The organism is Propionicicella superfundia DSM 22317 (assembly GCF_000423465.1).
Taxonomy (GTDB): Bacteria; Actinomycetota; Actinomycetes; order Propionibacteriales; family Propionibacteriaceae; genus Propionicicella; species Propionicicella superfundia.
Map to the genome: position 1 here is coordinate 707,500 of NZ_KE384020.1, position 230,686 is coordinate 938,185.

The 230,686-nt window shown below is 70.4% G+C and carries 185 protein-coding genes, 2 tRNA genes and 4 pseudogenes (1 of these 191 cut by a window edge); 88 read left to right on the top strand and 103 right to left on the bottom strand.

The annotated features are described in order from the left end of the window. The 13 genes from dnaE to G555_RS0108565 form a co-directional block, all read right to left on the bottom strand. Window positions 1–2,752: the 5' portion of a DNA polymerase III subunit alpha gene (gene dnaE, locus G555_RS0108505; protein WP_028708562.1), read on the bottom strand. The gene continues 779 nt to the left of window position 1, outside the view; only the first 2,752 of its 3,531 coding nucleotides appear in the window; its start codon is at window positions 2,750–2,752; its stop codon lies off the left edge, out of view. Window positions 2,753–2,838: 86 nt separating this feature from the next. Next, the gene (locus tag G555_RS0108510) at window positions 2,839–3,384 is read right to left on the bottom strand and encodes a DUF1697 domain-containing protein (protein ID WP_028708563.1); all 546 of its coding nucleotides are present in this window, start codon (window positions 3,382–3,384) and stop codon (window positions 2,839–2,841) included. A 71-nt stretch (window positions 3,385–3,455) separates the two neighbouring features. Continuing rightward, window positions 3,456–4,922 carry a glutamate synthase subunit beta gene (locus tag G555_RS0108515; protein ID WP_028708564.1) on the bottom strand — a complete coding sequence of 489 codons (1,467 nt, stop codon included), beginning with the start codon at window positions 4,920–4,922 and terminating at the stop codon, window positions 3,456–3,458. Next, entirely contained in the window at window positions 4,915–9,435 is a 4,521-nt protein-coding gene (gene gltB / locus G555_RS0108520) for a glutamate synthase large subunit (RefSeq protein ID WP_028708565.1), read from the bottom strand. Before gltB ends, G555_RS0108515 begins: the two co-directional genes overlap by 8 nt. A 141-nt stretch (window positions 9,436–9,576) precedes the next feature. Next, window positions 9,577–10,596, bottom strand: coding sequence for a prolipoprotein diacylglyceryl transferase (lgt, locus tag G555_RS18770; protein ID WP_156887479.1), 1,020 nt, complete (start codon window positions 10,594–10,596; stop codon window positions 9,577–9,579). A 110-nt stretch (window positions 10,597–10,706) separates the two neighbouring features. Then, window positions 10,707–11,540: a tryptophan synthase subunit alpha gene (gene trpA / locus G555_RS0108530; RefSeq protein WP_051208587.1), complete on the bottom strand. Its 834-nt coding sequence runs from the start codon at window positions 11,538–11,540 to the stop codon at window positions 10,707–10,709. Beyond that, window positions 11,533–12,774: a tryptophan synthase subunit beta gene (gene trpB / locus G555_RS0108535; protein ID WP_028708567.1), complete on the bottom strand. Its 1,242-nt coding sequence runs from the start codon at window positions 12,772–12,774 to the stop codon at window positions 11,533–11,535. The genes trpA and trpB overlap by 8 nt, the downstream gene beginning before the upstream one ends. An 11-nt stretch (window positions 12,775–12,785) precedes the next feature. Then, entirely contained in the window at window positions 12,786–13,589 is an 804-nt protein-coding gene (trpC, locus tag G555_RS0108540; protein WP_028708568.1) for an indole-3-glycerol phosphate synthase TrpC, read from the bottom strand. After that, a complete protein-coding gene (locus G555_RS0108545) occupies window positions 13,590–13,790 on the bottom strand; it encodes an HGxxPAAW family protein (protein WP_028708569.1) in 201 nt (66 codons plus the stop codon). It lies immediately after the preceding gene. Beyond that, on the bottom strand, window positions 13,787–14,356 hold the full coding sequence (locus G555_RS0108550; protein ID WP_028708570.1) for a Trp biosynthesis-associated membrane protein: 570 nt from the start codon (window positions 14,354–14,356) through the stop codon (window positions 13,787–13,789). The genes G555_RS0108545 and G555_RS0108550 overlap by 4 nt, the downstream gene beginning before the upstream one ends. Then, a complete protein-coding gene (locus G555_RS0108555; RefSeq protein ID WP_036921667.1) occupies window positions 14,353–15,858 on the bottom strand; it encodes an anthranilate synthase component I in 1,506 nt (501 codons plus the stop codon). The genes G555_RS0108550 and G555_RS0108555 overlap by 4 nt, the downstream gene beginning before the upstream one ends. Beyond that, on the bottom strand, window positions 15,855–16,205 hold the full coding sequence (gene hisI / locus G555_RS0108560; RefSeq protein ID WP_425413831.1) for a phosphoribosyl-AMP cyclohydrolase: 351 nt from the start codon (window positions 16,203–16,205) through the stop codon (window positions 15,855–15,857). The genes G555_RS0108555 and hisI overlap by 4 nt, the downstream gene beginning before the upstream one ends. Window positions 16,206–16,730: 525 nt before the next feature. Continuing rightward, window positions 16,731–17,039 carry a GIY-YIG nuclease family protein gene (locus G555_RS0108565; protein ID WP_051208589.1) on the bottom strand — a complete coding sequence of 103 codons (309 nt, stop codon included), beginning with the start codon at window positions 17,037–17,039 and terminating at the stop codon, window positions 16,731–16,733. A 220-nt stretch (window positions 17,040–17,259) separates the two neighbouring features. On the opposite strand from G555_RS0108565, the gene G555_RS0108570 reads away from it, so the two are divergent. The 15 genes from G555_RS0108570 to G555_RS0108640 all read left to right on the top strand — a co-directional run bounded on the left by G555_RS0108570 (window position 17,260) and on the right by G555_RS0108640 (window position 37,712). Further along, on the top strand, window positions 17,260–17,892 hold the full coding sequence (locus G555_RS0108570; protein ID WP_028708574.1) for a TIGR03085 family metal-binding protein: 633 nt from the start codon (window positions 17,260–17,262) through the stop codon (window positions 17,890–17,892). A gap of 216 nt (window positions 17,893–18,108) precedes the next feature. Continuing rightward, on the top strand, window positions 18,109–19,182 hold the full coding sequence (serC, locus tag G555_RS0108575) for a 3-phosphoserine/phosphohydroxythreonine transaminase (protein WP_028708575.1): 1,074 nt from the start codon (window positions 18,109–18,111) through the stop codon (window positions 19,180–19,182). 63 nt (window positions 19,183–19,245) lie between these two features. Continuing rightward, on the top strand, window positions 19,246–20,436 hold the full coding sequence (locus G555_RS0108580; RefSeq protein WP_028708576.1) for a phosphoglycerate dehydrogenase: 1,191 nt from the start codon (window positions 19,246–19,248) through the stop codon (window positions 20,434–20,436). Between the two features lie 353 nt (window positions 20,437–20,789). Further along, window positions 20,790–21,827, top strand: coding sequence for a phosphate ABC transporter permease subunit PstC (pstC, locus tag G555_RS0108585; protein WP_028708577.1), 1,038 nt, complete (start codon window positions 20,790–20,792; stop codon window positions 21,825–21,827). Further along, window positions 21,820–23,106, top strand: a complete 1,287-nt coding sequence (gene pstA, locus G555_RS18775) for a phosphate ABC transporter permease PstA (protein WP_084634940.1) — start codon at window positions 21,820–21,822, stop codon at window positions 23,104–23,106. The genes pstC and pstA overlap by 8 nt, the downstream gene beginning before the upstream one ends. Further along, window positions 23,103–24,788 (top strand): phosphate ABC transporter substrate-binding protein PstS, encoded by a 1,686-nt coding sequence (gene pstS, locus G555_RS0108595; RefSeq protein ID WP_036921670.1) that lies wholly within the window; start codon window positions 23,103–23,105, stop codon window positions 24,786–24,788. The genes pstA and pstS overlap by 4 nt, the downstream gene beginning before the upstream one ends. A gap of 256 nt (window positions 24,789–25,044) precedes the next feature. Next, entirely contained in the window at window positions 25,045–27,723 is a 2,679-nt protein-coding gene (locus tag G555_RS0108600; RefSeq protein WP_028708579.1) for a hypothetical protein, read from the top strand. Between the two features lie 123 nt (window positions 27,724–27,846). Then, on the top strand, window positions 27,847–28,965 hold the full coding sequence (locus tag G555_RS0108605) for a type 2 periplasmic-binding domain-containing protein (protein ID WP_028708580.1): 1,119 nt from the start codon (window positions 27,847–27,849) through the stop codon (window positions 28,963–28,965). A 36-nt stretch (window positions 28,966–29,001) separates the two neighbouring features. Continuing rightward, window positions 29,002–30,699 (top strand): Ig-like domain-containing protein, encoded by a 1,698-nt coding sequence (locus tag G555_RS0108610; protein WP_028708581.1) that lies wholly within the window; start codon window positions 29,002–29,004, stop codon window positions 30,697–30,699. Between the two features lie 224 nt (window positions 30,700–30,923). Next, on the top strand, window positions 30,924–32,078 hold the full coding sequence (locus tag G555_RS18780; protein ID WP_051208590.1) for a WxL protein peptidoglycan domain-containing protein: 1,155 nt from the start codon (window positions 30,924–30,926) through the stop codon (window positions 32,076–32,078). Next, on the top strand, window positions 32,075–32,935 hold the full coding sequence (locus G555_RS0108620) for a hypothetical protein (RefSeq protein ID WP_156887480.1): 861 nt from the start codon (window positions 32,075–32,077) through the stop codon (window positions 32,933–32,935). Before G555_RS18780 ends, G555_RS0108620 begins: the two co-directional genes overlap by 4 nt. A 269-nt stretch (window positions 32,936–33,204) precedes the next feature. Continuing rightward, entirely contained in the window at window positions 33,205–34,059 is an 855-nt protein-coding gene (locus tag G555_RS0108625; RefSeq protein ID WP_211223204.1) for a sortase, read from the top strand. A gap of 55 nt (window positions 34,060–34,114) precedes the next feature. Continuing rightward, complete coding sequence (locus G555_RS0108630; protein WP_425413841.1) at window positions 34,115–34,960, top strand: phosphate ABC transporter ATP-binding protein; 846 nt, start codon at window positions 34,115–34,117, stop codon at window positions 34,958–34,960. Beyond that, window positions 34,957–35,862 (top strand): lytic transglycosylase domain-containing protein, encoded by a 906-nt coding sequence (locus G555_RS18790; protein WP_084634944.1) that lies wholly within the window; start codon window positions 34,957–34,959, stop codon window positions 35,860–35,862. The genes G555_RS0108630 and G555_RS18790 overlap by 4 nt, the downstream gene beginning before the upstream one ends. Next, on the top strand, window positions 35,859–37,712 hold the full coding sequence (locus tag G555_RS0108640; RefSeq protein ID WP_084634947.1) for a serine/threonine protein kinase: 1,854 nt from the start codon (window positions 35,859–35,861) through the stop codon (window positions 37,710–37,712). The genes G555_RS18790 and G555_RS0108640 overlap by 4 nt, the downstream gene beginning before the upstream one ends. Window positions 37,713–37,823: 111 nt before the next feature. On the opposite strand, the gene gatB is transcribed toward G555_RS0108640, so the two are convergent. The 3 genes from gatB to gatC are packed head-to-tail and all read right to left on the bottom strand — an operon-like array spanning window position 37,824 to window position 41,145. Then, window positions 37,824–39,317 carry an Asp-tRNA(Asn)/Glu-tRNA(Gln) amidotransferase subunit GatB gene (gene gatB / locus G555_RS0108645; RefSeq protein WP_028708586.1) on the bottom strand — a complete coding sequence of 498 codons (1,494 nt, stop codon included), beginning with the start codon at window positions 39,315–39,317 and terminating at the stop codon, window positions 37,824–37,826. Continuing rightward, entirely contained in the window at window positions 39,314–40,852 is a 1,539-nt protein-coding gene (gene gatA / locus G555_RS0108650; protein WP_028708587.1) for an Asp-tRNA(Asn)/Glu-tRNA(Gln) amidotransferase subunit GatA, read from the bottom strand. The genes gatB and gatA overlap by 4 nt, the downstream gene beginning before the upstream one ends. Next, complete coding sequence (gene gatC, locus G555_RS22830) at window positions 40,849–41,145, bottom strand: Asp-tRNA(Asn)/Glu-tRNA(Gln) amidotransferase subunit GatC (protein ID WP_028708588.1); 297 nt, start codon at window positions 41,143–41,145, stop codon at window positions 40,849–40,851. Before gatC ends, gatA begins: the two co-directional genes overlap by 4 nt. Window positions 41,146–41,273: 128 nt before the next feature. Here gatC and G555_RS0108660 point away from each other — a divergent pair, with 128 nt between their 5' ends. Then, window positions 41,274–41,891, top strand: coding sequence for an ACT domain-containing protein (locus G555_RS0108660; RefSeq protein WP_036921680.1), 618 nt, complete (start codon window positions 41,274–41,276; stop codon window positions 41,889–41,891). A 66-nt stretch (window positions 41,892–41,957) separates the two neighbouring features. Here G555_RS0108660 and G555_RS0108665 read toward each other — a convergent pair whose 3' ends face one another. The 5 genes from G555_RS0108665 to G555_RS0108685 are packed head-to-tail and all read right to left on the bottom strand — an operon-like array spanning window position 41,958 to window position 47,552. Further along, on the bottom strand, window positions 41,958–42,185 hold the full coding sequence (locus G555_RS0108665) for a hypothetical protein (RefSeq protein ID WP_028708590.1): 228 nt from the start codon (window positions 42,183–42,185) through the stop codon (window positions 41,958–41,960). 11 nt (window positions 42,186–42,196) lie between these two features. After that, complete coding sequence (ligA, locus tag G555_RS0108670) at window positions 42,197–44,248, bottom strand: NAD-dependent DNA ligase LigA (protein ID WP_028708591.1); 2,052 nt, start codon at window positions 44,246–44,248, stop codon at window positions 42,197–42,199. 49 nt (window positions 44,249–44,297) lie between these two features. Further along, window positions 44,298–45,272, bottom strand: coding sequence for a uroporphyrinogen decarboxylase/cobalamine-independent methonine synthase family protein (locus G555_RS0108675; protein WP_028708592.1), 975 nt, complete (start codon window positions 45,270–45,272; stop codon window positions 44,298–44,300). Beyond that, window positions 45,272–46,357, bottom strand: coding sequence for a tRNA 2-thiouridine(34) synthase MnmA (gene mnmA / locus G555_RS0108680; RefSeq protein ID WP_028708593.1), 1,086 nt, complete (start codon window positions 46,355–46,357; stop codon window positions 45,272–45,274). Before mnmA ends, G555_RS0108675 begins: the two co-directional genes overlap by 1 nt. 40 nt (window positions 46,358–46,397) lie before the next feature. Next, a complete protein-coding gene (locus G555_RS0108685; protein ID WP_028708594.1) occupies window positions 46,398–47,552 on the bottom strand; it encodes a cysteine desulfurase family protein in 1,155 nt (384 codons plus the stop codon). Between the two features lie 102 nt (window positions 47,553–47,654). Here G555_RS0108685 and G555_RS0108690 point away from each other — a divergent pair, with 102 nt between their 5' ends. Further along, complete coding sequence (locus tag G555_RS0108690) at window positions 47,655–48,611, top strand: hypothetical protein (protein ID WP_028708595.1); 957 nt, start codon at window positions 47,655–47,657, stop codon at window positions 48,609–48,611. Between the two features lie 68 nt (window positions 48,612–48,679). Next, the gene (glgX, locus tag G555_RS18795; RefSeq protein ID WP_051208591.1) at window positions 48,680–50,809 is read left to right on the top strand and encodes a glycogen debranching protein GlgX; all 2,130 of its coding nucleotides are present in this window, start codon (window positions 48,680–48,682) and stop codon (window positions 50,807–50,809) included. 213 nt (window positions 50,810–51,022) lie between these two features. Here glgX and G555_RS0108700 read toward each other — a convergent pair whose 3' ends face one another. Next, a complete protein-coding gene (locus G555_RS0108700; protein WP_028708596.1) occupies window positions 51,023–51,973 on the bottom strand; it encodes an ROK family glucokinase in 951 nt (316 codons plus the stop codon). A 131-nt stretch (window positions 51,974–52,104) separates the two neighbouring features. Here G555_RS0108700 and G555_RS18800 point away from each other — a divergent pair, with 131 nt between their 5' ends. From G555_RS18800 to glgB, 3 genes are read left to right on the top strand one after another with little or no spacing between them, the layout of a single operon-like run. Then, window positions 52,105–54,114: an alpha-1,4-glucan--maltose-1-phosphate maltosyltransferase gene (locus G555_RS18800; RefSeq protein ID WP_084634952.1), complete on the top strand. Its 2,010-nt coding sequence runs from the start codon at window positions 52,105–52,107 to the stop codon at window positions 54,112–54,114. 7 nt (window positions 54,115–54,121) lie between these two features. Continuing rightward, the gene (locus tag G555_RS18805) at window positions 54,122–55,366 is read left to right on the top strand and encodes a hypothetical protein (RefSeq protein WP_156887481.1); all 1,245 of its coding nucleotides are present in this window, start codon (window positions 54,122–54,124) and stop codon (window positions 55,364–55,366) included. Continuing rightward, window positions 55,351–57,366, top strand: coding sequence for a 1,4-alpha-glucan branching protein GlgB (gene glgB, locus G555_RS18810; protein ID WP_084634954.1), 2,016 nt, complete (start codon window positions 55,351–55,353; stop codon window positions 57,364–57,366). Before G555_RS18805 ends, glgB begins: the two co-directional genes overlap by 16 nt. 90 nt (window positions 57,367–57,456) lie before the next feature. On the opposite strand, the gene G555_RS22275 is transcribed toward glgB, so the two are convergent. Further along, window positions 57,457–58,344 carry a tetratricopeptide repeat protein gene (locus G555_RS22275; RefSeq protein WP_028708597.1) on the bottom strand — a complete coding sequence of 296 codons (888 nt, stop codon included), beginning with the start codon at window positions 58,342–58,344 and terminating at the stop codon, window positions 57,457–57,459. A gap of 109 nt (window positions 58,345–58,453) precedes the next feature. Between G555_RS22275 and pgm the strand changes: the two genes are divergently transcribed. After that, window positions 58,454–60,082: a phosphoglucomutase (alpha-D-glucose-1,6-bisphosphate-dependent) gene (pgm, locus tag G555_RS0108725; RefSeq protein ID WP_028708598.1), complete on the top strand. Its 1,629-nt coding sequence runs from the start codon at window positions 58,454–58,456 to the stop codon at window positions 60,080–60,082. A 134-nt stretch (window positions 60,083–60,216) separates the two neighbouring features. Here the strand turns inward: pgm and G555_RS0108730 are convergent, their stop codons facing one another. The 3 genes from G555_RS0108730 to G555_RS22600 all read right to left on the bottom strand — a co-directional run bounded on the left by G555_RS0108730 (window position 60,217) and on the right by G555_RS22600 (window position 62,112). Beyond that, a complete protein-coding gene (locus G555_RS0108730) occupies window positions 60,217–61,257 on the bottom strand; it encodes a zinc-binding dehydrogenase (protein WP_028708599.1) in 1,041 nt (346 codons plus the stop codon). A gap of 148 nt (window positions 61,258–61,405) precedes the next feature. Continuing rightward, window positions 61,406–61,951: a PH domain-containing protein gene (locus G555_RS0108735; RefSeq protein WP_028708600.1), complete on the bottom strand. Its 546-nt coding sequence runs from the start codon at window positions 61,949–61,951 to the stop codon at window positions 61,406–61,408. Window positions 61,952–61,956: 5 nt separating this feature from the next. After that, the gene (locus G555_RS22600) at window positions 61,957–62,112 is read right to left on the bottom strand and encodes a hypothetical protein (protein ID WP_169337878.1); all 156 of its coding nucleotides are present in this window, start codon (window positions 62,110–62,112) and stop codon (window positions 61,957–61,959) included. A 173-nt stretch (window positions 62,113–62,285) separates the two neighbouring features. Here G555_RS22600 and mce point away from each other — a divergent pair, with 173 nt between their 5' ends. The 3 genes from mce (at window position 62,286) to G555_RS18820 (ending at window position 65,407) form a co-directional block, all read left to right on the top strand. Continuing rightward, on the top strand, window positions 62,286–62,723 hold the full coding sequence (mce, locus tag G555_RS0108745) for a methylmalonyl-CoA epimerase (protein ID WP_028708601.1): 438 nt from the start codon (window positions 62,286–62,288) through the stop codon (window positions 62,721–62,723). A gap of 189 nt (window positions 62,724–62,912) precedes the next feature. Next, on the top strand, window positions 62,913–64,265 hold the full coding sequence (locus G555_RS18815; RefSeq protein ID WP_051208594.1) for a coiled-coil domain-containing protein: 1,353 nt from the start codon (window positions 62,913–62,915) through the stop codon (window positions 64,263–64,265). Next, entirely contained in the window at window positions 64,262–65,407 is a 1,146-nt protein-coding gene (locus G555_RS18820; RefSeq protein ID WP_051208595.1) for an AI-2E family transporter, read from the top strand. Before G555_RS18815 ends, G555_RS18820 begins: the two co-directional genes overlap by 4 nt. A 15-nt stretch (window positions 65,408–65,422) precedes the next feature. Here the strand turns inward: G555_RS18820 and G555_RS0108760 are convergent, their stop codons facing one another. Continuing rightward, window positions 65,423–65,824: a VOC family protein gene (locus tag G555_RS0108760; protein ID WP_028708602.1), complete on the bottom strand. Its 402-nt coding sequence runs from the start codon at window positions 65,822–65,824 to the stop codon at window positions 65,423–65,425. Between the two features lie 59 nt (window positions 65,825–65,883). Between G555_RS0108760 and G555_RS18825 the strand changes: the two genes are divergently transcribed. Next, complete coding sequence (locus tag G555_RS18825; protein WP_051208596.1) at window positions 65,884–66,576, top strand: TetR/AcrR family transcriptional regulator; 693 nt, start codon at window positions 65,884–65,886, stop codon at window positions 66,574–66,576. Here G555_RS18825 and nucS read toward each other — a convergent pair. Further along, a complete protein-coding gene (gene nucS / locus G555_RS0108770) occupies window positions 66,528–67,235 on the bottom strand; it encodes an endonuclease NucS (protein ID WP_028708603.1) in 708 nt (235 codons plus the stop codon). The two genes, G555_RS18825 and nucS, sit on opposite strands and share 49 nt — an antisense overlap. Before the next feature lie 84 nt (window positions 67,236–67,319). Here nucS and G555_RS0108775 point away from each other — a divergent pair, with 84 nt between their 5' ends. Then, a complete protein-coding gene (locus G555_RS0108775; RefSeq protein WP_028708604.1) occupies window positions 67,320–67,592 on the top strand; it encodes a hypothetical protein in 273 nt (90 codons plus the stop codon). Beyond that, on the top strand, window positions 67,589–68,389 hold the full coding sequence (locus G555_RS18830; protein WP_036921688.1) for an alpha/beta fold hydrolase: 801 nt from the start codon (window positions 67,589–67,591) through the stop codon (window positions 68,387–68,389). Before G555_RS0108775 ends, G555_RS18830 begins: the two co-directional genes overlap by 4 nt. On the opposite strand, the gene G555_RS0108785 is transcribed toward G555_RS18830, so the two are convergent. Beyond that, entirely contained in the window at window positions 68,376–69,029 is a 654-nt protein-coding gene (locus G555_RS0108785) for a peptidylprolyl isomerase (protein ID WP_028708605.1), read from the bottom strand. The two genes, G555_RS18830 and G555_RS0108785, sit on opposite strands and share 14 nt — an antisense overlap. A 60-nt stretch (window positions 69,030–69,089) precedes the next feature. Here G555_RS0108785 and G555_RS18835 point away from each other — a divergent pair, with 60 nt between their 5' ends. Beyond that, window positions 69,090–69,767 (top strand): cob(I)yrinic acid a,c-diamide adenosyltransferase, encoded by a 678-nt coding sequence (locus G555_RS18835; RefSeq protein ID WP_051208597.1) that lies wholly within the window; start codon window positions 69,090–69,092, stop codon window positions 69,765–69,767. 37 nt (window positions 69,768–69,804) lie between these two features. Here the strand turns inward: G555_RS18835 and G555_RS18840 are convergent, their stop codons facing one another. From G555_RS18840 to lysA, 20 genes are all read right to left on the bottom strand, one after another. After that, window positions 69,805–70,266 (bottom strand): DUF2550 domain-containing protein, encoded by a 462-nt coding sequence (locus G555_RS18840; RefSeq protein ID WP_051208598.1) that lies wholly within the window; start codon window positions 70,264–70,266, stop codon window positions 69,805–69,807. 47 nt (window positions 70,267–70,313) lie between these two features. Further along, on the bottom strand, window positions 70,314–70,727 hold the full coding sequence (locus G555_RS0108800) for a F0F1 ATP synthase subunit epsilon (RefSeq protein WP_028708606.1): 414 nt from the start codon (window positions 70,725–70,727) through the stop codon (window positions 70,314–70,316). Window position 70,728: 1 nt separating this feature from the next. Then, window positions 70,729–72,162 (bottom strand): F0F1 ATP synthase subunit beta, encoded by a 1,434-nt coding sequence (gene atpD, locus G555_RS0108805; protein WP_028708607.1) that lies wholly within the window; start codon window positions 72,160–72,162, stop codon window positions 70,729–70,731. Window positions 72,163–72,171: 9 nt separating this feature from the next. Continuing rightward, window positions 72,172–73,080, bottom strand: a complete 909-nt coding sequence (locus tag G555_RS0108810) for a F0F1 ATP synthase subunit gamma (RefSeq protein WP_028708608.1) — start codon at window positions 73,078–73,080, stop codon at window positions 72,172–72,174. A gap of 3 nt (window positions 73,081–73,083) precedes the next feature. Further along, window positions 73,084–74,724, bottom strand: coding sequence for a F0F1 ATP synthase subunit alpha (atpA, locus tag G555_RS0108815; RefSeq protein WP_028708609.1), 1,641 nt, complete (start codon window positions 74,722–74,724; stop codon window positions 73,084–73,086). Window positions 74,725–74,779: 55 nt separating this feature from the next. Further along, window positions 74,780–75,574: a F0F1 ATP synthase subunit delta gene (locus G555_RS0108820; protein WP_028708610.1), complete on the bottom strand. Its 795-nt coding sequence runs from the start codon at window positions 75,572–75,574 to the stop codon at window positions 74,780–74,782. Beyond that, on the bottom strand, window positions 75,571–76,101 hold the full coding sequence (locus G555_RS0108825; RefSeq protein WP_028708611.1) for a F0F1 ATP synthase subunit B: 531 nt from the start codon (window positions 76,099–76,101) through the stop codon (window positions 75,571–75,573). The genes G555_RS0108820 and G555_RS0108825 overlap by 4 nt, the downstream gene beginning before the upstream one ends. 10 nt (window positions 76,102–76,111) lie before the next feature. Next, window positions 76,112–76,342, bottom strand: coding sequence for an ATP synthase F0 subunit C (gene atpE, locus G555_RS0108830; protein WP_028708612.1), 231 nt, complete (start codon window positions 76,340–76,342; stop codon window positions 76,112–76,114). 44 nt (window positions 76,343–76,386) lie between these two features. Beyond that, window positions 76,387–77,226 (bottom strand): F0F1 ATP synthase subunit A, encoded by an 840-nt coding sequence (atpB, locus tag G555_RS0108835; protein WP_036921691.1) that lies wholly within the window; start codon window positions 77,224–77,226, stop codon window positions 76,387–76,389. Continuing rightward, complete coding sequence (locus tag G555_RS21795) at window positions 77,223–77,417, bottom strand: AtpZ/AtpI family protein (protein WP_245581228.1); 195 nt, start codon at window positions 77,415–77,417, stop codon at window positions 77,223–77,225. The genes atpB and G555_RS21795 overlap by 4 nt, the downstream gene beginning before the upstream one ends. A 54-nt stretch (window positions 77,418–77,471) precedes the next feature. Next, window positions 77,472–77,906: a hypothetical protein gene (locus G555_RS21200; protein ID WP_051208599.1), complete on the bottom strand. Its 435-nt coding sequence runs from the start codon at window positions 77,904–77,906 to the stop codon at window positions 77,472–77,474. Then, window positions 77,896–78,999, bottom strand: coding sequence for a glycosyltransferase family 4 protein (locus G555_RS0108850; RefSeq protein ID WP_028708614.1), 1,104 nt, complete (start codon window positions 78,997–78,999; stop codon window positions 77,896–77,898). The genes G555_RS21200 and G555_RS0108850 overlap by 11 nt, the downstream gene beginning before the upstream one ends. Before the next feature lie 3 nt (window positions 79,000–79,002). Then, window positions 79,003–79,728: an L-threonylcarbamoyladenylate synthase gene (locus tag G555_RS18850; RefSeq protein WP_084634957.1), complete on the bottom strand. Its 726-nt coding sequence runs from the start codon at window positions 79,726–79,728 to the stop codon at window positions 79,003–79,005. Between the two features lie 43 nt (window positions 79,729–79,771). Beyond that, window positions 79,772–80,602 (bottom strand): peptide chain release factor N(5)-glutamine methyltransferase, encoded by an 831-nt coding sequence (gene prmC / locus G555_RS0108860; RefSeq protein ID WP_051208600.1) that lies wholly within the window; start codon window positions 80,600–80,602, stop codon window positions 79,772–79,774. Further along, complete coding sequence (gene prfA, locus G555_RS0108865; RefSeq protein WP_028708616.1) at window positions 80,589–81,662, bottom strand: peptide chain release factor 1; 1,074 nt, start codon at window positions 81,660–81,662, stop codon at window positions 80,589–80,591. The genes prmC and prfA overlap by 14 nt, the downstream gene beginning before the upstream one ends. A 77-nt stretch (window positions 81,663–81,739) precedes the next feature. Continuing rightward, the gene (gene rpmE / locus G555_RS0108870; RefSeq protein ID WP_028708617.1) at window positions 81,740–81,949 is read right to left on the bottom strand and encodes a 50S ribosomal protein L31; all 210 of its coding nucleotides are present in this window, start codon (window positions 81,947–81,949) and stop codon (window positions 81,740–81,742) included. Window positions 81,950–82,063: 114 nt separating this feature from the next. Beyond that, on the bottom strand, window positions 82,064–83,815 hold the full coding sequence (gene rho, locus G555_RS0108875; RefSeq protein WP_169337894.1) for a transcription termination factor Rho: 1,752 nt from the start codon (window positions 83,813–83,815) through the stop codon (window positions 82,064–82,066). A gap of 277 nt (window positions 83,816–84,092) precedes the next feature. Beyond that, the gene (gene thrB, locus G555_RS0108880) at window positions 84,093–84,989 is read right to left on the bottom strand and encodes a homoserine kinase (protein WP_028708619.1); all 897 of its coding nucleotides are present in this window, start codon (window positions 84,987–84,989) and stop codon (window positions 84,093–84,095) included. A 20-nt stretch (window positions 84,990–85,009) separates the two neighbouring features. After that, window positions 85,010–86,311 (bottom strand): homoserine dehydrogenase, encoded by a 1,302-nt coding sequence (locus G555_RS0108885; RefSeq protein WP_211223228.1) that lies wholly within the window; start codon window positions 86,309–86,311, stop codon window positions 85,010–85,012. After that, window positions 86,292–87,722, bottom strand: coding sequence for a diaminopimelate decarboxylase (gene lysA / locus G555_RS0108890; RefSeq protein ID WP_028708621.1), 1,431 nt, complete (start codon window positions 87,720–87,722; stop codon window positions 86,292–86,294). The genes G555_RS0108885 and lysA overlap by 20 nt, the downstream gene beginning before the upstream one ends. 182 nt (window positions 87,723–87,904) lie before the next feature. On the opposite strand from lysA, the gene G555_RS0108900 reads away from it, so the two are divergent. The 5 genes from G555_RS0108900 (at window position 87,905) to G555_RS22605 (ending at window position 94,938) form a co-directional block, all read left to right on the top strand. Then, window positions 87,905–87,976, top strand: a tRNA-Arg gene (locus G555_RS0108900). 206 nt (window positions 87,977–88,182) lie between these two features. Beyond that, window positions 88,183–89,442, top strand: a complete 1,260-nt coding sequence (locus G555_RS18855) for a glycosyltransferase 87 family protein (RefSeq protein WP_169337879.1) — start codon at window positions 88,183–88,185, stop codon at window positions 89,440–89,442. Window positions 89,443–89,587: 145 nt separating this feature from the next. After that, complete coding sequence (locus tag G555_RS23040; protein ID WP_156887483.1) at window positions 89,588–90,862, top strand: glycosyltransferase 87 family protein; 1,275 nt, start codon at window positions 89,588–89,590, stop codon at window positions 90,860–90,862. Between the two features lie 44 nt (window positions 90,863–90,906). Then, window positions 90,907–94,755: a multifunctional oxoglutarate decarboxylase/oxoglutarate dehydrogenase thiamine pyrophosphate-binding subunit/dihydrolipoyllysine-residue succinyltransferase subunit gene (locus G555_RS0108915; RefSeq protein ID WP_036921695.1), complete on the top strand. Its 3,849-nt coding sequence runs from the start codon at window positions 90,907–90,909 to the stop codon at window positions 94,753–94,755. Window positions 94,756–94,764: 9 nt separating this feature from the next. After that, window positions 94,765–94,938 (top strand): DUF6104 family protein, encoded by a 174-nt coding sequence (locus G555_RS22605; RefSeq protein ID WP_169337881.1) that lies wholly within the window; start codon window positions 94,765–94,767, stop codon window positions 94,936–94,938. Here G555_RS22605 and G555_RS18860 read toward each other — a convergent pair. Beyond that, on the bottom strand, window positions 94,935–95,288 hold the full coding sequence (locus tag G555_RS18860; RefSeq protein ID WP_051208602.1) for a hypothetical protein: 354 nt from the start codon (window positions 95,286–95,288) through the stop codon (window positions 94,935–94,937). The genes G555_RS22605 and G555_RS18860 overlap by 4 nt on opposite strands. 243 nt (window positions 95,289–95,531) lie before the next feature. Here G555_RS18860 and G555_RS0108930 point away from each other — a divergent pair, with 243 nt between their 5' ends. Further along, a complete protein-coding gene (locus G555_RS0108930) occupies window positions 95,532–95,780 on the top strand; it encodes a WhiB family transcriptional regulator (protein WP_028708624.1) in 249 nt (82 codons plus the stop codon). Window positions 95,781–95,796: 16 nt separating this feature from the next. Here G555_RS0108930 and G555_RS0108935 read toward each other — a convergent pair whose 3' ends face one another. Further along, window positions 95,797–97,278 carry a sensor histidine kinase gene (locus G555_RS0108935; RefSeq protein WP_028708625.1) on the bottom strand — a complete coding sequence of 494 codons (1,482 nt, stop codon included), beginning with the start codon at window positions 97,276–97,278 and terminating at the stop codon, window positions 95,797–95,799. Between the two features lie 114 nt (window positions 97,279–97,392). On the opposite strand from G555_RS0108935, the gene G555_RS23380 reads away from it, so the two are divergent. The 4 genes from G555_RS23380 to G555_RS18865 all read left to right on the top strand — a co-directional run bounded on the left by G555_RS23380 (window position 97,393) and on the right by G555_RS18865 (window position 99,267). Further along, window positions 97,393–97,467: a 50S ribosomal protein bL37 gene (locus G555_RS23380; RefSeq protein WP_425413842.1), complete on the top strand. Its 75-nt coding sequence runs from the start codon at window positions 97,393–97,395 to the stop codon at window positions 97,465–97,467. Between the two features lie 92 nt (window positions 97,468–97,559). Then, a tRNA-Met gene (locus G555_RS0108940) sits at window positions 97,560–97,633 on the top strand. A 182-nt stretch (window positions 97,634–97,815) separates the two neighbouring features. Further along, window positions 97,816–98,046 carry a helix-turn-helix transcriptional regulator gene (locus G555_RS0108945; protein WP_028708626.1) on the top strand — a complete coding sequence of 77 codons (231 nt, stop codon included), beginning with the start codon at window positions 97,816–97,818 and terminating at the stop codon, window positions 98,044–98,046. A gap of 6 nt (window positions 98,047–98,052) precedes the next feature. After that, entirely contained in the window at window positions 98,053–99,267 is a 1,215-nt protein-coding gene (locus tag G555_RS18865) for a tyrosine-type recombinase/integrase (protein ID WP_211223206.1), read from the top strand. A 57-nt stretch (window positions 99,268–99,324) separates the two neighbouring features. Here the strand turns inward: G555_RS18865 and G555_RS23385 are convergent. Together G555_RS23385 and G555_RS18870 are read right to left on the bottom strand one after the other, a co-directional pair. Beyond that, window positions 99,325–99,969: pseudogene (locus G555_RS23385) on the bottom strand (nucleotidyl transferase AbiEii/AbiGii toxin family protein); the annotation flags it as partial. A gap of 133 nt (window positions 99,970–100,102) precedes the next feature. Continuing rightward, window positions 100,103–100,399: a PH domain-containing protein gene (locus G555_RS18870; protein ID WP_156887484.1), complete on the bottom strand. Its 297-nt coding sequence runs from the start codon at window positions 100,397–100,399 to the stop codon at window positions 100,103–100,105. Window positions 100,400–100,661: 262 nt separating this feature from the next. On the opposite strand from G555_RS18870, the gene G555_RS0108960 reads away from it, so the two are divergent. From G555_RS0108960 to G555_RS0108975, 4 genes are all read left to right on the top strand, one after another. Further along, window positions 100,662–101,030: a metalloregulator ArsR/SmtB family transcription factor gene (locus tag G555_RS0108960; protein WP_036921698.1), complete on the top strand. Its 369-nt coding sequence runs from the start codon at window positions 100,662–100,664 to the stop codon at window positions 101,028–101,030. 72 nt (window positions 101,031–101,102) lie between these two features. After that, window positions 101,103–101,537 (top strand): arsenite efflux transporter metallochaperone ArsD, encoded by a 435-nt coding sequence (gene arsD / locus G555_RS18875; protein WP_084634963.1) that lies wholly within the window; start codon window positions 101,103–101,105, stop codon window positions 101,535–101,537. Then, entirely contained in the window at window positions 101,534–103,258 is a 1,725-nt protein-coding gene (gene arsA, locus G555_RS0108970; protein ID WP_028708628.1) for an arsenical pump-driving ATPase, read from the top strand. The genes arsD and arsA overlap by 4 nt, the downstream gene beginning before the upstream one ends. A 30-nt stretch (window positions 103,259–103,288) precedes the next feature. Then, window positions 103,289–104,821, top strand: a complete 1,533-nt coding sequence (locus tag G555_RS0108975) for an MFS transporter (protein ID WP_245581229.1) — start codon at window positions 103,289–103,291, stop codon at window positions 104,819–104,821. Between the two features lie 72 nt (window positions 104,822–104,893). On the opposite strand, the gene G555_RS0108980 is transcribed toward G555_RS0108975, so the two are convergent. The 8 genes from G555_RS0108980 to G555_RS0109015 form a co-directional block, all read right to left on the bottom strand. Continuing rightward, window positions 104,894–105,781, bottom strand: coding sequence for a helix-turn-helix domain-containing protein (locus G555_RS0108980; protein WP_028708630.1), 888 nt, complete (start codon window positions 105,779–105,781; stop codon window positions 104,894–104,896). 65 nt (window positions 105,782–105,846) lie between these two features. Next, window positions 105,847–106,254 carry a (R)-mandelonitrile lyase gene (locus G555_RS0108985; protein WP_028708631.1) on the bottom strand — a complete coding sequence of 136 codons (408 nt, stop codon included), beginning with the start codon at window positions 106,252–106,254 and terminating at the stop codon, window positions 105,847–105,849. Between the two features lie 157 nt (window positions 106,255–106,411). Then, window positions 106,412–107,689 (bottom strand): MFS transporter, encoded by a 1,278-nt coding sequence (locus G555_RS18880; RefSeq protein ID WP_051208604.1) that lies wholly within the window; start codon window positions 107,687–107,689, stop codon window positions 106,412–106,414. Next, window positions 107,686–108,735 (bottom strand): zinc-binding dehydrogenase, encoded by a 1,050-nt coding sequence (locus G555_RS0108995; RefSeq protein WP_028708632.1) that lies wholly within the window; start codon window positions 108,733–108,735, stop codon window positions 107,686–107,688. The genes G555_RS18880 and G555_RS0108995 overlap by 4 nt, the downstream gene beginning before the upstream one ends. A 238-nt stretch (window positions 108,736–108,973) precedes the next feature. After that, window positions 108,974–110,461, bottom strand: coding sequence for an ABC transporter ATP-binding protein (locus G555_RS18885; protein WP_051208605.1), 1,488 nt, complete (start codon window positions 110,459–110,461; stop codon window positions 108,974–108,976). Continuing rightward, entirely contained in the window at window positions 110,458–111,240 is a 783-nt protein-coding gene (locus G555_RS0109005; protein ID WP_028708633.1) for an ABC transporter permease, read from the bottom strand. The genes G555_RS18885 and G555_RS0109005 overlap by 4 nt, the downstream gene beginning before the upstream one ends. Then, a complete protein-coding gene (locus G555_RS18890) occupies window positions 111,237–112,190 on the bottom strand; it encodes an ABC transporter permease (protein WP_084634967.1) in 954 nt (317 codons plus the stop codon). The genes G555_RS0109005 and G555_RS18890 overlap by 4 nt, the downstream gene beginning before the upstream one ends. Further along, entirely contained in the window at window positions 112,187–113,728 is a 1,542-nt protein-coding gene (locus tag G555_RS0109015) for an ABC transporter substrate-binding protein (RefSeq protein ID WP_036921704.1), read from the bottom strand. Before G555_RS0109015 ends, G555_RS18890 begins: the two co-directional genes overlap by 4 nt. A gap of 92 nt (window positions 113,729–113,820) precedes the next feature. Here G555_RS0109015 and G555_RS18895 point away from each other — a divergent pair, with 92 nt between their 5' ends. The 3 genes from G555_RS18895 to G555_RS0109030 all read left to right on the top strand — a co-directional run bounded on the left by G555_RS18895 (window position 113,821) and on the right by G555_RS0109030 (window position 118,164). Further along, complete coding sequence (locus tag G555_RS18895; RefSeq protein WP_169337882.1) at window positions 113,821–114,471, top strand: TetR/AcrR family transcriptional regulator; 651 nt, start codon at window positions 113,821–113,823, stop codon at window positions 114,469–114,471. Window positions 114,472–114,547: 76 nt separating this feature from the next. Next, the gene (locus G555_RS18900) at window positions 114,548–116,431 is read left to right on the top strand and encodes an ABC transporter ATP-binding protein (protein WP_169337883.1); all 1,884 of its coding nucleotides are present in this window, start codon (window positions 114,548–114,550) and stop codon (window positions 116,429–116,431) included. Next, the gene (locus G555_RS0109030; RefSeq protein WP_028708635.1) at window positions 116,428–118,164 is read left to right on the top strand and encodes an ABC transporter ATP-binding protein; all 1,737 of its coding nucleotides are present in this window, start codon (window positions 116,428–116,430) and stop codon (window positions 118,162–118,164) included. The genes G555_RS18900 and G555_RS0109030 overlap by 4 nt, the downstream gene beginning before the upstream one ends. Before the next feature lie 55 nt (window positions 118,165–118,219). On the opposite strand, the gene G555_RS18905 is transcribed toward G555_RS0109030, so the two are convergent. Beyond that, window positions 118,220–118,852 carry an HAD family hydrolase gene (locus G555_RS18905; RefSeq protein ID WP_051208608.1) on the bottom strand — a complete coding sequence of 211 codons (633 nt, stop codon included), beginning with the start codon at window positions 118,850–118,852 and terminating at the stop codon, window positions 118,220–118,222. Between the two features lie 205 nt (window positions 118,853–119,057). Here G555_RS18905 and G555_RS23390 point away from each other — a divergent pair. Beyond that, window positions 119,058–119,270, top strand: a pseudogene (locus G555_RS23390) (CPCC family cysteine-rich protein); the annotation flags it as partial. Between the two features lie 114 nt (window positions 119,271–119,384). Beyond that, complete coding sequence (locus G555_RS0109040) at window positions 119,385–120,029, top strand: hypothetical protein (RefSeq protein WP_028708636.1); 645 nt, start codon at window positions 119,385–119,387, stop codon at window positions 120,027–120,029. Window positions 120,030–120,080: 51 nt separating this feature from the next. Here G555_RS0109040 and G555_RS0109045 read toward each other — a convergent pair whose 3' ends face one another. The 11 genes from G555_RS0109045 to G555_RS18930 all read right to left on the bottom strand — a co-directional run bounded on the left by G555_RS0109045 (window position 120,081) and on the right by G555_RS18930 (window position 140,224). Beyond that, complete coding sequence (locus G555_RS0109045) at window positions 120,081–120,503, bottom strand: Rid family hydrolase (RefSeq protein ID WP_028708637.1); 423 nt, start codon at window positions 120,501–120,503, stop codon at window positions 120,081–120,083. Between the two features lie 148 nt (window positions 120,504–120,651). Then, window positions 120,652–122,430 carry an ABC transporter ATP-binding protein gene (locus tag G555_RS0109050; RefSeq protein WP_051208609.1) on the bottom strand — a complete coding sequence of 593 codons (1,779 nt, stop codon included), beginning with the start codon at window positions 122,428–122,430 and terminating at the stop codon, window positions 120,652–120,654. Next, complete coding sequence (locus G555_RS18910; protein ID WP_211223208.1) at window positions 122,427–124,220, bottom strand: ABC transporter ATP-binding protein; 1,794 nt, start codon at window positions 124,218–124,220, stop codon at window positions 122,427–122,429. Before G555_RS18910 ends, G555_RS0109050 begins: the two co-directional genes overlap by 4 nt. 25 nt (window positions 124,221–124,245) lie before the next feature. Next, window positions 124,246–125,091 carry an energy-coupling factor transporter transmembrane component T gene (locus G555_RS18915; protein ID WP_051208610.1) on the bottom strand — a complete coding sequence of 282 codons (846 nt, stop codon included), beginning with the start codon at window positions 125,089–125,091 and terminating at the stop codon, window positions 124,246–124,248. After that, the gene (locus G555_RS0109065) at window positions 125,088–126,842 is read right to left on the bottom strand and encodes an ABC transporter ATP-binding protein (protein ID WP_051208611.1); all 1,755 of its coding nucleotides are present in this window, start codon (window positions 126,840–126,842) and stop codon (window positions 125,088–125,090) included. Before G555_RS0109065 ends, G555_RS18915 begins: the two co-directional genes overlap by 4 nt. Window positions 126,843–126,895: 53 nt before the next feature. Beyond that, window positions 126,896–127,492, bottom strand: coding sequence for an ECF transporter S component (locus G555_RS21205; protein ID WP_051208612.1), 597 nt, complete (start codon window positions 127,490–127,492; stop codon window positions 126,896–126,898). A 103-nt stretch (window positions 127,493–127,595) separates the two neighbouring features. Further along, window positions 127,596–128,606, bottom strand: a complete 1,011-nt coding sequence (gene glsA / locus G555_RS0109075; RefSeq protein ID WP_028708640.1) for a glutaminase A — start codon at window positions 128,604–128,606, stop codon at window positions 127,596–127,598. 131 nt (window positions 128,607–128,737) lie between these two features. Beyond that, window positions 128,738–130,243, bottom strand: a complete 1,506-nt coding sequence (locus tag G555_RS21210; RefSeq protein WP_156887485.1) for a helix-turn-helix transcriptional regulator — start codon at window positions 130,241–130,243, stop codon at window positions 128,738–128,740. A 90-nt stretch (window positions 130,244–130,333) separates the two neighbouring features. Continuing rightward, window positions 130,334–137,923 (bottom strand): isopeptide-forming domain-containing fimbrial protein, encoded by a 7,590-nt coding sequence (locus G555_RS0109085; protein ID WP_156887486.1) that lies wholly within the window; start codon window positions 137,921–137,923, stop codon window positions 130,334–130,336. 461 nt (window positions 137,924–138,384) lie between these two features. Further along, window positions 138,385–139,050: an HAD family hydrolase gene (locus G555_RS0109090; RefSeq protein ID WP_051208613.1), complete on the bottom strand. Its 666-nt coding sequence runs from the start codon at window positions 139,048–139,050 to the stop codon at window positions 138,385–138,387. A gap of 10 nt (window positions 139,051–139,060) precedes the next feature. Beyond that, window positions 139,061–140,224, bottom strand: a complete 1,164-nt coding sequence (locus G555_RS18930; protein ID WP_051208614.1) for an LLM class flavin-dependent oxidoreductase — start codon at window positions 140,222–140,224, stop codon at window positions 139,061–139,063. 79 nt (window positions 140,225–140,303) lie between these two features. On the opposite strand from G555_RS18930, the gene G555_RS0109100 reads away from it, so the two are divergent. The 4 genes from G555_RS0109100 (at window position 140,304) to G555_RS18940 (ending at window position 143,689) form a co-directional block, all read left to right on the top strand. Next, complete coding sequence (locus tag G555_RS0109100) at window positions 140,304–140,618, top strand: winged helix-turn-helix transcriptional regulator (RefSeq protein ID WP_028708644.1); 315 nt, start codon at window positions 140,304–140,306, stop codon at window positions 140,616–140,618. A gap of 82 nt (window positions 140,619–140,700) precedes the next feature. After that, window positions 140,701–141,033, top strand: a complete 333-nt coding sequence (locus G555_RS0109105; RefSeq protein ID WP_028708645.1) for a tetratricopeptide repeat protein — start codon at window positions 140,701–140,703, stop codon at window positions 141,031–141,033. 29 nt (window positions 141,034–141,062) lie between these two features. Further along, window positions 141,063–142,355: a M16 family metallopeptidase gene (locus tag G555_RS18935; protein WP_051208615.1), complete on the top strand. Its 1,293-nt coding sequence runs from the start codon at window positions 141,063–141,065 to the stop codon at window positions 142,353–142,355. Continuing rightward, window positions 142,352–143,689: a M16 family metallopeptidase gene (locus tag G555_RS18940; protein ID WP_051208616.1), complete on the top strand. Its 1,338-nt coding sequence runs from the start codon at window positions 142,352–142,354 to the stop codon at window positions 143,687–143,689. The genes G555_RS18935 and G555_RS18940 overlap by 4 nt, the downstream gene beginning before the upstream one ends. Window positions 143,690–143,692: 3 nt before the next feature. Here G555_RS18940 and G555_RS0109120 read toward each other — a convergent pair whose 3' ends face one another. The 3 genes from G555_RS0109120 to G555_RS0109130 are packed head-to-tail and all read right to left on the bottom strand — an operon-like array spanning window position 143,693 to window position 148,099. Further along, window positions 143,693–146,530: a UPF0182 family membrane protein gene (locus tag G555_RS0109120; RefSeq protein WP_245581230.1), complete on the bottom strand. Its 2,838-nt coding sequence runs from the start codon at window positions 146,528–146,530 to the stop codon at window positions 143,693–143,695. Between the two features lie 8 nt (window positions 146,531–146,538). Beyond that, on the bottom strand, window positions 146,539–147,057 hold the full coding sequence (locus G555_RS0109125; RefSeq protein ID WP_028708647.1) for a PPA1309 family protein: 519 nt from the start codon (window positions 147,055–147,057) through the stop codon (window positions 146,539–146,541). Continuing rightward, window positions 147,050–148,099: a YlbL family protein gene (locus G555_RS0109130; protein WP_036921710.1), complete on the bottom strand. Its 1,050-nt coding sequence runs from the start codon at window positions 148,097–148,099 to the stop codon at window positions 147,050–147,052. Before G555_RS0109130 ends, G555_RS0109125 begins: the two co-directional genes overlap by 8 nt. A 126-nt stretch (window positions 148,100–148,225) precedes the next feature. Between G555_RS0109130 and G555_RS18945 the strand changes: the two genes are divergently transcribed. Further along, on the top strand, window positions 148,226–149,653 hold the full coding sequence (locus tag G555_RS18945) for a zinc-dependent metalloprotease (RefSeq protein ID WP_036921712.1): 1,428 nt from the start codon (window positions 148,226–148,228) through the stop codon (window positions 149,651–149,653). Here G555_RS18945 and G555_RS18950 read toward each other — a convergent pair whose 3' ends face one another. Together G555_RS18950 and G555_RS0109145 are read right to left on the bottom strand one after the other, a co-directional pair. Beyond that, the gene (locus G555_RS18950) at window positions 149,654–150,694 is read right to left on the bottom strand and encodes a DUF2332 domain-containing protein (RefSeq protein WP_051208617.1); all 1,041 of its coding nucleotides are present in this window, start codon (window positions 150,692–150,694) and stop codon (window positions 149,654–149,656) included. After that, complete coding sequence (locus tag G555_RS0109145; protein ID WP_051208618.1) at window positions 150,687–151,211, bottom strand: M48 metallopeptidase family protein; 525 nt, start codon at window positions 151,209–151,211, stop codon at window positions 150,687–150,689. The genes G555_RS18950 and G555_RS0109145 overlap by 8 nt, the downstream gene beginning before the upstream one ends. A gap of 213 nt (window positions 151,212–151,424) precedes the next feature. On the opposite strand from G555_RS0109145, the gene G555_RS22610 reads away from it, so the two are divergent. From G555_RS22610 to G555_RS0109160, 3 genes are all read left to right on the top strand, one after another. Further along, on the top strand, window positions 151,425–151,586 hold the full coding sequence (locus G555_RS22610) for a DUF5679 domain-containing protein (protein ID WP_169337884.1): 162 nt from the start codon (window positions 151,425–151,427) through the stop codon (window positions 151,584–151,586). Window positions 151,587–151,721: 135 nt separating this feature from the next. After that, a complete protein-coding gene (locus G555_RS0109155) occupies window positions 151,722–152,615 on the top strand; it encodes a hypothetical protein (protein WP_084634989.1) in 894 nt (297 codons plus the stop codon). Window positions 152,616–152,652: 37 nt separating this feature from the next. Continuing rightward, window positions 152,653–153,984, top strand: a complete 1,332-nt coding sequence (locus G555_RS0109160; RefSeq protein ID WP_028708651.1) for an ABC1 kinase family protein — start codon at window positions 152,653–152,655, stop codon at window positions 153,982–153,984. 19 nt (window positions 153,985–154,003) lie between these two features. Here G555_RS0109160 and G555_RS0109165 read toward each other — a convergent pair whose 3' ends face one another. Beyond that, window positions 154,004–154,285, bottom strand: a complete 282-nt coding sequence (locus G555_RS0109165; protein ID WP_028708652.1) for a WhiB family transcriptional regulator — start codon at window positions 154,283–154,285, stop codon at window positions 154,004–154,006. A 344-nt stretch (window positions 154,286–154,629) separates the two neighbouring features. Continuing rightward, window positions 154,630–156,702: an ATP-dependent DNA helicase UvrD2 gene (locus tag G555_RS18955; protein ID WP_051208619.1), complete on the bottom strand. Its 2,073-nt coding sequence runs from the start codon at window positions 156,700–156,702 to the stop codon at window positions 154,630–154,632. A gap of 96 nt (window positions 156,703–156,798) precedes the next feature. Between G555_RS18955 and G555_RS18960 the strand changes: the two genes are divergently transcribed. From G555_RS18960 to recD, 3 genes are read left to right on the top strand one after another with little or no spacing between them, the layout of a single operon-like run. Then, the gene (locus tag G555_RS18960) at window positions 156,799–160,032 is read left to right on the top strand and encodes an exodeoxyribonuclease V subunit gamma (protein ID WP_051208620.1); all 3,234 of its coding nucleotides are present in this window, start codon (window positions 156,799–156,801) and stop codon (window positions 160,030–160,032) included. Further along, window positions 160,001–163,321 (top strand): UvrD-helicase domain-containing protein, encoded by a 3,321-nt coding sequence (locus G555_RS0109185; protein ID WP_028708653.1) that lies wholly within the window; start codon window positions 160,001–160,003, stop codon window positions 163,319–163,321. The genes G555_RS18960 and G555_RS0109185 overlap by 32 nt, the downstream gene beginning before the upstream one ends. Further along, a complete protein-coding gene (gene recD / locus G555_RS0109190) occupies window positions 163,318–165,090 on the top strand; it encodes an exodeoxyribonuclease V subunit alpha (RefSeq protein WP_028708654.1) in 1,773 nt (590 codons plus the stop codon). The genes G555_RS0109185 and recD overlap by 4 nt, the downstream gene beginning before the upstream one ends. 40 nt (window positions 165,091–165,130) lie before the next feature. Here the strand turns inward: recD and nudC are convergent, their stop codons facing one another. From nudC to G555_RS0109205, 3 genes are read right to left on the bottom strand one after another with little or no spacing between them, the layout of a single operon-like run. Further along, window positions 165,131–165,988, bottom strand: a complete 858-nt coding sequence (nudC, locus tag G555_RS0109195) for an NAD(+) diphosphatase (protein WP_169337885.1) — start codon at window positions 165,986–165,988, stop codon at window positions 165,131–165,133. A 9-nt stretch (window positions 165,989–165,997) separates the two neighbouring features. Beyond that, window positions 165,998–169,216, bottom strand: a complete 3,219-nt coding sequence (locus G555_RS0109200) for an ATP-dependent helicase (protein WP_245581231.1) — start codon at window positions 169,214–169,216, stop codon at window positions 165,998–166,000. Then, window positions 169,213–172,383, bottom strand: a complete 3,171-nt coding sequence (locus G555_RS0109205; RefSeq protein WP_169337886.1) for an ATP-dependent helicase — start codon at window positions 172,381–172,383, stop codon at window positions 169,213–169,215. Before G555_RS0109205 ends, G555_RS0109200 begins: the two co-directional genes overlap by 4 nt. A gap of 221 nt (window positions 172,384–172,604) precedes the next feature. Between G555_RS0109205 and G555_RS0109210 the strand changes: the two genes are divergently transcribed. From G555_RS0109210 to G555_RS18980, 14 genes and pseudogenes are all read left to right on the top strand, one after another. Beyond that, window positions 172,605–172,808, top strand: coding sequence for a cold-shock protein (locus G555_RS0109210; RefSeq protein ID WP_028708658.1), 204 nt, complete (start codon window positions 172,605–172,607; stop codon window positions 172,806–172,808). 64 nt (window positions 172,809–172,872) lie between these two features. After that, entirely contained in the window at window positions 172,873–173,787 is a 915-nt protein-coding gene (locus tag G555_RS0109215; protein WP_028708659.1) for a DNA polymerase domain-containing protein, read from the top strand. Between the two features lie 39 nt (window positions 173,788–173,826). Next, complete coding sequence (locus G555_RS18965; RefSeq protein WP_169337887.1) at window positions 173,827–174,441, top strand: TetR/AcrR family transcriptional regulator; 615 nt, start codon at window positions 173,827–173,829, stop codon at window positions 174,439–174,441. Between the two features lie 68 nt (window positions 174,442–174,509). Then, the gene (locus tag G555_RS0109225; protein WP_028708660.1) at window positions 174,510–175,754 is read left to right on the top strand and encodes a toxic anion resistance protein; all 1,245 of its coding nucleotides are present in this window, start codon (window positions 174,510–174,512) and stop codon (window positions 175,752–175,754) included. Between the two features lie 9 nt (window positions 175,755–175,763). Then, on the top strand, window positions 175,764–176,318 hold the full coding sequence (locus tag G555_RS0109230) for a hypothetical protein (protein WP_028708661.1): 555 nt from the start codon (window positions 175,764–175,766) through the stop codon (window positions 176,316–176,318). A 2-nt stretch (window positions 176,319–176,320) separates the two neighbouring features. Next, window positions 176,321–177,928, top strand: a complete 1,608-nt coding sequence (locus tag G555_RS18970) for an AAA family ATPase (RefSeq protein ID WP_211223209.1) — start codon at window positions 176,321–176,323, stop codon at window positions 177,926–177,928. After that, window positions 177,925–179,166 (top strand): hypothetical protein, encoded by a 1,242-nt coding sequence (locus G555_RS0109240; protein ID WP_028708662.1) that lies wholly within the window; start codon window positions 177,925–177,927, stop codon window positions 179,164–179,166. Before G555_RS18970 ends, G555_RS0109240 begins: the two co-directional genes overlap by 4 nt. Beyond that, the gene (locus tag G555_RS18975; protein ID WP_036921717.1) at window positions 179,163–180,263 is read left to right on the top strand and encodes a hypothetical protein; all 1,101 of its coding nucleotides are present in this window, start codon (window positions 179,163–179,165) and stop codon (window positions 180,261–180,263) included. Before G555_RS0109240 ends, G555_RS18975 begins: the two co-directional genes overlap by 4 nt. Before the next feature lie 245 nt (window positions 180,264–180,508). Beyond that, window positions 180,509–182,653: a serine/threonine-protein kinase gene (locus tag G555_RS0109250; protein ID WP_425413843.1), complete on the top strand. Its 2,145-nt coding sequence runs from the start codon at window positions 180,509–180,511 to the stop codon at window positions 182,651–182,653. Then, complete coding sequence (locus G555_RS0109255; protein WP_245581232.1) at window positions 182,650–183,918, top strand: PP2C family protein-serine/threonine phosphatase; 1,269 nt, start codon at window positions 182,650–182,652, stop codon at window positions 183,916–183,918. The genes G555_RS0109250 and G555_RS0109255 overlap by 4 nt, the downstream gene beginning before the upstream one ends. 2 nt (window positions 183,919–183,920) lie before the next feature. After that, complete coding sequence (locus G555_RS0109260; protein ID WP_028708665.1) at window positions 183,921–185,201, top strand: vWA domain-containing protein; 1,281 nt, start codon at window positions 183,921–183,923, stop codon at window positions 185,199–185,201. Next, window positions 185,194–186,099: a double zinc ribbon and FHA domain-containing protein gene (locus tag G555_RS21810; protein ID WP_245581233.1), complete on the top strand. Its 906-nt coding sequence runs from the start codon at window positions 185,194–185,196 to the stop codon at window positions 186,097–186,099. Before G555_RS0109260 ends, G555_RS21810 begins: the two co-directional genes overlap by 8 nt. A gap of 93 nt (window positions 186,100–186,192) precedes the next feature. Beyond that, window positions 186,193–186,417, top strand: coding sequence for a DUF3107 domain-containing protein (locus G555_RS0109270; protein ID WP_028708667.1), 225 nt, complete (start codon window positions 186,193–186,195; stop codon window positions 186,415–186,417). Window positions 186,418–186,583: 166 nt separating this feature from the next. Then, window positions 186,584–188,031 (top strand): annotated as a pseudogene (locus G555_RS18980) (DEAD/DEAH box helicase); the annotation flags it as partial. A 47-nt stretch (window positions 188,032–188,078) separates the two neighbouring features. On the opposite strand, the gene trpS reads toward G555_RS18980, so the two are convergent. The 3 genes from trpS to G555_RS0109290 form a co-directional block, all read right to left on the bottom strand. Further along, on the bottom strand, window positions 188,079–189,200 hold the full coding sequence (gene trpS / locus G555_RS0109280) for a tryptophan--tRNA ligase (RefSeq protein WP_028708668.1): 1,122 nt from the start codon (window positions 189,198–189,200) through the stop codon (window positions 188,079–188,081). Window positions 189,201–189,319: 119 nt separating this feature from the next. Next, window positions 189,320–190,162, bottom strand: a complete 843-nt coding sequence (locus G555_RS0109285) for a PHP domain-containing protein (protein WP_028708669.1) — start codon at window positions 190,160–190,162, stop codon at window positions 189,320–189,322. Beyond that, on the bottom strand, window positions 190,159–194,919 hold the full coding sequence (locus G555_RS0109290; protein WP_051208624.1) for an NAD-glutamate dehydrogenase: 4,761 nt from the start codon (window positions 194,917–194,919) through the stop codon (window positions 190,159–190,161). Before G555_RS0109290 ends, G555_RS0109285 begins: the two co-directional genes overlap by 4 nt. A 182-nt stretch (window positions 194,920–195,101) precedes the next feature. On the opposite strand from G555_RS0109290, the gene G555_RS18985 reads away from it, so the two are divergent. Together G555_RS18985 and G555_RS0109300 are read left to right on the top strand one after the other, a co-directional pair. Next, a complete protein-coding gene (locus tag G555_RS18985) occupies window positions 195,102–195,578 on the top strand; it encodes a DUF2505 domain-containing protein (RefSeq protein ID WP_169337888.1) in 477 nt (158 codons plus the stop codon). 187 nt (window positions 195,579–195,765) lie between these two features. After that, entirely contained in the window at window positions 195,766–197,280 is a 1,515-nt protein-coding gene (locus tag G555_RS0109300) for an Hsp70 family protein (RefSeq protein WP_028708671.1), read from the top strand. A gap of 27 nt (window positions 197,281–197,307) precedes the next feature. On the opposite strand, the gene pruA is transcribed toward G555_RS0109300, so the two are convergent. Genes pruA through G555_RS0109320 form a run of 4 tightly spaced genes read right to left on the bottom strand, consistent with a single transcriptional unit; the run spans window position 197,308 to window position 201,526 of the window. Continuing rightward, window positions 197,308–198,939: an L-glutamate gamma-semialdehyde dehydrogenase gene (pruA, locus tag G555_RS0109305; protein ID WP_028708672.1), complete on the bottom strand. Its 1,632-nt coding sequence runs from the start codon at window positions 198,937–198,939 to the stop codon at window positions 197,308–197,310. Between the two features lie 15 nt (window positions 198,940–198,954). Continuing rightward, window positions 198,955–199,758 carry a non-homologous end joining protein Ku gene (ku, locus tag G555_RS18990; protein WP_036921721.1) on the bottom strand — a complete coding sequence of 268 codons (804 nt, stop codon included), beginning with the start codon at window positions 199,756–199,758 and terminating at the stop codon, window positions 198,955–198,957. A gap of 4 nt (window positions 199,759–199,762) precedes the next feature. Further along, window positions 199,763–200,251, bottom strand: a complete 489-nt coding sequence (locus G555_RS0109315; protein ID WP_028708673.1) for a DUF6912 family protein — start codon at window positions 200,249–200,251, stop codon at window positions 199,763–199,765. A 12-nt stretch (window positions 200,252–200,263) separates the two neighbouring features. Continuing rightward, window positions 200,264–201,526, bottom strand: a complete 1,263-nt coding sequence (locus G555_RS0109320; protein ID WP_156887487.1) for a wax ester/triacylglycerol synthase domain-containing protein — start codon at window positions 201,524–201,526, stop codon at window positions 200,264–200,266. Window positions 201,527–201,603: 77 nt separating this feature from the next. Here G555_RS0109320 and G555_RS23210 point away from each other — a divergent pair, with 77 nt between their 5' ends. The 3 genes from G555_RS23210 (at window position 201,604) to G555_RS0109335 (ending at window position 204,354) form a co-directional block, all read left to right on the top strand. After that, on the top strand, window positions 201,604–201,729 hold the full coding sequence (locus tag G555_RS23210) for a hypothetical protein (protein ID WP_281168182.1): 126 nt from the start codon (window positions 201,604–201,606) through the stop codon (window positions 201,727–201,729). Between the two features lie 7 nt (window positions 201,730–201,736). Beyond that, window positions 201,737–202,402, top strand: a complete 666-nt coding sequence (locus tag G555_RS0109325) for a hypothetical protein (RefSeq protein WP_156887488.1) — start codon at window positions 201,737–201,739, stop codon at window positions 202,400–202,402. 767 nt (window positions 202,403–203,169) lie between these two features. Beyond that, window positions 203,170–204,354: an amino acid aminotransferase gene (locus tag G555_RS0109335; RefSeq protein WP_028708676.1), complete on the top strand. Its 1,185-nt coding sequence runs from the start codon at window positions 203,170–203,172 to the stop codon at window positions 204,352–204,354. Window positions 204,355–204,430: 76 nt separating this feature from the next. Here the strand turns inward: G555_RS0109335 and G555_RS0109340 are convergent, their stop codons facing one another. The 3 genes from G555_RS0109340 to secA form a co-directional block, all read right to left on the bottom strand. Then, window positions 204,431–205,945 (bottom strand): FGGY-family carbohydrate kinase, encoded by a 1,515-nt coding sequence (locus G555_RS0109340; protein WP_036921724.1) that lies wholly within the window; start codon window positions 205,943–205,945, stop codon window positions 204,431–204,433. Window positions 205,946–206,057: 112 nt separating this feature from the next. After that, window positions 206,058–207,689: a glycerol-3-phosphate dehydrogenase/oxidase gene (locus G555_RS18995; protein ID WP_051208626.1), complete on the bottom strand. Its 1,632-nt coding sequence runs from the start codon at window positions 207,687–207,689 to the stop codon at window positions 206,058–206,060. Window positions 207,690–207,907: 218 nt separating this feature from the next. Beyond that, a complete protein-coding gene (gene secA / locus G555_RS19000; RefSeq protein ID WP_483823588.1) occupies window positions 207,908–210,766 on the bottom strand; it encodes a preprotein translocase subunit SecA in 2,859 nt (952 codons plus the stop codon). A 195-nt stretch (window positions 210,767–210,961) separates the two neighbouring features. On the opposite strand from secA, the gene deoC reads away from it, so the two are divergent. Continuing rightward, on the top strand, window positions 210,962–211,651 hold the full coding sequence (gene deoC / locus G555_RS19005; RefSeq protein WP_051208628.1) for a deoxyribose-phosphate aldolase: 690 nt from the start codon (window positions 210,962–210,964) through the stop codon (window positions 211,649–211,651). 151 nt (window positions 211,652–211,802) lie between these two features. Here the strand turns inward: deoC and hpf are convergent, their stop codons facing one another. Then, window positions 211,803–212,417: a ribosome hibernation-promoting factor, HPF/YfiA family gene (gene hpf / locus G555_RS0109360; protein WP_028708678.1), complete on the bottom strand. Its 615-nt coding sequence runs from the start codon at window positions 212,415–212,417 to the stop codon at window positions 211,803–211,805. A 165-nt stretch (window positions 212,418–212,582) separates the two neighbouring features. Here hpf and G555_RS23395 point away from each other — a divergent pair. The 4 genes and pseudogenes from G555_RS23395 to G555_RS0109375 form a co-directional block, all read left to right on the top strand. Further along, window positions 212,583–212,723 (top strand): annotated as a pseudogene (locus G555_RS23395) (B-box zinc finger protein); the annotation flags it as partial. A gap of 3 nt (window positions 212,724–212,726) precedes the next feature. After that, a complete protein-coding gene (locus G555_RS0109365) occupies window positions 212,727–213,560 on the top strand; it encodes a rhomboid family intramembrane serine protease (RefSeq protein ID WP_051208629.1) in 834 nt (277 codons plus the stop codon). 129 nt (window positions 213,561–213,689) lie between these two features. Continuing rightward, complete coding sequence (locus tag G555_RS0109370) at window positions 213,690–215,060, top strand: ammonium transporter (protein ID WP_028708680.1); 1,371 nt, start codon at window positions 213,690–213,692, stop codon at window positions 215,058–215,060. Continuing rightward, complete coding sequence (locus G555_RS0109375; protein WP_028708681.1) at window positions 215,057–215,395, top strand: P-II family nitrogen regulator; 339 nt, start codon at window positions 215,057–215,059, stop codon at window positions 215,393–215,395. The genes G555_RS0109370 and G555_RS0109375 overlap by 4 nt, the downstream gene beginning before the upstream one ends. Before the next feature lie 85 nt (window positions 215,396–215,480). On the opposite strand, the gene G555_RS0109380 is transcribed toward G555_RS0109375, so the two are convergent. From G555_RS0109380 to G555_RS0109400, 5 genes are all read right to left on the bottom strand, one after another. Further along, window positions 215,481–216,155, bottom strand: a complete 675-nt coding sequence (locus tag G555_RS0109380; RefSeq protein WP_084635003.1) for a ComF family protein — start codon at window positions 216,153–216,155, stop codon at window positions 215,481–215,483. Between the two features lie 66 nt (window positions 216,156–216,221). Next, window positions 216,222–217,907, bottom strand: a complete 1,686-nt coding sequence (locus tag G555_RS0109385) for an LpqB family beta-propeller domain-containing protein (RefSeq protein ID WP_028708683.1) — start codon at window positions 217,905–217,907, stop codon at window positions 216,222–216,224. Beyond that, complete coding sequence (mtrB, locus tag G555_RS0109390) at window positions 217,904–219,472, bottom strand: MtrAB system histidine kinase MtrB (protein ID WP_051208631.1); 1,569 nt, start codon at window positions 219,470–219,472, stop codon at window positions 217,904–217,906. Before mtrB ends, G555_RS0109385 begins: the two co-directional genes overlap by 4 nt. Beyond that, window positions 219,469–220,131 (bottom strand): MtrAB system response regulator MtrA, encoded by a 663-nt coding sequence (mtrA, locus tag G555_RS0109395; protein WP_425413833.1) that lies wholly within the window; start codon window positions 220,129–220,131, stop codon window positions 219,469–219,471. Before mtrA ends, mtrB begins: the two co-directional genes overlap by 4 nt. 148 nt (window positions 220,132–220,279) lie before the next feature. After that, window positions 220,280–220,837 (bottom strand): HdeD family acid-resistance protein, encoded by a 558-nt coding sequence (locus G555_RS0109400; RefSeq protein WP_028708686.1) that lies wholly within the window; start codon window positions 220,835–220,837, stop codon window positions 220,280–220,282. A 145-nt stretch (window positions 220,838–220,982) separates the two neighbouring features. Here G555_RS0109400 and G555_RS0109405 point away from each other — a divergent pair, with 145 nt between their 5' ends. The 5 genes from G555_RS0109405 to G555_RS0109425 are packed head-to-tail and all read left to right on the top strand — an operon-like array spanning window position 220,983 to window position 226,179. Beyond that, window positions 220,983–222,017, top strand: coding sequence for a hypothetical protein (locus tag G555_RS0109405; RefSeq protein WP_156887489.1), 1,035 nt, complete (start codon window positions 220,983–220,985; stop codon window positions 222,015–222,017). Between the two features lie 2 nt (window positions 222,018–222,019). Beyond that, window positions 222,020–222,706 (top strand): DUF4129 domain-containing protein, encoded by a 687-nt coding sequence (locus G555_RS19010; RefSeq protein WP_051208632.1) that lies wholly within the window; start codon window positions 222,020–222,022, stop codon window positions 222,704–222,706. Next, a complete protein-coding gene (locus G555_RS23045) occupies window positions 222,703–223,911 on the top strand; it encodes a DUF4350 domain-containing protein (RefSeq protein WP_245581234.1) in 1,209 nt (402 codons plus the stop codon). The genes G555_RS19010 and G555_RS23045 overlap by 4 nt, the downstream gene beginning before the upstream one ends. Then, complete coding sequence (locus G555_RS23050) at window positions 223,908–224,888, top strand: AAA family ATPase (RefSeq protein ID WP_028708689.1); 981 nt, start codon at window positions 223,908–223,910, stop codon at window positions 224,886–224,888. Before G555_RS23045 ends, G555_RS23050 begins: the two co-directional genes overlap by 4 nt. A 1-nt stretch (window position 224,889) precedes the next feature. Further along, complete coding sequence (locus tag G555_RS0109425) at window positions 224,890–226,179, top strand: DUF58 domain-containing protein (protein WP_028708690.1); 1,290 nt, start codon at window positions 224,890–224,892, stop codon at window positions 226,177–226,179. A gap of 35 nt (window positions 226,180–226,214) precedes the next feature. On the opposite strand, the gene G555_RS0109430 is transcribed toward G555_RS0109425, so the two are convergent. The 4 genes from G555_RS0109430 to G555_RS19015 all read right to left on the bottom strand — a co-directional run bounded on the left by G555_RS0109430 (window position 226,215) and on the right by G555_RS19015 (window position 230,656). After that, window positions 226,215–226,772 carry a YqgE/AlgH family protein gene (locus G555_RS0109430; RefSeq protein ID WP_028708691.1) on the bottom strand — a complete coding sequence of 186 codons (558 nt, stop codon included), beginning with the start codon at window positions 226,770–226,772 and terminating at the stop codon, window positions 226,215–226,217. Window positions 226,773–226,886: 114 nt separating this feature from the next. Further along, window positions 226,887–229,169, bottom strand: a complete 2,283-nt coding sequence (locus G555_RS0109435) for a hypothetical protein (protein ID WP_028708692.1) — start codon at window positions 229,167–229,169, stop codon at window positions 226,887–226,889. Window positions 229,170–229,182: 13 nt separating this feature from the next. Then, the gene (locus G555_RS0109440) at window positions 229,183–229,857 is read right to left on the bottom strand and encodes an ABC transporter ATP-binding protein (protein WP_028708693.1); all 675 of its coding nucleotides are present in this window, start codon (window positions 229,855–229,857) and stop codon (window positions 229,183–229,185) included. Between the two features lie 277 nt (window positions 229,858–230,134). Further along, the gene (locus G555_RS19015; RefSeq protein WP_051208633.1) at window positions 230,135–230,656 is read right to left on the bottom strand and encodes a hypothetical protein; all 522 of its coding nucleotides are present in this window, start codon (window positions 230,654–230,656) and stop codon (window positions 230,135–230,137) included. Between the last annotated feature and the right edge of the window lie 30 nt (window positions 230,657–230,686).

The window sequence follows — 230,686 nt, forward strand, 5'->3', positions numbered from 1 at the left end:
GCATCAGGGCGTGCCTGGTGTGCCCCAGCGAGGTGAACGCGCCCCCCTTGATGAGCGACTCGATGAGCCGTTTGTTGCACACGGGCAGCGGCACCTGGTCGAGGAACGTGTCGAAGTCCTTCGCCGCCCCGTGTTCGCGGCGGGCCTCCACGATGTCCCGGACGACAGCCTCACCCACGTTGCGGATCGCGGCCAGGCCGTAGCGGATCGAGTCCCCGACCGGCGTGAACATCGCCTCGGACTCGTTCACGTCGGGAGGCAGGACGTCGATCCCCATCCGCCTGCACTCGGCCAGGTAGATCGCCGACTTGTCCTTGTCGCCGCGCACCGACTGCAGCAGGGCGGCCATGAACTCGACCGGGTAGTTGGCCTTCAGGAAGGCCGTCCAGTACGCGACGAGCGCATAGGCCGCCGTGTGCGACTTGTTGAACGCGTACGCCGAGAAGGGGATCAGGACGTCCCACAGCGCGTGGATCGCCCCGTCGCTGTAGCCGCCGGCCTTCATGCCGGAGCTGAACGGGACGAACTCGGCCTTCAGCACCTCCGGCTTCTTCTTGCCCATCGCCCGTCGCAGCAGATCGGCCCGGCCGAGGCTGTAACCGGCCACGCGCTGCGCGATCTGCTGCACCTGCTCCTGGTACACGATGAGGCCGTACGTCGTGTCGAGGATGTCGGCGAGCGGCTCGGCCAGCTCGGGGTGGATCGGCTCGATCTTCTGCCGGCCCGTCTTGCGGAGGGCGTAGTTGGTGTGGCTGTTGGCGCCCATCGGACCCGGGCGGTACAGCGCGAGAGCCGCTGAGATGTCCTCGAACTGGTCGGGCTGCATGAGCTTCAGCAGCGACCTCATGCCGCCACCGTCGAGCTGGAAGATGCCCAGGGTCTCGCCGGTGGCCAGCAACTCGTAGGACGCCGTGTCGCTGGGATCCTGCGCGATCTCCTCCAGATCGAGCTCGACGCCCCGGTTGCCCCGGACATTGGCCAGCGCATCGTCCAGGATCGTGAGATTGCGCAATCCCAGGAAGTCCATCTTGACCAGCCCCAGCGCCTCCGCGCCGTGGTAGTCGAACTGGGTGATGACCGCGCCGTCCTGCTCGCGCTTCATCACCGGGATGATGTCGAGCAGTGGCTCGGAGCTCATGATCACGCCCGCGGCGTGCACGCCCCACTGCCGCTTCAGCCCTTCGATCCCGCGCGCCCGGTCGACGACCTCGCGGACCTCGGGATCGGATTCGTAGAGCTGGCGGAACTCGCCGCCCTCGGCGTACCGGTCGTTGGACGGGTCGAAGATCTTCTCCAGCGAGAGATCCTTGCCCTGCACCGGGGCGGGCACCGCCTTGCTGATCTGCTCGCCGACCTGGAACGGGCGTCCGAGGACACGGGCCGAGTCCTTCACCGCCTGCTTGGCCTTGATCGATCCGTACGTCACGATCTGGCAGACCCGGTCGTCGCCGTACTTCGCGGTCACGTAGTCGATGACCTCGCCCCGGCGGCGCTCGTCGAAGTCGATGTCGAAGTCGGGCATCGACGGACGCTCGGGGTTGAGGAATCGCTCGAACAGAAGCTGATAGCGCAACGGGTCGAGATCGGTGATGCGCATCGCGTAGGCACACAGTGACCCGGCGCCCGAGCCGCGGCCCGGGCCGACGCGGATCCCGTTCTTCTTCGCCCAGTTGATGAAGTCGGCGACGACGAGGAAGTACCCCGCATATCCCTTGCCGACGATGATGTCCATCTCGTACTCGGCGCGCTCGGTGATCTCGTCGGTCACCGCACCGTAGCGCTCGACGAGCCCGCGCCCGACCTCGGCACGGAACCACGACTCCTCGGTGTGGCCCGGCGGGACGTCGAAGCGGGCCATGTACGTGCCCATGCCCTCGCGGAACTCGATCTCGCAGCGCTCGGCGATCTCGAGCGTGTTGTCGCACGCCTCGGGGACGTCGCGGAACAGCTCGCGCATCTCTTCGGGGGACTTGAGGTAGTAGCCGTCGCCGTCGAACTTGAAGCGGTTCGGCGTGTCCAGGTTCGATCCGGAGGACACGCACAGCAGGAGGTCCTGCGCGGCGGCGTCCTCCTTGTGGACGTAGTGCAGGTCGTTGGTCGCGACGAGCGGCAGGTGCAGGTCCTTCGCGACCCGCAGCAGCCCTTCGCGGACGGAGCGCTCGATCGCCAGCCCGTGGTCCATCAGCTCGACGAAGAAGTTGCCCTCGCCGAAGATGTCGCGGAACTCGGCGGCCGACGCGAGCGCCTGCTCGTACTGGCCCAGCCGCAGGTGCGTCTGCACCTCCCCGGAGGGGCAGCCCGTCGTGGCGATCAGTCCGTGGTGGTACTCGTTGAGGAGCTCGCGGTCGGCTCGGGGCTTGTAGAAGAACCCCTCCTGCGACGCCCGCGAGGCGAGCCGGAACAGGTTGTGCATGCCGGGGGTGTTCTCGGCCCACATCGTCATGTGGGTGTAGGCGCCCTTGGACGAGACGTCGTCGCCCGAACCGTCCCCGAACTGCACGCGCTTGCGCTCCGACCGGTGCGTCTTCGGCGTCAGGTACGCCTCCAGCCCGATGATCGGCTTCACCGAGGTCTTGCGCGCCGCGTCGTAGAACTCGTAGGCGCCGAACAGGAAGCCGTGGTCGGTGATGGCGAGGGCCGGCATCCCGTACGACTCGGCCGCCTTGAGCAGCCCGGGGATCTTGGCCGCACCGTCGAGCATGGAGAACTCCGTGTGGCAGTGCAGGTGAACGAAGCCCTCGCGTGCGGTCATGACGGTGCGTCATCCTCCTGCCGGCCGGGAAAGCGAACGCCACACACCTTAGTCGGCGACGCCGACCGTTCGGGTTCGGCTCGCCATCACACGCCGGTCACGAGCCCCGCCAGGGCGGCCACCGTCCGCGCGTTGCGCACGGTCACGGTCGCCGGAGCGAAGACCCCCGCCAGCCCCGCAGCCAGAGCCGACCGGCCCATGCCGGCGGCGAAGTCCACGTGCACGGCCCCGTCGCCGATCGTCCACCGCTCGGAGGGCGCGGCGAGCCGTTCGATCCGCGCCCCCAGACCGTCGGCGGGGACGCCGCGGACGAAGCACACGCCGACGCGTGCGGGATCCGCGTCGGGATAGGGGTTCGCGGCTGCGATCGCGAGGAGCTCCGTCGCGGTGAGGACGATCGTCGGGACGGCGAAGCCGAACTCCTCGGCATAGCGCACCGTGAGGGTCGCCTCCAGCTCCGCGGCGGGGAGTCCGCTGGTCAGCAGGACGTTGCCCGAGTTCAGGTGCGTGCGCACCCCGGTCGCCCCGGTCGCGGCCGTGACCTCCCGCAGGCGCTCCATGGGCACGCGATGGCCCGTGCCCACGTTCACACCCCGGAGCAGGGCGACGTGGCGGCTTCCGGACTCGGACACGGCGCCAGTGTCCCCCGGCGGGTGGCCACCCGTCGACCCCGGACGGACCCGGACCGCTCCCCGGGGTCCGCTCAGACCGCCAGCGGGCGATCGGTCGGGCGGATGGGACGCGGGAGCCTGCTCGCGGAGCCGTTGAGGTACTCGTCCACCGCCGCCGCACAACTGCGTCCCTCGGCGATCGCCCACACGATCAGCGACTGGCCGCGGCCGGCGTCGCCGCACACGTACACGCCCGGGACGTCGGTCGCGAAGTCCGTGTCGCGGGCGATGTTGCCGCGCGGGTCGAGAGACACGCCGAGCTCGGTCACGAGGCCCTCGCGCTGCGGACCGGTGAAGCCCATCGCCAGCAGGACCAGTTGTGCCGGCAGGATCCGCTCCGTCCCCTCGACGGGCACGAACCTGCGGTCGACGAACTCGACCTCGCTGAGGCGCAGTCCGCTGACGGCGCCGTCCTGCCCGACGAACTCCGAGGTGGACACGGCGTACAGCCGCTCGCCGCCCTCCTCGTGCGCCGACGAGACGCGGAAGACCATCGGATAGGTGGGCCACGGCGACCGCGCCGGACGGGCCTCGCTCGGCCTGGGCATGATCTCCAACTGGGTGATGGACCTCGCGCCCTGCCGGATCGCCGTACCGAGGCAGTCGGCGCCGGTGTCCCCGCCGCCGATGATCACGACGTCCTTGCCGGTCGCGAGGATCTGATCGGGCAGGTCCTCCCCACGGGCGACCCGGTTGGCCTGCGGCAGGTACTCCATGGCCTGGTGGATCCCGCCGAGATCGCGCCCGGGGACGGGCAGATCCCGGCCGACCGTCGAACCCATGGCCAGCACGACCGCGTCGAACCGCTCCTGAAGCTGCTCGGCGGTGATGTCGACGCCCACGTTCACGTTCGGAACGAAGACGGTCCCCTCCAGTTCCATCTGCTTGATGCGACGGTCCAGGACGGACTTCTCCATCTTGAACTCGGGGATGCCATAGCGCATCAGCCCTCCGATCGCGTCGGCCCGCTCGTGCACGACGACCGTATGACCGGCCCGCGTCAACTGCTGGGCGACCGCTAGACCGGACGGCCCGGAGCCGACCACGGCGACCGTCTTGTTCGTGTGCCATTCGGGCACCTGCGGGATGACGCGGCGATCCTGCCACGCCTTGTCGATGATCGCGACCTCGACGTTCTTGATGGTGACCGGGTCCCGGTTGATGCCCACCACGCACGCGGTCTCGCACGGCGCCGGGCACAGCCGGCCGGTGAACTCGGGGAAGTTGTTGGTCGCGTGCAGGCGGTCGAGCGCGCCTCGCCAGTCGTCGCGCCAGATCAGGTCGTTCCACTCCGGGATGAGGTTCCCGAGCGGGCAGCCCTGATGACAGAACGGGATGCCGCAGTCCATGCACCGGCCGGCCTGCTTCTCGATGATCGGGAGGACGGCGAGGCCGGGTGTCCCGGGGTACACCTCGTGCCAGTCGTTGACCCGCTCGGCCACGGGCCGGCGCGAGGCCAGCTCGCGCGGGGTCGTGATGAACCCTCGGGGATCAGCCATGAGCGGCCTCCATCATCTTCTGGGTGGTGGCGGCCTCGTCGAGGCCCGCCGCCTCGGCATCGGTCCGAGCCTGCAGGATGCGCGCGTAGTCGCGCGGCAGGATCTTCGTGAAGCGAGCGGTCACGTCGGCGTCGGACAGCCCGAGCAGCGCTGCGGCGACCGTCGACCCGGTCTCCACCACGTGCAGGTCGAGCAGTTCACGGACCCGCAGCACGTCGGTGCGCGTCAGCGGCATGGGATCGGCCATCTCGGTGTTGAGCCGTCCGGGGACGAGGTCGAGCACGTACGCGAGCCCGCCCGACATGCCGGCCGCGAAGTTGCGACCGGTCCCTCCGAGGACGAGCACCTCTCCGCCCGTCATGTACTCGCACCCGTGGTCGCCGACACCCTCGACGACGGCGGTGGCACCGGAGTTGCGGACACAGAACCGCTCCCCCACCCGGCCCCGCACGAACAGTTGCCCGGCCGTCGCGCCGTAGCCGATGACGTTGCCCGCGATGATCTGCGTCTCGGCGGCGAACGGCGAGTCGGCCGGCGGGCGCACCGTGATCCGGCCGCCCGAGAGCCCCTTGCCGAGGTAGTCGTTCGTGTCGCCGACGAGCCGCAGCGTGACGCCCTCGGGCAGGAACGCGCCGAAGCTCTGCCCGCCGGTGCCCTCGAGCGTGAAGTCGATCGTGTCCTGGGCCAGGCCCTTGCCCTGCGTCGCCATCGTGACTTCGTAGCCGAGCATCGTCCCGACGGTCCGGTCGACGTTGCGCACGTTCAGGGTCGCCTTCACCGGCGTCCCCGCGGCGAGCGCCGGCCGGGCGAGCTCGATCAGCTTCACATCCAACTTGTCGGCCAGTCCGTGGTCCTGCGCCACGACGCAGTGCCGCGGCGTCCCGGCCGGGACCTCCGGATCGGCGAGGATCGGGCTCAGGTCCAGCCCCTTCGCCTTCCAGTGCTCGACGACGTCCTCGGTGCGCAGCAGATCGACACGGCCGATGGCCTCCTCGATCGAGCGCAGCCCCAGCGAGGCGAGGATCTCACGCACCTCCTGGGCGATGAACTCCATGAAGTTCACGACGTAGTCGGCGTGCCCGGCGAACTTGGCCCGCAGTTCGGGGTTCTGGGTCGCGACGCCCACGGGACAGGTGTCGAGGTGGCACACGCGCATCATGACGCAGCCCGACACCACGAGCGGAGCGGTCGCGAAGCCGAACTCCTCCGCCCCGAGCAGCGCGCCGACGACGACATCCCGCCCGGTCTTCAACTGCCCGTCCACCTGGACGACGATGCGGTCGCGCAGCCCGTTCATCAGCAGCGTCTGCTGGGTCTCGGCCAGGCCGAGCTCCCACGGTCCCCCGGCGTGCTTGAGGGACGTCAGCGGTGCCGCGCCGGTGCCGCCGTCGTGGCCCGAGATGAGCACGACGTCGGCCTTCGCCTTGCTGACGCCGGCGGCGACCGTCCCGACGCCCACCTCGGCGACGAGCTTCACGTGGACGCGCGCCCTCGGGTTGGAGCACTTCAGGTCGTGGATCAACTGCTTGAGATCCTCGATCGAGTAGATGTCGTGGTGGGGCGGCGGCGAGATGAGACCGACACCGGGCGTCGAATGCCGCGTCCGGGCGACCCACGGGTACACCTTCGGCCCCGGGAGCTGACCGCCCTCGCCGGGCTTGGCGCCCTGCGCCATCTTGATCTGCAGGTCGGTCGCATTCGCCAGGTAGTCGCTGGTGACGCCGAACCGCCCCGACGCGACCTGCTTGATCGCGCTGCGCCGGGCCGGGTCGTGCAGTCGCTCCGGATCCTCGCCGCCCTCACCGGTGTTGGAGCGCGCACCGAGCCGGTTCATCGCGACGGCCAGCGTCTCGTGCGCCTCCTGCGAGATGGAGCCGTAGCTCATCGCGCCGGTGGAGAACCGCTTCACGATCGCGGCGACCGGCTCGACCTCCTCGATCGGGATCGGCGTCGTGTCGGCGAACCGGAGCAGGCTGCGCAACGTCATCAGCCGCTCGGAGTGCTCGTTCACGCGCTGCGTGTAGTCCTTGAAGATGTCGTAGCGGCCCGTGCGGGTGGCGTGCTGCAGCCGGAACACGGTGTCGGGGTCGAACAGGTGCGGCGGACCCTCGCGCCGCCACTTGTACTCACCGCCGACCTCCAGCGGGCGGTGCGGGAGCCGCCGTCCGTCCGGCGGGTACGCGAGGCTGTGCCGGGCGGCGATCTCGTCGGCGAGGACGTCGAGCCCGATGCCCTCGACCCGGCTCGTCGTCCCGGAGAAGTACTTGGCCACCAGGTCGCTCGACAGGCCCAGCGCCTCGAAGATCTCGGCTCCGGTGTAGGAGGCGATCGTCGACACGCCCATCTTGCTCATGACCTTCAAGACGCCCTTGCCGAGCGCCTTGCGCACGTTCTTCACGGCCTGCTCGGGCGTGACCTTCACGTAGAACTCCCGCCGCGCGAGGTCCTCGGCGGACTCGAACACGAGGTAGGGGTTGACGCCGGCGGCCCCGTAGCCGATGAGCAGGGCGACGTGGTGCACCTCGCGGACATCCCCCGCCTCGACGATCAGCGCGACCTGGGTGCGGGTCTTCTCGCGGACGAGGTGGTGGTGGATCGCGGCGGTGAGCAGCAGCGACGGGATGGGCGCCAGGTCGGCATTGCTGTGACGGTCGGAGAGGATGATCGTCCGCGAGCCCGCCGCGATGGCCTCGTCCACCTCGGCGGAGAGCTCGTCGAGCCGGGCCTCCAGGGCCCGGGCTCCCCCGTTGACCTCGTACAGGCCGCGGACGACGTGGGCGTCGAACTGCGGCATCAGCCCGTCCCGGTTGATCCGGACCAGCTTCGCGAGCTGGTCGGAGTCGAGGATCGGGAAGGGGATCACGATCTGGTTGCAGGCGGCGGCCGTCCCGGCGAGCAGGTTCGACTCGGGACCGATCGAGGTCTGCAGCGAGGTCACGAGCTCTTCCCGGATCGCGTCCAGCGGCGGATTGGTGACCTGAGCGAACAACTGGGCGAAGTAGTCGAACAGCAGCCGGGGCCGGTTGCTGAGAACGGCGACGGGTGTGTCGGTGCCCATCGACCCGATCGGCTCGGCACCGGTGTTGGCCATCGGGGTGACGATCATCTTCAGCTCTTCCTCGGTGTACCCGAAGACCTGCTGGCGGCGGGTGACCGAGGCGTGGCTGTGGACGATGTGGGTGCGCTCCGGGAGGTCGTCGAGGCTCACCCGCCGCGTGAGCCACTGCCCGTAGGGGTGCTCGGCGGCGAGTTGCGCCTTCACCTCCTCGTCGCCGACGAGGCGATGCTGTTCGAGATCGACGAGCAGCATGCGGCCCGGCTGCAGCCGCCCCTTCTCGATCACCTGCGAACTGGGCATGTCGATGACGCCCGCCTCGGAGGCGAACACCACCAGCCCGTCGGCGCCCACCCAGTAGCGCCCCGGCCGCAGGCCGTTGCGGTCCAGCGTCGCGCCGATGATCGTGCCGTCGGTGAACGTGACCGCGGCCGGGCCGTCCCACGGCTCCATGATCGTCGAGTGGTAGGCGTAGAAGTCGCGACGTGCCTCGTCCATCTCGGCGTGGTTCTCCCACGCCTCGGGGATCATCATCAGCACGGCGTGCGGCAGAGACCTTCCCCCGAGGTGCAGCAGCTCCAGCACCTCGTCGAACGACGCCGAGTCGGATCCGCCGGGGCTGCAGACCGGGAAGACCCGCTCGAGGTCGCCGGGGATGAGGTCGGTCTCCAGCAGCGACTCGCGCGCCCGCATCCAGTTGCGGTTGCCCCGGACGGTGTTGATCTCGCCGTTGTGCGCGAGCATCCGGTACGGATGGGCGAGCTCCCACGACGGGAACGTGTTCGTCGAGAACCGCGAGTGGACGAGGGCCAGAGCGCTGGACGTCCGCAGGTCGCTCAGGTCGGGGTACACCTCGGCGAGCTGGGCGGTTGTGAGCATGCCCTTGTACACGACGGTCCGGGCGGACAGCGACGCGAAGTACACGCCGAGCTCGTGCTGGATGCGCTTGCGGAACGGATAGGCGAGCCGGTCGAGCGCGATGCCGGTCTCACCGTTCTGGCCGCTGATGAACAACTGCTCCATCTGCGGCATGACCTCGAGCGAGATCGGGCTCAGGGTGCCGGTGCGGACAGGAAGCGCCCGCCACCCGTGGATGACGATGTCCTCTTCGACCGCCAGGTACTCGATGCGGCGCTTCACGCTCGCACGCTTGATGGGTTCGGCGGGCAGGTATCCCATCCCGACGGCGTACTGGCCCTTCGGCGGGAGCGGGAAGTCGCACACGCCGCGGAACAGCTCGTCGGGAATCTGCAGGAGCATGCCCGCCCCGTCGCCCGCGGCCTCGTCGGCCCCGGTCGCGCCGCGGTGATCGAGGTTCTCCAGGGCGGTCAGCCCCATCTCGACGATCTCGTGGGACGACTCGCCGCTCAGCTGCGCCACGAACGCGACGCCGCAGGCGTCGTGCTCGAAGGCGGGGTCGTAGAGACCGGTCGCTGCGTGAGCGGGTTCGAACGCCATCGATGGACTCCTTCTTCGAGACGGGGGGACGCTGTCTCCACCCCGGGGCGAGCTTACTTGAGCACCCTCCGCCGCCAGGCGGGGCAGGTTGCATCATGGACGGCCGCGCTCAGGCGCGTCGGACGCGCCGGCCGATCGGCGTCAGGCGGGGTCTCCGCCGTCGTCGTGGACGCGCCTGGCCGGGGTGACCGTCGGTGCGTCGGGATCGCCGTCCGCACCCCTGCGTGGAGGATCCTCCCCGTCGGCCGCGGACGTTCCGTCCTCGTCCGCATCGGCCTGACCAGTGTCGGCGATGCCGGTCGCGGAGTCCAGCGACGCCCCGGTGGCGTCGTCGGGCTCGGGAGCGGTCATGTCGGGCTCACGCCCGGGACGATAACGGAACAGCCAGGCCAGCACGACGAGCGCCCCGACGAGCAGCACTCCGGTGATGAACTGATGGTTGCGGATGCCGAGGATGAGATCGGCGGGGTCGATCCGCAGCGACTCCGTGCCCAGCCGGCCGATGCAGTAGAGCGCGACGTAGCTGAAGAAGAGCTTGCCGTAGCCCATCTTGAACCGGCGATCCAGCCACAGCAGCGTCAGGCCGACCGCGACGTTCCAGATCATCTCGTACAGGAATGTCGGGTGGAAGGTGGCGTACTGCTCGAACCCGGCCGGCCGGTGCGCGAGGTCGATCTCGAGCCCCCACGGCAGCGTCGTCGGAGCGCCGAAGAGCTCCTGGTTGAAGTAGTTCCCGAGCCGGCCGATGGCCTGGGCGAAGATGATGCCGGGCGCCATGACATCGGCCAGGGTGGCGAGCGAGACCTTCTCGTGCCGCGCACCGATCCACGCGCCCACGGCGCCGAGCGCGACGGCCCCCATGATGCCGAGCCCGCCCTCCCAGATGTAGAGCGCGGTGACGGGGTTGCGTCCGGGGCCGAAGTAGTCGCCGAGATGCGTCGCGACGTGGTAGACGCGTGCGCCGACGATCCCCAGCGGGACCGCCCACATCACGACCGTCTCCAATGCCTCGGGGCGGCCGCCCCGCGCCCTCCAGCGGCGGGCCGACAGCCACCACGCGAGGAGGATCCCGGCGAGGATGCACAGCGCGTAGAAGTGGATCCTCACCGGACCGAGATCGAAGCCGTTGACGGACGGGCTCGGGATGAACAACGCAATCACTGTGTCACCAGTCTCTCGTGGTCGCGGGCGAGGCCGCCGGCGCAACCGGTGGACGACAGGACGGAACCGCCGGATCGCGCCGGTTCTCCGTCCGCCGGATCGACACGCGCCTAGTGCGCCGAGCGGACGCCCGCGGCGAGGTCGGCGACCACGGCGCGCAGCGCCGCCAGATCGGCGGGGCGGCCCGCGTCCTCGGCGGCCAGGAGGGTCTTGATGAGCGCCGAGCCCACGATCACGGCATCGGCGTATCCGGCGACGGAGGCTGCCTGGGCACCGTCCGACACGCCGAGCCCGACGCCGACGAGTGTCTGGGGAGCGAGTTCCCGGATCCGCGCCACGAGCGCCGGAGCCGCCGAGGACGTCCGTGTGCGCGTTCCCGTCACCCCCATGACGGAGGTCGCGTACACCCAGCCGCGACAACTGGCGGTCGTGGTGACGATCCGCTCGTCGGTCGACGACGGCGACACGAGGAAGATGCGGTCGAGGCCATGGGCGTCGGAGGCCGCCATCCACTCGTCGGCCTCGTCCGGAACCAGATCGGGAGTGATGAGGCCCGCCCCGCCGGCGTTGGCCAGGTCCCGGGAGAACGCGTCGACCCCGTACCGGTCGACGAGGTTCCAGTACGTCATGACGACGGCCGGCGTGCCGGTCGCGGCGATGGCCGAGACGATGCCGAACACGTCACGGGTGCGGAAGCCCCGTGCCAGTGCCGTGCCGCCCGCGCGCTGGATCGCGACGCCGTCCATCATCGGGTCGCTGTACGGCAGGCCGACCTCGACCAGGTCGACCCCCGGGCCGTCGCCCGGTCTGCACAGCGCCGTCATCGCCGAAACGGACGTCGCCAGGTCGGGATACCCCGCGGACAGGTATCCGACCAGGGCTGCCCGGTCCTCGTCGCGAGCGGTCTGCAAAGCCAGACCGGAGATGCCGGGATCGTCACTCATCGCCACGTCCTCCCTTCGTCGCGTCGGCCTCGCCTGTCAGTCCGAACCACCTGATGGCGGTGTCCACGTCCTTGTCCCCGCGCCCGGACAGGCACACCAGCACGAGGGGGTGCGCGCCGGGGTCGGTCTCGGCGAGCGTCCGCCCCAGCCGCAGCGCACCGGCCAGGGCATGTGCGGATTCGATCGCCGGCAGGATGCCCTCGGTGCGGCACAGCAGCCGCAGCGCGTCCATCGCCTCGACATCGGTCACCGGCTCGTAGGCCGCACGCCCGGTCGCCGCGAGCCAGGCATGCTCGGGGCCGACGCCGGGATAGTCCAAACCGGCCGAGATCGAGTGCGAGTCAACCGTCTGCCCGTCCTCGTCCTGCAGGATGTACGTGCGCGTGCCGTGCAGCACGCCGACCGATCCGCCGGTGATGGACGCCGCGTGGCGGCCGGTCTCCACCCCGTCGCCGCCGGCCTCGAAGCCGCACAGCCGGACGCCCGGGTCATCGATGAAGTCGGCGAAACTGCCCATGGCGTTGGAGCCACCGCCCACGCACGCCGCGACGATGTCGGGCAGCCGCCCGTACCGGTCGAGCAGTTGCGCCCGGGCCTCGGTCGAGATGACCCGCTGGAACTCCTTGACGATGCGGGGGAACGGGGCCGGGCCCGCGACGGTGCCGATCAGGTAGTGCGTCGTGTCCACGGTGGCGACCCATTCCCGCATCGCCTCGTTCATCGCGTCCTTGAGCGTCTGGCTGCCGGACTCGACGGCGATCACCTCGGCGCCGAGGAGCTGCATGCGGGCCACGTTGAGGGCCTGCCGGTCGGTGTCCACCTTGCCCATGTAGACGCGGCACTCCATGCCGAGCAGGGCGGCGGCCGTCGCCGTGGCCACGCCATGCTGTCCGGCGCCGGTCTCGGCGATCACCCGCGTCTTGCCCATCCGGCGGGTGAGCAGCGCCTGGCCCAGGACGTTGTTGATCTTGTGCGACCCGGTGTGGTTCAGGTCCTCGCGTTTCAGGACGATCTCAGCGTTTCCGGCGTGCGCGGAGAACCGCGGAACGGCGGTGATCGGCGTCGGACGTCCGCTGTAGTCCCGGCGCAACCCGTCGAGCTCGGACCAGAACCCGTCGTCGACGAGGGCCAGCTCGAACTCGGACTCCAATTGCGCGAGCGCTGCGTACAGCGCCTCGGGCACGTACTTGCCGCCGAAGCGGTCGTAGTGCCCCTGTGCGTCGGGTAGTGACACGGTGCGTCCTTCTACGCGGTGGGTGTGGTGGTCGCGGCGCGTCCCGCGGCCGTGAATGTGGCGACCTGCTGCGCCGGGGAGCCGTGTCTCACGAGAGCCTCACCCACGAGGATCGCGTCGGCCCCGGCGGAGACGAGCCGCGCCACGTCGGCCGCGGTGAAGATGCCGGACTCCGCCACCTTAACAATGCCGGCCGGAACCCGGCCGGCGAGCGTCTCGAACTGAGCGAGGTCGACCTGCAGGGTCTGCAGATCGCGGTTGTTCACGCCGACGAGCCTGGCGCCGAGTTCCACCGCCGTGTCGACCTCTGCGGCGGTGTGCGCCTCGACCAGGACGGTCAGGTCCAGCGACCGGGCCAGCGCGTACAACGCGCGCAGGTCGGCGTCGGACAGTGCCGCCACGATGAGCAGGACGATGTCCGCACCGGCGGCCCGCGCCTCGATGATCTGATACGGGTCGACGAGGAAGTCCTTGCGCAGGACCGGCACGTCGACCGCGCGCCGCACGGCCACCAGATCGTCCAGGGAGCCCCCGAACCGATGCGGTTCGGTCAGGACGCTGATGGCGGCCGCTCCGCCCGCCGCGTACTCGCCGGCCAGCGCCGCAGGATCGGGGATCGGGGCGAGCGCGCCCTTGCTGGGGCTGGATCGCTTCACCTCGCAGATCGCACCGAACCCCTCGCGCAGGCGCGGCAGGAGAGGCCGTGGCGGCGCGACGGCGTCGAGCCGATCCTCCAAGGTGCCGACCGGGACGGCGATGCGGCGCTCGGCGAGGTCGGACCGGGTGCGTGCGACGATCTCGTCGAGGACCCCCATCTACTGCCCGAACCCGGCGGCGCGCAGGGTGCCGCCGACGATCATCGCGAACAGCACCAGGGCGCCTCCGATCCCGACCACCACCCAGTTGAGGGGCATCATGAACCCGACGGCGGCGACGACGAAGCCGACGGCGGCGAGAGCCGAGCCCCAGATGGCGGCGGGCGATTTCCCGTGGTGGTATTCGCGCTTCTCGCTCATCGGCCGTCCTCTCCTTCTGCCTGCGCCCATTGTGTCTCCTCGGCGTCCGAGGCGCCACCGTCGTCCGCGCCCGCGGTCGTCGGATCGTCTCCTGCGTCCAGTTGCTCCCAGGCCGTCGGATCGGTGCCGGCGGAGCGCTCGAAGCTCCGGGGGGCCGGCCCCGTCCGCGCGAGCAGCGCCGCGCCGACGACGGCGAGCGCGCCGGCGACTCCGAACAGCGCGGGCGCCCACCACTGCACGGTCACGAGCGGCTCCGCGAGGCTGACCGTGCGCAGTTCGGCGCGCGCCGTCTCGGCATCGACGTCGTGACCGAGGACGGCGAGGGCGATCATGGACAGTCCGAGGAGACCCACGAGCACCGCCATCGCCACCCGGCCCCAGCGTCGCAGGGCGAGCAGGGCGAGCCAGCCCGCCAGCAGCGTCAGCGCGAGGGCCTGGCCCAGGCCGCCCGTCACGTCGACGCCGCTGAGGTCCAGGTCGTAGCCCCCGCCGGACACCTTCGCCCACGGCAGGTTGACCGCGACGAGCGCGAGCACGCCGCCGAGCAGCGGCAGGACGCGTCTCATCCCCGGGCCACCGCGCGCAGCGTGTTCGCCTCACGCACCGCCTCGATCACCGCCCCGGCCTTGTTCTGCGATTCGGCGTTCTCGCTGGCAGGGTCGGAGTCGGCGACGATCCCCGCGCCCGCCTGCACGTACGCGACGCCGCCGCGCAGCACGGCCGTGCGGATGGCGATCGCCATGTCGGAGTCGCCGGCGAAGTCGAAGTACCCCACCACACCGCCGTAGACACCGCGTCGGGATGCCTCCAGGCGGTCGATGATCTCCATCGCACGCACCTTCGGCGCCCCGGACAACGTCCCGGCCGGGAAGCAGGCCAGCGTCGCGTCGAGGGCCGTGCAGCCGGGTGCGAGGCGTCCGGTCACGGCGGCCTCCAGGTGCATCACATGGCTGTAGCGGCGGACCTTCATGAACTCGGTCACCGCGACCGTCCCGGGAACGCACACCCGGCCCAGGTCGTTGCGGCCGAGGTCGACCAGCATCAGGTGCTCCGCGGCCTCCTTCTCGTCGGCGAGCAGGTCGGCCTCGTAGGCGGCGTCCTCCTCGGGCGTCGCGCCGCGCGGCTTCGTGCCCGCGATCGGGTGGGTGGTGGCGCGTCCGCGGCTGACCTGGACGAGGGCCTCGGGGCTCGACCCGACGATGTCGAACTCGGGGTGCCGCAGCAGGTACAGGTACGGGCTGGGGTTCTTGCGCCGCAGGATCCGGTACACGTCCAGTGCATCGGCCGGGCACGCGACCTCGAACCGCTGGCTGGGGACGATCTGGAAGGCCTCCCCCGCCCGAATCTCCTCCACGGCGTCGCGCACGAGCTGCGCGAACTCCTCGGGTGTGCGCTGTCGCGTCACCGGCCAGGCCGCGGAGTCCCCGGTCAGCTCCGCGGCGAGTGGCGTCGCCGGCGCGGCGAGCGTCGCCACCATGGCCCGCACGCGATCGACCGCCGCCGCGTAGGCGGCTTCGGCCCGTTCCGGCGAGCCGTCGTAGTTGATCGCGTTCGAGATCAGCCACACCTCGCCGGCATGGTGGTCGACGACGGCCATGTCCCGCACCAGCAGCAGCCCGAGCTCGGGCAGGTGCAGGTCGTCGACGGTCGTATCGGGCAGGACTTCGAGCCTGCGCACCGCGTCGTACCCGAGGAACCCCACCATCCCCGACGTGAGCGGCGGCAGGTCCGGGTCGCGCTCGGTGTGCAGCAGGGCGAGGGTCTCGCGCAGGACCTGCAGCGGATCGCCGCCGGAGGGCAGGCCGGCCACGGCGGCGCCGGTCCACGTCGCCTCGCCGTCCGTCACCCCGAGCATGGCCGCGGACTCGACGCCGATGAACGAGTAGCGCGACCACACGCCGTTGTCGGCGGACTCGAACAGGAACGTGCCAGGTCTCGTCCCGCACAGCCGGTGGTACAGGCCGACCGGCGTGAGGTCGTCGGCGACGAGGCGGGTTCGGACGCTGATGACGCGACGGTGGGCGGCGAGTTCCAGGAACTCGGCGGGCGTCGGGGAGATCGTCGTCATTCGGCGTCCTCCAGGAGAACGGTGGCCGTGAAGCACGAGGCGGTGCCCGTGTGGCACGCGGGCCCGGTCTGGTCGACCCGGTAGAGAACGGTGTCCCCATCGCAGTCGAGCCGCACCTCGCGCACGTGTTGCACATTGCCGCTGGTGAGCCCCTTGATCCACAGCTCCTGCCTGCTGCGCGACCAGTACGTCCCCTGTCGGGAGGCCAGCGTGTGGGCGAGGGCGTCCTCGTTCGCCCAGGCCATCATGAGGACGGCGCCGCTGGTGGCGTCCTGCACGACGACCGGCACGAGCCCGTCGGAGGTCAGCTTGAGACGGGAGGAGACGGCTGGATCGAGAGTGGTCACCCAGACATTGTGGCCGATCATGCCGATGGAGCCCGTCGGGGCCACGACCCGGCGAGCTGAACGTCCTCACGGACCCGATCGTTGAGCCTGTCGAAACGATCACAGACCGCACGAGGCCCCGTCAACAAGCGCACCAACCCGATCGTTGAGCCTGTCGAAACGATCACGAACCGCACGAAGTCCTTTCGACAAGCTCAAGGACCGGTGGCTGGAAGCTCACGGACCCGGTGACAGACTGGAAGCTCACGGACCCGATCGTTGAGCCTGTCGAAACGATCACGAACCGCACGAAGTCCCTTCGACAAGCTCAAGGACCGGTGGCTGGAAGCTCCAGGACCCGGTGACTGGAAGCTCACGGAACCGATCGTTGAGCCTGTCGAAACGATCACGAACCGCACGAAGTCCCTTCGACAAGCTCACGGACCGGTGGCTGGAAGCTCACGGACCCGGTGACTGGAAGCTCACGGAACCGATCGTTGAGCCTGTCGAAACGATCACGAACCGCACGAGGTCCTTTCGACAAGCTCACGGACCGTCTGTTCGACGGGGCTGCGCGGCATCCGTCCGCGGGCGGCTGCGGCTCAGCGCCGGCAACTCGTCGTGGCGCCCCTCGATGAGGGCGAGCCGCTTCGCTCGTCCCCAACCGTGCACCTTCCGTTCGAGGGCATAGGCTTCCGCGATCGACGCGAACTCGGCTGCATAGACGAGTTCCACGGGCAGTCGTCTGCTGGTGTACACGGAGCCCCGGCCCATCGCGTGCTGTGCGAGGCGCTCGTTCAGGTCCGTCGTGCTTCCCACGTACAGGGAGCCGTCGCCGCAGCGGAGGATATACATTGCTGGCACGTCGAAATTCTCGTTGACTCCAGAGGCCTCCGCGAGGTTGTCCACAGGTTTTCTTTTGAGGCGAAGTCCTTTCGACAAGCTCAAGGACCGTGGCCACAAGCTCAAGGACCGGGACCACAAGCTCAAGGACCGTGACGACAGGCCCAAGGACCGCCACGATGGACCCCGCCACGGCGAGGCCTGTTGTTCGGCGCTGGCTAGAGTTCGCTGCATGAACGACGCCCGGTCCGAACGCGCTGCCCTCTGTGATCTGCTCCTCGTCACCGGGCCGAACGCGCCCACCTTGTGCGAAGGGTGGACGACGCGCGACCTCGTGACCCATCTCGTGCTGCGCGACTCCGACCCCGTGGCCACCGCCGGCATGTTCCTGCCACCGTTCGCCGGGCTGTTGAAACGCCGCTCCTATGAGCTCAGCGTCCGCACCGCGTACCCCGATCTCGTCGAACGGCTTCGGCGGGGCCCGCGAGGGCTGTCCCCGTTCCGCATCCCCGCCGTCGACGCCGCGGCCAATCTGACCGAGTTCTTCATCCACCTCGAGGACGTCCGCCGCGGCGGCGGCGATCCCCTGCCGCCACGCGTGTTGCCCGCGGCGTTCGAGGACCTCCTGTGGCGCCAGTTGCGGCTGATGTCGCGCATGATGTTCCGCAAGGCGACTGCCGGGGTCGTTCTCGAACGCGAGACCGGCGAGACGCTGCGGGCCCGCCCCGGCAGCCCGATCGTCCATCTCGTGGGGCGGCCCGGCGAACTCGTCCTCTACATCTCGGGTCGGACGACCGCCGCGCAGGTCGAGGTGATCGGCGAGCAGGTCGCCGTCGCCGACATCACCGGCGGCCTGGGCCTCTGACCGAAGGTCCCTTCGATCAGCTCAAGGACCGGCGGCAGGGTGGCTGAGCTTGTCGAAACCACCGAAGCCTCTTCGACAGGCTCAAGGACCGGCGGACGATGGGCTCAGGGACCCGATTCCGGGCGCGGAGTAGTTCTGGTGCAAAGTGCAAGAAATCTCCGTCCGAAGCGTGGCGGACACGCCCGGCGTCCGGCGCGGGATGCGACGATAACCGTCGTGCGCGTCTACAACTTCTCCGCGGGTCCCGCGATGCTGCCCCTGCCCGTCCTCGAACAGGCCCAGGCCGAGTTGACCGACTGGCAGGGTTCCGGCATGTCCGTGATGGAGGACAGTCACCGCGGCAAGGCGTTCGTCGCCTGCGCCGCCGCGGCCGAGGAGAAGTTCCGCCAGGTGCTCTCGATCCCCGACACCTACCGCGTCCTGTTCCTGCAGGGCGGGGCCACCGGGCAGTTCGCGGCCGTCCCGATGAACATCGGCACGACCGGCTCGGCGGCGTATCTCAACACCGGCCAGTGGTCGAAGAAGGCGATCGCCGAGGCCCGGAAGTACGTCTCGGTCGACGTCGTCGCCGATGAGGCGGCGAGCTCCTACACGACCGTCCCCGAGGCCGGCTCGTTCACCGTCCCCGCATCGGCGGCGTACCTGCACTACACGCCCAACGAGACGATCGGCGGCGTCGCGTTCGACTACGTGCCCGAGGCGGATGTGCCGCTCGTCGGGGACTTCTCCTCGACCATCGCGTCGCGTCCGCTCGATGTCTCCTCCTTCGGCGTCGTGTACGCAGGCACCCAGAAGAACCTCGGGCCCGCCGGGCTCGCCGTCGTCATCGTCCGCGACGATCTCATCGGCTCGGCGCGACCCGACACGCCCGCGGTGTGGGACTACGGCGTCATGGCGAAGTCCGACTCGATGACCAACACGCCGCCGACCTTCACCTGGTACCTGCTCGGGCTCATCCTCGACTGGATCATCGCCGAGGGCGGAGTCGCCGAGATGGAGCGCCGCAACGCCGCGAAGGCCGAAGCGCTGTACGGCTACGTCGACGCGTCCAGCTTCTACGCCAATCCGGTCGCGCGGAACGCGCGGAGCTGGATGAACGTACCGTTCACCCTTGCCGACCCCGCGTTGGACGCCGCATTCCTGGCCGGCGCCCAGGACGCGGGCATGACGAACCTCAAGGGTCACCGCTCGGTCGGCGGCATGCGGGCGTCGATCTACAACGCGATGCCGATGGAGGGCGTCACGACGCTCATCGACTACATGCGGGAGTTCGAGCGGACCTCCGCCTGACACCCGTCCCTGCAGTTTCTCCTGCGGACCCACGACTCGCGGACCCACGACAAGAAGAGGCACATGATCCACCGCATCCGCACCCTGAACGCCATCAGCCCGTCGGGCCTCAACCGGTTCCCGCATGACTTCGAGGTCGGCCCCGACGTTGCCGATCCGGAGGCGTTGCTCGTCCGGTCGGCCAACCTGCACGGGCTGGAGATCCCCGGCTCCGTGCTCGCCGTGGCCCGCGCCGGCGCCGGGACCAACAACATCCCGATCCCCGCGATGTCCGAGCGCGGCGTGCCCGTGTTCAACACCCCGGGGGCGAACGCCAACGCAGTGAAGGAGCTCGTGATCGGCGGTCTCCTCACCGCGGCGCGCTCCCTCGTGGCCGGTGCCGCGTATTCCCGTTCGCTGGCGGGCTCCGACGCCGAGATCGAGGCGGCCGTCGAGAAGGGCAAGAAGCAGTTCGTCGGCTTCGAGCTGCCCGGCCGCACGATGGGCGTCATCGGGCTGGGCGCAATCGGCGTCCTGGTCGCCAATGCCGCCGTGGCCCTCGGCATGCGCGTCATCGGGTACGACCCCAAGGTCACCGTCGAGCGCGCCTGGCAGCTCTCCGCCTCCGTCGAGCATGCGGCCTCGCTCGACGAGGTGTTCAAGCGCGCCGACGTCGTCACGACGCATGTCCCGCTGCTCGACGGCACCCGGGGGCTGGTCTCCTACGAGCGGCTCGCCCTGCGCAAGCGGCCGCGCATCCTCCTCAACTTCGCGCGAGGGCCGATCGTCGACGAGGCCGGCGTGCTCCGGGCCCTCGACGAAGGGCTGCTGCGTGCGTACGTGTGCGACTTCCCGAGCGCCGCGCTCAACGCCCATCCCAAGGTCCTCGCGTTCCCGCATCTCGGCGCCTCGACGAACGAGGCCGAGGAGAACTGCGCGGTGATGGCCGTCGAGTCGCTCTCGGCGTTCCTGCTCGACGGGACGATCGTCAACAGCGTGAACTTCCCCGCGGCGTCCCTGCCGCGCGCCGAGGGCACCACCCGGCTCGCGATCGCCAACAGCAACGTGCCGAACATGGTCGGCCAGATGTCGACGCTGCTGGCCGATCGGGGCCACAACATCGCGGACCTGCTGAACAAGTCGCGGGGCGAGATCGCCTACACCCTCATCGACATCGAGGGCGAGGTGTCCTCCGACCTGCTCGACCACATCCGGGCGATCGAGGGCGTGCTGTCCGCTCGCCTCATCAACGGGCACACCGCCCCGACGAACTGATCGACCGGCGACGCCGGGTGCCGCGGGACCCCGTCCCCGGCGCCTGAGCGAACCGCTTTCCCCCTCCCCGTCTTCACGGCCCGTCCGCTCTTATTCGGCCCGCCACGCGGCGTGCCGGCCTCCCGGAGCGGGCGGGCCCTTTGCACAGCGGCGATACAGCAACCCGACAGGAGGCACCGGCGCCTCCGGGGTCGCTCCACACCCGATCCGACTGTTCACCCTAGCCACCGGGGGTATTTACCCACCCTTTGACCTCTGGTCCGGGTGACCGGTGTTCAATCCTGGTGGCACGAACAGTTGGTCAGCGTGCCCCGGGGGACGACCCTGGCGGCACCCGATCCGAAGGTGTGGACATGAATGCAGGTGGGTCGCCGGTAGGGCTGCTCGAGCCCGATCGGCGTACCCCCGAAGAGCCCGTCGAGCACAGACGCCGGCTCTCCACGCGCCACTCCCTCGGCGATCGGATCTTCCGCCGCGCCGCGTTCGGCGCCGGCTCCGTCACGGTCCTCCTGATGCTCGCCGTCGGGGTGTTCCTGCTGCTGCGGGCCACCGACGCCCTCCGCGTCGCCGGCTGGTCCTTCCTGACCGAGCAGCAGTGGTCTCCGGAGACCGCGACGTTCGGCGTCGCCGCCATCCTCTTCGGAACGGTGTCCATCGCTCTCATCGCGCTCGTGGAGAGCGTCCCGCTCTCGCTGGGCACCGCGCTGCTCCTGTCCGAGGTCGTCGGCGCCAAGGTCAAGGGCTTCCTCGTCTCGCTGGTCGACCTCATGGCGGCGGTCCCGAGCATCGTCTTCGGCCTGTGGGGCGTCTACTTCCTCCAAGGCGCGATCATCCCGGTCTCGGAGTGGATCTCCACCTCGTTCGGGTGGATCCCGATCTTCGCGGTGACCGATGCCGACGGCCTGCCGTTCACCGAGGCCAGTGCGTTCACCTCGTCGGCGTTCATCGCCGGGATCGTCGTCGGGTTCATGGTCGTCCCCACGCAGACCTCGATCATGCGCGAGGCGTTCTCGCGCGCTCCGATCGGGGAGCGGGAGGGCGCCTACGCGCTGGGGGCGACGCGCCTGGGCATGATCCGCACCGTCGTCCTGCCGTTCGGCAAGGGCGGGATCATCGGCGGCACCATGCTCGGCCTGGGACGCGCGCTCGGCGAGACGATCGCCGTCTACATGATCATCTCGCCGATCTTCACGGTCAACTGGCAGGTGCTGAAGACCGGCACGAACTCCGTCTCGGCGCTCATCGCACTGCGGTACGGCGAGGCCAGCGAGTTCGGGCTGTCCGCGTTGATGGCGGCAGGACTGGTCCTGTTCGTGGTGACGCTGGTCATCAACTTCACCGCGTCGTCGATCGTCGCCCGGTCCCGATCGGGGGCCGAGAGCGATGACTGACCTGCTGCAGCCCGACACGCGCCCGCGGACCACGCTTCACACCGACGCCGGGACGGCTCCGGACGGGCCCCGCCGGGGCGTGCGCGGCTCCACCGCACGACAGCGGTACGACCTGATCGGCGCCGGAGTGGCCGGCGCTGCGCTCGCCGGACTGCTGTTCGGGTGGTTCGCCCCCTTGTCGGGGGCGATCGGCTGGGTGGTCGTCGCCTTCCTCGCGTTCCTCGGCCTGTACGTCCTGCTCGTCTCGCTGGACTCCGACGGCCAAGACGTCCGGGACCGGCTCGCCACGGTGCTCTTCGGGAGCAGCGGGGTCATCCTCTTCGGCACGCTGGTGTTCATCGTCGTCTACACGCTGACGCGCGGGCTGGAGGCGCTGGCGCACCCCAACCTGTTCTTCGAGACGATGGAGTTCGCCGGGCCGCTCGATCCCCTCTCCACGGGCGGCATCGCGCATGCCATCGTCGGCACCCTGATCCAGATCTCCATCGCCCTGCTCATCACCGTGCCGCTGGGCATCGGCACCGCCGTGTTCCTGAACGAGGTCGGCGGTCGCTTCGCCCGGTTCGTACGCACCGTCTCCGACGCGATGACGGCGCTGCCCTCGATCGTGGCCGGGCTGTTCGTCTACGCCGCCGTCATCCAGGGCATCACGCACGAGCGGTCGGGTTTCGCCGCGGCGCTCGCCATCACCGTGATGATGCTGCCGATCGTCATCCGCTCCGCCGATGTCGTCCTGCGACTGGTGCCGCAGAACCTGCGGGAGGCGTCCTACGCCCTCGGCTCGTCGCGGTGGCGCACGGTCTGGCACGTGGTGCTCCCCACGGCCCGTTCCGGCCTGGTGACGGCGGTCATCCTCGGAACGGCCCGCGGCATCGGCGAGACCAGCCCGGTGCTGCTGACCTCGGGGGTGACCGGCGCGATGAACACGAACCCGTTCTCCGGGCCGATGATCTCGCTGCCGCTGCAGGTGTTCGACTTCGTCCGCTCGCCGGAGCCCGGCATGGTCGCGCGCGGTTTCGGCACGGCCGCGGTGCTGCTCGTGCTCGTCCTGGCCCTGTTCATGGCGGCGCGGGCGCTCGGTGGGCGGGCCCCGGGCGACCTGTCGAGCCGGCAGCGTCGCGCCGTGCGCAGAGCCTCGGCTCGCGACGAGGAGCGCTTCGCGGGCTACGAACGCCGCCGCGTGATCGCTGCCGCCGCCGGCAACCCGCCTACGGCCCCGGTTCCGCCGGCACCCCGTCCGCCCTCGTCCCTTCCCTCTTCGGTGCAGGAGACCTCATGATCCGACGTCATGTCGCGAGCCGTCTCACGGTGATGGCCGTGCTCTCGCTGGTGTTCTCTCTCACCGGCGGGCTCTCGCCGGCGCGAGCGGAGAGCTACGTCACGATCACCGGGAGCGGCTCGACCTGGTCGCAGAACGCCCTCGACCAGTGGCGCAGCAACGTCGCCCGCAACTACGGCATGACGGTCAACTACAACGGCGTGGGCTCCTCGACCGGACGCAAGGAGTTCGGGATCAACGGCCAGCAGGGCACCGTCGACTTCGCGATCTCCGAGATCCCGTTCCAGAATCCCGCCGAGGACGGGTCCGTCGAGGTTCCCACGCACGGCTATGCCTACATGCCGATCGTGGCCGGCGGCACGTCCTTCATGTACAACCTGAAGATCAACGGCAAGCGGGTGACGAACCTGCGGCTGTCCGGCGAGACGATCACGAAGATCTTCACCGGCGACATCACCAACTGGAACGACGCGGCCATCCAGACCGACAACCCCGCCCTGGCCATGCCGAACAAGAAGATCGTCCCCGTGATCCGCTCCGACGGCTCGGGCACGTCGGCCCAGTTCACCTTGTGGATGAGCAAGCAGTACCCGTCGCTGTGGAAGACGGGCATGACGTCGCAGTTCCCGTCGCGCGGCAACGCCAAGGCCCAGAAGGGGTCGGACGGGGTCGCAGGCTACGTGTCGCAGAACTACGGCGAAGGAGCGATCACGTACGTCGAGTACTCCTACGCGAAGAAGGCCGGCTTCCCGGTGGCGAAGGTGCTCAACAAGTCGGGCTACTACATCGAGCCGACGGCGTCGTCGGTCGCGGTGGCGCTGATGAAGGCCGACATCAACACCACCAAGGGCTCGGCCAACTACCTCACCCAGATCCTGGACGGCGTGTACAACAGCACCGACAGGCGGGCCTACCCGTTGTCGAGCTACTCGTACGCGATCGTGCCCACCGAGACGGGCGGCATCTTCACCACAGACAAGGGAAAGACGCTGGGCGCGTTCATGCGCTACGTCCTGTGCGACGGGCAGCAACAGGCCGACACTCTCGGGTATTCCCCCCTGCCGCTCAACCTCGTGCAGGCCGGCTCCGACCAGATCAAGCGCATCCCGGGCGCCGGGAACACCGGCATCGACACCGACGCCTGCAACAACCCCACCTTCAAGAAGGGCGACAGCTCCACCAAGAACCGTCTTGCGGAGACCGCGGCCTACCCGGCCGACTGTGACAAGGCGGGGAACACCCAATGCACCGGCGGCACGGCCGGAGCGAAACAGGAGACGGCGGTGACCGGCAAGGGCAAAGGCGTGTCCAGCACCGGCAGCAGCTCCGGCAACGGGGGCAGCGGTGGCAGCACCACGGGCAGCACCGGTGGTGGCAACGGCTCCGGGAACAACGGCACCTCCGGCGGTAGCACCAGCAGCGGCACCGACGACAGCGCGAGCTCGGGCGGGAATGTGCCCGTCTACGACGAGGAGGGGAACCTGATCTCAGGCGGGGACTCGGGCGTGGGCGGCGCGGCCGTCGCCAGCCCGTTCACCCTCGCCGCTCCCGGCATGGGCACCGCTCAGTGGCTGATGATCGGATCGTCGATGCTGCTCGTCGGAGCGGTCGTCGCTCCCCCGCTCGTCTCTCAACGCCTGAGAGCGGGATCGAAGAAGGACGGGGGTGGCGGACGTGCGTAGCTCCCAAACGACCGTTGAGCTTGTCGAAGCGACCGTTGAGCCCTTCGACGGGCTCAGGACGGCGCCTGTCGAAACGGTCTCTGTGGCTTCGACAAGCTCAGCCACCGGATCATCGAACCTGTCGAAACGACCGTTGAGCCCTTCGACAAACTCAGCCACCGGATCATCGAACCTGTCGAAACGACCGTTGAGCCCTTCGACGGGCTCAGGACGGCGCCTGTCGAAACGGTCTCTTGCGACGGTCGCAGCACTGGCGGTGACCCTGGGTGCCCTCGGCGCCTTCGGCGGCTTCATCGTCCCGACGCCTGCGGCAGCGGACGGCACCACCACGTCGGCGAAGACCATCACGGCCGCCGACTACTACCAGAACGCGTGGAGCACCGACGCAGAGCGCACAGCCGCCAAGACCGGTGCACCGTTCCCCGACCTGAAGGTCACGATCTCCCAGACCGAGGACCTGATGCAGCAGGGCATCACGCTCAGCTACTCGGGCGGCACGAAGTCGACCGAGCCGCAGGGCACCGTCGTCGGCGGGGAGAGTTTCCTCCAGGTCGCGCAGTGCTGGGGCGATGAGCCGGGCAGCAACGGGACGCGGCCCGACAGACGCACCTGCCAGTACGGCGGTACGAACGGCGGCGGCGCCACGCGGGACGGCTACCGGGACACCGAGAGCGTCGACCCGACCCACGACGCGCAGTACTCGGCCGATGTGGGCGGATACACCTATACCAACACCCCCTTCGTGGGGTACAATGACGGGCTTGTCGTCGACGAAGCGAAAGCCCCCGACGACAAGGTGCTCATCAACACCACCAAGAACACCGCCGGGCAGGTCGTGATGAAGACCGGGTCCGACTACGTGCAGCTCTACAACAACACGTTCTTCAACGCGAACACGACCAATGAGCTCACGTGGGCGCCGTTCGGCTCCGACGGCACGGGATCGGCGCCGTTCGAAGTGCAGACCGCGATGCAGGCGCCCGGGCTGGGTTGCGGAACGCCCATCACCCAGGCCGACGGCTCGGTGAAGGGGCAGTCGTGCTGGCTCGTCGTCATCCCGCGCGGCACGAGCGACAACGGTGCGAACTACATCACGACGTCCGGTCTGTGGTGGGACTCCTGGGAGCACCACATCGCGGTGAAGCTCCAGTTCAAGCCGCTCGGAGTGCGATGCGAGCTCGGTGCCTCCGAGCGACAGCTCGCCGGCAGCGAGTTGATCGCCGAGGCGATCGGCTCGTGGCAACCGGTCGTGTGCCAGGACGCGTCGCCGTTCGTCCTGGCACGGATCCCCGAGTCCGACGCCGCTGCCGCCGCGTCCGGTACGGCGCCGAGCCCGCTGGCATTGACCTCCCGACCTCTCGACCTCGAGCGGGTGTCTGTGGACGAGGATCCGCTGGCTTACGCTCCGGTCGCCCTGGGCGGCGTCACGATCTCCTTCGCGATCGACGCCTGGCCCGCGAGTTCGGCGAAACCCGAATACCAAGCGCGCCGGGGTCTGCCGCTCACCAGCATGAAGCTCACCCCCCGACTGGTCGCCAAACTGCTCACCGCCTCCTACCGCAACGCGATCCCCGCAGGCGCCGATGCCAGCCACCTGGGCTACAAGAGCGCTGCCGAACCCGGCAAGAACCCGTTGTCGATCGTGCTCGACAAGGACTTCCAGGAGATCAACGACCCCGAGTGGGCGGCGCAGAACATCAGCGGCATTTCGGTGTCCGACGCGCTGGAGCCGCTGGGCCGCTCCGATCTGGCGCAGCGGGTCTGGGAGTACGTGCTGGCCGACAAGGAGGCCCGGGAGTGGCTGAACGGCAAGGCCGATCCGTGGGGCATGGTCGTCAACCCGTGCTATTCGACCAATGCGAAGGTCAGCGCCACATGTCCCAAGACCGAGGACGACGCGCCGGACACGGCGCCCCTGGTGCTCCCGCGCGACGACTTCCCGAAGGCCGACCCGTCCTTCAAGCCGGAGATCAACCCCGACCAGGTCGGCGGCAGCGGAGAGGTCAATCTCGTCACGTGGCGGCCCTACACCAGTGGCTTCACCGACGGCGCCTACCGGGTGCTGCGCGGCGACGGCATGATCCTCAGCGGGTGGACGCCGGCCGTCACGGACCCCAAGACGGGAAGCGTCCTCACACCGGGCAAGTTCGGCACGCAGTCGCGCCAATTGCTCGGCAGCCGACAAGTGATCGGAGTCAGCACGTCACCGTCGGCGCAGGCGTACCAGACGGCGACCGCCCTGTTGCGCAACCCGGCCGGGGAGTTCGTCGGCCCGACGACAGCAGGGCTGCAAGCGGCCGCGGCGGCGATGACCGCCACGAAGGAGCAGGCGCAGGTCGTGTCCTTCGACCAGACCTCGGCCACGGCGAAGGCGGCGAAGGACGCCTACCCGCTGGCGATGCCGATCTACGCGGCACTGAACCCCAAGCAGACGGACGCCGCGGCACGCGCTGACTACGCCGACCTCATCAGCTACGCGGCCACCACCGGGCAGAGCCCGGGCACCGACGAGGGGAAACTGCCGGCCGGGTACGCACCGATCCCGAAGGCGTGGCAAGCCCAGGCGTTGAAGGCCGCCGAGGCGATCCGGAAAGGCGCCTGGCCCAGCGATTCCACCCCGAGCCCCGCCACCACGACCTCGCCGTCGAAAGCCGCTCCCAGTGACACGACCTCGGGAACGTCGAGCGGTGACGCGACGCCCTCTCCCGGCTCGCAGGTCTCCGACTCCGCAGGCGCACCGTCGAGCGCCGCGCAGCCCGCCACCGGGGACAACCCGGCGGCAGAGGGCACGCCCGGCGGCAGCCTGCGGGGCTCCGACACACCCGACGACCCGGGCATAGGCGCACTGGGTGCCGCCGTGCCGGCCACAGGCCTCGTCGGCCTGGCCGCCGCCCTGGGCGTCCCCGCGATCTCGCGTTTCCGGCGGTCGCCGTGAAGCGTCCGGTCGCCCCACAGACCACAGGCCGGGGCGTGGAGTGCCACCGGCCTGCGGGGTTGGTTCGCAGTTTCACTGCGTCCCGACCAAGAACCCCTTCACTCGGATCGGAAAGGATCTGTAATGAAGTTTAGTCGTCCCATCGCCCTGGGCGTTGCCGCAGGGCTCGCCATCGGCGCATTCGGTATCGGTGCGCCCACCGCCTCGGCCGAGCCGGTGTCCGACAGCTTCGTGGCTGTCGGCTCCGACACGCTACAGGACGTCATGAACGCGCTCGCCAATGGCACGAACATCACGGGGCCCACCGTTCGTTCGACTGCCAATGGCGCCTACATCGGCTCGTTCGACGCCACCGGTTCCAACTGGATCCAGACGAAGTCGAACGGCGTCCGCTTCGGCCGTCCGAACGGTTCGGGCGACGGCGTCACGGCGCTCAGCCGCTCCATCGACGGGCGGGCCTACAGCTCGGGCACCGTCGGTGGTCCGATCAACGTCACCATCACCGGCCAGGTCGACATCGCCCGCTCCTCGTCGGGCCCGAAGACGCAGGATGCGAACGGCGCGCTGCGCTACATTCCGTTCGGCCGCGATGCGCTGACGTACGCTCATTCGGCTGGCGACAACGCCGCGTTCAATCACATCGACACGGCTGCGCTCAAGAACCTGTTCGACTGCACCGAGACCACCATCGGCGGCGTTACCGTCACCCCGGTGATCCCGCAGGCGGGATCCGGCACCCGCAAGGACTTCCTCGCCAAGATCGGGGTCACCTACGCGAGTGACGTCGTGCCGAGCTGCGTCAAGATCGGCCAGGAGCACGACACGTCGCATCTCGCCGACGGCACGGACTTCCCGGCCAACGCCGTCACGCCGATGTCGGCCGCCCAGTGGGTTGCGCAGAACACGGGCGCGGGCATCGACCGCCGCGGCAACGGCGTCAAGGTCGGCTCGCCGACCGGAATCGCGCCCGTCACCGGTGAAGGCACGGCCATGGTGCCCAACCAGGCCTTCTACAACGACACCACCTGGGGTCGCGACACCTACCTCGTCGTCGAGAACGCTCGCGTGACCTCGGGGGATGCGAAGTACGACGCTGGCCTCGCGAACCTCGTGAGCAGCAGCAACGACAAGCTCGGCAACACGGGCACTGTCGCACCGAGCCAGGCCGGATCGGTGAAGAAGAAGTTCGGCTTCCTCGCCCCGTCAAGCACCACTCCGCTGCGCGCGCCGCTCGCTGACTGACGCCCAGCACACGTGAGAACCAGAAAGGAATCCATAGTGAAGACCACCGTGAAGTGGCGCGCGGCAGCAGTCGGCGTCCTCAGCTTCGCCTTGCTGGCGACCGGGGCGGGGATGGCCCACGCCGCCCCAGGCGACCCCCTCCCTGTCCAGTCCAACGGTTCCAAGAGTTCGTTCTTCCTCTACAACGGGGATTTCGAGCGCGCTGACACCAACCTGAGCACGGTCTTTCATAAGGGCGACACTCTGACCGCTGCGGCCAGCCCCACCGACTTCCTCGCTGACATCAATCCCTCACCGGACCGTCCCGTCAGCGGGGCGGCCACGTTCACCGAGGTCTACCGGTTCATCTCCCTCAAGAACGACGCCGATGTTGCGGGCGGCAAGAACACCTGGAAAGCGTGGGCCGTTGACTCGGCAACCGGTCCGAATGGCGGCACCCAGATGCCGAGCATGTCGCTTGAGTCGTTCGGCCCGCAGGCCCCGGCCGTGATCGCGGCGGGCGGCTCGTACTGGTACGGGATCGCCTACACCATCAACAACGGCGTGACGACTGTCGGCGCGACCTACCGTGAGATCAACATCACGGCCGGGTCGGGCGACTACACCGTCGGCGCGGTCGAGGTCGAGCAGGCTCCGGTCGAGCAGAAGGACACCACCACGACACTGTCGGCCGACAAGACCTCGGTCGAGGCCGGCAGCAGCGTGACCCTCACGGCCAACGTCAGCGCGACCGACGCGACCGTCACGGGCAACGTGCAGTTCTTCGAGGGCTCCAAGTCCCTGGGCAGCGTCGGTCTGGCCAACGGCCAGGCGACGAAGTCGGTCACGGTCAGCCCGGAGGGTGAGCACTCCTACACCGCGAAGTTCGTGGAGAACACGGACTTCAAGGCGTCCGAGTCCGCAGCCGTCGTCGTGACGGCCACCGAGCCGACGGCGCCGGTCGTCCCGAACGCACCCACCGAGAGCGCTCTCAACGAGGGCACCCGGAACGGTGCGACCGCCGCGATCAACGAGAACACCGTCACCTTGACGGTCCCCGCGAGCCTCAACGGCACGACCGTCAACGTGTTCGCCTACTCCACGGCGACGTTCCTCGGCGAGGCCACCGTCACCGACGGACAGCTCACGGTGGATGTCTCCGTCTTGAAGCCCGGTGAGCACAAGCTCGCCATCACCGACCCGACCTCGGGCGACATCCTCGCCTGGGCGGCGTTCAGCAAGACCGCGGCCGCGGTGCAGCCCAGCATCGCCAAGCAGATCAACGCCGAGGTCGCCGCGCTCGAGCCCGCCGACGGCGAGTTCTCGCTGACCAACCTCAGCGGCGACACCGTGACCCTCGCCGATCCGGCGATCGTGAACGGCCAGTCCGTCTCCTCCGGTGCGCTGGGTCAGTTCAAGGTCACCGACCTGCGTCAGGTCTCCAAGCCGGGCTGGACGCTCGGCACCACCGTGCAGCAGTTCACGCTGTCCGGTGGCACCGAGACCATCGAGAACAGCGCCCTCGGCATTGCGCCGCAGAGCGTCAACCAGTCGGGCGGCACCGCCGAGGCTCCGGCGCTCAGCGCAGCGCAGGTGTCCGGGAGCGCCACCTACCCGTGGAACTTCGCCACCCTGGCGGCGGGGAAGTACTCCGGCGTGACGACGTTCGACGCCGACCTGCAGTTCACCGCCCCGCAGGGCAAGCCGGCCGGTACCTACACCTCGACGCTCACGCTGACGCTCATCTCCGAATGAGCCAGGGCCGGATGAACTCGTGCCGGTCGTCGCACTCGACCACATGACCGCATCCGGCTGAGCGGACCATCGACAAGGGTCGTTCGCGCCCGGACCATCTCCCGGGCGCGAACGATCTGCGTCGCCGTCCCGTCATCACGCCGTCTCCTCCTCGTTCGCCATTGTTCAGCCGGTGGCCACCCAACGACCATCCGCTCCTCTCTTCGAGACCACAAGGTGAAGCCATGAACCTCCTGCGTGTCGTCCGCCTTGTCAGGACGCTGTTGACCACCGCGATCCTCGTGCTGTGCGCCGTCGTCGCGCTCCCGGCCGCCTCCGCGCGAGCCGACGACACCACCGGCATCGCCATCGCTCCGGTCAGCGCCAAGGGCGTGACCGATGGACGCAGTCGCTTCACCTACCAGGTCGACCCCGGGCAGAAGCTCACCGATCACGTCCGGGTCAGCAACGCCGGCACGACGTCGATCAAGGTCACCGTCTTCGCCACGGACGCCTACAACGCCGACAACGGCGACTTCGCCCTGCGCGACACGGCCGAGAAGGCGACCGGCGCCGGGTCGTGGGTCAGCTTCGGCGGAAAGCCGAAGCTGACGCTCACCCTCACCCGCGGCCAGAGCAGAGTCATCCCGTTCACCGTCACCGTGCCCAAGGACGCGACACCCGGTGACCACCCCGGCGGCGTCGTGGCATCGGCCACCCAGGTGGGCGACATCACCGTCGAGCGGCGCATCGCGAACCGGATGTACGTGCGGGTGTCCGGCGACCTCCAGCCCAACCTCACCATCAGCAGCCTCTCCGGCGCCCACAAGAGCGGCCTCAACCCCGCCGACGGCTCGGTGACCGTGACCGCCACCATCACCAACAGCGGCAACGTGGCGCTCGAAGGCGTCCTCACCCTGTCGGCGAGCACCTGGTTCGGGATCGGTGTCGGGGAGACCACGCGTCAGCCGCTCTCGGAGATCCTGCCCGGCAACACCAGAACGGTGGTCGTCGAACTGGCCGGAGTACCACAGGCCGGCTACGCCCAGGTCAAGCTGCTGCTCCAGTCCGGCATCTCCGGAGACGCCCCCGACCCCGGGCCGCTCCCAGTGGTCGAACGAGACGTCTTCGTGTTCGCCGTACCGTGGATCGTCCTCGGCGTGCTGGCACTGGCCGTCGCCGTATGGCTGGTGCTGCGCTGGCGTCGCCGCCGCGACGCGAAGCGCGCCGCCGAATGGCTCGCCTACACCGAGGCCGAGGCGAGACGGCAGGCAACCCAGGCAGCCTCGGCCGCCCCCGAGGCACCTCCGGGGCAGAGTCCCCCGGACACCGGACAGCCCCCGTCCCCGCACGACATCCCTTCCGACCCGTACGGAAGCGGCCGGGAGGGCACGCGTTGACGCGCCGATGGACGACAGCGCCCCTGACAGCGTCGCTGGCCATTCTCGTGGCCGCGGCGCTGCCGGTCCTCGCACCGAAGGCGCAGGCCGATGAGGCGGACAGAGAAGGCGGCGGTCGCGGCGTCGGCGTCTCGGTGATCGTCGCGAGCACGAGCCCCACGCCGACCGTCACCGCGACCGGCACTCCCCGGCCGAGCCCGGGCACATCGTCCGCGCGGCCCGGGAACGGCGACGACAACGACGACCAGGGCAATGGCGGCCAGGGGGGCAACAGCCAGGGCGGAAACCAGAACGACCAGGGCGGCGGCCAGCCGAGCACGCCCGACCCGTCGGCGTCGCAGACGTCCACGCCCGTCGCCGAACCCGACGGCGCCGGGGGGCTGTCGGAGGACGGGACGCTCTATGTGAGCGGGCTGATCCTCGTCCACAAAGCCTCGCTGAACCCGCTACGCGGGACGCTCCTGCTGCGCCTCACCGTTCGCAACGTCAGCGCCAAGCCCGCCGATGCGACCGCCGTCTTCTGGGTGACCCAGATCTTCGGGGGCACGATCGGCTCGCCGATCACCGTCGAGATCCCGGGTCTTCAGCCCGACGAGACGCGGCCCGTCGAGGTCACGATCGACGGCGTCGGCCAGTGGACCTTCGTCACCGGCCACGCCACGCTCACCAAGAAGACCGGGGACGGTGAGACGCCCGTCGCACCGGTGAACCGTGACATGGCGACGTTCACCCCACCGTGGTTCGTCCTGGTGCTCGCGGCACTCGGCGGTGTCGCCGCCCTCGTCCACCGGCAGCGCAGGTCCGCTCGGCGTACGCACACCTCCAAGCCCGCCGCCGTGGTCAGGACGCCCAAGTGACCGATGGCACTCACCTCTCAGGCCGGCCATCGCCCCACCCCGGCACAGATCCCCGCCGCCTGGCGGGGCCCGGCCTTCCCACGGCCGACGGCGACCTCGGCCGCACCGGCCCACCCCCGCCGTCCGCACCGCCGGGAACGCCCGGACCACCGAAGACAGCCAAGCCCCCAAAACCACCGAGAGCGCCCAAGAAGTCCCGCTCCCCGGGCGCGGCGGCCCCGCGTCCGCCGCGGCTGCCCGGAAGGCTCCCGCACACGCTCCCTCCTCCTGTGCCCCTGAGCCCCCGCCTGCTCCTCATCCGCGGGAGCCTGACGATGATCGGCGTCATCGCGGCCGGGTTCCTGCTGAACCTGCTGATCCTCAGCCATCTCCAATACGCCGTCTCCCAACAGCAGTTGCGGGCGACCTACACCGACCAACTGGCCGCCGGCACCGCCCCGGTCAGCGAGGGAAACTTCGAGGACGTCCTGCTGCAGGACGGCGAGCCCGTCGCCCGCATCGAGATCCCCGCCATCGGTGTGGACGCCATCGTGGTGGAGGGAACCTCGTCGGGCACGCTCACCGCGGGGCCCGGCCATCGCCGCGACACGGGGCTTCCGGGGCAGGCCGGCGCCAGCGTCCTGATGGGGCGAGCTGCCGCCTACGGAGGACCGTTCAGCCGGATCCAGGAACTGGCGCCCGGAGAGACCATCAGCGTGGTCACCGGACAGGGCGAGCACATCTACGAGGTCATCGGCGTCCGCTACGCGGGAGATCCCTCGCCGGCACCGCTCACCGCGGGCGAAGGACGCCTCGTCCTCGAGACCGCGCGGGGGTTCCCCTACATGCCGAACGGCGTGGTGCGGGTCGACGCGCAACTCGTGTCCACGACGCAGCCGGCGGGACTGCGCGAGACCACGCGACGCACCCTCGCGCCCGAGGACAAGGAACTGGCCGGCGACACGACCTCCGTGTGGGCGTTGGTCTTCGCCCTGCAGTTCCTGGTGATCGCCGAGATCGCCGGCGTGTACTCGCTGCGCACCTTCGGCGCCGCGAAGGCCTGGGTCGTCTTCGTGCCCGTGCTGGTCCTCAGCGGACTGCTCGTGGCCGATCAGGTGACACGACTGCTGCCCAATCTCATGTGACCTTGACGCGTCCGAGGCCCCGGACATCGACATGACAGGAGGAACGATGGCCATCATCGTCCAGCCGCAAGACCCCACAGAGGTCCTGCACACCGCCCGCAGGCCGGCACCTGAGGCCGCTCCCCCACTGGCCGGTCTCGAAGCCCGCAGCATCTCCGCCTGGTTCGGGGATCACAAGGTTCTCGACAGGGTGTCGCTGACCATGCCGGCCGGCGTCGTCACCTCGCTCATCGGGCCGTCGGGGTGCGGCAAGTCGACCTTCCTGCGGATCCTCAACCGGATGCACGAGCTCGTGCCGTCCGCCTCGCTGGCGGGTGAGGTGCTGCTCGACGGCGACGACATCTACGACCGCAGCCACCGGCTGGTCGACGCCCGCAAGAAGATCGGCATGGTGTTCCAGAAACCGAATCCGTTCCCGGCCATGTCGATCTACGACAACGTGGTCGCGGGACTCAGGCTCACCGGGGTCAGGCCCGCCCGCCAGGAGAAGGACGAACTGGTGGAGTCCTGCCTGATACGCGCCGGTCTGTGGTCCGAGGTCAAGAACAGGCTCCGCGAGCCCGGCGGCGGCCTGTCGGGCGGCCAGCAGCAACGCCTCTGCATCGCGCGGTCCCTCGCCGTCAGGCCACGGATCCTGCTGATGGACGAACCCTGCTCGGCGCTGGACCCGACCTCGACCAGGGTGATCGAGGAGACGATGCTGGAGCTGCGTCACGAGGTGACCATCGTCATCGTGACCCACAACATGCAGCAGGCGCAGCGGGTGTCCCAGCAGTGCGCCTTCTTCCTGGCCTCCCAGGGCACGCCGGGGATCATCGTCGAGCACGGCGACACGGCGGCGATGTTCGACTCCCCTCAGGACCAGCGCACCTACGACTACGTCACCGGCCGGTTCGGATGACCGGCGCGATCCGGGCCGCGTCTCCGGCCGCGGCGCCCGGCACCCCCACACCGTCCCCGGCGGAGGACACCGGTCCGGGGCGGCGCTACGCCGACGCCGATCCGGCAGGTCCCACCGGCGGCCGGGTCGCCCGTCGCGGACGGGCGTGGGGACACGTCCTGTCGGGTCTCGCGGTCCTCGCGACCTGCGCCGCGGTCGCGGTCGTCGTCCTCGCCGTCAGCGGTGCCCGCGCCGCCGACGGCGAGACGGGCACCGTCGAGGCCGCGCCGGTGGCGGCCGGGACGCAGCGAGCCGGGCCCGCCCCGACGAGCGCCGCGAGCCGCTCGGCGGGCTCGCCCGTCCGGCGCGTCGACCCGACGTGGGCGCGACGCACCGCCGACGCGACAGGCATCCCCCGGCGCGCGCTGCTCGCGTACGCGGCCGCCGATCTGACCATCACCGCCGAGCAACCCTCCTGCGGCCTCTCGTGGAACACGCTGGCGGCGATCGGCGAGGTCGAGTCGTCCCACGCGCGCGAGGGCGGCGCGACCCTGCTGGAGTCCGGCACGACCGACACGCCGATTCTCGGCCCCGTCCTCGACGGGCAGGGGTTCGCCGCGATCAGGGACACCGACGACGGGGTCTGGGACGGCCACACCACCTGGGACAGGGCCGTCGGGCCCATGCAGTTCATCCCGTCCACGTGGCGGCAGTGGGCGGCGGACGGAAACGGCGACGGCACGGCGGACCCCAACTCGATCGACGACGCCGGTCTCGCCGCCGCGCGCTACCTGTGCGCGTCGGGGCCGGTGACGAGCCCCGCGGGCTGGAGGGCCGCCGTGTACTCCTACAACCACTCCGACGCGTACGTCGACAAGGTCGCGGCGATCGCCAACCGCTACGCGGCGCTGACGCCCCGATGACGCCGGGACCGCCGCCGCACCCCTCTCGGGACGAGGCGGACGCGGTCCGGCAGCCGATGGGCGAGCTGTTCGGCGGCCGTTATGTGATCGGCGGACTGCTGGGAGTCGGCGGCTCGGCGGCCGTGTACGAGGCCGAGGACGCGCAGGCCTCACCTGCCGAGGACGATCGGGTGGCCGTGAAGGTGCTGCACCCTCAGTTGTGCGCCCGGGTCGAGACCAGGGAGGCGTTCCTCCGCGAGGCCCGGCTCGCGCAGGGGCTGCGCCACCCCAACGTCGTCGCGGTACGCGGCTCCGGCGTGTACGACGCGGGCGGCGTGACCCTCGCCTGGATCGCCCTCGAACTCGTCACCGGTCCGACACTCGCGGAATGGGTCGGGAAGGCCGGACCGGCGCCGCCGGCCGTCGCGGTGGGCGTGATGGACGGCGTCCTGGCGGGATTGGCCGCAGCCCACGCGCATGGCCTGGTGCACCGGGACGTGTCGCCCCGCAACGTCCTGCTGGCGGGGTCATCCGCCGTTCTGCCCCGGGGACGCGCGTCTCCCGGCCGTGCGAAGCTGGTGGACTTCGGGCTGGCCGACGCCGCCGGGCGGACCACCGTCGGCGGTGACGTGCTGTTGACCCACGACGGCGGCGGGGACACCGTGGTGGGAAGCGCGCAGTACATGTCCCCCGAGCAGGCCCGCGGCAGGCCGGTCTCGGCGTCCGGCGACCTCTACCAGGCGGGCGCCCTGTTGTACTTCCTGCTGACAGGACAGCCGCCCTATCCGCGCGGCACCGCCGACCAGGTGCTGCAGGCGCACCTGTCGGCACCGCCTCCCGTGCCGTCGGTGGTCGTTCCCGCCGCGCATCCCCTGGACCGGGTGGTCACGACAGCGATGGCGAAGGATCCCTCCCGCCGGTTCCGCGACGCCGACGAGTTCCGCCACGCCCTCCACCACGCGCTGGAGGCGGCGACGGGGACGCCCCGGACGCGCGTCCTGCCGCTCGGGACCGGCGCGCCCACCGAGGCGGTCGCGAGCATCCCCGGACCGGGCCACCAACCCTCCGCGGCCGCGCCCGTCGTCTCCGATGTCTCGCCGGCCGTGCCTCCGGCTGCAGCGACGAGTTCCCCGTTGAGCTATCTCGGCCCGCCGGTCGAGCCTCGGTCCGCAGCGGAGCCGCTCGCGTCGGAGTGGGGGGACGATCGCAGTTCCGGAGGGTTGGTCGCGGCCGGGGTCGTCGTCGTCACCGGGCTGGCGGTCTGGGCCGTCGTGGCCGCGTTCGCGAGCCCGGCGCCGAGCGTGCTCCCCACCGCGCCTGCTCCGCGGACCGCGAGCCTGTCGCCTGCCGCGGCACCGTCCCCCTCGGCGTCGCGGACGTCCGCCCCGTCGCCGTCACAGACCCCGACGGTGCGCACTGTGGCAGTTCCCTCCCTCGCAGGCTCGCTCGCCGAGGCAGAGGCGGCACTGCGGCGGGCGGGTCTGACGCTCGGCGCGGTGTCCCGTGTCCAGTCCGCGAGTGCGGAGGGGCAGGTGCTGGGCCAGTCGCCGGACGCCGGCGAACCGGCCGCGCCGGGAAGCACGGTGGACGTCGTGGTGGCGAGCGGCTTCAATGCGGTCCCCAGCGTCGCCGGGCTCACGCTCGCGGCCGCGACCGCGGTCGTCGAATCGGCCGGGCTCACCGCCGTCCCCGATTCCCCGGACGCCGCCGCCGCGCGAACCGTCACCGGATCGCTGCCCGCGGCCGGCGTCGTCGTGCGCCTCGGCACGCGCGTCGCCCTGCTGGTCGCACCGGAGGCGACGACGCCGAGCCCGGACGCGACATCCGGCGGATCGCCGCCGTCCTCGGCGCCGCCGCCGAGCGGCCCGTGACCTCGCGCCGAACGCTCCGAAACCGCCGGATTCGCGCCGAATTCCGGCAGAACCGGAGCACTCGACGCGAACGGACGGCGGAAGGGGAGCGTTCGGCGCAGGCCGGAGCGGTCAGGACAGCCGCGTCAGGATCAGCTCGCGCACCTTCGCCGCGTCGGCTTTGCCGCCCATCGTCCGCATCACCGCGCCGATCAACGCCCCGGCTGCCTGCACCTTGCCGGCGCGGATCTTGTCGGCCACGTCGGGATTCGCCTCGATCGCGGCGTCCACGGCCACGCCCAGCGCACCGTCGTCCGACACGACCGCGAGGCCCCGCGCCGCCACCACGGCCGCCGGATCGCCCTCCCCTGCCAGGACGCCGTCGATGACCTGCCGGGCGAGCTTGTCGTTGACCGTCCCGGCGTCGACCAGCGCCTGCACGGCCGCGACCTGGGCGGGCGTGATCGGCAGGCCGTCCAGATCCGTACCCGTCTCGTTGGCCCGCCGTGCCAACTCGGCCACCCACCACTTGCGGGCCGCCGCGGGCGGGGCACCCGCCACGACGGTGGCGAGCACGAGGTCGAGCGCGCCCGCACCCTGGACGTCCCTCATCTCCGCCTCGGTGAAGCCCCACTCGGTGGTGAGGCGCCGGCGCCGCTCGGCCGGTGGCTCGGGCAGGGTCGCCCGCAACTCGGCGACCCATTCCCGGCTGGGCGCCACCGGGACGAGGTCGGGCTCCGGGAAGTAGCGGTAGTCCTCGGCCTGTTCCTTGCTCCGGCCCGACGTCGTGTACCCGCCGGCCTCGTTCCAGTGCCGCGTCTCCTGCGTGACCCGGCCCCCGGCGGCCAGGACGGCTCCCTGACGGCGGATCTCGTACCGCAGCGCCCGCTCGATCGACCGCAGCGAGTTCAGGTTCTTCGTCTCCGTCCGCGTGCCGAGAGTGTCCGACCCCTTCGGCATGAGCGACACGTTCGCGTCGCACCGCAGCGAGCCCTGTTCCATCCGGACGTCCGAGACACCCAGGGCCCGGACCATGTCCCGCAGATCGGCCACGTACTCGCGGGCCACCTCGGGGGCACGGTCGCCGGTGCCGAACACGGGCTTGGTGACGATCTCGATGAGGGGCACCCCGGCCCGGTTGTAGTCGAGCAGCGAGTACTCCGCGCCCTCGATGCGGCCGGTCGCCCCGCCCACATGGACGAGCTTCCCGGCATCCTCCTCCATGTGCGCCCGTTCGATCGGGACCTCGTAGACGACTCCCCCGGTCTCCACGCTCACATGCCCCTCGTAGGCGATCGGCTCGTCGTACTGGGACGTCTGGAAGTCCTTCGTCATGTCGGGGTAGAAGTAGTTCTTCCGCGCGAACCGGCACCAGGACGCGATCTCGCAGTTGAGTGCGAGCCCGATGCGGATCGCCGACTCGACCGCCTTCCCGTTGAGCACCGGCAGCGTGCCCGGCAGGCCGAGGCACACCGGGCAGGTCTGCGTGTTGGGCGCCGCACCGAAGGCGGTCGCGCAGCCGCAGAACATCTTGGACGCGGTGTTCAACTCGACGTGGACCTCCAGCCCGAGGACCGGGTCGAACCGTTCGAGGACCTCGGCGAAGTCCATCAGCTCGTCCATCACAGGACCCCTTCCCGGGAGACGCCCAAGTAGTCGCCCGCCGTGCTGTCCGCAAGCTGGTCGATCACCGTCCCGCCCCAGATCGCCGACAGTTCCCGCTCCAGCGCCGCGCCGACCCGGTACACGCGGTCGTCGGCCATGGCCGGAGCCATCACCTGCAGGCCGACCGGCAGGCCGTCCTCGGGGGCCAGGCCGCACGGGAACGATCCCGAGGCGTTGCCCGCCAGGTTGCTCGGGATCGTGCACAGGTCGTTCTTGTACATGGCCATCGGGTCGTCGATTCGCTCACCGATCCGGAACGCGGTCGTGGGCGTCGTCGGGGACACGAGGACGTCCGCCTCGGCGAACGCCCGCTCGAAGTCCTGCCTGATGAGGGTGCGCACCTTCTGCGCCGACCCGTAGTACGCGTCGTAGTACCCGCTGGACAGAGCGTAGGTGCCGATGATGATCCGCCGCTTCACCTCTTCGCCGAACCCGGCCCCGCGCGAGGCCGACATCACCTCCTCGGCGCTGTGCGTCCCGTCGTCCCCGATCCTGAGCCCGTACCGCATGGCGTCGAACCGGGCCAGGTTGGAGCTGCACTCGGCGGGCAGGATGAGGTAATAGGCCGCGAGCGCATAGGCGAAGTGCGGACACGACACCTCGACGAGCTCGGCACCGGCCTTCTGCAGCAGCACCAGCGCCTCGTTGAAGCGCACCTCCACGCCGTCCTGGTAGCCCTCGCCGCCGAGTTCGGAGACGACGCCGATCCGCATTCCCGACACGTCACCGGATCGAGCCGCCGCCACCACGGGCGGCACCGGGGCCGGGATGGAGGTCGAGTCTCGCGGGTCGTGCCCCGCGACCGCCTCGTGGAGCAGCGCCGCGTCGAGCACGGTGCGGGCGCACGGACCGCCCTGGTCGAGGCTGGAGGCCAGCGCCACCAGCCCGAAGCGGGACACCCCTCCGTACGTCGGCTTGACTCCGACCGTCCCGGTGACCGCCGCGGGCTGCCGGATCGACCCGCCCGTGTCGGTCCCCATGGCCAGCGGCGCCATGAAGGACGCCACCGCGGCGGCCGACCCTCCGCCGGAGCCGCCGGGGATGCGGTCGAGATCCCACGGGTTGTGGGTGGGCCCGAACGCCGAGTTCTCGGTCGACGAGCCCATGGCGAACTCGTCCATATTGGTCTTGCCGAGGATGATCAGGCCGGCGTCGGCGAGGCGTCGTGTCACGGTCGCGTCGTACGGCGGCACCCAGTTCTCCAGGGTGCGCGACCCGCAGGTCGTCGGCAGCCCCCGGTAGGCGAAGACGTCCTTCAGCGCGAGCGGGACGCCCGCCAGAGGACCGAGCGCCTCGCCGGCCGCGCGGGCCGCGTCGATGTGCCGGGCCCGGTCGAGCGCGCGTCCGGCGTCGAGGCTGAGGAACGCGTGGACGTCCTCGTCGATCCGCGTGATCTGGTCCAGGTGTGCGGTGACGACCTCGACGGAACTGACATTGCCGGCAGCCAGCTCGCTGCTCAGTTCCGCAGCGGTGGCGCGCAGGATGTCGGCGCTCACTGCTCCTCCTCCAGGATGCGCGGCACGCGGAACCGGTCCTCCTCGGCGGCCGGTGCCATCGCCAGCGCATCGGCGACCGGCAGGGAGGCGACGACCTCGTCGGAGCGGAAGACGTTGGTCAGCGGCAGCGGATGGGACGTCGGCGTGACGTCGGCTGTCGCGACCTCGGACACCAGCCGGTTCGACGCGATGATGACGTCCAACTGCGGGGCGAGTTTGGTCAGTTCCTCGACCGTCAGGTCGATTCGCGCCAGGCGCGCCAGCCGCGCGACGTCGTCGGGGGTCAGGGTCACGTTCCCTCCTCAGGATTGCCACACCGCTGGCCATCCTATTGGGCCCGCCGCCGACACGCCTCCCGGTGGGCCGTCCTGGCTCGTGGAACTGACATGCGGACGTAACAGCCGATGAGAAATGATGAGGTGTGTTCCTGCTACGAGTCGCCATCCCCGATCGCCCCGGCTCCCTCGGTGCCGTGGCGACGGCTCTCGGCACCATCTTCGCCGACATCTCTGCCGTGGAGATCGTCGAGAAGCACGACGACCTGGTGGTCGACGACTTCATGATCGAGGTTCCGCCGGGGACGCCGCCCGACATGCTCGTGACCGCCTGCTCGGCGCTGCCGGGCGTCCGGGTGCTGTGGGTCTCCCACTATCCCGAGCACTGGGGGCTGCATTCCGACATCGAGGTCGTCGAGGCCATGAGCGAGGCGCCCGCCGAGGCGCACGAGATCCTCACCGACACGACGCCGGCCACCTTCCGCTGCCATTGGGCGCTGCTCATCGACCGCGACACGAGGCATGTTGCCCGGGCCACCGATGTCGCCCCCGTGCTGGACGGCGACCACGGCGACGTGTTCGGGGATCTGGTGACGGCCCGCATCGACATCCTGCCCGACGGATGGCTGGACGGGTGGAGCGAGACGGAGATCGCGCTCGCGCCACTGCGCGAGAGGTACACGATCGTCGCCGCCCGCCGGGGCGGCCCGCCGTTCATGGTCTCCGAACTCGCCCGGCTGCGTCATCTGGCCACCATCGCCTGAGGGCGAGCCGGGACCGCGGGTCCGGCGGACCGGGCGCCCACGCGACCTCGCGCGATCGACCCGGTGTCAGCCTTTCAGCGCCATGAAGAACTGGTAGCCGACAAAGATCACGACGGCCGCCATGATGACGAAGCCGATCGGGACGAGCACCCGCATCAGCTTCTTCATAAAGGTGGAGGGCACACGCTCGGGCCCCCACTCGCGGTTGCGCCGCCGAAACGTCTTCGCCTTGGCGCGCTCGGGGACGCCCCCGTCCAGGTTGAGGCCGGAATACAGTCCGTCGAGCTTGCTCATCGCGGACGATTCTACTCGGTGCGCGCTGTCGCCGACGCTGCGTCGGGGCCGTCGGACAGCAGGACGGCGAATCCGTCCGCGTCCAGGATCGGCACTCCCAGCGCGACCGCCTTGGCGTGCTTCGAGCCGGGGTTGTCGCCGACCACGACGAAGGACGTCCGCCGCGAGACGCTGCCGGCCACCTTCCCGCCATGAGCAGTGACCGCGTCGGCGGCGCCCTCGCGCGTGTACCCGGGAAGGGTGCCGGTGATGACGATCGACAGCCCGGTGAGGTCGGCGCCCGCGACGGCCGGCGAGGCGGGACGGCTCTCGTCGGCCATGACGCAGCCGCGGGACCGCCATTTCGCGACGATGTCGCGGTGCCAGTCGACGGAGAACCATTCCACGATCGACGCGGCGAGCACGGGCCCGATCCCCTCCACCGCCGAGAGCTCCTCCTCGGACGCCGCCGCGAGGGCGTCGATGCTCCCGAACGCCGCGGCGACGTCAGGGGCGACGCCTTTGCCGATATGGCGAATGGACAGCGCGACGAGGAACTTCGCGAACGGCCGGGTCTTGGCGGTCTCGAGGTTGGCGAGCAGTTTGGCGCCGTTGGCCGACAGCGTGCCGTCCTTCTTGCGGAAGAACTCGGAGGCGAGCAGGCTCTCGGCGGTGAGCTCGAAGATGTCGCCCTCGTCGGTGATGAGCCCGGCTGCGAGCAGCGCGTCGGCGGCCTGCCAGCCGAGCACCTCGATGTCGAGGGCGTCCCGCGAGGCCAGGTGGAAGATCCGCTCCCGCAACTGGGCGGGGCACGACCGGTTGTTGGGGCACCGGATGTCGGCGTCCCCCTCTTTCTCGGGCCGCAGTTCGGCGCCACAGGCCGGGCAGCGGTCCGGCATGACGAAGGCGCGTTCGGTGCCGTCGCGCAGGTCCACGACCGGGGCCAGCACCTCGGGGATGACGTCACCGGCCTTCCGCAGCACGACGGTGTCGCCGATCAGCACGCCCTTGCGGACGACCTCGGACGCGTTGTGCAGGGTCGCCAGCTCGACCGTCGAGCCCGCGACGGTCACCGGCTCCATCACCGCATACGGCGTGACGCGACCGGTGCGGCCGACGTTGACGCGGATGTCGAGGAGCTTGGTCGTGACCTCTTCGGGCGGGTACTTGAACGCGATGGCCCATCTCGGTGCCCGGGAGGTCGACCCGAGCTCGCGCTGCCGCGCCCGGTCGTTCACCTTCACCACGGCACCGTCGATGTCGTGGGGGAAGTCGTGCCGCTGCCTGCTGATGCGCTCGATGTAGGCCCACGCTCCCGCGAGATCGGGGACGACGGCGATGGCCGTCGACACGGGGAACCCCCATGACGCCAGGAGCTCGTATCCGTCGGACTGACGGGCGACGTCGAGACCTGTGAACCCGTGGCACAGGAAGGCGAGCGGGCGCGTCGCGGTGACGCGCGGATCCTTCTGCCGCAGGGAGCCGGCGGCCGCGTTGCGCGGGTTGGCGAACGGCGCCCTCCCGGCCGCGACGAGCCCCTCGTTCAGCTCGGCGAAGGCGGCGGTGGGCAGGTACACCTCGCCGCGCACCTCGACCTCGGCGGGGGCGCCGTCGCCGAGCCGTGCCGGGATCCCGGCGATGGTGCGGACGTTCGCCGTGACGTCCTCACCGGTGGTGCCGTCGCCGCGGGTCGCGGCGCCGACGAAGCGGCCGCGGCGGTAGGTGAGGTTCAGCGCCAGCCCGTCGATCTTCGGCTCGCACACCAGCTCGCCCTCCCCGACCCGGGTCGCCCAGCGCTCCAGCTCCGCCTCGCTGAAGGCGTTGTCGAGGCTCTCCATGCGCGTCGTGTGCCGCACCGCCGCGAACGTGGTCGAGACGGCGCCCCCGACCTGCTGCGTCGGAGAGTCGGGGGTGCGCAGGTCCGGATACTGCTTCTCCAGCAGTTCCAGTTCACGCAGCAGGGCGTCGAACTCGCCGTCGGAGACGGTCGGCGCGTCCATGACGTAGTACCGCCACCGATGCTCGGCGACCTCGGCGGCCAGCTCGGCGTGACGATGACGGGCAGCAGCAGACGAATCGGTCACGCGCACACGCTACCGGGTGTCGCCGACGGACCGGCGTGGCGCGTACGGCTCAGCCGGCGAGGCGTTCCTCCATGTGCTTGGCAACCTCGCGGAGCGTCCGCCAGACCTGCCGCACGTCGGCGGGGCGCCACGACGCGAGACCGCACGCGGGGGTGACCCCCAGACGCTCCCCCGCCTCCGGTCCGGCCCCGAGCTCGCGCAGCACCGACCAGGCGCGCGCGACCGCCGTGGGGACATCGGTGGCGGCGTCGCCGACCACGCCGAGCAGCATCTCGCGCCCGGCGTCGACGGCGGCGGCCAGGTCGTCGAGGTCACTGCTCGTCAGCGTGGAGACGTCCACCGACACGCCCGTGAGACCCGTTGCCTGCAGCAGCGGCCAGATCGGCAGTCCGGGCGCGCAGGAGTGCACGACCGTGGCCACGGCGTCCTCCCCGCCCGACCACGTGGCCAGGACGCCGAACGCCTCGGATCGGTCGACGGCCCGCACCCGGAAGAAGCCCCCCGGGGTCGGGATCCCCCCGGCGAGCACGGCCGGAAGCGACGGCTCGTCGAGCTGCAGTCGCGGCTCGACGCCGGGCAGGCGCCGGGCCACCTCGCGCAACAGGTCGGCCGTGCCCTGCCGCAGCGACGCCGCCACGTCGCGACGTGCGCCCGAGTCGGCCAGTGCCCGCCCGCCGCGCGGAAGGTCGAGGGAGGCGATCAGTGTCCACGGCCCCGCCACGGGGATGCGCAACGGACCGGCATAGTCGGGGACCGATTCCGCGAGCATGTCCAGGTCGTCGCGCAGGAGCGCGCGGGCGCGACGCAGGTCGGGACCGGGCGTGGCGGAGAGCTGCCAGCCCGACGTGGTGAGCTCGGCGTCGAGCCCGCTGAGGACGGCGGCTCCGCGCGCGATCATCGTCGCGTGCGGTCCGCGGGCCGGCAGTTCGGGGAGGTACGGGACGGGCACGTCCTCGAAGGTCATCGCGACGGCACCCGGGTAGTCGGTGCCGGGCAGCGAGCCCAATCCGGTCACGGCGACCATCAGGCGGGCACCGCCATCGCGTCCGTCGCGGCGATCGTCGCGCTCCCGACCACGCGCGTCCCGGAGTAGAACACGGCCCCTTGTCCGGGCGCGACCCCGACGAGCGGCTCGTCGAGCACGACCTCGGCCCCGGCACCGATCTCGATCGTCGCGCCGACGGGAGCCCCGTGGGCGCGCACCTGCACCGCGCCCCTCCACGGTCCGTCTCGCCGCGGCCCGGCCCAGGTGGGCCGGATGCAGGACAGCCGCGACACGCGGAGATGATCGTGCGGGCCGACCGTGACGGTGTTCGTCACCGGTGAGATGTCCAGGACGTAGCGCGGGCGGCCGTCGTCGGCCGGGCGGCCCAGCCGCAGCCCGCGGCGCTGACCGACGGTGAACTGGTGCGCGCCGTCGTGCTCGCCCACGACCGTGCCGTCCTCGTCGAGGATCGGGCCCTGCGTGGAACCCAGGTGCGAGCGGAGATAGCCGGCCGTGTCCCCGTCGGGGATGAAGCAGATGTCGTGGGAGTCGGGCTTGCGAGCCACGCCGAGCCCGCGAGCCTCCGCCTCGGCGCGGACGTCCGTCTTCAGGTCGCCGCCCAGCGGGAAGAGGGATCGCGCGACCTGTCCGGCGGTGAGGACGCCGAGCACGTACGACTGGTCCTTCGAGTCGTCGGCCGCCCGGTGGAGCTCCACACCGGCGGGGCCGTCCTCCAGGCGCGCGTAGTGACCTGTCGCGATCGCGTCGAAGCCCAGGGCGACGCCGCGGTCGAGAACGGCGGCGAACTTGATGCGCTCGTTGCAGCGCAGGCAGGGGTTGGGCGTCCGGCCCGCCCGGTACTCGGCCACGAAGTCGTCGACCACCTCGGCGGCGAACCGGTCGGAGAAGTCCCACACGTAGAAGGGGATGCCGAGCCGGTCGGCGGCTCTCCGCGCGTCGTGGGAGTCCTCCAGGGAGCAGCATCCCCGCGCGCCGCTGCGGAACGTCCGGGGGTTGCGCGACAGCGCGAGATGGACGCCGGTCACGTCATGACCGGCGTCGACCATCCGGGCGGCGGCGACAGCGGAATCGACCCCGCCCGACATCGCTGCCAGGACTCGCACCCCGACATTGTAGGTGCTGCGGCGGGAGCGGGGTGGTTCGTCAGGCCGCGTCGCGCGCGCGCTCCACGAGGGTGGGGAGGGCGCGCAGCAGAGCGGTGACATCGTCGGGCGCCGTGGTCCATCCGAGCGAGAATCGCAGCGTCGCGCTCGCGTCGGCCCGCGAGCGTCCCATCGCCAGCAGGACGTCGCTCGGTTGCACGACGCCGGCGTGGCAGGCCGATCCCGTCGAGCAGTCGAACCCCTCCCGGTCGAGCAGGAACTGCAGGTCGGATGCCCGCAGGCCGGTGAAGGTGACGCTGCAGACGCCGGGGCTGACCGGGTCGGTGCCGTTCACGCGCGTTCCCGGCACCGAGGTGAGGATGCCCGACGCCAGGGCCGTGCGCAGCGCCGTCAGCCGGGCGCTCTCGGCGTCGAGCCCGCGCACCGCGTGCGCGACCGCCGCGGCGAACGCGGCGGCCAGCGGCGCAGACAGCGTGCCCGAGCGGAGGCTGCGCTCCTGGCCGCCGCCGAACGACGAGGGGGCTGGCGCGATGTCCCGCGAGACGAGGAGGGCGCCGATGCCCACCGGTCCGCCGACCTTGTGGGCCGCGACGGTCAGCATGTCGAGCCCGCTGGCGGCGAACGACACCGGGACGTGCCCCACGGCCTGGGCGGCGTCGCTGTGCGACCAGGCCCCCACTGCCGCCGCGGCGGACGCGATCGCGCCGATCGGCTGCACGGTTCCGACCTCGTTGTTGACCCATTGCACCGTCACGAGAGCGGTGTCGGGCCCGGCGGTGGCGGCCACGGCCGCCGGATCGACGTGCCCGCCCGGTGTCACCGGCAGGATGTCCGTCGCCGCGGCATCGCCGCGCACATGCTCGAAGGCCCGCGCCACGGCGGGGTGTTCGATCGCCGAGGTCAGGATGCGCGGGCGTCCCTCTCGTCCCGCGGCGCCGAGGACGGCCAGGTTGTCCGCCTCGGTCCCGCCCGCGGTGAACACGACCTCCATCGGGTGGGCGTCCAGCGCGTCGGCCAGCAGCTCACGGGCCTCGTCGACCACTGCCCGTGCACGCCGTCCGGCCGTGTGGACCGCGTGCGGATTCCCCACGAGATCGAGGGTGTCGAGGAGCGCCGCCCGGGCGGCCGGGAGCAGCGGCGTCGTCGCGGCATGGTCCAGGTAGACCCGTCGGGTCGGTCGCGCGTTGTCCCCCATATGCACACAGCCTAGTCGTGAGCGATTCGGCTACCCTTGATCAGGAATCGCGCGAACGGGAGAGCTTCTGGTGCGGGGATCTGGGCACCTGACAGGCGACCGATGAGCAGGCAAAGCGCCGGGCTGCTGGAAGAGTTCCGGCAGTCCTGGAGGACCACGCTCATCGTCGCGGTCGTGTCATGCCTGCTCGGCGCCACGACCGGGTTCGGCTACGTGCAACTGCGCTTCATCGGCGTGACCGGCAGCCCCACCGAGACGGTGCAGCGCTATCTGCTCGCCATCGCCCAGAACGACTCGGTGCGCGCCCTGCAGGAGGTCGCGCACCGACCCGCCGACACCTCCCTGCTGACCGACGAGGCGCTACGTTCCGCCCACCTGGACAACCCCATGTCGGGCATCGCGGTGACGCAGACCCGCAGCCCCCGGGTCCCCGTCAGCTTCCTGCTCGGCACGACCCGCGTCGAGACGGTCATCACCGTGACGGCTGTCGAGGGTGTGTTCCTCGTCGATCAGGGATTGGCCACGGCCGATCTGACGCAGGCCCGGTCGCTGGGCGTCGGCATCCAGGCCGGCGGGCGCGGGGTGACGGCCGACGCCGTCCCGGTGTTCCCGGGGATCTATCCCGTGACGACCGGCGACAGCCGGCTCGCGCTGAAGCCCGGCGGATACGTGAAGGCGGTCGATGTCGGGGGGACGGCGGCGCCGCCGGCGCAGGAGCTCGCCCTGACGGATTCGGGTCTGACCTCCATCCGCGGCGCCGCGCAGGCCCAGATCGCGGCCTGCGCCGAGGTTTCGAACCCCGCGCCGGCCGGATGCCCGTTCAGCGCCGACGACTCGACCACGTACCGCTCCGGAACCGCGACGTGGGTGAGCCTCTCGGATCCGAGCGTCTCGGCCGAGGTGGTCGCGGAGGCGAGTGCCGACATCACGGTCAGTGGCCGGATGCGGTTCACCGCTGTCGTGGCCGCCACCGGGAAGAACCACTCCGAGCAGGTGTCGTTCACGTCGCCCGGGAAGGTCGACCTGCGGAATCGTGACTGGCGGATCACCTGGGAGTAGTGTCCCGGGATCGCTGTCAGATACCTCTATAGTTGTTACCCACTCAGGCCATCAGGAGAGAACAACACATGTCGCCAGTTCCGCAGCCCCCGTCGCTGGGGGCGCGGCTCCGCGGTGGGGGCGCCGAATTCGCGGTGTGGGCCCCGCGCGCAGAATCCGTAGACCTCGTGCTGGTCACGGCCGATCTCTCGCAGCGCAGCTTTCCGCTGACCGCCGGGGACGGCGGCGTCTGGCACGCGTTCGTCCCGGGGGTCGCCGCCGGCCAGCTCTACGGTTACCGGGTCGGCGGGTCCTGGGATCCTGGCGCCGGCGCACGCTTCAATCCCCGCAAGCTCCTTCTCGATCCCTACGCCCGCGCGATCTTCGGCGGCGTCGACTACAGCGGCCCGCTGAGCGACCACAGCCCCGCGTCGGAGAACAGCCCCGACGACCAGGACTCGTTCGGGTACGTCCCGCTCTCGGTCGTCGTCGCCGACACTCCCCCGCCACGGCCGTTGAGGCGGCGCAGACCGCTGGACGAGTGGGTGATCTACGAGACCCACCTGCGCGGGTACACCCGGGCCCACCCTGCCGTCCCCGAGCATCTGCGCGGCACGTTCGCCGGCCTGGCGTACCCGGCCGTCATCGAGTCCCTGGTGGACCTCGGCGTCAACGCGGTGGAACTGCTGCCCGTCCAACACTTCTGTTCCGAGCCGTTCGTCCACGGCCGGGGCATGAGCAACTACTGGGGATACAACACCCTCGGTTTCTTCGCCCCGCATGCGCACTACGCGGCCGGTGGGACCGCGGGCCAGCAGGTCGCGGAGTTCAAGCACATGGTGAGCGCACTGCACGACGCGGGCGTCGCGGTGATCCTCGACGTCGTCTACAACCACACCGCCGAGGGCGCCGGTGACGGTCCGACGCTGAGCTTCCGCGGTATCGACCAGGGCGCGTACTACCGTCTCAGCCACGACAACCAGCAGGACTACGACGTCACCGGATGCGGCAACGCGGTCAACACCGCCAGTTCGGGAGTGCTGCGGCTGGTTCTGGACTCGCTGCGCTACTGGGTCACCGAGATGGGCGTGGACGGCTTCCGCTTCGACCTCGCGACGACGCTCATTCGCGACGGATCCCACCACGTCGACCAGAACCACGCGTTCAAGCAGGCGATCGCCGAGGACCCGGTCCTCCAGGGGATCGCCATGATCGCCGAGCCGTGGGATCTCGGTCCGTACGGGTACCAGGTGGGCGCGTGGGGCGACCGCTGGGCCGAGTGGAACGACCACTACCGCGGCTACGTCCGCGACTTCTGGCGCGGCGCCACTCACGGCGTCCAGGAACTCGCCACCCGGTTGTCGGGGTCGGCCGACATCTACGACCACGGCCGTCCGATCACGGCATCGGTGAACTTCATCACCGCCCACGACGGGTTCACTCTGCGCGACGTCGTCACCTACGACCTCAAGCACAACGAGGCGAACGGGGAGCGCAACCGCGACGGCACCGACGACAACCGGTCGTGGAACCACGGCTATGAGGGCGAGACGACCGACCGCGCCGTCAACGCGGCCCGCCGCCGTACCGCCCGCAACATGCTCGCGACGCTGTTGCTGTCCTGGGGGACGCCGATGATGCTCGCCGGCGACGAGCGTGGCCGCACCCAGCGGGGCAACAACAACGCCTACTGTCAGGACAACGCGATCTCGTGGCTGGACTGGTCGGAGGACCAGGAGTGGGCCGACACCCGGAAGCTCGTGCGCACCATCACCCGGCTGCGGGCGAAGCATCCGGTGCTGCGCCCCGCCGAATACCGTCACGGGGACGAGGTGCTCGACGCCGCGGGTGCGGGTCTGGGCCGCAAGGACATCGCCTGGTTCCGCCCGTCCGGCGAGCAGATGCGCGTCGAGGACTGGCACAACGGGGCGCTGCGCACACTCGGCATGTACGTGTCGGATGTGAACGACGCGTTCCTCATGTACTTCCACGGCGACGCCGACCCGATCGAGGTGACGCTCCCGGGCCGCCCCTGGAGCACCGCCTACACCGTCTCGGCCCACACGGGGAACTCGGGCGAGATCCTTCGTCGCGGGCTGGTTCCCGACTCGACGTTCTCCATTCCGGGTCGCACCGTCGTCGTCCTGAAGGCGACCGTGGCCCGCCGGCGGCGGCGCGAGCAGCACGTCGCGCCCAGCCACAACCTGGAACTGTCGTAATGCTCCGTTCTCGTCTTGAGCGTCTCTCCATTGTCCGCGAACGTCGCCGTCGCCCCCTCCACCGACGGCGCCGGCAACGTCACACCCCAACCAGAACGGGCCCCGTCCTTGGGGGCAGGCGCCACTAGCTGTGGCGAACCTCCAGCGACGGCGAATCGAATCAGCGGATCGTCACCAAACCGAGACCACCCACGAGGGGCGCATGACCGTCTCCTAGCCCTCCCGGGCGAGATCGGCGGCCCCGATGATGCCCGCCGGGTTACCGAGGACCGACAGCCGGACCTTCGGCGGCCGCGGGCGCAACGCCCGCGGGCTGAGGTGACGCAGGAACGAGTCCTTCGCGGGTTTCAGCAGCAGCTTGCCCGCCTCGCTCACCCCGCCCGCCAGGACGAACACCTCCGGGTCCAGCACGGCGGCCAGAGACGCCATGCCCGCGCCCAGATGCTCCCCGAGATCGGCGAAGCAGCCGAGCGCCGCCGCGTCGCCCTCCTGCGCGGCGACCGTCACATGCTGCCCCGTCAGCGCGGCCGGGTCTCCCCCCGCCAGATGCAGAAGCCGCCGGGCCCGGTCGGGGGACGTCTGCACGAACTCGCGCGCGTCGCGCACCAGCGCGGATCCGCTCGCGTACTGCTCCCAGCAGCCGCGCTGCCCGCAGCCGCACAGGTGCCCGCCCGGCACGAGACGGAGGTGCCCGATCTCCCCCGCCATGCCCGTGCCGCCGCGGAGCAGCCGCCCGTCGAAGATGATGCCGCCACCGATCCCCGTGCCGACCGTCACGACGACGACGGACCGCGCACCGTGGCCCGCACCGAACCGCGCCTCGGCCCACGCCGCCGCGTTCGCGTCGTTCTCGATGCGCACCGGGATCCCGACAACCCCCTCCACCCGCTCGCGCAACGGTTCGTCGCGCCAGGCCAGGTTGGGGGCGAACACGACGGTCGTCCGCGCCGCGTCGACGAACCCCGCGGCGCCGATTCCCACCGCGCCCACCTCGGCGTCGCTCTCGTCCCGGAGGGTCTGGATCGCCTCCACGATCACCTCGGCCGTGCGGGTCGGGTTCCCCGCCGGCGTCGGGCGGCGGACCGCCCGCACGATCGTGCCCTCCTCGTCCACCACGCCGGCCGCGATCTTCGTCCCGCCGACGTCCACCCCGATGGCGTGCATGCCGTTCCCCTTTGTCCCGTTGGCGCCGCTGCGTCGCGTGCAGCCTCATCATGCCCGCCGCGCAGTCCGTCCGCAGGCAGCGACGCGGCTCCGCCGCAGCGGTTCCGCGGCCGCGACGCCTTCGCTAGGTTATGAGCGTGAGTGACCCGCAGCCGGCCGAGAAGCCCGTCCGTTCGACCGCCCCCACCGCCCCGCCGGGATTCGGCCGCATCCCGGTCACCAGGGTGCGGCCGGTGCTGGAGGAGGGTGCCTACCCGGCCAAGGCCGTCGTGGGCGAACTCGTCCCCTTCCACGCCCGCGTGTTCCGCGAGGGCCACGACGCGGTGAACGCGACGGTGGTGCTCACCAGCCCGAGCGGTACGACCACCCGCATCGACATGGCGCCGATCGAGCCCCGCGGGCTCGACCCGTGGATCGCCTGGGCGCGGATCGACGAGGAAGGGCTGTGGACCTTCCACATCGAGGCGTGGTCCGATCCCTGGGGCACCTGGCTGCACAACGCGTCCGTCAAGCTGCCCGCCGAGATGGACGTCCCGCTCGTGTGCCTCGAGGGCCGCGCGCTGCTGGAGGAGGGCGCCCGCACCGCCGAATCCTCCGGGGAGCCGGTCACGGCGTCCATCCTGCGCTCCACCGCCGCGCTGCTCATCCCCGAACGCCCCGGCGCCGACCTCGCCGAGGTCGCACGGCAGACGGGCGTGGCCAAGGCCATGGAGGTCTTCGGCCCGCGCGAACTCGTCACGCCCACACGCAGCTACGAGATCTGGGCCGATCGGAAGCGCGCCCTGTTCTCCTCCTGGTACGAGTTCTTCCCGCGCTCGCAGGGCGCCTACCGGGACGCCGCCGGGCATTGGGTCTCGGGCACGTTCGACACCTGCCACGACCGCCTCGACGAGGTCGCGGAGCTGGGCTTCGACGTCGTGTACTTCCCGCCGATCCACCCCATCGGCTCGTCGTTCCGCAAAGGGCGCAACAACACCCTGGCCGCGTCGGCGGAGGACCCCGGCTCACCATGGGCGATCGGGTCCGCCGACGGCGGGCACGACGCGATCCATCCCGACCTGGGCGACTGGGACTCCTTCGACCGGCTCGTCGCACACGCTCACGACCTGGGGCTGGAGATCGCACTCGACCTGGCACTGCAGGCGTCCCCCGACCACCCCTGGGTCGCCGAATGCCCGCAGTTCTTCACCACGCGTCTGGACGGCACCATCGCCTACGCCGAGAACCCGCCGAAGAAGTACCAGGACATCTACCCCCTCAACTTCGACAACGACCCCGACGGCATCTTCGAGGAGGTGCTGCGGATCATCCGGCTGTGGGTGTCCCACGGGGTCACGATCTTCCGGGTCGACAACCCGCACACCAAGCCCGTGACGTTCTGGCAACGGCTCATCGCCGAACTGCGCCGGACCGACCCCGACGTGCTGCTCCTCGCCGAAGCCTTCACCCGCCCCGAGATGATGCACGCCCTCGGCAAGGTCGGCTTCCACCAGAGCTACACCTACTTCACGTGGCGCAACACGCGCACCGAGCTCGAGGAGTACCTCACCGAGGTCAGCAGCGAGACCGACGCGTTCTTCCGCCCGAACTTCTTCGTCAACACGCCCGACATCAACCCGGCCTTCCTGCAGTCGGGAACGCCGGCCGCATTCGCCATCCGAGCGATCCTCGCCGCCACGATGTCTCCGAGCTGGGGCGTCTACTCCGGGTTCGAGCTGTTCGAGCACGTCCCCCTGCGGCCCGGCGGCGAGGAGTACCTCGACTCCGAGAAGTACGAGTACCGCCCCCGCCACTACAACGCCGAACCGAACCTCAACCTGTTGCTGTCCACACTCAACCGGATCCGCCGCCGGCATCCGGCCCTGCAACAGCTCCGCCGGGTCGAACTCCTGCCCAACCCGCATTCCGAGGTCATCTCCTTCGTCAAGACCGACGGCGACGACCGCGTCATCGTGATCTGCTCGCTCAACCCGTACGGCACCGTCGAGACCCAGGTCGACCTCCCGCCCGACATCCTCGGAGTCCCCACCGAACGGGTGCGGGTGCTGGACGAGCTGACCGGCGCGGCGTTCACGTGGTCGGAGCAGAACTTCGTCCGCCTGACTCCGGGCCAGCCCGCCCACATCCTGCACGTCCTGTAGGCGCACGATGCCACAGCACTGGTGGAACTTCGTGACCCAGGCACGATGGTTCACGGGACGCGGCCGCAACGGTCGCATCTCCGACGTTCACCGGCTCCCCTGGTACACCCGACCGGGGGTCTGGCCCGCGATCCGCTCCGAGGTCGCGGTCGTGAGCTACCCCGAGGGCGACAGCGAGTACTACCACCTGCTCGTCGGCTATCTCGACGACACCGACCCCGGACGCGACATCGCGCAGCATCCCGGCCTGCTGCGGCTGCTGTGGCAGGCGTGGCACGTGGACGGACCGGGCACCCTGACCCCCTACTGGGACACCGACCTGCCCGCGGACCTGCCCGCCGCCCCGTTCACCGGGGAGCAGTCCAACTCGAGCGTCCGCTTCGGCGACACGGTGATGGTCAAGTTCTTCCGGCGGTTGCAGGGCAACGCCGAGGTGAGCCTGCTGCGTACCCTCGCGGCGAACGACTCCGGGCGCGTACCGCGACTCCACGGCTCGGTGTCCTGCGTCGTCCCCGAACTGGGCCCCACGGACCTCGCGATGATCGTGGAGAACGTCCCGGCCGCTCGCGACGGCTGGGACGCCGCCCGCGCCTGTGCGGCGGAGGGGACGTCCTTCGCCCCCGCGGCACGGCAGCTCGGCACCGACCTGCGGTCCCTCCACGCCCAGCTCGCCACGGCCTTCCCGACCTCGTCCGTCGCAGGTGCCGACCTGGTCGGCGAGCTGGCGGAATCGGCCACCCGGCTGGCGGCGGACACCGAGCCCGCCGCAGCGGCCGCCCGGCTCGTCCGCGCCGCGAGCGAACGGACCTGGCCTGCGATCGCCGTCCAGCGCATCCACGCCGACCTCCACCTCGGCCAGTGCCTGGAGAGCCCCCGCGGCTGGGTCTTCGTCGATTTCGAGGGTGAACCCCTGCGCGGCGAGGATGATCGCCGTGTCGAAGACTCGGTGTGGCGCGACATCGCGGGAATGCTGCGATCATTTGACTACGCGTCCCACGCTGGACCGGCAGGCGACGCCAAGGCGTGGATCGGGGAATGCAGGGACGCATTCCTGGAGGGCTACCGAGGATCGTCCCGGCTCACCGAACTGGGTCAGTTGTACGAGCTGGAGAAGGTCATCTATGAAGTGGCCTACGAGAGGAAGTACCGTCCGGAGTGGGCGTCGATCCCGCTCGGGGCGGTCGTCGACATCGCGGTGGACGTGGCGGCGTGGGTCGCCCCGGGACAGGAGTGGAAATGGCACACGATCTAGCTGGGGGGCTCACCGGCTGGGACCTCGAGGGATTCCACAACGGTGGCGACACGGAGTGCTGGCGACGACTCGGGGCGCACCGGGTGACCGTGTGGGACGACGACCGGGGCAGCATCTCCGGCACACGCTTCGCCGTCTGGGCACCGAACGCCCGCCAGGTCCGCGTGAACGCCGACTTCAACTGGTGGACGGGCGATCAGATGGAGCTCATCGCAGGCTCGGGCGTCTGGGGCCTGTTCGTCGAGGGCGTGGGTGACGGCGCCCTGTACAAGTTCTCGATCCAGGACCAGAACGGAGAGTGGCACGAGAAGGTCGACCCGATGGCGTTCTTCGCCGAGCAGGCGCCGTCCAACGCGTCCATCGTGTACACGAGCCGGTACGCGTGGGGCGACGACGACTGGATGCGGCGCCGCGCCGAGGCCACGCCCCACGCCTCACCGATGTCGGTCTACGAGGTCCATCTCGGCTCGTGGAAGCGGGGGAAGACCTACCTCGAGCTCGCCGAGGAGCTGGTCGAGTACGTGACCTACATGGGCTACACCCACGTCGAGCTCCTGCCCGTCACCGAGCATCCGTTCGAGCCGTCCTGGGGCTACCAGGTCACCAACTACTTCGCCCCGCAGAGCCGCCTCGGCCGTCCCGATGAGTTCCGTCACCTCGTCGACCGGCTCCATCAGGCCGGCATCGGCGTCATCCTCGACTGGGTCCCCGGGCATTTCCCGAAGGACGACTGGGCGCTGGGCCGCTTCGACGGCACCGCCCTCTACGAGCACGCCGACCCCCGTCAGGGCGAGCACAAGGACTGGGGCACCTACATCTTCAACTACGGCCGCAACGAGGTGAAGTCCTTCCTCGTGTCCAACGCCCTCTACTGGGTGACCGAGTTCCACATCGACGCGCTCCGGGTCGACGCCGTGGCCTCCATGCTCTACCTCGACTACAGCCGCGAGGAGGGAGAGTGGGTGCCCAACGTGTACGGCGGTCGCGAGAACCTCGAGGCCATCGACTTCCTCCGGTACGTCAACCGCCACCTGTACGCGCGGGTCCCGGGCGTCGTCATGATCGCCGAGGAGTCGACGTCCTTCGCCGGTGTCACCAAGCCCGTGGACGCGGGCGGGCTCGGCTTCGGGTTCAAATGGAACATGGGGTGGATGAACGACTCGCTGCGCTACATCGAGCACGAGCCGATCCACCGCCAGTATCACCACAACCTGATGACGTTCGCGATGGTCTACGCCTACAGCGAGAACTTCATCCTCCCGATCAGCCACGACGAGGTCGTCCACGGCAAGGGATCGATGATCAACAAGGTGCCGCAGGACGACTGGCGCAAGTTCGCGACGCTGCGGGCCTTCTACTCGTACATGTGGAGCTTCCCGGGCAAGAACCTGCTGTTCATGGGCTGCGACTTCGGCCAGCGGCGCGAGTTCACCGAGTCCGAGAGCCTGGAGTGGTGGGTGTGCGATCTGTGGGGGCACAACGGTCTCCAGAGCCTCGTCCGCGACCTCAACGAGATCTACCGCGCGCATCCCGCGCTCTGGAGTCTCGACTCCGATCCGGCCGGCTTCGAGTGGATCAACGCCGACGATGCGGGGCAGAACACGTTCTCGTTCGTGCGCAAGGACGCCTCCGGGCAGATGATCGCGTGTGTGTCGAACTTCTCGTCCGAGCCCTGGGAGAAGCTGCGTATCGGCCTGCCGAAGGCCGGTGTGTGGAGCGAGATCCTGAACACGGACTCGGCGCTGTACGACGGGTCGGGCGCGTTCGGCAACCTCGGCAGGATCGTCGCCGTCGCCGATCCGTACCTCGGCAAGCCGGCCAGTGCGACCGTCGTCGCTCCCCCGTTGTCGTCGGTGTGGTTCCGCTATGAGGGGCCGGCGTCCGACGAGGAACTGGCCGCGGCCGCTGCGGCGGCCGACGAAGCCGACGAGACGGTGGTTCCGTCTCCGGTGTCGCCCCTGGTGATCGAGCATCCCCGCCCGACGGGCGTGCTGGTCTGAGACGGTCAGCAGCATGCCGAGGGGCGGTCCGGGCTTTCCCGGCCGCCCCTCGGCATGTCTCCCGCGGCTCCCGCGACGGGCGTCAGCGGCTCAGTACAGCGCAGTGGCCAGGTCCCGCCGGGCCTTCAGGACGAGCGGGTCGGCCGGGTCCATGGTGTCGAACAGTTCGAGCAACCGCAGGCGCACACGCTCCCGGTCGTCGCCCACCGTGGCGCGCACGAGGTCGACGATGCGTCCGAACGCCGCCTCGATCTGACCGGCCATCATCTCGATGTCGGCGGCCTGCAACTGGGTGTCGACGCTCTCCGGATGCGATCGGATGCCTTCGATCACAGCCTGCTGGTCGAGCTTGCTCACGCGGGCCAGCAGCCCTGCCTGCGCCTTGCCCGCGAGCGCCGTGCGGTCGCCCGGGGTCTGCTGCAGCACCTTCTCGAACTCGGTGACGGCGCCCTCGAAGTCCCCGGACTCCAGCAACGCGTCCGCCGCCTCGAAGCGCGGGTCTGCGGGCGGGGACTCCTCGCTCCCCTCCTCGGGCGTGACCGCGACAGGCTCGGCCCGACCGACGATGCCGTTGGAGGCCGCCAACTGGACCAACTGGTCGATCACGGCAGCGATCTCAGGCCGCGGACGCGTGCCCTGGAACAGCGGGGCGACCTGCCCGCCGATCACCCCGACGACGGTCGGCACGGCCTGGACGCCGAACGCGGCGGCGATCTGGGGCTGCGCGTCGACGTCCACGCGCGCGAGCAGGAAGGCGCCGGTGGCCTCGGCGGCAAGGCCCTCGAGGTCGTCGGAGATCGTGGAGTCCTCCACGCGCGGCGACCAGAACTCGACCACGATCGGGTGTCGCATCGACTTCTGGATGACCTGCTCGAGGTTCTGTTCGGTGAGTGCCATGACGAACGACGTACCTGGAGGCGCAGGAGGACGCGGGGCCAGCGTCGAGAGGTCGACGATGCCGGAAGTGCGATAAGCCATGCCCCCATTCTGGCAGTTCGCACCACACCCGCGGGCCGTGCGGACGCGCTGACCGCGGATGCCCCGTCCGGGGTTACACGGTGCCCCCGGGCACGGCAAGATGTCAGGCATGGTCCACGAACGTGCAGGGCAGCGCGCACTGCCCACCGATCTCATCGACGTCTCCGCCACCATCGACGCCTATTACGACCTCACGCCCGATCCGGACAATCCCGATCAGCAGGTCGTCTTCGGCACCTCCGGGCACCGCGGGTCCAGTCTCGATGCCGCCTTCAACGACGCTCACATCGCGGCGACGACGCAGGCGATCGTCGAGTACCGCGCGTCGCAGGGGATCACGGGGCCGCTGTTCATCGGCAAGGACACCCATGCACTGTCGGGCCCGGCGTGGAGAACCGCCATCGAGGTGCTGCACGCCAACGGCGTGGCGGTCCGGGCCGAGCGGGAGGATCAGTTCACGCCCACACCGGCCGTGTCGAGGGCCATCATCGTGTACAACCGGCAGGCCGCCGATCACGAGGCCGACGGCATCGTCGTGACGCCGTCCCACAACCCGCCGCGCGACGGCGGCTTCAAGTACAACCCGCCCCACGGCGGACCGGCCGACACCGATGCGACGAAGGTCATCGCCGCCAGGGCCAACGAGCTGCTGGCCGATCCGTCCGGCATCCGCCGTTCCGCGTACGACAGGGCCGCCGCCGAGGTGACGACGGTCGACTATCTCGGCGCCTACTGCGAGGATCTCGCCACCGCGCTCGATCTCGCGGCGATCCGCGAGGCCGGCGTCCACATCGGCGCCGATCCGCTCGGCGGCGCCTCCGTCGAGTACTGGCAGTACATCTCCGAGCACCTGGGGCTCGATCTCACGGTCATCAACCCGACGGTCGATCCGGCGTGGCCGTTCATGACGCTCGACTGGGACGGCAAGATCCGCATGGACTGCTCGTCGCCGTATGCGATGGCCGGGCTGATCGCGAACAAGTCCTCCTACGACATCGCCACGGGCAACGACGCCGACTCCGACAGGCACGGCATCGTGACTCCGGACTGCGGGCTCATGAACCCGAACGCCTACCTGGCCGTCGCCATCTCGTACCTGTACCGGCATCGCGATGGGTGGCCGGCCGGCGCGGGCGTCGGGAAGACGCTCGTGTCGAGTTCGCTGATCGACAAGGTCGCCGCCGACCTCGGCCGTCGTCTCGTGGAGGTGCCCGTCGGCTTCAAGTGGTTCGTCCCGGGTCTCATGTCGGGCGATCTCGGGTTCGGCGGCGAGGAGTCGGCCGGCGCGTCGTTCCTCGCCAAGGACGGCTCCACGTGGACCACCGACAAGGACGGCATCCTGCTGGCCCTGCTCGCCTCCGAGATCAAGGCCGTCACAGGCAGTTCGCCCAGTGAGCTGTACGCCGAGTTGGAGGAACGGTACGGCAGGTCGTCCTACGCCCGGGTGGACGCCCCCGCGACACGCGAGCAGAAGGCGACGCTGGCGCGGCTGTCCCCCAGCGACGTCACCGCCACCGAGCTGGCCGGCGAGCCGATCCTCCAGACCCTCACCAACGCCCCCGGGAACAATGCGCCGATCGGAGGCCTGAAGGTCGTCACCGAGCACGCCTGGTTCGCCGCACGTCCGTCCGGGACGGAGAACGTCTACAAGATCTACGCGGAGTCGCTGAAGGGCCCCGAGCACCTGGCGCAGGTGCAGGACGCCGCCCGTGAGGTGGTGAACGCCGCCCTCGGCTGACCACGTTCGACCCCGCAGACGCGCCGAGCGCTCCAGAACTGCCGGAAACTCGCTCCAATTCGGCAGTTCGGGAGCGCTCGGTGCGGTCCGAGTGCGTTCGGCGTGGGCGATCCGGGACCGCCCACGCCGCAGGCTCACTCGGGAACGACGGCGATCTTGATGCCCTCACCCGACGAGACGAACTCGATCGCCTCGACCGCCTTCTCGAGCGGGAAGGTATGACTCACGATCACGTCCGCGGGGATGAGCCCGCTCTCGATGAGGTGAATCGCCTCCTCGGTGTGGCGCCGCTTCGAGTTGGACGTCCCGGTGACGGTGATCTCGTTGTAGTGGATGACGTTGGGATCCACGCCGGTGGAGCCCCCCTTGGGGAAGCCCGCGAACGCGCAGACCCGCCCGCCCAGGCGCACGAGGTCGAGCGCCTGCGCGAAGAGCTCGAGCCGGCCGATGGCGATCACGCAGACATCGGCGCCGCGGCCGGACGTCGCATCCTTGACGACCTGCAACAGGTCTTCGTTCAGCGGGTCGACGACGATGTCCGCGCCGAGCGCCTTCGCCGTCGCGCGGCGGCTCTCGGACGGATCGGACATGATGATCTGCGTCGCACCCGCCAGCCGGCAGACCGTCAGGTGGAGCAGGCCGATCGGACCGGCGCCGAGGATGACCGCCGTGTCGCCGAGGAACACCTTGTAGTTCGTGAGACCGTTCAGGACGCAGCCGAGCGGCTCCACCAAGGAGAGTGCCGTGAGCGGCGTCCCCGGCTTGGCGACGGTGACGTTCTTGCGCTTGACCACGAACTCGGGGGCGAGGCAGTACTCGGCCAGACCGCCGTCGAGCGCGTAGCCGTAATAGATCGACTTCTCGCAGAAGTGCTCCAGCTCCCGCAGGCAGAACCAGCAGTTGCCGCAGGTCACGACGGGCGTGATCACCGCGAGATCGCCCACCGCGTACCCGGTGACGCCCTCGCCGACGGCCGCGATCGTCCCTGCGATCTCGTGCCCGAGCACGACACCGGGGCGCACGCCCGTGGTCTTCTCACCCTTGAGGATGCGCAGGTCGGTTCCGCAGACGGTGTTGGATCCGACCTTCAACAAGAGCTCACCCGGCCCCGGTTCGGGAGTCGGGACCTCCATCACGTCCAGTTGCCCAGGACCCTTCATCACAGCTGCCAACATGCGTTGCTCCCATGCACCGTGCGCGTCCTCCGCGCGCGCCGGATCGGCGGCGGAGGGTTCCGCGACCACTCGTATACGGCGACTCTACCGGCGGACAAGGAGCCGGACCGTTCGCCGCGGGGACGTTGCTCACACGCGCGAACGACCCTCAGATGCCGTCGCCGGAGTCGGGGTCGACGGGCATCCGCGCCCGGATTCCGGAGCGCTGGATCACCCGCTGGATGGTGAGGTCGCGCTCCTCGGGATCGCCGACGAACCGGATGACACGCAACCCCTGGTCCTGCGCAGCCGACTCGAACACGAAATGCCCGTAGCCGAGGAAACGGCCCACCAGCGGCCGATCGACCGAGATGTCGAGGATGCGCGCGATGGGCATCGTCGCCAGGTGCTGGGAGAGGATCCCGTTCACCCGGAACACCCGCATGTTGGTGATCACGAACCGGTCCATGAACTCCTGGTGGATGCGGATCATGCCGTAGACCCACAGCGAGAGCCCCGCCAGCAGCGGCACCCAGAACAGCGCTCCCGCGAACGGGATGAAGACAAAGAACGCGGCGCCCACGCAGATCACGCACACCGGCAGGGCGTTGACCACCCAGTGCTTGCGGACCTCGTCGATCACCACCTCACCCTCGGAGACGAGCAGACGCCGCTCCACATCGGGTGCGACGAACTGCCTGAGCACCCCGGCCATGGGGATCAGGAGGCGAGCGAGGAGAAGAAGGTGAAGATCGAGCCGAACGCGCCGAAGAAGGTCTTCACGGCGGCGGCCGCCGCTTCGGGCTGCGTGAACAGGTAGAACAGCGCGAACCCGATGACGAGCACCAGGATCGCCGTCTTGATCCACTTCTGCATGCACTGCCTCCCCGCGAGATGCGACACCTCATTGTGGACCGCGGGGTCTGCGGGCGCCGGTCGGCGCGCCGGGAGCACGCCCATCCTGGCACAACGACCATGCCCCACGAGGCGCGGGTTCGCAGATCGCGAAGCCGGGAACGCCGCAGGGCGGAGTGTGACAGGCTGGAGGCATGGAGAACGACGATCTGTTTATCTGCATCGATCACGTCGGCCTGGCGGTTCCCAGCCTGGACGACGCCATCGAGTTCCACACGAAGGTGATGGGCTGGCGGGTGCTGCATCGGGAGAAGAACGAAGAGCAGGGCGTCGAGGAGGCGATGATCGGCACCGGCGATCAGCTCGCCGAGAACGCTCAGATCCAGCTCCTCGCCCCCCTCAGCGACGAGTCCACCATCGCGAAGTTCATCGGTCGCAACGGCCCGGGCATGCAGCAGCTCGCCTACCGCGTGCGCGATCTGGACAAGGTCATGGCGACCCTCAAGGAGCGCGGCGTCCGCCTGCTCTACCCGGAGCCGCGACGTGGCACGGCAGGCTCGCGCATCAACTTCTGCCACCCGAAGGACACCGGCGGCGTCCTCCTCGAGTTGGTCGAACCCGCCGCTCACTGACGACCGGCCGCGCCGGCGGAGCCATCCGCCGGCCTCCGGCCACCGCCCCATCACCGCCCCTACGCCCCGCACCCGCCCCGGACTTCCCACGACGCAGCGGCTGTGACCTCGTTGTCCCGCTTCCGGTGCGCCCTCACCGGTTGCCCTTTGGAGTCAAGGTAATTTCGTGGGTGGCGAGAGGAATGATCCATGACCGAACCCGGCACCGAGGAAACCGGCCTCAACCTCATCCACGACACAGCGAGCGCGGCGGGCAGCTTCCCGCACTCCGTGTGGGGCTACGACCGGCAGACCGTCGACAGCTACGTGCAGGAGTTGGAGCAGCAGCTCAGCGCCGCGAAGCAGCTCATCCGGCACATGCAACGCGAGGTCGTGGAGGCCAAGCGCCTCTCGGAGGCGTCCGACTTCACAAAGCTCGGTGGTCACACGACGCAGATGCTGCAGGCTGCCGAGGCGCAGAGTCGGGAGCTGCTCGACCAGGCCAATCAGGAAGCCGAGCGCATCAAGGCCGAAGGACGCCGGCTGGCGGCCGAGGCGCGTGCGTCCGGTGAGCAGGAGGCCGACGACATCCGGCTCAACGCACAGGCCACGTTCAAGAAGATGCGTGCCGAGGTCGACATTCAGTGCGCCCGCGAGCTCGACCGAGCACGCGACCAGGCGACGAGCATCCTCGCCTCGGCCAAGGCTCAGGTCGACCACCAGCTCGGCGAGGCGGAGCGTGCCGCGAAGGCGCTGGCCGAAGGCGCGGGGGTCGAGGCGGACAGGATCGCGCAGGCCGCCACGACCCAGGCTCTGCGGACGAAGCTCGCCGCCGAGCAGGAGCGCGAGGAGCTTCTCACGCGGCTGGCCGAGGAGCACACGGCGGCCAGCACCCGCATCGCCACCCTGCTGGAGAACTCCCGTGCCGAGACGGAGTCGGCATCCCAGCGGTTGCAGGACGAGGTGACGCAGGCCGCCGAGCTGCGCCGCAAGGCGCTCGCCGAGGGCGAGGAGATCAAGGTCACCGCCGTCCGCGAGGCCGAGGTGCAGATCGCGAAGGCCCATGCCCAGGCATCCCTGCTGCGCGACCGGGCCGAGGAGCAGTTCGGGTGGCGCAAGGAGCAGTTGGAGCGCGAGACGAACCGGTTGCTGCACCGCAAGCAGGCGATCATGGCGCAACTGGCGAATCTGTCGGCCATGGCCGAACACAGCCTCGCGGAGTTCCCCGACCTGCTGGCGGCGTCCGAACCCGAGGTCGTGGTCCCCGACACATCGGCCAACGAGCCCACGACGGCGGTGCCGTTCGTCCCCGCCTCCGCGCGGCCCGTCGACCCCGACGCGACGGTCTCGCTGCCCGTGACCCCGGCCCCGACCGACGACGAGATCGGCGAGCCGGAGTCGGCGGCGGACGAGGCTGCCGCCGAACCGGCCATCGCCGAGGCGACCGACGTGACCGAACCGGCCACGGCCGAGACCACCGAACCGACGCCGCAGACCAGCGGGGCCGAGCCCGTCTCGGCCACCGCCCGGACCGCCGACGCCGCCTCGCGGGATCGGGGATGACCGAACCGCCGGCACGTGATGTGAGGGCGGTCATCCGGCGGATCTTCCTACGGCCCGAGACCCCGTCGGCCGTGACCCCCGACGACACCGGCGATGTCGAGCCGCCGCCTCCGCCCGGACCGCGGTCCACCGTGCAGCTCGGCTTCGGGCTCGGAATCGGTCTCCTTCTCGCCGCGGTCGTCGGTGTCGTGGCGTACTCCCTGCAGCAGCTCGTACTGATGATCGTCGCCGCATTGTTCGTGGCGCTCGGGCTCAATCCGGCCGTGGAGTGGCTGGCGTCGCACCGACTCCCCCGTGCCGTGGCCGTGCTGATCGTGGTGCTCGGCATGATCATCCTCATCGGCCTGGGCCTCTGGGCGATCGCTCCGGTCGCGGCCGAGCAGATCCAGCTCCTCATGCTCAACGCGCCGACCTATCTCAACGAGCTACGGGCCAACGATCAGATCGCCGACCTCGACGAGCGCTACCACATCATCTCCCAGCTCACCTCGTTGCTCACATCCAGCAGCCTCATCACCTCCCTTTTCGGGGGCATCCTGGGCGCCAGCCAGATCCTCGTCAACGCGCTCGCGTCGATCATCATCACGATGGTGCTGACGATCTACTTCCTCGCCTCCATGCCAAGTGTCAAGCAGGTCGTCTACCGGCTGGCGCCGGCCTCGCGCCGCGCGCGCGTCCGCTATCTCGCCGACGAGATGTTCGCGCGCCTGGGCGGCTACCTCAGCGGGGTCTTCATCGTCGTGCTCTGCGTGAGTGCCTTCGCGTTCGTCTACATGTCGATCATCGGCCTCGGGCGGTACGCGCTGGCGCTCACGGTCGTCGTCGCGATCTTCGCGCTCATCCCGTTGGTGGGCAACACGATCTCCATGATCGTCATCTCGATCGTCGCGTTCTCGCAGTCGCCCGTGATGGGCCTGGTGACGATCATCGTGTTCCTGCTGTACCAGCAGTTCGACGCCTACTTCATTCAGCCGCGCGTGTTCGCCCGGTCGATGAACGTGCCCGGGCCGCTCGTCATCATCGCGGTCCTCGCGGGTGGGACGCTGCTCGGTGTCGTGGGCGCACTGCTCGCGGTCCCGATGGCCGCCGTCCTGCTCCTGCTGTATCGCGAGGTGGTCATCCCCGCGCTCGACCGGCGGTGACGACGCGCGCGGAGATCACTCTCCCGCCGCGACGTCGAACATCCACTCCAGCCCGTACTTGTCGGTGAGGATCCCGTAGACATCCCCCCAGACCTGTTTCTCCAACGGCATCCCCACCGTGCCCTCCGCCGCCAGCGCGGTGAACCAGCCGGTGAGGGTCTCCAGGTCGTCACCGGTGAACGCCAGGTAGACCCGGGTCCCGCCCCAGGTCTGCTCCGCTCCCGGCATCGCGTCGGAGGCCATCACGGTGAAGTCCGGATGGGCCAACGACGCGTGCATGGTGGCCTCGGGGGGCTCCATCCCGTACTCGCCGTACGTGCTGATCGTGAGCTCGCCGCCGAAGACCCCCTGGTAGTACGTCATGGCCTCGCGCGTGTTGCCCGGGAAGTTGAGATAGGGGTTCAACCGAATGGACATGCCGGTTCCTTTCGTCGTTTCGCACCCTCGGGGGATGTAAACACCGTAAACTTACCGCCATGGAGGACGCAACCCCCAAGGGCGGGTATCACCACGGCGATCTCCGCCGCGCCCTGTGCCACGCCGGGTACGCCCTCGCCCGCGAAGGTGGGCTCCCGGCCGTGACGCTCCGGGAGACGACCCGCCGGGCCGGCGTCACGGCGGCCGCCGCCTACCGGCACTTCGACGGCCTGGACGATCTGCTGCTCGCCGTCGCGAGCCTGGGCATGGGTGACCTCGCGCGCGCGATCGAACGGCGGCAGGCCCTCGTCACCGCCACCGACCCGGCGGACCGCGCGGTCGGGCTGCTGGAGGCGGTCGGCCTCGGCTACATCGACTTCGCACTCGACGAACCCGGTGCGTTCGACGTGGCGCTCTCCGGCCTGCTGACCATGGAGCACGCCGAGGACGACGGTTCCACCGGCACCTCGGGACGCACCCCCTACCAACTGCTGACCGACGCGATCGCCGTCGTCGTCGCGGAAGGGCTCCTCTCCCCCGGGCGAGCCGAACCCGCCACCGTCCTGTGCTGGTCCGCCGTCCACGGGTTCGCGACCCTCGCCGTGCACGGCCCCATCCGGACCTACCCGCGCGACGCGCTCGACACGCTGGCCGCAGAACTCGTCAGCGGGGTCGTCCGGGGAGTGCGGAACGGGCCCGCCGATCAGAACAGCCGGTCTGCGGAATCGTCCATCCCGCGCAATGCGTCGTAGTCGACCGCCAGGCAGTCGATCCCCCGGGTTGCCGCCAGCACCTTGGCCTGCGGCTTGATGAGCTGCGCGGCGAAGACGCCGCGCACCGGCGACAACTGCGGATCCGCGTTCATGAGATCGAGATAACGGGTGAGCTGCTCGACGCCGTCGACCTCGCCCCGCCGCTTCACCTCGACCGCCACCAGAGCACCCGCATCGTCGCGGAACAGCAGATCGACCGGGCCGATCGGCGTGTAGTACTCGCGCTGCACCAGCCGCCAGGCATCGCCGAAGACCTCGGGATGCTCCGCCAGCAGCACCTGCAGGTGGGCCTCGACGCCGTCCTTCTGCAGCCCCGGATCCACACCCAGCTCGTGGTGCGAATCGTGCAGCACGCCGGAGATGGCGATCTGCAGGGTGTCGCCGTCCTTGTTGCTGACCTCCCACACCTCGAGCAGATCGTCGTCGGAACCGATGGTGGCGGCCAGGCCGGCGGGCGGTTCCGACACGCGCAACGTGCACGGCGGGGTCATCCAGTTCAGGGGCTTGTACGCGCCGCCGTCGGCGTGGATGGAGATCGAGCCGTCGGCCTTCACCATGATGAGTCGCTCCGCCATCGGGAGGTGCGCGGTCAGCTTTCCCGCGTAGTCCACCTGGCATCGGGCGATCAGCAAACGCACGGGCGTCACGATACCTCAGCCTCCCGCCGCCGCGACCGTGACCGCAGCGCGGAGGGCGGTGTGGAAGCACCTAGGATGTCGGGCATGGCTCGTCGACCCAGCAAGCACCTGCGCCCCGCGCGGCCGCTGCGAGCCGGGTACGCCGAATCGGAGACGAAGGCAGACGGCCGCTGGGTCGTGCGCCACGTGCCCGCGCCCCAGGCCGTGAAGACCTACCGCTGCCCCGGCTGCAACCAGCCCATCCTGCCCGGGACGCCGCACATCGTCGCGTGGCCTCACAACCCCGTGATCGGCTCGTCGTCCCCGGTCGAGGAGCGCCGCCACTGGCACACCACCTGCTGGAGCCGCCGCCCATGACCGACAGACTCGCTCACCGCATCCTCGGCGACCCGCCCGCCGACATCGTCTTCTGCCACGGACTGCTCGGTCGCGGCGCCAATCTCACCACGATCGCCAAAGGGCTTCTGCCGCACTCCAGCCTGCTTCTCGACCTGCCCAACCACGGCCGCAGCGGCTGGACGTCGGCCTTCGACTACCTCGACATGGCCGACGCCGTCGCCGCCGAGATCACACGCTCCTGCGACGCACCGGTCACACTCGTCGGGCACTCCATGGGCGGCAAGGTCGCCATGCTCACCGCACTCGGGCACCCCGACACGGTCGCCCGGCTCTGCGTCATCGACATCTCGCCGCGGGCCAGCGACGTGCGACCCCGCTTCGAACCGCTCCTGACCGCCCTGCGGGCCATGGACCTGACGACGCTGAGAGACCGCGCCGACGCCGATGCCCGCCTCGCCAGGGCCGTCCCCGACGCGGCGACCCGCGCCTTCCTGCTGCAGAACCTGCAACACAGCGGGTCGGGCTGGCGCTGGCAGCCCAACCTCGACCTTCTCGCCGACGAACTCCCCGCCATCGGTGGATGGCCGGAGCTGGGGCTGCCGCCGAACACCTGCCCCGTCACGTGGATCCGCGGTGAGCGCTCCCCCTACGTCAGCGATCAGGACCTTCCGGTCATGCGGGACTGCTTTCCCAACGTCCGGCTGCTCACCGTGCCGGGGGCGGGCCACTGGGTGCACGCCGACGCCCCCCAGGTCGTCGTCCAGGCGATCGCCGACCTGCTGGCCGAGCCGGTGGAGGACCTCAGCCGGCCGTGACCGAGAGGATCTCGGCGTCGGCGTTCGGCCGGCCCGAACCGTCGCTGAAGGACCCGTCCTGGCCCTGGGAGGCGATGCCCTCCACCACCTGTCGGCCCTCGTCGTCGAATGTCCCCAGGATCGTGTACTCCGCGGGCAGGTCGCTGTCGCGGTACACCAGGAAGAACTGCGAGCCGTTCGTGTTCGGCCCGGCGTTGGCCATGGCCACCGTGCCCTCGGGGTAGGTCTCCCGCCCGGTCAGCTCGTCGGGGAAGGTGTAGCCGGGCCCGCCGTTGCCCGTGCCGGTCGGGTCCCCGCACTGGAGCAGGAAATCACCCGAGTCGACGAGCCGGTGGCACGCCGTGTCTGCGAAGTAGTTCTGCTGCACCAGCGACTCGAACGAGTTCACCGCGCACGGCGCGTTCGCCCGGTCCATCGTGACCGTGACCTTGCCACCGGAGAAAGCCAGCGCGAACTGGACGGTCCCCTCGTCGGGAACGTGCTCCGACTGGGGCGGATCGACCTGCGTGGCGGCGGCGCCCGTCACGTCGTAGGTGCAGGACACACCGCCCGTCGGGGACGGCTCCACCGAGGCGGAGCGGGCGCAACCTGTCCCGAGCAGCGCCAACAGGACGAACGGGGCGATGTGAACCGGTCGCATGCCCCTACCCTCCCACAGCGCCCCTCCGGAGGCCCGCAACGGCGCGGTAGGGTGGGCGCCATGGTGACCCTGACGCGCATCTACACCCGCAACGGGGACGCCGGGCAGACCCGGCTGTCCGACATGTCGCTCGCCTCCAAGACCGATCCTCGTGTCGAGGCCTACGGAGCCGTCGACGAGGCGAACTCGGTGATCGGCCTCGCCCTGGCCACGGGCGACCTCCGCGCGGACATGGCCACGACGCTGCGCGAGATCCAAAACGAGCTGTTCGACGTGGGTGCCGACCTCTCGAACCCACTCGCGCGCGCGCCCAAGTGGGAACCGCTGCGCATCGTGCAGTCCTCCGTCGACCGGCTCGAGGCGTGGTGCGATTCCTTCGCCGAGGAACTCCCGGCCCTCACCTCGTTCATCCTCCCGGGCGGCACTCCCGCCGCCGCCACCCTCCACCTGGCCCGGACGGTCGTCCGGAGAGCCGAGCGGGCCGCCTGGGCCGCAGTCGAGGTGTACGGCACCGACGAAGGCACCGACGACGTCCCGGGCGGGATCAGCGTGCTCGCGATCGCATACCTGAATCGACTGTCCGACCTGCTGTTCATCCTCGCGCGGGTCGCGGCGGACGGAGCCGAGACGCTGTGGGTGCCCGGCAAGGACCGCGAGCCCACCACGGCCAAGGCCAGACGGCAACGCGAGCGGATCGTCGCGCAGCAGGCCGAGCAGCCCGCCCCCGAGGACGCCTGAATCCGGGCACAAAAAAACCGGCCGGGGGCCGGCGGGCTCAGAACTCGGAGCGGTGGTCCTCTGCGGAATGCTGATAACGCAGGCCCGGAGGTGCCGACTCCAGCCAACTCATCAGCCCGGTGAGGGACGGGCGTGACATGGCAAGCTCACAGTCCTCGTCGGCGCTCAGCCGCAGCGTGACGATCTGCGAGCCCTCGTAGAGAGAGGCCGCCTCGTCGTACTCGGGACGCCGCTGGCTGCGCACCTGCGCCGCCGAACGGTAGACGCGGACCCGGGGCCGGAACGACAGGCTGAAGACCGGAAACCACTCGAGGAACTCGCCCGTGTAGCGTGCGACCCCCAGAACCCACCCGGACGGACCGCGTCCGCTCCTGCGCATGCTGCAGTCGAAGAGCCCGCCCTGCCGCGTCAGCCATCGCCGCCGCCCGAGGAGCCACGCCAGAGGTGCGATGAGGACGACGACCAGCAACACGAGATCGATGACCGGCCACCAGCCCATGCGCGAAACTCTAATCCTTCCCGGGGCGGGCCGCGAACCGTCCCGTCCTACTCGCCGTTGGCCTCGCGATAGCGCCGCGCCGCGGCCTCCTGCGCCTTCGCGCGGTGGTAGCGGTGCAGGATCTCGTCATCGGCGTCCCCGGCGTCGACGATCCGCTTCACCGCCGCCAGTTCGTGTTCGGCCTCGTCAAGGCTGATCTCATGTCCCAACTGCACGTACTGGCTGAGCAGGGACACCCGGTTGCCGGCCACCGAGAGGAAACCGCCGTCGACGAGGAAGATCTCCGCACGACCGTCCTCGGCCAGTGCCTCGGCGGCCCACGGAACGAGGCTCGCCAGCAGCGGCTCGTGATTGGCCATGATGCCGATGTCCCCCTCGGTCGTGCGGGCGATCAGGCGCTCGGCGTGGCCCTCCCACACCATCCGGGTGGCCGAGACGACCTCCAACTGGAAGGTCGCCATGTCAGCCCTCCTTCTGGATCTTCGCCCAGTTCTCCATCACCATGTCCATGCCGCCGACGTTGAAGAAGGCCTGCTCGGCGACGTGATCGACCTCACCGTTGCAGATCATCTGGAACGCTTCGATGGTATCGGCCAGCGGAACGGTCGACCCCGGGATGTTGGTGAACTTCTCGGCCATGTAGGTGTTCTGGCTGAGGAACTGCTGGATCCGCCGGGCCCGGTTGACGATGATCTTGTCCTCCTCGGACAGCTCGTCGACGCCCAGGATGGCGATGATGTCCTGCAGTTCCTTGTTGCGCTGCAGGATCTGCTTCACCTGGATCGCGACGTTGTAGTGCGTCTCGCCGATGTACTGAGGGTCGAGGATCCGAGACGTCGACGCCAGCGGGTCGACGGCCGGGTACAGGCCGCGGGATGCGATGTCACGCGACAGCTCGGTCGTGGCGTCGAGGTGGGCGAAGGTCGTCGCCGGGGCCGGGTCGGTGTAGTCGTCCGCCGGCACGTAGATGGCCTGCATCGACGTGATCGAATGGCCTCGCGTCGACGTGATCCGCTCCTGCAACTGGCCCATCTCGTCAGCCAGGTTCGGCTGGTAGCCCACCGCGGAGGGCATCCGGCCCAGCAGGGTGGAGACCTCGGAGCCGGCCTGCGTGAACCGGAAGATGTTGTCGATGAACAGCAGCACGTCCTGGTTCTGCACGTCGCGGAAGTACTCCGCCATGGTGAGCGCCGACAGCGCGACCCTGAGCCGGGTGCCGGGCGGCTCGTCCATCTGGCCGAACACCAGCGCGGTGTCCTTGAAGACGCCCGCCTCCTCCATCTCGACGATGAGGTCGTTGCCCTCGCGCGTGCGCTCGCCGACGCCCGCGAACACCGACGTGCCGCCGAAGTTGTGGGCGATGCGGTAGATCATCTCCTGGATGAGGACGGTCTTGCCGACGCCTGCGCCGCCGAACAGGCCGATCTTGCCGCCCTGCACGTACGGCGTGAGAAGATCCAGCACCTTGATGCCGGTCTCCAGCATCTCGGTCTTCGGTTCGAGTGCCTCGAAGCTGGGCGGCTGGCGGTGGATCGGCCACCGCTCCGCGATCTCCAGCGATGCCCCGTCGTCGTTCAGGCAGTCCCCCGTCACGTTCCACACGCGACCCTTCGTCACGTCCCCGACGGGGACCGAGATCGGGGCGCCCGTGTCGCGCACGGCCGTGCCGCGGCGCATGCCGTCGGTCGGCTTGAGCGAGATGGCCCGAACCATGTTGTCGCCCACGTGCAGCGCGACCTCGGCGGTGATGGTGCGCGTCTCGCCTTCCGCCTCGATGTCGATGAGCAGCGCGTTGTAGATCTCGGGCATCTGTTCGGCCGGGAACTCGATGTCGATGACGGGCCCGATGACTCGCGCCACGCGTCCCACGCCGACAGCGGTAGTTGTCTGGGTCATGGAGTGTCCTTACTCGCTCTCGCTGCTCTCGGCGAGCGCGCCGGCGCCGCCGACGATCTCGCTGATTTCCTGGGTGATCTCGGCCTGCCGGGCCTGGTTTGCCTCGCGTGTGAGCTCCTGGATGAGCTGTTCCGCGTTGTCGGTCGCGGACTTCATCGCCTTCTGCTGGCTCGCGAGCTGTGACGCCGACGCCTGCAGCAGGTAGAACCACACGCGGTTGCGAATGTACAGCGGCAGCAGATCGTCGAGGACCGTCTCGACGTCGGGCTCGAACTCGTAGATCGGCAGGATCTCGTCCTCCGACGGGGGCGCGACGCCCTCGACGACCTCCAGCGGCAGGATCCGCCGCACCCGCGGCACCTGGCTGAGCATCGACTCCATCCGCGTGTACACGACGTAGATCGCCGAGTACCCGCCTTCGTCGTCGGGCCTGAGGAAGCCCTCGATGAGCCGGTCCGCGATCTCGTGGGCGTGTGCGTACGAGGGCTTGTCCGAGAAACCCTCCCACGACTGCTCGATGGGAAGACCGCGGAACGACAGCCAACTGATCCCCTTGCGCCCGATCGGGAACCGGACGACCTCCAGCCCGTCCTCGTGGAGGCGCTCGGTGACCCGCTGAGCCATCTTGATCACGTTGGACGAGTACGCCCCGGCGAGCCCGCGGTCCGACGTCAGCATGACGAGCGCGGCGCGCTTCGGGTTCTCCGCGTCGGTGATGAGCGGATGGTCCACCTCGGCGTGGGTGGCCAGGGCGGAGACCGCCCGGTTCAGCTCACGCGTGAACGGCAACGCAGCGGACGCGGCCTGCTGGGCCTTGATGATCCGCGAGGCCGCGATGAGTTCCATCGCGCGCGTGATCTTCTTCGTCGCCGCGACGGACTGTCGTCGCTGGCGGAGTTCGCGGAGACTCGCCGGCATGGACTAGCCCCGCTTCTGCTTCACGATCGCGTCGTGCTCCACGTCGGCTCGCTCGATGGCCTCGACCTTGGCCTGCGTGCCGAGCAGCACCCGCCCGTCCGACGTCTTGAACGACTTCTTCACGACCTCGATCTCACGGGCCACGATCGCCGCCGTGTCGTCGTCCCAGGCGCCCGTCTGCTCGATGGTGTCCAACACGGAGGTGGTACGTCGCAGGTGATCGAGCAGCTCGCGCTCGAACCGCAGGACGTCCTCGACCGGAACGTCGTCGAAGTGGCCGTTGGTGCCCGCCCACACCGACACCACCTGCTCCTCGACCGGGTACGGCGAGTACTGCGGCTGGCGCAGCAGCTCCGTGAGCCGCGAGCCCCGCTCGAGCTGGCGGCGCGACGCGGCGTCGAGGTCGGAGGCGAACATGGCGAACGCCTGCATGTCGCGGTACTGCGCCAGCCCGATCTTCAGCGAGCCCGACACCTTCTTCATGGCCTTCACCTGCGCAGCGCCGCCGACGCGGGACACCGAGATGCCGACGTCGATGGCGGGACGCTGGTTCGCGTTGAAGAGGTCGGACTGGAGGAAGATCTGGCCGTCGGTGATGGAGATCACGTTGGTCGGGATGTAGGCCGATACGTCGTTCGCCTTCGTCTCGATGATCGGCAGGCCGGTCATCGACCCGGCTCCCAGCTCGTCGGACAGCTTGGCGCAGCGTTCGAGCAGGCGACTGTGGAGGTAGAAGACGTCGCCGGGGTACGCCTCCCGGCCCGGCGGCCGACGGAGCAGCAGCGACATCGCCCGGTACGCCTCGGCCTGCTTGCTGAGGTCGTCGAAGACGATCAGCACGTGTTTGCCCTGGTACATCCAGTGCTGGCCGATGGCCGAACCCGAGTACGGGGCGATGTACTTGTAGCCGGCCGGGTCGGACGCCGGTGCGTGCACGATCGTGGTGTACTCCATGGCCCCGGCGTCCTCGAGCGTCGAGCGGAGCGCCGCGATCGTCGAGCCCTTCTGGCCGATGGCGACATAGATGCAGCGCACCTGCTTCGTCGGATCGCCGGACTTCCAGTTCGCCCGCTGGTTGATGATCGTGTCGATCGCGATGGCGGTCTTCCCGGTCTTGCGGTCGCCGATGATGAGCTGTCGCTGCCCGCGGCCGATCGGGATCATGGCGTCGATCGCCTTGAGCCCTGTCTGCAACGGCTCGCTGACGCCCTGGCGGTCCATGACGCCGGCGGCCTGCAACTCCAGCGGCCGCCGTTCGGTCATGCCGTCGACCTCCCCCAGCCCGTCGATCGGACGCCCCATCGCATCCACCACACGGCCCAGGTACCCGTCACCGACCGGCACCGACAGCACCTCGCCGGTCCGCTTCACCGTCGAGCCCTCGTCGATGCCCTCGGACTCGCCGAGCACGACAACGCCGATCTCGCGCACGTCGAGGTTGAGCGCGATGCCCAGCGTCCCGTTCTCGAACTCCAGCAACTCGTTCGCCATCGCCGAGGGCAGGCCCTCGACGCGCGCGATCCCGTCGCCCGACACCACGACCGTCCCGATCTCCTCACGGGCGGCGGTCTCGGGGGCGAAGTTCGCGACGAACTGATCCAGTGCCGCCCGGATCTCCTCCGGCCTGATCGACAGTTCCGTCATTGATGCTCCTAGGTGTCCAGTGGTGTCGAGAGGTTCGTGCTCCGGGAACCAGTGCTTAGGTGAAGGCGCGGCGTGCCGCTTCCAGACGGGAGGACACCGTTCCCTCGATGACCTCGTCGCCGATGGTGACCCGGACGCCGCCGAGGACGTCGGGGTCGACCGTGACTTCCAGCGTGAGGGGACGTCCGGCCTGCGCCGTGAGCGCTGCGCGCAGCCTCGCGTACTGCACCTCGCTCAGCGGTTTGGCGACGCGGACATGCGCGATCCCGCGTTCCCGTTGCGCGGCGGCGAGGCCGAGGTAACCCTCCACTGTGAGCTCGAACGTCCGCCGCCTGGCCGCCACGGCGCGCTCGGCCAGTGTGCCGACGACGGGCAGGACCCTGTCGGCGAGCAGCCCGCGCAGGAGGGCCCTGCGATCGGCCAGCGACCGGGAGCGGTCGGCCAGCGCCGCGCTGAGCTCCGTGGATCCCCGCACGGTCAGCAGGACGCCGAAGAGCTGATCCTCGAGGTCGTCGAGCCGGCCGGCCTCGTCCGCGTCGGCCATGATCGCCCGGATCGCCTGCCGTTCCAGGGCGCCGGCGAGCGTCTCGCCGTCGCCCCACCGCAGCGAACTCGCCGCGACGAGCACCGCCAGCGCACCCCTGCCGACCCTGCCGCCGAACAGCCCGTCGATGAGCTGCCTGCGGGACTGCTCCGGACTGGACGGGTCGCTCAGGTGGCGGCGCAGAGCGGGCTCCGCCTCGATGACCTCGACCAGCGCGAACAGGTCGTCGGCAAGGCGCGGATCGGCACCGGCGGCATTCGCCGCGCCGTCCAACTCCCGCAACCGGGCGGTCTGCGTCTCGTTCATGCTCGTCCGGTCTGACCTTCCAATTCGCTGATGAACCGGTCGACGCTGCGCTTGGCGCGCTCGTCGTCGGTGAGCGACTCACCGACGATCTGACCCGCGAGCTGCGTGGCAAGACCGCCGATCTCGTTCTTCAGTTCGGTGACCGCCTGCGTCCGCTCGGCCGTGATCTGGGCCGCCGCCGCCTCGCGCAGCCGCGTCGCGTCGACCGTTCCCTGCTCGCGCATCTCGGCGACGATCTGCGAGCCCTGGTTCTTGGCATCCTCGCGAATGCGGGCCGCCTCCTCCCGGGCTCCGGCGAGCTGCGCGTTGTAACGGTCGAGGGCGTCCTGCGCCTCGCGCTGCTTCGCCTCGGCCCTTTCGATGCCGCCCTGAATCGCCGCCGTGCGTTCCGCATAGGTCTTCTCGAAGGCCGGGACGACCTTCCACGCCATGACGGCCCACACGAGCAGGAACAGGACGATGCCAACGATGATCTCGGACAGGTGCTCGGGCACCAGCGGTCCGAAATCGATCTCGAACGGCACCATGACCCGGGCCTCAGTTCAGGACGAAGGCGAGGGCGATGCCGATGATGGCAAGCGCCTCGACCACGGCGAAACCGATCCAGGCCGTGCCCATCATGGCGCCCCGCGCCTCGGGCTGCCGCGCGGTGCCGTTGATCACCGACGAGAAGATCCAGGCCACACCGATGGCCGGGCCCAAGGTGGCGAGGGCGTAGCCGATCATGTTGATCGAGCCGTTGATGGTGATCTCCAGGATGGGGAGCATTGCGTTTCCTTTCGGATTCTGTGCCGTGCGAGGTCGAGCTGGTGTCAGTGTTCGTCGGCGATGGCGGAAGAGACGTACTGGGCCGTCAGGACGGTGAAGATGTAGGCCTGCAGCGCCCCGACGAGCAGTTCCAGGGCGAAGATGGCGAAGCTGAACAGGATCGAGACGCCGCCCGCGATCCCGTAGAACAGGACCCCGGAGGTGAGCAGCATGCCACCGCCGACGACGAACACCATGATGACCAGGTGTCCTGCGAACAGGTTTGCGAACAGACGGAGCGCGAGCGTGACCGGCCGGGCGATGAAGTTGGAGATGAACTCCAACGGGATGATGACCGGCCACAGGGCCCACGGAACCCCGTGCGGGATCGTCATGTTCCTCAGGTACCGCAGCGGGCCGTGCTTGATCATCCCGGCCGCGTTGTACAGCACGAAGGTGCACAGGGCCAGGCCGTACGCGTACCCGATCTTGGAGAAGGTCGGGAACATGAACAGGAAGAACTCGCCGAACAGGTTGTTCACGAGGATGAACGAGAACAAGGCGACGAGGTAGGGAAGATAGCGGCGGTACTCGTGACCGAGGATGTCTCGCGCGATGCCGTTGCGCAGCAGGTTGTACAGTGCCTCGCCGACCGCCTGCTTCTTCGTCGGGACGACCTTCTGATTGTGAGCCATCCACAGCCAGAACACGATCACGAGGGCGGCGCCGATGACCGCCTGGACGAGGTGGTTGTTGAGCCACTCCAGACCGGGGGTGTCGAACAGCGGCCGGGAGTTGAAGCTGTCGACGCTGGGCGGCCATCCATGGTCGCCCCCGCCCTCCTCGCTGCCGTCGAAGGGCAGCGGTACCAGGGGCGTCACGATCTGCAGCAGTACTGGAATCATGTGACCCGCCCGTATCGCTTGATGATCATGTACATCGCCGCGATGGTGCCGAAGATGATGCCCACGGGCAGCAGGAAGGACGTGTGGAACCACGTGTCCGCCAGCCAGCCGAGGGCGCCGTAGAAGCCGATCCCGGAGACGAGGTAGGACAGCACCCGGATCCCCTGGTCCATTCCATCCCGCTTGTCCATCGCGGTTCGGACTTTAGCAGTCCGGGACGGCTCAAGCCACCTGCGGCACCCCTGTCACTCACCCGGGGGACGGGGCGTGTCGAACGCCGGAATCCGCAGCCGCCGGTACGCGCGGAACTCGGCCAGGAGCCACCCGTGGACGACGAGAACCGTTGTCACGATCGCCGCCGGCGGGTCGATCCAGCCGAACCGATCGCGTTGCGCGAGCACGAGCCACAACACGGCCCCGAGCAGGGTCACACGTGCCGTGTAGGACGCGAGCGCGGCCACGAGGACGACCTTCGGCGGACGCTCGGCGACCCGGATCTGCACGGCCTGGCCGATCGTGAAGAACGCGATCACGAGCACGGCGGAGACGGCGGCGGTGACGGCCGGGCCCATCCCGCCCCCGAGCGCGAAGCCGACCACGCACACGAGCGCGACGATGTGCGCTCCGGCGATCCCCGCGCGGAGCAGTCTGCGTGCACGGTCGGTCAGCTCACCGGTCATCGAGAACACCCCGGCGCGGGCGGAACGTGAGCCAGAGCGCGAGCACCAGGGCCACCGCGACCACCGCCCCGGACACCCACCCGGGCCACAGCACGAGCACGATCACCCCGTAGGCCAGGACAGCCGACCACAGCCACATCAGCAGCACCGCCGAGCGGTGGGAGTGCCCCCCGCGAAGCAGTCTGTGGTGGATGTGCTGTTTGTCGGGCTTGTACCAGGGCTTCCCGGCCAGCATCCGCCGCGTGTACGCCATGATCATGTCGACCAGCGGCAGCGCCAGAGCCGCGAAGGGCAGGATCAGCGGAGTGTAGGCGGGCAGCAGGTTGCCGCCGTCGGCATGCAACTGCGACGGGTCGATCTGCCCGGTCAGGGTGACGGTCATGGTGGCCATCAGCAGACCGAGCAGCATCGAGCCCGAGTCGCCCATGAACATCTTCGCCTTGTGGAAGTTGTGCGGCACGAACCCGATGCAGATGCCGAGCGTGGCCACCGAGATGAGGCTGGCCGGCGTGGCGCGCACGAGGTCCTGCTCGTAGGACAGCAGATAGGCGTACAGGAAGAACGCGCCGGCGCCGATGGCGACCACCCCTGCGGCGAGCCCGTCGAGTCCGTCGACGAGGTTGATCGCGTTGACGCACGCGAAGACGACCACCACGGTGAGGAAGATCGCCGATCCGTCGTCGAGGGAGATGATCGAGTCGGGCAGCGGGATCCAGTACACGCGGACGCCGTTGACGACGACGACGCCGGCGGCCAGCACCTGGCCGGAGGCCTTCGCGACCGCCGGCAGGTCGAAGATGTCGTCGAGGATGCCGACCACACAGATGACCGCGGCCCCGAGCAGGACCGCCCTCGTGTCGTGCGCGACGATCTCGTTGCGGCCCAGCCACGGCAGCGCCTCGGCGGCGATGAACGCCGCGACCAGCCCGCCCAGCATCGCCAGTCCGCCGAAGTACGGGATCGGAACGGTGTGGACGTCCCGGTCACGGACGAGCGCGACCGCCCCGAACCGGACCGCGACCTTGCGCGCCAGCCCGCTCAGCAGGTAGGTCGTCGCCGCCGCGATGAGCAGCACCAGCAGGTACTCGCGCATTCGTCAGCCCTCGCCCGGCGCCTTCTCGCCGGCCGTCCCCGAGGCGCCGTCCTCGCCGTCGGCGGCGGATACGTCGTCGAGGAACTCGATCCCGGGGACCACGGTGCGCAGCTCGGCCGGAGTGAGCCGCCCGGGTCGCAGCACGACCGCGCCGTCACCGCTCACGTCGACGATCGTCGATGGTGTCTGAGCGTCACACGCCCCGCCGTCGATGTACACCGCGACGCTCACGCCGAGCTGTTCCGCGGCCGCGGCGGCGGTCAGGGCGGCGGGCCGCCCGCTGAGATTGGCGCTGGAGACCGCCAGCGGCCCGGTCCGACGCAGCAGGCGACGTGTGAAGTCGTGGTCGGGGACGCGCACCGCGATCGTCTGCCCGCGGTCTCCGAGCTCCATCCGCAGGGCGTGCTGGGCGCGGACGATCAGGGTGAGCGCGCCCGGCCAGAACGCCGCCGCCAGCGCCTCGGCGGCAGGACTGATCTCGGCCGTCAGGGACGGCAGCAGCGCCGGCTCGGCGATCAGCACCGGCGGGGGCATGTCGCGACCCCGGCGCTTCGCGTCCAGGAGCCGCTGGACGGCCTCGGCATCGAGCGCGTTCGCGCCGATGCCGTAGACGGTGTCGGTGGGCAGGACGATGCACTCCCCTGCCTCCACGGCCGCGGCGGCGGCGGCGATCGCCGCAGCCGGGTCGGCGGCAGCGTCGACCGTCACCGGCTGCGCGTCTCTCGTCACATGGGCGAGGATAGCGGCCGCGACGGGATCCGCCCTGGCCGGGTCAGGATCGGCGCGCGGTGACGAACCGGGGCCGCCCCGCGAGGTCGCGGTGGTCGGAGATGTCGGTGAACGCGTTCGTCGCAGCGAACACGGCCGGGGCCGAGGACTCCTGCGCGTCGTCGTGCTCGCACGCCAGCCACCCGCCGGGCCGCAGCAGCCGGGCCGAGACATCGGCGACGCTGCGGATCGCGTCGAGCCCGTCGATCCCCGAGAACACGGCCTGAGGCGGGTCGTGGGCCACCTCGACGGGTATCGAGCTCGCGCTGGAGAGCGGCACATAGGGCGGGTTCACGACGACGGCGTCCACCGTGCCGTCGAGCTCGTGCAGCGCGACGGACATGTCGGCAGCGACGAGGGTCACCGGCGTTCCCGCCAGGTTGCGCCGCGCCCACGCGAGAGCGGCCGCGTCCTGCTCGACGGCCCAGATCCGCGCCCCGGGAAGCTCACCCGACAGCGCCAGGCTGATGGCGCCGCTCCCGGCGCACAGTTCGACCACACGCGCGTCGCTCGCGCCGAGCAGCCGGTCGATCAGCCATCCCGTCATCACCTCGGTCTCCGGACGCGGGACGAACACTCCCGGACCGACGCGCACGACGACGTGTCGGAACGCCGCCTCGCCGGTCAGGTGCTGCAGGGGCTCCCCGGCCGCACGCCGTCCGACGAGGACGGCGAACCGGGCCGCCGCCTCGGCTTCGACCACCTCGACGAGCGGCAGCCGCGACGGTGGGATGCGCAGCACATGCGCCAGGAGCAGCCGCGCGTCGACGCCCGGCGACGCGAGATGGCCCAGCGACGCCGCGGCGTCCCGCAGCAGCCGATCAGGACGGGGCACGGGAGAGCCGCTCGGCGAGGTCGGCCTCCTGCAGCGCGGTGACGATCGCGCTCATGTCGCCGGCGAGGACCTGGTCGAGGTTGTAGGCCTTGAACCCGATCCGGTGGTCGGCGATCCGGTTCTCGGGGAAGTTGTAGGTGCGGATGCGTTCCGACCGGTCGACCGTGCGCACCTGGGACCGGCGGGCCTCGGCCGCGGCCGAGGCGGCGGCCTCCTCGGCGGCCTGGACGAGCCGGGCGCGCAGCATCCGCATGGCCTGCTCCTTGTTCTGGAGCTGGCTGCGCTCGTTCTGGCACGAGACGACGATGCCGGTGGGCAGGTGGGTGATCCGCACCGCCGAGTCGGTCGTGTTGACACCCTGGCCGCCCGGACCGGACGACCGGTACACGTCGATGCGCAGGTCCTCGTCGTTGATCTCGACCTCGGCGTCCTCGACGTCGGGCATGACGAGCACACCGGCGGCGGACGTGTGGATCCGTCCCTGCGACTCGGTGACGGGCACCCGCTGCACCCGGTGCACCCCGCCTTCGAACTTCATGACCCCGTACGGCATCTGGTCGGGGTCGCCCGCCTTCGTCGACGTCACCTCGAACGTGACGGACTTGTACCCGCCGAGGTCGGTCTCCTGCGAGTCCAGCACCTCGACCTTCCAGCCGCGCGCCTCGGCGTACTTGGCGTACATCCGGAACAGGTCGCCGGCGAACAAGGCCGACTCCTCGCCGCCCTCGCCCGACTTGATCTCGACGATCGCGTCGGCCGAGTCGTTGGGATCGCGCGGGGCGAGCAGCCGGGCGAGCCGCTCCATGAGGACGCCCTGCCTCTCCTCCAGTTCGGCGGCTTCCACGGCGAACGACGGGTCCTCGGACGCCAGCTCTCGGGCCGCTCCCAGATCGCCGGTCACCGCGTCGTACTCGTTCAATGCCGCGACGACCGGCGTCAGCTCGGCGTACCGGCGGCCCACACGCCGCGCCGTGGCGATGTCGGAGTGCGTCCGAGGGTCGGCGAGGACACGCTCCAGCTCGGCGAACTCTTCACGCAGACCCGCCGCTGCCTCGAACACCAGACCAGCTCCTCACCCGTTCCCGTCCCGGACATGGCAACACCGGGCCCCGAGACCGGGACCCGGTGCCAAGCCGGCTACTTCTTCTTCGCGTACCGCTTCTCGAAGCGGGCCACCCGACCGCCCGTGTCGAGGATCTTCTGCCGACCCGTGTAGAAGGGGTGGCAGGCCGCGCACACGTCGGCGTTGATGACGCCGCTCTTGGCGGTGCTCCGCGTGGTGAACGTGTTGCCACAGGTGCAGGTCACCGTGGTCTCCACGTAATCGGGATGGATCCCTTGCTTCATTCGTCTCTCCTCATCTCAGGCGCCGGGTCGCCATCGAAGCCCCGAAGGGCGGCGTGAACCGGCACCGACCGACCATTCTGCCAAACGCGCGCCGCCGCGCAAAACTTCCCCGGATCAGGGCGTGGTCCGCGAGATCACCATGAGGAACTCGTGGTTGCTCTGCGTCTTCCGCATCCGGTTGAGCAGCGTCTCCAGGGCCTGCTGATCCTCCAGCCCCGACAGCACACGGCGCAGCTTCCAGATGATCTGCACCTCTTCGCGTCCGAGCAGCAGCTCCTCGCGCCGGGTGCCCGACGCGTCCACGTCGATCGCCGGGAAGATGCGCTTGTCGGCGAGCTCCCGGCGGAGCCGCAACTCCATGTTGCCGGTGCCCTTGAACTCCTCGAAGATGACCTCGTCCATCTTCGAGCCCGTCTCGATGAGCGCCGTCGCGAGGATCGTCAGCGAACCGCCGTCCTCGATGTTGCGGGCGGCGCCGAAGAACTTCTTCGGCGGGTACAGCGCCGCGGAGTCCACGCCGCCGGACAGGATCCGGCCCGACGCGGGGGCCGCCAGGTTGTAGGCCCGGCCCAGACGGGTGATGCCGTCGAGGAGGATCACGACGTCCTGGCCCAGCTCGACCAGCCGCTTGGCCCGCTCGATCGCCAGCTCGGCCACCGTCGTGTGGTCCTCGGCGGGACGGTCGAACGTCGACGCGATGACCTCGCCGGTCACGGTCCGCTGGAAGTCGGTGACCTCTTCGGGACGCTCGTCGACGAGCACCACCATGAGGTGCACCTCGGGGTTGTTGGTCGTGATCGCGTTGGCGATGTTCTGCATGATGAGCGTCTTGCCCGCCTTCGGCGGGGAGACGATGAGCCCGCGCTGCCCCTTGCCCACCGGCGAGACGAGGTCGATGATCCGACCCGTCATGTTCGTGGGGGTCGTCTCGAGACGCAGCCGCTCCTGCGGGTACAACGGCGTCAGCTTGTTGAAGTCGGGGCGATTGCGCGCCTTCTCGGGCGCGTCGCCGTTGACCGTGTCGAGGCGGACGAGCGGGTTGAACTTCTCGCGCCGCTCCCCCTCGCGCGGCTGCCGGATCGCACCGGTCACCACGTCGCCCTTGCGGAGGCCGAACTTCTTCACCATCGACAGCGACACGTACGCGTCGTCGGATCCGGGAAGGTAGCCCGACGTCCGCACGAACGCGTAGTTGTCGAGGACGTCCAGGATGCCGGAGACGTTCAGCAGGACGTCGTCCTCTCCGACGACCGGTTCGGCGTCCAGGCCGCTCATCCCCCCGTTGCCACCACGGTTGCGGCGGTTCTGGCGATCACGGTTGCGGCGGCGCCGGTTGCGGCGCCCTCCGGAGTACTCGTCGTTGTCGTCGGACGGCGCCGGACGGGTCTCGCGCGGGGCGTCCTCGGTGACGGTCTCGCCGCCCTGCCGGGCCTGGCCGCCCTTCAGCGCGTCGAGCCGGGCCGCCACATCGTCCGCGACGACGGAGTCGGCGGGGGCGTCCGCGACGGCGTGCGCCCGGTCGCCACCTCCGGAGCGGGTCTCGCCGCCGGATTGCTGCCCCTGCTGCCGGGAGCGCTTGCGTGCGGGACGCTCGCCGTCGTTCGCCGGGCGCTGCTCAGCGGTTCGCGCTTCGGGCGTCTCGGAAACCGGCGGCGTCGCCGTGGCCGGTTCGGTTCTGCTCTGCACGACCCTGGTGTCGGCACCGTCCTTCGAGCCTTCGCCGCGGGCGCCGTTCCGCGCCCCGGCCGGGGCGGGCGACTGTCCGCGGGCCGTGCTGATCGCCTCGATGAGCTGGCCCTTGCGCATGGCTGCGGTGCCTTTGAGACCGAGTTCGGCCGCGAGCTTCTTCAACTCGGGCAGCACCATGGCCTCGAGACCGGAACCCTTCGACGTACGCCGAGAGGTCGCGGTTGTCGTTTCGGTCACTGATTTCCTTTCGGACGCCGTCCGTGTGTCACGCCAGGGTGGGTTCATGGCTTCTGGATTCCCTGCACACCGCGAGAGGAAGAATTTGGGTTTCTGCGGATCGCAGCCTGCCTCGCCACCGAGGCCGCGCTTCACATGCGCTTGGCCCAGAGTAGCAGGCCGTGGTCCGGAATCGCGACACGGCCTCGCGTGGCGGTGTGGCGCGCCGGACGTCCGGTCAGATCACGGCCGCCGCGGCACCGACGTGCAGCGCGTGGCGGCGGAAGCCTTCGGCGTTCACATCCGACAGCGCGTCCAGGTGGCGGTCGGACCCGAGCACCAGCACCGAGGGGCCCGCGCCGGACAGCGTCGCGGCATAGCCCTCGGACCGCAACGACTTCATCAGCGTGTACGACTCGGGCATCAGCTCCGCGCGGTAGTCCTGGTGGAGTTTGTCGGCGGTGGCCGCCCACAGCAGGCCGAGGTCGTCCTGCACCGCATGTACGAGCAGCGCGGCGCGACTCGCATTGTCGATGGCGTCGGCACGCGGGACCCGGTCGGGCAGGATCGAGCGGGCGCGGGCGGTCGACACGGGGGTCTCGGGGACGAACATCATCACCCGCAGTCGCGGGTGCACGCGCAGCATGACGTGGGCCTGGTTCTCGTACTGCCCCCAGGCCAGCGTCAGTCCGCCGTACATGCAGGCCGTCGCGTTGTCGGCGTGGCCTTCGAAGTCGACGGCCATCAGGGAGAGCCTGCGGCGGTCGGGCTCCTGCACGGGATGGGCCAGCTTCCAGGCGGCGAGCGCTCCGCCCACCACGGCGGCCGCCGACGATCCGAGGCCGCGGCCGTGCGGGATCGAGTTGTAGGCCGTGAGCTTCAGTCCGGGCACGGAGGCGTCGAGTTCCTCCAGCCCGCGCAGCACCGCATTGAGGATGAGGTTGGATTCGTCGGTCGGCACCACGTCGGCGCTCTCCCCCTCGACCTCGACCTCGAAGCCCGACTCGGTCACCTCGACGGTGATCTCATCGGTCCAGTCGAGGGCGATGCCGAGACTGTCGAACCCCGGCCCGAGGTTGGCGGACGTGGCGGGCATGCGGACCTTGGCTGTCGTGCCGACGTTGAGCCTGGGCATGGTTCCTCCTCGGTGACGCGTCACATCCCTGCGACGCGCAGAATCTTCACTCGGCTGCGGACGTCCGTCATCGCCTCCAGGTCGGCGACGGTCGCCGTGATCGCCGCGGTCGCAGCGACGTGGGTCATGATGCCGAGCCGGGCGCTCTCGCCCGTGCCCTCCTGGCGGACGATCTGCAACGAGACCTGATGATCGGCGAACGCACGGGCGACCTTGGCGAGCACACCGGGCACGTCCACGACCTCCAGCGAGACGTAGAAGCGGCTCGTCACCTCTCCGGCCGGCATCAGCGATCGCGCGGCGTAGGTGGACTCGCCGGGACCGGGAACGCCACGGAGCCGGTTGCGCGCCGCCGTCACCAGGTCGCCCAGGACGGCCGACGCCGTCGGCGTGCCACCGGCGCCGGGCCCCATGAACATGAGGCGCCCGGCGGATCGCGATTCGATGAACACGGCGTTGTAGGCGCCCCGGATGCTGGCCAGCGGGTGACTGTTCGGGACGAGTGCCGGGTAGACGCCCAGCGAGATGCGGTCGTCCTCGGACAGCGAGCACACCGCCACCAGCTTGATGGTGCAGTTCAGCGCCTTCGCGGCGGCGACGTCGTCGGCCGTGATGTCGCTGATGCCCGCGCGGGGGACGTCGCTGCCCCGGACCCGGGTGTGGAACGCGAGGCTGGCCAGCAAGGCGGCCTTGGCCGCCGCGTCGTCGCCCTCCACGTCGGCGGTCGGGTCGGCCTCGGCGAACCCGAGCCGCTGCGCCTCGGCGAGCGCGCCGGCGAAGTCGGTGCCCTCGGCCGTCATCTGGTCGAGGATGTAGTTCGTCGTCCCGTTGACGATGCCCATGATCGTCGTGATCTCGTCGCCGACGAGGGATTCGCGCAACGGCCGGATGATCGGGATCGCTCCGGCGACCGCGGCCTCGAAGTAGAGGTCGACGCGGGCGGCGGCGGCCGCCTGGAAGAGCTCGTGAGAGTGGTCGGCCAGCAACGCCTTGTTGGCGGTGACGACGGATTTCCCCGCCGACAGCGCCGCCAGCAGGAGCGTCCGCGCGGGCTCGATGCCGCCGATGAGTTCGATGACGATGTCCACATCGGGCCGCGACACCAGCGACTCCAGGTCGGAGGTGAACAAGGCGGGGTCGATGCCGGGACGCTCGATGCCCGTGCGACGCACACCGACCCCGACCAGTTCGATCGCGCGGCCCACGCGGGCGCGCAGATCGTCGCTGTTCTCGGTCAGCAGGCGGGCGACCTGGCTGCCGACGACGCCGGCACCCAGCAGGGCGACGCGCACCGGCGCGGACTCATCGAGTGTCATGCAGATTCCCTTCGCGTACGCCCTGATCGAGCCCGAGGAGATCGTCCAACGTCTCGCGTCGCAGGAGCACTTGTACGTTACCGTCTTCGACCGCCACCACAGGCGGACGAGGGGTCATGTTGTAGTTCGACGCCATCATCCGGCTGTAGGCACCCGATGCCGGGACCGCGATGAGGTCGCCGGGCTGGACGTCGTCGGGAAGGAAGTCGTCACGCACGAGGATGTCGCCGCCCTCGCAGTGCACACCGACGACCCGCGACAGGACCGGCTCGGCCGCCGACTCCCTGTTCGCCAGCGCCGCCGAGTACTCGGCTGCGTAGAGGGCGGGCCGGATGTTGTCGCTCATGCCGCCGTCCACCGACACGTAGCGGCGCGACTGGCCGCCGCCCAGCTCGACCGGCTTCACGGTTCCGACCGTGTACAGGGCGGTTCCGGGCGGCCCGCTGATCGCCCGTCCCGGCTCGACGGCGACGAGCGGAACGGAGAGGTTGAAACCGCGGCATTCGTGCTCGACGATCTCCTTCAGCCCCGCCGCCAGATCGGTGACGGGCTCGGGGGTGTCCGCACGTGTGTAGGCGATCCCGAAGCCGCCGCCGAGGACCAGCTCGGGGAGCTCCACGCCGGTCGCCTCACGGAACTGCGAGATGAGGCGCAACGTCCGCCGGGCCGCGATCTCGAACCCGTTGGTGTCGAAGATCTGCGACCCGATATGCGAGTGGATTCCCACCAGGTCGAGGACGCGGCTGTGGAAGCAGCGCACCATCCCGACCAGTGCCTGCCCCCCGGCGATGGAGAAGCCGAACTTCTGATCCTCGTGGGCCGTCGCGATGTACTCGTGGGTGTGGGCCTCGACACCGGTCGTGACCCGGATCATGACCTCGGCCCTGGTCCCGAGTTCACGGCACAGCTTCTCCAGCCGCGTGATCTCGTCGGCGGAGTCGATGATGATCCGGCCCACCCCGGCCGTCAGCGCGAGACGCAGTTCCGAGACGGACTTGTTGTTGCCGTGCAGGGCGATCCGCTCCGGAGGCATCCCCGCCAGCAGGGCGACGGCGAGCTCCCCTTCCGAGGCCACGTCGACGTTGAGCCCTTCGTCACGGATCCAGCGCACGACGTCGAGGGTGAGGAGCGACTTGCCCGCGTAGTACACCTGCCACGGGCCGAACGCGTCACGCCACAGCCGCGCGCGATCGGTGAAGTCGGCCTTGTCGATCACGTACACCGGCGTTCCGGTCCGCGCCACGAGATCGTCGACGCGCAGGCCGCCGATCGACATCATCCCGTCGCTGTCGCGGCGCACCCCCGCGCTCCACAGACCGTCGGCCAGGTCGTTCACGTCGTCGGGCTTCGACAGCCACACCGGAGCCGCGGAGACCGCGTCGGCGTGGATGGTCCCGGCCACGTGCATGTGCGTCATGCGCCGTACTGTGCCACCTTGTTCTCCACGTCCCCGGCCGCTTTCACCGACTGGACCCGCCGTGCGAACCGTCGACCGTGTGTGTGCGGCGGACGGGACCGACCGCCGCGGCACGGACGCCGGGGCCGACGACCGATCGGCGACGATCGTCGCGATGCGCTAGAGTGGCCTCCGGCCCATCGGCCCCCGTAGCTCAGGGGATAGAGCACCGCCCTCCGGAGGCGGGAGCGCAGGTTCGAATCCTGCCGGGGGCGCCGACGACATCGCCTCTTCCTACGAGACTCATGCGGCGCACAGCGCGGGCATCGGACCCGCACAGGTGCCGTCCCTAGCCTGCCGATGGTTGTCCCCCGGCTTCGTCGAGGCAGGTTCCGGCGCAACCTCCCGATGTGGGGCGCCCGCTCCTCTCGCCCAACGGAGCATGGGGGATCACGTGCCGCGTCCCGCAGGACTCAGGATCGTGCCCGTCGCGCTCGCCGCCGCATGGATCGCGAGCAGGGCCTACCTGTTCAAGCTCGTGCGCTGGTCGACCTTCCCGCCCGGCGACCTCTCCTACTACGTCTCGGCGCTGAAGCGCGGCACCGGCGGGGACCTCACGAGCCTGCTTCCCGAGTACCCGACGCCGGTCGCGGCCGCCCTGCGCGGTCTGTGGCTCGTGGCCGGCGGCGACCAGGTGGTGTTCACCTTCGCGTTCATCGCCGTGATGGTGCTCCTCGACGCCGCGTTCGCCGTCGGCCTGTGGCGGCATGCGCGTCCGGCGAGACGGGTGGCGGCGACCGTCCTCTGGATCCTGCTCGTTCCCCTCATCGGCTCGCTCGCCTACCTCCGCTTCGATCTCGTGCCGACCGTCCTCGCCGGCGCCGCGATCCTGCTCGTGAGGCGACGTCCCTCCTCCGCGGGCGCCTTCGTCGGTCTCGGCGCCGCGATCAAGCTCACCCCCGCGCTGCTGGTCCTGCCGCTCCTCGGGCGACGCGCCGACCGGCGCCGGGTGCTGACCGGCTTCGTGGCCGTCGGCGGTGGACTGGCCCTCCTCGGCCTCGCCGTCGGCGGGTGGGACCGCCTCGTGTCCCCGCTCGGGTTCCAGTCGGGCCGAGGCGTGCAGATCGAGTCGATCGCCGCGACCGTCCCGATGCTGGTGTGGGCGGCCGGATCGAGCCGGTACAGCCTGGCGATCAGCCCTCACCACGCCTGGGAGATCACCGGGCCGCTCGTCGGTGCCCTGGGAACGGTCAGTTCCGTCGCCTTCGCGGCGGGCCTCGTCTTCGTCGCCTGGCTCGGGTATCGCGTCGTGCGGCACCGGATCGACGATGCCGGCTCCGTCGCGCTCGTGAGCCTCGCCACCGTGGCGGTTCTCATCGTGACGAACAAGGTGCTCAGCCCGCAATACGTGCTGTGGCTGGCCGGACCGCTGACCGCCCTCGTCGCCCTGCAGGAGCCGACGGCCTCGCCCCGGCCGGCCCTCTCCCCGTTCGCCGAGCGCAACCTGATCCTCGGGATGCTCATGATCGCCGTCCTGACCCAGGTCGTCTACCCCGTCACGTACGCGCACATCACCCGCCACACGCCTCTCGCATTGCGAGCGGTTCTCGTGCTGTCGGTGCGCAACGTCCTCCTGCTCGGCTGGGCGGGCGCGGCGGCGTGGCTCGCGATCCGGGTGACGCGACGTCCGTCGGGCGGCCTCATCCCCACCGTGACCGTCGAGCCGGCCGCCACCGGCTGACGGCCGCTCGGCCGCACTCCGTCACAGCACGTTCCCAGCCACGGACAGTACTTTCTGGTCGGCAGCCCGAACCGCATCGACCCGGGTGCCTCGCGGCAGACCGCCCGATCTGCGGCCGATCGCCCCGGCGACACAGGAGGTGCGCGTGCGGAGACGCCCAGCGGTCGGATCCGTGCCGTCGGTAGCCATGGTCCTGGCCTGGATCGGGACGCGCGTCGCGCTCGGCGCCGAGGCGATCCGCCGGATCGTACCGCCGGGGGACCTGTCCTACTTCGTCTCCGTGATGCAGCGATGGGACACGCTCGGGATTCAGGGGGCGCTGCGCGAATACCCCACGCCCGCGGCCTACCTGTTCCGGGCCCTCTGGCTCGCGGGCGGCGGCCACCGTATCGCCTTCGGAGTCCTGTTCGTCTGCGTCATGGGCCTCCTCGACACCGTGTTCACCATCGTCCTGTGGCGCACCGCAAGACCGGCCAATCGCCAGTCGGCCGTCGGGGTGTGGATCCTCTTCGCGCCGCTGCTCGGCGCCATCGTCTACCTGCGATTCGACCTCGTCCCGGCCGTCCTCGCCGCGGTGGCCGTGCTGGTGTTCGCGCGCCGGCCGGCGCTCTCGGGGGCCGCGGTGGGTGTCGGGGCCGCCGTCAAGCTCTGGCCGGCCCTGCTGGTCCTCCCGCTCGTGGGTCGCCGCGCCTCCCGCCGACGCGTGCTCGTGGCGTTCCTCGCCACCGGCGTCGGCCTGGCGGTGGCGAGCGTGCTGACCGGTGGGCTGTCCCGTCTCGTGTCGCCGCTGGGGTATCAGAGCGACCGCGGGCTGCACATCGAATCGGTCTTCGCGACGCCCGTCATGCTGCTGTGGGCGGCGGGATCCACGTCGTACGAGGTCGCCTTGACGACGTACCACGCCTACGAGATCACCGGCCCCTACGTCGGGGTGCTCGAGGCCGCGTCCACGGCCGCGAGCGCTGCCGCGTTGTTGTTCATCGCATGGCTGGCGTACCGCGCCATTCGCGCTGCGGTGTCCGATCCGGCCGCGATCGCCCTGCTGGCGCTCGTGACCACCAGCGTCATGATGGTCTCCAACAAGGTGCTCAGCCCGCAGTACATGCTGTGGCTCGGGCCCGTCCTCGTCGCGCTGCTCGCCGTCCACGAACCCGCGGCGGCGCCGAGCCGCCGGGAGTTGTCGTCGGCCGCCCTGCGGCACCTCACGCTGCTCATCCTCGTCGCGACCACGCTCACACACGTCTTCTTCCCGCTCAGCTACGGTCACCTCTTCCGCCATTCCGCGTCGTCGCTCGGCATCACCGGCCTGCTCGCCGCCCGGAATGCGATCCTCGTCGGCCTCACCGGATACGCGTCCTTCCTTGCGGTACGGGTGACTCGCCCCGGCGCGCGAGTCGCCCTCGCAGGCGTTGCGAAGTAGCATCGAAGGCGTCAGCGTTGCCGTTAGCCAGCGGGAGGAATGCAGTGACTGCCCTCGAACACTCGTCAGGGGCCGAGCTAGAGTTCGGCGCCAACGAGTGGCTCATCGCCGAGATGCTCGCTCGGTACCAGCAAGACCCCGACTCCGTGGGCCCGGCCTGGGCGAAGTACTTCGCCGACGGCTCGGTCGCCGAATCACTCGCCGCAGAGACACCTGCACCGGCCGCACCGGGGGGCGAGGCGGCTCCCGCGGCACCGGTCACGGCCTCCGCCGCAGAGCCCGTGGCGGCTCCCGCGCCCGCGACCCCCGTTGGGCCGGCTGCGGTCCCCGCCCATCCCAAGCCCGAACCGGCCGTCATCCTGGCGCCGGCCGCGCCGGCGACCGCTCCCCCCGACGTGCAGGCCCCTCCCGCAGCGCCCCCTCGCCCCACGCCTGTTGCCCGCGACGCCGAACGGCACCCGGCTGCGCCCACGCGCGCCACGGAGTCGCCGACCAAGCCCCAGCCCGCGCAGCCCCGGCCCGAGCCTGCGCACGCCGTCCTGCGGGGTGCCGCCATGCGCACCGCCCAGAACATGGACTCGTCGCTGTCGATGCCGACCGCCACAAGTGTCCGCATCGTCCCGATGAAGCTCGCGATCGAGCAGCGGACGATCGTCAACGCGTACCTGCGCCGTTCCAGCGGCGGCAAGATCTCGTTCACCCACCTCATCGGGTACGCGATGGTCCAGGCCATCAAGGCCATCCCCGAGATGAACAACTCCTACGCGAGCATCGACGGCAAGCCCAACGTCGTGACCCCGACGGGCATCAACCTCGGCATCGCCATCGACCTGCAGAAGCCCGACGGCACGCGGCAGTTGTTCGTGCCGTGCATCCGGAACGCGCAGGACATGGACTTCGCGCAGTACTGGCGCGCCTACGAGGACATCGTGAAGCGGGCCCGTTCCGGCCAGCTCACCGTCGACGACTTCGCCGGGACGACCGTCAGCCTCACCAACCCCGGCGGCATCGGCACGTCCCACTCCGTCCCGCGGCTGATGCCCGGCCAGAGCCTCATCCTCGGCGTGGGCTCCATCGAGTACCCGCCCGAGTTCGCCGGCATGAGCCCCTACCGGGTGAACGAGCTGGGCGTGTCCAAGGTGACGACGCTCACGTCCACCTATGACCACCGGGTCATCCAGGGTGCGCAGTCCGGCGAGTTCCTGCGCCGGATGCACGAGCTCCTCATCGGATCGGAGGGTTTCTACGACGAGATCTTCCACTCGCTGCGAGTCCCGTACAACCCGGTGCGGTGGGCGACCGACATCAGCACGCACCGCCCCGATCAGTTGTCCAAGCAGGCACGCGTGGTGGAGCTCATCAACGCCTACCGCTCGCTCGGGCACCTGATGGCCGACATCGACCCCCTGGAGTACCGCCAGCGGACGCACCCCGAACTGGAGATCGAGCATCACGGGCTGACCCTGTGGGATCTCGACCGCGAGTTCGCGGTCGGCAGCTTCGGGCAGGCGAAGAACCAGACGCTGGCCCTGCGCGACATCTTGTCGATGCTCCGTGAGTCGTACTGCCGGACGATGGGCGTGGAGTTCATGCACATCCAGGACTACGAGCAGCGCCGCTGGTTCCAGGAGCGGTTCGAGAAGCCTCACGTCAACTGGACCCGCGACGAGCACATGCGCATCCTCGACAAGCTGAACGAGGCCGAGGTCTTCGAGACGTTCCTGCAGACCAAGTACGTCGGCCAGAAGCGGTTCAGCCTCGAAGGCGGCGAGTCGGCGATCGTGGCGCTCGACGAGATCTGCGACTCGGCGGCCGATGCCGGGTTGTCCGAGGTGTGCATCGGGATGCCTCACCGCGGCAGGCTCAACGTGCTGGCGAATGTGGTCGGCAAGTCGTACAGCCAGATCTTCCGCGAGTTCGACGGCGTCCTCGACCCGCGCAACTCCCAGGGCACGGGCGACGTCAAGTACCACCTGGGCGCCGAGGGCGAGTTCACGGCCCTGTCGGGGGCGACGGTGAAGACATCCGTCGCCGCCAACCCGAGCCACCTCGAGGCCGTCGATCCGGTGCTCGAGGGGATCGCTCGCGCGAAGATGGACCGGCTCGGCGTCGTCGACGAGTACCCGGTGCTGCCGGTCCTGCTGCACGGCGACGCGGCGTTCGCCGGGCAGGGCGTCGTGTACGAGACGCTGCAGATGAGCCAGCTCCGCGCCTACCGCACGGGCGGCACGATCCATGTCGTCGTGAACAACCAGGTCGGGTTCACCACGGCCCCGGCCGATTCCCGCTCGTCTGTGTACTGCACCGACGTGGCGAAGGCGATCCAGTCCCCCGTGTTCCACGTGAACGGTGACGATCCCGAGGCTGTGGCCCGCACCGCGCGGATGGCCTTCGACTTCCGCGAGGCGTTCCACAAGGACGTCATCATCGACCTCGTCTGCTACCGCCGGCGTGGTCACAACGAGGGCGACGACCCCAGCTTCACCCAGCCGCTCATGTACAACCTGATCGAGCAGAAGCGCAGCACGCGACGCCGGTACACCGAGCAGCTCATCGGTCGCGGCGACATCTCCCCAGCGGACGCCGACGAGGTGACGTCGCGGTTCCGCGACCGCCTGGAGGCGGTGTTCAAGGAGGTTCGCGAAGAGACCGACGTCGAGTTCGAGTACCACAAGTCGCCGTACTACCCGGCGAAGCGTCCGGGCGCCGAGGGCACCGCGATCACGCCCGCCCAGATGCAGGCCGTCGCCGACGCCCACGTGACGTTCCCCGACGGCTTCACCGTGCATCCGAAGGTCCTCCAGCAGCTCGAGCGGCGGGCGAAGGCGATCCAGGAGGGCCCGATCGACTGGGCGACGGCCGAGCTGCTCGCGTTCGGGTCGCTGCTCATGGAGGGACGCCCGGTGCGGCTCGTCGGGCAGGACACGCGTCGCGGGACGTTCTCGCAGCGGTTCGCGGCCGTCATCGACCGCAAGACGAACGAGCCGTACGTCCCCCTCAAGCACCTGTCCTCGGATCAGGGACGCTTCCACGTGTTCGACTCGCTGCTCAGTGAGTACGCGGCGATGGGTTTCGAGTACGGCTACTCGGTCGCCGCTCCCGACGCGCTCGTGCTGTGGGAGGCACAGTTCGGGGACTTCGCCAACGGCGCCCAGAGCATCTCCGACGAGTTCATCTCGTCCGGCGATGCGAAGTGGTCGCAGAAGTCGGGCGTCGTCCTGCTTCTCCCCCACGGCTTCGAGGGGCAGGGTCCCGACCACTCGTCGGCGCGCATCGAGCGCTGGCTGCAGCTCTGCTCCGAGGGCGCGCTGGCCGTCTGCCAGCCGTCCACTCCGGCCAGCTACTTCCACCTGCTGCGGCAGCATGCGTACGTCAACTGGCACCGCCCTGTGGTGATCGCCACCCCGAAGTCGATGTTGCGCAACAAGCAGGCGGCGTCGATGCCCGGCGAGTTCACCAGCGGCACGTGGCTGCCCGCGATCGGAGACCCGACCATCACCGACCCGTCGAAGGTCACGCGCGTCCTGCTGTGCAGCGGCAAGATCCGCTGGGAGCTGGTGACCGCGCGCGCGAAGGCCGAGCGGACCGAGGATGTCGCGATCATCTCGCTGGAGCGGCTGTACCCGCTGCCGACCGAGGCACTCGCGGAAGCGTTGGCACCGTACCGTCACGTCACGGATGTGCGCTACGTGCAGGACGAGCCGTCCAACCAGGGCGCGTGGCCGTTCCTGTCCGCGGCGCTGGCGAAGCCGCTGGCCGAGGCGATGGGGGGCTATCAGCTCTCGATGCGCCGGATCAGCCGCGAGGCCGCGTCGGCGCCGTCGGTCGGTTCCCACAAGCTCCACGAGATCCAGGAGCGGGAACTGCTGGAGGCGGCCGTCGTCGGCGACTAGGAGGTCGGCATGTACTTCACCGATCGCGGCATCGAGGAGCTGGAGTCGCGCCGGGGTGAGGAGACGGTCACCATGGCCTGGCTGGCGGAGCAACTGCGGGTGTTCGTCGACCAGCACCCCGAGTACGAGATACCCGTCGAGCGTCTCGCGACGTGGTTGGCGCGTGACGACGAGGACGACTAGCGCTCGTCACCCGATCCGGCTGCGGGCCCGGTCTCCAGATGGGACCGGGCCTGTGCGCGTCGTGCCTGCAGGGCTCGTGTGGTGCTCGGCCACACCGCCGCGACGACCGTGCCGATCGGCACGAGGGACAGCGCGATCGCGACCCACAGATACGGGCCGGCCAGGTAGTAGCCGGCGATCACCGCGACGTGCAGCAAAGCCGCCGCCACCACGGGGCCGCGTGAGAAGATGCTCAGCCGCCACAGTCCCCAGCCGGCGGCGAGGAGCCCGAGTCCGTACACCGCGAGCATCGCGGCAACCCCACCGCTGAAGGAGCCGTGCCCCGAGAGCCCGGACAGCACGGCGAGCACGATCGCCGCAAGTCCTGTCAGCCATGTGAGAACACACGCGGTAACTACTCCCCAAGGACGAGGTACGGACGTAGACTTCACCCGTTCAGCCTAAAGCCTTGCTCGTTGCGCGGGAGACGCGCCGTCCGCCTCGTCCATGGAGTAACAGGCCCCACATGCTGGAAATGTGTGGCCTGTGTTGGCATGATCTTTAACTGGACACGTGTGACGGCAAGACTCCTCCAGCTAGGAAGTGATCATCGAATGGATTGGCGCCATCAGGCAGCCTGCCTCAACGAGGACCCGGAACTGTTCTTCCCCGTCGGTAACACGGGTCCGGCCTTGATGCAGATCGCCGAGGCCAAGAAGGTGTGCCGCACCTGCCCGGTCCGCGAACCCTGCCTGCAATGGGCTCTGGACGCCGGCCAGGATCATGGCGTCTGGGGTGGCATGAGCGAGGATGAGCGCCGTGCGCTGCGGCGGCGCGCCGCGAGGTCTCGGGTGCGTGCCTGAGTCGCCGGTCGTCTGATCAACCCCGCCTGTGCCCCTCGGGCGGGGCCAGCGGGATTCGCACCGTCGCGACCGTCCATCGTCCGGGTGGCGTGGCGAGTGTGAAGGATCCCCCCATGTCGTGCACCAGGGTGACGACGATGGACAGGCCGAGGCTGTCGGTCTTGTTCAGGTCGAATCCCAGCGGCAGGGGAAGCCCGTCGTTGGACACCTCCACCACCAGTTCCGAGCCCTCGCGCACCGGTTCGACGAGAACCTGCCCGCGCCGCCCGGGGAATCCGTGCTCGACCGCGTTCTGGCACAGCTCCGTGAGAACGAGGGACAGGTTGGTGGCGACCTCGGCCGGGACGCGGCCGAAGGATCCCTCCCGTTTCACCGTCACGCTGTTCCCCACGACGGCCGCCTCGGCGACCATCCCCATGAGGCGGTCCGCGATCTCGTCGAACGCGACCGCCCCGTCGAACTGCTGCGACAGGATCTCGTGGACGAGCGCGATCGACTGGACGCGTTTCATGGCGTCTTGAAGGGCCTCCTTCGCGGGCGGCGACTGGATGCGCCGGCTCTGCAGGCGCAGGAGAGCCGCGACGGTCTGGAGGTTGTTCTTGACCCGGTGGTGGATCTCGCGAATCGTGGCGTCCTTCGTGACGAGCTGACGCTCGCGCTCCCGCAACTCCGAGACGTCCCGGACCAGCACCAGTTGACCGGCAGGTCCCTTCTCATCGGTGATCGGCAGGATACGCAGCCGCAGGCTGATCTCGCCCTCCCCTTCCAGATCGACCTCGTGCGCCACCAGTTTGCGCTGGAGGAGCGGTCGCTCCACGGGTGCCCGGTTGTGCCCCGGGATGAGCTCTCTCACCACCGCGGTCAGGGACTCTCCCTCCAGGTCACCGCTCAGGCCCAGGTGCCGGAACGCGCTCAGGGCGTTGGGGCTGGCGAAGGTGACGAAACCCCGCCTGTCCGCGTAGATCATGCCGTCGCCCACGCGCGGCGAGAGCCACGGAACCGTTGGTGCACCGGCCATCGGGTACTCGCCGCGGAACATCATGTCGACGATCTTGTTCGCGGCGTCCAGGTAGGAATCCTCCAGCGCACCAGGGGCGCGGACGCCCATCCGGTTGGTGTGCATCTCCACCACGCCGATGCACCGCCCGCTTCGCACGATCGGGATCGCGACGACGTCGACGGGGATGCCCGCGTTGAGCTTGTTGCCCGAGGTCCGGCTGATCTCCCGGCTCAGATACGCCTCTGTCACCAGGTGCTCGGGATCGTAGAAGATATCGTCGCCGACGACGTCGTCCTCCAGGGCCGTCGGACCCGTGTTGGGCCGGAGCTGGGCGGCCGCCCAGAACACGTTGTCGTCGACGTCCGGCACCCACAGGATGAGGTCGGAGAAGGACAGGTCGGCAAGCAGCCCCCATTCGTCGACGAGCCGCTCCAGTTGCGCTGATTCCTCGGCGTCGAGATCGGTGTGGGCGGCGATCACCTGAGCGGTCGTGAGCATGCTGCACAGGGTAGTCATCAGGACCGGCCGGGCGCGCATCGGGCGCCTGTTCGCGACACCTGGCCGATCCGTGACAGAATGGCGGACTGCACCACGTCACAAGGAGGAACCAGCATGGGCAAGGGCGGTCGCAAGCGCAGGGCGCGCAGGAAGTCGCGGGCGAACCACGGCAAGCGTCCCAACTCCTGAGCGCGACGGCCCCCGCACCTCGCGGGGGTCTTTCCGCTCCGGGACGCCGATTTGGTATCGCCCGGAAGCCTCGGTATAGTTGGTCGGGTTGACGCGGGGTGGAGCAGCTCGGTAGCTCGCTGGGCTCATAACCCAGAGGTCACAGGTTCAAATCCTGTCCCCGCTACGAATTTCAGGCTCGGTTCCCGCTGGGAACCGAGCCTGAGAGTTTTCTAGACTTGACTCGGTCATCACATAGTCATCACCTACTCGTACAGCAGGTGTGCACGGCGTCCCGTTCGGGGCGCTGGCATGGAGCGTCTTGGGACGCTTCGGAGCCGGGTGGTTTGCCCGGCGCACCTGTCTGGCATGAAGACGACACTGCAACCGGCCGGCGGCCTTGTTCCGCTGATGAGTATCGAGGACCTTGCCGAGTTTCTCGGCGTGCCTGTCGCGACGATCTACGACTGGCGCGTGGACGGCAAGGGTCCGTGCGGCGTCCGCGTGGGACGCCATGTGAAGTTCACCCAAGCCGACGTGCTGGCCTGGATCGACGCCCAGCGCGAGGTCCGGCCCGGTCAGCCACGCGAGGGCCGGTGATCTGAGATGGCACGCCCACGCACCGATGTCGGCACCTTCGGCCAGTTCACCTACATCGCCGCCCACAACGGCAAGATCAAAGCCCGAGTGAGATTCCGTGACGACGACGGGCAGCTGCGGCTCGTCCAGGCGACCGGCGACACCCGCACCGCTGCTGAGCGGGCGTTGAAGAAGAAGCTGACTCGCCGGGACAACTTCTCGGCCGGGAGCCGTGACCTGTCGGCTGACAGCACCTTCAGTCGCCTTTGTAGAGGTCTGGCTCGCCGACCTCGATCTGACCGGCAGGCTCGCGGTGAGCACGCGGGGACTGTACGAGCGGAACATGCGGCAACTTGTCATGCCCGCTTCGAGCATCTGCTGTTGCGCGAGATCACGGTGCGCAAGGTCGACCAGTTCATCAAGGCACTGGCGGCGAACAAGTCCTACAGCATGGCCAAGCAGGCTCGCACCGTGCTGAGTCTCGCGCTGGGGCTGGCGGTCAGGTACGACGCCTTGCGGGAGAACCCGGTGCGCAGCATCGCGGTGCTACACAAGCCACCGTCACAGGCGATGGCACTCACCTCTGCCCAGGTCGACGCGATCAGAGTTGCCGTCCGGGGTTGGCGACGCAGTACGGGCTTGTCGGGGCCGAAACCGGACGGGCAGTTGGAGCAGATCATTGAGGTCATGCTCGGCACCTCCGGGCGCATCGGGGAAGTGCTGGCGATCCGCAAGTGCGACGTGGACGTCACCGTGACCCCGGCACGGGTGCGTATCTGCGGCAGGATCATTTCCCCGACGGGGAAGCCGACCTACCGACAGCCGCACCCGAAGACCGAGAAGTCGACCCGTGTGGTCTCGGTGCCCAGCTTCACCGCCGAGGTCATCCGCCAACGGCTCGTGGTTCTGGCCGACGAGCCGGACGACCACCTGTTGTTTTTCAGCCGCAACCACACTCCGTTGACGACGAACAACGTCCGCCGACGCCTCCGGACCATCCTCGAGGAAGCAGGCATCGAAGGCGTCACGCTCCACGCGTTCCGCCGCACCGTCGCAACCGTGCTGGATCGGGCCAGCGGCGCCGACCTCACAGCCGACATGCTGGGCCACACGTCCTCGAAGATCACCAAGCAGCACCACATCGAGCCCGACGAGACTGTGAACCCCGTGACTGCCGAGATCCTGGAATCCCTCGCACGCCGCGCCGCCAAGGAGCCTGACGGCGAGGGTGATTCTGCTTAGCTGACGGCCAGCAGGGCGTGTGGGCGCGGACCCGCTCCAATACCCCTCGTCGAAGGTGGGCGGCTCGTCAGTGCCGTAGTACAGGCCCTCCATCGCTGCGTCATGCTCAGCGCGGAGGCGCACCGCGAGCGGCCCGGCAGCATCGAAGGCTGGGCTGGCAGCGAAGCCTCCGTCAGGCACGGGTAGGTCCGGCGTGAACGCTTGGGAGATCTCGAAGCAACTGGTGAGCACATCGGTGACCGTTGGCCGGTCGGTGAGGAACTCCAGCACCTCGTCGTTGCCGAGGAGCGCCCACAGGTCGTAGAACTGGCGACCGATGCGTGGCCAGCCGTGTACTCCTTCTTGGGCGGCTGGGTAGCTGGCGAAGTTGTTCACCCGTAGCAGTTTCTCGATGAGGGTGCGTCCTGGATGCAGGACAGCGACGTCGAACGCGGCCAGGTCGCTCCAGGCCGAGGTGTCGAAACCGGCGTCCGCGAGTTGGCGGGCCAGCAGTGAGGTGACCTGCCGGTCACGGTGTGGGTTCGGGCCACCGGACTGGCCGAGTTCGACCAGAATCGCGCCTGCGTCGGCGATCGCACCCGGCTCTCCCGAATGCGCGAGGGGAGGTGCGAGGTAGGCGCTGCGGTGAAAGCTGCCGGGCTTGCCACCGCTGCGCCCACCCGACGCCTCACCGCCGGTCGCAGTTGCAGCGGCTTGGACCATCGACTTCGCAGCGCCTCGCACGCCCAGTAGTCCTTCTCGACCGCCAACGGACGGACGCCAAGCTGCTGGGCAGCCGTCACGACAACCTCGCTGAACCCAGCCGGATCGGAGGCGCGCCAACTCGGCAGTGTGGTCATGCGGCACTCCCGAGAATTGCCAGAGCGCTGTCGGTGGTGCGACGGTCAGGCATCGGGATCTGCTCGGCGAGAGCGTGCTCGCCGAGTGACTCCAAGAGCGCCCGCAGCCGTGCCCTCACCTTGCCCGGCTCAGTCTCTGAGCCGCGCGCCAGGTGGTCAGCACGCAACTGCCCGCTGCGGATCAACTCACGGAACCGCTCCCACGCCTCACCCGGAGGCACCTCGACCGTTCGCTCCCACTGGGCAAGGGCCTCCAGCAACGCGACCTCGCCCGAGCCAAGCTCAGCCTCCACGCGGGCATGGCGAGCTGGCCGCGCATAGAAGTCGATGTCGTGCGTTGACCCCGGCGCACGGTGCGGCACCGCGATGTGCGCTTTGCGGGGCACCTGGGTCGACACTCGAAGTCGATTCGACGCATCCAAGCCCGTTGGCCCCACGCCGGGGCCCGGAGCGAGTTCGGCGATCACCAACTCAGTCCGGGGGTAACTCATCCCCCATGCGCCAACGCGAAGGCCGCTCATCGACATCCGTCAATGCGTTGGTTACAGTGCGGGCATGTCTCGTGCCACGCTTGACCTGGCGAACCCCGGCGACGCGTGCCCGGCGAACGCCGGTGCGCTGATGCCCGCCGAGCGGGCGGAGTGCCTCGCGGAGACCTTCAAGGCGTTGTCGGATCCGGCCCGAGTTCGGCTGCTGGCGCATATCGCCGCGGCCGAGCACGGCACCGCGTGCGCGTGCCATATGCCCGACGCGCTCGGAATCAGCCAGCCGACCTTGTCCCACCACATGAAGAAGCTGGTCGACGCCGGCTTGGTGACCCGAGAACAGCGTGGGCGATGGGCGCACTACACCCTGGCACCAGAGGTCCTCGATGTCGCCCGGGACTTTCTGGGAGCACCGACGGACGCCGCCCGCTGCTGCTGACACATTGACAGTCGTCGATGTGGATGCTTCACTCCTCGTATTGATAACCATCGATACAAGGGAGTGGATGTGATGGTCACGATCAAGGTCTTCGAGGGCCCGCTGTGCTGCAACACCGGCGTATGCGGCCCCGATCCGGCTCAGGCACTGGTGGACTTCACTGCGGACGTCCGCTGGGTCACGGAACTCGGAGCCGCCGTCACCCGGGCCAACCTTGCCCAAGACCCCGCTGCCTTCGCCACGGACGACCTCGCTCGAGCCTTCCTGCAGACAGCGGGCGCAGGTGCGCTTCCGTTGGTGATCGTCGACGGGCTGACTGCACTGACCGGCCGCTATCCCACGCGCGCCGAGCTCGCCCGGTATGCCGGTATCGCCGCGGCCGATCCAGAGCAGTCGGCGAACCGCGACGATGGCACCCGAGCACCCGCTACCGGGCACCGCGATCCTGCGCCGCAGCCGCTGCCGCTCGTCACGTCGTCCGTCTCTTGCTGTGGGAATCCCCGGTGAGGTTCCTCGATCACCTGCCTCGGCACGTGTTCTTCACCGGCAAGGGAGGGGTGGGCAAGACGAGCGTGGCATGCGCGGCCGCAGTCCACCTCGCCGGGCTCGGCAGGCGGGTACTTCTGGTGTCAACAGATCCGGCGTCCAACGTGGGCCACGTCTTCGGGCAGGAGATCGGGAACAGTGTCACCCCCATCGCCGCCGTCGCGGGGTTGGACGGACTTGAGATCGATCCCGAGCAGGCGGCCGCCGAGTACCGGGAACGGACCCTCCGGCCGATCCGCGACTACTTGTCCGCAGCCGATCTGGCTTCGGTGACCGAACAACTGTCCGGCGCCTGCACCACCGAGATCGCCTCGTTCAACGAGTTCACCGATCTGCTCGCCGACACCGAGACGACCTGCGACTACGACCATGTCGTGTTCGACACCGCACCGACGGGCCACACGATCCGGCTGCTCAAGCTGCCCGGTGAATGGACGCGCTTCATTGACGACGGCAGGGGCGACACATCGTGCCTCGGCCCGATGTCGGGCCTGGAGAAGTCCCGATCCACGTATGGACGTGCCCTTGCCGCTCTCGCCGACCCCGGCATCACCCGGCTCGTGCTGGTCGCCCGTGCGCAGCAGGGCGCCCTCATCGAAGCGGCTCGTACCGTCGACGAACTCGCCGAGGCCGGCGTCGCCGCCACCCACCTGGTCGTCAACGGCGTCATGCCGGCCGACCCGGACCACGACCCGCTCGCCGAGGCGATCCGCGCCCGTGAGACCCGCGCTCTCACCGACCTCCCCCCACAACTCGTCGGACTGGTCACCGAGCGCATCCCCCTGCGTGGAGTCGACATGGTCGGCGTGCCCGCCCTGGCATGCCTCCTCGCGCCGACGAGCACGCCCGCAGCCGCTCCCGCCACCGGGGACACGCCAGGCTCGCTGCCGGCAATCGACACCGTGCTGTCGGAACTCGCGTCACAGGACCACGGCCTGGTCATGTGCATGGGCAAAGGCGGCGTCGGCAAGACCACGACCGCCACCATGATCGCGCTCGCCATGGTGGCGGCCGGAAGGGACGTCCACCTCACCACCACGGACCCCGCCGCCCACCTCGACCGCTCTCTCGCATCCGACCGGCTCCGCGTGTCCAGCATCGACCCCGAACAAGCCACGGCCGACTATCGCGCACGCGTCATGGCCACCAAGGGCGCAGCGCTCGACGACCTGGGGCGCGCCGCCCTCGCCGAGGATCTACGCTCGCCCTGCACAGAAGAGGTCGCGGTCTTCCAGGCCTTCTCCCAGGTCGTGGCCGAAGCCCGGCACCGGTTCGTCGTCATGGACACCGCCCCCACCGGTCACACCCTCCTGCTGATGGACGCCACGGGCTCCTACCACAACGAGATCGCTCGCAACATGGCAGCCGGAACGCGCTTCACCACACCACTCATGCGGCTGCAGGACCCTGACCACACCAAAGTGATCATCGTCACCGTCGCGGAGACAACGCCGGTGCTCGAAGCGAGCCGACTCCAGGCAGATCTCGAACGCGCCGGCATTCGCCCGTGGGCCTGGATCGTCAATCAGACGCTCTCCGGAGCGGACACCGGCAATCCCCTGCTGGTCCAACGCCAGGCCGCCGAGCAGAGACCCATGACCGCAGTCCTCCGCCAGGCGGAGCGCTCAGCCCAGATCCCATGGACGACAGATCCGATCGCCCCGGCGGAGGTCCCTTCTTAACTTTACCGTCCGGCCGGTATACTTGATCGAGTGAGTCATTCCCCTTCGCCGATCCCCGCGACCACCCTGCCACCGTCGAACCGGCGCCGGTGGACCGCGCTGGCGGTGCTCGGGCTGGCCGTGCTGCTGCTCGCCATCGACGGAACGGTCCTGTCGCTCGCCGTCCCGGCCCTCACCGCGGCGCTCGCGCCCACAGCCGAGCAGGTGCTGTGGATCGCCGACATCTACTCACTGGCGCTGGCCGGGCTGCTCGTGCTGATGGGCAACCTGGCCGATCGCTTCGGCCGCAAGCGAGTGCTCCTGATCGGCTCGGCGGCCTTCGGCCTCGCCTCCGTTCTCGCAGCCTTCGCCACATCCCCCGAGCAACTGATCGCCGCCCGCCTCCTCCTCGGCGCCGCGGGCGCGACGTTGATGCCGTCCACACTGTCGCTGATCCGCAACATGTTTCCCGACGCCGGCGAGCGCACCCGTGCCATCGCCATCTGGTCGATGGCCTTCGGCGCCGGCTCGGCCATCGGGCCACTGGTCGGCGGGTTCCTGCTGGAGCATTTCTGGTGGGGCTCGGTCTTCTTGATCAACGTGCCTGTGATGCTGGTCGTGCTCGTCACCGGGATCCTCCTGCTGCCGGAGTCACGAGATCCTGAACCGGGCCGATTCGACGTGCCCTCAGCCGCGTTGTCCATGGTCGCGGTGGTGCCGATCGTGTACGCCATCACCCACGTGGCGGGCTCCGGGATCACCCCGTCGATCGCAGCCTGCGTGATCGTCGGCCTGGCGGGCGGAATCCTCTTCGTCCGTCGCCAGCGGCGCCTGGCGAACCCCATGATCGACGTCGACCTCTTTCGCCGGCCGACCTTCTCCGGCGCGGTGGCCACCAACGTGATCGCCATCTTCGCCCTCAGCGGCCTGATGTTCTTCTTCTCCCAGTACCTGCAATTCGCCCGGGGGTTCAGCCCGCTGCAGGCCGGGCTGGCCGAGCTGCCGTCCACCCTGGCCTCGGTCGTCGTGGTCGCCCTCGTCGGATTCCTGCTGGGTCGCCTGGGACGAGGGCGCGCGATCGCCCTCGGCATGGCACTGGTGACCGTGGGGCTGGGCCTGATCGCCCTCGCCGAGGGCGCCGACAGCTACCTCTGGCTCGCGCTGTGCCTGGCGCTGATCGGCTTCGGGGTCGGGCTGGCAACGACCCTCACTGGCGACGCGATCATCTCCGCGGCCCCGCCGGACAAGGCCGGCTCCGTCTCCGCCATCACCGAGACGGCCCAGGAGCTCGGAGTGGTCCTCGGTATCGCCGCGCTCGGGTCGTTCCTCACCGGCCGCTATCGCGCCGGCATCGCCGGCGCCATCCCTGCCGACCTCGCCCCCGAGATCGAGGCCCGGGTGCGAGACTCGCTCGGGTCGGCGCTGAGCGTGCTGGACGCCGGCTCACCACTCGCCGAAGCCTCCAGACACGCCTTCGTATCCGCGATGCAGACCACATCCCTGGTCGCAGCCGGGCTCACCTTGATCGCGGCGATGCTGGCCTGGCGGTTGATTCCCTCTTCCCGCGGGACCGAAGGTCGGTGAGCCGGCGCGGCAACCCGCAGCCCTCGCCGGCTTCGCGTCGTCGCGGGAGAGCACGGGCGGGTTCGTGATGGATCACGACGGCTGCCGGGCCGAATCCGCATCGTCCTGCCTCTCATCCTGGGTGGCGGCCCAGGATGCCAGCAGCTTGAGGCTGTCCGCTGTCGGCGACCCGGCGGGCGTCGTGTACACGTTGAGAACGAGACCCGGTTCGCTGGGCAACTCCATCGACTCGAACATCAGGTCGAGATCGCCGACGACCGGGTGGTGGATCCGCTTCAGACCACTGCGGTGGAACTTCACATCCTGGGACGCCCAGCGTTCCCGGAACAGCTCGCTTTGCGTCGAGAGTTCCCCGACCAGTCGGATCAGCTCGGGATCATGCGGGTTGCGACCGGCTTCGAGGCGGAGCATGGCGGCGGCATCGCGGGCGATCGTGTCGTAGTCGCGCCAGAACTCGCGGGCCGCGGGATTGAGGTAGGTGAACCGGGTCGTGTTCACCGGCCTGTGGGGGTCGTCGAACACCGGAGCATAGAGCGCCCGGCCCATGCGGTTGGCCGCGATGATGTCGTGGCGACCGTTGCGCACCCAGGCGGGAGCGTCCGCCATGGCGTCCAGCACCTGGCGCACCGCAGGGCGAACCGTGGTGGCCGGCGTTCGTTGGCGTCGCGGTGCGGGACCGGCGGCCCGGGCGAGGTCGTACAGGTACTGACGCTCGGCGTCGTCGAGCTGCAGGGTGGTCGCCAGCGCGTCGAGGACGCTGTCGGAGGCTCCGGCCAGGTTGCCGCGTTCGAGCCGGACGTAGTAGTCGACCGACACCCCCGCGAGCAGCGCCACCTCCTCGCGTCGCAGGCCCTTGACCCGGCGACGGCCGCCGTAGGCGGGCACACCGGCCTGTTCGGGCGACAGCCGGGCGCGCCGCGTCACCAGGAACTCGCGGACTTCGGCTCTCACGTCTGCCATTGCTCCACCTTAGATCGGCGAGGCGATACCCCGGGAGGCACCGTCAGTACCCCTTGGGTACCCGGTCAGGCCGGGTACTCGCTCGTCGTGAGCTTGTCACCCCAGGTCGTCTCCGGCTCCCCCGAGGCGGGGCCGGGAGCCTCCCACAGCGCAAGGTGGCTCATGAACTGGTCGGGGGCGGCCCCGTGCCAGTGCCACTCCCCCGCCGGGGTGTACACGGTGTCTCCGGGATGAAGCTCGATGAGTTCCTCGCCGCGGGTCTGGACGTAGCCGACCCCGTCGGTGACATGGAGCGTCTGACCGACGGCATGTCTGTGCCAGGCGGTGTGCGCTCCCGGCGTGAACCGAACGAGGTTCAGGCGGGCCCGGGACGGCTCCTGGCCGGTGTAGTAGGCGTTGAAGTACACGTCTCCGGTGAACCACTGTTCGGGTCCCGTGACGGTGGGTCCCTTGAGTTGCAGGTGTGTGCTCATACGAGGTCCTCCCTGAGGGTCGGTGATCGGTCGCGGGGCGGGGCGCATCCTCAGCCGGAGACCACACCTCGCGTGTCCTTCACTCCAGGACATCGCGTTCCACGCCGGGGCGGGAGACCCTGCGCTTACGGGTAACGCCAGTACCCCCGGCGCGCCGTCATCCCGGATTCCCGCATCGATCCGCAGTCGGCCGGGCGGGGACACGACCGGCGTCCGCGGCGGCGTCGGCGACGGGACGGGACCGGGTGAGCAGGACGATCGAAACCGCGGCCGCGCTCACCACGAGCCCGATGTACCCGGAGGCCAGATCCAGCAGGTCGACCACTGCCGACAACTCGCCACCGACCAGGTTGGGGACCGCCGCCCCGGTGTACGAGATGAGGTAGACGCTCGCCAGCAGGCCGGCACGATCCGCGGCCGCCGTCTGCGCCAAGAGGGCGCTCATGCCACCGGTGCCGACCATGCCGAGGGCGACGCCCCCCAGGTAGCTCCCGGCCAGGAACGGCACCATGGCTGCCGCGTGCAGGCTCATCACGGCAACGATCGCGGCGAGGGAGAATCCGATCAGACCCAGGCGCACGGCGGCGGTCGCCCGCATCCGGCCCGCGACCAGCCCGCCGATCGGAGCGAGAACCACGATGGAGGAGAAGACGATGGCGATCACGAGCCGGTTGGCGGTGCCGAGGTGGTCGGCGGTGATGGCCGGCGAGAACGCCTGGTAGAAGCCCGAGAACGACCAGGTCGCGACCAGCGCCGCGCCGACGGCGAACAGCAGCCGGCCCTGACCGTGCGGGAACACCAGACGCGGAACGAGGGACCCGAAGACACCCGGCCTTCGAGCGGCGGGCTGTGGGCCGAGAGCCAGCGGAACAGCCACCGCGACAAGGGCGACAGCGACAACGGTGAACATCAGGGTGCGGGGAGCAGGACCGTATTCGGCGAGCGCCCCGGACACGAGGGCTCCGACCGGAAGCACGGCCGGCGGAATGGCGCCGGTGACAAGCGCAGGGAGCCAGCGTGGGCGCGCGGGTGCCAGGTCGATCGCCCAGGACCCCAGCGCGCTCGACGCGAGCCCGCAGGCGACGCCCTGCAACATCCGCCCGAGCATCAGGAGGCCGGCGCCGTGAACGTTCATCAGCACGACAAGACCCGCCACCGCAGAACCGACCGCCGCCAATGCGACCGGCTTGCGGCCCAGATGGTCCGACAGCCGCCCCAGCACCAGCAATGACACGGCCGTCATCGCGAGATAGGCCACCGTCGTGATCGCCAGATCTCGGTCCGTGATGCCGTCCTGCATCCGAAACGTGTTGTACAGCGGGATCGGCGTACCCGACGCCAGGAACACCATGGCCAGGGCGACGGACGCGGCGGCGAAGCCGGCGGGGCGGGACAACCGGAGTCGTCCCGCCCCGCGTGGGCCGAGTCCGATCACACCCGAACCATGACCTTGAGCGCCTCACGGGCATTCATCGCGGCATAGCCGGCCGGGACGTCGTCCAACGACACGAGGCGATCGAAGACCCGTCCGGGGTCGATCTCACCGGCGACGACCTGCCGGATCGCCGGCTCCAGGTAGGCCCGCACCGGGGCCGGACCCCCGGCGAGGCGGGCGTTCTTCCCGAACAACGAGCCGAAGCCGATCGGCGCCGCCTCGTACTGGGGAACGCCGACCCGGGAGATGATCCCGCCCGGACGGACGACCCCGTACGCCTGCTCGTACGCGGGCATGTGACCGACCGCCTCCACCACGATGTGCGAACCCTCGCCACCGGTGAGGTCGAGCACTCTCGCAACACCTTCCGCGCCCCGCTCGGGCACGACCTCGGTCGCCCCGAACTCGACACCCAGATCAGTGCGCGCCCGGTGACGTCCCATGAGGATGATCCGCTCCGCGCCCAACTGCTTCGACGCCAGCACCGCCGACAGTCCGACGGCGCCGTCACCGATCACGGTCACCGTCCTGCCGGGCGCGACCTGCCCCATGTGGGCGGCGTGGTAGCCGGTCAGGTAGACGTCCGACAGCGTCAGCAGCGAGGCGAGCAGGGACTCGTCCGCATGGGCCGGGTCCACGTCCGGGACGACGACCAGGCTGCCGTCGGCCAGCGGGATCCGCGCCAACTCGGCCTGCAGCCCGCCGGTGTCGGGCGTGCCGTACCAGCCACCGTGCACGCAGGCGGTCTGGAAGCCCTCTCGGCAGAAGACGCACGTGTTGTCGCTGAACGCGAACGGCACCACGACGAAGTCGCCCCGCTCGACGGTGGTCACCGCCGCGCCGGTCTCCTCGACGACGCCGATCAGCTCGTGGCCCATCGGCGTCCCCTGCACCGCCGCAGGCATCGAATGGTACGGGTGCAGGTCCGACCCGCAGATGCACGCGCGCACCACGCGCACAATCGCATCGGTCGGCTGCCGGATCACGGGATCCGGAACAGTCTCGACGCGGACGTCGCCGGCGCCGTACATGAAGGTTGCTCTCATGAAGCCTTGTCACTCCAGTTCAGGAAGAGGTGGACGGCCCGACACGACCGAACGCCGGCGCACACCGCGCGGGCTCCTACCGGACCGACACCAGTAGACCCCGCCGTCGGCCGGGGCGGGAGATCCTGCCGATCCGGGTACTGACAGACCCCCGCATCCGGGCGCCACGACGACCGTCACCGAAGGCCGCGATCGAGGCTCCCCTCTCCTGCCTGGCTGCGACGATCCGCGCGCCGGTTCACGCGCTGACCCGCGACGATGTCGTCTCGTCGACCGCGGCGGCGTCCCATGCGCCGTCGCCCGTCAGAAGCAGCACGCGCTGGGCGGCATACTCGGCCACCGCGGCGTCGTGTGTGATCACCACGAGCGCGAGCCCGCGGCCGCGACGCAGCGCCGCGAGCACGTCGAGCACGGACTCCTGCGTCTCCGGATCGAGCGAGCTGGTCGCCTCGTCGCAGAGCAGGACGGCCGGCTCGTGCGCGAGGGCGCGGGCGATCGCCACCCGTTGGGCCTGCCCGCCCGACAAGGTCCGCGGCAGCGCGCCGGCCACCTCGGGCGCGAGCTCGACCGACCCCAGAAGGCCGCGCACCGCCTCCGCCGTCGCCTCGCGCGTCAACTCCGGACGTGCCCTGCGCACGGCACGCCCGAGCTGGCGCCCGACGGTCACCGCCGGGTTGAGGCTGCCGGCCGGATCCTGCCCGATGAACTGCAACGCACGGCGCTGCGCCGGGGTGCGCTCGCCGAGGCACGGTGCGAGCGGTTCTCCCAGGAGGTCCAACGTCCCGGAACGTACGGGAGTGGTCCCGATGAAGGCCCGGGCCAAGGTGGTCTTGCCGACGCCCGAGGCGCCGAGCAGTGCGATGCTCTGCCCGCGACGGAGGTCCAGATCGAGATCCTCCACGACCGGGCGTCCGGCCGGCGAGTCGACGTGGAGGCCGCGCGCCCGCAACGCCGGCGCGCCGACCGCCGCGACGTCGGGCTCCTCCGGGGCATCGGCCAGCGACGCCGCGGCCCGGGCGTGCCGCAGCAGCCTCCCGGCGGCACCGACGTCGGAGGTCTCCACGATGCGTCCCTTCCGCATGAGAGAGATCACATCGGCCACCTGATCCGCGAACGCGAGGTCGTGCGTGATGAGCAGCACGGTCAGGGCGCGGTCCCGCTTGAGGGTGGCGATCATGTCGCAGACCTGCCCGAGCGCCGCGGGGTCCAAGCCGTTGGTGGGCTCGTCGAGCACGAGCAGTTCGGGCGAGGACGCGACGGCGCGGGCGACGGCGGCACGCCGCCGCTGCCCGCCGGAGAGCTGGGCCGGGCGCCGACGCAGCAGATCGTCCACGTCGCCGAGCCCGAGCGAGCAGGTCAGCCGCAGCAGGTCCTCGTCGGACGCACCGCGCGGCGCCACCTCGTTCAGCAGTTCTCCGATCGTCAGATGTGGGGTGAGCGACAGCGCCGGGTCCTGACCGAGCCACGCGAGCCTCTCTCGCCGCAGGCGGCGCAGCCGGGCACCGTGCAGTCGCAGCGGCTCGGCGCCGCCGACGCGCACCCTTCCTCCCGCGAGCAGGAGGCCGGGCCGCAACCGTCCGAACAGCGTCAGGCCAAGTGTCGTCTTGCCGCATCCGGACGTGCCGACGAGCGCATGCACGCGCCCTGCAGGAACCGTGAGGTTCACGCCGTCGAGGACGGACGTCCCCGTCCGGGTGGCCACTTCGAGCTCGTCGATCTCGATCACTGCGTCACCTTTCTCATGGCCCGGTCCACCAGGATGTTGGCCGGGACGGTCACCGCCGCGATCGCGAGCGCCGGGGCGAGGCTGGCCCACGGGTTGAGCCGGATGCCCTCCAGCCCCGCCTGCACCATCGTCGCCCAGTCGCTGTCGCCGCCCAGCGGTGAGAATCCGAGGAAACCGGCCGCCGCCACGAGGTAGAGCGCGCCGATGAAGCGCGTTCCGGCATCGGCCAGCAGCGGTCCGGCCAGGTTCGGGAGCACGTCGCGGACGAACACACGCGGCCAGCCGTCCCCGCCCAGCCGCGCCGCCAGCACGTAGTCCGAGCGGAGGACCGGCAGCGCCGCAGCGCGGGTGAAGCGGGCCACGAAGGGAACACTGGCGACGGTCATGACGAGCACCATGGTCGGCACGCCGGAGCCGAGGCCGAAGACGAGCACCATCATGGTGAGCATCGACGGCACGACGAGAAGCAGGTCGACGACGAACCCGACGCCTCTCGCCAGCGGGCGCCGCGAGGTGAGCACCAGTCCCAGGCTGATCCCGACGAGCATCGCGACACCGGTCGCGAGGGCCGCGACCAGCAGGAGGCCCGCGCCTCCGGCCGCCAGCCGCTGCCACACGTCACGGCCGAGCCCGTCGGTTCCGAGCAGCCCTCCTTCCCCCGGCGGAAGGTACCCGGCCGCGACCGCCGTCTCGGAGCCGGTCGCGAACAGCGGGCCCACGAAGGCGAATCCGACGGCCCCCACCAGCAGGATCAGCCACACCCGGCCGAGGCCTCTCACGAGCGATCCGTCTGCGAGAGGTCGGCCAGCCGGTACGCGAACACCGTGACGGCGATGACGATCCCTCCGCACGCCATGAGCAGGCCGGGCTCCCGGTTGGCGACGGCCTGGACGAGCAGACTGCCGAGCCCTGGGTAGGCGAAGGCGCGCTCGACGACGACCGTCCCGCCGATGAGGTAGGGCACCAGCATCGCGCTCGCCTGCGCCGCCGGGGCGAGGGCGCCCGGCAGCAGGTGCCGCACCAGGACGCGCGAGGGAGCGAGTCCGGCCAGGCGGGCCGCCTCGACGTGCGCGCTGGCGGCCTCGCGCGCCACGATGGGACGCACGAGGCGCATCAGCGTCCCACTGCCGACGATCGCGATGCTGAGCGCCGGCAGGACCAGGATCTGCGGACGATCGAGAACCCCGCCGCCGGCCGGCAGCAGCGACACGGCCGGCAGCCAGCCCAGCGCCGAGGAGAACACGACGACGGCGACCGTCGCCACGACGAACTCGGGTGTGCAGATCGCGGCGAGCGCCGTCGAGCTCAGCACCCGGTCCAGCGGCGATCCGGCTCTGATCCCGGACAGGATCGCGCCGCCCCACCCGAGGATCGCGATGCCGATGGCGGCCACCGCGGCCAGGACGGCCGTCCGCCCGAGTGCGGTGGCCACCATCGGGCCGATCGGGGCGCTGCTCAGCAGGGTGTTCCCGAGGTCGCCCGACGCGAGCCCCCGAAGCCACTCGCCCAGCCGCACGAGCACGGGACGGTCCAGTCCGTACTGCGCGCGCAGTTGCGCGAGGGCCTCGGGCGTCGCGTTCTGCCCGAGGCGTGCGCTGGCGGCATCGCCGGGCAGCAGATCGAGCACGAGGAACACGACGACGAGCGCGGCCAGCGTCCAGGCGGCCCAGCCCAGCAGCCACCCCGCGAACGCCGTCGCCGTGCGTGCCGCTCGTCGGAATCGGCTCACTGCTGGTAGGCGGCCTGGGCGAACAGGGGCACGCTCATCGTCATCCGCACTCCGGTCAGGTTCTCGGTGTGTGCGGCGAGCACCGGCTGGAAGCCCCAGACCGCATCGGTTCCGTTCGACCACACCAGCTCCTGCGCCTTGTTGAGCAGCTCGGAGCGCTTGGCCTCGTCGGTCTGCGCCTGCGCCTGGGTGATGAGCGTGGTGAGTTCCTCGTCCTGGCTTCCGAAGTAGTTGCCGGGAGCGCCGTCGGTCAGGAACATCGTGGCGTGTGCCGCGAACGCCCGGTTGATCGCGTAGAAGGAGAACAGGTCGTTGGCGCGCACCACGCTGAGATCGTTGAAGAGCGTCGTCGGGTCGGCCTCGTGGATCGTGACCTCGACTCCTGCCTCCTTCAGTTGCTGGGCCATCAGCTTCGCGGCGTCGGTGATGCCCGGTGTCATCTCCGAGGCGAGCGCATCGAGCGTGGTGACCCCCTTCGCGGCGAAGATCTGCTTGGCCTTCTCGACGTCGCGCTCGCGCTGTTTCAGGGCATCGTCGTAGCCCACCATGCCCTGGCCCACGACGTCGTTGCCGACGGTGCCCTTCCCGCGGAACACCACATTGACGAGTGCCTCCCGATCGATCGCGAGCCGGAACGCCTCGCGCACCTCGGGATCGTCGAAGGGCGCCTTCGCCTGGTTCATCATGAACTCGAACGCACTGGACTCTGCCGCGCCCGGATCCTGCACGACGATCCCGGAACCCTCTTGGATGGTCTCGATCCCGGTGGGGGTGACGCCCGTCGCGTAGTCGACCTGGTCTCCGGTGATCGCCGACATGCGTGCGGTGGCGTCGGCGATCGGGATGAACTCCAGTCGCTCGAGCTTCGGGGCGCCACCCCAGTAGTCGTCGTTGCGTACCAGGACGGCGCCGGTTCCCGCCGAGTACGACTCGACCTTGAACGGCCCGGAGCCGATCGGCTTGCTGAAGTCGGTCGTGCCGGCCGGGAACACGACGCTGATCTGGGACAGGACGGACTCGATCAGGTCGGCGCGCGGCTTGCTCAGCGCGAGGGTGACCGTCAGCTTGCCGTCGCTCGTCGCCTGGTCGAAGTCGACGTCGGCGAACATCGAACCGTAGTTCGGCGCCGTACCGAGGTACTTCAAGGAGGACAGCACGTCGTCCGCCGTCACCGGGCTGCCGTCATGGAAGGTCACGCCGTCGCGGATCTTGATGGTCCACCGGGTCGCGCCGGCGTCCGGCGTGATCGACTCGGCCAACTGCAGTTCGGGCTTGCCGTCCACGACGAGCACCAGCGAGTCGTAGATGTTCAGGGCGACGCCGTAGACGAGGAAGGACGAGGCCTTCGTGACGTCGAGCGTGTCGGTCTGGCCGCCGAGGATCGCGACGCGCACCGTCCCGCCCTCGACAGGAGACGCGCCGGTCGTGGCCGGCGTCGTGTCGGGACCGGCGCCGCACGCCGCCAGGCCCAGGAGGGCGGTGGCCAGCGAGGCGGCGAGCAGGCGCCGCGCAGGGCGTCTGGACAAGGGAGAAGCCATGGGAATCCAATCTGGACGTAACTAAGTACACTTAGGGAAGCCTAACCATACCCAATCCGGAGGGGCGGTCCGGAATGCGGCACGATGAGGAGATGACCCCGGCACGTCGCAGGTGGAACAGACCGCCGCTGAGCAAGGACGCCATCGTCTCGGCGTCGCTGGAACTGGTGGACGCCGAGGGTCTCGGAGCCCTGACCATGCGGCGAGTCGCGGACGAACTCGACGTCGCGCCCATGTCCTTGTACCGGCACGTGAAGGACCGGCAGGCCCTCCTCGTCGGCATGCTCGACGCGGTCGCGCTCGCCGTGCGGCCCGTCCCGCGCGGGTCGTCACCGAGAGGAGAGATCGGCGAGATCCTGCGCTCGCTCCACGACACCTTCCGGACGCATCCCTGGGTGATCGGCGTGCTCGCCAACGACGGCCTCGCGAGCGAGCACATCATGCCGCTGATCGATCAGGCCCTCGGATGCCTGCTGCGAGCCGGGCTCCCCGAGAAGGAGGCGGCGCGCGGGTGGGGCATCCTCTTCCACCACCTCGTGGGCGAGACGCTCTTCACGCACCGCACCGGCCCCACCTACGCCCAGACGCTGATCCGGTCGATGGACCTCACGCAGATGCCCTCGCTGGCCCGGCTCGCGCAGAGCGAACCACGGCCGCACTCCGATGCCGTCGAGGACAGCCTCGATCTCCTCCTGGACTGCGTGCTGCCGCACGAGGGCGAGCGTCCGCCCCGCGGTATTTAGGCAAGGCTCGCCTTACATATGTGTACGCTGTTACGTGCGGGGCATTGCGGCGCCCGCGTCCAGCGTGAGGAGAGGCATGACAGCCCTTGTCGAAGCGGATTCGCCAGCCGAAGAGGGCCAGCGGCGGCCCGCGACACCCAGCACGGAGTTCACCCCGCGCCAAGCCCTGATGCAGGTCATCCGCCCCGTGCAGGGGCGCCTGATCGGCTCCTTGGCGCTGGGGGCTCTCGGAGCGGCGCTACGCGTCGTGTCCCTCGTGGCGTGCGGGCTCCTCGTCCAGCATCTGCTCACCGGTCCCGGCTGGCAGACGGTCACGTGGTGGCTGGTCGCGATCATCGGGACCATGGTGGGATCGGCCGTCGCCACCACCCTGGGCAGCGTCGTGTCGCACCAGGCCGCCTTCGACCACGAGACCATGATGCGGCGCGCGATCACCACACACCTCGGCCGGATGCCGCTCGGTGCCGTGCAGCGGATCGGTGCCGGCGGAGTGAAGAAGATCGTGCAAGGAGACGTCCGAGCGATGCACTCCGCGATCGCCGACTCGCCATCGCTGCTGGGCGCCGGTCTCGGCGGCCTGGTGTCGTCGCTGATCGCGCTGGGTGTCATCGAGTGGCGACTGCTGCTCGTCGTGCTGGCCATCCTGCCCATCGTGGCGATCGTCATGAAGATCGCGATGAAGGACTACGCGGCGGAGCGTGAAGCCTACGACCGATCGCTCGAGGCCATCGATGCATCGAGCATCGAGTACGTGCAGGGCATGCAGGAGGTGCGCATGTTCGACGGCGGTTCGGAGTCGTTCGGGCGCTACGCCCAGCGGGTGATCGACTTCACCGAACGTCTGCGCACATGGAACGACCGGAGCAAGCCGGGAGCGCTGGCCACGCGGCTGCTCGTCGCTCCCCTCCCGGTGACGGTCCTCGTCGCGATCGGCGGCTTCGCGATGGCCGTCGCCGGCTGGATCGACCCGATCGCCGTCGTGGTGGCACTGCTGATCGCGTCCATGCCCGTCGATTCGTTCATGCCCTTGATGTACATGACCGAACACAACAACAAGGCGATGGCCGCGGCACTGCGCATCACGCAGGTCCTCCAGGAGCCCGAACTCCCCGAGACGCCGCACCCCGAGCTCCCCAGAGGAGGGGCTGTTCACCTCGAGAGAGTCACCTTCAGCTATGCGGCCGATCGCGCCCCGGCGTTAAGCGACGTCACCATCGACATCCCCGCCGGGAGCGTCTGCGCGCTGGTGGGACCGTCCGGATCCGGCAAATCGACGGTCGCGCGCCTCGTGCCGCGCTACTTCGATGTGGACGAGGGATCGATCAGCGTCGGCGGCGTCGACGTCCGGCGGATCGATCCTGCCGAACTGCTGCGTCACATCGCGCTCGTCTTCCAGGAGCCGTTCCTGCTGCACGCGAGCATTCGCGAGAACCTCACCATCGGTGCCAGGAATGCGACACCGGAGCAGATCGAACGTGCCTGCAGAGCGGCTCGCATCCACGACGAGCTCCTGGCCCTCCCCGACGGGTACGACACGGTGGTCGGTGAGCGGGGCGCAAGCCTGTCGGGCGGGCAACGGCAGCGCGTCACGATCGCGAGGGCCCTCCTGTCCGACGCGGACGTCGTCATCCTCGACGAGGCGACGGCCTTCGCGGACCCCGAGAACGAGGCCGCGATCCAGGACGCCATCGCGGAACTCACCACGGGCCGCACGGTGATCATGGTCGCGCATCGTCTGAGCACGATCGTCGATGCCGACCAGATCGTCGTGCTCGACCAGGGACGCGTGGCGGAGTCGGGCACTCACGACGAACTCGTCGCCAATGCCGGGACGTACGCGCGGCTCTGGGACCGCCACCGTCGTGCGCAGGGCTGGGGACTGCGAGGCCATCACGGACCAGACGCGACGAGCGCAGCCGGGAACGCCCCGGCCACGGGGCGACGGGAGCAGAACGCATGAGGCGGATCATCGAGATGATGGGCGTCGCCGCGGGCCCGTTCAAGCCGCAGTGGGCCCGCAGCGTACGGATCACGGTGCTCGGCGCCCTGTGCAACGGCGTGGCTCTCGTCCTGCTGCTCCCCCTCGTGACGGCGCTGCTGTCCGGCGACCACCGGACGGGCTGGTGGCTGCTGCTCGGCCTCGCCGCACTGCTGGTGACCGAGTCGATCCTCCGCCTCGGCGAGCTCGGGTTCGCCTACAACCTGTATCCCGACGTCATGGCCGACCTGCGGCTGAGGCTCGGGCAGCACCTTCGCCGCGTCCCTGCCGAAGAGCTCGCACGGCGCCGGTCAGGCGAGTTGTCCGCGGTGCTGAACCAGGACGTCACCTCCGGTCTGCTCGCCGTGAGCGACGTGGCCTCCATGTTCCTGCGGCTCATCGTGATCCCGATCGGGTTCGTGATCTCCTTGATCGTCATCGACTGGCGGCTCCTGCTCGGTGCCCTCGTCGGCGCGGCGATCGCGGCCCTCGCTCTCGCCCGGCAGAACGCCACGATGCTCAGAACCCAGCGCGAGGTGGGCTCGGCCGATGCCGAGACAGCCGATCGACTCGTCGAGTACGTCCAGGGGCTGCCGGTCCTCAAGGCCGCCGGCCAGGTCGGCGAGCGGTCGGAGCGACTGGTGGCGGCCATGCACAACCAGGGCAGGGTGCTGCGGTCCTCGATCGACGAGACGACCTTCTCCCTCACCGGTGCCGCCATCGGCGCGAACCTGGCGGTCGCGGGGGTCGTGGCGGTCGGCGCCGCGCTGGTGCTCGGTGCCCAGCTCTCGCCGCTGACCGCCGCCGCCATCGTCGTCGCAGCCGCCGGGCTCGCCGAGCCGCTCGCCCGGGCCGCGTCGCTGACCGCGGTGTTCGAGGCGTCCGAGGCGGCCATGGAGCGGGTGAACGCCGTGCTTGAGATCGCGCCGCTGCCCGAACCGCGTGAACCGAAGGCCCTCGAACGCCACGATGTGATCCTCGACCACGTCACCTTCACCTACCACGGAGCCGCAGCGCCGGCGCTCCGCGGTGTCGACATGACGCTGCGCAGCGGGACGCTCACGGCGTTCGTCGGCCCATCGGGCGGAGGCAAGACCACCGTGACGCGCATGATCACGCGGTTCGCCGATCCCCAGGAGGGATCCGTGAGGATCGGCGGCATCGACATCCGCGACGTCACGGAGCGTGACCTGATGCGCAGCATCGCGGCGGTCTTCCAGGACGTGTACCTGTTCGACACCACCATCTACGAGAACGTGGCGATGGCCCGCCCCGGCGCAGGCCACGACGAGGTGCTGGCCGCGCTGGAGGCCGCCAACTGCGGTGATCTGCTCGCGAGGCTGCCGCAGCGCGCCCAGACGCGGGTCGGCGAGATCGGAAGCCAGCTCTCCGGCGGTGAGCGCCAGCGCGTCGCGATCGCCAGGGCTCTGCTGAAGGACGCGCCTATCGTCGTGCTGGACGAGCCGACCTCGGCGCTCGACACCGAGTCCGAGGTGATGGTTCAGGAGGCGATCGACCGCCTCGTCGCCGACAAGACAGTAGCCGTGATCGCACACAGGCTGTCGACGATCGTGGCGGCCGACCAGATCATCGTGCTCGACGGCGGCGGTATCGTCGAGAAGGGCGACCACGAGTCACTGCTGGCCGCCGACGGCCGCTACGCCGCGATGTGGGCGGCCCAGACGAGGGCGCGCGGCTGGACGGTCACCGGATGACGCCGGGCCGGACACCGGGTGCACGCCTGACCGCGACGAGCCTCCTCCCCGTCGGTCACGCGTCGCGGCGATCTCCGAACGCGCGCAGCGGGCGGACGTCGATGGCGTCCATGCCCGCGGCGGCAGCCGCCTCCAGTCCTTCGTCGCTGTCCTCGTAGACGAGGCAACGTGACGGCTCGGCCTGCAGGAGGTCGGCCGCCCTGAGGAAGATGTCGGGCGCAGGCTTCCCACGGGCGACGTCGTTCCTGGTGACGATCACGTCGAAGAGAGGACGAAGACCCAGCGCGTCCACAGTGGGGAGAACGGTCTCCGCTCCCCCGCCGGTGGCGAGCGCGGTCCCGCGCCGCGTGCGCTCGGCACGGAGCAGGTCGACCACGAAGCGGACCTCGCCGACCTGCCCGACACGCTCGAGATACGCGCGGTCACGAGCCGCGGCGACAGCGTCGACATCCACCTCTGCCCGCGCGAGGTCGGCGATCATGCGCACCATCTCCCGCGTGGAGACGCCAGTCCGGGCATCGAACCAGCTCTTCTCGAGATCGAGGTGCACGTCACGCAGCGCGGCGCGCAGTGATTCGAAGTTGACCTGCTGGCTGTTCGCGACGGTCCCGTCCCAGTCGAAGAGCAGAGCGATGTGATGCCGCCCTGGGCTGAGCCGCGCAGGCGTCGACGCCGGGACAACGACCATCTTCTTCTCCTCCGGATCGCGATCCCGCTGCGGGTTCGGACGCTGACACCGGGCCCGAGCTGTTCGCGCGACAGCTCCCGATGGTATCGAATATTCCCGGCTCTCCGGCCGCTTCGCGCCGGAGTCCGCACCCGGGTCGGAGCTGTACTCTCGTGCCGAAGCCAGCAGGATCGCCGCGAAAGGCGGGAGCGCGATGCGTGACCGGATGACGCGAGGCATCGTTCGTTGCCCGTGCTGCGAGAGAACGACGCTTTCTGAAAGCGGACAGTACGAGTGGTGTCCGATCTGCCTGTGGGAGGACGACCCGGGTGACCGCGACCACCCGTCCCTCGGCCGGCGGGCCAACGGAATCTCGCTGAACCAGGGGCGGGAGAACTACCGGAGACTCGCCGTTTCCAGCCCTCACGATCGGGACAGTCTGCGGAAGAACCGGAGCATGGCCCGGCGCCGACGAGAGTGGCTATGGAGAGCCGATTCCCCCAGCCGAGGCGGACCGGCACCCAGGACAGTGGCGAACCCGAGAACACGATTGGTGCTCCCACACCGCAGCATTCACCTGCTCGGCGACGATGTGTGGCCGGACATCGGATCCCTCGTCTCACAGCGGGCGCATCTTCGTCGTCTTCGCATCGATGCTCCCGTCCGGGACCTCTCCTCGGTCAATGAGCTGGTCGATCTGGAGGAGCTGTCGTTGGGAGCGCGCGCGCCGTGCGGAGGGACCATCGATCTGGGACGACTGCCGCGACTGCGGCATCTGGCGGTCGAAGGACACGTCGACATCACGGCGGCGGGCGGCGGAAAGACACTGGAGTACCTGTTCCTGTCCCGGCCCGGACCGTCGTGGAACGACATCCTGCCATCGCTTCCGCATCTCCGGTCACTCGTGCTGCTGGGCCCCCACGAACTGCCACGAGCATTCCCGGCCGGCCTTCGATCCCTTGAGATCTCCTATGTCTCCCCGTGGCCTCGCGGGTGGAAGGCCGAAGGAGTCGATGGTGTCACCGAGCTGCGATTCACGAACGTCCGCGGAATGACCGACCTTCGCTCCTTTTCCGCTATTCGCGGATTGAGGACGGTGTTCACCGACGACAGTGACGAGCTTGTGTCGACCGACGGCCCGGTCCGGGGACCGGGCTTCCAGGAACGTCACACGGGCCGAGGCCGAGACGGACTCTGACGGGTCCCGCGACGGCCGAGGAGCCGCAGATCGCTCCACGCCGTCGGGCGCTCAGGAGAAGACGACCGCGACGGTCTCCGTCTCGGCGCTACCCGCCCCACGATAGGCCGTGAACTCGATCTCCACCTTGTACGCGGCGCTCGCCAAGGGCGCGGAGGTCAGCGTCAGAGCAGGCTCCACACCGTCGAAACGGGCAGAGAAGACACGCATGACCGCGGGCACGTCCGCCGGGTCCGGGACAGCGATCTGTGCCCGGACGACGTCCTTCAAGCTCGATCCGAGCGCCGCCAGCGCGGCGCTCGCGATCTCGAAGACGACCTCGGCCTGCGCACCTGCGTCGGCGGGGAACTCGCCGGTGCGAGGATCCCTGCCCGCCGTGTTCGACACGAGGATCCAGTCACCGACGGCGATCGCCCGGGAATAGTGGCCGGAGGCCTCCGTGGCATTCGACGTCTTCGCCTTCACGACCTTCATCGCAACCTCCTGAGACCCCTGGCTCGGCACACGGCGTGCCGGGCTGCACTGAGCCACAGATGTACTCGACCCCCCACCCGCTCGGCCCACGGCCCAGCATCCGGACCTGTCCCCATCCTCGACGAGGAGGCTCCCGCGCCCGCAGCGATCAGTGCTGGGATCCGGCGCGAATGGACCACCCCGCGGCGCTCTGGCGATCGTTCCAGAACTGCTGATAGGTGCCGCCACGGGCAAGCAGTTCGCTGTGGCTGCCCAGTTCGGTGATTCGTCCGTCCTCCAGCACCGCGATCTGGTCGGCGTTGGCGATGGTGGTCAGCCGGTGCGCGATCACCAGGACCGTGCGGTCGCGGGCCAGGCGCTCCAGGGACCCGGTCACAGCAGCCTCCTTCTCGCCGTCGAGCGCGCTGGTGGCCTCGTCGACCAAGAGGATCGGCGCGTCCTTGAGGAAGGCCCGGGCGATGGCGACCCGCTGACGCTCCCCTCCCGACAGCAAGGCGCCGCCTTCGCCGACGCGGGTTTCCAGGCCATCGGGGAAGGTCGCGACCACGTCGTCCAGCCCCGCGGCCGCGATGGCATCGGCGACCTGCGCATCGGTCGCGTCCGGCCGGGCGAACCGCACATTGGCGACGATCGTGTCGTCGAACAGGTAGACGTGCTGGAAGACCATGGCGATGCGGCTCATCAGGTCGGTCGTCGCCATCTCGCGCACGTCGACCCCGTCGATCCGCACCGACCCGGACCCGACGTCCCAGAACCGCGCGATCAGGCGCAGCACCGTGGACTTCCCGCCTCCCGACGGTCCGACCAGTGCCGTCATGCTGCGCGCCGGAACGTGCAGGTCGAGATTGCTCAGGACCGGCGTGTCGAGGTAGCCGAAGCTCACATCCGACAAGGTGATGTCGGTCTCCTGAGGTGTGCGAGGAGTGTCCGATTCGGGCAGCGTCGGTGCCGACAGCACCTCGTCGATCCCGGCCAGACTGGTGCGGGCCTGTCGGAGCGCCACCCCATAGACCCCGACCTGGGTGAGAGGCTCGACGAACCGGGCTGCGAGCACCAGCAGGGCGGCCAGCGTACCGACCGAGAGCTCGCCGGCCAGCGCCAGATACGTGCCGAGCGCGAACGTCAGGGCGAACCCGAGTTCCACGGTGAAGGTGAAGGTGCTCACGGGCAGGGACTGCTTGGCCAGCTTGGCCCGACCGTCGTGATGGTTCCGGGCGAGGACGTCGTCGACGTGGAGGTGCTGCCCCGCCAGGCTGCCGGTGGCGCGCAGCACCTGCTGCGCCTGGGCGAACTCGATCACGGCCGAGGAGACCGCGGCACGCGAGGCCGCTTCATGACGTTGCTCCTGTACGACGGCACGCTGTCCCCACACGTAGACCAGCCAGGCCACCGGCGTCATCGCCGCCAGGGCCACGGCCATCCGCCAGTCGACGGCGAGCGTGATGACGATCACCGTGGCCGGCGTCGCCAGCGCGACCGTGAGCTGCTGGAGGAACACGCTGGGGACGTTCATGACGTTCTGCGCGCCGGTGGTGACCAACGTGGTGACCTGTCCGGCCCGCTCGGAGTCGAACCACCCCAGCGGCAACCGCGCGACCTTGGCTCCCAGCGCCCGGATCAAGCCGTCGTGGAGTCGCTCGATCGACAGATGGTAGCCGCGCTCCGTCAGCACCCACAGCACGACGGCCGCCGCCGCCGCGACCACCGCGATGCCGACGATCCACGGCACCGAGCCCGCCACGTCCCCGTCGAGGAATCGTGTCAGGGCCGGGACCAGCAGGGCGAACGCGATGCCCTGGAGAACTCCGACCACGCCGTAGCCGACAGTCTGTGACGTCAGTCCGCTCCGGCCGTCTATGGCCTCGTCGATCCGGCCGAACAGGCTGTTCGCGGAATGGTCGCGATCGGATCGGATCGTGGTGCTCATCGTGTCGCTCCTGCCCTGACGACCGCCGAGTTCTGCGCGGCCCACATGCGTGCGTATCGCTCGCCGGCGGCGACGAGGTGGTCGTGATGCCCGCGTTCGACGATCCGGCCGCCGTCGAGCACGAGGATCTGATCGGTGTGGACGATGGTCGACAGCCGATGCGCGATCACCAACACGCTGCGACCCGCACCGAGCTTCGTGAGCGCCTGCTGGATCTGGACCTCGCCGTGTGGATCGGCGTGCGCGGTGGCCTCGTCGAGCAGGACGATCGGAGCATCCTGCAGGAAGGCGCGGGCGATCGTCACCCGTTGCAGCTCCCCGCCCGACAGATGGCCCTCGGCGGAACCCAGCACCGTGTCGTAGCCGCGCGGCAGGGCCAGGATCCGGTCGTGGATCTGGGCGTTCCGCGCCGCCTCCTCCACCTCGGCGTCGGACGCGCTGCGACGGCCGAGCCGGATGTTCTCACGCACCGAGTCGGTGAGGACCACCGCGTCCTGGAACACGATCGCGATCCGGCCGAGCAGATCGGGGGTCGGGATCTGCCGCACATCCACGCCTCCGACGGTGACCGCACCACCGGTGACGTCCCAGAACCGGGGGACCAGCCGCGCGATCGTGGTCTTGCCCGACCCGGAGGGACCCACCAGCGCCGTGACCGTACCGGGCGTGAGCGTGAAGGAGATGTCGCGCAGCACCGGGACGTCGTCGACGTAGCCGAAGTCGACGTGATCGAAGCGGACCGTCGCATCGACGGGCACCGCGGGGCTGGTCGGCTCGGGCAGCCCCGGCAGCGACAGCAGCCTGTCGATATGGGTCGCACCGAGCGACGCGGTGCGCAGCCCGTTCGCGAGTTGGGCGATCTGCAGGTAGCCGCTGGGCAGGCTCACGCCGACCAGCAGGAACGGCACCACCCCCACCGGGGCGACCCACCCCATGCCGACCGCGAGCAGGCCGAGGCCCAGGACCACGGCGACCATGGTGCCTGGGAAGAAGAGGATGTTGACCAGCGCGGCCGGTCGCCCCATCGCCGCCGTCCACACATAGGCGACGCGGGTCAGACGGCTCACCGCGTCGTCGAAGCGCCGGAACACCGCCGAGCCGGTGCCATAGGTCTTGACCACCTCGACGCCGTCGACGAGCTCGACCGTCGCCGTGCTCACCGCTCCCTGCGCCCGATTCCACTCGTCCATGTGCGCCCGGTAGCCACGTTGCATGGCCGGTGCGGCGGCGAGGAAGACGATCACGACGTACCCGAGCAGCAGCACGGTCATGGGCACGTTGCGAGTGAACAGGTAGCCGATCGACACGATCGGCACCAGGACGGCACTGGTCAGATCGCCGGCCAGGTGGGCGACGATCACATGGATGCGGGTGACGTCGTCGGTGACCGCCTTCTTCACCTCGCCGGATCCGGCCTCGTCGAACCAGCCCAGCGGCAGGAGGCGAAGGTGCCGGACGATCTGCCGGCGCAGCAGATGGACGAAATCGACATCGGCGTAGTGGCACAGCGACAGCGCGCCGCCGTAGAGGAGGGTTCGCGCGACCATGGCCACGACGCCCACCACCACCCAGGTCCACACGGTGCGGCTCGGCCCGTCCTCGAGCAGCAACCGCACCACCTCGGCCACGGCGACGAACGGGACGAGGGCGCAGACCGCCGAGACCGCCGACATCGCGGCGCCGAGGATCATGCGGCCCCGCACCGGCGCGGTCATCCGCGCCAACGCGCCGGGGGTGACGAGCGCATCGGAATCCGCGCCCGGTGCGGCGGAAGTGCGGTTGCCTGCCATGGTGTTTCTCCTTCGTGAGCTGTGGCTAGGGCTGGTATATGGCGCCGGTCATCACGAGCACGCCGAGTCGCGCGGTGACCAGATAACAGGCGGCGACCCCGCCCCAGACGGCGACGAGAAAGACCCCGTCGCGGGTGCGCACCTCGGCCGGATTGCGATCGGTGCGCTGCGGGAAGGCGCCGAACCCCCGCGCGTCCATCGCCAACGAGAGACGCTCGGCATGCCGGACCCCGCCGGCGAGCAACGGCACCAGGGATCGTCCGGCCCGGCGCAGTGTGCCGACCGGCCCGCGGCCGTCGATGATGCCACGCGCACGATGGGCGGCCCGGAGCGTGCGGACATCTGCCTGATAGCGCGGCACGAACCGCAGTGTCGCCGCCGTCCCGTACGCGAAGCGGTAGGGGATGCGACCTTGGCGGATCAGAGCGCTGGTGAGCCTGTCTGTCGTGGTTCCGAGCGAGCCGAGCAGGGCCAGCATCATCACCACCACGAAGCGCAGCGCGGTCGCCAGCCCGATGGACAGGCCCTGCACATAGAGCGCGACCGGCCCGATCTCGACCCGCTCGGTGCCCCCGAAGCGATCGGTGTCGACCAGGAGGGCGAAGAAGAACGTCATCCACGCGACGATGAGCGTCGCGGCGAGCACGCCGATCGCCAGGGTGCGGGGACGCATCCGGAAACCCGTGAGAAGCGTGACGGTCGCACCGACCAGCACCAGGGTGGGCGTGAGGACGTCGCGCGTGAAGAGCAGCGCGACCATCGGCACGAGCGTCGCGACGATCTTGACGACGGGGTTCACCGTGCGCAGCCAACCGCCGCGGGCGCCGTGGCCCTCCCCCACGCGGTCCCCGACCTGCGAAACGGCGCTCATGGCCGCACGCCACCGATCTGGTCGAGGCGGTCGACGCCGGCCCACTCCGGACGTTCGGCGGCCAGCAGCCGCGTCAGGCGGAGGACAGGAGGCGTCCGGAGGCCGGCGCTCCCCAGGAGTGCCTCGTCGCCCAGCACCCGACGCGTCTCCCCCGCATGCAGCACGCGACCGTCGGCCATCAGCACGACACGGTCGGCGTGTTCGGCGATCAACTGCAGGTCGTGGGTCACCATGACGATCGCGATACCCGCGTGGTTGAGCTCGCTCACCACAGCGAGGATCTGGTCGGCCCGGGCGCGGTCCTGGCCGAAGGTCGGCTCGTCGAGGATGAGAACCTGCGGTTCGGTGATGAGCGCGGTCGCGACCGACAGCCGCCGCTTCTCCCCGTGGGAGAGGAGGAAGGGATTGAGACCCGCGTAGGAGGCGAGGCCGAACCGTTCCAGCGCCTCGTCCACGGCGGCGCGGATCCGATCTTCGCGCAGACCTCGCACCCGTAGCCCGTAGGCCAGTTCGTCGCGCACGCTGTGGCAGACGAACTGATGCTCGGGATTCTGGAACACGTAGCCGACCCGATCGCCGACCTGGCGCGCATTCATCGTGGCCATCGGCTTTCCCGCAAGCTCGACGCTGCCCGAGGCGATCGGCAGCAGGCCCGCCATGGCCAGCGTGAGCGTGCTCTTTCCCGCCCCGTTGACACCGGCGACCGCCAGGAACTCACCCGTGTGCACCGCCAGGTCGATGTCGCTCAGCAGGGTGCGTGCGCCCACGGCGACCGACACCCGGCTCAGTTCGATCGCAGGGTCCGGGGCCTCCGTTCCCCCGGCGCCGTCGCGGCGCTCCGGACAGGGCGTCCCGGACGCGGCCCGCGCGGTGCCGGACGTGCCGGCGCGGCCGGTCGACGAGATGGCGGCGCGCAACTCCTCGCCTGTCAGCGGCAGGGGACGCGCGGTGAGCCCCAGCCGGAGGGCGATCCGGGTCGCGGTCGGCAGCCAGACTCCGAGGTCGCGCAGGGCGCCGGCGTGCTCGCCGAGCACCTCGGCCGGTGTGCCGTCGAACGCGACCGCACCCTCCCGATCGAGGACGACGACCCGGTCGGCCAGCGGCAGCGCGTCATCCAGTTCGTGCTCGACGAGCACGATCGCTCGCTCCGGAGCGCGCAGGTCGGCGACAGCCGCGTAGAAGTCCGCCGCGGCGACGGGATCCAGGTTCGCGGTGGGCTCGTCGAGGACGAGCACTCGCGGGTCGAGGGCCAGCGCACAGGCGATGGCCAGGCGCTGCCGCTGGCCGCCCGACAGTTCGGCAGGAGAACGCAGCGCAGCTTCGCGGGCATCCGCGAGGCCCATCCGGCGCAACGCCGCCAGCGCACGATCCTCGATCCGGTCGGCGGCGACCAGCAGGTTCTCCAGCCCGAAGCACACCTCGTCGAGCAGCGTCGCGGTGACGACTTGGGCGTCGGGGTCCTGGAAGACGATGCCCACCTGTGCCGCAAGCTGCCCGGGCGAGGCGGCGGCCGTGTCGGTGCCGCAGCACAGCACCCGACCGCGCAGGTGGGCCGGGACGCTCGCAGGGATCAGGCCCGCCATGGCCAGCAGCAGGGTCGACTTCCCGCACCCGGACGGACCCAGCACGAGCGTCACCGTTCCCTCGCGCACGACGAGGTCGACGGATTCACCCACCCAGGCGTCGGAGGAGTCGTAGCGCACCGCGACGCCCTCCAGGACGATCGGCGGCACCGGGTCCCCGAGGCTCACGCCGCGATCCGGTTGAGGCACCGCGCACCGGGGTCTGGCAGCGCCCACGGCGCTCACACGTCGCCCTGCGCTCGGGGACGACCGCCGATGCCGGCGCGGCCGAGGGACCGGGCGATCAGCAAGGACAACATGCTGCAGACGACGAAGGACGCCACCTGCACCACGCAGGTGGCCACGGCGACCTCCGCCTTCATGCTTCCCAGGTCGAGCATCGCCCAGCTCATCCCGCTGGAGATCACGCCCGTGACCACGCCGGCGATCAGGAACATCCGCCAGCCGAAGTGCCGGTAGCGGGCCACCGCGAACGGCAGCTCCATCAACAGTCCCCATCCCAGCATCATCACGACCATGAACAGCCCGTACGGCGACAGGGAGGACACCAGTCCGGCCGCCGTCGAGCCGATGATGCCGGCGCCGCGCATTCGCAGGTGTGCAAGCGGGATGAGCGCCGCCATCCCCCAGACCCCGTAGAAGACGACGGCGACGAGGGGCATGGTCACCGCGATCGGCTGGCTGATGAAGTTCAGCGGGATCAGGATCACGCCCACGCCGGCACCGATGGCGGCCGCCGTCATGATCGTGCGGGTCGTGTGCCTCTTCCGGGGCGGCGCGGCCGCGTGCGCGTCCATGCCCGAGACGGTGTTGGACATGTGGCTTCCTCTTCGGGTCGAGAGCCAGGTCGGGCCTGCGGCCCGGTCAGCACACCTCCGCGTGTGGCGACGCGTACACGATATAAGTTAGGTTAGGCTTGCCTCAATGCAGATCGATCGGTGAGACGTGCGGGACGGAAGCGAACAGGTTCAGCCCCAGTGCCCGTGAGAGGTACGCGATCGCACGCTGGCCGCGGACGCTGTTCCCGGCATCGTCCAGGCGCGGCGAGAAGGTGCCGATCCCGCCCTTGCCCGGGGAGATCGCGACGATGCCGCCGGACACCCCCGACTTGGCGGGCATCCCGATCTCGAACAGCCACTCCCCGGAGCGCTCGTACATACCCGCCGACGCCATCACGGCCAGGGTGTCCCGGCACACCCCCTCGGCGACGACCCGCTGTCCGGTGACCGGGTTGACCCCGCCGTCGGCCAGCGTCGCGCCCATGACGGCCAGGTCGCGCGCCGACACCCGCAGGGCGCATTGGCGGGTGTACACGTCCACGACCTCCAGCGGATCCAGCTCGACGCGGCCGTAGCTCTCCAGAAGGCGAGCGATCGCCCGGTTGCGCTGGTTGGTCCGTGTCTCGGACCGATAGACCTCGTCGTCCACCTCCAGGTCCCGCCCCGCGAAGGCCGACAGCCCGGAGCGGATCCGCTCCCACCGCTCGGTCGCCGTCCGTCCCGGCAGCATCGCCGTCGTCGCGATCGCTCCGGCATTGACCATCGGATTCCTCGGATGCCCGCCGTTGAGCTCGATGGCCATCACCGAGTCGAACGCGAGCCCCGTGTTGTCCACTCCGACGCGTTCCCGGACGGCCTCGTGACCGAGCGCCTCGCAGACCAGGGCGTACACGAAGGCCTTGGAGATCGACTGGATCGAGAACTCGACATCGGCGTCGCCCACGGAATGCACCGCCCCGTCGGTCTGCGCGACGCACACCGCGAACAGCCTCGGATCCACCTCGGACAACGCCGGAATGTAGTCCGCGACGACGCCGCCCTCGCTCGCAGCACTGCGGTCGTACGCCGCGACCACGAGCTGGTCGACCCGATCCCAGCCCGGGAGCGAGCCCGTCGAGACCGCCTGCTCCACCCCGGCGACGTCCACGTCCACGGCTACGCTCCACGCGACGCCGGGACTGCCGGAACACCGCGCGTCCACGGCGTCTCGAGCGCACGCTCATCCATGGCGCGATCATTCCACAAAGCGCGAGCGGCGCTCGCCCCGAACCGAGGCACCCCGGCCTAGACGAGGCCCCGCCGCGAGGCCGCGACGAGGGCCTCGGCGGTGTTGGAGGCGCCGAGCTTGCGGAACAGAGAACGCTGATGCGTCTTGACGGTGTTGACCGAGATGAACAGGGTCTCGGCGATCTGATCGCGATTCAGTCCCGCCACGAGACACGCCAGGACGTCACGCTCGCGAGTGGTGAGGGACGATCCGGCCTCCGGAACCTCGACCACAGGTGCTCCGGGGACGGGGGGCGTCATCCAGCCCGAGAGGTGCTCGTCGATCAGGGGCCACAACACGGTGGGCAGGAGGATCTGCTCCTCCATGCCCAGCTCCCCGTAATGGTCGCGTATCTGTCGCAGCACATCGACACAGGCGTCGAGGTCCTTGGTCTCGCGCAGAGCGGTCGCCATCAGGGCGAGACGACCGATGTCCAGCCGGCGCAGCCCGGCGGTCGCGCCCTGCAGTCCGATCATGGCACGCACGACGCGCAGGCTGTTGCCGGTGACGAGATCGACACCGGCCCTCGCGAACCGGGTGGTGACCAGGGCCGGATCGGCCCGCGCCAGCAGCGCGCGAGCGGTCGCCGCGTCGCCGCGCAGGATCGCATCCTCGGCCAGCGTCGTCTCGAAGACGGACCCCGGGAAGCCGTTGCCGGGTTCGGCGGGCGGACCGGCGAGCCGGAGCGTCTCGACCCGGCGGGTTCCCTCGCTGCGCCGTCCGGCGCGGATGTAGACCCTGTGCAGCGCCTGTACGTAGTAGGGCCACAGCTCGCCGACCGCTCCCAACGAGATCGACTCGATCCGCGCGATCGCATCCGCCGCGCCGACGGGCAGCAGGAGGACGCCGACGATCTCGGCGTGGGCGTCGATGATCGCCTCCGCCCAACTGTCGGTGCGCGGCAGCGGAGCGGCTGCGGCGAGCAGACCGCGCGCCAGGCCCGGGTCGCCGAACTGGGCGTGGATGAGGGCCGTCTTGACGTACGCGTCACGGGCCAGGAACGGCAGATTCGGCGGCGGGTTCAACTGCACCCGCGTGAAACTCGCCAACGCGCGCGGCAGATCTCCCGCCAGCATCTGCGTGATGCCGGCCTGGACCGATGCCACCGCCTCGAGCCCCCCGGTGGTGTCGAACAGGGCGCTGGCGCTGCGCATCGCATCCGCCGATGCCCCCTGAACCCATCGGAGGGCGGTGCGCGGCGCGCCCCGCATCCGCTGCCGGAAGTGGTTGGCGCCCTGCCTCAACTGCTCGTGCTCCCTGCCGGAGTCGAGATCCCCGCCCTGGTCCGGCTGACCGGCCATGACACCGAGCATGCCCAACTGGATGCTCGACCGCCGCGTGCGGAGCGGGATCCCCGCGAGCACCGCCCGCAGTTCATGGACGGGAAACGCGAACCATGCCTCGACGGGCGAATCCGACAGCAGCCGCGCGACCCGTCGATGGTCGCCCGCCGCGCGCGCCTCACGCACCGCGGCCGCGACGGGTAAAGGCGCGACGGGCCCACTGCCTTGTTGTTGCGACATCCCGCGTATCGCCCTTCCCGATGATTGAGCATATGGCGCCGGAACGGCGCTCACAGTCCGCGCGCGAGCGCCCCTCGACGAGGGGACGGATCACTCCTCCCTGGGCCGTCGCGACGCGCGGAGCACGATCCCGGCGAGCAGCAGGAGCGCCGCCCCCACGAGGGCCGGCAGCGTCGCCGCACCGGTCGTCGCGAGCCCGCCCGACACACGTGTGACGGTGATCGAGGCGTTGTCGGAATGCGCGTGCCGTGTGGAGGAGTTGGTCCACGCGACCGTCGCCTGGTTGTCGAGTTCCGCTCCGGCGGCGGCGTCCGCCGCGACCCGGGCCACCACCGTGATGGTCGACGTCGCCACCGCCTGGTCCGGGCGTGTGCAGGTCGCGGTTCGAAGCGCGCACTGCCACCCGTCGCCGCTCATCGACTCGATCGTCAGCCCTGCCGGCGCGACGTCGCTGACCGTGAGGTCACGGGCGACGGACGGGCCGCTGTTGGTGACCGTGAGCTCGTAGCGCACGGCGCCACCCGGAGTGAACGGTCCCTGCGTGACCGCCTGCTTGGCGATCGTCACGCCTGCGAGCGTCACGATGTCCGTGGGATCGTCCGTGCCGTCGTCGGACGGATCCGGATCGTCCGGCCCGTCGACCGTGGCGTGGTTGAGCACACCCGACTGGTCGGTCAGCGTCGCGTCGACCGCCGCGGTGAACCTGATCGCGATCGTCGTGTCCGCAGGCAGCGTGAAGGACGGATCATCGGCCCCGACGGACCACGTGAGCGTCCGCCCGGCGACGGTGGGCTCGACGGGGATCGGGGAGGCTCCCGCGATGCTCACGGTCGCGCTCCCTGCGGTGTAGCCGAACCCGCCCGGCAGGGTGTCGGTGACCACGATCGGCCCGGAGGAGTCCGAGGGTCCCTCGTTGGTCACGGTGATGGTGTAGGGAACCCCCGTGCCCGCGACCGCCGAACCGGTGTGGGTCTTGGCGATGCTGAGGTTGGCGACCCGCGTGGAGCCGGTGCTGTCGTCGTCGCGAGGCTTCGTCGGGGAGTTGTCCGCCTCCGCCTGCGCCCAGTTGTCGATGTCGGAGTCCAGCCCCGGATCGATGTCGAAGGTGACCAGCAGAGACGCCGTGGCCCCCGGCATGAGAACGCCGTCGAGGCTGAACCTCTGATCCGCGCCCTCCCCACTGTCGGACGACACGCGGGTCCACCCGCCGGTGATCGCCTCGAACGATGCGTAGGAGAGCTCATCGGGCACCTCGTCGGTGACGGTCACGTTGCGCGCATCCGCCGAACCGGTGTTCGCGACGGTGAGGACATAGGTGACGGTCCGGCCGGGGACCACCGACGGGACAGGGTCCAGCGAGGCCGCCGGCACCCAGTCGTCGCCGTCGCGCACCACCCGGGTCTTGGCGATGGCGAGCGTCGTGTCGGTGCCAGGCGTCGTCGTGGCGCCGTCCGTGTTGTTGTCGGGGTCCGGATCAGGGGTCGGACCGGGTGTGACCGTCGCGGTGTTGACGATCTCCGTGTCCGGTGGCAGAGCGGCGTCGAGAGTCCCCTCGAGAGTGAAGCTCACCGACGACCCCTCCCCGGTTGCGGGCAGGGAACGCCCGTCGGCCAGGACCAAGGTGATCGTGTCCCCAGCGCCGAAGGGGCCGGGAGTCGCCAGGCTCCAGCCATCCGGCAGCGACCCGGAGACGCCGACGTCGTCCACCCAGTCCGGGACGGTGTCGGTGACGGTGATCGGCTCGGCGGCCGTGCTGAACGAGGGCCCGGGCCCGGCGTTGCTCACGGTGAGAGTCCAACTGATCGGGCCGCCCGCATTGGGCGCGACGCTGTCCACCTGCTTCTCGATCGCAAGGTCCGCATCGTCGTAGCGGTTGTCGAAGGACAATGTCTGCGCCGTCGGCACGGCGTCTCTCGCCCGGGCGCGTTGCAGAACGCGCGTCTGCCGCCCGCCCGCGGGCGTGCGAACGGACTCGCCGAACTCGCCGACGTCGCCGGCCTCGTCGAGAGTGCAGGTCGCGCCCAGCGGGACCCCGTCCACCCGGGCAGTCCCGTCGGCCGGCACGCTGACCGTTGCCGACTCGCCCAAGACGACGGGCACACTGCCGCCCGCGCCGTCCGGCACGGTGCAGGAGAGATCGAACGTGAACGAGGACGGCGCCGCGGCGGCATTCGGCCCGCTCACCGTCTTCGCGACCGCCAGCGCACTCGGAGTGAGCTGCACGCCGCTGCGCTCGGGGGCACGGGAGATCCGCTGCCCGTTGGTGGACAGCGTGGCGCTGACCCCGGTCTGATTCCACGAGATCGTGCTGTCGGTCGAGAGCAGATCCGCCCGTACCGCCTCAGCGGTCGGCAGGTCGCCCTCCTGCCAGGGAACGTTCGACGTCCGGTAGAGGAAGTGGACGCTACCGCCCGGCGGCAGCGAGCCCGTGGCCGTGCCCCTGAAGTCGAGGGTGATCCGCAGCGCGGTGATCGCCGCCGCATCGCCGGAGTACGACGCGAGCGTCTGCCACTGCGCGGCTACAGGATGGCTGGAGCAGGTCGGGTCCGACGTCCAGGCCGACCCGCTGTCCGTGCCGACACACGCACCGGCGGCCGTGGTGACCTCCACGACCACCTCCGTGCCGGCGGGCACGCCGTCCGCCGGGAACGTCTCGGTGATGGTCTCCTGCACGCCGAAGTCCAGGTCGAGCACCGACCGCCAATCCGATCCGCGGGCGGCGCCGGTGGCCAGCAGCCGATCCCCCGGCGTCGGCAGAACGTCGACCAGGGTGAGCGTCGAGTACGGCACGGTGCCGGTGTTGGCCGCCCCGATTCGCCATTCGTCGGTGGCTCCGATCGTGGTGTAAGGCACGCACACCGTGCGGAAGAAGGCGCCCGTGTCCGCCTCGCAGGGAAGATCGGGGTTCACCACGTTGCTGGCGCCGTCGACCAGGGTGCCGTCCACCTCGCCGCGGACCTCCTTCTCGCCGAACAGCAGCGCACCGGCCTGCGGGTTGACGAAGTTGGAGCTGCCGCACTGGTTGGCCGCCAGCCCGGACAGGATGCCCTGGCCGTTGCCCGAGCGGTTCACGCAATCGCCTGCGGCGAGCGTCTCGTCGGTATCCACGTAGAAGCTGTTCGTCGCCCGCTGGTCCGCGGTCAGGCCGGGCACCAGGATGATCCCGACGGTGATCGTGAACGAGTCGCCGGGCGCCATCCGCGGCGCGTCGTCGGGGAAGGTGAAGGTGATGTTCTCGGCACCGGACTGGCTGATGGTGACGCCCGTCTCCGGCAGAGCACCCGTGCTCGAGTAGACCGGCTCACTGCCGTCGTAGCGCAGCCACGGACCGAGGCTGTCGACGACCTCGTTGACTCCGAGATAGGACGTCCCCACGTTCGTGAAGGTGAACGTCCAGGGAACGGACACGCCCGGTTCGACGACCTTCGGGTTCACCCCCGGATCCTTGCGGACGTCGAGGCGCGGCGTACCGGTGGACAGCGTGACGCCGTCGTCGGCCGACTGCGACACCTCCGTGTAACCGCGGTGGCTCGCCGCGCTGGTGACGGTGTTGGCCACCTCACCGGGGAAGCTCGCCCCGTCGCGCAACCGGACCGTGAACACCGCCTGTGCCGACCAGTCCGCCGAGGGCGCGGTCGCCGAGAACGGAAGGCCGTCCGAGCGCAGGAAGACGAAACGGATGCCGGTGATCGTGCTCGGATCGCTGACCTGGGAAGGAAGCGCGGCGCTCGTCGCAGCCGTGCCCTCGATCCAGGCGGGGTCATCGCCCACCTGGACGTCGACGCGCACGCGGTCGGCTCCCGCCGGACGAGTGACCGACCCGAGCGCACTGAACTCGAAGGCGTCCCAGAACCCCGTGTCGGTGTCGGAGATCGTCGCCGTCTCGGCCGCGACGGTCGAACTGCCGTCGGTCGCTCCCAGTGTGACCGTCACGGGGACCGACGGGTTCGTCTCCAGGATGGTGTCGGGGCTGAGCGACTTCGATGCCGTCACGTCCAGGTCCGCCGCCCGCAACTGGACCGGCGTGGTGGCGCTGGCGTTGGGGCGTGCGGCGGGAGCGAGCACAGGGTCGTGCGACTGGGCGAGGAGATCGTTGTCGAGCGTGAGATCTCCGGCCGTGGTCGCGCCCGTGCTGCGCAACGTCGGACGCAGCCGCGTGTCCAGCAGCAGGATCAGGCTGTTGTCGTTCGCGTTGCCCGCCGGGAACAGACCGCCGGTCGACGCCGGATCGCTGCTGGAGTAGACCACGCTGAAGCCGATGACGTCGGCGAGATCGGTCGCCGATGCGTCCAGGAACTGGCGCAGACTCTGCTCGGTGACGGTCGTCGTCCCGGCGTTGTAGTGCCAGACCGCCACCCGGGTGACATCCAGGTCGACGGGCAGCCCCTGCGGGTTCTGGAACGTCACGTCGGTGACGGTGAGCCGCTCGAAGGGATTCTCCGCCGGATCGTAGGTCGCACCGTCGAACACCGCGCCGGGGTCGGTGTACTCATCGGCCTGGGTGACGCAGTCGGTCGGCGTCGTGCAGGGAACCGGATCGGTCACCCGCAGGTAGGAGGCGCGGGAATCGGAGGCGTTCCATGCCCGCAGGGTGTACCGGATGGTCGGGTAGTTCGCGGCAGGAACGTCGTCGGGGTACGGAACGACAACGCTGGTGGGCGACGCGCTCTTGCTCGCGCCCGTGTTCGGGACGCCGTTGTTGAGCTTGATCGTGTCGTCGTCCTCCCACGACACATCCCCCGATCCGGTGGAGGCGGTGACCCGGACCGTGTTCTCGACCACACCGGCATCGGGTGTGTTGAATGCGGTCGTGCCGGTCGCGAACCGCTGGTCGAGGGCGCTCCCGGAGGGGACGCGCAGGGTGTTGCGCAGTTGCCAGGTGAGCTTGAACAGCCGCGCCGTCGCCGCCGACGCGACACCGCTCCCCGCTTGCGGAGCGGTGAGGTCCGGGCTCGACGAGGCCCAGTTGGTGTTCCGTGCGGTGTCGTTCGGGCGGACCACGATCCGCACCCCGGTCGTGCGCGCCTGCTCGGCGGCACTGAGGTTGTATCCCTTGAAGCCGGTGGTGCTCATCCATGAGCCGCCGGGCACGGCGACCTGCTGCCAGGCGGCGACATCGGAGTTGTAGAGCCAGATCTCGCTGACCGTGTCCCAGCGCAGCAGCGGATCCTGGGTGAAGGTCACCGCGTTGACGGCGGTGAGGTTGAACGCCTGATAGACCGTGTCGGCCGGCGTCGTCTCCGCGCCCGGCTCGGCGTCGCTGACGGTGACCTGGGTGTAGCCCGGGCGCGTCACCCCCCAGCCCAGGTTCGTCCAGGCCGACGCGCTGGACTGCGCGGCCAGATCGGCGAGGTCGCCGTTGCTGCCGTCCACCCAGCGCTTCTCGGCGATCGGCCGTCCGAGCCCCGGGGAGTCACCCGCGTAGACGACGATGCCGGTCTGGTCGTCGGCTGCGACCTCATCGCCCTCGACGAGGACTCCCCCGGAGAACCCGGAGCTGTCCGCGTGAGCGGTGTTCGTGTACGTGGTCGTCCGCGAGTCCTCGCCCTCGGCGGGTTCTGGGATCGGGGTTCCGTCCCGCAGCGTCGCGGCCGCCTCGAAGACGATGTTCGGCTTGACGATGGTCCCCTGCGCGAACCCGTCCGCGTCGGTGTAGACGAACCGCAGGCCCACGATGTCGTCGGCATCGACTCCGGCGACGGGGTCGGCCACGAGGTTGCGGCTGTACGGGCTGTCCGCGATCGTCAGGCCGGTCTCCAGTGGCTGCCACGAGGCGGAGCCCAACGGATCGGTGGTGTAGTAGATGGCGAGGGTCGCGCCGGCCGGGATCTGGACGAAACTCAGCCGCCGCACGCGGAACGCATCCCAGAAGGCGCTCTGGTCATCGGCGTTCCAGCCGTCGGTGATCTCGATCACCGACGGGTTCGCCCGGGCGGTGTCCATGGCGGTCTCGGTCGGCAGTTCGGCCACCACCGTGTCGCCGATCGCGACCACGCTGGGACTGACCGACTTGTCCAGGGTGACCTCGAGCGTGGGGTAGAAGACGCGGACGTCGTCGCTGGCCCGGACGGTGTCGGTCCCGGCGGGGTTGGTTCCGCTCGCCTCCATGGTGTTGTTGAAGGTGAGGTACTCCGTGTCCGCCGGAACCATGTCGGCGGCGGTCTCGACGTCGACCGCGAACCCGGCCGCCACGCCCGCGGCGATGGAACCGGTGTAGGTGACTGCGAAGCCGGTGATCTCCCCGTCCGGGACGGACGGCGCACCATCCGACTCGTGCAGGGTGACCTCCTGTTCGTCGCCGTCGGCGAAGTGCCAGGTGAAGGTGGCCTCGTCGGCGCCGGCCGGCCAGGTCCACGAGGTGAACCCCGTCAGCGTGAGGTCCGCGGACAGGAAGGGATCTGTGCCGGCCGCGGGCTCGGCGATGGTCAGTTCGCTGAGCGGACCGTTGGAGTCGTTCTTCGCTCCCAGGCTCATGTTGAAGGTGCCGCCGGCCGGGACGGTCGCCGGCTCGATGGTCTTGCCGGGTGTGACCTGCACGGTGATCGGTCCGATCACCAGGTCCGCGGACGCGGTGTCGACGGCCGGATCCTGGCCCGGGACGGTGACGGTTGCGCTCACGGTGTTGTCGACCGTCGCGCCGCTCACCAGGGATGCCCCGCTCGTCCGGTTGGTCGTCCGCTGTTCCACGGTCACGCACTCCTCGGCGGTGGCGTCCGCCTCGACGGTGGTGCCGGTGGAGCTGGTGTAGGTGAAGCGGATGCCCCCGACCTCGGCGCCCGCGGCGAGCTCGGGAAGCTGGCGCACGCCGGCCGGCGAACCGGTCACCCATGCCCACGCACCCGACGTGCGGGCGTAGAGGTCCACCTGCACCTGGTCGGCGCCATCGGGCAGGCCCGAGGAGGAGCAGAGCCCGACGAAGTCGACGTAGGTGAACGGGTTTCCCGCGTCGAGAGCGGTGGCGCCGTCGGCGGCGCCGGGCGCGTCCTCCAGGACGAGGTCGGCTGCCGGGACGTTCGATGCGTTCTGGGCGCCGATGGTGAAGGACGATTCCGTCCCCGGCGCGAACTGCTGCGAGGTGGGAGACCAGCTCTTGGTCGCCTCGACGTCGACCTCGATCGGGACGCTGACGGTCACCGCCGCCGTGTCTTCGGCGGGCTCGGCGTTGTCGGCCGTCGCCTGAGCGGTGTTCTCGATCGGATCACCGTTGTAGGCCCACGTCGCGGGGAGGTCGGAGGGCACCACCAGCCGCAGATCGATCCGGTAGGTCTGCCCCGCCGGGATACCGACCTGGGGGACCCCGTCCAGGCTGCCGAGGCCCTTGGTGAAGTCGGCCGTCAGCACGCAGTCGGTGGTGACCTGGCCGCCGACCGAGCAGCCCGCGAGCGTGGCGGTGCCCACGGGAGAGGTCTCACCGGAGGGGAGGACGACACTCAGGCTGTCGATGGTGAAGCCGGCGAGTTCGGCCGGCAACTGGTCGGTGACCGCCGCGCCGATGCAGGGATTGTCGTCGCAGCCGACCCGCAGTTGGTACTGGAACGAGTCGGTCGGCCCGACCTCGACCTCGTCGGCGCCCTCCACGGTCTTCTGCAGGCTGAGCGCCGCAGGGTCGCCCAATGCCGCGGTTGCCGACGGCACGACGCTGATGAACTGCGCGGCGACGAGCGCCAGCACAACAGTCATGCTCGCCAGGCTTCGCCAGAACCCTCGCGGTCGCGTCCCCCACCCCGGCCGACTGGTCCTCATTCGGAACCTCACATCCCCCCGTGCGCGGACCCGGCCTGTTTCTCCGAGCGGATTGCGCATCACGATGCGCGGGAGTCCCACGCGCGACGGAGCGGCCATGAGTGGGCCGCCCGGCCAGTCACGCTAGGTTCCGGCGACCAGGCCCTGCGCCCAGACCCTGGGAATCTCACCCTCGATTTCACCCGCCACCTCACCCGCTGGTGACAGGCCCCTCCTGCCGACCGGAGGACGTTTCGACGGCGGTGAGGGGCGTTCTCCGGGTTCGCGTCGTTCACCCCGATCGTGGACGCGACCGAGGGCCGTCCGAGCCTTCGTCGGACCCACCGCGGCCGCGGGCTGTGGGGAGTCCCGTCAGCGGACCGCAGGCGGGCGGAGCAGGAGAACGCGGCCGAGAGTGCTCAGACGACGACCGAGATCACGCCGTCGGACGTGTCCCAGACCACATCGGCGAGGGTCTCCACGACCGCATCGGCAGGTAGATCATCGGCCGGCGTCGTCGTGAGGACGCCGAGAGACGCCATGCCGGCGGCGGCGGCGCCCTCGACGCCCGCGGGAGCATCCTCGACGACCAGGGCACGGTCCGCAGCGATGCCGAGCCGCTCGGCCGCGAGCAGGAAGATGTCGGGCGCGGGCTTGCCTCTTGCGACCATGCCGCGATGAATCAGAACGCCCGGACGCGGCAACCCCGCCGCCTCCAGCCGGGCGTGCATGAGCTCCTCGATGGCCGATGTCGCCACCGCCACACGGTCGAGCGGCAGGGATGTGAGCGCCGCGACCGCACCGGGCATCGGCTCGACGTCTGCCACGTCGGCCGTCTCCAGCCGGGCGATCCGCTCGGTCGCCTCGTCCCACAGATGCTCCGGCAACAGAAGCCGGATGATGTCGCCCGCGTGCAGACCGTGCATGTTGACGAACCGCTCCGCGGGCACGCGGTAGTGGGTCGCCCACGCGGTCCACGACCGGTTGATGGCGGGCATGGAGTTCACCAGCGTCTGATCCATGTCGAAGATCACGCCGTCGAAAACCCTGCCCGCCAGCCCGGCGCGCACGTGCGAACACGTCATACGGCCCACCTTAGTGGTGGGCGACGTTCTCCTCCTCGGCGCGGGTCCCCGTCCAGGCGTCGACGGACTCGACCGCATCCTGCGCGGGCAGCCTGCCCTCGGCCTCGGCCTTCGCCACCAGCGACGCGTGCGTCGGTGCGTCCGGGACGTGCGCGGGCCGCAGCGCCGCGAACTCACGGCGCAGGACGGGGACGATCTGCTCCCCCAGAATGTCCAACTGCTCCAGCACCGTCTTCAGCGGCAGACCCGCATGGTCGATGAGGAACATCTGCCGCTGGTAGTCGCCGACATAGTCGCGGAATCCCAGCGTGCGCTCGATCACCTGCTGCGGCGATCCGACCGTCAGCGGCGTCTCCCGCGCGAAATCCTCCAGCGGCATCGACCCGCCGTACACCGGGGCGTGGTCGAAGTACGGGCGGAACTCGCGGATCGCGTCCTGGCTGTTCTCACGCACGAACACCTGCCCGCCGAGGCCGACGATCGCCTGGTCCGCCGATCCGTGACCGTAGTGCTCGAACCGGCGACGGTACAGCGCGACCATCTGCTTCGTGTGCTCGGGGGGCCAGAAGATGTGGTTGTGGAAGAAGCCGTCACCGTAGTAGGCGGCCTGCTCGGCGATCTCGGGGCTGCGGATCGAGCCGTGCCACACGAACGGCGGCACGCCGTCCAACGGCCGGGGCGTCGCCGTGAAGCCTTGCAGCGCCGTACGGAACCGGCCCTCCCAGTCCACGACATCCTCGCGCCACAGCCGGTGGAGAAGGTCGTAGTTCTCGACAGCCAGCGACAGCCCGTCGCGGATGTCCTTGCCGAACCAGGGGTACACCGGCCCGGTGTTGCCGCGGCCGAGCATGAGGTCCATCCGGCCGTCGGTCAGGTGCTGCAGCGTGCCGTAGTCCTCGGCGAGGCGCACCGGGTCGGTGGTCGTGATGAGCGTCGTCGCCGTCGAGACGATGACCCGCGACGTGTGCGCCGCGATCCAGGCCATGGTGGTCGTCGGGGACGACGCCACGAACGGCGGGTTGTGGTGCTGCCCGACCGCCACCACGTCCAGCCCGACCTCGTCGGCCTTCTTGGCGATCTCGATCTGGGCCTTGATCCGCTCATGTTCGGTCGGCGTGCGCCCGGTCGTCGGATCGGTGGTCACGTCGCCGACGCTGAAGATCCCGAACTGCATGGCACAACTTCCATTCTTGATAGTTGGTACGATGTCGATAGTAGAAGCTTCCGCCGTCGCGATCTATTCCCGAGGAGCCATGATCGAATCGCCGCCCGTCTGCAGCGCCATCGAAAGCGCTCTCACCGTGTTCGGCAGGGCATGGGCCGCAGCCGTCCTCGACGCCCTCCTGCAGGGAGCCACGCGCTTCTCCGAGATCAAGGCGCTCGTGCCCGCCGCGACCGACACGATGCTGTCGCGCCGCCTCAAGGAGCTCTGCGGCGCCGACCTCGTGCGGCGCGAGGTTCTCCCCGGTCCGCCCACCGTCATCAGCTACCACCTGACCGCGACCGGTGAGGATGCGCGGCCCGTGCTCGACGCGTTACGCGCCTACGGTCGCAGGCACCCCGTCTGAGAAGGGAATACCCCTCGTTCTCCCGGCGTTGGGGTGCTGCCCGCGGACCGTCGTCCACGACCACGCCCGGAAAGGAAGACCCATGTCGCTGACCCACCTCACCTACGAACTCGCCGTCCAGGCGTTCGACCGGCGCGACTACCGCTCCGCCATCCGCCGGTTCCGCGAGCTGCGAGACGTCGAGCCCGGGAACCACGCCGTCCGCGAGTACCTTGCTCGCGCGTACTACCACAGCGCCGCGCTCCCGCTGGCCGAGCAGGAGAGCCGCGCCATCCTCGACGAGGATCCCACCAACGTCTACGTCGGCCTGCTGCTCGCCCGCTCGCTCGAGCGCCAGAGCCGGCACGACGAGGCCATGACGACACGGCGGATGCTCGCCGCCATGACCGGGGACGACCGCTACCTGGAGCGGTGATGCCCGCTTCTCTGGCATCGTGGGGGTCCATGAGCGTCGTATCGCCGCAGGCCGTCGACGTGACGTATCCCGTTCACGAGTTCCGGCTCGCCAACGGGCTCCACGTCATCGTCAGCCCCGACCACAGCGCCCCCATCGTCGCCGTCAACCTCTGGTACGACGTCGGTTCGCGCGACGAGCACCGTGGCCAATGGGGGCTCGCCCACCTCTTCGAACACCTCATGTTCGAAGGCTCCGCCCACACCGGAAAGGGCGAGCACCTGCAGCTCATGCAGTCGGTCGGCGGGCAGGTCAATGCGACGACCTGGTTCGACAGGACGAACTACTTCGAGACCGTTCCGATCGGGGCGCTCGACCTGGCCGTCTGGCTGGAGGCCGATCGGCTCGCCTCCGTGGGCGCGCATCTCACCGCCGAGAACGTCGCCAACCAGCAGGACGTCGTCATCTCCGAACGGCGCCAGCGCTACGACAACGCCCCCTACGGCGACGTGCTGGAACACATCGTGCGAATCGCCTTCCCCGACGACCACCCCTACGGCCACACCACGATCGGGGCGGTCACCGACATCGAGGCCGTGACCGTCGAGACCGCAGCGGCGTTCTTCGCCGCGCACTACGGCCCCGACACGGCCGTCCTTTCGCTGGTCGGCGACGTCACCCCCGAGGCGGGTCTCGCCGTGGCGGAGCGTCACTTCGGCGGGCTGCCGCCCGTCGGCCGGGCGGCGCGCGATGTGCCCGCTCCCCTGCCGCCGCTCGAATCCGGCAGCACCGTCGAGGTGACCGGCCGCGTCGCGGCCGACGCCGCATACGCCGTGTGGCGTCTCCCCGCACACGGCACGACCGAACTGGACGCGCTGGGATACGCCCTCCTCGCGCTCGGCAGCGGCCAGAACTCGCGCCTTCACCGCAGGCTCGTCCGCGGAGATGCGATCGCGGCCGATGTCGGAACGTCCGTCTTCGAACTCGCCGGCGGCAACTCGATCGGTCTCGCGTACGCCCTCGGCCTCCCGGGGACGCCCGCCGAGGCCCTCGCCGCCGCCCTGCGAAGCGAGGTCGCGCGGCTCGCCGACGGGACGACCGCCGACGAGCACCTGCGGGCGCGGGCGACGCTGGAACGGGAGTGGCTCGCCGAACTGGCGTCGGTCGACGATCGCGCCGACCGCTTCGGGGAGTACACCACGCTGCACGGCGACCCGGGCCTCGTCAACGGGCGCCTCGCCGCCCTCGCCGGGGTCAGCCGCGCCGCTGTGGCCGCCGCGACGGCCCGGTGGCTGTCGCCCGCGTCGGCGGGCTTCCTGCACTACCGGAGGGCTGAGGCATGACGGCCCGGCCCGAGATCGCCCGGCCGGCTCCCTGGGCGTTTCCCACGCCCATCGACCGACGCCTCGACAACGGCCTGCGTGTCCTCGCCTTCGACCGCCCGGGACAACACGTCGTGACCGTCGCCGTCAGCGTCGACCTCCCGCTCGGCACCGAGCCTGCGGCCCTCGAGGGCGTCGCCACCCTTGTCCAGCGAACCCTCGACGAGGGAACGCACGACCACCCCGGTGCGACGTTCGCCGAAGCGATGGAGTCCATCGGAGCCGGGCTCGACGGCCACGTCGGTCAGGCGCAGAGCGTGCTCTTCCTGACCGTGACGGCATCTCGCCTCGCACCCGCCCTGGCGCTCCTGGCAGAGGCGCTGCGAACACCCGCCTTCGCGGCCGCCGACATCGAGCGACACCGCCGACTGCGACTGGCCGAGCTCGACCAGGTGGCCGCCTACCCCGCCCAGCGTGCCGAGATCGCCTTCCGGCACCTCGCCCTCCACCCGCTGTCGCGCGCCGCGCGGCTGGCCGGCGGATCCGCCGAGACGGTGTCGGCCGTCGCACCGGACGACATCGCGGCCTTCCACGCGGCGTCCTATCGCCCGGCCGTCACGACCGTCGTTCTCGCCGGGGCCTTCACCACCGATCCGATCGCGCTGGTCGAGCAGCACTTCGGTACATGGGCCGGGGACGACACCGCGCCGATCCACCCGCCCGCCCGACCCGGGCCGGGCGGCGTCGTCCTCGTGGACCGACCGGGTTCGGTTCATGCCGACGTGCGGCTCGGCGGGTTCTCCATCGACCGCAGCGACGCCCGGTGGGCGCCCCTGCGCCTTGCGACCCACATCGTCGGCGGGGAGTTCCTCAGCAGGCTGAACCGGGTCCTGCGGGAACAGCGTGGCTACACCTACGGCGTGTCCATGGCTCAACGGCCCCTGCGGTCGGGCGGGACCTACGCGGTGCGCGGCTCGTTCCGCTCCGAGGTCGTCGCCCCCGCCCTGGCCGAGGCACGCGACATCCTGCGCGTCGACGCGTTCACCGAGCGCGAGGTCGCCCAGGCCGCCGATTTCTTCGCGGGCAGCAGCGCCCTCCGCTTCGCGACCGCCGCCGGCATCGCCGGCGAGGTGTCGACGATGCTCGCGGCAGGGCTCGGACCGGCCGCCATCGACGACCTGCTCGCCCGGTACGGGCAGGTCACACCGGCGACGGCGCTCGCCGCCTACCGCGAGGTGGTGCTCCCCGACGAGCTCACCCTGGCGGTCGTGGGCGCGGCGGACGCCCTCGCCGACCCGCTACGAGCGGCGGGCTTCCCCGTCACCGTCGTGAGCGCCGACGAGCCCATCCGGTGACGCCTACTTCCTGCCCATCGCCTTCCACGCGGTGTCGACGGCGGCCTGCGCCTCCTTCAGCTTCGTCTGGTACTTCGCCAGGTCTCCGGCCTTCAGCGCCGCGTCCGCCTCGGAGAACGCCGTCCGTGCCTTCTCCAGCGCCGCGGTCGCGGCAGCCTCGTCGACGGTGCCCGTCCCGCCGGACTCCCCTCCGGTGGTCGTCTCCCCCGTCCCGGCGCCCGAGTCACCCTTGAACACCTGATCCAGGGCGTCCTGCAGCGTGCTGCCGATGCCGATGTGCTCCCCGAACCGGACCACGACGAACTGCAGAGCCGGGTAGGACCCGCTGGACCCCGAACGCTGCGCATAGATCGGCTGCACGTAGAGCAGACCGCCGCCCAGGGGCAGGGTCAGCAGGTTGCCGTAGATGGCCCCCGATGCACCCTGGTTGAGATAGGGTCTCAGCTTTTCCGCGACGGTCGTGTCGGTGTTGATGGCGTTGGCCGTCTGGCTCGGACCATCGATCTGTTTCGTGTCCGACATCTTCAGCACCCGCAGCTTGCCGTAGCTGTCGCTGCTGGCATCGGCGTCGACGGCCATGTAGGCAGCCAGGTTCTCCCGCCCGTTGGGCACGAACACGCTCGTCTGGCTGAACACCGCCTTCGTGTCCCCCGGCCACTTGATCGACAGGTAGTACGCGGGCTCGGAGGAGGTCGACGACCCCACCGGGTCGCTCGGGACCGTCCACAGGTCGTTCTGCTTGTACCACGTATCAGGATTGGACACGTGGTACCGGCCGAGCATGGTCCGCTGCACCTTGAACAGGTCCGAGGGGTACCGCAGATGCTCCAGCAGATCCTCCGAGATCGCGCTCTTCGACTGGACCGTGTCGGGATACACCTTCATCCAGGTCTGCAGGATCGGGTCGTCCTCGTCCCACGCGTACAGCTTCACGGTGCCGTCGTAGGCGTCGACGACGGCCTTCACCGAGTTGCGGATGTAGTTGATCTCCTCGTCGGCCTGCGTCCCGATGCTGGACGACTGCGAGTCGGCCGTGGACTGCTGCAGCGACACCCGCTGGCTGTCCGGGTAGGTGGAGGTCGTCGTGTACGCGTCCACGATCCACACCAGACGCCCGTCCACGATCGCCGGATACACGTTGGAATCGACGGTGAGCCAGGGCGCCACAGCCTCCACCCGCTGCTTCGGCGTGCGGTCGTAGAGGATCTTCGAGTTCGCGTTGACGCGGTCCGACAAGAGGATGTTCATGTCGAGGAACTTCGTCGCGTACAGGGTTCGCGTGAACCAGTCGCCGATCGCAACCCCGCCCTTGCCGTCGTAGATGTTGTTGCGCTCGCCCCCGTTCGTCCCGCCACCGGGCGTGTCGAGCTCCACGGGCTCCTGCCCGTCCAGCCGCCCGACGATGGCGAAGGTCGTCGACCGCTCGCCGAAGTAGATCCGGGCCTGGTGCTCCTCGAGGTCGCCCTCGGGCGGGATATCGCTCACGATCCACTGCGGCTCGCCGTTGGACTGCCGCTTGTTGCCGTACGCCGCGACGAGACCGTAGCCGTGCGTGTACACCGTGTGGATGTTGGCCCAGTTCGGATCCGGAACGCCGCTGAGGTCCATCTCACGCGCCGCCACCACGGCGTCGGTCTCGACACCGTTGATCGTGTACCTGTCCACGTCCAGCGTCGATGGGAACGAGTAGTAGCCGCGGACCTGCTGCAACTGCTCGAAGGTCGGGCCGACGACCGACGGGTCGATGAGCCGGATGCCGGGCAGCGCGGTGGCGTCGCTCTTCAACTGCCCCTCCGACACGTCCGTCGTCGCGGAGTACTCCTCGATCTCGACGTCGTCGATGCCGTAGGCCTCCTGCGTGGCCGTGATGTGATCGGAGATGTACGGACGCTCCACGTCGGGCTGGTCGGGCTTCACCCCGAACGTCTGGACGCCGGCCGGGTAGAGAAGGCCGAGGATGATGCTCGCGACGATCATCAGCACCACCGACGTCCCGGGAACCACCCAGCGCCGCAGGAAGATGTTCGCGAAGAACAGCCCGGCCGTGATGAAGGCGATGATCGCGATCACCAGCCGCGCCGTGATCGAGACGGTCGCGTCGGTGTAGTGCAGACCCGTGAACAGATCGCCGTCGGTGACGAGATAGCCGTACCGGTCGAGCAGGTTCTCGACGCCGAGGCACACCATCACCAGGCCGAACAGACCGCTCAGATGCGACAGCGCCCCGTCGTTGGGCCCCCGCGCGAAACGGCCGGCCCCGCGGGACAACGTGAGCGATCCGGTGGCGAGATGAACGCCGATCGTCAGCAGGGAGGCCACGATCGTGGCCGTCAGCGCGAACGACGACACGAACCGCCACCACGGGTAGGAGAAGACGTAGAAGGAGGCGTCCAGTCCGAAATGCGGATCGGTCTGACCGAACGGGGTCGCGTTCGCCCAGGCGAGGAAGGTGTCGACCTCGCTCACCGCCGACACTCCCGCGAGCAGACCGATGAGCACCGCGGGCGCGGCGACGCTCAGCCAGATCCGGGCCTCCAGCAGGTCGCGGTATCGGTCGAGCACCGCGCTGGCGCCGGTCCGTCGCGTCCGCGGCCGCAGTCTCAGCGCGATCGCGATATTGATCGCGACGAAGCCGCCCATCAGGAGGCCGAACACGAGGAACAGCCCGATCCTGGTGAGGAGCTGGGTCGTGAACACCCCGCTGTAGTCGACCGAGTCGAACCAGAGCTTGTCGGTCCACACGGTCGTGAAGATGGCGTACGCCACCACCAGCCCGACCATGATGAGCAACGTCGGAACGAGCGCCCTCCGTCGTCGCACTTCCGGCATCTGCGTGCTCACAGTTCTCCTCACTCCCCCTGCTCGGTCAACGTCTGCGCCAGCACCCCGACGAGCCCCGGGACCATGTCCGCCCCCGAGAGGAGCTCCTCCGGCCGGTTCGCCAACCGGGCCACCGCATGATGTGATCCGTCGCGCAGCACCCCCACGACGAGCCGCAGATCCATGCGCCGGGGGTGCGTCGCGACGACCCGCGCGGCGGCGCTCGGGTCCGCCGGAAGATCGTCCTCGACCTCCCTGGGGACCATTGTGCGTTCCACCGCCAAAGCGCAGCCCGCGACGGCAGGGCCCCAGGCGATCCGGGCGAAGGTCTCGACGATGTCGTCGCCGAGCCGGAACCCGTCCTGCTCCACCGCCGAGAGCGCGTCCTCGTCGGGTGTCCCGGCCACCGCCTCGGCGACCGCCGGTTCCGATGCGGCCAGCAGCGCCGTGCCGACCAGCGCGAACAGGCGGGCCGGCTGGTCCCACCCCGATCGCCCGACGTGGGCCTCCACGTCCCGCAGCACGCGGAAGAGCGCCTCCTCAGCCATCGCAGCTCGGCAGGTCGGCGTCGCTGGTCTTCGACAGGCGAAGCGCGGCCAGGGCGTCCTTCAGGGACGCGACCTTCACGAGCTTCATGGACGTGCGCACATCGGCGACATCGGAGCAGTTCGCGGCCGGCACGAGGAACATCGTCGCGCCCGCCGACTGCGCACCCGAGATCTTCTCGCGGATGCCTCCGATGCCGCTCACGGTTCCGTCGGTGCCGATCTCGCCCGTGCCCGCGATCGATCGATCGTCGATGACCCGCTCGCTGCTGATCAGGTCGTAGATTCCGATCGCAAACACCAGCCCCGCGCTCGGCCCGCCGATGGAGGAGTCGACATTGATCGAGACGTCGGCCGCGTACGAGTACCCCGTGGTCCAGCCGACGCCCACCACCGACCCCGACGGGGACGTGTTGGACGCCTGCGTGCTGACCGTCACCAGCTTGGACTGCCGATCGCGCAGGATGGAGAACACGACCGCCTCGCCGACCTTGTGCGCCTGGACGCGCTCGCGGACGTCCGCGACGGTCGACACCTCGGTCCCGTCGACCTCCACCACCAGATCTCCGGGCTCGAGTTCGTTCTCGGCCGGGCCGCCGCTCGCGATGACCGACACCATCGGCCTCTCGGTGACGGGGATGTCCGCCTCGCGCAGAGCCGCGACGATCGCGTTCTGCTGCGACGACGTCATCGCCTGGGCATTCGCCGCGTCGATGTCGGCGACGCTCTGCCCGGCGGGATAGACGGCCGCCCGGGGCAGCACCTCCCGATCGGGCAGCAGATCGGCGAGCAGCGCCTCGGGGAAGCTCAGGCTGCGGTCGGCCGCGGTCACGGCGACGGTCGTGACCCGCAGTTGCCCGGGGGCGTCGAAGGTCGGAATCCCCGAGATGCCGATCACCGGCTTCCCGTCACGCTGCCCGAGGACGTCGTATGTCCCGCCCGGAGCCCACGCCACGAACGGCACGGAACTCACGGCCAGGACGGCGGCCATCGCCACGAAGATCACAGCAGACACCGCGGCCGCCCACGTCTGTCGCGTCAGCATGCCGGCACGGTCGTCCGCCGGGATTCCCTACGCATGGCGCGAGCCTAGCGCAGGGCCCTACGCGGGGCGTGCGCGGGCTTGGGGGATGCAGGACAATGGGAAGGCAGCCAGCACAAGGAGCACACCGTGGCCGACGATCCGACCCCGCCCACCGACGACAGCGACGACGACCGGCAACCCGGCGTTCCCGGGCCCGAGGACGCGCTCGCGAAGCTGCTCGCCTCGCTCGGCATCGGGACGGGCGGAGATCTCGCCTCGCTCGGCTCCGGTTCGGGCAGCAGCGAGGATCTCGCCTCGCTGCTCGAGGAACTGCAGAAGACACTGCAGCAGTTCACCTCGCAGATGGCGGGCTTCGCCGCCGCGGGCGGCGAGGCCGACGGAGCCAACTGGGGTTTCGCCAAGGACATCGCACGCAAGACCGTCGCCCAGGACGGGCCCGACCCGACGCCGTCCGACGCCGAACGGCGCGAGGTCCGCGAAGCGGTCGCGCTCGCGAACCTGTGGCTCGATCAGGTGATCGCGTTCCCGCAGCTCACCGGTGACGGGGTCGCCTGGAGCCGCGCCGAGTGGGTGGAGCACACCTTCCCCGTGTGGCAGCACCTCGTCGGCCCGATCGTGGCGAGCATCTCGCGCGCGCTCGTCGAGGTCGCCCGCCAGGATCCCGACCAGCCCGAGCAGATCCGCGCCATGCTGCAGCCGATGATGCGCACCGCCGCCGCCGGGATGTTCGGCGGTCAGGTCGGACAATCCATCGGGAAGCTGGCCGCCGACGTCCTCGGCGGGACCGACGTCGGCCTTCCTGTCACGCCCACGCCGAGCGTCGCCCTCCTCCCGGCCAACCTCGCTGCCTTCTCCGCAGGGCTGGAACAGCCGGCCAGCGACGTTCGCCTGTACCTCGCGCTGCGGGAGACCGCGCGACAGCGGCTGTTCGGCGCCGTCGGCTGGCTCGCCCCGCAGATGCTCGCCTTGGTCGAGCACTACGCGCGCGAGATCCGGATCGATCCCGACGGGCTCGAGCGGGCGATCGAGGAGCAGATGTCCGGGTCCGGCCAGCCCGACCTCGCCAAGCTCGAAGAGCTCGGCCGCGACTTCGCCATGCGCCTGTTCCGGCCCGAGCGCACCGCCGAACAGGTCGAGATCCTCTCCCGTCTCGAGACCTTGCTGGCTCTCGTCGAAGGGTGGGTGGACGACGTGGTGTCCGAAGCCGTGGCCTCCCTCATGCCCAACGCGGTCCCGCTGTCGGAGGTGCTCCGCCGCCGCCGCGCGAGCGGTGGACCGGCCGAGCAGGCGCTGCGCACGCTCGTCGGGCTCGAGCTCCGCCCGCGAAGGGTTCGCGACGCCGTCAACCTGTGGGCGGCGTTGCGGTCCGCTCGTGGCTCCCAGGAGCGCGACGCCGCCTGGGCCCATCCCGACCTCGTCCCCACCTCGGCCGATCTCGACGACCCGCTCGGCTACGCCGAGCACGGACACCACGGCGAGCCCGACTCCCTCGACGCCGAGCTGGCCGAACTCCTCGGTGAAGACACGACCGAGGACGACCCGCCGCAGGAGTGACTACCCCGCGGCACCGGTGAGGCGGACCGGGACGCCGTGAGGATGGACCGTGCCGAGCACCTCCCGCTCCCACCCGCCGGCGCCGTCCCACAGGTCCACACCGAGCAGCGGCATCCGCTCCCCCGGGACGTACTCCAGCCAGATCCGCGCGCACCGATGGCGCGCGCCGTGGTCGGCGAGCTCGCGCTCGACGCGGGCGGTCACCCCGGCCGGCCAGTACTGACGGGTGATCGAGTGCCACACGACGGGCATCGCGGACGTCTCGACGATGCCCGGCAGCCAGTCATCGGCAGAACCCCGCTCGACCCGCGGCGGGTGCTCCCTCGCGACGGCGAGCGCTGCGTCGAGCCGCGCATGGCGGGCCGGCGAGAACGGCCACACGAACGACCGCAGCCACAGCACCTGGTCGGGGTCGGTGAGGTCGATCGGCGCCACGTCGCACCCGACGGCCCGCGCGATGCGGATCTCGGGCGCCGCGAACGCGCCTTCGATCGCGCCGGTGAGGTGCAGCGGCGACGCGGGATCGCCCCACCGCCACCGTTCACCGCTCAGCAGGTAGTGCGGCAGGAGCAGGTTCAGGCCCGCACTGGCACCGAGCTCGACGAGGTCGATCTCCAGTGGGAGCCCGCGGGTGCGGAGGAATCCGAGACCCGCCAGCAGAGCGGCGCTGCGACCGACCTCGTTGGTCTGCGGAGCGACCGCCAGGGCGGCGTGGACCTCGTCGGCGTGCTCGGCGAGGACCTCGCGGAACACCGGCCACGCGGACGCCGGGTCGGCCGTCCCGCCCAGCACGGGGTAGTAGGGCAGGAGCTCGTCGGCCCGTCCGGTGAGCACCAGCCGGAACACGGCCGCCAGGATCCGCAACTGGACGGCGGCGCCGACGGGGACGTCCTCGTAGCCCCGGCACACGGCGGCCACCGGCCCCCCGCCGTCCAGATCGTCGGCCATCCGCCGCATGAGGTGCCCGTACAGGTGCGTGTCGCTGCCGGCATGGCGCCGGAATCGCTCCGCCAGGGTGCGACCCGTGTCGAAGTCAGCCATCCGCGGGCTCCCACCCCGCGCCCGCGGTGTACCCCTCCAGGTAGCCCTTCGCGCGCTCGGCGTGCGGGTAGGCGCTCTCCAGAAGCCGGAACCGCTCGCCGTGCGTGCGCTCCGCGAGATGGCTCAGCTCATGGACCAACACGTAGTCGAGGACGTAGTCCGGCATGGTGCGCACCCGCTGCGAGATCCGGATCGTCCGGGTCGAGGGGGTGCACGATCCCCATCGCTGCCGCTGATTGCCCACCCACCGGATCGTGAAGGGCGAAATGCCGCCGTCGACGAGGTGATCCAGGTATCTGTCGGCGACCTCGCGTGCACGCGCCGCGAGATCCTCGTCGTCACGCAGGTGCGTCTCCCGGCTGCGAAGTCTGGCCACGAGCTTGGCCGCGGTCTCCTCGGCGACGTCCTCGGGCAGGTGGGACGGCACCTCCACGACGATCCGCCCGCGGTCGGCGTAGGCCTTCGCGGTCGTGCGGCGCCGCGAACTGCGGCGAATCTCGATCTCGGGTGTCGACACCGCCCAAATCTAACGCGGATGGTTTGACCCGGGGACGCAGCACCAGTAGGTTTCCGACAACGAGGGCCCCGGGGCGGCGTGCAGGGGAAGGCATGCCGGATCCCGCGGGCCCTCGCCCCGTCCTTGCCGGCTTCGGTTCCGCGCGGTAATGCCGTACAGTGTGCGGAAGCCCAACGATCACGGGCGTTTCGTGTGTCGACAAGAGGAGATTCGGTGGCCGAGGAAACTTACGAAGGACAGTTCTACTGCGTCAAGTGCCGTGACCACAAGCAGACGACCGGGAAGGTCGTCACCACCGCCAAGGGCGGGCGCGCCGCCAAGGCCGAGTGCCCCGACTGCGGCACGAAGCTGAATCGGTTCCTGCCCAGCAAGTAGAGCCCCACCCGGGCCGGCCGGCTCCAGGAGGCGGCCGCCCACCGCCGGCGCCCTCCCGGTTCCACGACCGGGGCCGCGGCAGCGCCTGTGGACAACTCCGCCGACACGGCACGCATCCGCGCGAGGATCGTCGGCATGACCGTCTCGTCTGCGCGACTTCCGCTCGGCGTCGCCGTCTCCTGGCGACCACCCGGCGTCCTCCACGTCGATCTTCCCGACGGCCGCACCCTGCGGTGCGAGTCCGTCCCCGCCGGCGTCGGTGCGGCGGCCGCGCTGCTCGACGGAACCCGCTCCCCTCTCCTGGTCGCGACGCAGGCCGGGATCGCACCCGAGTGGGTCGGCTGGCTGCTGTCGACCGTGGCCGAGGCCGGAGCGACCTGTCCTCCGCCCTCCAGCTCGGTCGTCGAGGTCCGGGGGTGCGGCAGGGTCGGCACGGCCGTCGCGGAGCTGCTGCTGTCGGTCGGAACACCTGTGGTCCTCGCCGACGACGAGCCCGCTCCCGACACCGCCGTGACCGGATGGACCCGGGCCGACGCCCTCCACGCCAGGCTGACGGGCCGGGAGCGCGCCGGCACACGGTCCTGGGTCCGGCACCGCGCCCACCCGTATCCGACGCCCGAACTGGTCGTCCTCGTCGGCGAACGGGCCGAGTGCGACCGGGCCGAGACCGACACCCTGCTGCGCGAGGACCGTCCTCATCTCGTCACCTCCTTCGTCGGGAGCGCCGCCGGGGTCGGGCCCCTCGTGATTCCCGGACGCACCGCCTGCCTGCGCTGCGGCGACCTCGCCGCGACGGAGGCCGACGCGTCCTGGCCCGAACGCCTCGCCGTACGCAGCGGAAGGCCCGCCCGGCCGTCCCCGTTCGCCCGCGCGTGGGTGACGGCCACCGTCGTCGCCCAGGTCCTCGCATGGACGACGCACGGCACTCCCGACGCCCTCGGCACCGTGATCGAGCTCGACACCGCCGACGGACGCCTGCGCAGTCGCCGGTGGCCCGTCCACCCCGCCTGCGGCTGTCTCGCGTCCTGACCCGCGACCCGGCTTGCCCCCCGCGGACAATGGACCCATGAGCGATCCGCTGCCCCCCGAGCAGGAACGTCTGTCCCGCACCGCTCTCGGCCGAGGGGCGCGGCTGCTGCAGATCCCACTCGGTGAAGCCGGCCGACGGGCGGTCGGCTGGGGGCGCAGACTGACCGGCGCCGATCCCGACGAGGTCGCCGCCGACAACGCCGAGCGCATGGCCCGGCAACTGTTCCAGGTGCTGGGTGAGCTCAAGGGCGGCGCCATGAAGGTCGGGCAGGTGCTGTCGCTCATGGAGGCCGCCCTGCCGGAGGAACACGCCCAGCCCATGCGGGAGCATCTCCGCAAACTCCAGGACTCGGCGCCCCCGATGCCGGCCTCCAAGGTGCAGGGCGTCCTGCGCTCGGAACTCGGCCCGTCGTGGGGTTCGCTGTTCACCGAGTTCTCGATGCGACCCGCGGCAGCGGCGTCGATCGGTCAGGTCCACCGCGCCGTGTGGGCCGAGACCCAGACCCCGGTGGCCGTGAAGATCCAGTACCCGGGAGCCGAAGAGGCGCTGCTGGCCGACCTGGCGGCGCTGCGGAGGATGGCCTCGACGGTCGCCCCGCTCGCCGGCGGGGTCGACGTCGCCGCCCTGGCGAGAGAGGTCTCCGAACGCGTCTCCGAAGAGGTCGACTACACCCTCGAGGCGGACGCCCAGGAGCGCGTCGCCGCCGCCTTCGCCGAGCACCCCGAGTTCCTCATCCCTCGCGTGCGGCGAGCGACGCGACGCGTCATCGTGAGCGACTGGGTCGACGGGGACCGGCTCGGCGCCATCGCCGACCGTCCCCCCGCCGAGCGCAATCGCATCGGCCTGTCCTACGTCCGGTTCCTGTTCGCCGGGCCCAAGCTCGCAGGCATCCTCCACGCAGACCCACACCCCGGCAACTACCTGGTGTGCCCCGACGGGCGCCTCGCCGTTCTGGACTTCGGCCTGGTCGCGCGTGTGCCTGACGGCCTTCCACCCGCCATGGGGCGCCTCGTCTCGCTCGCCCGGGACGGAAGGGCCGACGAGGTGGCGACCGGGCTCGCCGCCGAGGGCTTCGTCACCGCGGATCTCGCCCCGGAGGAACTGCTGGACTATCTCGCCCCGTTCTTCGAGCCGGCAGCCGTCCCCGAGTTCCACTTCACGCGTCAGTGGATGCAGGATCAGTTCGCGCGGGTACGCGACATCGACGGCAGCGACGGGATCGCCCTGAAGCTCACCGTCCCCCCCGTGTACGCCCTGATCTACCGGGTCTGGATGGGCGGCATCGCCGTCCTGGCCCAGCTCGACGTCAGCGCGCGCTTCGCCGACGTCCTCCAGGAGTTCCTGCCCGGGTGGCGCCCGGCGCCCTGAGGCGGACGCCGGGCCGATCTCACGCGGCGCTCTGCGCGGCGACGTCGTCCTTGCGGGGACGTCCCCGCGGCCGCTTCCGGGGCACGACCACGCCGGCCACGACCAGTTCTCCGCCCCACACGCCGTGCGGCTCACGGCGCGCGAGCGCACCCGCCAGGCAGGCGTCCTTCAACGCGCAGGTGACGCAGACATGCTTGGCGCGCTCGACGTCCAGCGGCAGTTCCGCGAAGAAGAGATCGGGGTCCTCGTCGTGGCACGGAAGGTGGACCGCCTGACCGGGCACGAGCAGTTCGGTCGTCATGTGTGTCTCCTGGTGTTGTTCGGTGAGGGTCTCGACCCCGGGAGACACGAAGGCCGCGTTCCCGGGTGGGTCCGAGAGCGCGGCCGGAGGATTCCGTCAGGAACTACCTCATGGCGTTCCTCCCTGGCATCCGCGCCTCACGGACGTGCCGCCGCGCTCGTCATAACGCGGACGGCTGAAGACGGTCTTGTCCGCGGACAGGAGCGAGTGCGCGGCCTGCCTGATGATCGACTCGTGCATGTCTCGCCCCTCCTCCCTCACGACGCGGCGCTGCCCCAGCGGCAACGACCCGCCCAGTCTCGCAGCACCGGTCTGCGGCGTGCAACCGGTTTTCCGGGCGGCCGTCAGCCGTCGGAGCCGGTCTCGGCGGTGTCCGCCTCGCGCCGGGCCCGGCCGGCCGCGATGATCGCGAGGACATCGTCGCCGTAGCGATCGAGCTTGGTCCGCCCGATGCCGGCGATCCGCAGCAGATCCTCCGGACCCCCCGGCTCGGCCTCCGCGGCGGCGATCAGCGTCGCGTCGGTGAACACGACGTACGCCGGGACCGACTGCTCGGCGGCGACCTGCCGCCGCCACTCGATCAGCAGGTCCAGCGTCGCCGGATCGTACGTCGCGGGGCATGACTCGTGACGGCGCAGCTTCAGTTCCGCACCGGTGGTGAGGGGTTGGCCGCACGAGACGCAGACGCGGGACCTGCGCCCCGACGGCCGGGCGCTGCTCGCCGCGCGGGCCGCCGGAGCCTGTGCCGCCCGCACGCCGGACAGGAAGCGCGACCGGCCTTTGTTGCCGTTGCGGCTGCGGCACCACGAGATCCGCAGCAGTCGGCGCGCCCGGGTGATCCCGACGTACAGCAGGCGACGCTCCTCGGCGATCTGCTCCGGACGCTGCGCGAGGACGAACGGAAGCAGCCCCTCCTGGGCGCCGACGAGTGCGACGGCGTCCCACTCCAGGCCCTTCGCGGCGTGCAGGGTGGACAGGGTGACGCCGTCGGCGGTCGGCACCTGCTGGACATCGGCGCGCTCCTGCAGGGCCGCGACCACGGCGGCGAGCGGCGTGTCCTCGGCGCCCATGAGGCTCATCGCCAGCTCGGCGAGAGCAGCCAGCGACTCCCACCGCTCCCGGACGGCACCGGCGCCGCTGGGCGGCTCGGGTGACCAGCCGAGGCCGCCGAGGACGTCGCGCACCTGGTCGGCGGCCGGCTCGGCGCGTCCCTCCTGCACGCGCCGCGCGAGGTCGTGCAGCGCCTGCCGCACCTCGCCACGGCTGTAGAAGCCGTCGGCGTCGCGCACCTGATACGGGATGGACCGCTCGGCGAGCGCCGACTCGAGGGCCGGCGACTGGGCATTGATGCGGTAGAGGGCTGCGATCTCGCGGTACGGCACGCCGTCCCCGTGGATGCGAGCCACCCAGTCCGCCACCCCCGCGGCCTCGGCCTGCTCGCCGTTCACCTGGACGAACTCGGGCTCGGGCCCGGTGCCCCCGTGTGCGACGAGGGTCATGCCCGCCCCGCGGTTCACCTGGTTGGCCAGCGCCACGACCTGTTCGGTCGACCGGTAGTCGCGAACGAGGCGGATCACGTGCGCGCCCGGATGCGCGTTCTCGAAGTCGGTGAGGTACGCGGCGCGGGCACCGGCGAACGAGTGGATCGTCTGCGCAGGGTCGCCCACGACGCACAGATCGGAATCGGGTCCGAGCCACAGATCGAGGAGGCGCTCCTGGAGCGGGCTGACGTCCTGGTACTCGTCGACGACGAGATGACGGTACGTCGCCCGCACCTCGGCGGCGATCTCGGGATGGTCGGCGAGCAGCAGGGCGGCGCACAGCAGGATGTCCTCGAAGTCGATCACGCCGCGACGCCGCTTGGCCTCCTCGTAACGGCCGAAGACGGCGGCGATCTGCTCCGGCGTGGCCGAGGCGAGATCGCGTCCCTCTCCCCGCGCCAGTTCGGGGTAGTCGGCCGGCGAGACGTTGCTCACCTTCGCCCACGAGATCTCGCCGCTGAGGTCGCGCAGCACACCCGTCTCGGTCGAGAGCCGGGCGCGGCTCGCCGCCTCGGCCACGACGGGCAGGCGATGACCCAGGACATCGGGCAGCTCGGTGCCCATCGCCCGCGGCCAGAAGTGCCGGGCCTGCCGCAGCGCCGCCGAGTGGAAGGTGCGCGCCGCCACCCGAGGGAGACCGAGGTCGCGCAGCCTCCCGCGCAGCTCGCCTGCCGCCTTGGTCGTGAACGTCACGGCCAGCACGGCGCGCGGCGTGAAGCGCTCGACGGCCACGTTGTAGGCGATGCGGTGCGTGATCGCCCGCGTCTTGCCCGTGCCCGCCCCGGCGATCACGGCCAGACGCGGCGCCGACGAGACCGCCACGTCCCGCTGTTCGGGGTCGAGGCCGGTCAGAAAACGCTCCGGATCACCGTCCATGACCGTAATCTAGGCGCCCTGTCCGACGGCGCCGAACCAGGTCCTCTCGGTGGAGGTCGTCCGAAACCGTCGGCGGATCGCCCTAAGGTGTGGGCCATGGAGGGGTTGCTGCGAGACGCCGGCGTCGTCGTCCACACCGGCACCGCCGAATCCCTCGTCGCCGAGCTCGCCGCCGAGCTGGAGCAGACGGGCGCCGATCCGTTCGCGACCGAGACGGTCTGCGTGAACGGTCCCGGCATGGCGCGCTGGGCGGCCTCGGAGCTGTCGCGACGACTCGGCTCCGCGGGTGCGGGCGACGGCATCTGCGCAGGAGTCGCGACCCCGACCCTGGCGCGCTTCACCGAACGGATCGTGGACGAGATCGCCGGCGTCGATCGGCGCAGCGACCCGTGGTCACGACGGCGACTGACCGGCGCCGTGCTGCAGGCCATGCGCTCGTCCGCCGGTGAGCCGTGGTTCGACGTCGTCGCCCGCCATCTCGGCACCCCGGGGGACGAGTCCCGGCCCGGCAGGTGGCACGACACGGCCGCGCGCGTCGCCGGCCTGTTCCGCCGCTACTGGACGCATCGTCCCGGCATCCTCCGTTCCTGGACGAACGAGGCGAATGTCCGGCCCGTCCCGGCCGCGACCGGCTGGCAGGCCGAGCTGTGGCGTCGTGTCCGCGCCGCCGTCGACGTGCCCGACCCCGAGGAACGGCTCCGCGAGGTGTGCACGCGCGTGCGCGCCGGGCGGGCCGACGGCGTCCCCGACCGTCTGTTCATCCTCGCTCCCAGCACGGTGACCGTCCGCGAGGCGGATCTTCTCGCCGCACTCGCGGACGTGTGCCCGATCTGGATCGGTCTCACCGGCTCGCCGGCCGTCGCTCCCCGCCACCCCCTCGCCGCCGCGCTCGGGCGCGAGTCCGCCGCCCTGCGGGCGGCGCTGTGTCCCCCGGCGGCCCTTCCCGGCGTCACGGTCGGCCCGGCGCCGCCCGCTGCCGCTCCGACCACCTGCGATTCCGCGCCCCGCTCCGTCCTGGCCGCGTTGCAGGCGGACATCCTCGCCGACCGCGCCCCCGTGCCACGGCCCGGCCTGCGCGACGCCTCCGTCCAGCTCCACCTGTCCCACGGAGCCGACCGGCAGGTCGAAGTCCTGCGGGAGGTCCTCACCGGGCTGTTCGCCGACGACCCGACCCTCGAACCTCGCGATGTCGCCGTCCTCACGCCCGATCCGGCCGCGGTCGCCCCGCTCGTGAAGGCCGCGTTCTGCCTTCCGGCCGAGGCCGGGCCCACACATCCCGGCCATCGGCTTCGCGTGCGCGTCGCCGCCGGCGGCGGCGCGGCCGTGAGCCCGCTCCTGGCCCTGCTGGTTCGTCTCCTCGACGCGGTCACCGGCCGCCTCACGCTGGCGGAGTTCGCCGATCTCGCCGGGCAGCCGGCGATCGCTCGCCGCTTCCACCTCTCGCCCGAAGACCTCGAGGACCTGACCGGTCTGTTGCAGGACGCCGGAGTGCGGTGGGGCCTCGATGCCGCCGACCGCGCCCGCTTCGGGCTGGGGCGGGTCGCGCAGAACACGTTCGCGGCGGGTCTGGACCGGTTGCTGCTGGGTGTGGCGCTCGCCGAGAACGACACCCTCGTCGTGGGCGGGGTCGTCCCCATGGACGGGGTCGAGTCGACACAGCTCGCCGCTCTGGGGCGGGTCGCGGAGCTCCTGGCACGACTCGGTCGACTCGCCGAGACCGTCCGCACCCCGCGCTCCGCTCCCGCCTGGGCCGACGCGCTACGCATCGCCTCGGCCGGGTTGACCGACCCGGGCCCCGCCGATGCCTGGCAGGCGTCTGCTCTCGCAGCCACGCTGGCCGACCTGGCCCAGCTCGGCGACGACCGCACCGACTGGGCGGTCGGCGACGTCCAGGCCTTCCTCGAAGGTGAGCTGCACGATCTTCCCGCCCGCAACCCGTTCGGGAACGGGAGCCTGCTCGTGACGGATCTGACCTCGCTGCGCTCGGTGCCCCATCGCGTCGTCGCGATCCTCGGCATCGACGAGCAGTCCTTCCCGCGGATCACCCGCACCGACGGAGACGACCTCCTGTCCCAAGACCCGCAACCGCTCGACCCCGACCGACGCCGGTCGGACCGGCAGGCACTGCTCGACGCCGTCCTGGCAGCGCGCGACCACCTCGTCGTCGTCGGTCAGGGCGCCGATCCGGCGACCAACACCGAGGTGCCGCTCGCGCTGCCGCTGCTCGACCTGATCGACGCTCTCCGCCGCACCGCGCCCGCCGACGGTGCCTGGCTGCGGGTCGACCACCCGTTGTACCCCTACTCGCCGGCCAGCTTCACCGGACCGGTCGGGAGCTTCGACAGCGCCGCGCTGGCCGCCGCCGGCGGCGCGTCCCCGATCGCCGCCGACCCGTGGCGGCTCGGCGACCTGCCGCCCCTCGAACCGGGGGAACTGCCGGTCCGGACCGTGCTCTCCTTCCTGCGACACCCGCTGCGGGAGCTCCTCAAGGTGCGCTGCGGGCTGTCGGTCTACACCGAGGAGCAGGTCTCAGCGGAGCTGCCGATCGAACTCGACGGGCTCGGGATGTGGAGCATCGGCGAACGGATGCTGGCCCGCGTGCGCGCCGGTCAGGATGTCGACGCCGTGCTCGCCGCCGAGCGGGCGCGCGGCTCGCTCCCGCCGGGCGCGCTCGGCGACAGGGTCCTCGACAAGGTCTCCGATCAGGTTCGCGAGTGCCTGCGCGCGACCGAGGCCCTCGCCACGGGTCCATCCGTCCGCCACGACCTCGCCGTGACGGTCCGTGGCTGGACCATCACCGGCTCGGTGGACACCGTCGGCCAGGAGGTCCAACTCGTGCGCTTCTCGAAGCTGAACCCCGGCATCCAGGTCGAAGCCTGGCTCTCGCTGTTGCTGCTGCAGGCGACCCATCCCGACACGCCGTGGCGCGCCACGACCGTCACGCGTGCCGGGCTCGCCTCCTGGCAGGCCGGGACCGTCGACCCCCGTGCCCACCTGGACTGGCTGCTGCGGATCTACCGACTCGGGATGTCCGGGCCGGTGCCGCTGCCCCTCGGAACGGCGTTCGCGTATGCCCGCGATGCCGCGCTCGTCGGCGACGACGCGGCCGACCTGGCGGCGCGCAACGCGTGGCGGGCAGAGTCTGCCAAGGACGAGTGGTGGCCACGGTTCTACGCATCCTTCGCAGACCTGCTGAACGCCCCCGTTCCCGCCGATCTGGGCCTGCCTGTGGAGCGCTCCCTCTTCGGCACGCTCGCCCGGTGCGTCTGGGCGCCGATTCTCGGTGGGGAGGTGCGTCATGACCAGCAGCCTCGATCTCACCGGCTTTGACCTCACCGGCGACCTGCCCGCAGGCACTCTCCTTCTCGAAGCGAGCGCGGGAACCGGGAAGACGTACACCCTGGCCTCTCTCGCGGTGCGATACCTCGCCGAGGAGGACGTCACGCTGCGCGACCTGCTCCTCATCACCTTCAGCCGCATGGCCACGGCCGAACTGCGCTCACGAGTGCGGGCCCGCCTCACCGAGGCCATCGCCGCCCTCTCCGGCCCCGGGCGCGACGGCGGGGCCCACCTCGCCGATCCGGTGCTCGCCCACCTGTGCGAGGGAGATCCCGGACAGCTCGCCCTCCGCCTCGGCCGGCTGCGCGCCGCCGCCGCCGATTTCGACGCCGCGACGATCGCCACGACGCACGAGTTCTGTCAGCGGATGCTGTTCGGGCTGGGTGTTCTCGCCGACCACGACCCGGCACCGAGGTTCGTCGCCGATCCCCGAGCACTGGTCGCGGAGACGACGGCCGACGTCTTCGTGCGTCGATTCGCGGACGCACGAGCCCCCTTCACGTACGCCGACGCGTGGAACGGCCGGGTTCCCGCTCAGCAGTTCGCCGCGGCCGTCGTCCGGGAGCCGGCTGCCGTCGTCGCCCCCGACGACGCCGCCGGCGTCGCCGGCGAACGGGTCGACTTCGCCCGCGAGGTGCGCGGCGACGTCGAGCGGCGCAAGCTGCGGCGGCGTCTGTTCACCTACGACGATCAACTCATCCGGCTGCGTGATGCCCTCTGCGATCCCGTCACCGGCCCGGCGGCGCGCAGCCGCCTCGCCGAGCGATTCCGCGTCGTGCTCGTCGACGAGTTCCAGGACACCGACCCGATCCAGTGGGAGATCCTGTCCCGTACCTTCCACGGTCACAGCACCCTGGTCCTGATCGGAGACCCGAAACAGGCCATCTACGGTTTCCGCGGTGCCGACGTCGGCACCTACCAGTCGGCCGCCGCGGTCGCCGATCGGCGTGCCGCACTGACGACGAACCACCGCAGCGACGCCGCGCTCGTCGCAGCGGTGGACCAGCTCGTGGGCGGCGCCGAGCTGGGGGCGGGCATCGTCGTGCCGCCGGCCACGTCGGCGCACCCGGCGCGACGCATCGCCGCTGCGAGCCCCGGCCTCGCGCGGCCCCTGCGGATCCGGGGTGTGCCCCCGCAGCATCGCGAGCTGGACAGGCGCACCGCGAACGCGATCATCGTGAACGACCTCGTCGCCGAAGTCGCCGGACTGCTGACGCAGGACGTCCGTCTCACCCTCGACGGCAGGCAACGCGCGCTGCGCCCCGGGGACATCGCGGTGCTCGTCCGTACGAATGCGATGGGCAAGCGCATCGGGACGGCCCTGCGCGAGGCCGGCATCGCCGCGGCGGTCGCAGGTTCCGACAGTCTCTTCGAGAGCGATGCGGCACGTGAATGGCTGCAGTTGCTGCGCGCCCTCGCCGAGCCGCGAAGCCGGCGTGTCCGCACCGCCGCCCTCACGCCGTTCCTCGGGTGGACCCTGCAGGAGCTCGCCGAGGCCGACGACCTGCGGCTGGCCGCGCTCCGCGAGACCGTGCATGCCTGGAGTCGTGTGTGGGAGGCGCACGGAACGGCGGCGCTGTGGGAGGCGGTGACCGCGCGTCCGGCCTTCGCCGCCGGGGCACGGGCACGCCCTGACGGGGACAGGCTCCTGACCGACCTGCGCCAGGTCGCGCAGGAGCTCGAACTCGCCGAGTCCCGCGGCGTTCGGCCCGCGGGCCTCGTCGACTGGCTCGTCGACCAGATGGCCGAGCGGCCCGACACACGCCGATTCCTGGCCCGCGACGACGAGGCCGTCCATGTGCTCACGATCCACCGGTCCAAGGGGCTGGAGTTCCCGCTCGTGCTGCTGCCCGACCTCGCCATCCGCACCCGGCTCCCGCGGGGGGACGAGACGATCGTGTTCCATGACGAGGCGCACCGCCGCTGCGTCGACGTCGGCGGCGGGGGGGCGCCGGGCCGATCGGCTCGTATGACCGCCTGGCGGGAGGAGGCCGACGCCGAGACGCTGCGCGATCTGTATGTCGCGGTGACCCGGGCGCAGGTCGGTGTCGTCGCCTGGTGGGTGCCCGAGAAGACCACACGCGAATCTCCGCTCCATCGCCTCCTCGCCCGCCCGCCGGGGACCATGAGACCCGCGCGGTCCTACGACCTCGACGACCTGCGGGTGCGCCCGGACCGCCCGGCCGTGACGTTCGAGACGATCTCCCCGGCAGAGCCCCGCGTCGCGCCGCGACTCGCCCCGGCCGCCGCCGACAGCGAGGGACTGCGCGTCCGATCCTTCGATCGGAGCATCGACCTCGCGTGGCGCCGGACGTCCTATTCCGGCCTCACCGCGGCGGCACACGAGGCCTTCGCCGCAGGCGACGCGCGGGGGTGGGAGGCCGACGAGCCCGCCGAGGCCGGCGACCCGGTCGCCGACACGGAACCCGAGCCGGAACCCGAGCGTGGAGACCCGAGCCCGGTCTCGCCGTTCGCCGGCCTGCCGCGCGGAACCGAGTTCGGCACGCTGGTCCACGCCGCCTTCGAAGAGCTCGATTTCGCCGCGCCCGACCTCGCCGCCGAGTTGGAGCGGGTCACCGCCCACCTCGCTCCCCGCACGTCGGTCGACCTGTCCGCCGCCGCGCTCGCGGCCGCGCTGGAGCCCGTCCTGCGCACCCCGCTCGGCGACATCGCCGACGGTCGCAGCCTCGCAGCCTTCACCAGGGCCGACCGGCTCTCGGAGCTGTCCTTCGACCTGCCCCTCGACGCTCGCGACAGCGCGACTCTCCGCTCGATCGCCGACATCCTCGCCGCGCACCTGGGCCCCGACGATCCCCTGGCCCCCTATCCCGCCCGGCTGCGTGAGCTCGACCCGGCCGGACTGCCGCTGCGCGGCGTCCTGACCGGAAGCATCGACGCCGTGCTGCGCCTGCGGCCGGAGAACAGGTTCGTGGTCGTCGACTACAAGACCAATCAGCTCGGCGGGCCCGAGCAGCGCGTGAGCGAGTACGACCCTGCGGCGCTGGCGGTCGCGATGATGGACAGCCACTACCCGTTGCAGGCCGTCTTCTACTGTGTCGCTCTGCACCGCTATCTCCGCTGGCGGCTCCGCGGATACGATCCGGCGACGCATCTGGGCGGCGTCGGGTATCTGTTCGTCCGCGGCATGGCCGGTCCGGCCTCCGACGGGACGACAACACCCGGCGTCTTCGCCTGGCGCCCGCCGGCGGCCATGATCACCGCCCTCTCCGACGCCCTGGCCGGCGCTGCCGTCCCGAACCCCCACCGGAGGCCCACATGACCGTCCCGGCACAGTCTCCCCTCGTGGCGGCCGCGCCACTGCCCGCACCCGACCTGTCGCTGGTGTCGACGGGGCTGATCGCGGAGTTCGAGGCGGCCGGAGTGCTGCAATGGGCCGATGTCCACGTCGCACACCGCCTCGCCCAACTGGCCGGCGAAGGCCGCCCCGACGTCGTCCTCGCCGCCGCCCTGGCCGTCTGGGCCGCGCGGGCCGGTTCGGTGTGCGTCGAGATCGACGCCGTGGCGGGAGAGCTGTTCGAGACCGGGGAGGAGCGCATCGACACGACCTCGCTCCCCTGGCCCGCGGTCGACCCATGGCTCGCTGCGCTGACCGAGAGCCCCCTGGTCGGATGCGAACCCGACGGCCCGCGCCGACCTCTCCGACTCGCGGGGACCCGCCTCTACCTCGACAGGTACTGGCGTGAGGAGGAACTCGTCCGGGAGGCACTGCAGCGCCGGATCGCACGACCGGCGCCCATGGTGGACGCCGCGATCCTCGACCGCTCGCTCGCCGCCCTCTTCTCCGGCGACACGGCCTCGGGGCAGCGGGACGCCTGCCGCACCGCCGCGGGCTCGTGGGTGAGCGTCATCGCCGGTGGGCCCGGGACCGGGAAGACGACGACGATCGGGCGTCTCCTGCTGACCTTCCACGAACTCGGGCTGCGCAGGATCGCGCTGGCCGCGCCCACCGGCAAGGCTGCGGTCCGGCTCGGCGAGGCGGTACGCGCACAGTTCGTGCTGCACGGCGCCGGTGAGCTCGCCGACCGTGTCGAGGCGGTGACGCTCCACCGGCTCCTCGGCCTGCGACCCGGGGGCGCGCCGTCGTCCGGGTCGGCCGACGTCCTGCCCCACGACGTGATCGTCGTCGACGAGATGTCCATGGTGTCGCTGCCGCTGATGGCCCGGCTGCTGGCGGCCGTGCGTCCCGACACGCGCCTCGTTCTCGTCGGCGACCCCGACCAGCTCGCCTCCGTGGAGGCGGGCGCGGTGCTGGCAGACCTGACGGAGAGCCCCTCGGCCTCCCGGCTCGGGGTCGTCCGTCTCACGCAGAACTTCCGGTTCGGCTCCGACATCGCGCGCGTCGCCGACGCCATCCGCTCCGGTGAGGCCGACGCCGTCGTCGCCGCGCTGCGCGCCGGATCAGCCGCGACCGTCCTCGTCGAGACCGGCTTCCAGACCGTGCCCGAGGACCTCCGCGAACGCGTCGTGGAGGTCGGTGCGCTCATCCACGAGTCGGCCCTCGCCGGGGACGTGTCCGGCGCGCTCGCCGCGCTCGAGGGGCACCGCGTCCTGTGCGGTCACCGCACGGGCCCGTACGGAGTCGCGGCGTGGAACCGGCACGTTCACCAGTGGCTTTCGGATGCGGCGCCGGGCTATGCCGCCGAGGGCGAGTGGTATCCGGGCCGTCCGGTGCTGGTCACCGAGAACAGCGCCGAACTGGGCCTGTTCAACGGCGACTCCGGCGTGGTCGTCGCCACATCCGGCGGGCCGCGGGTCGCCTTTCCCGGCGGCCGCATCGTCCCGGTGCATCTCCTCGACGCCGTGGCGACCGCGCATGCGATGACGGTGCACAAGGCGCAAGGCAGCCAGTTCGCCGCGGTCAGCCTGATCCTGCCGCCTCCCGGGTCGCCGCTGCTCACCCGCCAACTGCTGTACACCGCCGTCACCCGGGCCAAGACCCGGATCACGCTCTACGGCCAGGCCGAAGCGGTGGTCGACGCCGTGCAGCGACCCGCGCGCCGCGCGTCAGGACTGCGGACGCGTCTGTGATCCGACCGCGCCGGTTCGCGCCGAGCCTCCCGGATGCGGGTCAGAGCCGGTTCTCGCGCCAGGCTGTGATGATGCGGTACGCGATGGACAGCGATCCCGGCAGCGAGACCTCTCCGGTGGTCACGGCCGCGTCGAGCTCGGCCCGCGAGAACCAGCCGGCGGCCTCGACCTCGACCCCGTCCACCGCGAATCCCGGATCGTCGGCCACCGCGTGGAAGCCGACCATCAGGCTGCGCGGAAACGGCCACGACTGGCTGGACAGGTACCGGACGTCGCGCACGTGCAGGCCGACCTCCTCGGACACCTCGCGCGCGACGGCCTGCTCCAGACACTCCCCGGCCTCCACGAACCCGGCGATCAGTGACATCCGCCGCGGTACCCACACCGACGGGCGCGCCAGCAGCAGCCGGTCGGCACGGTCGGTGACCGCCACGATCATGGCCGGATCGGTCCGGGGGAACCGTTCGCGGCCGCACCGGGTGCACCGCCGGCTGTGCCCCCCTGCCCGAACCTCGCTGTAGCCGCCGCACACCCCGCAGTACGGGGCCGCGGCATGCCAGTTGTGCAGCGCGACCGCCGTGGTCGCGATGTCCCGCATGGTGTCGTCGAGCCGCGTCCCCACGACCTTCAGCGACATGGCGGGAAGGTCGAGATCCGACGACTCCACGAAATAGGGCTCGCCGTCCACCAGCCCGAGGAGAAGGTGGCGCTGCGTGTCGAACCGGCCCTCGGGCCGCACGAACTCCAGCGCGTCGCCGCCGGGCGCCACGGCGAGGTCTCCCTCGGCGTCCACACGGAGCAGGTGCCCGTCGGGCCGTGTCCACAGCGCCGCGATCCACGACTCGTCGGCGCGACCCGGCTCCACGCGATCCAGTCTGCTGCTCGTCCACCATTCCACGGGCACAGGTTAGCCCTCGCCCACGGTGCCGATGAGCACTTCCAACTCGGCTCGACCGGGAAGCGGCGGCATGACGAGCCGGTCGCTCCGCACGAAGTGAAAACCGGCTGCGACGTCGGAGGCCGGGATGCCGTTGAGCTCGGCCCAGGCCACCCGGTAGCACGCGAGCTGAAGCGGATCCGCCCGCTCGCTCTCACCCGTCTTCCAGTCGATGACGACGTAGGTTCCAGGACGCTCCCCGTCGTAGACGGCGTCGATCCGGCCACGCAGCGTGATGCCGCCGATCGCCAGGGTGAACGGCGCCTCGAGGGCGATCGGGGCGCGAGCGCCGAACCGGCCGGCGACGAACGCGTCGCAGAGCTCCCGGAACTCCGCCTCGTCGCGCACATCGCCCGCGGTGGCCTCGTCGTCGGCGGTCACCGGCAACGACGTCTGGCCGAACTGTCGCTGCACCCACTCGTGGAACCGCGTGCCGAACGCGGCCGCCCGTGACGGCTGTCGCGGCATGGGCCGGGCCAACGCACGGGCGAACGCCCCCGGATCACGGTGGGCCGCCATGAGGCCGGACACCGACACGCTGCCGGGCATCCGCACCTCGCGGGCACCGGCCAGGCGCCGCGTCTCGGCCAGCAGGAGCTCGAGATCGGTGTCCCACTCCGCGACCCGGGCCGCGTCGTCGAGCAGTGCGAGGTCGTCGGGCGGATATGCACCGGTCGCGGCACGAGTGTCGCGCGCCTCGACGACGAGCTGGGCGGCTCCGGTGCGACGCGCGAACGCCGTCTCGTCGAGTGCCGCGGGCCACCCGACCTCGAGGCTGGTCGGCTCGAGCGGGTTCTCGTCGCCGGCAGGCGGCACATCGCACCACACGCGGCCCGACTCCTCGGCGTGCCGGCGCAGCAACTCGTAGTAGGCCGATGGCCGCCGGACCGTGGAAAGGCCTCCCCGCCAGTTGTGGACCGTGCCGGCCACCACCCGCCGCGCTCGCGTGAACCCGACGTAGGCGAGCCGGTCCTCGGAACGGAGATGGTCGTCCTTCAACTCCGCTGCATAGGCATCCATGCCCGTCTTCGTGGCCTCCCGAAGCTGCGGAATCGACCGGCGATCACCACGCAGCGCGGGCGGGAGGGTCGCCGAGTTCCTCAGCCAGTTCGCCGTCGTGCGTTCGCTGGGGAAGACCTTCGCCGCCAGGTCGGGGAGGAACACCGCGTCCCATTCGAGCCCCTTGGCCTTGTGGATCGTCAGCAACTGGACGGCGTCGGAGGAGCGCGGGACATCGAGGTCGAGCCCGACCCCTTGGTCCCGCTCGGCGTCCAGGTAGCCCAGCAGCCCTCCGAGCGAGGACTCGCCGTCGACGTCGGCGTAGTCGCCGACCGCGTCGAGGAACCGCCGCAACTGGGAGCCCCACGGCGTCGCACCCCCTGCCTGGAGCGCGGCCTCCACATCGAGCTGGAGGGTCGCGATCACGCGGCGGGCGAGGTCGAGCACCGGCTCGTCGGCGTGACGCCGAAGCTCCGCGAGCTCGCTCGCGAACGCCGCGAACCGCGTCCGTGCGGCGACGGAGTACGGCCCCGGACCGGGGTCGGCCGCCGCCTCGCTGAGGCTGACGACCTCGGTCGGATCGACGGCGTACACCGCGGCCTCCAGGTCGCCGCGCAACGACGCCTCGGCGGCGGCAGGGCGCCGGCCGGCCAGTTCCATCGCGCGGGCACCGAGCGCCGCGAGGTCGGGCGGGCCGATCCGCCACCGCGGGCCGGTGAGCAGCCGGACGAGCGCCGGGTTCGCCGTCGGGTCGTCGACGAGGCGCAGCGTCGCGACGACGTCCATCACCTCGGGCAGCGACAGCAGACCGCCCAGCCCGACGATCTCGACCGGGACGTCGCGCCGTCTCAGCCCGGCGAAGAGATCGCCCAGGTCGGCGTTGCGCCGGCTCAGCACGGCGATCTCGCGCCACGGCATCGCCCGTGGACCGGTGTGCAGGTCGACGATCCGATCGCAGATCCACTCCACCTCGTCGGGCCAGGTCGCGAATCCGCCCGCCCACACCTCGGCGGGGGCAGCCCCGGCGCCTGCCACGAGCCGGGCCTCCGAAAGGTCCATCGCGACCAGCGGATCGGCACGTAGTGGCTCGGCGACGTCATTGGCCGCCGCGAGGATCTGCGGACCGCTGCGCCGGTTGACAGTGAGCGGGAAAGCGAGCGCCGGGCGGTCGTCGGTGCCCGGAAAGTCCGTCGAGAACTCCACGATGTTGCTGGCAGCGGCGCCTCGCCACCCGTAGATCGCCTGGAACGGATCACCCACCGCCGTGACCGGGTGGCCTCGCCCGTGTGCGGGATCGCGACCGGAGAACAGTCCTCGCAGCAGCGCGGCCTGGGCCGCGGAGGTGTCCTGGTATTCGTCGAGCAGGACGACGCGGAACTCGCGCCGGACCAGATCCGCCACGGCGGGCACCGAGCAGGCCAGGCGCGCCGCGACCGCCATCTGGTCGGCGAACTCGACGAGCCCGAGGTCGAGCTTCAGTCGCTGGTAGGCGCGGGTCAGGCTGGCGAGCTCCAGACGTTCCGCCGCGAACCGCTGCGCCTCGACGACCGCCTTGTACGGATTGCCGCGGTACAGGGGCGCCTGCCCCAGTCGGTCGGTGAAACGACGCGTCTCACGATCCAGGTCGTCGTCGGACACCAGGTGGTTCTGCATCTCGGAGTCCAGCGCGAGAACCCGCTCGGTGACGGTATCGGGCCGCAGCCGGGAAAGGTGTTCGAACGGACCCGCGGCGGCGGACACCACGCGGCTCGCCAACCGGAACCGGCCGGCGCCGGTGAGCATGACCTGGTCCGACTCGACCCCGAGCCGCAGCCCGTGCTCGGCCACCAGGCGCGCCGCGAACGCATCGTAGGTCATCACAACCTGCTCACCCTGCTCGGGCCAGCTTCCGGCATCGGTGATCCCGGCCGTGAGGAGGGCCTTGCGGATCCGTGCCGACAACTCGGCCGCCGCCTTGCGGGTGAAGGTCAGGCCCAGCACCTGGTCGGGTCTCACGAGACCGCGCCCGACGAGCCACACCACCCTGGCGGCCATCACCGTCGTCTTTCCCGAGCCGGCGCCGGCGATGATCACCCCCGGCTCCAGCGGCGCGGTCGCAGCGGCGAGCTGCTCGTCGGAGAAGTCGACGCCGAGGGCGCTGTTGAGCTCCGCGGGCTCGGTGAAGAACGCCCTTCCGTGCAGCGATCTCACAGCACCACCTGCTTCCCGCCCCGGGCAGGGCAACTCGCGCTGAACGGGCAGAACCGGCACACGTCGTCACCCGGCGTCGCCGGGTACGTCCCGGCGCGGATGATCCGCACCGCCGATGCCAGTCGCTCGTGCACCCAGGTCGGAGCGGATCTCGGCCCGGAGCCCTCGGGATGCGGCTCGTCGCTCAGCGACGCCTGGCTCACATGTCTGGGGTAGTCGGCGTTGGTGCCGGGCAGGCGAAGCAGGACGAGTTCGCCGCCGCCTGCCCGGCGGATGCCCGGCGCGACATCGTCGAACCCGCCGAGAGTGACGGCCAACTGGTACACGCCAAGCTGGTCGTGCGAGGCGACCTCGGCCTGCGTCGGCGCCCGCCGCGCGGTCTTGAAGTCGATGATGCGCAGGCCGCCCTCCCCGTCGTGTTCGAGCCGGTCGACGGCCCCGACGAGCACGACCCGGGCGCCGTCGACCTCCACCTCGGCGCGGAAGGGAACCTCGACCCCGACCACGCGCCGGTGGTCGTTCGCCGCCGCCCAGGCGGTAAGCCGCAACAATGCGTGCTCGGCCTCCATCCGCTCGCTGACCGACAGCCACGCCGCATCGAAACCGATCCGGTCCCACACGTCGTCGAGCGCCCCCGTCAACTCGTCGGGGCTGAGCCCGTCGCTCAGCGAGTGCTGCGCCAGCGCATGGATCACAGAACCCAGGCCGGCCGAGCTCGACCGCGCGGTGTCGGCATGCGCCTCGCGGGACAGGAAGTACTGCCGAGGGCACGACAGCAGACTGCCGAGCTGGCTGCCGCTCAGCCTGATGCCGGCGCCCCCGCCAGGAAGCGACTCCGCACTCACCGGGACGGTGCCCCACCAGGTCGCCGGGTCCGCGGCACGTTCGCCGAGATCCGCCACGCGCGCGAGCCGCGCCGCCGCCGCCCGGCGCAGTCCGTCGGACGACGCGGGGTCGGCCAGGGCGCGACGCAGCGAGATCACCAGATCGGCCATGGTGAGGGACGGCGTGGTGAGGTCTCCGGCGGGCTCGACCGCCTCTCCCAGCTCATGCAGGAAGCGGGAGGGCTCATCGCCTTCCCCGTCGGTGCCGGACACGGCCGTGACGACGGTCTCCTCGGTGGCGCGCGTGATCGCGACGTAGAACAGTCGCCGCCCGGCCGTCACGCTCGCGGCTCGGTCGAGCCCTGCCGGTGGATCGGGCAGCGCGTCCGCGTGAAGCAGCGGGTCGGCCGACCGGACGTCGGGCCACACGCCCTCCTGCACCCCCGCGACGAACACCCGCCGCCACTGCAGGCCCTTCGCCCTGTACACGGTCAGGACGCGAACCGCGTCACCGCGCACAGGCGCCTCCCGCAGCGTGTCTGCGGGAATCGACTGCCCGGCGACCTCTTCCAGGAAGACGGCGACGCCCCGGTCCCCGACGAACGCGTCGGAACGCTCGGCGAGGTCGAACAGCGCGCACACCGCGTCGAGGTCACGATCGGCCCGGCGGGCCCGCGCCCCCCCGGCCGCGGCGTCGGCGGCCAGCTCCTCGGGCCACGGAGTGCCTGCCCAGACATGCCACAGCACCTCCACCGCGGACGCTCCCGACGTCGAGAGTGCCCGCGCGCTCGCGAGCAGGCGCGCCAGCCGGTCCGCGGCCGCGGGAACGCGTTCGGCCGGCAGGTCCTCCAGCCGGCGCGGATCGCGCAGAGCGGCGGCCAGCAGGTCGGCCGCGCTGCGCGGCAGCTCCCCGCCGAGGTCGGCGCGCTCGGCGTCCCGCAGCGCGCGGCCGAGGCCCCGCAGCGCCATCGAGTCCAGGCCGGCGAGGGGGGAGGCGAGCAGCCGCCCGGCGACGTCAGCGTCCAGCGGCGTCCGCCCGCACACCACCGAGAGCGCGAGCAACAGCGGTCGGACGGCCAGCTCGGCGGCGAGCGGGATCTCGTCCCCGGCGACCTCGATGGGAATGCCTGCCGCTCCGAGCGTGCGCCGCAGCGCGGGGATGAGGCGCCGCCCCGCCCGCACGACGACGGCCATCTCGGACCACGGCACGGCGTCGGCGAGGTGGGCCTGGCGCAGTTCGCGGGCGATGAACGAGAACTCGTCGGAGGACGTGGCGAGGGTGTGGATCCGGAACCGTCCGGGCCGGTCGGCGCCGTCGAGCTGCCGCAGCCCGGCGAGCGCGGCTCCGGGCAGCCCCGGCAGCGGGAGCCGCCCGGCCAGCGCCGCAGCGGCGTTCCGGCTGCGCTCGGGGAGACGGAACGAGTGCGTCAGGACCTCGATCCGCGCCTCCCCGGTCGCGTCGGAGAACAGCCGCACGAACTCGGCCGGCCCGCGCGGGTGCGCGCCCCGGAACCCATAGGCCGCCTGGTCGGGGTCGGCGCAGGCCACGATGTGGCCCCCGGGCGGAACGAGCTGCCGCAGCACGCCGAGTTGGGACGGGTCCATCTCCTGCACCTCGTCGACGAGGACCGCCGAGATCTCCCGGCGCAACGTGTCGACCACGTCGGGTCGCGCCAGCAGCAGCCGCGTGCGATGGACGAGCTCGGCGTAGTCGAGCGCGCCCTCGGCGTCGAGCACGTCGAGGTACTCCTCGAAGTAGGCCCCCGCAGCGACCCATTCGTCGACGCCCGCGCCCGCACCGGCGGCGGCGATGTCGCCCGGATCGAGCCCGAGCTGCCGTCCGCGCGCCAGGAACCGCCGCAGCTCGGCCGCGAAGCCGCGCGTCCGCGTGGCCACCCGCAACGCGGGCGGCCACGCCGCATCCGGCGTCCCCGCGAGCAGTTCCCGCATCCGCTGCTCCTGCTCGGGCGCGCTCAGCAGCCGGGGCCGTCCCTCGCTCTCACCGGCGAAGCGACCGGTCACGGCCAGGCAGAACCCGTGCATGGTGACGGCCAGCGGTGAGCGGACCGCCCCGTCCGTCGAGCCCGCGATCCGGTCGCGCATGCGCGCCGCCGCCCGCCGCGAGAAGCAGAACACGACGGGCTGCGGCGCCCCCGCCGTCCGTGCCCGCGCCGCGGCGGCCGCCGCCAGCGTCTCCGTCTTGCCCGTGCCCGGCCCGCCGAGCACCAGCAGCGCGCCGCCCGGATGGTCGATGATCCGCTGCTGAGCAGCCGTCGGCACCAGCGGCGGCACGATCGTGTGTCGCGGGGGACGAAGGACGAAAGGCGGGATCGATCCGGGCACGGCACAATGCAAGCACCCCGCACCGACATGTTGCGCCGCCGACGCCCATTGCACATCCGTTCAACATCTGACCCGCCCACGGAACACACTGGCCAGCCACTCGAAGTTGTGACAAAGTGACCGTGCTGTCACCCGCACCCACCACTCAAGTGGCCGGGGTCACGTTTGGCAGTGCTGGTGAATCCGTAGGGTGCGGGTCACAAGATGTAGGGAGTAGTTGCATGGCGCAGGGAACCGTCAAGTGGTTCAATGCCGAGAAGGGTTACGGCTTCATCGCCGTCGACGGCGGAGGTGCGGACGTCTTCGTCCACTACTCGGCCATCGACACGTCTGGGTTCCGTTCGCTGGATGAAGGACAGAAGGTCGAGTTCGACATCATTTCGGGTCCGAAGGGCCCGCAGGCGGACCAGGTTCGCGCGATCTAAGCACACTCTTGCTTCCGGCCGGGTCCCTTCGGGGGCCCGGCCGACGTCTTTCCGGGGGAGATCCATGGACGACCTCACCGCAGAGATCGACGGCCACGTCCTTCGCCTGTCCAACCTCGGCAAGCCGCTCTATCCCGATGGCTTCACCAAGGGCGAGATCATCGACTACTACGTGCGCGTCGCCCCCGTCCTCCTCCCGCACCTGCGGGACCGCGTCGTCACGAGGCTCCGCCTGCCGGCCGGAGTCGCGGGCACCGGCTTCTTCGAGAAGAACGCGCCTCCCGGCCTCCCCGGCTGGGTCCGACGACACGTGGTCACGTCGCCCGATTCGACCGTGACGTACGTGGTGGTGGCGGACACGGCGACGCTCGCCGTCCTCGCGAACCTCGCCTCCCTCGAGATCCACACACCCCAGTGGCGGATTCCCGGCGGGCGCTCCGGCGCCCTGAACCTCGACGCGACGCCTCCGCCGAGCGACCAGGTGATCGTCGACCTCGATCCCGGACCCGGCACGACCACCGCCGATCAGGCGCGCGCCGCGTTGCTGATCGCCGCCCGGCTCGCCGCGGACGGGATCCTCGGCCTTCCGCGAACCAGCGGCGGGAAGGGGCTGCAGATCCAGGCGCCGATCGTCCCGGCCGACGGACGCGCCGTCACGGCGTACGTGCGGGCGATCGGCACCGAGCTCGTCGCGACCCACCCGGAACTGTTCACCGTGAGCGTGTCTCCCGCGGTCCGTGCGGGCAAGGTCTTCGTCGACTACAACCAGAATCTGACGACCCGCAACACCATAAGCCTCTACTCGCTGCGTGCGGGCGACGCCCCGACCGCGTGCACACCCCTCACGTGGGACGAGGTCGGCGCCGCCGCCGAGGGCGCCCCGCTCCGGTTCACGGCCGGCGAGGTGCTCGACCGTGTCCAGCGATGGGGGGACCTCGCCGACGTCCTGCTGGATCCCATCCGTCCGTTGCTCCCATAAGTTACCGAATGATCGCCGCCGGCCGATATGCTCACCGGTGTGAGTGACACGACCCCCCCTCGCCGACAGCGGCTTCCCAAAGCGCAGCGCCGCGTCCTCCTGCTGGAAGCGGCCACGATGGTGTTCGCGCAAGAGGGCTACCACAACGCCTCCATGGAGGCGATGGCACGTGCGGCAGGTGTCACCAAGCCGGTCCTGTACCAGCACTTCCCGTCCAAGCTCGACCTTCTGCGCGCGGTGGCCACCGAGTCCACCCTCGAGGTGGAACGAGTGGTGACCGCGGCGATGAACGACAATCTGTCCTCGGGCACTCCGTTCGAGAGCGCGATCGAGGCGCTGTTCGACTTCGCCGAACGGCGCCCCCATCAGTTCCTCCTCGTCTACGAGACCGAGCTCCCCCAGGACGATCAGGTCCAGCACACGATCCTCGAAGGCACGGCGCGGGTCGTCACCCACGGCATTCCGATCATCAAGGCGCACACCGGCCTCGACCAGAACGGGGCCGCGCTGCTCGCCTGGTCGATCATCGGCATGACGACCTTCGCCGTCCGCCACTGGAAGCGGGCCAACGACGGCACGAGCAAGGCCGACGCCCTCGTCCTGGCACTGGAACTGCTTCATTCAGGGTTGAGTGGCTGGGAATCTCAGGGTTGATCCTGCCGCGTCTCACCCGGTCCCCGGCTAAATTGGAGCACGATCCGCGCACGTGAAAGGTGAAGCGATTGTCCACGCCCACGCAGCCCCCCGGTGGCGCAGCAGCAGTTCCCGCGCCGACGCCGCTTGCCCCACCCGACCTGCTCACCTTGACGGCCCCCGAGCCCGTCCACCCCGTCGCTGAGACCGCCGCCGGCGCCATGGCGCCCGCGGTCGATCCCGAGCAGGTCCCGGTCCTCGACGCCAAGGTCGACCAGTTCGTGACCGCCATCACGTCCGTGCAGCCCAAGTCACCGCAGTTCGCCGCTCAGGCCGACGCCGTGCGCTCCATGGGCGACGCCGACATCCGCAAGGCCGCGGAGTCCTCGAACCGTCTGCTCCAGACACCGGTCCGCGCCGTCCAGTCCGGCGGTCTGTCCGAATCGTCCAATGTCGGCAAGACCCTGCTCGAGTTGCGCCGCACGGTCGAATCGCTCGACCCGGGGCAGGCCAAGGGCGGCAAGAAGATCCTCGGCTGGCTCCCCTTCGGCGAGAAGGTCGAGGACTACTTCCGCAAGTACCAGAACAGCCAGCAGCACCTCAACGGCATCCTTCACGCCCTGCGCAGTGGCCAGGACGAGCTGACGAAGGACAACGTCGCCCTCAACATGGAGAAGCAGAACCTGTGGACCGTGATGGGGCGGATGAACCAATACGTCTACATCGCCGAGAAGCTGGACGCCCGGCTGTCGGCGATGATCGCCGAACTGGAGGCCACGGACCCCGACAAGGCCACCGTGATGAAGCAGGACGTGCTGTTCTACGTCCGCCAGAAGCACCAGGACCTGCTCACGCAGCTCGCGGTGTCCATCCAGAGCTATCTCGCGATCGACATCATCATCAAGAACAACATCGAGCTCATCAAGGGTGTCGACCGCGCCTCCACGACCACGGTGTCCGCGCTGCGGACGGCCGTCATCGTCGCCCAGGCGCTCGGGAACCAGCAGCTCGTCCTCGACCAGATCACCGCGCTCAACGCGACGACCAGCACCATGATCCAGCGGACCTCGGAGATGCTCGCGTCCAACTCCGCGCGCATCCAGGAGCAGGCGGCGTCGTCGGCGGTCGGCATGGAACAGCTTCAGGCCGCGTTCGCGAACATCTACAAGACGATGGACACCATCGACGAGTTCAAGCTCCGCGCGCTCGACTCCATGTCGCAGACGATCGGCACGCTGGAGATCGAGGTCACCAAGTCGAAGGCCTACCTCGAGCGCGTCCGCCAGCAGGACTCGCGGGGCACCGTCCAGCCGGCGACGCTGGATCTGGGCTAGTCGGCCGGCATGGGTCTGTGGGACTGGTTCACGGGGGGAGACAAGCAGGAGCCAGCCCCCGAGGGGCCGCAGACACCACCGGCGCCGGCTGCCGACGACATCGCCGCGGCGCTGGCCGGTGTCGAACGCCTCGTCGCCGATCCCGGCGTGCCCGGGCCGGTGCGCTCCCGCGTGGAGCGGATCACCCGGACGGTGCGCGATGCCCTCCCCCGGATGAGCAATCTCGGTGTCGGCAGCCTCGACTCGTACTCGCTCATCGCGACGGCGACCGACTACCTGCCCGAGGCGGTCGGGGCCTACCTGCGGCTGCCGCGCGACTGGGCGGACTCGCGCCCGGTCGAGAACGGCAAGACGTCGCTGCTGGTGCTCGTCGACCAGCTCGATCTGCTCGGCCTCACCGTCGACAAGATGCTCGATGCCGCCACGCGGACCGACGCCGACGCGCTGATCGCCCACGGCCGGTTCCTGCAGGCCAGGTTCGGCGACCCCTCCAAGGTGTACGAACCCGTGAACGACGAGCCCGCTCCCGGGCCGGCACCCGCCAACCCCCTCGACCTGGAGTGACGATGACGAAGACCCTGCCCGAGGCCGTCGCGGCCGCCGCCGACATCGCCGGGTCGGCCGGGATGGACCGTGCCGAGGCGGAGACCGAGGCCCGGCAGCTCTCGGCCGCAGTGGCCGAGCCCGCGGGAGGCGCCTATCTGGTGTGGACGGCGGCGCTCGGCCTGGAGCCCTCGGCCGAGGCCTTCTTCGAGGCGGCCGTCAAGGGACGCCGCTTCCGTGCGTCCCCGACACCACTGCTCAGCCGACTGAGCTGGACCGACCCGTCCGCGGCGAGGCGCTACGCGGCCGCCCTCGCCGACGTGTGCGCCGCGGCCGCCGCGCTCGCCCCGTCCGACGACCTGGTGGCCGGCGCAGCGCGTTCGGCCCGGGCGGCGCAGGCATCCGCGGTGAGCCCGGGGGGCACCCCGGCCGACCCGATGGACGATTTCGCCGCGCGCGGCCCGCAGCTCCTCGATCAGGTGCTCACCCGGCTGCAGGAGAGCACGCGGCGCGTCCGCGATCTCGGCTCGGGCCCCTCTCTCGACCTCAGCGGCCTCGATCCGGCGACGCCCGGCGCGTTCGACTTGACCGGGCGGGGAGCACCGCCCGCCTCCGTCACCCCCGGCCCCACCTCCTCGGCGCGTCTCCCGGAGCCACCCGCCGCGCAGCCCACGGCGGCCGCGGACGAGCCTGCCGCGCCCGCCGAGACGGACGAACCGGCCGAGCCCGAGAAGACCGTCGAGGAGCTGCTCGCAGAACTCGACGCCCTCGTCGGGCTCGGGAGGGTGAAGAGCGAGATCCACCGGCAGTCGGCCATCCTTCGCGTCGAGGCACTGCGCACGAAGGCCGGGCTCAAGCGGCCGACCATCACACGCCATCTCATCTTCGTGGGCAATCCCGGCACCGGGAAGACGACCGTCGCCCGTCTCGTGGCAGGCATCTACAAGGCCCTCAGGCTGTTGTCGCGCGGGCAGCTCGTCGAGGTCGACCGCAGCGAACTCGTCGCCGGGTACCTCGGGCAGACCGCCATGAAGACCGCCGAGGTGGTGGACAAGGCCACCGGCGGCGTGCTCTTCATCGACGAGGCGTATGCGCTCAACGGCGACCAATACGGCGAGGAGGCCATCAACACCCTCGTGAAGGAGATGGAGGACAACCGCGATGACCTCGTCGTCATCGTGGCGGGCTACCCCGAGCCGATGGAGACGTTCATCTCGCAGAATCCGGGCCTGACCAGCCGCTTCCGCACCACGATCACCTTCGACGACTACACCGACGACGAACTGGAGGGAATCCTCGCGCAGATGGCCGCGGCCGCCGACTACGACCTGGAGTCCGAGGCGATCGACGAGTTCCGGCGGATTCTCGCCCGTCAGGTCCGCGACGAGTCGTTCGGGAACGGGCGGTTCGCACGCAACGTCCTCGAAGCGGCCATCGGCCGGCACGCCTGGCGGCTGCGCGACGTGGCCGAGCCGTCCGTGGCCGATCTGCGCACCCTCCGTCCGGCCGACCTCGCCGAGGACACTCCCCCGGCGCCCCCGCCGGTCGCCTGGCCTGCCGCCGAGCCGGAGGACGAACCCCTGCCCGAGGCGGCACGGACGGCTGCGGACAGCGGGCAGGAGGAGCCGTGACCGAGCTGAGGACGCAGCCGAAGACCGTCTCGCACACCACCGCCGGGGCACTGGCGCCGCTGGCGGCGGCCGGGTTCCCGTCGCGCCAGGATCCACCCGAGTACCGGGTCTCCACGCCCGCGCTGCTGCGATACGGGCAGGTCGCGCTGCTCATCGTGGGACTGCTGCTGGGGCTCGTCTCCGTCCCGCTGTTCATCACCGGCGACCGGTTCGCGCTGCAACAGACGGCAGAGCAGGAGCACGCCGATCTGAGCAGCATCCAGACCGAGGCCGCGAAGGCCAACGAGCTGGCGCTCACGTCGCTGCTGAACGGGAAGCCCGACCGCGACGGATTCGGCACGCAGATGGGAGTCGTCGCCGAGAAGGTCGCCGCCGCAGGCCGGTCGGGCTCGGTCGACACCGGCCTCCTCGGCAAGGTCAACTCCGGTCTCATCCAGTACACGGCCCAGATGAACGCGGCGTTGACGGCCGACGAGGCGACGGCCGGCAGCGGCACCTCCGAGGCGGTGGCGGCCCAGCAGACGCTGGAGGACGACGTGCTCACGAATCTGGACGCCCTGCTCGGCGACGCCGCGGCCGGGGAGACCTCGCCGCTGTGGACGTTGGTCGCGACCTGGGTCGCGATCGGGATCGGCGCCGTATGCGCACTGTGGCTGATGGTGCTCGTCGCACGACGTTCGCGACGCGTCCTCAATCTGGGGCTGATCGGCGCCCTGACCGTCCTCGCGGCGGGAGGCGTGACGATCGGACTGCTCAGCGGCGCGGTCTCCGGACCGACGCAGGCGACCACGGCCCACACCCTGACGGCCGCACAAGGCCAGTTGACACGCGTGCGTGCGGCGGAGCTCACCTACATCCTCGCGCCGTCGGTCGAGCGACGCAGCAGTGTGACGGCCCACCTGGAGCAGGCCAGGGCGCTTCTCGCCTCGGGCGCCGACGACGGCGCCGCGATGCTGACGCCGTACGAGAAGGGGTGGCAGACGGTGTCGGCCGAGGTGACGGGGAAGGACACCGCCGGTGCCGCCGAGGCCGCGACCGGGACCACCGGGCCTGCCCTCGTGACGCTGACGGAGAAGACGTCGGCGCTCGTCTCGACCGACCGGTCCGCGGTGGTCGCGACGCTGTCCGCCGGGGCTCCGGTGCTGACGTGGATGGGCGTCACGATGATCGCCGTCGGTCTGGGCTACCTCATCCTCGGCCTCATCGGCCTGCACGCACGGATCAGGGAGTACCGATGACGACGATTCCGACGGCTCCGGGCGCCATCGACCGACCCGGCACCCCCGAGGAGGTCATGGACTACCTCGGGCAGCTCGGCGACTGGCTGATGGAGCGGCGACAGGAGCTCTCGGCCATCGACGCCGCCGTGCTGCGCTCCCCCGACCGGGCCGCGCTCACCGCCGACATGGCCCTCGTCCTGTCGGTCTGGCAGGCCGTCAAGGACCGCTATGACGCGCTCCTGACGACCTGGGACTCGGGTCGGGTCGGACAGCAGGAACTGCTGGCGATCTCGGCACTCCTGTGGGGACGGCTCGAAGGGCGGCCCGGCGATCCCGCCACCGTCGCGGTGTCGGTTCCCGAGGGCTGTCGCATGGTCGAGGCGCTCACCAACCAGTTGCGACAGCGGCTGCAGGTCGGACCGAACGCCGCCCAGTACGCGGCGCGGATCGCGGGGCTCCGCGCACAGATCGACCGCATCCACGACCAGATCGGTCTGGAACCCCCCGCCCAGCAGCCGTCCGCCCGGGCGATCGAGGAGCGGTTCGGGAGCCGCCTCGCCGCGATCATCGAGAAGTTCAGCCGGGGCGGGGACATCGGGGGCGTGCTCAGCGCCCTCGAGGTCGACGCCGCGCGGTTCGAGCGGGACCTGCTCGTCACGCAGGGCAAGCGCCGCCAATCCCTGGAGCTTCTCGGTCGCGCCCGGAAGCTGGCGGCCGAGCTCGCAGAACGGCAGGCCGCGCTCACCGAGCTCGTCGCCCGTTGCATCGCGACCGTGACACCGGCCCCCACCTACGCCGTCCCGCAGGTCTCCGCCCTCGGCCCGGTGCCGAACACGCCCGACAAGCTGGACGCGTACCTGGGGCGGCTGGAGCAGGTCGACAAGGCCATGGACGTCGTCCACGAGGCGTACACCGCGGCGCTCGCCGACCGCGACGGCCTCGAACTGGCCTTCCAGCGGTTGCGGCTGCAGACACCGGCCCCGGGAGCGCTCACCGTCGCGATCGGGGACGTCGCCGCCCGGTCGCTCGCCGAGAGACCCTGCCCCGTGCGGGTCGCCGGGCACCTCGTCGACGCGTACAAGGCGAGCCTCGACGGACAGGCCGGTGCGGTGTGAGGTGCACGCGGCCCGGGTGCGGCGGGACCATCGTCGACGGCTACTGCGACGAGTGCGGAATGCCGCCGGACACGGACGCGGGTGTCCCGGGCACGGACTCCCCGCGAGCGGACGCCTCGCCCGTCCCACGGGCGGCGCGCCCCCCGGCCGCCCGGCCTGCGGGGTCGGCGTCCGCCGGCGGCCGGCCGGGCTCGCGCCCCGCACCACCCGCCGGCCGGTGCCAGCAGCCGGGATGTGCCGGACGCATCGTCGACGGCTACTGCGACGTGTGCGGTTCGCCGGCCGTCGCACCGCCCGCGCCGGCGGGCGGCACCAGCGTCACCCGGGCATCCGTCAGGCTCAGCTCGGCCCTCATCGGATCGCAGCGCGTGGCGGGCACGGCCCCCGTGACCCGGCGCACGACGTCGAGCAGAATCCGATCGCAGCGGCTCGGCGCGGGGCTCACCACCGTGCCTCCCGCGCCACCGGTCGAACCCAGTGCGTCTGTCATGACCGACCCGGCGATCCCGGAGAATCGGCGCAACTGTCCTCACTGCGGTCAGCCGGTGGGCCGGTCGATCGGAGATCAGCCGGGACGCCTGGAGGGGTTCTGCCCCAACTGCCGCAAGCCGTACTCGTTCACGCCCAAGCTCGCCCCCGGCGACCTGATCGCCAACCAGTACGAGATCATCGGCCCGCTCGCCCATGGCGGGATGGGCTGGGTCTATCTCGGGTTCGACCGGAATGTGTCCGACCGCAGGGTAGTGCTGAAGGGAATCCTCAACGCCGGCGACGCGGATGCGCTGGCCGCGGCCATCGCCGAGCAGCGCTTCCTCGCCCAGGTCGACAACCCGCTGCTGGTGGAGATCTACAACTTCGTCGAACACGAGGGTGCCGGCTACATCGTCATGGAGTACGTCGGCGGCCGATCGCTGAAACAGTTCCTCGCCGAACGCCGCGAGGCGAACGGCGGGGTCTACGACCCCCTGCCGGTCGACCAGGCGCTGGCGTTCGTCCTCGAGCTTCTTCCCGCATTCAGCTACCTGCACGAGTCGGGCCTGCTGTACTGCGACCTGAAGCCCGAGAACGTGATCCAGGTCGGCGACTCGCTGAAGCTCATCGACCTCGGCGGTGTCCGCCGCATCGACGACGACCACTCGCCGATCTTCGGGACGGTGGGCTACCAGGCACCCGAGGTCGCGACCGTCGGCCCGTCGGTCGCGTCCGACATCTACACGATCGGGCGCACCCTGCTCGTTCTGGTCGCCGAGGTCAAGGAGTACCAGGGGGCCTACGCCGATCGTCTTCCCCCGCTCGAGGACGTCCCCGCGTTCCAGCGCTACGACTCCTTGTTCCGGCTCGCCCAGAAGTGCTGCGCACCGGCGGCCGCCGACCGCTTCACGTCGGCCGACGAGCTCCAGGTGCAGGTGCTCGGGGTCCTGCGCGAGGTCGTCGGCGCCGAACGTCCCGGCGTCGCGACGAGTTCGGGCTCGTCGCTGCTGTTCGAGCCGCCGCTGGTGTTCGGCGACAGCGTCGACTGGCGCCAGTTGCCGCGGCTGCGCAGGGACACGACCGATCCGAACTACGCGTGGCTGTCCTCCTTCGGTCCCGACGCCGACCCGATCGACGTCCTGTCGACGCTCGAACGCCCGCCCACCATGTCGGCGGAGGTCCTGCTGCTGCGCGGTGACGCGGCGCTGCGGCTCGGCCGGCACGACATCGTCCGCGACGGGGTCAATGCGCTGCTCACGGCCGATCCCTGGGAGTGGCGAGCGATCTGGCTCGCCGGGCTGGACGCCGTCGTCACCGGGGACCTGCAGAGCGCGCAGAGCTCCTTCAATGCGGTCTACGGGCAGCTTCCGGGGGAGCTCGCACCCAAGCTGGCCCTCGCCGTCGCCTGCGAGAAGGGCGGCGAGGTGGCGCTGGCGGAGGCCCTGTACGAGACGTGCGCCAGCACCGACGCCAACTACGTCACCGCGGCGGCGTTCGGTCTCGCCCGCATCCGCGCCGGACGGCGCGACCTGCCCGGCGTTCTGGCGGCCCTCGACCTCGTGCAGCCCACCAGCCGCGGCTACGGCGAGTCCCGACGGCTGAAGGCACAGCATCTGCTGGAGCTGGGGTCGGGCCTGGCCGACCTGTCGAGCGCCCGGCGCCTGGTGCAGACGAGCCGGCTCGACCCGCCGTCGGCCGCCGAGTTCGAGGTGCGCATCCTGGAGCGGGCGCTCGCGGAGGTGCTGGCGGCAGGCGTGAGACCGGGCACGAGTCTGGGGGACATCCCGGCCACGCCCGAGCTGTTGCGTCGCGAACTCGAGCAGGCGTATCGGCACCTTGCTCAGTTCACGTCCGACCCCGCGCAGAGTACGCTCCTGGTCGATCTGGCCAATCAGACGCGGAAGTGGAGCCTCCTGTGACCGAACCCGGACTGCCCCAGCCGCCGGCCGACGACCAGGACCTCGTCACCGAGGTCCCTCACGAGTTCCAGGCCGACCCCGCCGGCGAGGCGGAAGGAGCGCCCCCCGAGCCGATGATCTCGTCCGTTCCGGGCGTCGACGAGCCCGACGCGGAGGAGGCCGACGCCACGCCGCCGGTGATCGACGTCCCGCGATTCTGCCCGGGGTGCGGCGCACAGGTCGCAGGTCACGAGCAGTTCTGCGAGGCCTGCGGGCTTCCTCTGGTGCCGGTGGAGGACGCCCCCCGCATCGTCTCCGGCGAGGCGGCGACCGCGGCGACGCGTCCGCTCGCCGCCCCCGGGACCGGCTCGGCCGCGCGACCCTGCGAGGAGTGCGGCGGGACGGTCGGGGCCGACGGGTACTGCGAGACGTGCGGGACGAAGGCGCGCTCGCCTCGCAGTCATTTCGAGGAGGCCGTCGCCTCGTGGCTCGCCGGGGTGTGCGACAGGGGGCTGCGCCACGAACGGAACGAGGACGCGCTCGCGCTGGCGGTGGATCCGCTCGGCCGCGGCGTCATCGTCGTCTGCGACGGCGTCTCGACGTCAGCGGACAGCGACGTGGCCTCTCTCGCCGGCGCCAGGGCCGCCCGTGACCTTCTCGTCGCCGAGCCCACCGACGGGCAGGGAACCGCGGAGTCCCGGGAGAAGGCCCTCGCCGCCGGCCTGATCGACGCCACCATCGCCGCCAATGCGGCGGTGGTCGCCGCCACGCCGCCCGAATCCGACAACGCGGCGTCCTGCACGATCGTCACTGTCGTCGCCGCGCCCGGGGAACTGCACTTCGCCCATCTCGGGGACTCGCGGTTGTACTGGTTCGGGGACGACGGCACGATGGCGCTGCTCACCGCCGACGATTCGGTCGCACAGGCGCGGATCGCCATGGGTGTGCCGCGAGAGGAGGCCGAGACGGGCTTCCAGGCGCACGCCATCACCCGATGGCTGGGCCGCGACTCCGAGGACATCATTCCGCACACCGGCTCGTATGCCGCCGACGGGCCCGGCTGGGCGCTCGTGTGCTCGGACGGACTGTGGAACTACGCCTCCGATCCGGCCGCCCTGTGGGCGCAGCTCGTCGCCGCGCTGGGATCGGAGGGGCAGACCGCCGACCCGCTGGCGGCGGCGCGGTCCTTGGTAGCCTGGGCTCATCAGCAGGGGGGTCGCGACAACATCACCGTGGCTCTCGCCCGCCTCGCCACCCAGGCGGAATCGGACCCCAGCGAGGAGTGACAGTGGCGCAGTTCACGTCGACGGTCTACCAGAACGAGTACCTGCCCGACGGCGGGACCGACGTCAACGCGATCGTCACCATCTCCTGCAGCGGTGCCGGGTCGGCCGGCCGCACCGGTCGTGGCGCCGCCGGTGAGATCATCATCGTCGACACGTCCGGGTCGATGGGCGACGTCAACATGGAGGCCGCGAAGCGCGCGGCGATGTCGGCGCTGGACGTCATTCTCGACGGCACCTGGTTCGCCGTCGTCGCGGGCAACCACCGCGCGTACCTCGCCTACCCGCTCGTACAGTCCGGCACCGGCATGGTGCAGATGGACGACCGCACGCGCGCCGAGGCGAAACGGGCCATCTCCTTGTTCCGCGCCGACGGCGGCACGGCCATCGGGAGCTGGCTCACTCTCGCCAAGGCGCTGTTCGACTCCGTCGGCGCGTTGCAGCAGAAGCACGCCATCCTGCTCACCGACGGCGAGAACCACAACGAGACGCCTCAGCAGCTCGACGTCGCGATCCGCGGGTGCATCGGGGCTTTCCAGGTGGACGCCCGCGGCGTCGGCGTCGACTGGAAGGTGTCGGAGATCCGCAAGGTCGCGCAGGCGCTTCTCGGCACGGTCGACATCATCCCTGACGCCGCCATGCTGCAGCCCGTGTTCGCCGACATCATGCGCACCTCGATGGGACGCGGCGTCGCCGACGCCCAGTTGCGCGTGTGGGTGCCGCGCGGGGCGCAGATCCTGTTCGTGCGGCAGGTCTCCCCGAGTGTCACCGACCTCACCCATCGCGGCGCCCCGGTCAACGCCCTGACGCAGGCGTACCCGACGGGTGCCTGGGGCGACGAGACCAGGGAGTACCACGTCGCGGTCCGGCTGCCGGCGAAGGCCCTCGGACAGGAGCAACTCGCCGCCCGCGTCCAGCTCGCGATCAGCGAGGACGTCCAGACCCAGGGCCTGGTCAAGGCCAAGTGGAGTGCCGACGACTCGCTCATCGCCCGGATCAGCCCCGAGGTCGCCCACTACACCGGCCAGACCGAGCTGGCGGCCGCCATCCAGGACGGCCTGGCCGCCAAGGCCGCCGGTGACACCGCCACGGCGACGACACGGCTGGGACGGGCGGTTCAGCTCGCCGCCGAGACGGGCGACGCCGAGGCGACGTCGCGGCTGAGCAAGGTCGTCGACATCACCGACGCCGTGACCGGCACGGTCCGGCTGCGCCGCTCGGTCGACAAGGCCGATGAGATGGCGCTCGACACGGCGTCCACCAAGACCACGCGGGTGCGTGACTGACGTGGTCACCTGCCCGGCCGGGCATCCGTCCCGGTCCACCGACTACTGCGACGAGTGCGGACTGCCGATCCCACCCGCCCCGCCCGTCGCACCGGTCCGGCCGGCGGCGACCGCTCCCGCGAATGGCCAGCGCTGCCCGTCGTGCGGGACGTTCGGCCCGGCCGATGCCCTGTTCTGCGAGGCGTGCGGATATGACTTCACAACGGGCACGATGCCGCGCGGCACGGCTTCGGAGCTGCTCGGGCTGACCCGGCCGTCCGCCGACCGGCCGACGCCGCCGACCCCGGACACCCCGGCCGCCACGACACCCGACACCCCGACGGGAGGGTCGGAGCCGGTGCCGGCCCCCGCTCCGACGGCGGCACCGGACGCCGCAACCCCCGTCCAGTCCCGTCCCGTGGCCGCACCATCGTCTGCGGCGCCGAGGCCGCCGGAGCCCGAGGAGGCCGAGATCCCCACGGCCGGCAGCCCCCTCGCACGCCCCGGGCCGTCCTGGGTGGCCGAGGTGTGGGTCGACCCCGATTGGTACCGGCTGCAGTCGAGCCCCGATCCACTGCCGTCGCCGGGCCGGCCGGAGGTCTTCCCGCTCCCCGCCGGAGGCGGGCTCATCGGCCGGGCATCGCGGAGTCAGCACCTCGTCCCCGAGGTCGACTGCGGCACCGACACGGGATGCAGCCGCCGGCAGGCACTGCTGATCGGCGACGGCCGACGGTGGTGGGTCGAGGATCTGGACAGCGCCAACGGCACCTTCGTCGGGCTCACCGGCGACCCGCTGCCGACGTCGCCCATGCCGTCCGGCCGGGTCGAGCTCACCCCCGACAGCAGGATCTACGTCGGCGCCTGGACGCGCATCGTGGTTCGCCCCGCCACCGCCGGCGAGGAATCGGCGGCCGGCTGAGCCGCGCGCCACATCGATTGTGCCGGTGGCGAACACCTGTCCGGTTCGGGCACCCCGCATGGCAGGTTTGGAGCACTACCGGGAAGGACACCCATGGAGATCAAGATCGGCATCAAGCACGCTCCGCGCGAGGTGAGCATCGAGACCGACGAGACGGCAGAGCAGATCGAGTCCCTCGTCCGCGAGGCGTTCACCGGTGACGGCCTGCTGGCTCTGCTCGACACGAAGGGGCGCAAGGTACTCATCCCCATCGCCGGGATCGCGTATCTCGACCTCGGCTCCGAGCACGTCCGACCGGTCGGCTTCGGCGCCGTCTGACCCGCCGGCCCTCCCGTCGTTCCCGCCGCGGGGGGTCGGTTTCGGCTGCCACGCGTCTACCGAGTAGACTCGGGCTCTGTGAGCGCGTACGAATGCGCGCTCGCGGGGTGTCACGCGGCATCCCCGACCCCGCGCAACGGCCATAGCTGTTCCGACGTAAGGCAACATCCTGACCACTTCCGACACAACGCATGAGACAGAGCAGCAGACGTTCGCGGATCTGGGTGTCCGCGACGAGATCGTCGAATCGCTCTCAGCAGTCGGCATCACCCATCCGTTCCCGATCCAGTCCCTCGCGATCCCGATCGCGATCAACGGCACCGATCTCATCGGACAGGCCCGGACCGGAACCGGCAAGACCCTGGCCTTCGGCATCACTCTCCTGGAGCGGGTCGTCGTCCCCAGCGATCCCGGCTATTCCGAGCTCCGCCACCCCGGTAAACCCCAGGCACTGGTCATGTGCCCGACGCGCGAGCTCGCGCTGCAGGTGGCGAAGGACATCGCCACGGCGGCCACCGTCCGCGAGGCCCGTGTCCTCACCGTCTACGGCGGCGTCGGCTACGACGTTCAGCTCGACACCCTCGCCTCCGGGGTCGACGTGGTGGTCGGAACTCCCGGCCGGCTGCTCGACCTGGCCCAGCGCAAGGCGCTCGATCTCTCGCACGTGCGCGCCCTCGTCCTCGACGAGGCCGACGAGATGCTGGATCTCGGCTTCCTGCCCGACGTGGAGAAGCTCATCGCCCGCACGCCGAAGTCGCGGCAGACGATGCTGTTCTCCGCGACCATGCCCGCGGCCATCATCGCGCTCGCGCGCGCCAACCTGAACAACGCCATCAACGTCCGGGCAGAGACCCACGACGCGCAGGCCACCGTCCCCGACACGACCCAGTTCGTGTACCAGGCGCACGATCTGGACAAGCCCGAGATCGTGAGCAAGCTCCTGCAGAGCGCCGACATCGGCCGGACCATGGTGTTCACGCGGACGAAGCGGGCCGCCCAGCGCATCGCCGACGACCTCGCCGACCGCGGGTTCAAGGCGGCAGCGATCCATGGCGACCTCAATCAGGTCGCCCGCGAGCGGGCGCTGAAGAAGCTGCGAAACGGCACCGTCCAGGTTCTCGTCGCCACCGACGTCGCCGCACGCGGTATCGACGTCGCCGACGTCACGCACGTCGTCAACTACGAATGCCCCGACGACGAGAAGACCTACATCCACCGCATCGGGCGAACGGGGCGCGCCGGGGCCAAGGGAGTGGCTGTCACACTCGTCGACTGGCAGGACGTGACGCGCTGGAAGCTGATCAACAAGGCGCTCAGCCTGCCGTTCGAGGAGCTCCCCGAGACGTACTCGACGTCGCCGCATCTGTTCGCCGATCTGCAGATCCCGCAGGGCACGCGTGGCCGGCTGCCCCGCCAGGCCTCGGCCGAGGCAGAGGCCGCACCGGCGTCCGAACGCAGCGAGAAGCCCCGGACCCGGCGTCCGCGCAATCGCCGCCGGACCCGCGGCGGTGCTCGGCCCGCCGAGCAGGCCCCCGCGCCGACCTCCGAGTCGGCCTGATCCGAGGGCCGTCGCCGGCCGCATCATCGCGACCGCGCACGAACAGACCGCGCCACCGGGACATCCGCCCGGGGCGCGGTTCAGCGTCTGTGGGACGCGGGCGTCAGTAGACCATCCCCATCGCGGTGCGGACGTCGGACAGGGTCGCCTCGGCGATCTCGTTCGCGCGGCGGATGCCGTCACGGAGCACGCCCACGAGGTACCCGGGGTCGGCGGTGAGGTCGGCCCTGCGGGCGCGGATCGGCGCGAACCGCTCGTTGACCGCCTCGGTCACCAGCTTCTTCAGTCCCCCACCGCCACCATCGCCGATCCCGGCAGCGATCTCGTACGGATCCCGCCCGGTGCACAGCGCGGCGAGTGTGATGAGGTTCGACACCTCGGGCCGGTTCACCGGGTCGTACGTGATGTGCCGGTCGGAGTCGGTGACCGCCTTCTTGATGAGCTTCGCGGTCGTCGTGGCGTCCATGCCGATCTCGATCGTGTTGCCCCGGGACTTGCTCATCTTCTCCCCGTCCATGCCGAGGATGTGGGCTCCGCTCGACAGCAGCGCCTCGGCCTCGGGGAACACGGGCCGGCCCGGCTCGGCGCGTCCGTAGCGCTCATCGAACCGCCGCGCGATCACCCGGGTCTGTTCGAGGTGCGGGAGCTGGTCCTTGCCGACCGGCACCAGATTGGCCTTGCAGAACAGGATGTCGGCGGCCTGGTGCACAGGGTAGGTGAGGAGCAGTCCCGACATCGGCCGATCGCCGCTCGCCGCCAGCTCGCTCTTCACCGTCGGGTTGCGCCGCAGTTCCGACTCCGTCACCAGCGACAGGAACGGGAGCATCAACTGGTTGAGCGCGGGGACCGCCGAGTGCGCGAAGATGATCGTCTTGCCCGGATCGAGCCCGATCGACAGGTAGTCGGCCACCAGGGACAGTGCCCGCTCGCGAATCGGTCCCGTCCCGTCACGGTCGGTGATGACCTGGTAGTCGGCGATGAGGATCAGCGTCTCGACGCCGGCGTCCTGCAGCCGCACCCGGTTCTCCAGCGAACCGAAGTAATGGCCGATGTGCAGGTTCCCCGTGGGGCGATCGCCCGACAGCACCCGGAAGCCGGATGGATCACGCGCGATCTGTGCCTCGATCTCGGCGCTGCGCTCCTCGCTGCGGCGCAGCGAGGCGCTGCTCAGCGACGTCTCGAGATCATTGCCGGCGTCGGCCTCCTCGGCTGCCGGTGTGCTCATCTTCGACTCCCTGATGGTCTGGGTCCGGGCATGAAAAAGGCCGTCCGCACACGGGGGACGGCCGGACAGGTCACTGCCGTCAGTGTTGCCACCACCAGCTCGCTGCCATGCACGTCACCCTAGCACGGACCCTCCTGGCCGATCCGCGCCCGCAGGGCGGCGAGCACCTCGGGCGCGGTCGTCTCGCACCCGAGGTCGTTGTTGGTCTTGCCGAGCCCGTGGTAGTCGCTGGACCCGGTCGGCAGAAGGCCAAGAGCGTCGGCCAGCCGCCGCAGTTCGGCGCGGGTGGCCGCGTCGTGGTCGGGGTGGTCGACCTCGATGCCGACCAGCCCCTGGGCCGCGAGGTCGGTGAGCACCGCTGCCGACAGGACGAGACGGCTCTGCCGCGCCCAGGGGTGCGCGAGAACCGGCGCTCCCCCGGCGGCGAGCACCATCCCCACGGCCGCGGGCAGATCGATCGCGTACCGGTCGACGTACGCCGGCCGTCCTTCGCCCAGCCAGTCCCGGAAGGCCTCGTCGCGCGTGCCGACGTAGCCTCGTGCGACCATGGCGTCGGCGATGTGCGGGCGCCCCGGCGAGGGGCTGTCTCCCACCCACCTGCGCACCTCGGCCTCCGTCAGCGGCATATCCAGCGCGGCGAGCCTGTCGAGCATCGCGGGTAATCGGTCCCCCCGAGAGGCGCGGGCACGCGCCAGCTCGCCGTCCAGGACCGGATGCGGCCGCGCGCCGTAGCCCAGCAGGTGGACGCTCACGCCCTCGTAGCGGCAGGAGATCTCGATGCCGGGAACGAACCCGAGACCCACCGCGGCCGCCGACCGCTCGGCCTCCGCGAGACCCGCGTACGTGTCGTGGTCGGTCAGCGCGACGACGTCGAGGCCCGCGGCGGCGGCCTTCGTCACGAGCTCGGCAGGCGTATCGGTCCCGTCGGACAGGCTGGAGTGGGTGTGCAGATCGGCTCTCATGGTCGCCCACCCTGCACGAGGGTGCGTGCCTGACGCAACCCGACCGCTACCTGCGCGAGCGACGTGTTCCCCGCGGACACCTCGGCCACGAACCGCGCCTTCGCCGCGGCCTGGGGCGTCAGCGTCGCCCACCGGTCGATCCGCTCGGTGGCGGACCCGCCGTCGGCGCCCTCCAGCACGGCCGCGGTCAGGCGGTCCAACAGCCCGAGCAGATCGTCGCGCTGGGCGGCACGGGCCATCGTGTCCCAGCGGCCCGTGCGCGGCAGCGCGTCCACCGCCTGGTACAGCACGTCCAGCGACAGCCGCTCCATCGTGCCGAAGTAGACGCCGGCGACCACCTCGACGGGCACGTCTTCGCGCGGGATCTGCGCGACGGCCGTCGCGAACTGCGAGAACTCGGCGGTGCCCATCGCCGTGGCCAGGTGCGCGGGGTAGCCGGCCTCCTGGAACTCCGCCTCGACACGCTCCGCCTCCGCGGCGAAGCGGGCCGGGAGCAGCGTACGCAGCGCTCGACGGACGGCCACGACGTCGTCGTGCAGGTCGGTCACGGTGGTCGTGACGTCCAGCGGCAGGCGTCGCGTGTGCAGCAGGACGCGGGCCGTGCGCTCCACGGCCCGCCGGTACAGCACGCGGCCCCGGGTCCGGGCCGCGTAGTCCACACCGCAGGATCCGATCTCGCGTTCCACGACGGCGGCGTCGACGAGCGATCGGGCGGCCAACTGGGCACGGACGATGTCGCCGACCTCCGCTCCCGTCTCGGCCTGCAGGCGGTGGAAGGCGGTGATCCCCTGGGAGTCGACGAATCGGTTCACCGTCACCATCGCGATGATCTCCCGGCCCAGCGGGTGTCTCTCCATCTCGGCGTGGAACCGTTCGCGCAACGGCGGCGGGAAGTAGGTGTGGAGCCGTTCGCGCAGGAACGGGTCGGCCGGAAGGTCACTGGCGAGGATCTCGGCCTTGAGCATGAGCTTCGCGTGGGCGAGGAGCACCGCCAGTTCGGGCCGCGTGAGGCCGCGCCCGCCCTCGACCCGCGCGGCGAACTCGGTCGTGGACGGCAGGGACTCCCGTTCCCGGTCCATGAACCCGCGTCGTTCCAGGTCGGCCATCAGGGTCTCGTGAGCGGCGGCCAACTCGGTGCCGCGGTGCTCGGCGTCGGTCAGGATGAGGTTCTGCGCCTCGTTGTGGTGCAGGGCGTGCGCGGCGACATCCTCGGTCATCGCTGCCAGGAGCTCGTTGCGTCCGGCCTGTGTGAGCACCCCCCGTTCGACCGGGCCCGCCAGCAGGATCTTGATGTTGACCTCGTGGTCGGACGTGTCGACGCCGGCGGAGTTGTCGATGAAGTCGGTGTTGATGCGCCCGCCCCGCAGGGCGTACTCGACCCTGCCGCGTTGTGTCCAGCCGAGGTTTCCGCCCTCCACGGCGCTCCGTGCGCGCACCTCCTTCCCCGTCACCCGGACCATGTCGTTCGCCCGGTCGCCCACGTCCGCGCTCGACTCGTCCGAGCCCCGGACGTAGGTGCCGATGCCGCCGTTGAACAGCAGGTCCACGGGCGCCCGCAGGATGGCCGAGACCACCTCGGCCGGTGTCATCGTCCCGACGTCGGGTGCGACGCCCAGGACCGCCTTGGCGCGCGGCGACAGCGTGATCGCCTTCGCCGAGCGCGGGTAGACACCGCCGCCGGGAGACAGGACGGCCGGGTCGTAGTCCGCCCACGTGGAACGCGGCAGGTCGAACAATCGCTGCCGCTCGGCGAACGACGTGTCGGGGTCGGGATCGGGATCGATGAAGACATGCAGATGGTTGAAGGCGGCGACGAGCCGGATGTGCCGGCTGCGCAGCATCCCGTTGCCGAAGACGTCCCCGGACATGTCACCGACGCCGACCACCGTGAAATCGGTCGTGCGCTCGTCGATCCCCAGGCCCGCGAAGTGCTGCACGGCCGACTCCCACGCGCCACGGGCGGTGATGCCCATCGCCTTGTGGTCATACCCGGCGGACCCTCCGGAGGCGAACGCATCGCCGAGCCAGAACCCGCGCGAGGTCGAGATCTCGTTGGCGATGTCGGAGAACGTCGCCGTGCCCTTGTCGGCGGCGACCACGAGGTAGGGGTCGTCCTCGTCGTACCGGATGCATCGCGAGGGCGGCTCGATCCGCCCGCCGACCGTGTTGTCGGTCACCGACAGGAGGCTGGAGATGAACACCCGGTAGGCCGCCACGCCCTCGGCCAGGACGGCCGCCCGGCCGGCGCTCGCCGACGGCAGGCGGAGCGGCACGAACCCGCCCTTGGCCCCGTCCGGGACGATCACGGTGTTCTTCACCGCCTGCGCCTTCACCAGGCCCAGCACCTCGGTCCGGAAATCCTCGACGCGATCGGACCAGCGCAGGCCTCCGCGGGCGACCGGGCCGAATCGCAGATGGGTGCCGGTCACGCGGGGCGAATGCACGAAGATCTCGTACAGCGGTCGCGGCTCGGGCAGGAAGGAGATCTCGCGCGGGCGCAGCTTGAGCGCCAGCGCCTCGGCGTCGGGCTGGTAGGCGTTGGTCCGCACGACGGCCGCGAGCACCTCGGCGCAGCGCCGCAGGATGCGATCGTGGTCGAGACTCGCGACATCCTCCAGCCCCGTCAGGAACCGCTCGCGGATCCGCTCGGCGGCGACGGCCCGGTCGGCCGTCGCAAGCCCGCGGTCGGGATCGAAGCGGGTCTCGAACCACTCGACCAGAAGCGCGGCCAGATCCGTGTGGGACGTGAGCGCCGAGGCGATGTACGGCTGCGAGAAAGGCACCCCGGCCTGCTGCAGATAGCGCGACAGGGCACGCAGCCACGACACCTGGCGCCAGGTGAGCCCGGCCGTGACCACGAGGCGGCTGAGCGCGTCGGAGTCCGTCTCGCCCCGGTAGCTCGCCTCGAACGCCGTGGTGAACCGCGTCCGGTCGGCCTCGGACCATGCGGCCGCAGGATTCCTCACGACGGACAGGTCGAGCCCGAAGTCGTAGATCTTGTACGGCTCTCCGCGCAGCAGGACGTCGTAGGGTCGTTCGTCGACGACGGCGGCCCCCAGATTCGTGAGATGAGGCATCGCGGCCGCCAGGGACATCGACGTGCCGGTGAACACCTTGAACCGGATGTCCCCGACGTCCTCGGACGGGACGACGGCGAACCCCATCGCCGTCGACGACGACAAGGCGTTCAGCCGGCACAGGTCCGCGACGGCCTGCTCGGCGTCGTGGGCGGCCTGGTATCCCTCCGAGAACTCGACGCCGCGTTCCTCGCTGGGGAGGTCTGCCGCCGCGGTCAGGAAATCGTCGTCCCAGTTGCGGCAGGCCGCCGCGATCCGCCGTTCGAGGGTGGCGACGTCCATCGCGGCGACCTTCCCGGAGTCGGCGATGCGCACGACGAAGAACAGCCGGGCGATCACCGACTCGGACAGTTGCGCCTGGTGATCGAGCGAGACCCCGCCGAGCGCGTCCAGCAGGATCTGCTGGATCGCCTGGCGCACCCGGGTGACGTAGCGGTCCCGCGGCAGGTACACCGTGACCGACACGAACTGCCCGTAGATCGACGGGCGCACGAACACGCGCACCAGCCGCTTCTCCAGCATCGCGGCGACCTGGTCGAGGATCGGGAACAGCTCATCGGCGCCGGCCTGGAACAGTTCGTCGCGCGGGTAGGTCGCGATCGCCCGCTGCAACCGTGCCCGGCCGTGCGAATCGGGGCCGTACTGCCCCATGCTCAACAACCGCTCGGCCTTCGTGCGCAGTCCCGGCACGCGGAAGACCGACTCTATGTAGGCCGGTGCGGCGAACAGCCCGATGAAGCGAGCCTCGCCGACCATGCGGCCGGCCGCATCGAAGCGGCGCACACCGATGTACTCCAGGTAGGCGCGCCGATGCACCGGTGAGAAGTGAGGGTCCTTGGTGATGACGACACGGGGCGGACGGGAACCGGGGTACGCGTGGAACGTGCCCGGCTCGTCCGGCGCGCGGCGGATACCCAGTCCTGACCCGTCCACGGGGTGGAACTCGCCGTCGAACGCGTACTCGCGGAACCCCAGGAACACGAAGTTCCCGTCGGCGAGCCACGCCAACAGGTCGGCGGCCGAGACGTCGTCGGAGTCCGCCGCGTCCTCCCGCAGCATGGCGATCTCGGCGCGCAGCCGGCCGACCATCGCGGAGAAGTCGGCGACGGCGGCCGCTCCCTTCTCCAGGTTCTGCCGCAGCGTGGCGTGCAGCGCCGGCGTGACGTCACCGGCGGCGCTCCCGGCGGCGGGAAAGATCTCCAGGCAGATCCACGCCTCGGCGATCGCGCCCCCGCCCGGGCCCCCGGCGAATCCCGTCAGCCGTCCCGAGCCGTCCCGTAACACCAGGCACTGGGGGTGAAAGACCTCACGGATGGTCCACCCGAGGCCGGTCGCGGCCATGATGAAGGTGTCGACCAGGAAGGGACGGTCGCCCAGCACGGCCTGCACCAGGGTCGATCCGCGCAGCGACCAGCCCGCTGCGGTCTCCGTCGGGGTCGTGATCGCCAGCCGCGTCTCGCCCGCGCTCCGGCGCGCGCCCAGTCTGAGGTGGTCGCCGATCATCGCGACGAGAGCATCCGCACCGACCTCGTACAAGGCGTCCGCACCGACGTGACGGACGTAGGACTCGACCAGCCGGCGCAACCGGCCGGCGGGAAGCGTGCCGGCGAAGTCCGCCTCGACACGTTCGAGGACCGAGACGATCAGTCCTTCGCGGCCGGGATCGGGAACGGCAGTCACCACACCACCTCGCAATCGCTTCGCACTGTACCCAATCGCGGCTCCCCCACCCGTGCCCGCCTCGCCGTCCCGCGGTACGGTCCCCCGGCGTCTCGCCCGCCGGGCTGTGCGGTTGCCCGGCGCGCGCCCACGCGCGTGCCTCCGGTGCGGGACCCCGCCCGGCCTACGGCATGATGGCCGACATGGACGTCGTCTCCAACGTGGATTTCCCAGCCCAGCCCGCCCGCGCGTTCGCGATGATCACCGACCCGGTCTTCCACGACCAGGTCGCCGAGCGCACGCACGCCCGCCACCACGAGTTCACCCTCGCCGACGGGCTCTCGCGCGTGGTGCGCGTCCTGGAGGCTCCGTCCTCGATCGCGAAGCTCGTCGGCCCGACCCTCACGATCGTGGAACTGGTCGAATGGGGCGACCCGGCCGCCGACGGGTCTCGCGAGGGCACCTTCACGGTCTCCGTCGACGGCAAGCCGGTCACGTGGCGGGGTGCCACCACGCTCGCGCCGCAGGGCGACGGCAGCGTCCTCACCTATGCGGGCGAGCTGACCGTCGCCATCCCCTTCCTGGGCAAGGCGCTGGAGAAGCAGGCCGCCGAGGCCCTCGAGGCGATGGTGGAGGTGCAGCGGGACGTCGCCGTGACCTATCTCGCCGGCGCGCAGTAGCCGGTCGTTCTCGGCCACCCGCTGAGGCCGCCTCCCCGCACACGCCGAACGCTCCCAAACCCCCGAAAACGAGCCGAATTCCGGCAGTTCCGGAGCGCTCGGCGGGGGACGGAGCGGTCCAGGCCCGTACGCGGCCTGTCCTTCGGGCACGGCCCGGGCAGCGATCGTCCGCGATTAGGCTGAACACATGCGACTGGGCATCGACTTCGGCACGACGCGCACCATTGTGGCCTGGGCGGATCGAGGCAACTACCCGGTGGTCACGTTCACCGACCACGACGGCGACTCCCGCGACCATCTGCCCTCGGTCGCCGCCTGGCGCGGCGCAGACCTGGTGTACGGGTACCCGGCGATGCACCTGGCAGCCACCACCGGCACCCCGCTCGTCCGCTCGTTCAAGCGGCTTCTCGCCAGCCCGTCGGTCACCCCCCACGACACCGTCGAGATCGACGGCCGGCCGTACGGACTGCTGGACCTCGTCACCGGGTACGCGTCCTACCTGCGCGACGCGCTGCGCACGACATCCAACATCCGCGACGGACTCACCGCATCCGACCCGATCGAGGCCGTCGTCGCGGTCCCCGCACATGCCCACGGAGCCCAGCGTTTCCTCACCCTCGAGGCCTTCCGGCGCGCCGGCTTCGCCGTGGTCTCGATGGTCAACGAGCCCTCGGCGGCGGGCTTCGAGTACACCCAGCGACAGGGCCGAACCCTGAACTCGAAACGGACCCGCGTCCTCGTCTACGACCTCGGCGGCGGAACCTTCGACGCCTCGCTCGTGCGCGTGGACGGCACCGATCACGACGTCCTCGGCAGCCTCGGGGTCAACCGCCTCGGCGGGGACGACTTCGACGAGGTGCTCGCCGAATGCGCGCTGGCGAGCGCAGGGATGGCGCGGACCGGCCTGACGGCGGCCCAGTGGACCGCTCTCCTCGACCAGTGCCGCGACGCCAAGGAAGGACTGTCCCCGCAGACGCGGCGCATCGCGATCGACATCGACGGAGCCGCCGCCGACGTCCAGGTGGAGGATTTCAACGATGCGGCCACCGGTCTCGTGCTGCAGACCGTGGATGCGATGGCACCCCTCGTCGGCGGTCTCAGCGACGAGGACGGCGCGGCCGACGTCGCCGGCATCTACCTCGTCGGCGGGGCGAGCGGTCTGCCCCTGGTGCCCCGCGTCCTGCGCACGCGGTTCGGGCGCCGGGTGCACCGCTCGCCGCACCCGGCGGCGTCCACCGCGATCGGTCTCGCGATCGCCGGCGACGAGACGGCCGGGTACTCCCTGACCGACCGTCTGTCCCGCGGCTTCGGCGTCTTCCGCGAGCGTGACTCCGGCCACGAGGTGAGCTTCGACCCGATCCTGAGCGCCGACGAGCGCGTATCGCCGCAGGGACGCTCCGGCGGCCTCACCCGGACGTACCGCGCCGCCCACAACGTCGGCTGGTTCCGGTTCGTCGAGTACACACGCGTGGACGACCGCGGCCAGCCTGTCGGCGACCTGGCTCCGTTCGGGGAACTGCTCTTCCCGTTCGACGCCGCACTCCAGGCGGACAAGGACCTCGCCGATGTCCCCGTCGTTCGCACCGATGGCGGCCCGCTCGTGCAGGAGACGTACTCGATCGACCCCCACGGCATCGTGCACGCGACCATCGCCGACCTCGACACCGGCTACAGCCGAACGCTGGCCCTGCGGGCGGGCTGAGCACCGCCGGGGAGACCCGCGGGTGGTTCAGCCCATGTGCGGGTAGCCGATCGACCGCGGCGGCACGAACGTCTCCTTGATCGCGCGGGGGCTCGCCCAGCGGATGAGGTTCCACACCGAGCCGGCCTTGTCGTTGGTGCCCGACGCGCGGCCGCCACCGAACGGCTGCTGACCGACGACAGCGCCCGTCGGCTTGTCGTTGACGTAGAAGTTGCCCGCGGCCTGACGCAGTGCGCGCGCCGCCGTGGCGATCGCCTCCCGGTCCGTGGCCATGATCGACCCCGTGAGCGCGTACCGCGATGTCTCGTCGATGTGGGCGAGGATCGCCTCGTAGTCGTCGTCGGGGTAGACGAAGATCCCCAGCAGCGGGCCGAAGTACTCGGTGCGGAACACGTCGTTGCCGGGATCATCCGACAGGACGAGTGTGGGCCGGACGTACCAGCCGACGGAGTCGTCGCACCGCCCGCCCGCGATGACCTGCGTGCCGGGCGCGGCCTCGGCGGCGGCGATCGCGGCGGAGAGCTTGGCGAACGCCCGGTCGTCGATGACCGCCGACGTGAAGTTGGCGAAGTCGCGCACGTCGCCCACGGCGATCGCCTCGGTCCGGTCCACCAGCTCGACGCGGATCTTCTCCCACAGGCTGCGTGGCAGGTACGCCCGGGAGGCCGCGGAGCACTTCTGCCCGGAATACTCGAACGCGCCCCGCAGCAGTGCGGTGATGGTGCTCTCGGGGTCGGCGCTCGCATGGGCGACGACGAAGTCCTTCCCGCCCGTCTCCCCCACGATCCGCGGATAGCTGCGGTAGCGGGTGATATTGCCGCCCACTTCGGCCCACAGACCCTGGAACACTCGCGTCGAGCCGGTGAAGTGGATGCCCGCCAGCGCCGGATGTCGCAGCGCCACCTCGGAGATCTCGGCCCCGTGCCCCGGCAGCATGTTGATGACGCCGGCAGGCAGCCCGGACTCCTCCAGCACCTCCATGAACACGCTCGCGGCGGCCTGCTGCGTGACGGCGGGCTTCCAGACGACCGTGTTGCCCATGAGGGCGGGAGACGTCGGGAGGTTCCCGGCGATGGCGGTGAAGTTGAACGGGGTGATCGCGTAGACGAACCCGTCGAGCGGCCGGTAGTCGAGCTGGTTCCAGACACCGGGGGAACTCTCGGGCTGGATCGCATGGAGATCGGCCGCGAAGGACGCGTTGAACCGCAGGAAGTCGATGAGTTCGCACGCGGAGTCGATCTCGGCCTGTTGCACGGTCTTGCCCTGCCCGAGCATCGTCGCCGCGTTGAGACGCGCCCGATACGGTCCGGCGATGAGGTCGGCGGCACGGAGGAACACAGCGGCCCGATCCGCGAACGGGGTGAGCGCCCACCCGCGGGCGGCGGCCGAGGCGGCCTCGATCGCGCTCGTGGTGTCGGCCTGCGATGTCTGCCGGATGCGGCCCAGCACGTGGGCGTGCTCCGACGGCATCGTGACGTCGATCACCGTCTCGCCGCTCCCGGGGCGTCGCCTCCCTCCGATCGCCGCCGTGTACGTCGCCGGTTCAGCGGTCGCCAACGCCGTGAGGGCGCCTTCCAACTCGGCCCTCTCGGGTGAGCCCGGGGCGTAGCCGAGCACCGGTTCGTTGTGAGGCGTGGGAATTCGGGTCGAGGCGTCCATGCTCCGAGACTAGCCTCAGCCCGCTGCCTGTGCGGCCTCCTCTCGGCGCTTCTTCGCCGCCTCGACGGACGCCCGAAGCGCCGCCACGAGGTCGACGACCTCGGCCTGACCGGGCGCCTCGGTCGGCTCCGGCGCAGGGGCGCCCGCGAGCTTCGCGTCCACCACCTTCTCCAGCGCCTCGCGGTAGCCGTCGGTGAACGCGCCCGGGTCGAACGTGCCCGTGAGCTGGTCGATGAACATCTTCGCCATCGAGATCTCGGCCTCGGAGGCCGTCACGTCGGCGGGCGGCTCGGCGAACGAACCGTCGCGCAGTTCGTCGGGCCACAGCATGGTGTGCAGCATGAGGAGGCCGCCCTTCACACGCACCAGCCCCAGGGATTCGCGGGAGCGCAGCGCCACCTTCACGACGGCCACCTGTCCCGCGTCGACGAGAGCGTCGCGCAGCAGCACATAGGGCTTCGCGCCGGGACCGTCGGCCTCCAGATAGTACGACTTGTCGAAGTAGGCCGGCTCGATCTCGGCCTCGGCCACGAACTGGACGACCTCGACCGCCTTGGCGGTCGCCAGCGGCAGCGACTCGAAGTCGGATTTCTCAAGGATCGCCATGCGACCGTCGGGCGTCTCGTACCCCTTGGCGATCTCAGCGAACGGAATCTCCTCGCCGCACACCTCGCACACCCGCTTGTACCGGATGCGTCCGCCGTCGGCGGCGTGGATCTGCCGGAAGCTGAGGTCTTTCTGCTCGGTCGCGCTGTACAGCTTGACCGGGATCGAGATCAGCCCGAAGGCGATCGCGCCCTTCCAGATCGAACGTGGCATGCGCCTAGTGTGACGCAGCCCGGCCCAACTCGGCCACGCCATGCCAGAGCAGCGTGTGGGCCGCGAGCAGCGACACGACGGCCGGATCCTCCCACGCGTCGGCGAGGCCGCGTCCGGCCACCGCCGTCGCCGCGGCCGTCACCGCGCCGCGCGCAGCGTCCTCGTCGAGGTAGAACGCCGTCACGTCGCCCCACTCGAACCCGGTCAGCGTCCCGAGCCCGAACTCGGCGTCGGTGCCCTCCGCCGCGGTCCACGACGCCGGCGTGTCCACGACGAGGACGACCCGTTCGGGCCCGCGCAGCAGGCAGGACACCGATGCCAGGTAGAGGGCGCCGAACTCCGCGGTCTCGAGGTCGTCGGCCGAGGACGCATCGATGCCGAAGGCGTCCAGGTAGCCCGGCGAGACCCGATGGGCCGGCACCGGTCCGACTCGCCCCTCCCGGCTCCAGTCGCGGGCCTCGGCGAGGGTCGTGGGCACGAAGCTCAACGTCACGTTTGGTTCCTCTCAGATCGCAGAAAGGGCGGTCAGGGTCTCGGCGGCGCCTGCGACGAACGCATCGGGCAGGCTCGGGACGACGACGTCGAGCCCGGCGGTCCGCTCGTGGCTCGTGATCGTGGCCGTCACGGCGCCGGGGGCAGGGGCACCGATGAGCTGATGGCACCCGCTGACGGGAACCGGGCCGAAGAACCGCGGCGTCTCGGGCCCGGGCACGTTGGCGACGAGGATGTCCCACGGACGACCGGCCGCGACCGTCCCTGCCGCGACGGCCGCGATCGTCGGGGCGGCGAAGCCGGCCAGGGACGACAGATCGCGCGCGGACACGAGCCGCCGCGAGTCGATCCGGGCGCGGGTGAGGCTGGCGATGAGCTGGAGCCGATCGACCGGGTCGGTGAGCGTCAGCGGAAGAGCCATCCACTGCGGCGCGATGCGTGAGCCGATGGCGCTTCCGAGGACGTCGGCCTCGCGGGTCGCGAGCGGGATCTGTGCGATCTTGTCGGCGAGCGGCTGTCCCGTCGCGGTCAGCCAGGCGGCGTAGCCACCCGCGACCAGCGCGAGGAGGACGTCGTGCGTCGTGGTCCGGTTGCGTTTGCGGATCTGGCGCAGCAGGTCGAGAGGGACGTCGAGCGAGCCGATGAGCTGACGTCCGGGGCTGTGCGGCGCGACGGTGTGCGCGATCCCGTCGGCCACGAGTTCGACCCCTGCCTGTGCGCGCGACAGCAGCCTGCGAGGATCACGGATGCCGCGCAGGAGCGTCGTCATCGCGTCGGCGGCGAGATCGCTGGCGGGCTCCGGCTGCGGCACCCACTCGGGAACGTCGCGGTCGACCGGGGTGGAGACCTCGTCCAGCGACTCCTGCAGCAGGTGGATGTGGTCGTACCCGTCGACGAGGGCGGGTGCGGCCCGGACGATCAGGGCGCTCCGGCGCGACCCCGCGGACACGAGAACGGCCTCCCAGGGGGAGCCGGCCTCGGGCAATGGGGATTCGAGCAGTCCGGACACGATGCCGCTGAGCCCGGACAGATCACGCGCAGGGATCTCCCGCACGTGGCGTCCGAGATCGAAGGACGGGTCGTCGATCCAGTTCGCGGCGAGCATCGCCTGGCGGACGATTCGGCGCCAGCGGGGCGCGTAGGCGATCCGCTGCCCGAACTGCGCGACGACGTCGTCCTGCGTGATCGCGCCCCGGAGGGTGCAGACGGTCACCACCTGCCACGTCGTCCCCCGCGCCCAGAGTGCGGCCTCCAGCCCGGTGAGCGGTTCACCCATGTCCACCTCCACGGTCCCCTCCACGATAGAGGGTCGCGGCTGCGCGGCGGCGCCCCGCCCCACAGCTCGCGTCAAGCGTGCGCCTGGTCGCAATCTATGGCGGATGGGTCTCCGGGCAGCAGTACAACGACGACCGGGCTTTCGCCTACGATCTCGTCAGTTCCGGATTCGGATTCTTCACCTGCGTTCGCCCCAAGAAGTGAGTTCATCATGGATACCGCGATAGCCGTCGGCGCCGGAGCCGTCCTTGTCGCACTGGCCGTGGCGGCCCTCCGGGCACGAAACCGCCCGTCCCGGGTTGGGATGATCGCGGCCATGCCGGTGCTCGTGGTCGCCTTCGGCGTCTGGTGGGTCTTCATCCGTGCCGACGTGCTGGCCGCAGTGTGGGTGTACGGCGCCAACGCGCCGGACGGAGGGGAGTTCGCCATCCAGGTGCCCAACACCCGACTCCTCATGACCGGAGCCACGAACACGTTCAAGCCACAGGTGAGCGAGAGCGACCTGTACGACGCGATGCGCCGACAGCACCCCGGCACAACCGTGGACGGCGGAGTCGCCCACGTCATCGAGGACAACCGCGGCTACGTGCTCTACGCCGACCCCGACCGGCCCGGCGTGTTCACCTTGGAAGCCGAGTACATCACCGTCACCCGCGACGACGCCGGCTACCAGATACCCTTCCCGTCACGGATGGTCACCGAACTCGACCGCGAGGGCTGGACGGTGCTTTCGAACTGCGACAGAGCCTGCCTGTCCGCGTATTACACGCCGTTCACCAATGTCGTCCGAACAGGGGATGGATTCGCTGTCCACCTCCCCACAGGGAGCTTCCGGCTGGCACCGGACGGCGACGCCTGGGCGATCACCAAGCTGTGAGGCGGATGAACGGTGGGTGTTCTGACGTGGTCCCGGCGCGAGCGGCAGACGATCTGTCTACGTCGTACGCCGGGTGGGGGCCTTCGAACCTCGGTGGAGGTCGGCCTTTGCGACGAAGCGGCCGCTGACTGCGCTGCGCCGCATGGCGCCCACAACCCGGTACGTACCGTCGCCGAGGCTCTGGTACGTCACACCCTTCTTGCTGGCTGCGTTCATGGTGTTCCCCTGGCCAGCACGAGCCCGGATGTTCACGGAGCGATCCGTTCATTGTCGCGCCGGTTGCCGGGTGCCTCGACCGGTTCGCGGAGCAAACTGGTTGTTCCGAGCCCCACACGGGCCCACAGCAACCACTTCGCTCCGGACCCCACCTTGCACCTCCTGAAACACCACCGATAACAACGACGTCGCTCCGCACGCCCCTCTTCATCCGGAACCCCGACGGCTGGAAGTCCTTTCAACAAGCTCAAGGACCCCTGCGTGTGAGTTCAAGGCCCCGGGGGTGAGTCCAAGGACCCGAGTGGCGCGGGCCCTTTCGACAAGCTCAAGGACCGGTGGCTGAGCTTGTTGAAACCACCGTGGCGACGATGTCGTTTCGACAGGTTCAAGGGCCGGGAGTTGGGCTCAAGGACCCCGGGGTTGGCTCAAGCCCGGTGGTTGAGCCTGTCGAGGCCGGTGGCCGTACGACACGCGGGCGCTGGGAGGCTTGAACCGCGCGGTGCGCCGAACGCGACAGGCGATACAGTCGGAAGGCCTAGAAAGGATCACCGATGTCGATCTTCTCCTCCGTCGAGCTCGCACCCGCCGACCCGATCCTCGGACTGACCGAGCAGTTCCTGGCCGACGCCTCGACCCAGAAGGTGAATCTGGGCGTCGGCGTGTACCAGGACGAGACGGGCAGGGTTCCGCTGCTGGAATGCGTGCGGCGGGCGGAGACGGAGATCACCCCGGCGCCCCGTCCGTACCTGCCGATCGTCGGGCTGCCCGCGTACACCGGTGCTGTCCGCGAGCTCGTCTTCGGCGCCGACTCGCCGGCCGTGGCCGAGGGGCGGGTCACGACGGTGCAGACCCTGAGCGGGACGGGAGCGCTCAAGGTCGGGGCGGATCTGCTGCGCGCCGTCACCGCGGCCGAGCGCGTCCTCATCTCCGATCCGAGCTGGGAGAACCACCGGGCCCTGTTCACCCGTGCCGGCTTCCAGGTGGGCACCTACGCCTACTACACCCCGCAGGGAGTCGCGTTCGACCGCCTGCTGGCCGACCTGCGCGCCGCGGCCCCCGGCACCGTCGTGGTGCTGCACGCCTGCTGTCACAACCCGACCGGCTTCGACCTCACGCCCGCCCAGTGGGACCAGGTCGTCGCCCTCACCGCAGAGCGCGACCTCGTGCCCTTCGTCGACATGGCCTACCAGGGGTTCGCCGCCGGACTCGTCCCGGACGCCGCCGCGATCGCACGCTTCGCCGCGTCGGGACGTCCCTTCCTCGCGGCCACGTCCTTCTCGAAGTCGATGGGACTGTACGGCGAGCGCGTCGGAGCGCTGTCCATCGTGACCGCCTCGCCCGACGAGGCCGCGCGCGTCGCCTCCCAGGTGAAGATCGCGATCCGCACCAACTACTCCAGCCCGCCCACCCATGGCGCGGCGGTGGCCGCACGCATCCTCACCGACCCGAGCCTGCGCGCCATGTGGGACGCCGAGCTGACCGGCATGCGCGACCGGATCCGGCAGATGCGCCGAGCCCTCGCCGATGCGCTCGTCGCAGCCGGGTTCCGCGGCGACGTGAGCTTTGCCACGGCCCAGACCGGCATGTTCAGCTACACCGGTCTGAGCGCCGAGCAGATGATCCGGCTGCGCTCGGAGTTCGGCGTGTACGGGACCGACCGCGGCCGCATCTGCGTCGCCGCGCTCAACCCCGCCAACGTGGGCACCGTCGCGGCAGCGATGGCCGCCGTGTCCTGACGACGCCGCGCACGACGCACAGCGAGGGGCAGCCGAACGGCTGCCCCTCGCCGCATTCAGCGGACGTCGAGCCGGACTACTTGTTCGCCGCCCACCACGGCTTCTGCAGGTCGACCTGCTGCGTGAATGCCTCGTACCGCGCGGCCATCAGCTCGACACCGGCCGGCGTCGGGTCGATCTGCCGTGACACCGATCCCATCGCGGCCGCGGCGGCCGTCAGATCCGAGAACGCACCCGCGCCCACGGCGGCCAGCATCGCGGTGCCGAGCGCGCCGCCCTCCTTCACCTCGGGGATCAGGATCGGCTTGTTCAGCGAGTCCGCGAAGTACTGCGGCCAGATCTTCGAGTTCGAGACACCGCCGACCACGCGAACCTCGGTGACGTCGATCGCATCGATCAGCCAGTCGCAGTGGATCTTGTGGGTGAACGCGATCCCCTCGTAGATCGCCCGCAGGATGTTGCCGCGGGTATGCCAGGCCCGCAGGCCCGAGAACACGGCCGATGCGTCGATGCCGTACGGGTTTCCGTACAGGAACGGCACGAAGTAGGCAGGCTGGTCGCTGTCCTTGGTCTGCCCGACCTCCTCGTCGACGAACGCGTACGGGCTGCGACCCTCGCGCCGGGCCGCATCGGCCTCGGCCGCGCACAGCGTGTTGATGAACCATTCGAGGTTCGCCGACGAGGCCGGCGAGATCGACATGTTCATCCACAGGCCCTTCTCGACGAAGCTGCGCGCCAGCCAGCCGTCGCCGACCGTCGGCTTGTCGGTGATGACCTCGTTGATGCTCCACGTCCCGGCCATGACGGCGAGGTGACCCGGCGCCACGGCGCCCGCACCGATGGCACCCGCGTCGACGTCATGGCATCCGGCGACGACAGGCGTTCCCACAGGGAAGCCCGTGTGCCGCGACGCGAGATCGATGACCGTGCCCACGACCTTCGTGCAGGCGTCGATCTGCGGCGCCTTGTCGCGCAGCACATCCAGGCCGTAGATCTCGAACGCCTCGTCGTCGTAGTCCTGGGTGCGGACGTTGCAGAACGCCGTGGACGCCTCGGTCAGGTCCGTGCCGACCTCGCCGGTCAGCCAGATCCGCAGGAAGTCCTTCGCCGCCACGAACCAACTGGCCTTCTCGATGGCCTCCGGCTCGTTGTCGGCGATCCACTTCAGCACCGCGCCGGTGGATGCCGGGACGACGCCCTGGCCGGTGACCCGCATGAGGTCGTCCTTGTGCTCGTCCATCAGCTTGGCCGCGGTGTCGATCGCGCGGGAGTCCAGGGAGAGGATGCCGGGGCGGGTCGGGTTGAACTGGTCGTCGATGAGCCAGGCGCCGTCACCGTGGGCGCTGATGCCGATGCTGATGACCTTGCCGCCAAGCTCGGCGATCTTCGCGTTCAGCTCGCGGCACATCCCGCCGAAGGCATCCCAGTAGTCGTGGCCGTCACGCTCGATCCAGTACGGCTTGGGCAGATTCTGCGGCGACGGTGCCGATGCCGATGCGACGATGTTTCCCTCGAGGTCGAAGGCGACCACCTTCATGCCGGTCAGGCCGATGTCCACACCGGCGACGAGTTCCAGAGCGTCCTTGCTCATGTGTATATCTCCTTGTTGATCGGAAACGGGCGAAACCTGTTCTGTGCGGGAATGTGCCGAACTGGGACAGTCGTCGACGACTGCCCCAGTGCTCGGCGCGGTGTTCAGATGTTCAGGAGAGCGGGACGAAGCGGGTCAGGTAGCGCTCGTAGTCGGCCAGCTCCTCCTCGATGCGGGCATTGTCCCATCCGAGGGAGGTGCCGGCGATGGCCGCGACGCGATCGACCATGGGACGCCCCAGATGGTTCTCAAGACCGATCATCGTGCGGCGGCACATGATGTCGGCCAGCCGGTGCGCGTTCTCGACCTCGGCGGCCCACCGCACCTCGCCGACGGTGAGGCCGAACGCCTCGTCGACCATCTCCGAGTTGCCCTTGTCCGACGTGATGAACTGGACCAGGTCGAGGGAGCGCGTCCCGTACATGTCGACGACGCGGTCGATGAGATGCTGCGGAAGGCCGGACGGCTGCAGCGCCACCCGGAGCCGGCCGAGGTTCGGCTCGCCGCCGCCCGGCAGCGGCAGCTTGTGCGTGATCGACTTGCGGCGGAGCCCGAACTGCTTGCAGAAGATGTCCGCGAAGTCCTCGCCGACCTGCCGGAACGTGGTCAGCTTGCCGCCGACCAGGGTGTACAGGCCGGGGATGTCGGGCGCGTGGTCACGGATGTCGTGGCGCCGGGTGATGTCGGCGACGTCGCCTTCGGCGAACGGAAGGGGCCGGACGCCGGTGAACGCGTACGAGACGTTCGCATTGGTGAGGTGCGCCTCGGGAATGACCCAGTTCGTCTCGCGCAGGATGTACTCGTACTCGTCGGGCGTCGCCGAGGCCATGTCGAGATCGCCGGTGAAGCGGAGGTCGGTGGACCCGATCAGGTACCGGTCCAGCCACGGGATCACCATCATCGGCCGGCCGTCGGCCTGCGACTCGTAGTAGAAGGCGTCGTGCGGCGCGCCGGGGAACGGATTGAGGACGAGGTGCGTGCCCTTCGTCCCGCCGTTCATCCGCGGCAGGCTGATGTCGTCCTGGGTCCAGACCTCATCGATCCAGGGCCCGGCCGCGTTGACGACGACCCGCGCGGGCGCGGTGTACTCGGTGCCGCTGAGCTCGTCGCGAATGACCAGCGACGTCGCCCGCGCTCCGGTCCGTCCGAGTTGCACCGCCTTCGCGTAGGTGATGACCGTGGCGCCCGCCCGCTCGGCCGCGAGGGAGATCTCGTAGCTCATCCGCTCGGCGTAGTTCACCTGCGCGTCGGAGTAGTAGGCCGCCCCCTGCAGCCCCTCGGGGTTGAGGCTGGGCTCGCGCTCGAGGATCTTCTCGGGCGACAGCAGCTCGAAGCGGCGCACGGACTTGTCGAAGGACAGGACGTCGTAGGCGATCATGCCCAGGCGCAGGATGTTCGCCGAGTGCGCGTTGGACTTGTAGAACGGCAGCAGGAACCGCAGCTCACGCACCAGATGCGGGGCGGCCCGGAGCAGCCACTCGCGCTCCCGCAGCGATTCCCGCACCAGCGGGACGTCGTACTTCTCGAGATACTTCAACCCGCCGTGGATCATCTTGCTCGACCACGACGAGGTCCCCGAGCCGATGTCGCCCTTGTCGACGAGCAGGACGCGCATTCCGCGGAGCGCGCACTCCCAGGCGATGCCCGCGCCGTTCACCCCGGCACCGACGATCGCGACGTCATACCCGGCCGATACGGACTGGAGAGCCTGTTCCCGCTTCGCTGTCGCAGCGGTCTGCGTCATACCTGATCACTCCTTCGTGATGACGAATAGCTGTAGCTGCGTCCAGAATGTGTCTCGCGAACGACCGGAGCCACCCGATGCGCAGACCTCGCTCACATGAGCAACAGGTGTGCGAGCACAGGGGTCCGCAGGGTTCCGATGAACGCACGGATTGCACATGACCGAACGCTGCCCGCCGGGTTCGAGGACCACCCGAACCCGGTTCCCGGCGACGCCCGTCAGGCGCCCGGCCGGCCGTGGCAGAGCTTGTACTTCTTGCCCGAGCCACAGGGGCACGGAGCGTTCCGCGGCGTGCCCGCGTAGGCGTTGGCTCCCTTGCCGCCGTCGGAGGCGCTCGACATGGCCTGGCCCGACTCGTCGGGAGCCGAGTAGGACAACGCACGCGTCGGCCTGGCCTCCAGGCCCTTCGCCTTGAGGAGGGGACGTGCCTCACCGTCGCGGGCGGTGCGCCTGCTCTGCTTGTCGTCCTGCGTCGCCACCCGCGTGTCGCCGGCGCCGGCCCGCACGGAGCGGTCGGCGCCGATCACGGCCGCGGCCGCGAGCGCCTCCTCACCGCCGGCGACGTCGGACAGTGCGACCTTGACGTCGGCGACATCCCCGGCAGGTGCCACGACGGGCGGCTGGTCGACCTGCACCTGGATGTTGAACAGGAAGCCGACGACCTCCTCCATGAAAGCGTCCATCATGTTGTTGAACATGAGGCCACCCTCGCGCTGGTACTCGACGAGCGGATCGCGCTGCGCCATCGCCCGCAGACCGATGCCCTCGCGCAGGTAGTCCATCTCGTACAGGTGGTCGCGCCACTTGCGGTCGAGGACGGTGAGCAGGACGCGCCGCTCCAGCTCTCGCATCGTGTCGGCGCCGAGCGCCTCCTCGCGGGCGTCGTAGGCGCGCTCGGCGTCGGCGACGAAGTCCTCCACGAGGCCTTCCTGCGAGATCTCGCCCTCCTCGTAGTCGGCCACCTCCAGCCCGACCGGGTAGAGCGTCCTCATGTCCGTCCACAGGGCGGACAGGTCCCAGTCCTCGACGAAGCCCTCGGTGTGGTTACGGACGACACCCTCGACCACGGTGCGGACCGCCGTGCGAAGCTGCTCGGAGACATCCTCGCCCTCGAGCACCTTGCGACGATCCCCGTAGATCGCGTGCCGCTGCCGGTTCATGACGTCGTCGTACCGGAGCACGTTCTTGCGCATCTCGAAGTTCTGCGCCTCGACCTGCTCCTGGGCCTGCTGGACGGCCGTGCTCACCCGCTTGTGCTCGATCGGCACGTCGTCGGGGATGCGCAGGGCCGTGACGACCCACTCGATGACCTCGGACTTGAACAGCCGCATGAGGTCGTCCTCCAGCGAGAGGTAGAACCGGCTCTCGCCCGGGTCGCCCTGCCGGCCGGAACGGCCGCGCAACTGGTTGTCGATCCGGCGCGATTCGTGCCGCTCGGAGGCGACCACGTACAGCCCGCCCAGGGCCACGACCTCGTCGTGCTCCGCCGCGACCTGCTCCTCGATCTGCTCCATCACCTCGGGCCACAGCGCCTCGTACTCGTCAGCGTGCTCGACCGGGTCGATCCCGCGCGACCGGATCTCGGCGTCGGCGAGGAACTCGGGGTTGCCGCCGAGGATGATGTCGGTGCCGCGGCCGGCCATGTTGGTGGCGACCGTGACCGCACTCCTGCGCCCCGCGACGGCGACGATCGCGGCCTCGCGTGCATGGTTCTTCGCGTTCAGCACCTCGTGCTTGACGCCGGCCTTCTTCAGCAGCCTGCTGATGATCTCCGATTTCCCGACCGATGCGGTGCCGAGCAGGATCGGCTGGCCGGCCTCGTGCCGCTCGACGACGTCCTCGATGATGGCCGCGAACTTCGCGTCCTCGGTGCGGTAGATGAGGTCGGAGCCGTCCTCGCGGATCATGGGCTTGTTCGTCGGGATCGGCAGGACGCCCAGGCCGTAGATCTTCTGGAACTCCGACTCCTCGGTCTTCGCGGTGCCGGTCATCCCGGCGAGCTTGCTGTACATCCGGAAGTAGTTCTGGAGGGTGATGGTCGCCATCGTCTGGTTCTCGTCGCGGATCTGGACGCCTTCCTTGGCCTCCAGCGCCTGGTGCAGGCCCTCGTTGTACCGGCGGCCGTGCAGCGTGCGGCCCGTGTGCTCGTCGACGATGAGGACCTCGCCGTCGAGAACGACGTAGTCCTTGTCGCGAGCGAAGAGCTCCTTGGCCTTGATCGCGTTGTTGAGGTAGGAGATGAGCGGCGTGTTCGCCGACTCGTACAGATTCTCGATGCCGAGACGCTCCTCGACCATCGTGATCCCGGGCTCCAGGATCGAGATGGTCCGCTTCTTCTCCTCGATCTCGTAGTGGACGTCCCGGACGAGGCGCCGGGCGAGCTTCGCGAACTCCGGGTACCACTCGGAGTTCTCCTCGGCCGGGCCGGAGATGATGAGCGGCGTCCGTGCCTCGTCGACGAGGATCGAGTCGACCTCGTCGACGATGGCGAAGTTGTGGCCTCGCTGCACGCAGTCCTCGAGCGCCAGAGCCATGTTGTCGCGCAGGTAGTCGAAGCCGAACTCGTTGTTCGTGCCGTAGGTGACGTCGGCGGCGTACATCTTGCGCCGCTCGGCAGGTGTCATCTGCGACAGGATCGCACCGACCTCCTGGCCGAGGAAGTGATGGATGCGCCCCATCTGCTCGGACTGGAACTTGGCGAGGTAGTCGTTGACCGTCACGACGTGAACGCCGTCGCCGGACAGCGCGTTGAGGTACGAGGCGAGGACCGCCACGAGCGTCTTGCCCTCGCCGGTCTTCATCTCCGCGATGTTGCCGAGATGCAGTGCCGCGCCACCCATGATCTGGACGTCGTAGTGTCGTTTCCCGAGCACGCGGCGGCTCGCCTCGCGCACCGTGCCGAAGGCTTCGGGCAACAGGGAGTCCAGGCTCTCGCCGTTGTCGTGGCGCTCGCGGAACGCAGCCGTCTGGCCGCGCAACTCGTCGTCGCTCATCTCTTCGAAGTCGGCCTCGATCGAGTTGACCTCGGTCGCGATCCTGCTGAGGCGCTTGACGATCCGGCCCTCTCCGGCGTGCATCAACTTGTCCAGCAAACCCACTGTGCGCTTCCTCACCTGTTCGTGCGCCGCTACGGCGACTGCCGCACCCATCCTAGGGGCTCGGGTCGAACGGACCCATGTCCGCCCCGGGTGCGTGTGGCGCGCATCGATCAGGCCGGGCAGGGCGTCGGGCCGCCGGGCGGGGGCGGTAAGTTGTCGCCCCGAGGAGGCGGCATGGTGGACAACCCGGACGCCCGTGTGCTCGCGGACGTTCTCACGCCCTCGCTCCTGCGCGCCGCCGCCTCATTCGCCGACCACGAACGACTCTGCCGGCTCGCGGTCCGCCACGGGATCGCCGCGGTCGCCGTCACCCCGGCCCAGGTCGGGCTGTGCGCATACCGGCTCGCCGGCACACCGGTCCGCGTCGGGACGGTCGTCGCGTTTCCGCTCGGGCAGTCCTCGATCGCGGCCAAGGTGTGGGAGACCGACCACGTCCTCGCCCACGGCGCGACCGAAGTGGGCTACGTCGTGAACCTCACCGAACTGCGCGAGGGGAACCGCGGCTACGTCGCGACGGAGATGCAGCATGTCGTGGACGCGTGCCGGGCGGGCGGTGCCGCGGCGAAGGTCATCGTCGAGGCTTCCCTTCTCAGCGACGCCCAGGTGCGCGAGGTGTGCGATATCGCGACCGACATCGGGCCGGACCTGCTCGTCACGGCCACCGGATGCGCGCCGGCGGATCGGCCGGCGCGCACGGTGGAACTGATGCGCCACCACACGGGGCCCGGGATCGGCATCGAGGCCGCCTGCGACATCGTCACGCCCGCACAGGCGCGGATGCTGCTGGACTGCGGTGCCGCCCGGCTGCTGTCGGCGACCTGGCCTGCCCTGCTGGCCGACGACAGCACGGTGCCCACCTCCTAGATCAGGAAGTCCAAAGGGCCGCGCGTAGCTACGCTCCGGGCCAGGCCGCTACCCCAAGGCCGGGACGCTACCGGTCCCCCGGTAGCGTCCCGGCCGGGGCGTAGCTACGCGAGCTTCTCGCCCTCGGTGAACGTCGCTCGTGTGCGACGCCTCAGCCCGTCTCGGCCGCTCGTTCCAGATCGAGGTGGATGACCCCGTAGTCGTAGGCCCGCCGCCGGTACACGACGCTGGGCTGCGAGGTGTCGGCATCGACGTACAGGAAGAAGTCGTGGCCGACGAGCTCCATCTCGTCCAGGGCCTGCGCCAGCGTCAGCGGCGTCGCCTTGAAGAGCTTCTCGCGCACCACGAGGGGACCGTCCCCGACGACCTCCAGCCCGGCGATCTTACGGACCTCCGGCGCATCGACCGCAGCCGGCTCGGCCGGCGGTGCCGGCAGGTCCAGCACGTGCGAGATCCGCAGACCGCGATGCGTCTTGCGCCGGTCGGAGGCCTTGCGCAACTGCGACTTCATCTTGTCGAGCGCGTGGTCGAACGCCACCGCCTTGTCGTCGGCCATCGCCACCGAACGCACGACCGGTCCCTTGCTGTAGAGCGTGATCTCGGCCTGCGTGGTCTGGTCAGGGCGCCGGCTCTTGTCGACCGTGATCTGGACCTCCGTCCGGATGACGCGGTCCTTGAGCCGTTCGATCGACTGCAGTCGATCGGTGATTCGCTCCCTCAGATCCTCAGGAATCTGGCAATGGCGCCCGGTGACGATGACGTCCATCTCAACCTCCCTTGGTCGGCGGGACCGGGTCCCGCACGTCGAAGAACCAAACGGCACCACTCCGAGCCGAACGGCGTGGACATGGTGCCATGCACCAACGTTAGTGAGGCGCGGGTCCGTTTACCAGCGCGTCCGGGCCCGCCACGCCGAGGCAGTCCCCCCAGGATGGGCTCCCGGAGACACCGGTACGGTGGAGATGTGCAGCCAACCCACGAACCGGCCCAGCCCGTCGTCGGCTGCGCACAGCACCCGCAGACACCTGCTCTGACCTTCTGCCAGCGCTGCGGGCGTCCGATCTGCGGAGCCTGCATGGTCGAGGCGCCCGTCGGATACCAGTGCCCCGTCTGCGTCGCCGAGGGCTCCCGCCGGTCCCGCGCCGACGAGTTGCCGTTCGGCGGCCGCCGCTCGGCGGGCGGCCGCTCGACGACCTCGATCCTCATCGGGGTCAATATCGCCGTCTGGGTGGCGATCCTCCTCACCGGAGGCTCCGGCAGCCGATTGGTGGACTGGCTGGCGATCAGTCCGCTCGGCACCTGCCTCGGCGCTGCCGGCAACACCTACTATCCCGGCGTGGACGCCGCGCAGTGCGCACAGTTCGGGAGCGCGGCGAGTTGGGCGCCCGGCGTGGCCGACGGAGCCGTCTGGCAGTTGCTCACCGCGGGATTCGCGCACATCGAGGTCTGGCACATCCTCAGCAACATGCTCGTGCTGTGGTTCATCGGGCCCACCGTCGAGCAGATCCTCGGCCGGGTCCGCTTCGTGGCGCTGTACCTGCTGTCCCTGTTCGGAGGATCGGTCGCGGTGATGTGGTTCGCCGCACCCGAGTCGAGCGCGCTCGGCGCGTCAGGGGCGATCTTCGGCCTGCTCGGCGCACTGCTCATCCTGACGATCAGGGGCAAGGGCGATCTCCGCAGCATCCTGTTGTGGATCGGCGTCAACCTCGCTGTCACCTTCGCCGGCTTCGCCCAGATCTCGTGGCAGGGACACCTCGGAGGTCTTGTGGCGGGCGCCGCGGCGACGGCCATCATCGTCTACGCGCCGAGGACCGGCGAGCACCGCACACGCCTGCAGTGGCTGCTGCTCGGCGGCCTGTTCGTCCTGCTGGCGTTGCTGACTGCGGTCAGGTGTCTGCAACTGGCCTGACGGACCACACGCCCGCCGAGAGCCCAATCCCGCTCCCACTATGGGATATAACATCGCTGTAATAATCCCTAACACACTCGTAACCGGGCAACAACAGCGGAGAAACGTCCATGCCCAAGAGTCGTCCCCATGATTGCTTTCGAGATTGACTCCGGCGACACCGCCTGGGTGCTGGCCAGCGCAGCACTGGTCCTGCTGATGACCCCAGGCCTCGCCCTCTTCTACGGCGGCATGGTCCGCGCCAAGGGCGTGCTCAACACCATGATGATGAGCTTCATCTCGATGGGCACGATCGGCGTGATCTGGGTGCTGTACGGCTACAGCCTCGCCTTCGGCAACTCGGTCGGAGGACTCGGCATCATCGGGAACCCGCTCGAGTTCCTCGGCCTGAAGGGCCTGATGGCCGAGGACGCCGTTGCCGGCACTGTGCCCGCTTTGGCCTTTGTCGCGTTCCAGTCCGCCTTCGCCATCATCACGGTGGCCCTCGTGTCCGGCGCGATCGCCGATCGTGCCAAGTTCACCGCCTGGACGGTCTTCACCATCGTGTGGGGCACCCTGGTCTACTTCCCGGCCGCCCACTGGGTGTTCGCGTTCAGCAGCGAGGACGGCTCCGTCGTCGGCGGGTGGATCGCCAACCAGATCCAGGCCCTCGACTTCGCAGGCGGCACGGCCATCCACATCAACGCAGGCGCCGCGGCCCTCGCGCTCGCTCTCGTCCTCGGTCCCCGGATCGGGTTCGGAGCCAAGCCGATGCGTCCGCACAACCTGACGCTCGTCATGCTCGGCGCCGCGCTCCTGTGGTTCGGCTGGTTCGGCTTCAACGCCGGCTCCGCGGTCGCCGCGAACGCCAGCGCAGCCCTCGCCTGGGTCAACACGCTCGTCGCGACGTCCGCCGCCATGCTCTCCTGGCTCGTGGTCGAGAAGGTCCGCGACGGCCATCCGACATCCCTCGGCGCCGCATCCGGCATCGTCGCAGGCCTCGTCGGGATCACCCCGGCGGCAGGTTCGGTCGGTCCGCTCGGCGCCATCCTCATCGGCATCCTCGCAGGCGTCGCCTGCGCCTACGCCGTCGGCCTGAAGTACAAGCTGGGCTATGACGACTCGCTCGACGTCGTCGGCGTCCACCTCGTCGGTGGCCTCGTCGGCACGCTGATGATCGGCTTCGTCGCCGACCCGGCCTCCAGCGCCGGCGTGGCCGGACTGTTCTACGGTGGCGGTCTCGACCAGCTCTGGCGGCAGGCCGTGGGCGCGTTCGCCGTGCTGATCTACTCCTTCTGCGTCACCTGGGTGATCGGCAAGGTCATCGACATGACGATCGGCTTCCGGGTCACGCCGGCCGAGGAGAGCAGCGGCATCGACCTCGCTGAGCACGCCGAGAACGGCTACATCCTCTCCAGCGTCGGGTACGGCACCTACCGTGGTGTCCAGCACACCACCGTCCTCGAGGCGGGCGACCTCCCGCCCAGCGCCAGCAAGGCCGACGAAAAGAGCAACGCATGAAACTGGTCACCGCCATCATCCAGCCGTCCAACCTCGATGTCGTGCAGAAGGCGCTGATCCGCAAGGGGATCCAAGGCATGACCGTCACCGAGGTCAGCGGATACGCCCGCCAGCACGGCCACGCCGAGGTCTACCGGGGCGCCGAGTACACCGTCGACTTCATCGGCAAGATCAAGATCGAGGTCGTCTGCACCGACGCCAACGTGCCCACCGTCGTCGAGGCCATCGTCGAAGGGGCCCGCACCGGGCAGGTCGGCGACGGCAAGGTCTGGGTGGTCCCCGTCGAGTCGGTCACCCGCGTCCGCACCGGCGAAACCGACGCGGCGGCTCTCTGACAGACCGCGCAGCAAGCTCGAGGGGGTGGTGCTCAGGCACCACCCCCTCCGTCATCCCCCACGTCGGCGTCCCGCTCTGCGGCGGTCAGGACCGAGAGGCGTCGCTGCGGAGACGGACGGCCGCGACAACGGCCGCTCCGAGCGGGTCCCACCCGGCGGCACGTGCGGCACGGACGGCCTCGCCGAGCGTCGCACCGGTGGTGCAGACGTCGTCCACGAGGACGGCGGGCAGACCGTCGGGCAGCGGTCGCGCACGAAACGCGCCGGCGACGTTAGCGCGACGCCCGGCCGTGTCCAGGCCCGCCTGGTCCTCAACCTGTCCGGCGATGCGCAGCGCGGCGACGACCCGCACGGGCACACCCGTGCTCCGCCGCAGCACCCCGACGGCCATGCGCGACAGGTGCAGCGTCGTGTCGAGTCCGCGCTCCCGGACGGCCTCGGCCCTCGACGGGACCGGCACCACGGTCAGCGGTGCCGGCGGACCGGCACCTCCCCATACCCGCGCCGCAGCGATCGCCAGACGCCGTCCGAGCGGACCGGCCAGAGTCCACGCGCCGCGCTCCTTGTACGCGACGACGAGCCCGCGCACCGGATCGCGGTACTCATGCGCGGCGACGACAGGCACCGGCAGCTCCACACGCCACGGCCTCTCCCCGGCCAGTGCCGACCGGCATCCCGGACACAGGGTTCGTCCCGGCGCGCCACAGCCGGCGCACCGCCCGGCGAGCAGCACGTCGAGCGTCGCATCCCACACCCTCACCCACCCAGCATGACGTCTGTTCTCGTCGACCGCCGCCGTGGCTGTGGACAAGCCACGCCCGGTCCGTCACGACGGGTATGTGGGCTGCTGCAACGTCCCCGACAGGGCCGTCCAGCGCTGATCGGCCACGAAGCGGCTGCATCGTCCCTCCCCGTCGCAGGCGATCAGGTCGGAGGAGTCGATGCGCGACGACGCCGCCACGACAGTCCCCGTGCGGCTGCTCGGCAGGTTCTGATCGGTCACCATGGTCCCGGCGACGTCGGTGGTCACCACGCCGGCGGCGTCGCCGGAGTCGTAGGACACCGCAAGCGAGGACGCCCCGACCCACGCGACGTCCCGGGCATGCCGCGACGGACCCAGCCCGATGGACGTCAGGCCGCTGAGCCGGATCGTGCCGTCGGCTCGCTCCACCCGCAGCAGCGCGAGACGGGACCCGCTGCCCGAACCCAGCACGACCGCGACACGCACGCCGTCGGGGCTGATCCGGAACGCACGGACGGTGCTCCCGGCGAGGTCGGGAGCGGCCACCGCGACAGCTCGACCGTCCTGCCACACCGAGAATCCCCCGGCGTAGCTCCACAGCGCCCCGTCGCGCGCGTACTGCGGGCGGATCATGTCGGCGCCGGTGCGGACGCGCTGGGCGGACTCCCCGCCGGTCGATCCCACCCACAGGTCTTTGCCGTTGACGACGACGGCGACGGTGGCCGCCTGCGCGTCGACGGACAGCGACGTCGCACCGGACGGCTGCCACTGGACGGCGGTCGTGGTGAGCTCGCCGGACTCCTCGCTCACACGCACGAGGGACGCATCGTGCAGACCGAAGAGCTGTCGCGAGACCACATCGCTCACCGGGCTGAACCGGGTCAGGGACGTCGTCCGCAGCACGCCGTCGGCGTCCGTCTCGGCGATGTCGAGCCGCGTCTCCCCGGCATACAGGCGGATGCCCTCGGTCTGGTCGAGGCCGGCCAGCGTCCAGGCGAGCTGCGCCGCCAGTCGCGACCGCGCGGTCGCCTCCAGCGACGCCGCGCCGGCCGACAGGCGGATGTCGACCACCCCGCCGCTGTCGGCCTCCGCCGAGTCGACCGTGATCCCGGCGTCGTCGGGCAGCGCCGAGGTGACGGCGGGCGCCAGCCACGCGCTCGGCCCGTCCAGCACCCCCGCCACGACGGCCGTGAGGTCGCGGGTCCCGCGGGGCACGACGATGGGGTCGGGGACGAGCACGTCGTCCTGCGCGCTGAGGAAGTACAGGTCGGCGGTCCGGTAGGCATTGCGGAACAGATAGTCGGAGACGAGGATCCCGCGTGGCGGACGTCCGATCCGCCACTCGCCGCCCTCCTTGACGAGACCGAAGTCCTGGACCAGCGTCGTGGTCACCTGGGTGAACGTGCCCCGCGTGTCCACCTCGCCGACGAGGCGGGAGCGCAGGACCACCTCGTCACCGGTCGTGAGCGACGGGCTGCCCTCCTCATACACCTGGATTCCCGACTCGGGCTCCCACTGCGCCGCCGCCGCCGAGGTGAGGTACTGGCGGGCCGCGGTGTATCCCTGCTGGTAGGTGGCCGTCGCGTGAAGGAAGCCCTCCACGATCAACAGGGGCGACGCTCCCGGTGACGGCGGCTCGGGTGCGATCTCCACGCCGCCCTCCTGCTGCTCGTGCTGCTGATCGTGGTGGACGACGGGCCCGCTGGTCGGCAGCGTCGCGCATCCCGTCAGCACCAGGGCCATCAGGATGACCCACAACGTCCGCTTCATACCTGCTCACCTCCTGTCGGGGTGTCCGCGGGGACGATGGGCAGCGGTGAACCGGTCAGCGTGCCCCCGGCCTTGCGCGGCAGCGTGAGGCGGAACTGCGCCCCGCGGCGCGGACGTCCCCAGGCGTTGAGCCAGCCGCCGTGCAGACGGGCGTCCTCGAGCGCGATCGCCAGCCCCAATCCCGTGCCGCCGACGAGGCGAGCACGTGACGGATCGGCCCGCCAGAACCGATTGAACACCTGCTGGGACTGCGAGGCGAAGAACCCGACGCCGTGGTCGCGCACCACGAGCGCCACGGCGTTGTCGTCGCGCGCGAGGCGCACGTCGATCGGGTGTCCCTCACCGTGTTCGATGGCGTTGTCGATGAGGTTGCGGACGATCCGCCGGATGCGACGCGGGTCGCACTCGACCAGCAGCGGACCCGGCGCGTCCAGCCGGACCTCGCTCCCGAAGCGGTCGGCGAACGTCGACTGGGAGGCGATCTCACCCCGGACCAGCTCTGTGAGGTCGACGACCTCGGTGCTCAGGTCGGCGACGCCGGCGTCGAAGCGGGAGATCTCCAGCAGATCGGTCAGCAGTCCCTCGAACCGGTCGAGCTCGGCGTCCAGGAGCTCGACGGACCTCCGGGCCACCGGATCGAAATGGTCCCTGGCCTCGTGCAGCACGTCCGACGCCATGCGGATGGTGGTCAGCGGCGTGCGCAGTTCGTGCGACACGTCGGACACGAACCGCTGCTGCACCTGGGACAGGTTCTCCAGTTGCGTGATCTGCCGGGCGAGCTCGCTGGCCATGTGGTTCATGGACGTGGCCAGCAGCGCGAGATCGTCGGTGCCCTTCGCCTGCACACGTTCGCTGAGGTGTCCGGCCGCGATGCGTTCCGCCGCCATCCGGGCCGCCCGGACCGGAGCGAGGATCTGGCGCACCTGCACGTACATGAAGACCCCCAGCACGGCCATGATGACCGCGCCGACGGTGAAGACCGCACTCTGGACGACCTGCAGCGTCTGGATCTCCTGCGTCATGGGGAAGACGAAGAAGACCTGATACGACTCGCCGGTGGTCGCCGTGAGGGACCCGGCGATCGCCAACGCGGGCGCGGCGGCACGGCCGTCGGTGAAGCGCGCCTCGGTGGGCGTCACCCACAGTCCGTCCCCGGCGGTGACCTCGGAACGCAGAGCCTCCGGCACGCTGGCCGGGTCGAGGCCGGCCGACACGATGTCCGACACCGGCCCGCGGACCAGCACGAGGTATTGCCCGCCCACGCTTCCCCGATTGGCGGCGTCCTGCGCCACCTGGGTGAGCCGCTCGTTGACGCCGACGCCCTCGTCGGCGGCCCGGAGCTGCTGCTGGAGCGTCCCGAGGGCGACCGACGCCTCGGCAAGGCTCGACTTCTGCTTGCCCTCCAGGACGCCGCTGGTGATCTGTTGCAGGAGGAGCCACCCTCCGACGGTGAGCACGACGATGAGCCCGACCGACGTCGCCGCCACGACGCGCAGCGGCAGGGAACTCCGCCAGACGGCCACGGCCCTCCGCAGGATCGTCCGGGGCCGGAGCGAGCGCTTCATGCGAGGCTGACGTCACCCGCGCGGTAGCCGACACCGCGCACCGTCACGACGATCTCGGGATGCTCGGGGTCACGCTCGATCTTCGACCGCAGCCGCTGCACGTGAACGTTCACGAGCCGCGTGTCGGCCGCGTGCTGGTACCCCCACACCTCCTCCAGCAGACCCTCGCGCGTGAAGGCGTGTCGAGGCCTGCGGGCGAGCGCCAGCAGGAGGTCGAACTCGAGCGGCGTGAGGTTGATGACGTGATCGCGCCGCTTGACCTCGTGGCCGATCACGTCGATCACGAGATCCCCGATACGCACGAAGTGCTGGTCGCTCGACAACCGCCGCAGACGGGCCCGGACCCGTGCGACGAGCTCCTTGCTCTTGAACGGCTTCGACACATAGTCGTCGGCCCCGGCCGTGAGCCCCTCGACGATGTCGGAGGTGTCGGACTTGGCCGTGAGCATGACGATGGGGACACCCGACTCGGCACGGATCTCTCGGCACACCTCCACGCCGCTGAGGCCGGGCAGCATCACATCCAGCAGGACGAGGTCGGCGTGGAACTCCCGGAAGGAGCGCAGCGCATCGGTGCCGGTCGCGCACCAGGCGGTCGAGAACCCCTCCTGCTGCAGCACCAACTGGAGCATCTCGGACACGCGCGGGTCGTCGTCCACGACAAGAATGCGAGGACGGACCCCGCTCGGATCATTCACCACGCTCACTCCAGGTCGAACGTGTCGTCAGTGTAGCCCGGCCCCCGCCCGCGGACCGGGAGGCCGGGCACCATCCCCCGCGGCCGCGGACGGGGAAGAGCTCACGGACTCACACCTCCGGGGAGAAGCGGAAGGCCCGAATGATCTGCACCAGGCCCATCACGAGCAGCGTGATGCCGAGCAGCCACCACAGGACGACCGCGCCCCACAGCGGCGAGAACAGCAGCACGATGCCGCCCAGCACGCTGACGGCGGCGTAGAAGACGGTCCATCCCTTCGCGGTGGACGCCTGCAGCATGGTGAGGGCGACGATGCCGTCGACGATCCACACGACGCCGACCACGATGCCGAGCAGGAGCGCCAGCCATGCCGCCGCGGCGCCCAGGTTCGACAGCATCACGACGCCGGCGACGATGTACAGCACGCCGAGCAGGATGTGGCCCGTCCGTGCCCAGCCCCCCATCGTCTTCGCGAAGACGCCCATCCCGGCGTACACCAGACCGGCGCAGATCGCGTACACCGCGATGATGGCGGCGACGACCATCGCGGTCTTCCCGGGCCACAGCAGGATGAGGAGGCCGATGACCGCGGCGATGGCGCCGCCGACGCCCAGCAGGATCCTGATGCCGCTCACGGCCTTCGCGGCCAGTGTCGTGTCTTCGCTCATGTCCCGATCCCCTCGCTCGTTTCTGCTCCCAATCCTGTCTTGAGCCTAGTCGCGCCGGGTATTCGAGGGATACCCACGTGGACCGCCGCGCGGGAGTGACGACGAAACAGGCCGCGATCCCTCCCCTCATGCCAGACTGGAGCGCGTGCAAAGGACGAGGAAGACGCTGCTGGACGCGGCGAGCGTGGCCCTCATCCCGCTCCGGCCGCTGTCGATCGGCGAGATCCTCGACGGCGCCTTCCTCATCGTCCGCCGCAACGCCCGCTCGCTCCTGGGGCTGCCGCTGGTCATGGTGTCGGGAATATCGCTCGTCGTCGCGGCGAGTTCCTTGATCACCCTGCTGCTCGGCGAGTTCGCCGGGGAGGCCGTGTCGATCATCGTCATGGTGCTGCAGGCCCTGGTCGTCGGCGCGTTCGCGGCCGGGACGCTGATCTGGCTCTCCGGCCTGCTCACCCGCGCCGCCATCATCACCGTCATGGGCGAGGGGTTCGCTCCCCCGGTGACCCTCACCCTCCGCCAGGGGTTGCGCTACGCCGGGCCGATGTTCGCCCTGACCGTCCTCATCGCCGGGATACTGTCCCTCCTGCAGAGCGTCGCCAGCATTCTCAGCCTGCTCCTTTCGGGCGTCCTCCTCACGCTGCCGGCCGCCGACGACGAGCTCACCGTCCTTCTCCAGTCGATCGTCGCGGTCGTCATCTCGGTTCTCGTCACGTGCTGGCTCGTGTCCTGGCTCTCGGTCGCCATCCCGGTGTACGTCGCCGAGGGACGGATGGCCCCCGACTGGGTGGGGCAGGGCCGACGGCCGACCAATGTCGTGGCCGCCGTGCTGCGGTCCTTCGCGCTCGTCGGGTGGCGCAACTCGTTCCGGGTCGCGCTGGTGCTCACCGCGGCCGTGTGCCTGCTGCTGCTGACCGTGGCCTTCGTGTTCGTCGGGATCTACGGGATCCTGCTGCTGTTCCTGTACTCCGTGCAGATGTCCGAGGCGTCGGCGATGCTCTCGCTCTATGCAGGCGTCGGGGGGATCATCGCCGGGGTGATCGCGGCGGCGAGCCTGGGGATCGCCTATCTGTCCGCGCTGCAGACGCTGCTGTACCTTGATCTGCGGATGCGCCGCGAAGGGCTCGATCTGGCGCTGCGGTTCACTGTCGTCCCCGTTCCCGAGCCCGAGAGGACGCTGTGACGATGCCCCTCGCCCCGGGCGCGGTCCTCCGCGTGCTGCAGGTGCTGCCGCTGTCCCCTCCCATTCAGATCGACAGGGGCGAGGCGCAGCGGCGCGCCGACGAGGAGCTCTCCAAGGCGAAGTACAGCCACATGCCCGAGTGGCTCACGCAGATCATCGAGTGGGCGCAGCGGACCCTGGAGAACATCGTGAGGACGGTCGTCGGGGGGCCGGGGTCCGGCGGCGGCGTGAGCTGGGGGCTGGTGGCCCTCGTCCTCGTGCTGCTGGGTGTGGTGGCGCTCGTCGTCTGGCGCGTGGGGCTGCCGCGCTGGCGGCAGGTGGCGCGCCCCGATGCCGAGGTGGACGTCGATCAGTCGGTCATGCCCGTGACCTACCGCGACCGCGCCGAGGCGGCTGCGGCACGGGGCGACTACCGCACGGCGATCCGCGAGCGTTTCCGGGCGATCGTCCGTGAGCTGGAGTTCCGCACGATCATCGCGCCCCGTCCCTCGCGGACCGCGTTCGAAGCGGCCGCTGCGGCGGCGCGCGAGCTGCCGCACGCGACGGATCCCTTGTACACGGCGGCCGAGCTGTTCTCGGCGGTGATGTACGGCGACAGGGCGGGCACCCCGGCGGGTTGGCAGCAGATCCTGGACGCCGAGCGCGCCGTCCACGCCGCCGCCGACGAGCCTGCGGGAGTGGCGTCGTGACCGCCACACAGACTCCGGCGCCTTCCGGGCAGGCGCCCGCTGCCGCCTCGTCCCCGGCTCCGGGCGCGGCCCCTCCCCCGACGCGCCCGTCGCGGCGCTGGCTGCGGTGGGTGGCCGGGGTGGTGGTCGCCCTGCTGTGCGTCGTGGCGATGCTGGTCGTGCTGGCGGGCGGCTCGAAGGGCGGTGCGTCCGATCCGCGCAACCGCGGCGACGCGGGCACCGCCGCCCTGGTCGCGCTGCTGGGCGACGAGGGGGTGACGGTCAGCGTCCATGATGCGACGACCGCGCCGTCGGCGCTCGGGGGCTCCACGGTCGTCCTGTCGGGGGCCTATCTCGGCGCAGACGGGCTCGCCCGGGTGCTCGATCAGCGGCCGGCCCGTGTGGTCCTGCTCGGGTACGGATCCGACGAGCTGACGGCCGCGGGGATCCCCGTGCGGGACTCGCTCGCCTCGGGGGCGCTGCGCGAACCCGGCTGCGCGCACCCCGTCGCGACCGCGGCGGGGAGCGTCGTGGTGGAGGCGTCGCTGGGCTACGTGCCCGGCACGGCCGATCCGCGGCCCGAACAGGCATGCTACGGCTCGGCGGACGGCCGTGGATCGGCCTTCCTCGAGTACGTCCTGCGGGGCGTCGCCGTCGATGTCGTCGCCGGCGGGCTGGCCAACGACGATCTCCGATCGGTCGGTGGCGTCGTCCGGGGCAACGCGGCGTTCGGCCTGCGTCTGCTGGGGCAGCAGCCCGAGCTCGTGTGGTGGGTCGTCTCCGCGCCTCCCGACGCCGCGGGAGGCGGGAACCTCGACGCACCGTCCCTGGTCCCCGCGCGGGTCGGTCTGTTCCTCCTCGCCACCGTTCCGCTGCTGTTCGTGGTCGCCGTGTGGCGCGGCCGGCGGCTCGGCCCGATCCTCACCGAGAGGCTGCCGGTCGTCGTCCCCGCGTCGGAGACCGTGGAGGGGCACGGACGCCTGTACCACCGGCTGAAGGCGTACGACACCGCCGCGGTCCACCTGCGGCGCGGCACCGTGGACCGGCTCGCCCGGCGCTTCGGGACGCCCGACACCGAGCAGCTCGTCGGCATCGTCGCCGACTGCACCACCCTTTCCGCGCAGGACGTCGCGCACGCCCTCACCGGACCGGCCCCTCAGACCGAAACCGACCTGTGGAACCTCAGGAACACCCTCGCCCGCATCGAGCAGGAGGCACGATCGTGACCAGCACCCCGCAACCGTCCCCCGCCGCCGAGCGCGCGCGCTCCGCGCTCGGAGCCCTGCGCGCCGAGGTGGCCAAGGCCGTCGTCGGGCAGGAGACAGCCGTCTTCTCGCTGGTCATCTGCCTGATGTGCCGCGGCCACATCCTGCTGGAGGGGCTGCCGGGAACGGCGAAGACGCTGCTGGTCCGGGCGTTCTCCACGGCGCTGCGCATCGAGACCGCCCGCGTCCAGTTCACCCCCGACCTCATGCCCGGCGACATCACCGGCTCGCTGATCTACGACTCGCGGACGGCGGAGTTCACCTTCCGGGAAGGCCCGGTGTTCACGAACCTGCTGCTCGCCGACGAGATCAACCGGACGCCGCCGAAGACGCAGTCGGCGTTGCTGGAGGCCATGGAGGAGCGGCAGGTCACCGTCGACGGGACGCCCCGGGTCCTTCCCGACCCCTTCATCGTGGCCGCCACGCAGAACCCGGTCGAGTTCGAGGGGACGTACCCGCTTCCCGAGGCACAGCTCGACCGCTTCCTGATGAAGATCCGCATCGATCTGCCGCAGCGGGCCGAGGAGGTGGAGATCCTGAACCGGCACGCGCAGGGCTTCGACCCGCGTGACCTGGGCGCCGCGGGTCTCGTCCCGGTCGCCTCGGCCGACGACCTCGCGCTCGCCCGCCAGGAGATGCGCAGCGTTCAGATCCACCCGGCGATCCTCGGGTACATCGTCGACATCGCTCGCGCGTCGCGCACGTCGCCGTCGCTGGCGATCGGCGTCTCTCCGCGCGGGGCGACGGCACTGCTCAACACGGCCCGCGCCTGGGCCTGGCTGTCCGGGCGCGCCTACGTCACCCCCGACGACGTCAAGGCGCTGGCGTTCCCCACGCTGCGCCACCGGGTCTCGCTGCGGGCGGAGGCCGAGCTCGACGGGGCGACCGCCGACTCCGTCATCGAGTCGATCCTCGCGACGGTCCCCGTCCCCCGCTGAGATGGTCCTGACCTGGCGCGCGGCCGCTCTCGCCGGGCTCGTGGTGGCCGCAGCCGCCGTGACGGGCTCCGGCTGGGCGCTGCTGGGGTTCGTGCCGGTGGCCCTGCTGATCGCGGCCGACGTGTGGCTGTGCGCATCGCCCCGCCGCACCGAGATCGTCCGTGGCGGGGACACCTCGATCCGGCTCGGCGAGTCGGCCGACGTCTGGGTGCTCGTGCGCAACACCGGCAGGCGTCGTCTGCGCGCCACCGTCCGCGACGCGTGGACCCCCTCGGCCGGTGCCCGCGGCGGCGTCGGCACGATCGATGTGCCGCGCGGGCAGCGGCGCCGGCACGAGACCGTGCTGCACCCCACCCGGCGGGGGGACCGGGCGGCGGGTCCGGTGGTCCTGCGCTGTCTCGGCCCGATGGGCATCGCCGGACGGCAGCGCAACCTCACCGCGCCGTGGCAGGTGCGGGTGCTTGCGCCTTTCGCCAGCCGCAAGCATCTGCCCAGCCGGATCGCCCGGCTGCGCGAGCTCGACGGCCGGTCGACCATTCTGCAGCGCGGTCAGGGGACGGAGTTCGACTCTCTGCGCGAGTACGTCCCGGGTGACGACGTCCGTTCGATCGACTGGCGCGGCACGGCCCGGTCGTCGACGGTCGTGGTCAAGACCTGGCGACCGGAGCGGGACCGCCACGTCCTCATCGTGATCGATTCCGGCCGGACGTCGGCGGGGCGAGTCGGTGACCAGCCACGGCTGGACCACGAGCTGGACGCGGCCCTGCTGCTGGGCGCGCTGGCGGGCAAGGCGGGCGACAGGGTGGACCTGCTCGTCGTCGACCGCTCGGTGCGCGCCAGCGTGGTGCGGGTCGCAGCAAGCGAGTTCCTGTCCCGGGCGGTCAACGCCACCGCCAATGTGGAGGCGACGCTGGCCGAGTCCGACTATCGGGCGCTCGTCACCGAGTCGCTCGCGCGTGTGTCGCAGCGGTCGCTCGTCGTCATCCTCACGGGGCTGGACCGTGCGTCCATCGAGGAGGGTCTTCTCCCGGCCGCCGCTCCCCTGCTGCGCAAGCACAAGGTCATCGTCGCGACGGTGTCCGACCCGCGGCTCGACGAGATGCGGGAGTCGGCCGAGTCCATCGGCGACGTCTTCGCGGCGGCAGCGGCCGAGGCCGACGAGAGTCGCCGCCGGACGACGGCGGCCGAACTGCGCCGCCACGGCGTATCGGTCGTCTCCGCGCCGCCCGAACGTTTCGCACCCGAGCTCGCCGATCGGTACCTTGCGCTCAAGAAGTCCGGCCGGCTCTGACGCCCGGCCGACGTTCTGCGGCCGCGGGCGGCGGGTCAGTTCTGTTCGGGATCGTCCGGCCAGGTGGCGTACACGGCGACATCGCCGAGCTGGCGGTGCAGCACGCGCCGCCACAGTGTCTCGGGGTCGGGATCGAACGCGTCGGAGTGGTGCGCGGCGGCGACGTACCAACTGCCGCGCAGCAGTTCGGCCTCGAGCTGACCGGGCTCCCAGCCCGCGTATCCCGCGAAGATGCGCAGATCCTTGAACGCACCGTCGACGAGTTCGATCGGCGTGTCGAGATGGAGCAGGCCCACGTCGCCGAACAACGCCCGCCAGCCGGGCGGCTCGTCGCTCTGCTCGGCCGGGGAGGCGAGACAGACGGCGCCGTTGCGGGAGACGGGGCCGCCGTCGAAGAGCACCTGCGGGCGGCTGCACAGGTTCTGCCAGCGCGGCAGCACCTCTTCGAGGTCCACATCGGACACCTTGTTGAGGATGACGCCCAGCGCCCCGGACTCGTCGGCGTCCAGCAGCAGCACGATGCTCCGGTCGAAGATCCCGTCGGAGATGTCCACGGTCGCGATGAGCAGCGAACCGGGCTGCGGACTCTCCACGGTGCCTCCTCACCCGACGTATCGGCGCGTTTCGGTTGGCCAGCCTAGCGACCCGGACCGCTCCACGCAGGAGGCTCGTCCAGCCTGACCCGCTCGGCCAGGCCGCGATCGGCCCTATTCGCGCGCGTCGGGCTCGGCCAGGTTGAGCGGGCCGACCAGCGCGGCTCCCATCAGTGCGGACAGGAGCGTTCCGGCGGCGGCGCAGAGGAGCGCCTGCCCCCACAATGCCGGCAGAAGCTCACCGCCCAGGCCGAGGACGGCGACGAGCGCCTGCCCGCCGAGCCCCGTGACTCCCGCCATCGCGCCGGTCGCCACCGCGACAGCGAACGCCTTGCTGATCGACACGGCCTGTCGCACCCGGCCTGGGGTGAGCCCGACAAGCTGCAGGGCCGTCAACGACCGCACCTGATCCTGGCTCATGCTGTACCCGAGCAGGCACAGGGCAAGCAGGCAGAAGGCGAACCCGGCGATGGTGAACGTCCGCAGCAGGCTCTTCTGCTGCTGCCAGAGCCGGCGCGTCTGGCTGTCCCCCACCACCGTGTCCACCGCCGCCGACGGGGCGACTCCGGCGATCGTCGTCAGAAGACCGTCATAGGTTTCGCCCTCCGGCGGGACGACAAAGGTCAGGTCTGCCGTCTCCACGTCCGATATCCACGCCGCCTGCTCGGGAGGAACGAGCACCGTCATGGAGAACCCGACACCGTCCGACCGGATCACGCGTGTCGGGACGCTCACGACCGCGGTGGCGCCACCGGCCACCTGCACGGTCAGGTCCTCGCCCGGCGTCAGCCCGATGGGCTCGTCGGTCGTCGCGAGGAGGACAGGGCCGTCTTCGCAGTCCAGCGTGACCTGCGCTATCGCCTCGGCCGACGCGCAGGTGCCGACCATGACGGTCGCCCACGAGTCATCACCTGTGCGACCGCTCAGGGCGGCGGGCACGAGAGCATATCCCGGGTACTCCGGTGAGCTCAGCAGGCCCATCAGGGCTCGCTGCTGCCCGGTCTCCAGCCCGCGAGCGACCACGGAGACGGTCGCCGGCCCGCCGCTTCCGGATGACAGGAAGACGATGCTCCCGGTCAGCGCTGTGGACAGACCCGCGATCACGATCATCAGCCCGACGGAGAGCAACGACAAGGCCGTGCCCGGCGGGCGTGTTCGTCCCAGACGAAGGCCGAGCGTCAGTGCCGGAGCACCGAGGTCGCGGCCGGAGAGCCACGCCCCCCAGCGATACGACACCTGGGAAGCCATCGTTGCCGCTGCGGCGGCGAGCAGCAGCCACGCTCCCAGCGTCGCGCACTGCCTCGCCAGCCCGGCGGCCGGACCGGCGACTCTGAGACCGAACCAGGTCCATCCCAGGACTCCCACACATCCAGCCGCGGCCAGCATGACGACAGAGAAGACCCACCGTGGCCACGGGGCACCGCCGCGTCTGGGCACCGGCTCCGCAAGTGTTCTGCCGACGGAGGCCCGCCCCACTGCCCGCCCCGCCGTGGTCAGACCGGCCACGATGAGCGCCAGTACGGGCGGCCATAGCTGGGTGTCGGCGCCGAACCACGACATCCCCAGGAGGCCGGACGCGCCGAGCACCGCTGACAGCGGATGGTAGGCAACGCAACCGGCCGTTGCGCCCACGGCGGCAATGACTGCCAGCTCGCGTCCATGGAGCTTCTGACATTCCTCAACAGGAAGGCCGATGAGTCGCAAGGTGGCTATCCGCCGCATTCTCGTGCCCGAGGACATTCGCGACGCCGCCACCAGGAGCCCGACGATCGGCAGTCCGACCAGAATCACCAACTCGACCAGGGCCAGGGAGCCGTCGCCGGGCACGATGCCCCGGACCGCCTCCTGCGAGACGCCGAACCCCGCGACCGGATCGCCCGTCGCATCGGCGCTGCCGACCCAGGCGAACAGCTCATCGGGCGAGGCCAGCCCGTCCGGTGCGATGACGCCATCGACAATCCCTGGCAGACGCCTCTGCAGCGAGGGGTCCCTGTCTCGTGCTTCGTACAGCCGCGGCGAGAGCAGCATGTGGCCGTCCTGAGGTAGCCCGGAGATGCCGGGCGGGAGATGCACAGCGGCGCCCGTCTGCGCGACTTTCCACACGGAGAGGGGCTGCCCGCGATAGAGGTCGTCGGTCATCCCCAGCACAAGGCCGGTCGCTGTCGGTTCGCCCGCGCGGTCGGCCTGCGACCAGATCGGGTAGCGATCGGCCACTCGCTGTCGCTCGGCCTCGAACACGAGGGGCATCGTCACGGCCAACATGCCGCACATCACTGCCAGGGCCACGCCCGCCACCTGCAACGCGAGTCGCACACGGTCGCGGGCGCCTGCGCCACGCAGGATCCGGAAGGTCAGCCGCCAGAGGCCGCGCGGTGACGTGGAGGCACGTTGTCGCATACAGGTGACCTCTTCAGTTCGGCTCGCTCGCGACGCGCCCGTCAACGAGCGAGATCACGCGGTCACAGTGCTCCGCGACATACGCGTCGTGGGTGACCATGACGAGGGCGCACGCGAACCTTCGTGCCACGGATGCCAGCAGGGCGAGCACAGCGTCCCTCGACGATGTGTCAAGCGAGCCCGTCGGCTCGTCGGCGAACACGACCCGCGGCCGGTGGGCAACCGCTCGCGCCACGGCAGTTCGCTGCCGTTCTCCGCCCGACACGGTGTGAGGGAGCTGGTCGCAACACCCCTGCAGGCCCACTGCCTCGATCAGGGGCTCCACGCGTGCGCGGCGGGCGGAGCGGTCGAAACCCAGGAACTCGAGCGGCAGTTCGATGTTCTCCCGCAGGCTCAGTTCAGGCACGAGGTCGCCGAACTGAAACACGAAGCCGAACTCGCGGAGGCGTAGATCGCTGCGCCGCGAATCGGATAGCCGGGTGATGTCCTCGCCGTCGTACACGACGTGTCCGGAGTCGGGCGACTGGATTCCTGCGAGCACCCTCAGGAGGGTGGTCTTTCCGCACCCTGACGCGCCGCAGATGGCAACGACCTCGGAGGGAGCGATCGTCAACCCCACTCCATCGAGCACGGACCGCTCGCCGAAGGCGACCTCGATTCCCTGCGCCGAGATCGCCTCGTGCCTCATCGGTGCCACCTGCCTCGTCCTGTCTCGTCACGCGCTGACGCGGAGTGTGTCGAACGAAGATCAGGAGGGAGCCTCGCGGTTCACGGGTGATCGACGTGCCGCTGTGACTTCACTGCTTCGGGACGACTGCCAGGCAACCATCTGGAAGGTCACCCGAGACCTCCCACCGGTGGCGGGGTCCCCTCCGTGGGGGATGTTCTGGCGCTGGCACTGCGGGGCACGGGCGCAGACCCGAGAAGGGCTGTTCCGTGGAACGCAGCGCTCGACCGGTCCGTGGCTAGCGGCGCGAGCCGAACTCCTGGTGCCAGTACCGGGCATCGTCGCTGCCGAGCCGGACGATCGCGTCCGCCTGCAGAGCGCCGGGCCAGAACTGCATCAGATAGGAATCGACCACTGCCTCGGCGAACTCGTTCTGCTGACCCGCGTCGCGGCCCTGCGCGCTCACCCGGACCCGATAGGTGCCAGCAGCCAGTCCGAGACTCCCCGAGGACTCGCCGGCCCACGTCGACCAGTGGGGAGCACTGCCGGCGGGCACCGTCGCGGAGACCTCGACGATGTCACCCCAGGCCGGGTCGGGCAGATTCGGTGCGGCGTCCAGCATCTCTATCGTGACCTTCGACCCGCCCGATCGCCCCGCAAGGTGCACGTAGAGCCCACCCGGATCAGCGGCCCCAACCAGCCCGTTGCTCTGGCCGGCGAAGAAGCGGTCCACGTCGCCGTCGAAGCCAACCGCGTCCTCACTCCAGATCAGGTCGAACTGTCCATAGTCGGTGCGGACCACGTCGTCGAACAGGATCACGCCGCCGAGTCTTCCACGAACAATGCGCCC

Excerpts from the sequence above, each read along its gene's own strand:
- G555_RS22605 (WP_169337881.1), top strand. The coding sequence starts at position 94,765 with ATGTACTTCACCGATCGCGGCATCGAGGAGCTGGAGTCGCGCCGGGGT.
- trpA (WP_051208587.1), bottom strand. The coding sequence starts at position 11,540 with ATGAGTGACGATCCCGGCATCTCCGGTCTGGCTTTGCAGACCGCTCGC.
- G555_RS0109045 (WP_028708637.1), bottom strand. The coding sequence starts at position 120,503 with ATGAAGGTCGTGAAGGCGAAGACGTCGAATGCCACGGAGGCCTCCGGC.
- deoC (WP_051208628.1), top strand. The coding sequence starts at position 210,962 with ATGGTGGACAACCCGGACGCCCGTGTGCTCGCGGACGTTCTCACGCCC.
- G555_RS0108665 (WP_028708590.1), bottom strand. The coding sequence starts at position 42,185 with ATGAGCAAGCTCGACGGACTGTATTCCGGCCTCAACCTGGACGGGGGC.
- G555_RS0108690 (WP_028708595.1), top strand. The coding sequence starts at position 47,655 with ATGAGCAGGCAAAGCGCCGGGCTGCTGGAAGAGTTCCGGCAGTCCTGG.
- G555_RS0109085 (WP_156887486.1), bottom strand. The coding sequence starts at position 137,923 with ATGACTGTTGTGCTGGCGCTCGTCGCCGCGCAGTTCATCAGCGTCGTG.
- G555_RS0109270 (WP_028708667.1), top strand. The coding sequence starts at position 186,193 with ATGGAGATCAAGATCGGCATCAAGCACGCTCCGCGCGAGGTGAGCATC.
- G555_RS18840 (WP_051208598.1), bottom strand. The coding sequence starts at position 70,266 with ATGGGCTGGTGGCCGGTCATCGATCTCGTGTTGCTGGTCGTCGTCCTC.
- G555_RS0108565 (WP_051208589.1), bottom strand. The coding sequence starts at position 17,039 with ATGTATATCCTCCGCTGCGGCGACGGCTCCCTGTACGTGGGAAGCACG.
- G555_RS0109210 (WP_028708658.1), top strand. The coding sequence starts at position 172,605 with ATGGCGCAGGGAACCGTCAAGTGGTTCAATGCCGAGAAGGGTTACGGC.
- G555_RS18830 (WP_036921688.1), top strand. The coding sequence starts at position 67,589 with ATGACCGACAGACTCGCTCACCGCATCCTCGGCGACCCGCCCGCCGAC.
- G555_RS18970 (WP_211223209.1), top strand. The coding sequence starts at position 176,321 with ATGACGAAGACCCTGCCCGAGGCCGTCGCGGCCGCCGCCGACATCGCC.
- G555_RS0109435 (WP_028708692.1), bottom strand. The coding sequence starts at position 229,169 with ATGCGACAACGTGCCTCCACGTCACCGCGCGGCCTCTGGCGGCTGACC.
- G555_RS18780 (WP_051208590.1), top strand. The coding sequence starts at position 30,924 with ATGAACCTCCTGCGTGTCGTCCGCCTTGTCAGGACGCTGTTGACCACC.
- G555_RS0109165 (WP_028708652.1), bottom strand. The coding sequence starts at position 154,285 with ATGACGACCGAACTGCTCGTGCCCGGTCAGGCGGTCCACCTTCCGTGC.
- G555_RS0109100 (WP_028708644.1), top strand. The coding sequence starts at position 140,304 with ATGATCGAATCGCCGCCCGTCTGCAGCGCCATCGAAAGCGCTCTCACC.
- glgB (WP_084634954.1), top strand. The coding sequence starts at position 55,351 with ATGGCACACGATCTAGCTGGGGGGCTCACCGGCTGGGACCTCGAGGGA.
- G555_RS18935 (WP_051208615.1), top strand. The coding sequence starts at position 141,063 with ATGAGCGTCGTATCGCCGCAGGCCGTCGACGTGACGTATCCCGTTCAC.
- G555_RS0108730 (WP_028708599.1), bottom strand. The coding sequence starts at position 61,257 with ATGTTGGCAGCTGTGATGAAGGGTCCTGGGCAACTGGACGTGATGGAG.
- G555_RS0109215 (WP_028708659.1), top strand. The coding sequence starts at position 172,873 with ATGGACGACCTCACCGCAGAGATCGACGGCCACGTCCTTCGCCTGTCC.
- pstA (WP_084634940.1), top strand. The coding sequence starts at position 21,820 with ATGACTGACCTGCTGCAGCCCGACACGCGCCCGCGGACCACGCTTCAC.
- G555_RS0108580 (WP_028708576.1), top strand. The coding sequence starts at position 19,246 with ATGATCCACCGCATCCGCACCCTGAACGCCATCAGCCCGTCGGGCCTC.
- G555_RS18910 (WP_211223208.1), bottom strand. The coding sequence starts at position 124,220 with ATGGCAGGCAACCGCACTTCCGCCGCACCGGGCGCGGATTCCGATGCG.
- G555_RS18995 (WP_051208626.1), bottom strand. The coding sequence starts at position 207,689 with ATGACGCAGACCGCTGCGACAGCGAAGCGGGAACAGGCTCTCCAGTCC.
- G555_RS0108935 (WP_028708625.1), bottom strand. The coding sequence starts at position 97,278 with ATGCTCACGACCGCTCAGGTGATCGCCGCCCACACCGATCTCGACGCC.
- recD (WP_028708654.1), top strand. The coding sequence starts at position 163,318 with ATGACCGTCCCGGCACAGTCTCCCCTCGTGGCGGCCGCGCCACTGCCC.
- pstS (WP_036921670.1), top strand. The coding sequence starts at position 23,103 with ATGATCCGACGTCATGTCGCGAGCCGTCTCACGGTGATGGCCGTGCTC.
- G555_RS0108640 (WP_084634947.1), top strand. The coding sequence starts at position 35,859 with ATGACGCCGGGACCGCCGCCGCACCCCTCTCGGGACGAGGCGGACGCG.
- G555_RS0108960 (WP_036921698.1), top strand. The coding sequence starts at position 100,662 with ATGTCTCGTGCCACGCTTGACCTGGCGAACCCCGGCGACGCGTGCCCG.
- G555_RS0108555 (WP_036921667.1), bottom strand. The coding sequence starts at position 15,858 with ATGACGACGATCTCCCCGACGCCCGCCGAGTTCCTGGAACTCGCCGCC.
- G555_RS18905 (WP_051208608.1), bottom strand. The coding sequence starts at position 118,852 with ATGGTCGTTGTCCCGGCGTCGACGCCTGCGCGGCTCAGCCCAGGGCGG.
- G555_RS0109370 (WP_028708680.1), top strand. The coding sequence starts at position 213,690 with ATGATTGCTTTCGAGATTGACTCCGGCGACACCGCCTGGGTGCTGGCC.
- G555_RS0109365 (WP_051208629.1), top strand. The coding sequence starts at position 212,727 with ATGGTCGAGGCGCCCGTCGGATACCAGTGCCCCGTCTGCGTCGCCGAG.
- gltB (WP_028708565.1), bottom strand. The coding sequence starts at position 9,435 with ATGGCGTTCGAACCCGCTCACGCAGCGACCGGTCTCTACGACCCCGCC.
- pruA (WP_028708672.1), bottom strand. The coding sequence starts at position 198,939 with ATGGACGCCTCGACCCGAATTCCCACGCCTCACAACGAACCGGTGCTC.
- mtrB (WP_051208631.1), bottom strand. The coding sequence starts at position 219,472 with ATGAAGCGCTCGCTCCGGCCCCGGACGATCCTGCGGAGGGCCGTGGCC.
- pgm (WP_028708598.1), top strand. The coding sequence starts at position 58,454 with ATGGTCCACGAACGTGCAGGGCAGCGCGCACTGCCCACCGATCTCATC.
- rho (WP_169337894.1), bottom strand. The coding sequence starts at position 83,815 with ATGGTGCTGCCCGAGTTGAAGAAGCTCGCGGCCGAACTCGGTCTCAAA.
- G555_RS0109030 (WP_028708635.1), top strand. The coding sequence starts at position 116,428 with ATGAGGCGGATCATCGAGATGATGGGCGTCGCCGCGGGCCCGTTCAAG.
- G555_RS18800 (WP_084634952.1), top strand. The coding sequence starts at position 52,105 with ATGAGCGTGAGTGACCCGCAGCCGGCCGAGAAGCCCGTCCGTTCGACC.
- arsD (WP_084634963.1), top strand. The coding sequence starts at position 101,103 with ATGGTCACGATCAAGGTCTTCGAGGGCCCGCTGTGCTGCAACACCGGC.
- G555_RS18915 (WP_051208610.1), bottom strand. The coding sequence starts at position 125,091 with ATGAGCGCCGTTTCGCAGGTCGGGGACCGCGTGGGGGAGGGCCACGGC.
- G555_RS21210 (WP_156887485.1), bottom strand. The coding sequence starts at position 130,243 with ATGTCGCAACAACAAGGCAGTGGGCCCGTCGCGCCTTTACCCGTCGCG.
- G555_RS0109125 (WP_028708647.1), bottom strand. The coding sequence starts at position 147,057 with ATGGCTGAGGAGGCGCTCTTCCGCGTGCTGCGGGACGTGGAGGCCCAC.
- G555_RS0109155 (WP_084634989.1), top strand. The coding sequence starts at position 151,722 with ATGACCGTCTCGTCTGCGCGACTTCCGCTCGGCGTCGCCGTCTCCTGG.
- G555_RS0108945 (WP_028708626.1), top strand. The coding sequence starts at position 97,816 with ATGAAGACGACACTGCAACCGGCCGGCGGCCTTGTTCCGCTGATGAGT.
- G555_RS0108605 (WP_028708580.1), top strand. The coding sequence starts at position 27,847 with ATGAAGTTTAGTCGTCCCATCGCCCTGGGCGTTGCCGCAGGGCTCGCC.
- G555_RS0109130 (WP_036921710.1), bottom strand. The coding sequence starts at position 148,099 with ATGCTGACGCGACAGACGTGGGCGGCCGCGGTGTCTGCTGTGATCTTC.
- G555_RS0108850 (WP_028708614.1), bottom strand. The coding sequence starts at position 78,999 with ATGCGCGAGTACCTGCTGGTGCTGCTCATCGCGGCGGCGACGACCTAC.
- G555_RS21200 (WP_051208599.1), bottom strand. The coding sequence starts at position 77,906 with ATGACCGGTGAGCTGACCGACCGTGCACGCAGACTGCTCCGCGCGGGG.
- G555_RS0109015 (WP_036921704.1), bottom strand. The coding sequence starts at position 113,728 with ATGGCTTCTCCCTTGTCCAGACGCCCTGCGCGGCGCCTGCTCGCCGCC.
- G555_RS0108570 (WP_028708574.1), top strand. The coding sequence starts at position 17,260 with ATGAACGACGCCCGGTCCGAACGCGCTGCCCTCTGTGATCTGCTCCTC.
- G555_RS18950 (WP_051208617.1), bottom strand. The coding sequence starts at position 150,694 with ATGGCTGACTTCGACACGGGTCGCACCCTGGCGGAGCGATTCCGGCGC.
- pstC (WP_028708577.1), top strand. The coding sequence starts at position 20,790 with ATGAATGCAGGTGGGTCGCCGGTAGGGCTGCTCGAGCCCGATCGGCGT.
- ku (WP_036921721.1), bottom strand. The coding sequence starts at position 199,758 with ATGCCACGTTCGATCTGGAAGGGCGCGATCGCCTTCGGGCTGATCTCG.
- G555_RS18835 (WP_051208597.1), top strand. The coding sequence starts at position 69,090 with ATGGTGACCCTGACGCGCATCTACACCCGCAACGGGGACGCCGGGCAG.
- G555_RS18930 (WP_051208614.1), bottom strand. The coding sequence starts at position 140,224 with ATGCAGTTCGGGATCTTCAGCGTCGGCGACGTGACCACCGATCCGACG.
- G555_RS0108775 (WP_028708604.1), top strand. The coding sequence starts at position 67,320 with ATGGCTCGTCGACCCAGCAAGCACCTGCGCCCCGCGCGGCCGCTGCGA.
- G555_RS18985 (WP_169337888.1), top strand. The coding sequence starts at position 195,102 with ATGGACGTCGTCTCCAACGTGGATTTCCCAGCCCAGCCCGCCCGCGCG.
- G555_RS22275 (WP_028708597.1), bottom strand. The coding sequence starts at position 58,344 with ATGGCTTATCGCACTTCCGGCATCGTCGACCTCTCGACGCTGGCCCCG.
- atpA (WP_028708609.1), bottom strand. The coding sequence starts at position 74,724 with ATGACGGAACTGTCGATCAGGCCGGAGGAGATCCGGGCGGCACTGGAT.
- G555_RS0109375 (WP_028708681.1), top strand. The coding sequence starts at position 215,057 with ATGAAACTGGTCACCGCCATCATCCAGCCGTCCAACCTCGATGTCGTG.
- G555_RS0108930 (WP_028708624.1), top strand. The coding sequence starts at position 95,532 with ATGGATTGGCGCCATCAGGCAGCCTGCCTCAACGAGGACCCGGAACTG.
- G555_RS0108685 (WP_028708594.1), bottom strand. The coding sequence starts at position 47,552 with ATGGGGGACAACGCGCGACCGACCCGACGGGTCTACCTGGACCATGCC.
- G555_RS0108760 (WP_028708602.1), bottom strand. The coding sequence starts at position 65,824 with ATGTCCATTCGGTTGAACCCCTATCTCAACTTCCCGGGCAACACGCGC.
- glgX (WP_051208591.1), top strand. The coding sequence starts at position 48,680 with ATGTCGCCAGTTCCGCAGCCCCCGTCGCTGGGGGCGCGGCTCCGCGGT.
- G555_RS0109400 (WP_028708686.1), bottom strand. The coding sequence starts at position 220,837 with ATGAGCGAAGACACGACACTGGCCGCGAAGGCCGTGAGCGGCATCAGG.
- lysA (WP_028708621.1), bottom strand. The coding sequence starts at position 87,722 with ATGACGCACATGCACGTGGCCGGGACCATCCACGCCGACGCGGTCTCC.
- G555_RS18865 (WP_211223206.1), top strand. The coding sequence starts at position 98,053 with ATGGCACGCCCACGCACCGATGTCGGCACCTTCGGCCAGTTCACCTAC.
- G555_RS0108515 (WP_028708564.1), bottom strand. The coding sequence starts at position 4,922 with ATGGCTGATCCCCGAGGGTTCATCACGACCCCGCGCGAGCTGGCCTCG.
- G555_RS19010 (WP_051208632.1), top strand. The coding sequence starts at position 222,020 with ATGCCCCTCGCCCCGGGCGCGGTCCTCCGCGTGCTGCAGGTGCTGCCG.
- G555_RS0108800 (WP_028708606.1), bottom strand. The coding sequence starts at position 70,727 with ATGGCGACCTTCCAGTTGGAGGTCGTCTCGGCCACCCGGATGGTGTGG.
- G555_RS0108985 (WP_028708631.1), bottom strand. The coding sequence starts at position 106,254 with ATGAGCACACACCTGCAACTCAAGGGACCCACCGTCACGGGACCCGAA.
- G555_RS0109300 (WP_028708671.1), top strand. The coding sequence starts at position 195,766 with ATGCGACTGGGCATCGACTTCGGCACGACGCGCACCATTGTGGCCTGG.
- G555_RS18805 (WP_156887481.1), top strand. The coding sequence starts at position 54,122 with ATGCCACAGCACTGGTGGAACTTCGTGACCCAGGCACGATGGTTCACG.
- G555_RS0108820 (WP_028708610.1), bottom strand. The coding sequence starts at position 75,574 with ATGAACGAGACGCAGACCGCCCGGTTGCGGGAGTTGGACGGCGCGGCG.
- G555_RS0108735 (WP_028708600.1), bottom strand. The coding sequence starts at position 61,951 with ATGGCCGGGGTGCTCAGGCAGTTCGTCGCACCCGATGTGGAGCGGCGT.
- trpC (WP_028708568.1), bottom strand. The coding sequence starts at position 13,589 with ATGGGGGTCCTCGACGAGATCGTCGCACGCACCCGGTCCGACCTCGCC.
- rpmE (WP_028708617.1), bottom strand. The coding sequence starts at position 81,949 with ATGAAGCAAGGGATCCATCCCGATTACGTGGAGACCACGGTGACCTGC.
- G555_RS18895 (WP_169337882.1), top strand. The coding sequence starts at position 113,821 with ATGACCCCGGCACGTCGCAGGTGGAACAGACCGCCGCTGAGCAAGGAC.
- G555_RS22600 (WP_169337878.1), bottom strand. The coding sequence starts at position 62,112 with ATGCAGAAGTGGATCAAGACGGCGATCCTGGTGCTCGTCATCGGGTTC.
- G555_RS0108995 (WP_028708632.1), bottom strand. The coding sequence starts at position 108,735 with ATGAGAGCAACCTTCATGTACGGCGCCGGCGACGTCCGCGTCGAGACT.
- secA (WP_483823588.1), bottom strand. The coding sequence starts at position 210,766 with ATGCACGCCGGAGAGGGCCGGATCGTCAAGCGCCTCAGCAGGATCGCG.
- G555_RS0109425 (WP_028708690.1), top strand. The coding sequence starts at position 224,890 with ATGGTCCTGACCTGGCGCGCGGCCGCTCTCGCCGGGCTCGTGGTGGCC.
- G555_RS21795 (WP_245581228.1), bottom strand. The coding sequence starts at position 77,417 with ATGGACAAGCGGGATGGAATGGACCAGGGGATCCGGGTGCTGTCCTAC.
- G555_RS18900 (WP_169337883.1), top strand. The coding sequence starts at position 114,548 with ATGACAGCCCTTGTCGAAGCGGATTCGCCAGCCGAAGAGGGCCAGCGG.
- G555_RS0109385 (WP_028708683.1), bottom strand. The coding sequence starts at position 217,907 with ATGAAGCGGACGTTGTGGGTCATCCTGATGGCCCTGGTGCTGACGGGA.
- G555_RS0109340 (WP_036921724.1), bottom strand. The coding sequence starts at position 205,945 with ATGAGCAAGGACGCTCTGGAACTCGTCGCCGGTGTGGACATCGGCCTG.
- trpS (WP_028708668.1), bottom strand. The coding sequence starts at position 189,200 with ATGAGCACACCGGCAGCCGAGGAGGCCGACGCCGGCAATGATCTCGAG.
- G555_RS18825 (WP_051208596.1), top strand. The coding sequence starts at position 65,884 with ATGGAGGACGCAACCCCCAAGGGCGGGTATCACCACGGCGATCTCCGC.
- G555_RS0109320 (WP_156887487.1), bottom strand. The coding sequence starts at position 201,526 with ATGGGTGAACCGCTCACCGGGCTGGAGGCCGCACTCTGGGCGCGGGGG.
- G555_RS18790 (WP_084634944.1), top strand. The coding sequence starts at position 34,957 with ATGACCGGCGCGATCCGGGCCGCGTCTCCGGCCGCGGCGCCCGGCACC.
- G555_RS18955 (WP_051208619.1), bottom strand. The coding sequence starts at position 156,702 with ATGGACGGTGATCCGGAGCGTTTTCTGACCGGCCTCGACCCCGAACAG.
- G555_RS0108700 (WP_028708596.1), bottom strand. The coding sequence starts at position 51,973 with ATGCACGCCATCGGGGTGGACGTCGGCGGGACGAAGATCGCGGCCGGC.
- atpD (WP_028708607.1), bottom strand. The coding sequence starts at position 72,162 with ATGACCCAGACAACTACCGCTGTCGGCGTGGGACGCGTGGCGCGAGTC.
- G555_RS0108785 (WP_028708605.1), bottom strand. The coding sequence starts at position 69,029 with ATGCGACCGGTTCACATCGCCCCGTTCGTCCTGTTGGCGCTGCTCGGG.
- G555_RS0109185 (WP_028708653.1), top strand. The coding sequence starts at position 160,001 with ATGACCAGCAGCCTCGATCTCACCGGCTTTGACCTCACCGGCGACCTG.
- atpB (WP_036921691.1), bottom strand. The coding sequence starts at position 77,226 with ATGATTCCAGTACTGCTGCAGATCGTGACGCCCCTGGTACCGCTGCCC.
- G555_RS18975 (WP_036921717.1), top strand. The coding sequence starts at position 179,163 with ATGACGACGATTCCGACGGCTCCGGGCGCCATCGACCGACCCGGCACC.
- G555_RS0108550 (WP_028708570.1), bottom strand. The coding sequence starts at position 14,356 with ATGAGACGCGTCCTGCCGCTGCTCGGCGGCGTGCTCGCGCTCGTCGCG.
- G555_RS18960 (WP_051208620.1), top strand. The coding sequence starts at position 156,799 with ATGGAGGGGTTGCTGCGAGACGCCGGCGTCGTCGTCCACACCGGCACC.
- mce (WP_028708601.1), top strand. The coding sequence starts at position 62,286 with ATGGAGAACGACGATCTGTTTATCTGCATCGATCACGTCGGCCTGGCG.
- G555_RS0108810 (WP_028708608.1), bottom strand. The coding sequence starts at position 73,080 with ATGCCGGCGAGTCTCCGCGAACTCCGCCAGCGACGACAGTCCGTCGCG.
- atpE (WP_028708612.1), bottom strand. The coding sequence starts at position 76,342 with ATGCTCCCCATCCTGGAGATCACCATCAACGGCTCGATCAACATGATC.
- G555_RS0108675 (WP_028708592.1), bottom strand. The coding sequence starts at position 45,272 with ATGGTCGCCGTGACCGGATTGGGCTCGCTGCCCGGCACCGACTACCCG.
- G555_RS0109050 (WP_051208609.1), bottom strand. The coding sequence starts at position 122,430 with ATGAGCACCACGATCCGATCCGATCGCGACCATTCCGCGAACAGCCTG.
- G555_RS0109325 (WP_156887488.1), top strand. The coding sequence starts at position 201,737 with ATGGATACCGCGATAGCCGTCGGCGCCGGAGCCGTCCTTGTCGCACTG.
- G555_RS18815 (WP_051208594.1), top strand. The coding sequence starts at position 62,913 with ATGACCGAACCCGGCACCGAGGAAACCGGCCTCAACCTCATCCACGAC.
- G555_RS21205 (WP_051208612.1), bottom strand. The coding sequence starts at position 127,492 with ATGTCCAACACCGTCTCGGGCATGGACGCGCACGCGGCCGCGCCGCCC.
- G555_RS0109090 (WP_051208613.1), bottom strand. The coding sequence starts at position 139,050 with ATGACGTGTTCGCACGTGCGCGCCGGGCTGGCGGGCAGGGTTTTCGAC.
- G555_RS0109440 (WP_028708693.1), bottom strand. The coding sequence starts at position 229,857 with ATGAGGCACGAGGCGATCTCGGCGCAGGGAATCGAGGTCGCCTTCGGC.
- G555_RS0109230 (WP_028708661.1), top strand. The coding sequence starts at position 175,764 with ATGGGTCTGTGGGACTGGTTCACGGGGGGAGACAAGCAGGAGCCAGCC.
- G555_RS0109160 (WP_028708651.1), top strand. The coding sequence starts at position 152,653 with ATGAGCGATCCGCTGCCCCCCGAGCAGGAACGTCTGTCCCGCACCGCT.
- G555_RS18940 (WP_051208616.1), top strand. The coding sequence starts at position 142,352 with ATGACGGCCCGGCCCGAGATCGCCCGGCCGGCTCCCTGGGCGTTTCCC.
- G555_RS0109285 (WP_028708669.1), bottom strand. The coding sequence starts at position 190,162 with ATGAGAGCCGATCTGCACACCCACTCCAGCCTGTCCGACGGGACCGAT.
- G555_RS0108545 (WP_028708569.1), bottom strand. The coding sequence starts at position 13,790 with ATGAGCGAGAAGCGCGAATACCACCACGGGAAATCGCCCGCCGCCATC.
- G555_RS0108980 (WP_028708630.1), bottom strand. The coding sequence starts at position 105,781 with ATGGCAGACGTGAGAGCCGAAGTCCGCGAGTTCCTGGTGACGCGGCGC.
- hpf (WP_028708678.1), bottom strand. The coding sequence starts at position 212,417 with ATGGACGTCATCGTCACCGGGCGCCATTGCCAGATTCCTGAGGATCTG.
- G555_RS0108825 (WP_028708611.1), bottom strand. The coding sequence starts at position 76,101 with ATGGTGCCGTTCGAGATCGATTTCGGACCGCTGGTGCCCGAGCACCTG.
- G555_RS0109105 (WP_028708645.1), top strand. The coding sequence starts at position 140,701 with ATGTCGCTGACCCACCTCACCTACGAACTCGCCGTCCAGGCGTTCGAC.
- G555_RS0109335 (WP_028708676.1), top strand. The coding sequence starts at position 203,170 with ATGTCGATCTTCTCCTCCGTCGAGCTCGCACCCGCCGACCCGATCCTC.
- thrB (WP_028708619.1), bottom strand. The coding sequence starts at position 84,989 with ATGCCCAGGCTCAACGTCGGCACGACAGCCAAGGTCCGCATGCCCGCC.
- G555_RS18820 (WP_051208595.1), top strand. The coding sequence starts at position 64,262 with ATGACCGAACCGCCGGCACGTGATGTGAGGGCGGTCATCCGGCGGATC.